Origin of the sequence: Zobellia sp. B3R18 (assembly GCF_018860715.1) — a bacterium.
Lineage (GTDB): Bacteria > Bacteroidota > Bacteroidia > Flavobacteriales > Flavobacteriaceae > Zobellia > Zobellia russellii.
The window spans coordinates 57,672-288,357 of record NZ_JAHKQG010000013.1 but is presented as its reverse complement, the minus strand read 5'-3'; the positions used below and the strand labels follow the sequence as shown (position 1 = coordinate 288,357).

Annotated in this window: 154 protein-coding genes, 1 pseudogene and 1 riboswitch (1 of these 156 running past the window's edge); of the genes and pseudogenes, 92 read left to right on the top strand and 63 right to left on the bottom strand. The window is 39.8% G+C overall.

Features of this window, described 5'->3' with window-relative positions:
* Positions 1-167: 167 nt before the first annotated feature.
* The 3 genes from KO513_RS15845 to KO513_RS15835 are packed head-to-tail and all read right to left on the bottom strand — an operon-like array spanning position 168 to position 2,888.
* Positions 168-1,280: a peptidylprolyl isomerase gene (locus tag KO513_RS15845; RefSeq protein WP_215439867.1), complete on the bottom strand. Its 1,113-nt coding sequence runs from the start codon at positions 1,278-1,280 to the stop codon at positions 168-170.
* Positions 1,281-1,329: 49 nt separating this feature from the next.
* Positions 1,330-1,875, bottom strand: coding sequence for a gliding motility-associated peptidyl-prolyl isomerase GldI (gene gldI / locus KO513_RS15840; protein ID WP_215914233.1), 546 nt, complete (start codon positions 1,873-1,875; stop codon positions 1,330-1,332).
* Entirely contained in the window at positions 1,872-2,888 is a 1,017-nt protein-coding gene (locus tag KO513_RS15835; protein WP_215914232.1) for a DHH family phosphoesterase, read from the bottom strand. The genes gldI and KO513_RS15835 overlap by 4 nt, the downstream gene beginning before the upstream one ends.
* A gap of 78 nt (positions 2,889-2,966) precedes the next feature.
* Between KO513_RS15835 and KO513_RS15830 the strand changes: the two genes are divergently transcribed.
* Positions 2,967-4,016 (top strand): alkaline phosphatase D family protein, encoded by a 1,050-nt coding sequence (locus KO513_RS15830; protein ID WP_215914231.1) that lies wholly within the window; start codon positions 2,967-2,969, stop codon positions 4,014-4,016.
* Between the two features lie 48 nt (positions 4,017-4,064).
* On the top strand, positions 4,065-4,484 hold the full coding sequence (locus KO513_RS15825) for a nucleoside-diphosphate kinase (RefSeq protein ID WP_215914230.1): 420 nt from the start codon (positions 4,065-4,067) through the stop codon (positions 4,482-4,484).
* A gap of 58 nt (positions 4,485-4,542) precedes the next feature.
* Here the strand turns inward: KO513_RS15825 and KO513_RS15820 are convergent, their stop codons facing one another.
* From KO513_RS15820 to recF, 3 genes are read right to left on the bottom strand one after another with little or no spacing between them, the layout of a single operon-like run.
* Positions 4,543-4,839: a DUF721 domain-containing protein gene (locus KO513_RS15820; protein ID WP_215439858.1), complete on the bottom strand. Its 297-nt coding sequence runs from the start codon at positions 4,837-4,839 to the stop codon at positions 4,543-4,545.
* A 1-nt stretch (position 4,840) separates the two neighbouring features.
* On the bottom strand, positions 4,841-5,257 hold the full coding sequence (locus KO513_RS15815; protein WP_215914229.1) for a hypothetical protein: 417 nt from the start codon (positions 5,255-5,257) through the stop codon (positions 4,841-4,843).
* Positions 5,258-5,282: 25 nt separating this feature from the next.
* A complete protein-coding gene (gene recF, locus KO513_RS15810; RefSeq protein WP_215914228.1) occupies positions 5,283-6,362 on the bottom strand; it encodes a DNA replication/repair protein RecF in 1,080 nt (359 codons plus the stop codon).
* A gap of 115 nt (positions 6,363-6,477) precedes the next feature.
* Between recF and KO513_RS15805 the strand changes: the two genes are divergently transcribed.
* From KO513_RS15805 to KO513_RS15775, 7 genes are all read left to right on the top strand, one after another.
* The gene (locus KO513_RS15805; RefSeq protein ID WP_215439852.1) at positions 6,478-7,245 is read left to right on the top strand and encodes a tetratricopeptide repeat protein; all 768 of its coding nucleotides are present in this window, start codon (positions 6,478-6,480) and stop codon (positions 7,243-7,245) included.
* Complete coding sequence (gene ribH / locus KO513_RS15800; protein WP_215439850.1) at positions 7,245-7,727, top strand: 6,7-dimethyl-8-ribityllumazine synthase; 483 nt, start codon at positions 7,245-7,247, stop codon at positions 7,725-7,727. The genes KO513_RS15805 and ribH overlap by 1 nt, the downstream gene beginning before the upstream one ends.
* A 210-nt stretch (positions 7,728-7,937) precedes the next feature.
* The gene (locus tag KO513_RS15795; RefSeq protein ID WP_215914227.1) at positions 7,938-8,237 is read left to right on the top strand and encodes a riboflavin synthase subunit beta; all 300 of its coding nucleotides are present in this window, start codon (positions 7,938-7,940) and stop codon (positions 8,235-8,237) included.
* Positions 8,237-10,093, top strand: coding sequence for a DNA mismatch repair endonuclease MutL (gene mutL, locus KO513_RS15790; RefSeq protein WP_215914226.1), 1,857 nt, complete (start codon positions 8,237-8,239; stop codon positions 10,091-10,093). The genes KO513_RS15795 and mutL overlap by 1 nt, the downstream gene beginning before the upstream one ends.
* Entirely contained in the window at positions 10,094-10,837 is a 744-nt protein-coding gene (locus KO513_RS15785) for a rhomboid family intramembrane serine protease (protein ID WP_215914225.1), read from the top strand.
* 1 nt (position 10,838) lies between these two features.
* Positions 10,839-11,705 (top strand): rhomboid family intramembrane serine protease, encoded by an 867-nt coding sequence (locus tag KO513_RS15780; protein WP_215914224.1) that lies wholly within the window; start codon positions 10,839-10,841, stop codon positions 11,703-11,705.
* A gap of 3 nt (positions 11,706-11,708) precedes the next feature.
* Complete coding sequence (locus KO513_RS15775) at positions 11,709-12,731, top strand: endonuclease/exonuclease/phosphatase family protein (protein WP_215914223.1); 1,023 nt, start codon at positions 11,709-11,711, stop codon at positions 12,729-12,731.
* On the opposite strand, the gene KO513_RS15770 is transcribed toward KO513_RS15775, so the two are convergent.
* The 10 genes from KO513_RS15770 to KO513_RS15725 form a co-directional block, all read right to left on the bottom strand.
* Complete coding sequence (locus KO513_RS15770; protein WP_215914222.1) at positions 12,714-13,034, bottom strand: DUF6122 family protein; 321 nt, start codon at positions 13,032-13,034, stop codon at positions 12,714-12,716. The genes KO513_RS15775 and KO513_RS15770 overlap by 18 nt on opposite strands.
* Positions 13,027-13,659: a WbqC family protein gene (locus KO513_RS15765; RefSeq protein ID WP_215914221.1), complete on the bottom strand. Its 633-nt coding sequence runs from the start codon at positions 13,657-13,659 to the stop codon at positions 13,027-13,029. Before KO513_RS15765 ends, KO513_RS15770 begins: the two co-directional genes overlap by 8 nt.
* 27 nt (positions 13,660-13,686) lie before the next feature.
* Positions 13,687-14,463, bottom strand: coding sequence for a sulfite exporter TauE/SafE family protein (locus tag KO513_RS15760; RefSeq protein WP_215914220.1), 777 nt, complete (start codon positions 14,461-14,463; stop codon positions 13,687-13,689).
* Positions 14,447-15,520, bottom strand: coding sequence for a HesA/MoeB/ThiF family protein (moeB, locus tag KO513_RS15755; RefSeq protein WP_215914219.1), 1,074 nt, complete (start codon positions 15,518-15,520; stop codon positions 14,447-14,449). Before moeB ends, KO513_RS15760 begins: the two co-directional genes overlap by 17 nt.
* Complete coding sequence (locus tag KO513_RS15750; RefSeq protein WP_215439830.1) at positions 15,517-16,113, bottom strand: NTP transferase domain-containing protein; 597 nt, start codon at positions 16,111-16,113, stop codon at positions 15,517-15,519. Before KO513_RS15750 ends, moeB begins: the two co-directional genes overlap by 4 nt.
* Complete coding sequence (gene moaC, locus KO513_RS15745) at positions 16,097-16,570, bottom strand: cyclic pyranopterin monophosphate synthase MoaC (protein ID WP_215914218.1); 474 nt, start codon at positions 16,568-16,570, stop codon at positions 16,097-16,099. The genes KO513_RS15750 and moaC overlap by 17 nt, the downstream gene beginning before the upstream one ends.
* A 4-nt stretch (positions 16,571-16,574) precedes the next feature.
* Positions 16,575-17,558, bottom strand: a complete 984-nt coding sequence (moaA, locus tag KO513_RS15740; protein ID WP_215914217.1) for a GTP 3',8-cyclase MoaA — start codon at positions 17,556-17,558, stop codon at positions 16,575-16,577.
* Positions 17,559-17,630: 72 nt separating this feature from the next.
* Positions 17,631-18,041 (bottom strand): molybdenum cofactor biosynthesis protein MoaE, encoded by a 411-nt coding sequence (locus tag KO513_RS15735; protein WP_215914216.1) that lies wholly within the window; start codon positions 18,039-18,041, stop codon positions 17,631-17,633.
* A 9-nt stretch (positions 18,042-18,050) separates the two neighbouring features.
* Positions 18,051-18,293, bottom strand: a complete 243-nt coding sequence (locus KO513_RS15730) for a MoaD/ThiS family protein (protein ID WP_215914215.1) — start codon at positions 18,291-18,293, stop codon at positions 18,051-18,053.
* A gap of 48 nt (positions 18,294-18,341) precedes the next feature.
* Positions 18,342-19,142: a DUF6503 family protein gene (locus KO513_RS15725; protein WP_215914214.1), complete on the bottom strand. Its 801-nt coding sequence runs from the start codon at positions 19,140-19,142 to the stop codon at positions 18,342-18,344.
* Between the two features lie 62 nt (positions 19,143-19,204).
* Here KO513_RS15725 and KO513_RS15720 point away from each other — a divergent pair, with 62 nt between their 5' ends.
* The 14 genes from KO513_RS15720 (at position 19,205) to KO513_RS15655 (ending at position 38,409) form a co-directional block, all read left to right on the top strand.
* The gene (locus tag KO513_RS15720; protein WP_215914213.1) at positions 19,205-20,017 is read left to right on the top strand and encodes a TrmH family RNA methyltransferase; all 813 of its coding nucleotides are present in this window, start codon (positions 19,205-19,207) and stop codon (positions 20,015-20,017) included.
* A 53-nt stretch (positions 20,018-20,070) separates the two neighbouring features.
* On the top strand, positions 20,071-21,297 hold the full coding sequence (locus KO513_RS15715; RefSeq protein WP_215914212.1) for a M48 family metallopeptidase: 1,227 nt from the start codon (positions 20,071-20,073) through the stop codon (positions 21,295-21,297).
* A 103-nt stretch (positions 21,298-21,400) separates the two neighbouring features.
* Positions 21,401-23,605: a RelA/SpoT family protein gene (locus tag KO513_RS15710; RefSeq protein WP_215914211.1), complete on the top strand. Its 2,205-nt coding sequence runs from the start codon at positions 21,401-21,403 to the stop codon at positions 23,603-23,605.
* 55 nt (positions 23,606-23,660) lie between these two features.
* A complete protein-coding gene (locus KO513_RS15705; protein ID WP_215439813.1) occupies positions 23,661-24,116 on the top strand; it encodes a Fur family transcriptional regulator in 456 nt (151 codons plus the stop codon).
* 12 nt (positions 24,117-24,128) lie between these two features.
* Positions 24,129-25,400: an adenylosuccinate synthase gene (locus tag KO513_RS15700; RefSeq protein WP_215914210.1), complete on the top strand. Its 1,272-nt coding sequence runs from the start codon at positions 24,129-24,131 to the stop codon at positions 25,398-25,400.
* A gap of 143 nt (positions 25,401-25,543) precedes the next feature.
* Positions 25,544-27,307, top strand: a complete 1,764-nt coding sequence (locus KO513_RS15695) for an OstA-like protein (RefSeq protein WP_252735884.1) — start codon at positions 25,544-25,546, stop codon at positions 27,305-27,307.
* Positions 27,304-28,485: an aspartate aminotransferase family protein gene (locus KO513_RS15690; protein ID WP_215914209.1), complete on the top strand. Its 1,182-nt coding sequence runs from the start codon at positions 27,304-27,306 to the stop codon at positions 28,483-28,485. Before KO513_RS15695 ends, KO513_RS15690 begins: the two co-directional genes overlap by 4 nt.
* Positions 28,486-28,582: 97 nt before the next feature.
* Positions 28,583-29,983, top strand: coding sequence for a tetratricopeptide repeat protein (locus tag KO513_RS15685; protein ID WP_215439808.1), 1,401 nt, complete (start codon positions 28,583-28,585; stop codon positions 29,981-29,983).
* Positions 29,984-30,098: 115 nt separating this feature from the next.
* The gene (locus KO513_RS15680; RefSeq protein WP_215914208.1) at positions 30,099-31,013 is read left to right on the top strand and encodes a DUF368 domain-containing protein; all 915 of its coding nucleotides are present in this window, start codon (positions 30,099-30,101) and stop codon (positions 31,011-31,013) included.
* A gap of 11 nt (positions 31,014-31,024) precedes the next feature.
* Positions 31,025-32,059, top strand: a complete 1,035-nt coding sequence (locus KO513_RS15675) for a DUF368 domain-containing protein (RefSeq protein ID WP_215914207.1) — start codon at positions 31,025-31,027, stop codon at positions 32,057-32,059.
* A 31-nt stretch (positions 32,060-32,090) separates the two neighbouring features.
* Positions 32,091-32,831 (top strand): shikimate dehydrogenase family protein, encoded by a 741-nt coding sequence (locus KO513_RS15670; RefSeq protein ID WP_215914206.1) that lies wholly within the window; start codon positions 32,091-32,093, stop codon positions 32,829-32,831.
* 191 nt (positions 32,832-33,022) lie between these two features.
* Complete coding sequence (locus KO513_RS15665; RefSeq protein WP_215914205.1) at positions 33,023-35,152, top strand: DUF349 domain-containing protein; 2,130 nt, start codon at positions 33,023-33,025, stop codon at positions 35,150-35,152.
* A 167-nt stretch (positions 35,153-35,319) separates the two neighbouring features.
* Positions 35,320-36,858, top strand: a complete 1,539-nt coding sequence (locus tag KO513_RS15660) for a sulfatase-like hydrolase/transferase (protein WP_215914204.1) — start codon at positions 35,320-35,322, stop codon at positions 36,856-36,858.
* A 198-nt stretch (positions 36,859-37,056) separates the two neighbouring features.
* Positions 37,057-38,409 carry a TrkH family potassium uptake protein gene (locus tag KO513_RS15655; RefSeq protein WP_215914203.1) on the top strand — a complete coding sequence of 451 codons (1,353 nt, stop codon included), beginning with the start codon at positions 37,057-37,059 and terminating at the stop codon, positions 38,407-38,409.
* 30 nt (positions 38,410-38,439) lie between these two features.
* Here the strand turns inward: KO513_RS15655 and KO513_RS15650 are convergent, their stop codons facing one another.
* From KO513_RS15650 to KO513_RS15635, 4 genes are read right to left on the bottom strand one after another with little or no spacing between them, the layout of a single operon-like run.
* The gene (locus tag KO513_RS15650) at positions 38,440-39,846 is read right to left on the bottom strand and encodes a TolC family protein (protein ID WP_252735882.1); all 1,407 of its coding nucleotides are present in this window, start codon (positions 39,844-39,846) and stop codon (positions 38,440-38,442) included.
* Positions 39,843-41,192 (bottom strand): HlyD family secretion protein, encoded by a 1,350-nt coding sequence (locus tag KO513_RS15645; RefSeq protein ID WP_215439798.1) that lies wholly within the window; start codon positions 41,190-41,192, stop codon positions 39,843-39,845. The genes KO513_RS15650 and KO513_RS15645 overlap by 4 nt, the downstream gene beginning before the upstream one ends.
* A gap of 6 nt (positions 41,193-41,198) precedes the next feature.
* Positions 41,199-42,860, bottom strand: a complete 1,662-nt coding sequence (locus tag KO513_RS15640; protein ID WP_215914202.1) for a peptidase domain-containing ABC transporter — start codon at positions 42,858-42,860, stop codon at positions 41,199-41,201.
* Entirely contained in the window at positions 42,853-43,539 is a 687-nt protein-coding gene (locus KO513_RS15635) for a TetR/AcrR family transcriptional regulator (RefSeq protein WP_215914201.1), read from the bottom strand. Before KO513_RS15635 ends, KO513_RS15640 begins: the two co-directional genes overlap by 8 nt.
* A 461-nt stretch (positions 43,540-44,000) precedes the next feature.
* Here KO513_RS15635 and KO513_RS15630 point away from each other — a divergent pair, with 461 nt between their 5' ends.
* The 6 genes from KO513_RS15630 (at position 44,001) to KO513_RS15605 (ending at position 51,938) form a co-directional block, all read left to right on the top strand.
* Positions 44,001-44,336, top strand: coding sequence for a hypothetical protein (locus KO513_RS15630; RefSeq protein WP_252735877.1), 336 nt, complete (start codon positions 44,001-44,003; stop codon positions 44,334-44,336).
* Between the two features lie 102 nt (positions 44,337-44,438).
* On the top strand, positions 44,439-45,272 hold the full coding sequence (locus KO513_RS15625; protein WP_215914396.1) for an HAEPLYID family protein: 834 nt from the start codon (positions 44,439-44,441) through the stop codon (positions 45,270-45,272).
* Between the two features lie 470 nt (positions 45,273-45,742).
* Positions 45,743-46,828, top strand: coding sequence for a dsDNA nuclease domain-containing protein (locus tag KO513_RS15620; RefSeq protein WP_215914199.1), 1,086 nt, complete (start codon positions 45,743-45,745; stop codon positions 46,826-46,828).
* A 44-nt stretch (positions 46,829-46,872) separates the two neighbouring features.
* Positions 46,873-48,567, top strand: a complete 1,695-nt coding sequence (locus tag KO513_RS15615; RefSeq protein WP_215914198.1) for an AAA family ATPase — start codon at positions 46,873-46,875, stop codon at positions 48,565-48,567.
* A gap of 156 nt (positions 48,568-48,723) precedes the next feature.
* Positions 48,724-49,917 (top strand): HEPN domain-containing protein, encoded by a 1,194-nt coding sequence (locus tag KO513_RS15610; protein ID WP_038233890.1) that lies wholly within the window; start codon positions 48,724-48,726, stop codon positions 49,915-49,917.
* A 404-nt stretch (positions 49,918-50,321) separates the two neighbouring features.
* Positions 50,322-51,938: a M28 family metallopeptidase gene (locus KO513_RS15605; RefSeq protein ID WP_215914197.1), complete on the top strand. Its 1,617-nt coding sequence runs from the start codon at positions 50,322-50,324 to the stop codon at positions 51,936-51,938.
* Positions 51,939-52,023: 85 nt separating this feature from the next.
* On the opposite strand, the gene KO513_RS15600 is transcribed toward KO513_RS15605, so the two are convergent.
* The 3 genes from KO513_RS15600 to KO513_RS15590 form a co-directional block, all read right to left on the bottom strand.
* The gene (locus KO513_RS15600) at positions 52,024-53,025 is read right to left on the bottom strand and encodes a hypothetical protein (RefSeq protein WP_215914196.1); all 1,002 of its coding nucleotides are present in this window, start codon (positions 53,023-53,025) and stop codon (positions 52,024-52,026) included.
* A 339-nt stretch (positions 53,026-53,364) separates the two neighbouring features.
* Positions 53,365-54,099, bottom strand: coding sequence for a LytR/AlgR family response regulator transcription factor (locus KO513_RS15595; protein WP_215914195.1), 735 nt, complete (start codon positions 54,097-54,099; stop codon positions 53,365-53,367).
* Positions 54,100-54,101: 2 nt separating this feature from the next.
* A complete protein-coding gene (locus KO513_RS15590; RefSeq protein ID WP_252735874.1) occupies positions 54,102-56,063 on the bottom strand; it encodes a histidine kinase dimerization/phosphoacceptor domain -containing protein in 1,962 nt (653 codons plus the stop codon).
* A gap of 217 nt (positions 56,064-56,280) precedes the next feature.
* Here KO513_RS15590 and KO513_RS15585 point away from each other — a divergent pair, with 217 nt between their 5' ends.
* From KO513_RS15585 to KO513_RS15555, 7 genes are all read left to right on the top strand, one after another.
* The gene (locus tag KO513_RS15585) at positions 56,281-56,805 is read left to right on the top strand and encodes an ester cyclase (protein WP_215914194.1); all 525 of its coding nucleotides are present in this window, start codon (positions 56,281-56,283) and stop codon (positions 56,803-56,805) included.
* A 621-nt stretch (positions 56,806-57,426) separates the two neighbouring features.
* Positions 57,427-59,019: a glycoside hydrolase family 32 protein gene (locus tag KO513_RS15580; RefSeq protein ID WP_215914193.1), complete on the top strand. Its 1,593-nt coding sequence runs from the start codon at positions 57,427-57,429 to the stop codon at positions 59,017-59,019.
* Positions 59,020-59,161: 142 nt separating this feature from the next.
* Positions 59,162-59,923 carry an SDR family oxidoreductase gene (locus KO513_RS15575; RefSeq protein ID WP_215914192.1) on the top strand — a complete coding sequence of 254 codons (762 nt, stop codon included), beginning with the start codon at positions 59,162-59,164 and terminating at the stop codon, positions 59,921-59,923.
* A gap of 13 nt (positions 59,924-59,936) precedes the next feature.
* The gene (locus KO513_RS15570; protein WP_215914191.1) at positions 59,937-60,851 is read left to right on the top strand and encodes a helix-turn-helix domain-containing protein; all 915 of its coding nucleotides are present in this window, start codon (positions 59,937-59,939) and stop codon (positions 60,849-60,851) included.
* A 78-nt stretch (positions 60,852-60,929) separates the two neighbouring features.
* On the top strand, positions 60,930-61,493 hold the full coding sequence (locus KO513_RS15565) for a Crp/Fnr family transcriptional regulator (RefSeq protein WP_215914190.1): 564 nt from the start codon (positions 60,930-60,932) through the stop codon (positions 61,491-61,493).
* A 66-nt stretch (positions 61,494-61,559) separates the two neighbouring features.
* Positions 61,560-61,886 (top strand): DMT family transporter, encoded by a 327-nt coding sequence (locus KO513_RS15560; RefSeq protein ID WP_215914189.1) that lies wholly within the window; start codon positions 61,560-61,562, stop codon positions 61,884-61,886.
* A gap of 66 nt (positions 61,887-61,952) precedes the next feature.
* Positions 61,953-62,825 (top strand): RluA family pseudouridine synthase, encoded by an 873-nt coding sequence (locus KO513_RS15555; RefSeq protein ID WP_215914188.1) that lies wholly within the window; start codon positions 61,953-61,955, stop codon positions 62,823-62,825.
* A gap of 18 nt (positions 62,826-62,843) precedes the next feature.
* Here the strand turns inward: KO513_RS15555 and thiH are convergent, their stop codons facing one another.
* The 9 genes from thiH to KO513_RS15510 all read right to left on the bottom strand — a co-directional run bounded on the left by thiH (position 62,844) and on the right by KO513_RS15510 (position 84,715).
* Positions 62,844-63,950: a 2-iminoacetate synthase ThiH gene (gene thiH / locus KO513_RS15550; protein WP_215914187.1), complete on the bottom strand. Its 1,107-nt coding sequence runs from the start codon at positions 63,948-63,950 to the stop codon at positions 62,844-62,846.
* 10 nt (positions 63,951-63,960) lie between these two features.
* On the bottom strand, positions 63,961-64,731 hold the full coding sequence (locus KO513_RS15545) for a thiazole synthase (protein WP_215914186.1): 771 nt from the start codon (positions 64,729-64,731) through the stop codon (positions 63,961-63,963).
* A 2-nt stretch (positions 64,732-64,733) separates the two neighbouring features.
* Positions 64,734-65,387: a thiamine phosphate synthase gene (thiE, locus tag KO513_RS15540; RefSeq protein ID WP_215914185.1), complete on the bottom strand. Its 654-nt coding sequence runs from the start codon at positions 65,385-65,387 to the stop codon at positions 64,734-64,736.
* Positions 65,388-65,389: 2 nt separating this feature from the next.
* Complete coding sequence (locus KO513_RS15535) at positions 65,390-66,025, bottom strand: thiamine phosphate synthase (protein ID WP_215914184.1); 636 nt, start codon at positions 66,023-66,025, stop codon at positions 65,390-65,392.
* 10 nt (positions 66,026-66,035) lie between these two features.
* On the bottom strand, positions 66,036-67,895 hold the full coding sequence (thiC, locus tag KO513_RS15530) for a phosphomethylpyrimidine synthase ThiC (protein ID WP_215914183.1): 1,860 nt from the start codon (positions 67,893-67,895) through the stop codon (positions 66,036-66,038).
* Positions 67,896-67,979: 84 nt separating this feature from the next.
* On the bottom strand, positions 67,980-68,183 hold the full coding sequence (gene thiS, locus KO513_RS15525) for a sulfur carrier protein ThiS (RefSeq protein WP_215914182.1): 204 nt from the start codon (positions 68,181-68,183) through the stop codon (positions 67,980-67,982).
* Positions 68,184-68,294: 111 nt separating this feature from the next.
* Positions 68,295-68,391, bottom strand: a riboswitch (TPP riboswitch).
* Positions 68,392-68,512: 121 nt separating this feature from the next.
* On the bottom strand, positions 68,513-70,450 hold the full coding sequence (locus KO513_RS15520) for an OmpA family protein (RefSeq protein WP_215914181.1): 1,938 nt from the start codon (positions 70,448-70,450) through the stop codon (positions 68,513-68,515).
* A 10-nt stretch (positions 70,451-70,460) separates the two neighbouring features.
* Entirely contained in the window at positions 70,461-71,393 is a 933-nt protein-coding gene (locus KO513_RS15515; protein WP_215914180.1) for a PorP/SprF family type IX secretion system membrane protein, read from the bottom strand.
* A 23-nt stretch (positions 71,394-71,416) separates the two neighbouring features.
* A complete protein-coding gene (locus KO513_RS15510; protein WP_215914179.1) occupies positions 71,417-84,715 on the bottom strand; it encodes a gliding motility-associated C-terminal domain-containing protein in 13,299 nt (4,432 codons plus the stop codon).
* A gap of 484 nt (positions 84,716-85,199) precedes the next feature.
* Between KO513_RS15510 and thiD the strand changes: the two genes are divergently transcribed.
* The 9 genes from thiD to KO513_RS15465 all read left to right on the top strand — a co-directional run bounded on the left by thiD (position 85,200) and on the right by KO513_RS15465 (position 94,012).
* Entirely contained in the window at positions 85,200-86,000 is an 801-nt protein-coding gene (thiD, locus tag KO513_RS15505) for a bifunctional hydroxymethylpyrimidine kinase/phosphomethylpyrimidine kinase (protein WP_215439744.1), read from the top strand.
* 104 nt (positions 86,001-86,104) lie between these two features.
* Entirely contained in the window at positions 86,105-86,353 is a 249-nt protein-coding gene (locus tag KO513_RS15500; RefSeq protein ID WP_317195440.1) for an ArsR/SmtB family transcription factor, read from the top strand.
* Positions 86,354-86,398: 45 nt separating this feature from the next.
* Positions 86,399-86,668, top strand: a complete 270-nt coding sequence (locus KO513_RS15495; RefSeq protein ID WP_215914178.1) for a hypothetical protein — start codon at positions 86,399-86,401, stop codon at positions 86,666-86,668.
* 12 nt (positions 86,669-86,680) lie between these two features.
* Positions 86,681-87,283 (top strand): short chain dehydrogenase, encoded by a 603-nt coding sequence (locus KO513_RS15490; RefSeq protein ID WP_215914177.1) that lies wholly within the window; start codon positions 86,681-86,683, stop codon positions 87,281-87,283.
* Between the two features lie 161 nt (positions 87,284-87,444).
* Positions 87,445-88,179, top strand: coding sequence for a 3-keto-disaccharide hydrolase (locus KO513_RS15485; protein ID WP_215914176.1), 735 nt, complete (start codon positions 87,445-87,447; stop codon positions 88,177-88,179).
* Positions 88,180-88,202: 23 nt separating this feature from the next.
* Positions 88,203-89,714: an alpha-L-fucosidase gene (locus KO513_RS15480; RefSeq protein ID WP_215914175.1), complete on the top strand. Its 1,512-nt coding sequence runs from the start codon at positions 88,203-88,205 to the stop codon at positions 89,712-89,714.
* A gap of 19 nt (positions 89,715-89,733) precedes the next feature.
* Entirely contained in the window at positions 89,734-91,125 is a 1,392-nt protein-coding gene (locus tag KO513_RS15475) for a sulfatase-like hydrolase/transferase (protein WP_215914174.1), read from the top strand.
* Positions 91,126-91,164: 39 nt separating this feature from the next.
* Entirely contained in the window at positions 91,165-92,847 is a 1,683-nt protein-coding gene (locus KO513_RS15470) for a sulfatase-like hydrolase/transferase (protein WP_215914173.1), read from the top strand.
* 52 nt (positions 92,848-92,899) lie between these two features.
* A complete protein-coding gene (locus KO513_RS15465; RefSeq protein ID WP_215914172.1) occupies positions 92,900-94,012 on the top strand; it encodes an aldose epimerase family protein in 1,113 nt (370 codons plus the stop codon).
* 275 nt (positions 94,013-94,287) lie between these two features.
* On the opposite strand, the gene KO513_RS15460 is transcribed toward KO513_RS15465, so the two are convergent.
* Genes KO513_RS15460 through KO513_RS15450 form a run of 3 tightly spaced genes read right to left on the bottom strand, consistent with a single transcriptional unit; the run spans position 94,288 to position 101,415 of the window.
* Entirely contained in the window at positions 94,288-96,291 is a 2,004-nt protein-coding gene (locus tag KO513_RS15460; RefSeq protein WP_215914171.1) for a SwmB domain-containing protein, read from the bottom strand.
* 22 nt (positions 96,292-96,313) lie between these two features.
* Positions 96,314-98,224 carry a RagB/SusD family nutrient uptake outer membrane protein gene (locus KO513_RS15455; RefSeq protein ID WP_215914170.1) on the bottom strand — a complete coding sequence of 637 codons (1,911 nt, stop codon included), beginning with the start codon at positions 98,222-98,224 and terminating at the stop codon, positions 96,314-96,316.
* Between the two features lie 11 nt (positions 98,225-98,235).
* Positions 98,236-101,415, bottom strand: coding sequence for a SusC/RagA family TonB-linked outer membrane protein (locus KO513_RS15450; protein WP_215914169.1), 3,180 nt, complete (start codon positions 101,413-101,415; stop codon positions 98,236-98,238).
* A gap of 644 nt (positions 101,416-102,059) precedes the next feature.
* Between KO513_RS15450 and KO513_RS15445 the strand changes: the two genes are divergently transcribed.
* Entirely contained in the window at positions 102,060-106,295 is a 4,236-nt protein-coding gene (locus KO513_RS15445) for a two-component regulator propeller domain-containing protein (RefSeq protein ID WP_215914168.1), read from the top strand.
* 127 nt (positions 106,296-106,422) lie between these two features.
* On the top strand, positions 106,423-107,940 hold the full coding sequence (locus KO513_RS15440; RefSeq protein WP_215914167.1) for a sulfatase-like hydrolase/transferase: 1,518 nt from the start codon (positions 106,423-106,425) through the stop codon (positions 107,938-107,940).
* Positions 107,941-108,156: 216 nt separating this feature from the next.
* On the opposite strand, the gene KO513_RS15435 is transcribed toward KO513_RS15440, so the two are convergent.
* Complete coding sequence (locus KO513_RS15435; RefSeq protein ID WP_215914166.1) at positions 108,157-109,713, bottom strand: alpha-L-fucosidase; 1,557 nt, start codon at positions 109,711-109,713, stop codon at positions 108,157-108,159.
* A gap of 362 nt (positions 109,714-110,075) precedes the next feature.
* Between KO513_RS15435 and galB the strand changes: the two genes are divergently transcribed.
* From galB to KO513_RS15330, 21 genes are all read left to right on the top strand, one after another.
* Positions 110,076-112,553, top strand: a complete 2,478-nt coding sequence (gene galB, locus KO513_RS15430) for a beta-galactosidase GalB (protein WP_252735873.1) — start codon at positions 110,076-110,078, stop codon at positions 112,551-112,553.
* Positions 112,554-112,557: 4 nt separating this feature from the next.
* Entirely contained in the window at positions 112,558-113,961 is a 1,404-nt protein-coding gene (locus KO513_RS15425) for a glycoside hydrolase family 28 protein (RefSeq protein WP_215914165.1), read from the top strand.
* Between the two features lies 1 nt (position 113,962).
* Positions 113,963-115,351 carry a glycoside hydrolase family 28 protein gene (locus KO513_RS15420; RefSeq protein ID WP_215914164.1) on the top strand — a complete coding sequence of 463 codons (1,389 nt, stop codon included), beginning with the start codon at positions 113,963-113,965 and terminating at the stop codon, positions 115,349-115,351.
* Positions 115,352-115,355: 4 nt separating this feature from the next.
* Positions 115,356-116,924, top strand: a complete 1,569-nt coding sequence (locus KO513_RS15415) for a sulfatase-like hydrolase/transferase (RefSeq protein WP_215914163.1) — start codon at positions 115,356-115,358, stop codon at positions 116,922-116,924.
* Positions 116,925-116,959: 35 nt separating this feature from the next.
* Positions 116,960-118,576 carry a sulfatase-like hydrolase/transferase gene (locus KO513_RS15410; RefSeq protein ID WP_252735872.1) on the top strand — a complete coding sequence of 539 codons (1,617 nt, stop codon included), beginning with the start codon at positions 116,960-116,962 and terminating at the stop codon, positions 118,574-118,576.
* Between the two features lie 49 nt (positions 118,577-118,625).
* On the top strand, positions 118,626-119,891 hold the full coding sequence (locus KO513_RS15405) for a family 16 glycosylhydrolase (RefSeq protein ID WP_215914162.1): 1,266 nt from the start codon (positions 118,626-118,628) through the stop codon (positions 119,889-119,891).
* 30 nt (positions 119,892-119,921) lie between these two features.
* The gene (locus KO513_RS15400; RefSeq protein ID WP_215914161.1) at positions 119,922-122,543 is read left to right on the top strand and encodes a VPS10 domain-containing protein; all 2,622 of its coding nucleotides are present in this window, start codon (positions 119,922-119,924) and stop codon (positions 122,541-122,543) included.
* A 46-nt stretch (positions 122,544-122,589) separates the two neighbouring features.
* Complete coding sequence (locus KO513_RS15395) at positions 122,590-123,852, top strand: glycoside hydrolase family 117 protein (protein WP_215914160.1); 1,263 nt, start codon at positions 122,590-122,592, stop codon at positions 123,850-123,852.
* Between the two features lie 223 nt (positions 123,853-124,075).
* The gene (locus KO513_RS15390) at positions 124,076-125,065 is read left to right on the top strand and encodes a family 43 glycosylhydrolase (protein WP_215914159.1); all 990 of its coding nucleotides are present in this window, start codon (positions 124,076-124,078) and stop codon (positions 125,063-125,065) included.
* 36 nt (positions 125,066-125,101) lie between these two features.
* Positions 125,102-127,756: a sialidase family protein gene (locus KO513_RS15385; RefSeq protein ID WP_215914158.1), complete on the top strand. Its 2,655-nt coding sequence runs from the start codon at positions 125,102-125,104 to the stop codon at positions 127,754-127,756.
* 18 nt (positions 127,757-127,774) lie between these two features.
* Positions 127,775-129,295 (top strand): alpha-L-fucosidase, encoded by a 1,521-nt coding sequence (locus KO513_RS15380; protein ID WP_215914157.1) that lies wholly within the window; start codon positions 127,775-127,777, stop codon positions 129,293-129,295.
* Positions 129,296-129,429: 134 nt separating this feature from the next.
* Positions 129,430-131,823: a hypothetical protein gene (locus KO513_RS15375; RefSeq protein WP_215914156.1), complete on the top strand. Its 2,394-nt coding sequence runs from the start codon at positions 129,430-129,432 to the stop codon at positions 131,821-131,823.
* A gap of 131 nt (positions 131,824-131,954) precedes the next feature.
* A complete protein-coding gene (locus tag KO513_RS15370) occupies positions 131,955-132,749 on the top strand; it encodes a 3-keto-disaccharide hydrolase (RefSeq protein ID WP_252735871.1) in 795 nt (264 codons plus the stop codon).
* A gap of 96 nt (positions 132,750-132,845) precedes the next feature.
* Positions 132,846-134,366: a sulfatase family protein gene (locus KO513_RS15365; RefSeq protein WP_215914155.1), complete on the top strand. Its 1,521-nt coding sequence runs from the start codon at positions 132,846-132,848 to the stop codon at positions 134,364-134,366.
* Between the two features lie 33 nt (positions 134,367-134,399).
* Complete coding sequence (locus KO513_RS15360) at positions 134,400-135,890, top strand: sulfatase family protein (protein WP_215914154.1); 1,491 nt, start codon at positions 134,400-134,402, stop codon at positions 135,888-135,890.
* A gap of 79 nt (positions 135,891-135,969) precedes the next feature.
* Positions 135,970-137,343, top strand: a complete 1,374-nt coding sequence (locus KO513_RS15355; protein ID WP_215914153.1) for an alpha-L-fucosidase — start codon at positions 135,970-135,972, stop codon at positions 137,341-137,343.
* A gap of 195 nt (positions 137,344-137,538) precedes the next feature.
* Complete coding sequence (locus KO513_RS15350) at positions 137,539-139,800, top strand: DUF7133 domain-containing protein (RefSeq protein WP_215914152.1); 2,262 nt, start codon at positions 137,539-137,541, stop codon at positions 139,798-139,800.
* A gap of 20 nt (positions 139,801-139,820) precedes the next feature.
* On the top strand, positions 139,821-142,745 hold the full coding sequence (locus KO513_RS15345; RefSeq protein ID WP_215914151.1) for a glycoside hydrolase family 2 protein: 2,925 nt from the start codon (positions 139,821-139,823) through the stop codon (positions 142,743-142,745).
* A gap of 211 nt (positions 142,746-142,956) precedes the next feature.
* The gene (locus KO513_RS15340; RefSeq protein WP_215914150.1) at positions 142,957-144,750 is read left to right on the top strand and encodes an FAD-dependent oxidoreductase; all 1,794 of its coding nucleotides are present in this window, start codon (positions 142,957-142,959) and stop codon (positions 144,748-144,750) included.
* Positions 144,747-145,865, top strand: a complete 1,119-nt coding sequence (locus KO513_RS15335; protein WP_215914149.1) for a hypothetical protein — start codon at positions 144,747-144,749, stop codon at positions 145,863-145,865. The genes KO513_RS15340 and KO513_RS15335 overlap by 4 nt, the downstream gene beginning before the upstream one ends.
* 25 nt (positions 145,866-145,890) lie before the next feature.
* On the top strand, positions 145,891-147,333 hold the full coding sequence (locus tag KO513_RS15330; protein ID WP_215914148.1) for a carbon starvation CstA family protein: 1,443 nt from the start codon (positions 145,891-145,893) through the stop codon (positions 147,331-147,333).
* A 5-nt stretch (positions 147,334-147,338) separates the two neighbouring features.
* On the opposite strand, the gene KO513_RS15325 is transcribed toward KO513_RS15330, so the two are convergent.
* A complete protein-coding gene (locus KO513_RS15325) occupies positions 147,339-148,355 on the bottom strand; it encodes a GntR family transcriptional regulator (protein WP_215914147.1) in 1,017 nt (338 codons plus the stop codon).
* Positions 148,356-148,726: 371 nt separating this feature from the next.
* Between KO513_RS15325 and KO513_RS15320 the strand changes: the two genes are divergently transcribed.
* From KO513_RS15320 to KO513_RS15250, 15 genes are all read left to right on the top strand, one after another.
* Positions 148,727-151,834, top strand: coding sequence for a SusC/RagA family TonB-linked outer membrane protein (locus tag KO513_RS15320; RefSeq protein ID WP_215914146.1), 3,108 nt, complete (start codon positions 148,727-148,729; stop codon positions 151,832-151,834).
* Positions 151,835-151,852: 18 nt separating this feature from the next.
* Positions 151,853-153,658 carry a RagB/SusD family nutrient uptake outer membrane protein gene (locus KO513_RS15315; RefSeq protein ID WP_215914145.1) on the top strand — a complete coding sequence of 602 codons (1,806 nt, stop codon included), beginning with the start codon at positions 151,853-151,855 and terminating at the stop codon, positions 153,656-153,658.
* Between the two features lie 198 nt (positions 153,659-153,856).
* Entirely contained in the window at positions 153,857-155,428 is a 1,572-nt protein-coding gene (locus KO513_RS15310; RefSeq protein WP_252735870.1) for a sodium:solute symporter family protein, read from the top strand.
* Between the two features lie 40 nt (positions 155,429-155,468).
* A complete protein-coding gene (locus KO513_RS15305; RefSeq protein WP_215914143.1) occupies positions 155,469-157,760 on the top strand; it encodes an FAD-dependent oxidoreductase in 2,292 nt (763 codons plus the stop codon).
* Positions 157,761-157,769: 9 nt separating this feature from the next.
* A complete protein-coding gene (locus tag KO513_RS15300) occupies positions 157,770-158,651 on the top strand; it encodes a hypothetical protein (protein ID WP_215914142.1) in 882 nt (293 codons plus the stop codon).
* 17 nt (positions 158,652-158,668) lie between these two features.
* Positions 158,669-160,621 carry a glycoside hydrolase family 97 protein gene (locus KO513_RS15295; protein ID WP_215914141.1) on the top strand — a complete coding sequence of 651 codons (1,953 nt, stop codon included), beginning with the start codon at positions 158,669-158,671 and terminating at the stop codon, positions 160,619-160,621.
* Positions 160,622-160,630: 9 nt separating this feature from the next.
* Positions 160,631-162,922 carry a glycoside hydrolase family 2 protein gene (locus KO513_RS15290; protein ID WP_215914140.1) on the top strand — a complete coding sequence of 764 codons (2,292 nt, stop codon included), beginning with the start codon at positions 160,631-160,633 and terminating at the stop codon, positions 162,920-162,922.
* 29 nt (positions 162,923-162,951) lie between these two features.
* Positions 162,952-164,391: a sulfatase family protein gene (locus tag KO513_RS15285; protein WP_215439698.1), complete on the top strand. Its 1,440-nt coding sequence runs from the start codon at positions 162,952-162,954 to the stop codon at positions 164,389-164,391.
* On the top strand, positions 164,301-167,447 hold the full coding sequence (locus KO513_RS15280) for a glycoside hydrolase family 2 TIM barrel-domain containing protein (protein WP_215914139.1): 3,147 nt from the start codon (positions 164,301-164,303) through the stop codon (positions 167,445-167,447). The genes KO513_RS15285 and KO513_RS15280 overlap by 91 nt, the downstream gene beginning before the upstream one ends.
* Before the next feature lie 64 nt (positions 167,448-167,511).
* Entirely contained in the window at positions 167,512-168,663 is a 1,152-nt protein-coding gene (locus KO513_RS15275; protein WP_215914138.1) for a glycoside hydrolase family protein, read from the top strand.
* A gap of 45 nt (positions 168,664-168,708) precedes the next feature.
* The gene (locus KO513_RS15270) at positions 168,709-170,010 is read left to right on the top strand and encodes a glycoside hydrolase family 117 protein (RefSeq protein WP_215914137.1); all 1,302 of its coding nucleotides are present in this window, start codon (positions 168,709-168,711) and stop codon (positions 170,008-170,010) included.
* A gap of 168 nt (positions 170,011-170,178) precedes the next feature.
* Positions 170,179-171,630 carry a sulfatase family protein gene (locus tag KO513_RS15265; protein WP_215914136.1) on the top strand — a complete coding sequence of 484 codons (1,452 nt, stop codon included), beginning with the start codon at positions 170,179-170,181 and terminating at the stop codon, positions 171,628-171,630.
* 45 nt (positions 171,631-171,675) lie between these two features.
* The gene (locus KO513_RS15260) at positions 171,676-173,163 is read left to right on the top strand and encodes a sulfatase family protein (protein WP_215914135.1); all 1,488 of its coding nucleotides are present in this window, start codon (positions 171,676-171,678) and stop codon (positions 173,161-173,163) included.
* Positions 173,164-173,192: 29 nt separating this feature from the next.
* The gene (locus KO513_RS19850; RefSeq protein WP_215914134.1) at positions 173,193-175,136 is read left to right on the top strand and encodes a cellulase N-terminal Ig-like domain-containing protein; all 1,944 of its coding nucleotides are present in this window, start codon (positions 173,193-173,195) and stop codon (positions 175,134-175,136) included.
* Between the two features lie 18 nt (positions 175,137-175,154).
* Positions 175,155-176,303, top strand: a complete 1,149-nt coding sequence (locus KO513_RS15250) for a lactonase family protein (RefSeq protein ID WP_215914133.1) — start codon at positions 175,155-175,157, stop codon at positions 176,301-176,303.
* A gap of 91 nt (positions 176,304-176,394) precedes the next feature.
* On the opposite strand, the gene KO513_RS15245 is transcribed toward KO513_RS15250, so the two are convergent.
* From KO513_RS15245 to KO513_RS15205, 9 genes are all read right to left on the bottom strand, one after another.
* Positions 176,395-176,811 (bottom strand): GreA/GreB family elongation factor, encoded by a 417-nt coding sequence (locus tag KO513_RS15245; protein WP_215914132.1) that lies wholly within the window; start codon positions 176,809-176,811, stop codon positions 176,395-176,397.
* A gap of 11 nt (positions 176,812-176,822) precedes the next feature.
* Positions 176,823-178,115 (bottom strand): Glu/Leu/Phe/Val family dehydrogenase, encoded by a 1,293-nt coding sequence (locus KO513_RS15240; RefSeq protein ID WP_215914131.1) that lies wholly within the window; start codon positions 178,113-178,115, stop codon positions 176,823-176,825.
* A gap of 329 nt (positions 178,116-178,444) precedes the next feature.
* The gene (locus KO513_RS15235) at positions 178,445-178,813 is read right to left on the bottom strand and encodes a hypothetical protein (RefSeq protein WP_252735868.1); all 369 of its coding nucleotides are present in this window, start codon (positions 178,811-178,813) and stop codon (positions 178,445-178,447) included.
* A gap of 24 nt (positions 178,814-178,837) precedes the next feature.
* Positions 178,838-179,248, bottom strand: a complete 411-nt coding sequence (locus KO513_RS15230; RefSeq protein ID WP_215439679.1) for a GreA/GreB family elongation factor — start codon at positions 179,246-179,248, stop codon at positions 178,838-178,840.
* 195 nt (positions 179,249-179,443) lie between these two features.
* Positions 179,444-180,769 (bottom strand): sigma-54-dependent transcriptional regulator, encoded by a 1,326-nt coding sequence (locus KO513_RS15225; RefSeq protein ID WP_215914390.1) that lies wholly within the window; start codon positions 180,767-180,769, stop codon positions 179,444-179,446.
* A complete protein-coding gene (locus KO513_RS15220) occupies positions 180,769-181,860 on the bottom strand; it encodes a sensor histidine kinase (protein ID WP_215914130.1) in 1,092 nt (363 codons plus the stop codon). The genes KO513_RS15225 and KO513_RS15220 overlap by 1 nt, the downstream gene beginning before the upstream one ends.
* Positions 181,861-182,076: 216 nt before the next feature.
* A complete protein-coding gene (locus tag KO513_RS15215) occupies positions 182,077-183,207 on the bottom strand; it encodes a Gfo/Idh/MocA family oxidoreductase (RefSeq protein WP_215914129.1) in 1,131 nt (376 codons plus the stop codon).
* 12 nt (positions 183,208-183,219) lie between these two features.
* Entirely contained in the window at positions 183,220-184,077 is an 858-nt protein-coding gene (locus KO513_RS15210; protein WP_215914128.1) for a sugar phosphate isomerase/epimerase family protein, read from the bottom strand.
* Between the two features lie 18 nt (positions 184,078-184,095).
* Positions 184,096-187,602: a PVC-type heme-binding CxxCH protein gene (locus KO513_RS15205; RefSeq protein ID WP_215914127.1), complete on the bottom strand. Its 3,507-nt coding sequence runs from the start codon at positions 187,600-187,602 to the stop codon at positions 184,096-184,098.
* Between the two features lie 151 nt (positions 187,603-187,753).
* Here KO513_RS15205 and KO513_RS15200 point away from each other — a divergent pair, with 151 nt between their 5' ends.
* From KO513_RS15200 to KO513_RS19830, 6 genes and pseudogenes are all read left to right on the top strand, one after another.
* Positions 187,754-188,611 (top strand): AraC family transcriptional regulator, encoded by an 858-nt coding sequence (locus tag KO513_RS15200; protein WP_215914126.1) that lies wholly within the window; start codon positions 187,754-187,756, stop codon positions 188,609-188,611.
* 163 nt (positions 188,612-188,774) lie between these two features.
* On the top strand, positions 188,775-191,432 hold the full coding sequence (locus KO513_RS15195; protein WP_215914125.1) for a PAS domain S-box protein: 2,658 nt from the start codon (positions 188,775-188,777) through the stop codon (positions 191,430-191,432).
* A gap of 4 nt (positions 191,433-191,436) precedes the next feature.
* The gene (locus KO513_RS15190; protein WP_215439666.1) at positions 191,437-191,838 is read left to right on the top strand and encodes a response regulator; all 402 of its coding nucleotides are present in this window, start codon (positions 191,437-191,439) and stop codon (positions 191,836-191,838) included.
* Positions 191,839-192,401: 563 nt separating this feature from the next.
* Positions 192,402-195,629: a SusC/RagA family TonB-linked outer membrane protein gene (locus tag KO513_RS15185; protein WP_215914124.1), complete on the top strand. Its 3,228-nt coding sequence runs from the start codon at positions 192,402-192,404 to the stop codon at positions 195,627-195,629.
* A gap of 10 nt (positions 195,630-195,639) precedes the next feature.
* Positions 195,640-197,391 (top strand): RagB/SusD family nutrient uptake outer membrane protein, encoded by a 1,752-nt coding sequence (locus tag KO513_RS15180; protein WP_215914123.1) that lies wholly within the window; start codon positions 195,640-195,642, stop codon positions 197,389-197,391.
* A 51-nt stretch (positions 197,392-197,442) separates the two neighbouring features.
* Positions 197,443-197,538: pseudogene (locus KO513_RS19830) on the top strand (RagB/SusD family nutrient uptake outer membrane protein); the annotation flags it as partial.
* Positions 197,539-197,714: 176 nt separating this feature from the next.
* On the opposite strand, the gene KO513_RS15170 reads toward KO513_RS19830, so the two are convergent.
* The 6 genes from KO513_RS15170 to KO513_RS15145 form a co-directional block, all read right to left on the bottom strand.
* Positions 197,715-199,559, bottom strand: coding sequence for an arylsulfatase (locus KO513_RS15170; RefSeq protein ID WP_215914122.1), 1,845 nt, complete (start codon positions 199,557-199,559; stop codon positions 197,715-197,717).
* Between the two features lie 3 nt (positions 199,560-199,562).
* Positions 199,563-201,128, bottom strand: a complete 1,566-nt coding sequence (locus KO513_RS15165) for a sulfatase family protein (RefSeq protein WP_215914121.1) — start codon at positions 201,126-201,128, stop codon at positions 199,563-199,565.
* Between the two features lie 132 nt (positions 201,129-201,260).
* Positions 201,261-202,733, bottom strand: coding sequence for a RagB/SusD family nutrient uptake outer membrane protein (locus tag KO513_RS15160; protein ID WP_215914120.1), 1,473 nt, complete (start codon positions 202,731-202,733; stop codon positions 201,261-201,263).
* Positions 202,734-202,747: 14 nt separating this feature from the next.
* Positions 202,748-205,789, bottom strand: a complete 3,042-nt coding sequence (locus tag KO513_RS15155) for a SusC/RagA family TonB-linked outer membrane protein (protein WP_252735864.1) — start codon at positions 205,787-205,789, stop codon at positions 202,748-202,750.
* Between the two features lie 257 nt (positions 205,790-206,046).
* Entirely contained in the window at positions 206,047-207,540 is a 1,494-nt protein-coding gene (locus KO513_RS15150; RefSeq protein WP_215914118.1) for a sulfatase-like hydrolase/transferase, read from the bottom strand.
* A gap of 39 nt (positions 207,541-207,579) precedes the next feature.
* Positions 207,580-209,448, bottom strand: a complete 1,869-nt coding sequence (locus KO513_RS15145) for a sulfatase family protein (RefSeq protein ID WP_215914117.1) — start codon at positions 209,446-209,448, stop codon at positions 207,580-207,582.
* 477 nt (positions 209,449-209,925) lie between these two features.
* Here KO513_RS15145 and KO513_RS15140 point away from each other — a divergent pair, with 477 nt between their 5' ends.
* The gene (locus KO513_RS15140; protein ID WP_215914116.1) at positions 209,926-214,077 is read left to right on the top strand and encodes a hybrid sensor histidine kinase/response regulator transcription factor; all 4,152 of its coding nucleotides are present in this window, start codon (positions 209,926-209,928) and stop codon (positions 214,075-214,077) included.
* A gap of 34 nt (positions 214,078-214,111) precedes the next feature.
* On the opposite strand, the gene KO513_RS15135 is transcribed toward KO513_RS15140, so the two are convergent.
* From KO513_RS15135 to KO513_RS15105, 7 genes are all read right to left on the bottom strand, one after another.
* Positions 214,112-214,402, bottom strand: coding sequence for a chaperone modulator CbpM (locus tag KO513_RS15135; RefSeq protein WP_215914115.1), 291 nt, complete (start codon positions 214,400-214,402; stop codon positions 214,112-214,114).
* Between the two features lie 4 nt (positions 214,403-214,406).
* Positions 214,407-215,318, bottom strand: a complete 912-nt coding sequence (locus KO513_RS15130; RefSeq protein WP_215914114.1) for a DnaJ C-terminal domain-containing protein — start codon at positions 215,316-215,318, stop codon at positions 214,407-214,409.
* 244 nt (positions 215,319-215,562) lie between these two features.
* On the bottom strand, positions 215,563-216,639 hold the full coding sequence (locus KO513_RS15125; protein WP_252735862.1) for a family 16 glycosylhydrolase: 1,077 nt from the start codon (positions 216,637-216,639) through the stop codon (positions 215,563-215,565).
* Positions 216,640-216,721: 82 nt separating this feature from the next.
* Positions 216,722-218,335 carry a hypothetical protein gene (locus KO513_RS15120; RefSeq protein ID WP_215914113.1) on the bottom strand — a complete coding sequence of 538 codons (1,614 nt, stop codon included), beginning with the start codon at positions 218,333-218,335 and terminating at the stop codon, positions 216,722-216,724.
* 65 nt (positions 218,336-218,400) lie between these two features.
* The gene (locus KO513_RS15115; protein ID WP_215914112.1) at positions 218,401-220,167 is read right to left on the bottom strand and encodes a RagB/SusD family nutrient uptake outer membrane protein; all 1,767 of its coding nucleotides are present in this window, start codon (positions 220,165-220,167) and stop codon (positions 218,401-218,403) included.
* A gap of 56 nt (positions 220,168-220,223) precedes the next feature.
* The gene (locus KO513_RS15110; RefSeq protein ID WP_215914111.1) at positions 220,224-223,307 is read right to left on the bottom strand and encodes a SusC/RagA family TonB-linked outer membrane protein; all 3,084 of its coding nucleotides are present in this window, start codon (positions 223,305-223,307) and stop codon (positions 220,224-220,226) included.
* Between the two features lie 870 nt (positions 223,308-224,177).
* Complete coding sequence (locus KO513_RS15105; protein ID WP_215914110.1) at positions 224,178-225,701, bottom strand: alpha-L-fucosidase; 1,524 nt, start codon at positions 225,699-225,701, stop codon at positions 224,178-224,180.
* 399 nt (positions 225,702-226,100) lie between these two features.
* On the opposite strand from KO513_RS15105, the gene KO513_RS15100 reads away from it, so the two are divergent.
* On the top strand, positions 226,101-227,729 hold the full coding sequence (locus KO513_RS15100) for a tetratricopeptide repeat protein (protein WP_215914109.1): 1,629 nt from the start codon (positions 226,101-226,103) through the stop codon (positions 227,727-227,729).
* 122 nt (positions 227,730-227,851) lie between these two features.
* Positions 227,852-228,700: a phospholipase A gene (locus KO513_RS15095; RefSeq protein ID WP_215914108.1), complete on the top strand. Its 849-nt coding sequence runs from the start codon at positions 227,852-227,854 to the stop codon at positions 228,698-228,700.
* A gap of 67 nt (positions 228,701-228,767) precedes the next feature.
* On the opposite strand, the gene KO513_RS15090 is transcribed toward KO513_RS15095, so the two are convergent.
* From KO513_RS15090 to KO513_RS15075, 4 genes are all read right to left on the bottom strand, one after another.
* A complete protein-coding gene (locus KO513_RS15090; RefSeq protein ID WP_215914107.1) occupies positions 228,768-229,217 on the bottom strand; it encodes a ferritin-like domain-containing protein in 450 nt (149 codons plus the stop codon).
* Between the two features lie 123 nt (positions 229,218-229,340).
* The gene (locus KO513_RS15085) at positions 229,341-229,562 is read right to left on the bottom strand and encodes a hypothetical protein (RefSeq protein ID WP_215439639.1); all 222 of its coding nucleotides are present in this window, start codon (positions 229,560-229,562) and stop codon (positions 229,341-229,343) included.
* 208 nt (positions 229,563-229,770) lie between these two features.
* A complete protein-coding gene (locus KO513_RS15080; protein WP_215439637.1) occupies positions 229,771-230,292 on the bottom strand; it encodes a DUF421 domain-containing protein in 522 nt (173 codons plus the stop codon).
* A gap of 63 nt (positions 230,293-230,355) precedes the next feature.
* On the bottom strand, positions 230,356-230,686 hold the 3' portion of the coding sequence (locus tag KO513_RS15075; RefSeq protein ID WP_215914106.1) for a VOC family protein. 74 nt of this gene lie beyond the right edge of the window; 331 of the gene's 405 nt are visible here — the last part of the coding sequence; its start codon lies off the right edge, out of view; it ends in the stop codon at positions 230,356-230,358.

Genomic DNA, 230,686 nt, shown 5'->3' with positions numbered 1-230,686 from the left:
TTACCTTGTATTATGATTTTTTAGATGAACTGCACCTAAAACGAAAAAAAATAGATTAACTGTACAGCTTAGCCCATCTTTTCATTGGTTTTTCAGCATCTTGTCCAAAATAAAAAACGCACAAAAAAACCCGCATAAAGCGGGTTTTGTACATTGTTGAAAGACTCTTATTCCGCCTCTCCAGTAATTTCAAGATCAAATACCAAATCTGCACTAGGTGGTATTGGCCCCGTACCTTGTGGTCCGTAGCCCAAATGCGAAGGAATAAAAATACGTGCCTTATCCCCTATTTTCATATTTAAAAGTCCTTCTTTAAAACCTGCTATTAAACTAGCATCAGGACTGTACTCCATTGGTATTGGCTCATAGCCACCTCCTTGCTTCCTACGAGCGTCAAACTTATTGTATTTAGTTGCTACGTCTTCGTAATTACTATCGAACAAGGTTCCATCTTCCAAGAATCCGGCGTAATATACAAGTACTTGACCACCTACAGTAGGTTTTGGCCCTTCCCCTTCTTTCAAGGTCAATATCTTAAGACCACTAGGCAATTCTTCGGCCTTTGCCTTTTGTTCTTCAAGAGCAGCTTTAAAGTCGCTCTTCATTTTTTCAAATGCAGCAATCTTCGCTTCTTCTTCAGCAAAATAATCGGTCATGACCTGAACGGCATCAAATTTTTTGGCCATTTTGCCATTACGTACAATCTCAACGCTATTCATCACTACGTCCTCAATTGGCCTGTCTTTTGTCATTGGGTCTTGAGATGTTTCTGTGTTGGCAATAGAATCTACCACATCCAAACCTTCAACTACATGACCAAAAACCGTGTGTCTTCCGTTTAAAAACGGAGTTTCTTTATGTGTGATGAAAAATTGGCTCCCATTGGTTGCCGCTCCCGAATTGGCCATAGAAAGAATCCCCTTTCTGTCATGCACTAAAGAATCGTTAAACTCATCCTTAAACTTATATCCTGGATTACCTCGCCCAGTACCTGTTGGGTCTCCTCCTTGAATCATGAAATCCTTAATGACCCTGTGAAAGATAAGGCTGTCATAATATTTTTTACCTTTTAAACTATCGGTAACAAAAGGGCTTTTACCCTCTGCCAATGTAATAAAATTTGCTACGGTAACCGGTGTTTTTTCATATTCCAGTTTCACAATAATATCGCCTTTACTGGTATGAATATCCGCAAAAACGCCATCTCCCAACTCGGCATACTGACTTTTACAACTAGATAGCAAAACCACTAGGGTTATCAAGTAATAGATTTTTTTCATGTTTTTAATCCTTTGTTTATATTTTACTTTTATTGATTATTTGCAAGTTCTACTCTACTAACTCGTTCTGTTTTTGAATTTTAAAAACGGATAAGGTAACCTTAAACGGTACATTAATTCCAATTTTGTCATTATCGCCATGATAGCCGTACCCCAAAGAAGACGGAAACAAAAAGGTTGCCGTTTCTCCTTCTTTTAACATCTTAACACTGTTTCTTAGACCTGGAAAAAGATCTTGCTTATCAACTTTATAAGTAAGGGTACCTATATCGTCCATGCTATAAATAGTGTCATTTTTTAAGCTGACTACGTTATAGCTCATTACCACTACATCATCTGGCTGGGCGGTATATTCGGTTTCTTCATTTTTAACATCATAATAGAACCAAGAACCGCTTGCCGTATGCGTATACTCGTGCAATGTATCGTTAGCCATCACTTCTTGCATTGACTTCTCTTCCTTGGCCAAAAGTTCTTTGCTGCGTTTCACGGATTGCTTAAAAAAGCTTCCTGTCTTTACCTCAACAGGTCTTCTTGCTTCGGGGCCTCCACAGCCCACTACTATAATTAAAAAAATAAGGCTTAATATTCTCATGCTTGTAATTGCTCTTGATAATTCTCTAAAAGCGATTCAAAATAAAGAGCCGTTTCTTTAAGCGACCTATCGCTTTTTCCACCTGCAGCATTATCATGACCACCACCTTCAAAATGGGCCCTTGCAAATTCGTTTACCGAAAATTCTCCAATAGACCTGAAGGAAATTTTTATGATACCTTCATCTTTATTTTCTATAAAAATAACCGCAAATATAATACCTTCTAAAGTAAGTCCGTAATTTACAAAGCCTTCCGTATCTCCTTTTTGATACTCATGGGCATCTAGTTCTTCTTGACTTAGCGTAATATATGCCGTTCTGTACTTATCAAGAATAACCATATTTTTTAAAGCGCAGCCCAAAAGATGTAATCTTCCCGGGGTGTTCGTGTCAAAAACCCTGTGATGTATTTCCGTATTTTCCGCACCCTTATCAATTAAATCTGCAACTACACGGTGCGTTCTACCGGTAGTGGACCTGAATTTAAACGAGCCGGTATCAGTCATTATTCCTGTGTAAAGACAGTCTGCCATTTCTGAGGTAATCTTATCTACATCACCTAAAAACTCAATGAAATTATAAACCATTTCACAAGTAGAAGTCATAGTTACATCAGAATACATAATCTGGGCATAATCAGATGGGGCTTGGTGGTGGTCGATCATCACAAAAGGCACTGTTAGGCCCTCCAATACGGATTGCATCTGCCCTATTCTACCCAAATGATTAAAATCTAAAGTAAAAATCACCGTAGCTTCGGCAATTTTTTCCTTGGCCTGGCTATTCTGTTTTTCAAAATTTAAAATATTTTCATTGCCCGGCATCCACTTTAAAAACTTAGGATAATCATTGGGTGCAACAACAACGGCCTCTTGCCCCCTATTTACAAGGTAATGACATAAAGCCAAGGTTGAACCAATGGCATCACCATCTGGATTTTTATGTGGTACAATTACGATTTTTTGCGGTTGGGAAAGTAGTTGCTGAACCGCTTTTATAGACTCCAAATTCATGCGCGCAAATATACAATTTAATAACATAGCCTTTGAAGGCAAAGTCTTATTTTTGCTGTTAGTTTTTAAAACGATTCTATGTTGAATAAATGTATCGCCATTAGCGTACTGTTTGCCTTTATGGCTTGCAAGGCTGTAAAACAGGACGTGCAGCCTATAAAAAAGGAAATATATACCTCTACTTTTGATTCTGATTTCACCTTGGCCTTTGGCTCCTGTAATAAGCAAAACGAAACCAATTTACTTTGGGACGACGTTTTAAAAACGCAGCCCGATCTATGGGTCTGGGGAGGAGATAACATTTATGCCGATACGGATAACATGAAACGGCTTCGTGCCATGTACGCTCAACAAAACGCAGTTAAAGGATATCAACAACTAAAAAAGACGGTACCCGTTATTGGCACTTGGGACGATCATGATTATGGATTGAACGATGGAGGTGTTGAGTTCAAAAAAAAGAAAGAGAGCCAACAGGAGTTCCTTGATTTTCTAGGAGTGGACCAAAATGATCCGCGAAGAACCCAAGAAGGTGTTTATACGGCACATACCTATAATACGCCAAAGGGAAGCATTAAAGTACTGGTATTGGATACACGATATTTTAGAACAGCCTTAACTCCAGATCCTGCAACTAAGAAACGTACTAAACCAAATGCCTATGGCGAGGGCACCATTCTTGGAGAAACCCAATGGAACTGGCTCTCTACTGAGCTTAAAAACTCTACGGCAGACTTTAATATACTGGTAAGTAGTATTCAAATACTATCCAATGAACACGGCTTTGAGACTTGGGGCAACTTTCCGCACGAAGTAGATAGACTTAAAAAGCTTATTGTAGATTCTAATGCGAAAGGTGTTATGGTACTCTCCGGAGATCGCCATATTTCAGAGTTTTCAAAAACGGACGTCTCCGGACTGACCTATCCTTTAATAGATTTTACAAGTAGCGGACTTACACATTCCTATACCGCTTACAATGGCGAAACCAACCCGTTTAGGGTGGGTGAAGTGGTTTTTACTCAAAGTTTTGGACTAATTAAATTCAATTTTAAAACTAAAGAAGCGAAGATGCAAATTCTGGGTGACGACTTAAATCTTTTAGGGGAGTTACATCAAACCTATTAAAAGTTGCCGATTATTGAATAAAGCGTATTTTTGCAAAAAATTTTTACAATGACAACGAACAGAACATTTACGATGATCAAACCCGATGCGGTTGAAAACGGACACATTGGTGCCATCTTGGAAAAAATAACTTCCGCTGGCTTTAAGATCGTCGCCATGAAATATACACAACTTAGCACAAGAGATGCTCAAGAGTTCTACGCCGTTCATAGCGAGCGTCCGTTTTACGGAGAATTGGTAGAGTTCATGAGCCGTGGTCCTATTGTTGCCGCTATTTTGGAAAAGGACAATGCCGTTGAGGATTTTCGTGCATTGATCGGTGCAACCAACCCGGCCGAAGCTGCCGAAGGTACTATTAGAAAGTTATTTGCCACCAATATTGCAGAAAATGCGGTACATGGTTCGGACAGCGATGAAAATGCAGCTATTGAAGGCGCCTTTCATTTTGCGGGAAGAGAGATTTTCTAACAACCGTACAATTTTATAGAAAACCTGTAAGCATCAATCCTTTGAAGCTTACAGGTTTTTATCTTAGAACCAGTTTCTTTACCAAGTTTTTACCCAAATCTTCGTTGAGCATCTTTACAATTTTAGATTTGCCCAAGCTAAGTTCTTCACGTAGCACGGAAGAGGACAACGCCACAAAAAGTGTATCGCCTCTAAGCTCTATATCCGTAGTATAATTGTTTACGCCATTACCCATTAGATTGCGCCAAGCTTCGCGGGCATCTACTTTATCCATGCCCTTTTCCAGCCTATTCTCTTTTATGAATTCCTGAAGCGCTTCGCTCATATTCATATTTTCGTTTCTTCGCTTTGCCATCTTATTGGATTGAAATAGGTTCAAATCTTTTATAATCGTACTGTATCCCTTCTTGGTTCTTTACGGAAAAAGTAGCATCGTCCAAATCTACCAACGTCTCGGACCACTCACTTAACTCGGTCTTGTAATCAATTGAAAAACTGTTCTCTTTTTGGGTGATGACAAATGCTTCCGCATCATCAGAGGTTTCATAGGTTCCATCTAGTTTGGGTTGCATTTTTTTACGATATCCCTTTTTTCCGTCCGTAGAAATATAATCTACATTGGTATTCACCTTATATTCTTTAACGGTACCATCAGGCAAGGTTACCCTTGTTATTTCCCAATACCCGTCCAGCAGGTTCAAATCATCCTTTGACACACCTGAAGAGCACCCTAGAAACAAGCCTAAAAATCCTATTAAAATTATCTTTTTCATCGTCGTTTTCTAAAAATCGGATTAATTATAATTTGAACAATTTATACGTTTGGTGAATTTGCTTTACGACTTCTTCGGTACGTTCTGCATGCGTATCACTAATAAAAATCTGTCCAAAATTTTCATTGTTCACCAAAGCTACGATATGTGATACCCTATGTTCGTCTAATTTATCAAAAATATCATCTAACAATAAAATAGGCGTTGTTTTTGAACGGGCTTTTATAAATTGAAATTGAGCAAATTTTAGAGCGATCAAAAAAGATTTCTGCTGACCCTGGCTACCAAATTTCTTAATGGGGTGCCCTGAAATTTCAAACCCTAAATCGTCTTTGTGTATTCCAACGGATGTATATTGCAAAGCTTTGTCCTTTTCAACGGATTTTTCCAAAAGTGCCAATAAACCTTCATTGAGCAACTTACTTTCATAATTTAAGGAAACCTCTTCATGACCTCCGGATATGGCAATGTACTGTTCTTTAAAAATAGGAATAAATGCCTCTAAAAATGCCACTCGCTTATCAAAAATCCGAGTTCCATAATCCTCTAACTGTTCATTATAAACCGCCAACGTATCCTTATTAAAAGTATGATTGGCCGCAAAATATTTTAAAAGCGAGTTACGCTGGGCCAAAACCTTGTTATACTTTAAAAGGTCTTGTAAATATTCCTTATCGGATTGAGAAATAACCCCGTCTATGAATTTTCTTCTGGTATCACTTCCTTCTATAATAAGATCTCTGTCTGCTGGTGAAATAATGACCAAAGGTAATAGACCAATATGGTCCGACAGGCGATCATATGCCTTCCCGTTTCGTTTAATTACCTTTTTTGCCCCCCGTTTTAAACTACAAACTATTTTCTCTTCCCGCTCATTTTTTTCAAACTCTCCTTCTATTACAAAAAAATCCTCATCATGTTTAATGTTCTGGGTAGAAACCGGGTTAAAGTAACTCTTCCCAAAGGAAAGATGGTACACCGCATCCAGCACATTAGTTTTTCCTACTCCGTTAGGACCAACCATGCAATTGATTTTTTTATCGAGTTCAATATCCATTGAATCGAAGTTTTTATAATTAATCAGGGATAATTTCTTTAAAAACATGTGCAATAATTCCAGATTTGACGGTACTTGATATACAAACCTCAAAAATAACGAATAAATACCCTTTCGGTTTTGGATAAAACCTTTATTTTTGCGCCACCAATAAAATTAGAAAATGGCAACATATAAGAAGCGTGGTTTTAAACCAAAAGATAAAGCGGAAGAGCAAGAAGTTACAGAGCAAGAAAGCGCAACTGCAGAAGTCTTTAGTACACTAGATGAAAGTGCCTCCAAAACCGAAGCTTGGGTTGCTGACAACCAGAATTATATATTAGGTATCATTGGTGTTATAGCCGTTGGTGTTCTTGGATATTTGGCGTATGCCCAATTTGTAGAGAAACCCAAAGAAACTAACGCTGCCAATGAAATGTACTACCCTCAGCAATATTTTGACCAAGCCCTTAACAGCCCAACAGCTAAGGATTCTTTATACACCCTTGCATTGAACGGCGCGGAAGGAAAATACGGTTTTCTTGATATCATAGATGAATACAGCGGAACAAAAGCGGCCAACTTGGCAAACTACTCTGCAGGTATGGCGTATTTGAACATGCAAAAGTACCAAGAGGCTATTTCGCATCTAGAGGACTTTAGTTCTGAAGACGACATTCTTGGTGCATTGGCAAAAGGTGGTCTTGGTGATGCGTTCATGCAACTAGGTCAGCCAGAAGATGCCTTAGGTTACTATGACAAGGCTATTGCTCACAGCAACAACAACTATACAACTCCTAAATTCTTGTACAAAGCGGGTGTTACGGCTTTAGAATTGAACCAGAACGATAAAGCCCTTAAGTACTTTCAGAGAATTAAAGATGAGTATTCATCTTCTGATGAAGCGCGTACTGTTGATGCTTTTATAGGAATGGCTAAAACCAACAATTAATGGCTACGGCAAACAAAAACTTATCAGTTTACGATAAAACTAAAATCCCAAACGCGAAAAATCTTCGGTTTGGGATTGTTGTTTCTGAATGGAATACAGAAATTACCGAAGGGCTATACTCTGGTGCTGTTGAAGCCCTTTTGGATTGTGGAGCCTCAGAAGCCAACATTTTACGCTGGGATGTGCCGGGTAGTTTTGAGCTGACTTTTGGGTGCAAAAAAATGGCCACTACCCAAGAAGTAGATGCCGTTATTGCCATTGGAAGTGTTATTCAAGGTGAAACCAAACATTTTGATTTTGTTTGTAGCGCTACGGCTCAAGGCATTAAAGACCTTAACGTACAACTGGATACCCCTGTGATATTCTGTGTGTTGACGGATAACAACATCCAACAATCACGGGAGCGCAGTGGAGGCAAACATGGCAACAAGGGTACAGAGGCCGCTATTGCCGCTATTCAGATGGCCAGCTTGGGGAAATAATTATCTAGAACCAAGCCTCTACAAATTTTTATTGTCCTTTTTCTTTGGAAAAAGTCTTTCCTGTCCACAATGGCAAAACAGACAATTACCTTATATCCTTACATGTAAGGTAACATTTTACCCACTAAAAAGCTGTATCTCATGCGCTGTTAACAAATTTTGGCAGCGGTAACACGGCATATTTTTTGATTTTAAGTAACTTTGAGGTTCATGGGAATGCTAAGTAAATTCACACGCTTAAAGCGGAGCAAGAAATTTGAATACACCCCTCGTTATTATGACGACAAGGGTAAAGGCAGTCCGTTTAAAATTGAACCAAAATTTGACCAATACCGGAGTACATTAAATCCCGCCAGAGGTTTAAAGGGAAAGTTTGGTAGTGCCATGTCCGATATAAAGCGCCAAGGCGATACCAATCTAAAAATACGCATGGCAGTTATTTTGGCCATTCTCGTAATGATCGTACTTTATATTATCGATTTTGACCTCTCTATATTCTTCCCTAACTAATGGCAGATATCATAAAACTTTTACCGGACCATGTTGCGAACCAGATTGCAGCGGGTGAAGTGGTTCAACGTCCTGCTTCAGTCGTAAAGGAATTGTTGGAAAACGCAATAGATGCCGGGGCTACCTCTATAAAATTAATTATAAAAGACGGCGGAAAAATCCTTATCCAAGTTGTAGATGACGGAATAGGCATGAGTGCTACGGATGCTAGATTAAGTTTTGAGCGGCACGCCACTTCTAAAATACAAAAGGCAGAAGACCTCTTTAATTTGAACACCAAAGGGTTCCGTGGTGAAGCCTTAGCTTCAATTGCAGCAATTGCCCATGTTGAGATGCAAACCAAGCCCGAGAGCGAGGAACTGGGCACCCATCTAAAAATTGAGGGCAGTAAAATTATATTTCAGGAAGCCAGCGTTACCCCCAAGGGTACGTCTATGGCGGTAAAAAACCTATTTTTCAACATCCCTGCCAGACGTAACTTTTTAAAAAGTAATCAGGTAGAGTTAAGGCATATTACAGATGAATTTCATCGTGTTGCCTTGGCACATCCTAGTATTGCCTTTCATTTTTATAATAACGGAAGTGAAATATTTAACCTTCCTTCGGACAATTACCGCAAGCGTATTGTCAATATTTTTGGTACACGAACCAATCAAAAGTTGGTTCCCGTTGAAGAAGAAACGCCCATTGTAAAGATAAGTGGTTTTATAACCAAGCCCGAATTCGCCAAAAAGAGCCGTGGGGAGCAATTTTTCTTTATCAATAACAGGTTTATCAAGAGTCCTTATTTACACCACGCGGTGGTAGCGGCTTTTGAAGGACTCATAAAATCAGATTGTCATCCTGGTTATTTTCTCTACCTAGAGGTTGATCCGGGCTCAATAGATATAAATATTCATCCCACTAAAACAGAAGTTAAGTTTGATGATGAACATAGCCTGTACGCTATTTTAAGGTCTACGGTAAAGCATAGCTTAGGTCAGTTTAACGTTGCCCCTGCGCTAGATTTTGAACACGACCCAAATTTACAGACACCTTATGAATTCAAGGATAAGTCCGTAGTACAGCCTAAAGTTACGGTAGACGCAGGATTTAACCCTTTTCAGGAAACCAAAAACACAGCCTCCCCTGCTCCATCGCGTAGCTATCAAAAACCAAATACCCAAAGCTGGGAAAGCTTGTACGTTGGTCTAGAATCAAAAATGGGTACAGATGAAAACCTTGGTAGCATCAGTTTTGAATCTGACACAATTACCGGTTCTATTTTTGAGGGCGAAAAAGAAACAGCAGAAACAGTTACCACCACCTTTCAAATTAGAAGAAAATATATTGTAACCACTATAAAATCCGGTATGGTGGTAATTGACCAAAGTCGGGCGCACCAAAGAGTACTTTACGAAAAATTCTTAAAGAACAGCACTGTAAAACAAGCGGTTAGCCAGCAATTACTGTTCCCTTTGACGCTTTCCTTTTCACATACCGAAATTAGTGCGCTTAAAGAAATTGAAGATATTTTAACATCTATTGGATTCATTTTTGAAAAAATAGAAGATGAAACTATTACCGTCACAGGTGTTCCTCTTCTTGTGGCCGAAAGCGAAGTTGGTATGATATTGGACCAGCTTATTTCAGATTACCAACAAGAAATAACGGAAGAGAGTTTCTCCCATACGGACATACTGTCTAAAACATTGGCAAAAACATTGGCGGTCAAGACGGGAGAGATGCTGGACAACGCCTCCCAAATTGCCCTTGTAAACGATTTGTTCGCCTGTAAGGAAGCAATGGTTAGTCCGTTTAATAAACCGGTATACATCACCATTACCGAAAATGACATTGATAAAAAATTTATTTAGATGGGAAGATTAACCGAAGCTATAAAACACCTGCTCATAATAAACATTCTGTTTTTTGTGGCAACTTCTCTTTACGGTGATCAGATGTACCAGTGGTTTTCGTTGTGGTTTCCAAAAAACGAGAACTTTGTCTTCTACCAGATTGTAACGCATATGTTCATGCACGGTGGCTTTATGCACATTGCTTTTAACATGTACGCTTTATGGGCTTTTGGAACGCCATTGGAACAAATGTGGGGACGCAATAAGTTTCTGTTCTTCTATTTTTCCGCTGGTCTGGGTTCTGCTTTGATTCATACAGGGGTAAACTACTACTACTTTAACGAGGGAATGCAAGCTTTGGTGAATAGCGGCATGACCGAGAGTAGTATTATGGAGATTATATCATCTGGCCAGTACAGCCCGGATTGGTACAATATTGCATCAAAAAGTACCATAGATAATTTTCTATCAGCTTATAACACACCTGCAGTAGGAGCTTCTGGAGCCATTTATGGTGTTTTAGTAGCCTTTGGGATGATGTTTCCAAATAGTGAGCTTTTCTTGATGTTCATTCCTGTACCGGTCAAAGCCAAATATTTTATACCTATTTTAATAGGATTGGATTTATTTTCGGGAGTAACCGGGTATAGTCTTTTTGGCCAAGGTATTGCCCATTTTGCCCATATTGGGGGCGCTTTGTTCGGTTTTTTGATGATGTGGTACTGGAAGAAGAATCAGTTTAACAACAACCGCTGGAACTAAAATGACAAACGGAGATTTAAAATATCAATATGCACGGTTGAGCGTTTCCGAAAAGCTCATAGCCATTAACGTTATCGTTTTTATCGTTATGGGGCTTATTACAGCGCTAATTAGCCCTAGCGTTGAAAACTGGTTTGCCCTGCCCAAAGATTTTTTCGACTTTTTAATGCAGCCGTGGTCCATTATTACTTACTCTTTTTTACACGGTGGCATTTTTCATATTCTCTGGAACATGTACGTACTGTACGTGGCCGGCCGTATTCTACTGAACCTTTTTGATGCCAGGCGCTTCTTGAACATCTACTTTTTAGGGGTTATTCTAGGCGGCCTTTTATTTCTTTTAAGTTATAACATTTTCCCGACGCTAATAGGCATTAATGCTTCTCTTATTGGTGCTTCCGCGGGAGTAATGGCGGTACTTATATTTGTTTGCACCTACATTCCCAATCAAGAAGTACGTCTTTTTGTTTTTAACGTAAAGCTTTGGCAAATTGGTTTGTTTGTTGTGTTAATGGATTTAGTTCAAATTCCAATGGGCGGGAACATTGGAGGAAGAATTGCCCATTTGGGTGGTGCCTTTTTAGGATATATGTATGCCCGACAACTTTATAATGGCAGGGATATTGGTGAGGGTTTTGCCGGCTTAATTGATGGTATAGCCAATCTTTTCAAAAAAAGCGAAAAGAAAGCACCTATGAAAACCGTTTATAAAAACAAGCAAAAAACAGCTACCAAACAAGCCAACCACGATAAGCAAACTCATCAAAAAAAGATTGATGCCATTTTGGATAAAATCAGCAAATCCGGATACGAAAGTCTTTCAAAAGCGGAAAAAGATTTTCTGTTCAAGGCTGGAAAGGAAGACTAGCGTATGAAGGGACTTTCATTCTTTAATAAAATTGTTTTCTTTTTTAATATCATTTTTGCCTTTGTGCTCCTACTGGCATGTGCCGTCCCTTACCTATCCCTAGAGCTTTTTCCTTTTTTATCCATTTTAAGCTTGGGCGTACCTGTATTGGTAGTAGTCAATACCCTCTTTTTCTTGTATTGGTTGTTAGGCCTTAAAAAACAAGCTTTCACTTCTTTGTTCGTTCTTATTTTTGGGTACTTTGCTCTGGGTACATTTATAAAATTATCATCGGAATCTACTGATTTTAAAGAAGACGAGTTAAAGGTGATGACCTATAACGTACGTGCATTTAACCGGTACCGATTTTTAGACAACGATAATATTCCCGAAGAGATAGAAGGCTTGGTAGAACAAGAGAAACCGGATATTATCTGCTTTCAAGAAGTAGGGCATGATATGCAAGAGGATTACTTGGACTATCCTTACCATTTTTTAAAACGAATACCGGCTGGCAATAAGGTTCATATGGGCATATTCTCTAAGTATCCCATAATTAAAGCGGAAATCATAAACTTCCCCAATAGCATAAATAATGGTTCCTATGCCGATATTCTCTATAAAGGCGACACCTTAAGGATTTACAATTTACACATGCAATCCTTAGGAATTACTCCAGGTACAGGAGTTTTGCGCTCACAATCTTCCGAGAGATTATACCGTAGAGTAACCAATGCCTTTAAAAGGCAACAGCAACAAGCACAAATCATAGCAGAACATAAAGCAAAGAGTCCTTATAGAACCTTGGTCTGCGGTGACTTTAACAACACTCAATTCTCGTCGGTGTATCATACTATCATAGGTGAAATGCAGGATACGTTTATTGAAAAAGGGGCTGGTTATGGCCGTACGTATAACTTTTTAATGATTCCTATTCGTATTGATTTTATTATGGCCGATTCCAGTTTTGAAGTTATGGGCCATAAAAATTTTGATGAAAAATTCTCGGACCATTTTCCGGTTATGGCTTCATTTCGATTGAAATAGGAAAAAACAATCCGTGGCATCCGCTAAAATGTGTATCAACAAGGCTAATCCAAAAATACGGGTCTTTTTAAAACAAAAAAGCAAAAAATAGGCTGCTATGGCCCAATAACTATGGAGTGGATGAAACCCTATACTACAGCGGTCCGGAGAAAAAATGGGGGTTGCCAGCAGGTGGTCTATATCTATGACAATACCGGCCAATAAAATAAGAATAGCCTTTAAGCGGTATTCCTTATAAAAGTACCACCCAATAAGAATAGGCACCAAAAAATGAATGCCGTAATGCATGATGAATCTAAGCATCTATAAAACTTAGTTTTTGACTCTTTAAGTAACTTAGCGCGTTGGTACCCTCATTAAAAAGTAAATCCAATATGCTAGTGTTTTTGGAAAACTCATTTCTATCAGAAAAAACCTGATTGTACTCTTCCTGTTCAAAATTCAGCTTCCTTTTAGCATTTACTAAAAACCTCCCGTCAACTAGATTTTGTGGACTATCTTCATAAATTACGGTCCTTTCTGTTGGCATATCCATCTGTAAACAATTACAAATGGTTTCTATGGTCAATAAATTATAATCCAACAAATACTCATATTGACGCTCATAAAGCGGAGCTATTTCATCTTCATAGAACTCAAAAAATGGCGATGTTCTATACGCCGTTTTAAAGGTCCTCCAATGCTGTCGTTGCCATTCATAAGTGTTATCCAGCATTACTTCACTATATTTCTGCCTGCCTTGAGCCTTACCTCTATGTTTTATGGGTATACTTAACATATGCCTTCCTCTATCATTGCAAATGTAGGCGCGGTTTCTATACGTCTGTTTTTGGAAATTATCCTGTACCTCCCAACAAATCTTGTGTTGGGCAATAACGGAAAACGTAGCTATATCCGGAACATAGGCCGGGTTTAAAAGAATTTTCAATATGACTAATTTAAAGAACTATTTTGTTTAAAATACCTGCGGAATATATTTGAGCAAAATACGAACCCCTACAACAAAAACCAACAAGGCCGTAACCCTTTTGATGCCTTTAGGGGTAAATCGCTTTAAGCTGAGACGAATTCCCAACTGCCCTCCTATCAAAACCGATACTACAAGTGCCAAGGTCTCTTTCCACGGGAGCTCTAACATTCCACCTTGAACGAGACCTGCCAAGCCCGAAATTGAATTCACCAATATAAAAAAACTCGCCAAAGCCGCTATTTTAATGGATTTATCCCATTTTAGGTGATTTAGGATAGGTGCTAAAAATATGCCACCCCCAATACCTACTAAGCCTGACAATAAGCCAATACTACCACCCAATACATAGGTCATGAATTTAGGGTATTGTACTGTTTTCTCGGTAGTATCGCGTTTTACAAAAGTTTGAGAGGCCAAGAAAATAGAGGAAGTTACCAAAGAAAAACCCAACAACAGGAAAAAAATATGTTCCTCTAATCTAAACGAAGCGCCAAGAAACGCTAGCGGTATACTGGCCAAAACAAAAGGTAAAAAGTCTTTAAATTTAGCATGGCCATTTTTAAAGTATAAATAAGTACTACCGGAAACTACTACCAAATTACATATTAAAGCAATGGAACGTATGGCAAAAAAGCCCCCTAAAAAGAGTGTTAACAACGCCAAATAGCTAGAGCCACCTCCAAAACCCACTGAAGAATACAGGGTAGCGACAATAAAGAATCCTAGACATAAGAGCACCAAATTCTCAGTACTTAAGAGCATGTTTTGAAATTTGGTTCATCCCTCCTTCAACATTAATCAGATTGGCATTGGCATGAATACCCTGCAGTTTCGTTACTGCCTTTCTACTCCTTACCCCAGACTGGCAGACCACATAGACCTTAGTGTCATATGCAATTTCATCATGACGTTCATCCAATTCGGAAAGTGGAATGTTTTGAGCAAAAGATAAATGGTTTCTACTAAATTCCTTGGGTGTTCTTACGTCTATAAGTTGCACCTCTTTTTCTTCTATGATTTTTTGAAAGGCATCTGGAGTAATAGAATTCATTGGCACTTCGCAATTAAACTCATAACTCTCTTGCAGCGCATGTATCTTCTGATTTTCAGGATTTACCGCAAAACGGATTTTCTGGAACGCACTGGCCAATCCATCAAAAAGTAACAGCTTTCCTGTAAGCACCTGCCCAATTCCCGTTATCACCTTAACCGTTTCCAGGGCCTGAAAATTACCGATAATTCCCGGTACAATTCCCAAAACCCCGTTTTCATCACAATTAGGTACCTCATTGGGCTTTGGCATTTCCGGAAAGAGGCAACGGTAGGTTGGCCCTCCTTCAAAATTAAACACACTCACCTGACCTTCAAAGCTATGTAATGCACCATATACAAATGGTTTATTCAGGATTACACAAGCATCGTTCACTAAATAGCGGGTTGGAAAATTATCCGAAGCATCTATCACTACATCATAATCTGTTATGATTTCAAGTGCATTATCACGAGTTAGAAATGTTTCGTAAGAAATAATTTGGGTCTCAGAGTTCTGATCTTTCAGTTTTTGAACGGCTGTTGCTACCTTAGGCTTTTTTACATCGCTTTCAGAATAGAGCACCTGTCTGTGTAGGTTTGAAAGAGAAACCACATCATTATCTACAATACCCAAAGTTCCTACCCCCATTGCATTGAGATAGGTCAATACAGGAACCCCAAGTCCGCCAGCTCCTACCACCAGTACCTTGGCCGACTGTAATTTGAGCTGAGCCTCCATTCCAAATTCTTTTAAAATTGTTTGTCGGTCGTAGCGTTCTATGTTCATTCCACTGCTAATTTCACGATGGCTTCCTTGTACTCTTCCTCCGAATTGGCATTCAAAAGCACATTCGGGTCAGACGGGAAAACCAATTTCACATCACTATTGATCAAATATTTTCTAGGACAGGTTCCGTTACCACTTTCCAAATAAGCCAAACTCTCCTTAAAAGCCGCTGGCTCCCAAATAGCACATAACGGTTCGGGCAACGGGTCTTCTTTTTGAGCAAAGGAACTCGCCACTTTATTAGGGTCACGTGCCGCAATCAATTCTTGTAACGCCTTTAAATCCATTAAAGGAAGATCACAGGCCAAAACCAACCAAGCCACATCCGGATGCTGTAAATGGGCCGAAAGGAGTCCGTTGTAAGGCCCTTTGTACTTGTTCTCATCTACGATTACCGCTACATCATCTGCAATCTCATCTTGCTGCTCCGGCCGGATGCTTAAAAACGTCTTATCACAGACCCTTCCCAAAAGATTATAAAGATAATCGCGCTGTGGCATGCCATGATAAGGTATTAAACCTTTGTCTTTTCCCATTCGGGTGCTTTTTCCACCAGCAAGCACCAAACCGTATATTTTAGGACCTATAATCATTTTTTCCTCCTGTTTTTTCTTTCAATTGAATAGCGCTAATTTGTATGTCATGAGAAAGCGCCTTACACATATCATAAATGGTGAGCGCACTAACCGAAACTCCAGTCAAGGCCTCCATTTCAACCCCTGTTTTTTCGGTACATTTTACGGTGCACGTAATATCTAAAGCCTGATTTTTGGGCAAAATATCTATCTGTACCTTTGAAAGGTTGATTTGATGGCAAAGCGGAATTAATTCCGATGTTTTCTTTACCGCCTGAATACCCGCAATTACCGCCGTTTGAATTATGCTACCTTTTTTACCTAGAAAATCTTGAGCCGCCAAAGTTTCAAACACCGCTTTGGGAAACTCAACGCGCCCCGAAGCTACAGCAGTTCTTGCCGTTACCTTTTTTTCGGATACGTCTACCATGGCCGCGTTACCCGAAGCATCTATATGTGAAAGTTTTTTTTCCATGAATCTAGCCCCCTATTGAGGTCATTGAATTAGAGAATACGCCTTTGTATTTCTGTTGCGCCTCAAAGCCCGTTTTTGAACGGCTACCTATGGCCTTTAAAATATTTTCCTTTATTTTTTCTTCAGAATCCTTACCTCTCAAAATAGCTCGCAGGTTCATGCTTGGCTGTGCGTAAAGACAGGTAATTACATCTCCCGTAGCGGAAATTCGTAAACGGTTACAGGTACCACAAAATGTTCTGCTAAAAGAAGGAATAACCCCAAAAGTACCTTTGAACCCTGGTATTTTATAATTGATGGAGGTTGATGTTTTAGGCGATTCCAACTCATAATAACCGGGATGGGCTTCTTTAATGTACCCAAGAATCCGCTTGTAGTCCCATGCAATGCTCTCAAAAGTCTTGCTCCCTCCGTTAAAGGGCATCTCTTCAAGAAAACGCACAGATACATCATAATGCTTGGTAAGTTCTAACATAGGTAGAATATCTTCCGTATTCTGACCATCCAAGGCAATAAAATTAATCCGAACATTAAAACCTTCCGTAATTAACCGAATAATATTGTTATGGACCGTATCATACTGATTGCGACGTGTGATTTTTTCAAAAGTCTCACGGTTAATGGCATCCATACTTACGTTAATGTTCTTGATGCCCAATTCCTTCAGCTCATCAATATAAGGACCTATTAACGTAGCGTTAGTGGTAATAGATATATCGTTAAGACCTTCTAGTTGCGCCATATGACGCATAAGCACCATTAAATCCTTACGTACAAATGGCTCCCCACCGGTAATCCTAATTTTATCCACGCCTTGGGAAACCAAAATTTCACTCAATCGCGAAAGCTCATCTATGGTAAAAAGCTTATCGTTTTTAGCAAAATTGATTCCCTCTGCCGGCATGCAATAGTTACAGCGCAAATTGCAACGGTCCGTTACCGCCAAACGGACGTAATTTATAGTTCTATTATGATTGTCTACCAGCATACATTTATCATTCTCCGTGTAATTGAAAAATAAGGATTGTTCCTAATTTTTCAGTATCGTTCTTTTTAGTTCCTATGGATGTGCCGAAACCCAAACCGTTTTGTTCTTAAAAATTTCTTTTTTCCAGATGGGCACACGCTCTTTTAAAGTGTCTATTAAATAACGACAGGCCTCAAAACACGCATCGCGGTGTGCAGAGGATGCCCCTACCACCACAACTGGCTCTTCAACTGCCTTTTTTCCAACGGCATGACGGATAACCACTTTGTTCAACTTCCACTTTTCAGTGGCCTCAGTCGCTATTTTCTCCATCTCTTTGAGGGCCATGTTTTTATAAGTCTCAAATTCCAGACCTGTAACCTCTTCGTTATTGGTAAACTCCCTTACGGCACCTACAAAGACGCAAATACCTCCGCTATTGGGATGCGAAAGCTCTGTATAGACCTTTCCGGGATCAATTATATCTACAATTTCTATAACCATATATCAAAATCAACCACCACTTACCGGTGGTATTATAGCAATTTCATCTCCTTGACTCAGACTTTCACTATCTTCCGCATACTCGCTGTTTACGGCTACCGCTAAAGAAGAAAGCTTCCCGAAATCCGGGAAGCTGTTCTTTAATTTCTGTTTCAATTCCAAAACAGATTTAGGTACCTCGTCACCTTCCGCAAAACGGAAAGATGACTTACCTACTATATCTTTGGCAATGCCGAATAACAATACCTCCATATCCAAATAAAATTTAAAGATACAAGGTACTTAAAAAAATAAGAAATTTTAGGGATTTAAGATGACTTTTGCATTTTCGGGAACAGCGTAAAATGCATCAGGTTTTGAAGCGTCCTCTAATGAAATATTGCTAAACTGAACTGTATTCTTAACTCCCTTAATGGTTCTGCCCTCATTGGTGTACCATGAAATGGACTTAGGCAATTTTACTCCGTTAAAGGTACCCCAATCATTATAGCGAATAAAGCTCAACTTATCCGATTTTTCGTTGGTTTCAAAAGTAAATGTATACCCTAACCATGCCATTTCGTAGGTTTCCGGGTCGTAATACAAGAAATAATCATCTTTAGAAGAAGCGCCTACCCCATCATTATAGCTTATATGAATTCCCGGGTACTTTTTACCCTCGTACTCCAAATCTTGCGCCTCTCCGTAGTTTATACCCGAATCTGCCAAAACAAAGGGCATTGCGTAAAAATAGAACATAAGGTTGTGGTACATTTTAGCGTTACCCTTGTAGGCCTTCTGCTCATCTAGTAACCAAGCATCTTTTCCGTCAAACCCTATAGTTGAAGGCGGAATTTCAATTTTATCTTTTCTTGAATATAAATCCACCGTGTGCTTCTCATTAGCATCTGGCTTAACCAATTCAAAACTGAGTGTTCGTTTGTTTTTCCACTCGGCCAATCCCCCGTGGGCATCAAAAACTTTGTTTAATGCTTCAGGGTAGTTATTTTCCTTAACTGGCATTTCTGTTCTCATTATCTGTTCAGACGGTTTACTTTCCTTTGGAGCTTCTTTACAGTTGGTTAGACCCAACACCAATAAAATTGAAAAAATTCGTTCCATGTGATTGTTTTTAGTGTTAGATGCATAGGTCGCAGAATTCCTCTTTTATTTACATTTGCCGTATGCATAAAATTAAGCAAATCTCTAGCGCCCAAAATTCGTTGGTAAAAAAAATCCTGCTCCTAAAAGAGAAATCCAGGGAACGTAAGAAATCCGGGCTTTTTATAATAGAGGGATTTCGAGAAATTCAATTGGCGCTAAAAGGAGGGTATGAAATTGAAACCGTACTTTTTCAAGCGGGAGTAATTGACACGAACGAAACTACGGCTCTTTTTGAAGAATCTTCGTTAACACCCGAATACATTGAAGTTACAAAGGATGTCTACCAGAAATTAGCATATAGACAGACCACCGAAGGTATTTTAGCCATTGCTAAAAGTAAAACAACTTTGTTGAGCGATTTGCAACTCCCAAATAAGAATCCGCTTATACTTGTGGCCGAAGCTCCTGAAAAACCCGGAAATATTGGTGCACTCTTACGTACCGCAGATGCCGCCAACTTAGATGCTGTTATTATTGCCAACCCAAGAACGGACCTCTATAACCCTAATATTATTCGTTCTAGCGTGGGCTGCGTATTTACCAACAAAATAGCCATGGGCAGCACTACCGAAGTAATTGATTTTTTAAAAAAACAGGACATTGCCATTTATTGTGCCGCACTATCCGCTTCTGAAAACTATATCAAAACCAATTTTAAACCTGGCTCTGCCATTGTTGTAGGAACAGAAGCAGACGGACTCTCCCAAGAATGGCTAAACAGTTCTAAACAGAACATTATAATACCCATGCAAGGCGAGATAGATTCCATGAATGTATCGGTATCCGCAGCTATTCTTATCTTTGAAGCCAAAAGACAGCGAGATTTTCAATAAAAAGCCGTTGTTCTTCTATCAGGCCAACTTCATTTTTCAAAAAACGATAACATATGAGTATTCTGTTTTACACTATTGTAACCATTCTCGTACTGCAGTTTATCATTGAAACCATTCTGGATTACCTGAACGCCAAACACTACAATGACCCCGTTCCCGATGAGCTCAGTGATGTTTTTGACGAAACCGAATACAAGAAATCACAAGCCTACAAAAAGACCAATTACCGTTTTGGACTGCTAACCTCTAGCTTTTCATTTCTCTTGACTTTAGGTTTTTTAATTTTTGGAGGATTTGAATGGGTAGATCGGATGGTACGAACGGTTACCGAACAACCCATACCCATGGCGCTTATGTTCTTTGGTGTTATTATGATAGGAAGCGATATAGTCACCTTGCCCTTCTCCTATTATTCCACTTTTGTAATAGAGGAAAAATTTGGGTTCAATAAAACCACAAAGGGCACCTTCTTTATGGATAAAATAAAAGGATGGTTGATGATGGCCATTGTAGGTGGACTTATCTTGTCATTGATTATTTGGTTCTTTCAATTAGCGGGTTCCTATTTTTGGGTGTACGCTTGGGCGCTTGTAGCCGTGTTTACGGTATTCATGAACCTATTCTACAGCAAACTGATTGTTCCTATGTTCAATAAGCAAACCCCTCTGGAAAATGGTAGTTTAAAAACCAAAATAGAGGCATTTGCAAAAAACGTAGGCTTTGAACTCAATAATATATTTGTAATAGACGGTTCCAAACGCTCTACAAAGGCCAATGCTTATTTCTCCGGCTTCGGGAAAGAAAAAAGGGTTACACTGTACGACACCTTGATCAACGATTTGGACGAAGAGGAAATCGTAGCCGTCTTGGCACATGAGGTAGGACATTACAAGAAAAAGCACATTATCTTTAATCTTATCGCTTCTTTGGCGTTAACGGGTGTTACGCTTTTTGTGCTATCATTGTTCATCAATAATCCGGCGGTATCCATAGCTATTGGCGTGTCACAACCTAGTTTTCACGCAGCCTTGATCGGTTTTGCTATTTTATACAGTCCCATTTCGGAAATTACAGGTTTGATCATGAACCACTTTTCCCGAAAATTTGAATATCAGGCAGATGATTACGCCAAAGATACCTATGCCGCATTACCACTCATCACCTCATTAAAGAAATTGTCCAAAAACAGTTTAAGCAACCTTACGCCCCATCCTGCTTTTGTTTTTATGCACTATTCCCACCCTACTCTTCTGGACAGGATCCAGAATCTAAAACGGTAACCCCAATAGCCTTATTTAAAATTAAAGACACTTTGACCATAGCCTAAAAAGAGGAATAATTTTTGTTGTACGACTGCCAAGATTGTTCTATTTTTATTTGAATATGACGCAGGAAGCTATAGAAAAGGAAAATAAAGAGATTGCGAAGCAATACAAAGAATTGCTACGTATAAGCTATCAACACCTATCGGATGATGATAAAACGCTTATACGCTCTGCATTTGAAATTGCCGTAGACGCTCATAAAAACCAACGGAGAAAATCTGGCGAAGCCTATATATTCCATCCTATAGCGGTGGCAAAAATAGTAGCTTCGGAAATTGGTCTTGATGCGACATCCATAGCATCTGCCCTACTACATGACGTGGTTGAGGATACGGAATACACGCTAGATGATATTGAACGGATGTTTGGTGAAACCGTTGCCCGTATCGTAGACGGTCTTACCAAAATTGCGCACCTAAAAAAGGATATGAGCACCTCACAACAGGCCGAAAACTTTCGGAAGATGTTGCTCACCCTTCATGATGATGTTCGTGTAATTATCATTAAAATCGCAGATCGCTACCATAACATGCTTACTATGGATGCCATGCCCGAGCATAAGCAGGTACAAATGGCTTCCGAAACTTTGTATATCTACGCCCCTTTAGCACACCGTATTGGGCTTTATAATATTAAAACAGACCTAGAGGACCTCAGTTTAAAGTATACCGAACCTAATGTTTATAACGGTATTAAGGGTAAGATTGAGGAATCCAAAGAAGACCAACAGGCTTATATAGATGCTTTTTCGGGAGTTATAGATAAATCTTTAAAAGAAGAGGGACTTAACTACTACATTAAGGGCAGAATGAAATCCATTTTCTCCATTAGGCGAAAGATGAAAGCCCAGAATGTTTCTTTTGAGGAGATATATGACAAATTTGCCATTCGTATTATTTATAAATCGGATCGGCAGAACGAAAAATTCTTGGCCTGGAAAATCTACTCCATCGTAACCGATCACTTTACCCCCAACCCTGTGCGGCTTCGGGATTGGATTTCTTCGCCTAAATCTACCGGATATGAAGCCCTACATATTACCGTAATGGGCCCAAAAGGACGTTGGGTAGAAGTTCAGATCCGTAGTGAACGTATGCATGAAATTGCTGAAAAAGGGTATGCCGCACATTTTAAATATAAGCATGGCGACCAGAAAGAACAGGGTATTGAAGTCTGGCTCAACCGTTTACAAGAGGCGCTTGAGAACGCCAACACCAATGCGGTAGACTTTGTTGAGGAATTTAAACTGAACCTGTATGCCAAGGAAATTTTTGTCTTTACCCCTAAGGGCGAACTAAAATCATTACCCAAAGGGGCTACCCCATTGGATTTTGCCTTTAATATCCATACAGAAGTGGGTATGCGCACGCGAGGATCAAAAGTAAACGGAAAGCTTGTTCCACTGAACACTACGCTCCATAGCGGAGACCAAGTAGAAATAATTACCTCAGAACAGGCAAAACCCAACCAAAACTGGTTAGACTACGCTACAACGGCTAGAGCAAGGGCCAAAATAAAATCCTCTTTACGGGAAGAGAAAAAATCGGTTGCTGAAGAAGGCAAAGAAATTCTCCGAAGAAAGTTAAAATCCCAGAAAGTTACGCTTAATGAAGATTCCATCAACAAAATGGTAACTTTCTTTAAGCTAAAAACCAGTCTGGATCTCTTTTACCGGGTAGGCATTGGATCTATAGACAACCAAATGCTCAAAGACTTTTCGTCTTCCTACTCCAACGCCTTTATAAGTTTCTTCAAAAACAAAATGAGAAGGAACCCCAATCCGTTGGAAGTCCAAAAAGAAGAGATTACTTCCAAATACGATGTTCTTGTATTTGGTAAAGAAGAAGAGAAACTGGAGTACAAACTTTCGCAATGTTGTAATCCCATTCCCGGGGATGAAGTATTTGGTTTCGTAAGTGTAAACGAAGGTATTAAAGTGCATAAAAAGAACTGCCCCAATGCCATACAATTACAGTCTAACTACGCATACCGCATCATTAGTGCCAAATGGATAGACTCCAGTCAAGAAGAATTCCTATCTGAAATACGCCTTACAGGAATTGACAATTTAGGTTTGGTAAGTGAGATTACCGAGGTTATATCGGACAATATGCACGTAAACATCCGTAACCTTAACTTTAGTACAGATGGCGGTACATTCAAAGGCACTATTACCGTAGTTGTTAAAAATAATGGTATTCTAAAAAAATTGATGGTAAATCTGAAGAAAATTAACGGAATAGATAAAGTCACAAGAATTTAGAATCGTAATTAAAATATAACCGTACCTTTGCGGATTGACGAATATAACCCTAGTTATGGCAGCCAACAAAAATCAAGAAATCGTAAAAAACGTTTTCACCACTTTTTTAGAAGAAAATGGGCATAGAAAAACACCCGAACGCTATGCCATACTTCAAGAAATTTATGATAGCGAAGATCATTTTGACATTGAATCGCTGTACATAAACATGAAGAACAAGAACTACAGGGTAAGTCGTGCTACACTCTATAACACTATAGAACTTTTATTGGAGTGTAAACTGGTTCGCAAACATCAATTTGGCAAAAACCAGGCACAATACGAGAAATCATATTTTGATCGCCAACATGATCATGTTATTTTAACCGATACCGGTGAGGTAATGGAATTTTGTGATCCTCGTATTCAATCTATAAAGAAAACCATTGAGGAAGTTTTTGATATCAAAATCAATACACACTCCCTTTATTTTTATGGTACTCGAAATAAAAACGAAAACACGAACAGCTAACCAAAATTTTAAATGGCAGTAGATTTATTGTTAGGATTACAGTGGGGAGACGAAGGAAAAGGAAAAATAGTTGATGTACTTACAACAGATTATGACATCATCGCTAGATTTCAAGGAGGCCCAAACGCAGGGCATACATTGGAGTTTGATGGCATAAAACACGTATTGCACACCATACCTTCGGGAATTTTTCACAAAAATGCCTTAAATATTGTTGGTAACGGGGTAGTTATAGACCCGGTAATCTTCAAAAAAGAATTAGACGCATTAAAAAAGTTCAATTTAGACATAAAGTCCAAATTGTTCATCTCAAGAAAAGCACACCTAATATTGCCTACGCACCGCTTGTTGGATGCGGCTTCGGAAGCATCTAAAGGAAAAGCAAAAATTGGTTCTACCCTAAAGGGAATAGGCCCAACTTATATGGACAAGACAGGACGTAACGGTATGCGTATCGGTGATCTTGAAATGTCCGATTGGAAAGAAAAATACCGCAATCTGGCCAACAAGCACGAAGCCATGATCGCTTATTACAATGTAGATATACAGTATGATTTGGCAGAATTGGAAAAAGACTTCTTTGAGTCTGTTGCCGAATTGAAAGAGCTGACTTTTATTGACAGTGAGGAATATCTGTACCAAGCTCAAAAAAGCGGAAAGAAAATATTGGCAGAAGGCGCACAAGGTTCTTTATTGGATATTGACTTTGGAACTTATCCTTTTGTAACATCCAGTAATACCACGGCTGCAGGTGCCTGTACCGGTCTTGGAGTTGCTCCAAACCAAATTGGCGATGTAAAAGGAATTTTTAAAGCCTATACTACCCGAGTTGGTAGCGGCCCTTTTCCTACTGAACTTTTTGATGAGGACGGTGAGACCATGGCCCGCGTGGGTAATGAATTTGGCGCTACCACTGGCCGCCCTAGAAGATGTGGTTGGTTAGACCTTGTTGCTTTAAAATATGCTGTGATCATTAACGGTGTTACCGAATTGATGATGATGAAAGCCGATGTTTTAAGTGGATTTGACACCATAAAAGTATGTACCGCCTACAATTACAAAGGAGAGAAAATAGAGCACCTTCCGTTTAATATCGAAGCAGAGAACGTAACGCCCGTTTACTCGGAAATGAAAGGTTGGAAAGAAGACCTTACAAAAATGAGCAGCGCCGATCAGTTACCTGCATCGTTACAGGAATACATCAGTTTCTTGGAAAAAGAACTTGAAGTGCCTATTAAAATAGTTTCCGTAGGGCCTGACCGTACGCAGACTATACACAGATAACCAAAGGTTACAGAAGAGCTTCGGAATATACATTTTTCGATATGTAGTTTAGGATAGTGTGGATACTTACAGATTTCAGTGCGTTCTGTAAACCTCCTAAATCTATCCTAAACTATATTGCTTCCTTTAAAAAAAACCTACTTTTGGGCAAAATTCAGATAGCATTGAACCTACTCCGCATTTTTTTGTTCTTCCTTGGCGCAACTCTTATAGGCCATGCACAAGAGGAAAAGACTTCCTCTAAGGATACCACACAGAGTAAACAGATCAATATTGTTTACGGTGCCAACTTCACTAAAAACGAAGCCCAATTTCCCGGTGCCTCTATCTTTAGCAAGGATGACAAACAAGTACAATTTGAACACCAAGGAGCAGACCTCTGGTGCGATATTGCCATATATTACCAAAAAGAAAACCGTTTACGTGCTCTGGGCAACGTGCGCTTGCAACAAGGGGATTCCTTAGAAATGACCAGTGGTAAAATTAATTATGACGGAGAAACCAAATTGGCCAAAGCCTTTGAAAGCGTTCTTTTAGAGACTGACCAGCAGAGTAGTAAAGTAACACTTAGGACAGACACATTATATCTAGACCGAGAGAATCAAGAGGCTTACTACAACAGTTTCGGAACCATTGTAGATTCAACCAATACGCTTACCAGTGAAATTGGTCGCTATTTCATGGAATTGGATAAGTATCAGTTTCTAGACAGTGTACATATAGACAACCCACAGTATATTGTGGATTCCGAGCAACTGGACTACTATACTACCTCCAAGAACGCATACATGTACGGCCCTTCTACCATAACCGGAGAAACCTATAAAATCTATTGCGAACGCGGCTTTTACGACACTAAAATTGAAAGTGGCTACGGGATAAAAAACACCCGTATAGACTACAATAACCGTATTATTGAAGGGGACAGTGTTTATTTTGATAAAGCCACAGAATTTGCCTCTGCCACTAATAATATTATAGTAACGGATACGGTAAACAACGGAATTATCCGTGCGCACTATGCCGAGGTCTTTAAAGCGAAGGATTCGGTATTTGCCACAAAACGGGCTGTTTCAATTAGTCTTGTGGAGCAGGATTCACTCTATATGCACGGAGATACCTTAATGATTACCGGAAAACCCGAAAACAGGATACTACGTGCCTTTAGGAACGCAAAATTCTACAAAACCGATTTAAGCGGAAAATGTGATTCCATTCATTCTTCGGAAAAAACAGGAATTACCCAATTAATACGAAATCCGGTTTTATGGAACGGCGATAATCAAATGACGGGAGACAGCATTCATCTGATATCCAACTTGGAAACAGAAAAATTAGACTCGCTCAAAGTATTGGAAAATGCTTTTATTATTTCGTTGGATAGTATAAGTATGACCGGCTACAACCAAGCCAAAGGCAAAGACCTATTTGGTAAATTTGTAGACAACGAGCTTAAATACATAGACTTGGTAAAGAATACCGAAGTTATTTATTATATGTACAATGATGATGAAGAGCTTATAGGTATAGACAAGACCATTTGCAGCAAGATAAATATTGTAATGGCCAATAACGATGTGGAAGACCTTACGTTTTTCATAGAGCCCGATGGCGATATTTTTCCAGAAACGGAACTCCCTGTTGAAAGCAGGAAACTAAAAGGTTTCATTTGGCGTGGTGATGAACGTATAGTAACAAAAGATGATATTTTTGATGAAGATGACAACAACGTTGTCCTCCCCATCATAAGAGGTATAGAAAATCCTATAGATATTGATGCCGAAGAGGCGGAACGTTCCGGTAATTCCAATGACCCGGTAAACAATATCCCCCCTGCCAACAACAAAGCTCCGGCCCCTACCCTTAGGCCTAAGGTCAAAAAAGTGACTTCCAGTTCCGTACAATGAAACAAGATTTTTTAAAATATCAAGCGCAAACCTCACCACATCCGTTGGCTTTAGAGGTTTCGCACGCTAAGGGCAGTTATATTTATGACACCAAGGGCAATGCACATTTAGATTTTGTTGCAGGGGTTTCGGCATGTAGTCTTGGCCATTGCCACCCTAAAGTGGTGGCCGCCATTCAGGAACAAACGGAAACCTATATGCATGTTATGGTATATGGGGAGTATGTTCAGCAACCTGCCGTAGCTTACACAAAATTACTGGCATCGCTTTTACCGGATTCTTTGGAGACCACGTATATGGTCAACAGCGGAACGGAAGCCGTTGAGGGTGCCATAAAGCTGGCAAGAAGGGCTACGGGAAGGAGCCAATTACTGGCTGCGCGGCACGCCTACCATGGCAATACCATGGGCAGTTTAAGCCTAATGGGCTATGAAGAACGAAAAAGTGCGTTTAGGCCGCTTCTACCGGATGTAGGTTTTATTGAATTCAATAACGAGGACGATTTAAAAAAAATAACCGAAAAGACGGCTGGGGTCATTTTAGAGACCATACAAGGGGGTGCCGGCTTTATTGAGCCTAAAAACGGGTATTTAAAAGAAGTACGTCAGCGCTGTAACGAAACGGGCACTTTGCTCATTTTAGATGAGATTCAACCTGGTTTTGGCCGTACGGGAAAACTGTTCGCTTTTGAGCATTATGACTGTGTTCCCGATATTTTGGTTACCGGAAAAGGAATGGCTTCCGGACTTCCCGTAGGTGCATTTACCGCATCCCAAAAGCTCATGGCTACCCTACAGGACAGCCCTAAACTAGGCCATATTACCACTTTTGGTGGAAATCCTGTCATTGCAGCGGCCTGCTTGGCCACGCTTAAAGAAATTACGGAAACGCAACTTATCTCTCAAACCCTTATAAAAGAAGCCCTTGTTAGAAAACTGCTTCAACACCGACTAATTAAAGAAATTAGGGGAAAAGGGCTTATGCTGGCTTTGATTCTGGAAAATGCCGAAATAGCCAACCATTTGGTACTAACCTGTGCCAAGAAAGGTTTAATTCTATTTTGGTTACTTTTTGAGCCCAAAGCGGTTCGGATTTCTCCGCCTTTAACCATTTCAACAGACGAGATTGAAAGCGGTTGTGGCATAATCCTTGAGGTTTTAGAAGGTTATAAGCAATAACCTGTTAACTAATTTGTTAATAATATAGGTGTAATCACGTTTAAAAGTGCCATTCAAAAGGCTACTTTTAATAACATAGTTTAACCAAAACGTTCCTATGGCGTTAGAATCCAACGAAAGGCCCAATAGGCCGATTGCCAAGTTTGAATCGATGCTTAAAACCGACGACATCTATTTCTTTGATGCCGAAGATTTTGAAGACATCATACATCACTATTTGAACAACGGCAAAATAGCGCTAGCGAAAAAAGCAATTAAAATTGGTCTGCAACAGCACCCAGATTCTATTGAACTGAAGTTGTTGAATATTGAGGTATTGGTTTTTGAAAACCAACTGGATATTGCGGAGCAGTATCTGGACGAACTTCAAATATTAGACGCTACCAATGAGGAAATCTTTATTCAGCGCGCTAACATATATTCTAAAAAAGACAATCACGAAGCGGCGGTAGCCCTGCTTAACCAAGCCTTGGATTTAGCAGAAAACAGCTTTGATATTCATTCCCTACTAGGAATGGAGTACCTCTTTATGGACGATTTTAAACTGGCCAAAGAGAGTTTCATGCGCTGTGTCTCTTTTGATGAACAGGACTACTCCTCACTTTACAATGTTATTTACTGTTTTGAGTTTTTGGAAGATCACGACGGTGCCATTGTGTACTTGAACGATTACCTAGAGCGCAATCCTTATTGCGAGGTAGCATGGCATCAGCTTGGAAAGCAGTATATGTATAAAAAAATGTATACTGAGGCCCTCGCGGCATTCGACTTCGCCATTATATCCGATGACACCTTTATTGGTGCATATTTTGAGAAAGGGAAAGTGCTTGAAAAACTGGGCAAATACAATGAGGCCATTGAGAATTATGAGACTACCATTAAAATGGAGGACCCAACTTCGCATGCATATCTAAGAATAGGCAAATGTCATGAGCGGCTGCAGAATGACGATATGGCCAAGTATTATTACTACCATACCGTTCATGAAGACCCGTTATTGGACAAAGGTTGGTTGGCCATCACCGATTTTTATTATAGAAGGGAAAACTATACAAAAGCCCTTTATTACGTAAACAAGGCTTTGAATATTGATGGCGAAAACCCTCTATACTGGAAGAAGTGCGCCTACATTAATGCTGCGCTTAAGAAGTATGATCAGGCAGATTTTGCCTTTAAACAAGCTGTAGACCTAGGCAATTACGAACTAAAGACATGGCTTAACTGGGCAGATGTAGTCCTTAACAATGAAGACGCTACCAGCGCATTACAGATTTTGGCCCAAGGACAGGAATTCTATCCGGACAATGCAGAACTTAAATACAAAGCGGCCGGTTTTCATTTAGCCAATAACGATATTATTAACGGTCGTATTTGTTTGATGGACGCGTTAAAAATAGATATTCAAAAATTACCGCTATTCTTTGAGGAATTTCCTCAGTATACCAAATCCGAGTGGGTTTTAAAAGCTGTAGAAAAAGCCGAAAAATCTTCAAAATAAACATTTAATTACCAAGCCCTTATAATTTTAAATTAGAAAAATTATAAGGGCTTGGTCCATTTTTTCCTACGTTCAAATTTTAAAAGCTATTTTTGCTTTTCAACGAACAAACCACATGGAAAAAAGAAACTTTTTAGACTATACTTTCATTACCTTAAAAGGTATGGCCATGGGCGCCGCCGATGTTGTACCAGGAGTCTCAGGCGGCACAATTGCCTTTATTTCCGGAATCTACGAAGAACTTATCACCTCTATTAACAATGTAGACCTTTCTCTTTTTAAGGAGCTTAAGGAAAACGGACTAAAAGCCGCTTGGAACAAACTGAACGGAAATTTTCTATTGGCCCTTTTTGCCGGGATTGCTATAAGCGTTCTGTCTCTGGCAAAACTAGTAAGCTGGTTGTTGGAAAATAAGCCAATCCTTATCTGGTCTTTCTTTTTTGGACTGGTTATAGCAAGTATTCTACTTGTAGGGAAAGAGGTGCAAAAATGGGACGCAAAAACGATTATTGCTCTAATTTTAGGGGCTGCCGTGGCCTATTACATTACTATTTTACCGCCATCGGAAAGTGCGGATAGCCTTCCCTATCTTTTTCTTTCAGGAGCTTTGGCCATTTGTGCTATGATTCTTCCTGGTATTTCCGGAGCTTTTATTTTGGTCCTGTTAGGATCGTATAAAACCATTATTGATGCCGTTCATAATCTGGATTTTAAGATTATTGGTACTGTAGGTGTTGGGGCTATATTCGGTCTTTTGAGTTTTGCCAAGCTTTTAAAGTGGATGTTCAACAATCAAAAGAACCTTACCTTGGCCTTACTGACCGGTTTTATAGTCGGGTCGCTTAACAAAATATGGCCTTGGAAAAGAGTACTGGATACCAAAACCATTGGTGAAAAAATCATTACCATAGACGAAAATGTAAGTCCGTTTAATTTTGATGGCGACAATCAACTTATGATTGCCGTTATAGCGGCATTGGCCGGTTTCTTGGTAATTTTCATCCTTGAAAGAACCGCTTCTAAAAAATAAGTCCCCTTTTCATGTACAATACCAGAACATTTCTTGACAAATTCTTTTTGGTCATAAAAGGTCTGTGCATGGGTGCCGCTAATAAAGTACCCGGTGTATCAGGAGGTATTGTTGCATTTGTGGGTGGTTTTTACGAAGAGTTTATTTACTCGCTCCAAAAAGTAAACCGCAAAGCATTCAAGCTATTGCTAAACGGTAGGTTCAAGAGTTTCTTCCGGTATATTAACGGTACGTTTCTCTCCCTTTTGATTTTTGGAATGCTGGTAAGCTATTTTAGTGTTTCCAAACTCTTGGATTATTTCTTGGAGCAAAAAGAACTCTTTGTCTGGGCCGCATTCTTTGGTATGATCCTGGGTTCTATTTATTACATTTCAAAGGACTTTGAACACTGGAACAAAAAAACCATAACGGCCGGCATTATTGGTCTTATTGTAGGTATATCCATTAGTTTTTTAAATCCCGCAAAAGAGAACGACAATCTGTTTTTCATTTTCGTTTGCGGTATTATTAGTGTATCCGGTATGACGTTACCGGGTCTTTCCGGCTCCTTTATACTTATTCTTTTGGGCAATTACGTGCTGTTATTGGTAGATTCCGTTAATGCCCTCTACGATACTTTTGCTGAAGTTTTACAAGGCGATTACAGTTTTACCAGTAATAAGGAACGCTTGGATACTTTAATCATTTTGGCCGTGTTTACGGCCGGTTCAGCAACGGGCTTGGTTAGCCTTTCCCATCTTCTGACCTATGTTCTTAAGAACTACAAACACATTACCACGGCCGTTATCATAGGCTTTATAACTGGGTCTCTGGGCGTGGTTTGGCCATGGAAACGCACTATTTTTAAAACCGATGCTTCAGGAGAATTGGTTTTGGATAGCAACGGAAAAGAGATTATAAGCAACTATGAACGTTTCTTTCCCGATCTGACTACTTCGGAAACCTGGTGGGCCTTATTTTTTGTGGTCTTTGGTATTGCCATTTTATTGGTATTGGATTGGTACGGAAAGACGCGTAAGGATACGGAGTTAACACAGCAAGCATAAACGATTTTACACTTTAGCCTAAATATTAAAAATGAAAAAAGTACGATTCGGACTAGTAGGTAAAGACATTTCATATTCATTCTCCAGAGGGTATTTCACCCAAAAATTTGCGGATTTAGGTTTGGAGGACCATTCGTACGAAAACTTCGATTTTCAGGCTATTGAAGAAATTCAGGACGTATTGGACAACAACTCGGATATTAAAGGAATGAACGTTACCATTCCGTACAAGCAGGAGGTAATGCCTTTCCTCACAGAGCTAGACCCCGAAGCCGAAAAAATAGGGGCCGTAAACACCATACAGTTCTCTAAAAACGGGCTAAAAGGATTCAATACGGACGCCTATGGGTTTAAAAATGCCATGGCGCCGTTCCTTAAACCACATCATACCAAAGCACTTATTTTAGGTACAGGCGGCGCTTCTAAAGCCGTGGCCTATGTTTTGGGTGAACTTGGTATTTCCTATATTTTCGTTTCAAGAAATCCGGGGAAGAACAAAATAAGTTACGACCAAGTCACCGAAGAGGTATTAAAGGAACACACCATTCTTATAAATTGTACGCCCTTGGGAACACACCCCAATATTGAACAGCGGCCTGCCCTACCCTATGAATTTATAACTGACCAGCATTTTCTGTTCGACCTGATCTACAACCCGGAAAAAACGGCTTTTCTAACCGCCGGAGAGGCCAAAGGCGCCCAAATTTCCAATGGTTTGCGCATGCTGGAACTTCAAGCGGACCGTTCTTGGGAGATTTGGCAAGAAAGTTAATCCGTCTTTGCTCCCATCACCTTAAACGTAACTACCTAAGACCAAGCATCTTTCGGCTGCCCTGCCATTTTCTGGGCCTTAGGAAATATTTCTATCGCACTCAAAAGCTAAAATACCCCCATACCTTTTGATGTTAGATTGGTTGTTAGTATCTTACCCTTGCATTTTGCAAAATCAATATCTCAGAAACGATGGAAGATAAGGAACGGGAACTACAACATAACGTAGGGGAAGAAAACAAAGAAGAAATCACCAAAACTACGGAGCCTACCGCAAATACGGAAGCCTCTGAAGTGGTAGATATTCCTGAAAAAGAACCATCCGGATCACCAGAGGAAAAAGATGCTCCAACAGAGCCTGCAACTACGGAAGCCGCCGAAACCGAAAAAACAGAAGCGGCCCCTTCAAAATCTACCGATGAGGAGGAAGTTGCCACAACTGCCGAAACTAATGATACCGCTTCCAAAGATGATGATGCCGTACTGGAAGAAATAGATGAGAACAATGCCGAAGATGCCGAGGATACGGACAATCAAGAGCGACACACCATTCCGCTTTTGGACTATCACTCCATGTCCATGGAAAATTTGGTGGGAGAGCTTCAGAAATTGGTCCGTAATGAAAAAGTACAGGCCATTAAAAAGCATGTAGACGGAATCAAGTCAGAATTCGACCTGAAATTTCAAGAATTTATAGAAGGCAAAAAGGAAGATTTTATAAACGGTGGTGGTAATGAAATAGATTTTAGATACAATTCCGTAACCAAAAGGCAGTTTAACGAGGTGTATTCGGATTACCGTGAAAAGCGGAACCAGTACTACAAATCCCTCGAAAAAAATCTAAAAGAGAACCTTAACAAGCGCCTTGAAATAATTGAAGAACTTAAAAGTTTGGTCAATGTAGATGAGGATATGAACACCACCTACAAGGCGTTCAAAGAACTTCAGGAAAATTGGCGCAATGCAGGGCCTATTCCAAGAACGGAATACAACAATGTATGGCGCACCTACCAGCACCATATAGAGATTTTCTATGATTTCCTTCATCTAAACCGTGAGTTGCGCGACCTTGATTTTAAGCACAACCTAGAAGAAAAGGAAAAACTGGTGGCCCAAGCAGAACTGTTGGCCAAAGAACCGGATTTAACCATTGCTTTTAGGGATTTACAGACGTTACATAAAATCTGGAAGGAAGATATTGGGCCCGTTGGCCAAGAGCACCGCGAGGAAATCTGGGAACGGTTCAGTAATGCCACTAAGGTTTTACACCAAAGAAGGCAGGACCATTACAAGGAATTGGATGCCCAATACGAAAAAAACCTTGTTGCCAAAAACGAAATTATAGCGTCCATCCAAGCTATGTCCGCCAACGTGGCCACCAGTCACAAGGCACTACAGCAACAGATTAAAAAACTGGAAGAGCTTAGAAATGCCTTTTTTGCTGCCGGAAAAGTTCCCAGAAATCAAAATGAAAAAACTTGGGACGCCTTTAAAACTGCCGTACGCAACTTTAACCGAAGCAAGAACGCCTATTATAAGAACCTCAAAAAAGAACAACAAGAGAACCTGGACAAAAAACGGGCGCTACTTGACCGTGCCGTTGCCTTAAAGGACAGTGAGGAATGGGATAGCACCACGCCGGAAATGAAGCGCATCCAGAATGATTGGAAGCAAATTGGACATGTTCCTAGAAAATACTCGGACAAGATCTGGAAAGAGTTTAAAACGGCCTGTAACCATTATTTTGACCGTTTGCACGCTTTAAAGAACGAAGGCCTTAAGGAAGAACAAGAGAACTTTGAAAAAAAGAATGCCTGTTTGGAACGGCTATCCGCTTTTGAGCTTTCAGGTAAAAGGGAGGACGATTTAAAAACGATCAAAGAGTTTATTGCCGAATGGAAATCCTATGGTAGGGTTCCTTTCAAAAAGAAAAACATTGACCAGAAGTTCAATAAAATCCTGGACGGAATTTTCAAGAAATTAGATATTGACCGTCAAGAATCGGAGTTGCTTAAATACGGTAATAAAATTCAGCAATTGGCAGATGCGGATAATGAGCGCGCCATACAGAATGAACGTAGTTTTATCCGTAAAAAAATAGAGGAAAGCAAAGCCGAGATACGTCAACTGGAAACCAACCTACAGTTTTTCTCCAATGCCTCAGAGGACAACCCGTTGGTGCGCGATGTGGTAAAACGCGTAGAAGCCCATAAAGAAACGCTTGAAACCTGGAAAGCTAAGTTAAAAAAGCTCAACATTTTAAAGCATGATTTAAACAAGGCCAACGAGGAAGAGGAAGCAGCAAGCGGCGAGGAAGAATAGTTTCTTTTTTCACTAACTTTTTTATACTCTCAAGTTTCGTATGGACTTTGGGATAAAATTCTGTGCGGGATTATTTGAAATAAGACGGCGAGAAAACTTTGGAAAAACGGGCTTGGATTCTTCTCTGTTTAAGATGGTATATACGCTATATTTTGAAACCTGAAAGAATGAAGAACAACAACCTATTGAAACCAAAATTTTTAGCTTTTACACTATTTTTCCTTTTAAGTTTTACCTCATTTTCGGCCCAGGCCATAGACCAAAATCCGCCTAACATTATTATTTTTCTGGTAGACGATATGGGACTCATGGATACTTCGGTTCCGTTTCTAACGGATGCCAGCGGTAACCTAAAGAGTTATCCGCTCAATGATTTTTACCGCACGCCAGAGATGGAAAAATTGGCGAGTCAAGGTATTCGTTTTACCAATTTTTATGCCCATTCCGTATGTTCACCAACGCGAACCTCAATTATAACGGGTCAAAACTCGGCCCGTCACCGGGTTACCACATGGATAAAATCCGAAGAGGACAATCGTACAGAATATGGTCCAACGGATTGGAATTGGAAAGGAATTACCAAAGAATGGGTTACCCTTCCTAAAATCCTACAGCAGGCCGGCTACAAAACAATCCATGTAGGCAAGGCCCATTTTGGGCCATTTCAAAGCGAAGGCGAGAATCCACTTCATTTAGGTTTTGATGTCAACATAGCCGGTAGCTCTATTGGGCAACCGGGCAGCTATTTGGGTACGGAAGCTTTTGGGCATACCGGAGGGAATAAAAAAAGGGCCGTACCGGGCTTGGAAAAATACCACAGCAAAGATATTTTTCTTACCGAAGCCTTGACCCTAGAGGCCAATTTGGCCATATCCAAAGCCAAAGAAGAAGGCAAGCCGTTTTTCCTGAACATGGCCCATTACGCGGTACATGCCCCGTTTTACTCGGACCTCCGTTTTGCTAAGAACTATGTAGATTCGGACAAATCGGAGAAAGCGCAGGCCTATGCCACCTTGATCGAGGGAATTGACAAATCCTTGGGAGATATTGTACAACATGTAAAGGATTTAGGCTTGGGCGAGAATACGCTTATCCTATTCTTAGGCGACAACGGTTCGGATGCTCCCCTACCAATTGAAAACGATTATAGCAGTTCCGCTCCCCTAAAAGGAAAAAAAGGAAATCATTGGGAAGGCGGTATGCGGGTTCCGTTTATTGCATCATGGGTTACTCCTAACAAAGATGCGGCATCCCAAGAGAAATTACCCATTGCCCAAAATGCCGTTCAGCAACAGATAGGTACGGTTTTGGATATCTTTTCAACCCTCTGCCATGTTGCGGAAACAAACGTTCCTGAAAATTATGTAACGGACGGGTTCGATTTAAAAGAACAGTTGAGCGGACAGAAAAACAACCAGCGTAACGAGGTTTTCCTTAATCATTTTCCGCATAGCCATCGCTCCAACTATTTTTCCAGTATGGTTGATGGCAATTGGAAGATCGTGTACCATTATCAGGTAGAAGAAGAACCACTGTATGAGCTGTTCAACCTAGCGGAAGACCCTTTTGAAACCCATAATTTATCAAAAGAAAACCCTGAACAACTGCAACAGATGGTAACCACTCTATCTAGCGAGCTAAAGAGCAAAAACGCACTCTATCCGGAAAAAGGGCAGCACACTTTAGAGGTGATAGCACCCCAATAATGTTAAAATACATTGTTTTACCATTAGCCTAGAATAGCCCAAAAAAGAGGTGTAATTCCTTAACCGAAACCGCTAAATTCATTAATTTTGCCCTGCAAAATAACACTTGATGTGTAGCCTTGACACCTAGGCAAAGATTACTCTTTCCTCTTTGCCCTTATGACTGACTCCATCACTCTGTTCTAGGTCATTATAAAAATGAAAAGTACGTTTTACAAAAAACTATCTCTTTGGTATCGAAAATTTCAAATTAGCAAATCGCCTCAAATGAATTTGGTCTGGGGGTTCTTTTTATATACCCTTGTGGGATTTATTCTGCTCTCCATTCCCCTATTCCACAAGACCGATATTTCTTTTTTGGACAATTTATTCATCGCCACTTCCGCAATTTCTACTACGGGACTTGTCACGCTGAGCATATTTGACTCCTACAATTTTATGGGCCAGTTCATTATCATGGTTCTTATACAAATAGGCGGTATTGGCTATATGACCTTAACCACCTATTATCTAATGTTTACCACCAAAAAAATAACGCACTGGCATAACAAATTAATAGGAACAGAATTTACATTGCCAGATACCATACAAATCAAGGATTTTATAAAAAGTGTAATTGTCTTTACCCTATTTATGGAAACTATAGGAGCCGTTCTTTTCTACTTTGCCTTTACAGATACAGGTATGGGAAGTTTAAAGGCTATATGGTTTTCTATCTTTCATAGCATATCATCCTTTTGTACCGCAGGGTTCGCATTGTTCAATGATGGTTTTGAGAGTTTCCATGATAATACCTTTATAAATTCAGTTGTTGCCTTATTGGCCATTGCCGGGTCCTTAGGCTTTATTGTAATTACGGATTTATGGTACCGCATTACCGGAAAATCCAAAGAAATTTCATTTACGACCAAAATTATCGTGTACGGGTTCACGCTCCTTCTCTTTCTTGGGACCACTCTTATTTTTACCACGGAATCAGAAGCATATTTGGGGCCTAACCATACACTTATGACCTCTTTCTTTCAGGCCATGTCTGCGATGACAACGGTTGGTTTCAATACCACTGCCATTGGAGACCTCTCCTTGCCTATTTTATTGTTCATTACCTTTCTCATGTATATTGGTGCATCACCTTCCGGTACAGCGGGCGGAATGAAAATTACAACCCTCACCGCTATGCTCTCCATTCTAAAAAGTAGGCTTTTGGGCCAGGAAAAGATTACGTTCTTAAATAGGTTGATACCCTTTGAAAGAATTTATGTGGCCACCTCTACATTTATGCTCTATACGAGCTTGATTTTTCTGTTTTCTTTTCTGTTGTCCTACAGCGAAGACTTTTCTTTTGAGCGTATCCTTTTTGAAGTCGCTTCGGCATTGGGCACTGTGGGATTGAGTACAGGTATAACAGGTGAACTTTCCCAACTGGGCAAGCTATTGCTAATTTCCCTTATGTTTATCGGTCGCGTTGGTGTACTTACTTTTGGCTTTGCATTACTCCGTCAGAAAAGGGAGGAATCCAAAAAAATAAGACCCGATGATTTAGCTGTCTAGAAGTTAATACGCTCTAAAGAGCCTAACAACCTACAAATCCTTAGGATTCACCCCAATGGAGTTGAACAATTTGGCTTTCGCCGAAAAGAACTTGTTCTGTACCGCATTCCTTTTCAGTTCAGCATCTATGAGTTTGCTTTCCCGGGAGTTGACCAAAAACAGGGAACTCTCCCCAAACCCGAACTTTCGTTCTTCGGCAGCTACTAGGGTGTTGTAGTTGAGCACCACATCGTCCATTAGAACGTTTTGTTTTTCAAAGGATTCCAGTTCACGGTAGAGCCCTACAATCTTGTTCTTGATCCGTATTTCGGCATCATCCAGTTCAAATTGGGCATTCTCTAATTTCATCTTTGCTAACTTTAAATCGCCCCGTTCCTTTCTTAAAAAAAGTGGCAGACTAAAGGCTACACCACCTTTGTAGGCTTCGGTAGTAAGGCTGGAAAGGTACTCCGGTTTTTCCGTTAGAAAATTATACTGCAACTCAATTTTAGGCAATAGTTTATTGGCTTTCAGTCGCTTTTCTACAGTGAGGCCGTCAATTTTATACGACAAGGATTTAAGCTTAGGGTGGTTGGCTATAGAAAAACTATCCAAAGGCATTCCCATAATTTCCAAAGTAGTATCTATGGCGCCCGCCAAATTAGCTTCGGGAATTACGTTGGGCTGCAGTTCTACCGGCATATTATCACCCATCCACAGAAAATTGGACAACTCCAGTGCACTTTTCATAAAACGCACCTTGGCCTGTTCCAAATTCAGCTCTCGGTCTTGCATGGTAATTTTGGCCTCCACAGTATCTATAGCGGCCACTTCTCCCGCCAGGGCACTTTTTTTCACCCCTTCAAAACGCATTTCGGCATTTGCCAGAAAATCAGTGTACACTTGTTTATCTTGATAAGCATGCAACCAATTAAAATAGGCCAACGATGCTTCAAAAAGTACCTCGTTCACTTGCAGGTCACGCTCTACCAAAGAACGCTCCTTAAAAATTTTGGCCTGCTTTAACGTAGCCATACGCTCATTAATCCAAAGCCCCTGCCCTACGGACATGGAAACTCCGGCACTGTAGAGTCCGTCATCCGGGACGGTTTGATCAGGATTCAGGTACACGCCTTCGTTCTGCTCAAAGTTTCCTTTTAGCTCAACCCCGTACCAAGTAGGAATCTTGAACGTGGCGTTCAAGCGGTCATAATATTCCGTACCCTTAAACTCTTTTCGGTCATAATCTACCTCAATTTTGGGGTCGAATCCCCCGCGGGAACTCATTAATTGGGCCTGTCCCATTCCTATATTCAGTTGGGCCTGTTTAGCTATGGGGTGGTACTTTTTTACGTACCCCAGATATTCGTTAAAACCCAATACCACCTCCCCAGGCTGTTGCGCCTCTGCAGCAAAACAGCAAACCCAAAAGAAGCAAAACCATATGTTCCTCATCATTTTTCCTTTTTTGCGGTGGATTGTTTAGGCTGATAATAATTAGGCGGGAATCCGTTTATCTGACGCCATAGCTCGTACCAAATAGGCACATCTTCTAAAAGTGCAATGGTGCTGGCCCCGGAACCTACCCTCATTTCTTTGGGCCACTCCTGCTCTTCCGGGTCCGGTGCGATCAATACCCTGTATTTTCCGTTGGGATCAATAAACGTTTCTACGGCCACAATGGTTCCTCCAAAAGTACCGTAAGAGGCATTGGGCCACCCGCTAAACACAATGGCCGGCCAACCATCAAACTGTATGCGGACTTTCTCGCCCACGTGTACCAAAGGCAGGTCCATGGGACTTACAAAGGTCTCCACCGCCATTTCAAAATCGGACGGCATAATACCCACCAAACGATCGCCTTCTTTAAAGTTTTGACCAATACCGCCCTGTACCGCCTTGTTGATGTACCCGCTCTGGGGTGCGGTTATATAGTACATGCCCGTGCGTATCTCATAATTGGCATACTGGTTCTCCAGTTTGCTTACTTGCGCCTCGGAATCAAACTGACTGGACTGTGCCGTGTACATATCGCTCTGCGCCTTTGAAATTTTATCCGTGTACTCTACTTGTACACGATTTACTTCCATTTCGGCATTCAGGACCTCGTTTTTGGCAGCCAGTAATTTGTTCTCTTGGGAAATAAGCTTGGCCTGGGTTTCTTGCAGTTTCAATCGTTTCGCCTCCACATCGGTCATAGATTTTAGACCTTCTTGCTGCAACTGCTCAATACGGTTATATTGCCGCTCCGCAATCTGCAGGTTGGTATGGGCGGCCTCCAAATCTATACTATCGCTCTTTACCTTTAATTTGGACTGTAACAACTTGTTCTTTGCCTGCTCCAGCTTCAGGCCACGCTCATTGTTCAAAGCTGCAATCTGGTTGTTCAAGGCGCTTACTTTACCTTGGTAGGACTCTACGGACCTGTTTTTGGCCTGGATCTGTTGTCCGGTACGTTCTACCAAACGGGGGTCAAAATACTCGTTCTTAACTTCGGAGATATGTAAAATGGTATCGCCCTTCTCTACGTAATCGCCCTCTTGCACGTACCATTTTTCAATACGTCCCGGAATGGGCGATTGTATGCTCTGCGGGCGGTGCTCCGGACTTAAAGTAGTTAGGTTACCCGTACCACGAACACTCTGCGTCCACGGAATAAAAAGCAGGATAAACCCAAAAAGTGCGGAACCCAACAAAAACCGGTTCAGGTGCTTGTAGTGCCTTTGGTGGAACACCCGGTCCGTAGACTTATAGCCCGTTAGGTGTACCGTTTTATTAAGGGGGTTTTTAGAAATATTAAGCATAGTTTCTTATGTTATGGCTATAATTCGGCCTTGGTCCATGGTTATGATTTGTTTGCAGGTCTCCATCCACCTTAGGTCTTGGCTTACGACTACCAGTGCCCAAGGGTTGGCGGGATCGCCCAGGAAATTCATAAGGCGCTCGGATTCCACTTGATCAAATTGGTTGAGCGGATCGTTCAGCAAGAGCAGTTTTGGTCTGCGTACCACACTACGCGCCAGTACGATCTTTCGTGCCACGGTATACGGTATCTGCTGCCCTTCCGGATAGATAATGGTGTTTAGCCCGTCCGGTTGTTCCTTTACGAACTGCAACAGCCCCACATTTTCCATGGCCCAATGCAGGTCTTTGTGGGAAATGGTACTATCGCCATAGGTAATGTTCTCTAGAATGGTACCCTCAAACGGACTCTCCTCTGTCATGGACTGGCCCAAGAAAGACCGGTAATGGTTAGGGTTGATTCCGCTTAGCGAAAAATCGTTCGCATAGATATTCCCTTCCGTAGGTTCTATGATACCCGCGATCAATCGTAATAAGGTAGACTTGCCCGAGCCGTTGGAACCAATGATCTGGTACCTAGATCCGGGTTCTATTTTTAAGGAAATATCGTGTAAAATTTCATGCTCTTTGGTACCAAAGGAAACCTTGTCCAATTCTACCGTTAGACTGCCTTCTTCGGTTAGTGGGCGCTCTCCGTCCTGTTTTTCCAGATCACGGTCTACCACCTGCCCCATTTTTTCCAAGGAGGTCAACAGGTCATAAAAAGTCTCCAGCCCACGGATCAGTTTTTCCACGGAGGTAATTACCAAAAGGATAATGATTTCCGCGGCCACAAACTGCCCAATGTTCATTTCTTGGTTCAGTACCAACAGCCCCCCAATAACTAGAAGTCCCGCTGTTACCAACACCTTAAAACCTATCATTTGTATAAACTGAATCACCAACACCCTAAAATGGCTCTCACGCGCCTGTAGGTAGTCTTCCACCAGCATATCATTCTTATCTACGGCAAGACTGGTTCTCCCGGAAAGTTTAAAACTCACCAATGAACGCGCCACCTCTTGGATCCAATGCGCCACTTTATATTTGCGCTTAGACTCGTCCAAACTGGTATCCATACCCTTTTGTACCGTAAAACGGAAAACCACATAGATCAATAACAGCAAAAGCATGCCGTAGATGATAAAAAACGGATGGTAGAAAGATAACAGCAACAGGCCAAAAACAATCTGTAACAGCGCCGCCGGAAAGTCCAATAAAAGTTTGGAGAGTCCCTTTTGTACATTGAGCGTATCAAAAAAACGGTTCGCCAACTCGGGCGGATAATAATTGCGTAGTTCGCTCATCTTAATTTTTGGAAAACGATAGGTAAACTCAAAAGAGGCCCGTGTAAATATTTTCTGTTGCATATTCTCAATAATGCGTATCTGCATTAATTGCAACAGGCCGGCAAAGGCCACACCACCGGTAACCAAAATAACCAGAACGATCCATGAGGTGCTAATTTCCGCACCCTGTATTAAGTTAATGATAGACTGTATACCCAACGGAAGCGAAAGGTTTACCAAACCGGCAAAAATGGCGTAATAAAAAATCTGTAGTACATCTCTTTTATCCAGTTTTAGCAAGCCCATAAGGCGTTGCCATGCCGTTAGTACGTTTTTAACCATTAAGTTTTTTATTTAAAGAATTAAATACCAGTTCTGTAAAGTAGTTGGTTGGGTCGCCTTTTTCGTGACAGTCCGTTAAGGAAGGAAAATGGTCTTTTAGAAAATATTGATGCAAAGAGCCTTCCAGTACCGTACTGGCCAGACTACTAGGATATGGGTACGAGGCATCTACCTCTTTGATCATGGTACTCAAGCGGTCTACCAACCTTTTATAGATTACAAAATAGCCCTCCTTATTATTGGTGTCCACCTCTTTGGTTAAATAAGATTTAGAATACTCGTTAATAACAATGTGGGTTAATAGCACCTCATTAATGTGCGAGATATTGCTATCCACCTCCGTAGGTTGGGTAACGATGGCCAAGGCCGTTTTTAATTTCTCCCGGGCATCTTTCATGCTATTGGTAGAGAAAACCAATTTGTACTCCAACCAGCTCCAATACCATGAGGTAAGGTACAACAACATTTTGTGTTTGTTCTCAAAATAGCGGTAGATAGAACTTTCATTGCTTTTAATTTTAACGCCCAACTTTTTAAAGGTGAAGGCCTCAAAGCCTATTTCATGGATCAACAGGATACTTTCTTCCACAATGCGCTTGCCCAAGGTGGTAGACTGCGGGTCTTTGATATATAGTTTATCGTTAACCCCTATTTGAATTGATTGTAAAAGACGCTCCATAGCTCTGAAATAATAGTTACAGCGATAAATATAACAGTATTACTATCATAACTTGAAAGTTTAACTTTTATTTTAGACACTATTACTACTATTTATAGTGACAGCCCTACTATTTTATGGGGATGATAAAAAAGAGATTATTTTTTTACGGATTCCCCAACTATGTCCTACATCTATAAATTCTGACGTTTGGTCGAAAAACACTACAAAAACAGCAATTGTAAAACGGACACTTACTTGTATCTCAACTTAATTCTTGATATTTAAAATTATCTCTAAAATAAATGTTGCAAATATCTTTGTCATTCACTTCAAATACTGGAATAGGCAGGAAATAAATGAAAGTAATCCCGAATAAATGTTGATGGGCTGCTGTATGAAAAAAGACAAAATTACGTTACTTTCGTAGTGTGATGGGTCAAATAAGAAATAGCGTATTCACAAAAATCCTCTGGGGGCTTATGGGCCTTTACTTGCTTAACTTAAGTGTAGACCCTGCAGACCCTAATCCAGCATATATACCAGAAGACTTGACCATAAACGATCAAGAAAGTATTGTAGAAATCATTGTTGAGAAAATTCTTGGGTACGAAGATGCCATTGAAGAATGTGATGATAACGATATCACGGACCACAACAAGAATACCAACCTAAAAATAGAGTTCATTGCAAACAGCCTTGCAGACTCCTCTGTCTATTACTGTTTCGCACGAACCCTAAAACATCAGTTCCCTGATTATAACGCCCATCTTACCAACGGCTATCAAAAGCTAGCCACCCCTCCGCCCAAAGCCTGATTTATTTTTACAGTTTAGTACGTTCCTGCCACCCATTATAGTGGCGGCACACTCTTATTATGTTTAAAAATAAATCTAAAAATGAAAAAAAAAACAGCAGTAATGCTAATCATAACATTGGCATTATCCACATATTCAAAGGCCCAAAAAAACAAGTCCGAAAAAGATAGCATTTATATACATCAAATAGAAGACCAAAAAGAGCCTGACAAAGTTTTGCATGCCGAACCACTCTATATAGACCTTATACGCGACCTAGGGGCTAGAAAGGGAGAAAAAGAGTGGAACTTGGGCTTGGGCCTTACGGACTATTTAGAGTTTGACAGCTATGAAGCATTGGTGGAATACGAATGGGCACCCATAAACCGCTTGGGTCTTGAGGTAGAGTTACCTTTTACCTTTTACTCCCCTGCAGGAGTTGCGGATAACAGCGTACCCTCTAATAAGCTCAATAGTATAAAAATTGCGGCACAATGGTCCTTTTTTGTAAGCGAACCCATGGCAACCTCAATGGCCCTTGGGTATATTAACGAGTTTGAATTATCGGACTTTAAGAACTTTGGCAATCCCATTATTAAAGGTAACGTATATAACCCGTTTCTGGTGGTGGCCAAACGCTGGGGAAACAATTTCCACTCCCTTGTTTATACCGGTCCTATGATTGAACAAAACTTTGAAACCGCAACATTTCACACCACTTATGATGTGAACACCAGTTTTCATTATATGATCACCGGAACCAGAAATTTTCTGGGTGTAGAGTTCAACAAGACGTTTGACCAAAGTGATTTTGACATGGTCATTAGACCACAAATGCGTGTAGGTATTGCAGACAATCTCATGATAGGTATTGTGGCCGGTATACCCGTTAGCAGGGAAAACGAGAGATTGAGTTCTTTTTTAAGGCTCATTTGGGAACCCAAGCACACTCATTAAAAAAAATAGGCTTGTACAATGCCAATTGTTGTACAAGCCTATCTTACATTAGATTGCACCCTTTCAAAAAACTTATTTACGTCTATAAATTCGTACACTTTATCGAATAAAACGCTAAAAACAGCAATTGTAAAACGGACACTTACTTGTATCTCAACTTAATTCTTGATATTTAAAGTTCTGTAGGAAAGTGATGTTTAGGTTTGAGCGAAAATGATGCTATTGGTTGTAACACAAGTTCTTGGTTAGCTTTTGACCACTTTTTTTTGTGATTACGCTTTTCCGTAAAACTATAAGATGCAAAACGGAGATATTTGTAGCATACCTTTTAACCAACCTTATGTTCACAAAAACAGGAATGGGCATATAATGCCATAAAGACTAATGACTTTAAAAAAATAATTTATCTAACTCTAAATCTAATGGTTATATGCAATTTGCACTATATCCATTAGTTGGGCACAATATAAATGAACCTAGAACAAGAAATATTAAATCTAAAACCAAGAGAGGAATCTGGTAGTAAAACTGCTCGAAAATACACCTTTCAAAAAGACTTGTCTCTGTATTTACTGTTGACAGTTCACGAGAAAAGTGATGATTATGTTTTTCTTTTTGATTTTCACGATGATTTAGTTGTTTTGGATTCCGAAACAAAACCAAGTAAAATTGACTTTTATCAAATTAAATCCAAGGATTCTGGTAACTGGACAGTCAAAGCGTTAACCAAAAAGGAAAAAGAAAAATTATCTATAACAGGAAAACTATATTTAAATAAGATAAACTTTACTAAAAACACAAATTCTTTAAATTTCATTTCTAATGCCAACTTCAGTTTTAAACAGCTAACTAACGGAGAAGAATCCCTCAAAAGGTTAAAAATTAAGGCAAAAGAACTAGATAAATTTATTTTCAAAGAATTTGAAGATTCAATAAAAAACGAACATAAGTTAACAAATACACTGTTTGGAGAATTAACAAGTTTTCACGTCACCAAACTAAGTAATAAAGACAGTTCTACACATTGCCTTGGAGAATTAAGTAAATTGATTAACAAAATTAATCCAGAGAATAGTATAAATCCGGAATTAGCTTATAAACAAGTCTTTAATGAAGTTTCTCGGCAAACAGAAAATACCTTCGGAGATAAAAGCATCTCCAATCTGGATGAACTAATAGATATAAAAGGAATATCAAAACGTCAATTTATAGAGTTTCTTGAAAAGGCTGGTCTTTATAAAAGTGTAAAACAGGAGTGGGATGAAATTAAGACTTCTTTAGAATCTTGTAGTATTGGTCATATTGAGCTAATGAAATTCAAAAAATATTGGAGAGATGTAACTGCAACTTTAATAAAAGACAGTAATAAAATTCCATTAAAAAAATTAATAAAAGACATTGAAACAGTTTACAAAAATGAACTATCTATTGGTACAATAGACGAATCAAGCAACCTTTTGACAATAATAAACCATTGTTTCTCAAAAGTATCATCAAGTTTCTATGATGATTATTTCGTTAAATGTCTTGTAATTAAGGTTATCAATGAAGAATAAAGGTAATTTAAAAAGACTCGTCAGAAATTTAAGAGTAAAAAAGAATGAAAAAATTATACATATCGGAAATGCTATTGCTGTCTCAAAAAGAGAAAAAAGCAAAAAGAGTTAGTTTCGATAAACATAGAACATTAATTTATGGTAAAAACCATACTGGTAAGTCCTCTTTAATTAAAAGTATTTATCGGACTTTTGGAGCTGAACCTCTTTTAAATTCTAAATTTAAAAATGCAAATGTTGCTTCTCTTGTAAAGTTTGAATTAGACGGCGAGAAATTCCAAATTTTAAGAGATGGTAAACGCTTTTCAATCTACGATTCCAATGATGTTTCGTTGGGAATATTTGACTCTGTAACCAAGGAACTTGCACCTTTTTTAAGTAATTTATTTGATTTCAACCCTTTATTCCAGTCTCAAAATAGTGGTTTTATTATTCCTCCACCTGCCTATCTACTTCTTCCTTATTACGTAGACCAAGATGAAAGCTGGAGTAAAAGTTGGTCTTCGTTCAAGTCTTTACAGCAGATAAAAAGTTATCGAAACCAATGCATATTTTATCATTCAGGTATTAGACCTAATAAATACTATGAGACGAAAAAAGAAATCGATATTTATCTAAAGGCTATAGATGAAACCGAAAAGGAACAAAAGCTGACGGGCAAAATTTTAGAAGATGTTAAAAGTAAATTATCTCAAACTAATTTTAACATAAACATAGATGAATTTAAAAAAGAGATAACTGCATTATTAACTGAATTAGAATCTTTAAAAAAGAAAGAAGATTCTTTAAAATCCGATTTGCACGATTTATACCATTTAAAAGCCTCTTATGATACACAAATAAATATTGTAAAGCAGGCAATTTTAGAAAGTCATAAAGATTTAAAATTTGCTTCAGAAAAATTACCAGAAGTTGTCGGATGTCCAACTTGTGGTGCGGAATATGAAAATTCTTTTGCAGAAAGGTTTGAAATTGCGCAGGATGAGCAAAAAAGCAAAGACCTTCTGATTGAGTTAAAAAAGGAAGTAAAAGACATTCAAGATAAGATCAATTCGGAGAACAACAAACTTAATTCAACATTAAGCGAAGTAAGTAAAATTGACAAAATTCTACAAGAAAAAAAAGGTAATCTCAAACTTAAAGATGTAATAGAAAGTTCAGGAAAGAATCAAATAAAATCAATTTTTACGGAGAAATATGATGACTTAAAACAAACTCTTGTTGAAAACACTTTAGAAAAAGAAAAATTAGAAAAAAAATTAAAAGAATTTGAAAGTAAAAAACGAAAAGATGAAATAGTTGGTTATTTCAGAACTAAATTAACTTCATTTTTAAAAAAATTAGATGTTCATTCATTGTCCGAAGATGAATATAAACCAATAACTTCAAAAATAGAATCCAAAGAGACTGGGAGTTCTCGACCAAGAGCTTTAATAGCTTACTATTTTACCTTCTTCCATTTAATGAAAAAGTTTTCTTCATCGACTTATTTTCCCTTAATTGTTGATTCACCAAATCAGCAAGACCAAGACGTTGAACACATAGATAAAATAATGAAATTTATCCAAGAAAATCAACCAAAAGACAGTCAACTGATATTAGGACTTGCGGAAACTTATGGAGTAGATTTTAAATGTAAAACAATTACGCTTACCGAAAAATATAGTTTACTTCAGAAATCGGAATATGATGATGTACAAGAGGAAATGATTAGTAAGCTAAGTGAACTTTGGGAATAAATACTGTGCCCAACGATATATAAAATAATAGTGGTTTAATAGCTAAAACGAAAGTAAATAAATATAAAAAAGGTCTGTGTTTAACCGAAAAGTTAGTGTGTTAAAACCCGCTACTATTCTTATGCTAGACCGTTGTGTGCAATTCGACCAAAACCTATGATAAAAGTTGAATATTTAGTATTTGTAGATAGTAAAAATATAAAATGTACAAATATAAAATCCTTTGAACATTTAATTCAGTCCGACCCTGACATACAAATCGACAAAGGAAAAATCATTTTTAAAGAAAAGTTTAAAGCTTCATATTCTATTAATTCTGGAAAAATAGCCGAAACAGAAAAAGTTTATTTTCATTTAAAATTTTCTGTTGCGAAAACTTCTGAAATTGATAAATTAACTGAATTACTAAAAAGCGTTAAATCAATTTTCTCGATAATTACAAAATCACCACAAACTTTATTTGATGGTATTAGTCAACACTATGCTAATAAAGCTTATCCAACTATCTACGAAATAGAAAATTTAATGCGTAAATTAATAACTAAATTTATGCTAATAAATGTTGGAGCAGATTGGACAATAGAAAAAGTTCCTGATGATGTTAAAAACTCAATAAGTAAAGAAAATAAAGATTCTACTTATTTACATAATGTTGATTTTATTCAGCTCAAAAACTTCTTATTTAGTGAAAAGTACACGGTTAGTAAAGATAACCTTATCAATAAACTAAAAGCTTCTAAAGATTTATCCGAACTCAATCTGACAGAACTTAAGCAAATGATTCCAATCTCAAATTGGGATAGATATTTTTCAAATGAAATACCGATAAGTCAAGAAAAGTTAAATCATCAGTGGAGTGAATTATATGATTTAAGATGTAGTGTAGCTCATAATAAAACATTTACAAAAGCTGATTTTAATAAAGTTAATGATTTAGTAAACAATCTAAAGCCAATTATTGAGAAAGCAATTGATAAACTAGATTCAATTGGTATTAGCAAAGAAGAAAGAATAAATCTAGAAGAGGAAGTCGCAGGAAATTTCAGTCCTTTATTTGGTCACTTTATTTCTCTTTGGAAAGAATTAGAGAAAGTTCTCTATGAAACTGTCGATGCTAAAGTAAAAAACGAAGAAGCTGAATTAATTGATAAAAGAAGAACTTTTAGTGGAGATTTAAGACTTTTAAAAAATCTAAAATATTTTGATGAAAGCACCTATTATACAATTATTCGCTTAAAAAGAATTCGAAATCGCCTTGTTCATTTCGACGACAATATATCGGAAGACAGAATCTTATCTAGTATTGCTCAATTAAAACATACAATCGATAAAATGAATAGATGGTTATAAAAAATCCACCCCGCTAGCGCAAGCGTCACGCTCGTGCCAGCTTACTTCACTAAAATAGTGCACCCCACGAACTATAAGCTACATTTCATACCTTAGACCTTCAACCACCCTACATGCGCTTATTGGATTTTCTTTTTGAAAAAAAAGTATTGACTGCATGGGGTATGATTAAAATTTACATTCCCTCTTCGCCTTCAATTCAAAAAAATGTAGTACTTTTTTACCCGCTAAGGTCATACGTGAGACCTCTTCCCCAAAACATGTTCCCCTTTTTTATGGTATAGGTGTAAAATTTGAGCTAAACTACTGCGCACAAGCGTATATCTTAGCTACAGGTGGTCCTACTCTCACGGGTTATGGCCCACCCCTAGAAGATATCCGGCAGTTAAACCAAAATATCAGTTATGAAGAATTACTTAAAATTTTTAGCGGTACTCCTATTTGTAAGTTGTGGTAACGATAAAACGGTTGCCCCAAAAATGGCAGAAGTAGACCAAAGTACCCTTGCCAAACATATAGAACGCTTAGCCTCAGATGAGTTTCTGGGAAGAAAGCCCTTTACGGAAGGTGAGGTAAAAACGGTAAACTATTTAAAGGACGAGTTTGAAAAATTGGGCGTTTCTCCCGGAAACGGAGACAGCTATTTTCAAGAAGTGCCCATGGTAGAAATTACGGGTACGCCTTCTGAAAAGATGGTCATTTCCGGTAAAGAGGGCAGCTTTAACCTAGATGTTCTTAAAGATTTTGTGGCCACCACCAGTAAAATGACTACGGATGTAAGTCTGGACAATTCCCAACTTGTTTTTGCCGGTTATGGCATTGTGGCACCGGAATACGACTGGAACGATTATGAGGGTATTGACTGGAAAGGCAAAACTGCCGTGGTCCTGATTAACGACCCTGGATTTCAGTCTGGGGATTCTACTTTGTTCAAAGGCAATGAAATGACCTATTACGGCCGTTGGACCTATAAATATGAAGAAGCGGCAAGACAAGGCGCCAAGGGCCTTATCATCATTCACGATACCGAGCCTGCTTCTTACGGTTGGAACGTTGTGGAGTCCGGTTGGAGCGGCTCTAAATTGATTATAGAAAGTGACCAACCCCTGTTGGATGTAGAATCTTGGATCAGTGGGCCTAGTGCCGAGCTGCTGTTCGATGCTTCGGTCATGAAAGGTGAAGACTATAAAACCCTGGCCAGAAGTAAGGTCTTTAAACCTATTCCGCTAGATCTAGAAGTTTCCGTGGCCATTCAGAATAAAATAAAAAAGGACGTTTCTAAAAATGTAATCGGCCTTATTCCCGGCACGGACCTAAAAGACGAAGTTATCATCTACTCCGCACATTGGGACCACTTTGGTGTGGGCAAAGCCATTGATGGCGACTCCATTTACAACGGTGCCGTAGACAACGCCTCAGGTACAGCGGGTCTTTTGGCCTTGGCCGAAGCGTTCAAAAAAACGGATACCACCAGACGTTCCATTGCCTTTATTGCCGTAACCGGAGAAGAGCAAGGCCTGCTGGGTTCTGCCTTTTATGCCGAAAATCCCATTTTTAATCCCAAGAAAACCGTGGCCAATATTAATATTGATGCGCTATCCAGCCCCGGAAAAATGAAAGACCTGACCATAACCGGTTTTGGACAGTCCGAAATGGATGAATATGCCGAAGCAGCGGCCCTAGAACAGGACCGTTATATTATTCCAGACCCCGATGCCGAAAAAGGGTATTTCTTTAGATCGGACCATTTCAATTTTGCAAAAATTGGTATTCCAGCCCTATATGCCAGTGGTTCCCATGAAGGTTTTGACATGAGTATTGAGGAGATAAAGAAAATGAAAGCGGACTATTTAACCCATATCTACCACCAACCCTCGGACGAGTACGATCCTGAAACCACGGAACTGAGCGGCGTTCAATTTGATCTGCAGTTATTTTATAATGTAGGATTGCGATTGGCCAATGAAGATTATTTCCCAAAATGGTACGATGGAAGCGAATTTAAAGCGGCCCGTAAATAGGTATTAAAGCATTAAACTATAAGTTAAAACACGGTTTAAGGTATACTTTCGTATACATCTTAAACCGTGTTTTTTTAAATGAAATTTATGATTTTACATACGTAAACTCAATTGTAGTTTCTTCATTATCCACATTCAAGTACGTATAAATAAGCGTAAGTGTAGTATCGTTTTCCAATACCAATTTAGCGCTTGTAGATTTTTTCAATTCAACTGTTTTCTCATCCGTTACCTCATATTCCACCAGACTCGTTTTTATAAAACTACAATCGGCATTGGTATCAAAATCCACCGTTTCGTTCCCTTTAGTAACGCTAGCAGCAAATTCGGCCGGCATTGGGTAGCTCACCCCAATATTATACTTTAAGAGATCGCTTCTGCCAAACGTAGTTTTGTGTTGTATAAATTCAAACACACTGTCTGACTGAAAGTCGATTGTATTCTTCATTAAACAAGGGTCTGTTGCTCCTGTCAATTCCCATTTTCCGAGCAATTTGGCAATCACAGCAGTTCCATCATAGGTGTTAGTATCGGCAGGAGTTTCCGTTTCTTCCTCTACTTCTACCTCATCCGTATTGGACCCTTCCGGTTGATCCAAGGCTTCGTTATCACTTCGTACAAAAATATCTACCCTTGTCTGTTCCGCACCACTGGCATCGGTAATTACTGAAGTTACCTTAAGCGTATCGTCTATAAGTTCAATTTCCGAAGAAGAATCAAAAAAAGTAACCTTGTTAAGTCCTTCTATCGTGTACGTTCCTTCCTGTGTGTTTGTAGAAATACTAGAACCCGCAGCGCTGTTAGTTCCTGTTTTGTATACCAGGCTATAGGTATCATCATCATTAAAATTGGCTCGGGAATCCTTTAAAACTTCAAATTCCGAACTGGCAATAATTTCATTGTTAATGCTACTGCTTATCAATACCCACTCCCCTAGTAAATTGGTCTTGGTTTCCGTAACATACTCCGCAACCGCTTCTTTTTCAGTTTCGGTGCTAGAATCATCGTCACTACAATTGATCATCAGTAAGGAAAACATAACGACCGTAAGCATTGAAACTCCTAATCTAAGTTTTGAATTTTTCATAAATTACTATAATTGAATTGTTTTGGTTTTACAGTTGCAAAAGTGGATTTGCTCTTTGCCGCCATCCCCATTTTTATCTTTTTTTTGGATTGAAAGTGTCCAAAGTCTATACCAAAACTAGCCTATATGAACCGTTTTTTATTGAGCTACTTTTGATGTGAAATCATAAGAATCTAAGAACCAGCATGAAGCCTATAAGAAATTAATAAAAACTTAACATAGTCTATTCTATGCTACTTTGTTTTACAACATAAAATAAGGTTTCGACACGCCTACTTGAAGAGAGGATAAACCAGAAAACTTATAGAACAAAACACGAAGCGGCTACCATACAAGAGATTAAATGGTCTGGATACGCTTGAACAAGAATTCTTTGTGCGATTTACCCAATGGAATTACCTTTCTATTGATTTCCAAATGACCATCGGCAATGACATCCAATTTAGAAATATTAACTACATACGACCTATGCACGCGAATAAAACTGGCATTGGGCAATCGCTCTAGCATGGTTTTTAGTGTACAGCTCAAGACCAGATTTCTATTTTTTGTTACCACGGTACAATAGTTTCGGTCTGCCTCAATATACAGGATATCCTCTAGCAGCAGCTTTTCCATTTTACCGTTATGCCGAATAAATACGCGATCTCCCAAAACTTCCATATCGGACAATTCCGTTTTCACGGCTTCTTCCTTCTCCACTAGTTGGTCCGCCACCAATTCTATGGTCCGTTGCAGATTTAGTTTATTAAAGGGTTTGGTGATAAAAGCTTTGGGCTTAGTTTCCTTGGCCGAAGCAAACGTAACTTCATCCGCATTGGCGGTAAGATAGATTACGGGAATATCCTTAAATTGTTGAATGGCCTTTGCGGTCTGGATTCCGTTTAGATTTCCCTTTAGGTTAATATCCAACAACAAAATATCCGGCGCGTTCTTCTTGGCGTGGGTTACGGCCTCTTCTCCCCTAGTAACAATACCTGTGACCTCGTACCCCAGATTGCCCAGTTGTAACGAGATGTTAGCGGCAATGATCATATCATCCTCTACAATAAGTATACGGGTTCCTTTTTTCATTATCAAGCGGCTTTATGTAGTTGAAATTGAATGGATACCGCAGTTCCCTGACTAACGTTGAGTACCATTTTACCATCTAATTGTTTGGTGAGCAAATCTACCAACTGCGTACCGAATCCGGTGCCCTGGGAAACCCCTTCTCCCCAATTCCCGATACCGTCATCCCTAACATCTAATTGTAACATTTGCTCTTCCTCTCTTAGGCTGATTTTTATTTTTCCCTTTCGCCCGTTGGGGAAAGCGTATTTCAACGAATTGGTAAACAGCTCGTTTACGATAAGCCCAATGGGAATGGCCATATCCACATCTAGCTCCATAGGTTCCATAACCACCTCCAAAGACACGGTTTCATTGGCGCCAAAGGCATCTACGATATATTCGCCCAATTGTTGAAAATATCCCTTCATTTCTACCGCGGCCAAATTTTTACCGGTGTACAGTTTTTGATGGATCATACCCATGCTTTGCACCCTATGCTGACTTTCGCGCATGGCTTTAAGTACATCTTCATCATGTATACGCGCCGCCTGAAGGGACAGCAGACTGGAAACCGTCTCTAGATTATTCTTGACCCTATGGTGAATTTCCTTGAGTAAAAATTCCTTTTCCTCGTTCTGCTTCTGTAATATTTTGTTGACCTTGAACTTATTCTGAATGGCCTTGTAGGACAGTATTAAAAGGAGCAACAACAAAGCCAAGATAACCACGGTCAGCTTTTGTGTGGTCTTTTGTTTGGAAATAAGGGCTTCTTGGGATTGGATCCTATCTTCTTTACCGGCCACATCAAACTCCGTTCGTAATTGCGAGGTTCTTTTGTCCGCCTCGGCGGTAAAAACATCGGCCTTGTATTTATCGTAACGGGCAAAGGCCGCATAGGCCTCTTTGTATTGGTGATTTCCCGCATGGGCCTTGCCCAAAGCTTCATACGCCTGACTCAAGAAAAAAGCATCGCCAAAATCTTCCGTAGCAATAGTGATGGACTTTTCCAGACATTCAACCGCTTTGGCGTATTCACCCTCTAGATTTTTTAGTTTGCCAATGGCCAACCAACTTCGCATGAGAAGAAAATTATTCTCCAGCAATTCTGCATACTTTATGGCGTTGACACCAGCTTCTTCGGCCTTTTCAAATTCGTTTAAATACGAGTAGGTATCCACCAGGAGCATATACACATCACTCAGATTATTATAAAAACCGTAGCGCTCCCCCACAACAATAGCATGCTGAAAATAGTTGAGCGCCTGCTCATAGTCTGCCAACGCCAGATAATTATTGGCCACCACAAAGAGGGTAAAATCATAATCCAGATCGTTTATACCCCGTTCTTCATACAGTGCCAACGATTTTAGACCGTACTCCAGCCCTGTTTTAAATTTGGACTGTTTCCAGAACAGATTACTTAGATCACTGTAAGCCATGGCAATGGCCCTTTTGTCGTTCAATTTTTCACCCAACCGAAGGCATTCCAAGGCATAATCTGCCGCTTTGGCCAGTTTTCCGCGTCTTTCGTACACATACCCCAATTGGGTATTAAGATGGGGCAAGTCTTTTTCCAGCACTTTGCAACGTGCGCTTTCCAGTACTTTTTCGGCAGAGTCTAATTTTTCCATACGAAGCAAAATAGCAGCTTCCGTAATCTGAAAACGGCCTTCCCAGACACTGTCCTTTCCGGTTTTAGTGAGCTGTAGACCTTCTTTGGTAAACTGCAAAGCCTTGTTCAAGTTCCGGGTATGCCAATAATAGGCCAGGTCATTGAGAATGGAAAACTTAAGGGTATCCGGTCTTGCAGATGGGTAGGCTCTTTCTAGGGTATCTAGGTAGGAGGCTCCAAAATTATCGGTTTCTACAAATACCTTTTTGTAAGAAAAATTGCCATTGGACTCTATAATTTGGGCACAAACAATACTGCAATTCAAAATAGAAAAGGCCCAGAAAGCAACAACTTTTGGTAGAATGGTTCTCATGGTTTGGCGTGCTACTCACCGAGGGAAATGAGAATGATTAAATATACGATAAAACTTGTTAGAATCCCTTTGATAAATAGAAATGAACGTTGGGACAATAATTTTAGGGTTTCGTCCGCATTGGAGAACGCCCTATGCTGAAATTATATAGTTTCATCACGAATTGAAGTGTTAAGTACCCCAAGTTCATTTATTAATTTTTATAAGACAGGTATGCATGAAGCGCATTGGACTCTTACTAACACTCTTTACGATGGTAGTGTTGTCCTGCAAAAACAATAACCAACTTCAAGCTACTACGTATTCCGCACAGGAAGACCTTATACGAACCAACTTTAACAACTTCATAAAAGCATCATGGAACGCAAAAGACATGGATAGTTTAAAATCTATTGTAACCGAGGACTATACCCGTATTCAAAACGGGATTAAAGTAGTTCATAACCAAAGTGAAATGCAGGCCCTTATGAACGTTTATTTTACGGGTTTCCCCGATGCAAAAATGACCATAGACACAGTGGTAGTGAAAGGCCGAAAACTCTTTACCCGCTGGACCCTGAACGGAACCAATACCGGTGTTTTTAGCGGAACACCTGCTACAGGAAAAAAAATAGAACTGAAAGGTTGTGTTACCGCTTCTTTCAGCAAAAAAGGAAAGCTCATGCAAGAAGAGGTGTACTATAATGAACTAGAATTGCTCCAACAACTGGGGTATACTTTGGTACCACCTGTTTTGGAATAGAAGAAGACTAAAATCCAAAAAATTAAATAGAATACGCCAAACTTTTATAAATATAAACAACCAATTAATTAGTACATATGTAATAAAACATTCCGATAAAATCTTAAAAGAGGTATCGGAACTAACAAAGAAGTAATCTCAATTAATACATTCCAAACCAGACAGGACAAACCATTGCGGAGTTTCGGGGGAAGCCAAAGTGGAGTCCTGTCGGTTTATTTATAGCTCAACTATAAACAAACAGATAGGTTATCTTATTCAAGGGAATTAAAAAGACAATGCTCTCAACGGTCTGTGGTAAACCTGTGAATTAGCTAAAAATGTATTGTCCCGATAGCCTGTCTGTTTTATTGACTTCTATTTTGCTAAAAACCAAAGTCTTATTGGTATACACCATAAAACCACACTCCGGATTCATCTTCAAAAAATTGGGACTTCCTTTCTTCGACGTATAAAAGTATTTTAGATTAAAAATAGCCCAAAGTCCTTTTAAAAATAGTTCATAAGCTCCCATTCATTATAAAAATCAATGAGGAGCACTTTCTAATTTTATATTCGCTCTTCATTGCTTAAATTTAGGAGTCTTAAAACTACGACACTTAACTAACTCAACTTATATCTATGAAAAATCTTATCTATTTTTCGCTTTTGGCCTTTCTAACCTTTAGCCTATCCTTAGGTTGTAAGGACGAACCTAAGGTTAAGGAAAATTCCAGCCCGGAAATATCGGATGTATATCAAGAAAAGCACCGGCCACAATTTCATTTTACCCCAGAAGCCAATTGGATGAACGACCCCAACGGAATGTTCTACTACAAGGGCAAATACCACCTTTTTTATCAGTATTACCCAGATAGTACCGTGTGGGGACCAATGCATTGGGGCCATGCTGAATCTAAGGATATGGTTCATTGGGAACACTTGCCCATTGCATTGTACCCAGATTCTTTAGGTCTTATTTTTTCCGGGGGTGCCGTGGTGGACCTGAACAATACTTCGGGCTTCGGTACCAAAGAGAATCCTCCTATCGTTGCTACATTTACGCATCATAATATGGCGGGAGAAAAAGCGAAAACTAACGATTTTCAGACCCAAAGTATAGCATATAGCCTAGATGAAGGCACAAAATGGACCAAATACGAGCAAAATCCCGTAATTCCGAATACGGAGAAAATTAAAGATTTTAGAGACCCAAAAGTCGTGTGGCACGAGAAATCGCAAAAATGGATTCTAACCTTGGCCGCCTACGATAAGGTTAAATTCTATGCATCGCCAAACCTTATTGATTGGAGTTTCCTTTCCGACTTTGGTATTGAAGGCGATACCCGATTGTGGGAATGTCCCGATCTGTTTCCTATAAAAGTTAAAGGCACGGATGAAGAAAAATGGGCGCTTATCGTAAGCATCCAAAAAGATGCTCCCAATGGCGGAACCGCCACATCTTATTTTATAGGGGATTTTGATGGCAAAGATTTTAAAAGTGATATAAAAGACCAAAAATGGTTGGATTGGGGTGCGGACAATTATGCCTTTGTAACCTGGAACAATATACCGGAAAACGACGGGAGAATACTGGGCATTGGTTGGATGTCCAATTGGCAATACGCCCAAATCGTACCCACGGAAAAATGGAGAAGTGCCATGACGCTTCCACGAGAACTACAACTGGTAAAAAACAATACGGACTACAGTCTTTTGAGCATTCCTGCTCAAGAAACGCAGAGTTTACGAAAGGATTCCGTTTCCTTAGACTCTTTTAAAGTAGAAGGTACACATGCATTGGAAGGCTCTTTTTCCCCCTCGCAATTTGAAATTGTGATGGATATTGACTTAAATGAAACTACGGCTCAATCCTTTGGAATTGAACTAAAAAACGGACTAGGAGAAAATCTGGTAATCACTTTTGATAGGGCCGAAGAAAAACTATATGTAGATCGGACCAACTCCAGTACCACTAAGTTTTCCGAAGACTTTTTCAGTAAAAAACATTCCGCGCCGTTTAGCCTTAAAGACGATATCTTAAAAATACAGCTCTTTGTTGACGTTTCGTCCCTAGAATTATTTCTTAATGACGGAGAACTGAATTTTACGGATATTTTCTTTCCCACGGAAAAGTTTGATACCGTTTCCTTATTTGCCAATGACGGAAACTTGAACGTTACCGACACGAACCTGTATTCCCTTAACGGAATTTGGAATGTTGAGGAGAAATAGCCCCACAATTATAAGGGGTTAACCTTTTAGAAATAGGTCGTAAACTCTGTTTTAGTATTGCATTTGGATACAATAACCATAGATTTTGCTACACTTACCCTATGAATTGTACTGAACTTTGTGCAAACAAAATTTAGCGACTATGAAAAAGACTAAAATCGCATTAGTAACCGGTGGAAGCCGTGGGCTGGGTAAGGATATGGCCATCAATATTTCAAAAAAAGGGATAGATGTTATCATCACCTATCACACCAATGAACAGGCTGCCAATGAGGTGGTTTCCGAAATTGAAAAGATGGGTCAAAAGGCTAAAGCCTTTCAATTGGATACGAGCAACACCAAAGAGTTTGGAAGATTTTTCAATCGGTTATCCGCTTATCTAACTCAGGAATACGGCAATCCAAATTTCGATTTTCTTATAAACAATGCCGGTACTGGATTATACAACCCTATCACTGACACGACTGAGGAACAGTTTGACGAGCAAATGAACATTCACTTTAAAGGTGTGTATTTCTTGACCCAAAAGGCCTTATTATTTATAAATGACGGAGGGCGTATCATTAACATATCATCAGGTTTGACCCGGTTTTCATTTCCCGGTGCATCGGCATATGCCTGTATGAAGGGAGCCGTTGAAGTATTAACGCGCTATCTGGCCAAGGAATTAGGACCAAGAAAAATTACAGCTAACATTGTTGCCCCAGGTGCCATTGCTACCGATTTTGGGGGCGGTACCAACAGGGATAATAATGAAAAAAGACAAACCATTGCCAATATTACCGCCTTAGGTAAAGTTGGAGAACCTGAAGATATTGGTGGAGTTGTGGCTTTCCTCTGTACGGAAGATGCCCGTTGGATCAACGGCCAACGTTTAGAGGTCTCCGGGGGTATGCTGCTCTAATAATTGCGTAACAATGAAAACCAACGTTCGGAAAATAGAAACCATTAGTGAATTTCATAAAATAAGAGGGCTGTCTAGCCCTCATCACCCTTTGGTGAGTTTAATTGATTACGGGCTAACCAAAATTCTTCCAGAACACATTGGAGAGCAATGGCTCTTTAATTTCTATTCCATAGGCATAAAAAGAAATGTTGGTCCGTTACGATACGGACAAAAGGAATATGATTTTGATAATGGTATACTATCCTTTATTGCGCCAGGGCAGCTATTGCGCGTGGAACCCAACAACAAGAAAAATTTGAATCCATCCGGATGGCTACTCCTTATACATCAAGATTATATCTGGAATACGTCTCTCGCTAAAACTATAAAACAATATGATTTTTTCGACTATGCGATAAACGAGGCGCTTTTTATGTCCGAAAAAGAGGAAAGCCTACTGGAAGGTATTATGCAAAACATTAAGCGGGAGATTGAAGATAACATCGATAATTTCAGCCAAAATATTATTATAGCACAAATAGAACTGTTACTTAGCTATTCCGAAAGGTTCTATGAGCGCCAATTCATTACCAGAAAGAAAAACAACCATGAAGTTCTAATGCGATTGGAAGAAGTTCTAAACCACTATATTGACGATAACACGTTAGGCGAAAAGGGGCTACCCACGGTTCAAAACGTAGCCTCTGCATTACATCTCTCCCCTAATTACCTTAGCGGACTCCTTAAAAACCTGACAGGTTTAAATACCCAACAACATATTCATGAAAAACTCATTGCAAAGGCTAAGGAAAAATTATCCTCAACAGACCTATCCGTGAGTGAAATTGCCTATGAACTGGGGTTTGAGCATTCGCAATCCTTTAGCAAACTGTTCAAGGCCAAGACAAATCTTTCACCTTCAAAGTTTAGGATTTCATTTAATTGATAGAAATACTATTGTCCTAGTTCGTAAATTTGAATTGAGAATTACCTCTATACACTACGCTCGCCAAAAGGCCCTTCAATGACAATTGACGAAATAATAAACAGGATTTACCCGCTGCCACAAGATTCTAGAGAATCCCTTAAAAAGCACATTACGGAAGTAGCCTATCCCAAAGGGCACATTCTTTTAAAAGCCGAAAAAATTGAAACGAGTATTTTTTTTATAAAAAAAGGAATTGTCCGGGCCTTTTCCAACTTGGCGGACCAGGAGGTTACTTTTTGGTTTGGTGCTGAAGGTGATACCATTATCTCCATGAAAAGTTATGTTGCCCTTGAAAAAGGCTATGAAGACATTGAACTCTTAGAAAATTGTGAACTCTATGAACTGAAAACACAAGATTTGCAGAAGCTCTATGATCAAGACATCCATATTGCAAACTGGGGCCGGAAATTTGCCGAACAAGAACTAATTAAAACGGAAGAACGACTCATATTTCTTCAGTTTAAAAATGCTACGGAAAGGTATGCATCGCTCCTAAAAAATTCCCCTTACCTCATTAAACGGGTACAATTGGGGCATATAGCTTCTTATTTGGGCATCACGCAAGTGAGCTTAAGCAGAATACGGGCAGAAATAAAATAGCCTTTCTTTTTTATCATTTGTAAAATGATTCCTCAGTTCAATCCCCGACTTTTACATAAAAAAGAAATGAACTGGATTCTCCTAGTTATAGCCGGCCTTTTTGAAGTAGCTTTTGCTTTTTGCTTAGGAAAGGCCAAAGAAGCATCAGGTAATGAAATGTATCTATGGTATTTGGGTTTCATAATCACCCTTGCCTTAAGTATGGGGCTTTTGGTGAAAGTTACCCAACATTTACCCATTGGGACCGCCTACGCGGTTTGGACAGGCATTGGAGCCGTGGGCACCGTGTTAATGGGTATTTTGGTCTTTAAGGAACCAGCATCCCTGCTTCGTATATTTTTCCTCACTACTTTAATCGGTTCTATTATTGGCCTAAAAGTGGTTTCTCATTAATGAAAGAGAAAGGTTAGCTTGCTATTTAAAAATTGATTTTATCTATTTTTACTTTTTAGCCGCACCATGCAAGACAACACCACCGTAGAAACCCATAAAGTTCCTTCTCTTTCCGGTCCCATAAGGCTTCAAGAGTATGGGGTGGGTATTTTCAGTTCCGTGCCTACAAAATCCGCTTTAAAAAAAGTACTTAAAAAAAAGTTCGTCACGGTTAACGGGATAATAGCTTCTACGGGCACCTATATTAAAGGAGGTGAAAACATTACCTTGAAGGTAACGACCGAAACTCCCCAAGGAAAAAAACTCATTTTTGACCTAAAAGTTATTTATGAGGATGATTATCTGGCCCTAATTCATAAACCGGGCGGCATTCTGGTAAGTGGCAACGGTTTTAAGACCATTGCCCATGCATTGCCTCAAAACCTACAACCTAGCACGTTGTCAGATACTACTAAACCCCAACCTGTACACCGTTTGGATTATGCTACAACCGGAGTGTTATTGACAGGAAAGACAGGAAGTGCCATTCGTAAGCTCAACCAACTTTTTGAGGATAAAAAAATTAAGAAAACCTATTATGCGGTAACCATTGGAACAATGTCTCCGCAAGGAAAAATCACTTCTCCCATAGATGATAAGTTTGCCGAAAGTCATTTTGAGATTATCCAGTCTGTTGCGTCCGAAAAATACGGAACCCTAAATCTAGTGAAACTGGACCCAAAAACCGGAAGACGCCATCAACTACGGAAGCATCTGGCTTCCCTAGACAACCCTATTCTTGGAGACCAAACTTATGGCAAAAAAGGCTTTATTTTAAAGGGAAAAGGACTTTACCTTCATGCATATTCCCTAGAATTCATTCACCCGTTTACGGATGAGAAAATACGTATAACCGATGATTTACCGGAACGGTTTACGAAAATATTCGGTACGCTTTAGATTGGAATTGCATACGAATCAAGCAAAAATTTCCCAATCTTTAAAAACCGGCTCATAGCCCTGTTTCTTTATCATTTCCCGGATTTCCGCCGTAGAGCGTTCATCCGAAATTTCAAATTGCTCCAAAGATTCCGGTTCTGCAGTATAACCTCCCGGATTGGTCTTTGACTCCGCGCTGATAGACGTAATTCCCAATTTTATAATGTTATTTCGGAAGGTTTCACTTTCTCTTGTAGACATGGATAGCTCCACATCTTCATCTAGCAATCGGTAAGCACAAATTAACTGAACCAAATCCGCATCCGTCATTTCAACCTTTGGCTGTACATCGCCTTGGTGTGGTCTCAACCTCGGAAACGATATACTGTACTTCGTTTTCCAATAGGTCTTTTGCAGGTATTTTAAGTGCAAGGCCGTATAAAAACTGTCAACACGCCAGTCTTCCAATCCAAACAAGGCTCCCAACCCTATTTTATGAATGCCCGCTTTTCCTAAACGGTCCGGGGTATCCAATCGGTAATTAAAATTCGATTTTTTTCCTTTGGGGTGATGCACCTTGTAAGTAGCCTCATGATACGTTTCTTGGTATACCAAAACGGCATACAATCCCGCTGCTATCAACTCCTCATACTCCTCTTGGTCCATAGGTTGAACCTCCATGCTAATATTGGAGAAATGTGACTTTATCAACTCAATGGCATGTTTGATATATGCCACACCAACTTTTCTATTGGCTTCGCCCGTTACCAGTAAAATATGGTCATAGCCCAGTTCTTTTATATGCGCTACCTCTTTTAATATTTCGGCATCGCTAAGGGTTTTACGGGGAATTTTATTGGTCATACTAAACCCGCAATAGGTGCAAATGTTCTGGCATTCATTGGACAGATACATGGGCAGATACATCTGAATGGTGTTCCCGAAACGCTTTTTCGTCAGCTGATGGCTGCGCTGTGCCATTTCTTCTAAAAAAGGCTTGGCCGCTGGAGAAATCAATGTTTTAAAATCGTCCAAAGAAATACGTTCCTTTTTAAGAACTGCAGCTACCTCCGCTTCGGTTACGGCATAAATTTCATGCTCCAGGGTATCCCAATCGTATTGCTCAAATGTATTTCTAAAAGCCATAAGGTCTATTTTAGTTTAAAAAGGACGTTAACGGACTGCTCGCTTCCGCCACTTCTTTTACCGGTGCCAATTTTGCTCGGTAGGCCATTCTTCCCGCTTCAACGGCCATTTTAAAGGCAATGGCCATATCAACCGGACTAGGAGATACTGCAATGGCCGTATTGACCAAAACCGCATCTGCACCCAATTCCATGGCATAAGCCGCATGTGATGGGGCACCAATACCCGCATCTACAATTACCGGTACATTGCTCTGTTCGATTATAATTTTTAGGAAATCATCGGTTTTTAATCCTTTGTTACTCCCAATTGGCGCACCCAAAGGCATTACACATTGTACGCCAACCTCTTCCAATCGCTTACACAAAACAGGGTCCGCATGGATATAGGGCATTACTACAAATCCCAATTTCACCAATTCTTCGGCCGCCTTTAGAGTTTCTATGGGGTCTGGCAAAAGGTACCTTGGGTCTGGGTGAATTTCTAACTTCATCCAGTTGGTTTCCAAAGCCTCTCGTGCCAATTGTGCTGCAAAAACCGCTTCTTTGGCCGTTCTTACGCCTGATGTATTTGGCAACAGGTTGATATGGTCCGCATTCAGGCTTTTCAGCATATCATCCGACTTATTATCAACCTCTACCCTTTTGAGGGCAACGGTAACCAGTTCACTTTCCGAAGCTAGGACAGCTTCCCTCATTTTTTCCGAACTGGAGAATTTACCGGTACCGGTAAACAAGCGTGAAGAAAAAGTTTTATCCGCTATGTGAAGTGCATCTGTCATATTTAAAAGTTTGTTTCCCTGTTCCAAAGTTGTTCGTTCGTAGAAGGTGCTTTCAAAAGGTGGTGAAAAGCGTTTATTTTATTAAAATCCTTAGTTATTTCGCCAGAAGCCGCTATACCGTACACTCCGGCTTTTAAAATCTCCGGTACGTCTTCTATAGTAATACCGCCAATAGCAATAATGGGCATGTCCGATTTAAGTTCCTCTACAATGGCTTGATACCCCAAAAGTGGTATAATCGGACTCAAGTTTTCCTTGGTTGTCGTGAACCGAAAAGGTCCTAAACCTATATAGTTAACTCCCTTTTTCACCAAAGCCAAGCAATCGTCCAAAGTATTTGCCGTTCCTCCAATGATATAATAATCTCCCAAAAGCTTACGGGCAACCGCGGGGTCGGCATCTGTTTTACCAAGATGCACACCATCTGCCTTTACTTCTTTGGCAATTTGATAATGGTCATTGATAATCAATCGCGTTTGAAAATGTGCCGTAATCTCCCTTGCTTTCTCGGCGGTCTTTAACACCACGCTTTTCTTTACGTTCTTTAAACGCAATTGCACTAGTTCCGCACCAGATGTACAGGCCTTCTGAATATGCTCCAGATGGTCTTCCGGTGTTTTTCCTTGTGAGATATAATGCAACTTTGGTATGTTCATAATCATGTGTTTCTATAAAATTTTTGCATCGCCTTGAAATCCTCAATAGGCGTTTTGCTGTTCCAGATTCCTCCCAAAACTCCGGTTCCTTGAAAACCTAATTTTTGAATTTCATCCAAATTGTTTTTGGTTACGCCACCCATACCGATTACTTTTTTATCGATATGATTTACATCAAACCCCCTGCCTTTATATCCTTTCTTTGAAATGGATGAAAATACAGGGCTCAATAAATGGTAATCAAAAGTAAAATTACAATCTTGCAACTCATTAGGTTCATGAAAGGAGGAACTTATCGTTTTGATTTTGGCGCTTTCGACTCCCAAGGATGCTAAATAATTATTCATTAGGGTTCTGACCTCCCTTTTCTTCAACTGGTTACCTGCCAGCACATCCCTTCTTTTCTGCTCTTGAAAGTGAATTCCCTTTAAATTAAAATCCGCTATCAATTCATGATATAGGTGTACTACCACACGGTCATGGAATTTTGAATCTATTTTTTCAAGATATGCTGAATGCCCCTCGTAGTCCTTATGCGGTTTACGTAGATGATAATACGCCAAACCTTCTTGAAACAACCTATTCAGTAGTTCAAGTTCGTTGGGCACATCGGTTTCCGGGGCAATCAGAACAATCATGGACTCTAATTTACAAGTACACTTCCGAGCCTTTGTCCTTAAATTCTTTGGACTTTTCTTCCATCCCTTTTTGAATGACCTCATTGTCTACAATATCGTTTGCCGCGGCAAAATCACGTACTTCCTGAGATATCTTCATAGAGCAGAATTTGGGTCCGCACATAGAACAGAAATGTGCAATCTTGGCACCATCCGCAGGTAAGGTCTCATCGTGATATTCGCGAGCCAATTCCGGGTCTAACCCCAAGTTAAACTGATCTTCCCAACGGAATTCAAATCGAGCTTTGCTCAATGCATTGTCCCTATGTTGTGCACCAGGATGCCCTTTTGCCAAATCTGCCGCATGAGCCGCCAATTTATAGGTTACTACACCTGTTCTTACATCATCTTTATTAGGTAAACCTAAATGTTCTTTAGGCGTCACATAACACAACATAGCACAACCGAACCAACCGATCATAGCCGCGCCAATACCGGAAGTGATATGATCGTAACCGGGAGCTATATCTGTAGTTAAAGGCCCTAAAGTATAAAACGGAGCTTCATCACAAACTTCAATTTGCTTCTCCATGTTCTCTTTGATCATATGCATGGGCACGTGGCCTGGACCTTCAATAAAACATTGAACTTCGTGTTTCCTGGCAATCTGCGTTAGCTCGCCCAAAGTTGCCAATTCGGCAAACTGAGCTTCATCATTGGCATCCGCTACTGAACCCGGACGTAGACCATCTCCTAAAGAAAAAGCTACATCGTACTGCTTCAGAATCTCACAGATATCCTCAAAATGCGTATATAAGAAACTTTCTTTATGATGCGCTAAACACCATTTAGCCATGATAGAACCGCCGCGAGAAACAATACCCGTAACCCGTTTGGCCGTCATGGGCACATAGCGTAAAAGAACGCCTGCATGAATGGTAAAATAGTCAACTCCCTGCTCGGCCTGTTCAATTAGGGTATCCCTAAAAATTTCCCAAGTAAGGTCTTCTGCTACACCATTCACTTTTTCTAAAGCCTGATAAATTGGTACCGTTCCCACGGGAACCGGAGAATTACGAATAATCCATTCACGCGTTTCATGAATGTTTTGACCGGTTGAAAGGTCCATGATGTTATCCGCTCCCCACCGACAGGCCCAAACCGCCTTTTCCACCTCTTCCTCAATAGAAGATGTAGTAGCCGAGTTACCGATATTCGCATTAATCTTTACCAAGAAATTACGACCCAAAATCATAGGTTCCGCTTCTGGGTGATTTATGTTGGACGGAATTACCGCACGCCCACGGGCAACTTCTTCACGTACGAATTCAGGAGTAATCTTCTCCGGAATAGCCGCTCCAAAATGTTCGCCTTTGTGCTGCTTTACAATCTCGGTCATTTCATCAATTCGCTGATTTTCACGAATGGCAATGTATTCCATTTCAGGAGTAATTATTCCCTGCTTTGCGTAATGTAATTGCGTAACGTTTTTCCCTTTTTTAGCTCGTAACGGCTTTTTTAAGAGCGAAAAACGCATGTGATCCAAACTACTATCGTTTAAACGTTCATTGCAATACTCCGAAGAATAACTGTTTAACTGCTCTACATCTCCTCTACCTAAAATCCACTGCTCCTTAATTCTTTCGATTCCACTATGTACATCAATCTTTTTTTCGGGATCGGTATAAGGCCCTGACGTATCATACACTGTAACCGGTTCATTGGGTGTTAGCTTTCCGGTTAAAGAATCCTTGGTGTCGCTTAATGTAATTTCTCGCATTGCAACTTTAATCTCTGGGTGGATTTTTCCACTTACATAGATTTTTTTTGAATTCGGAAAAGGTTGTCTTGTAATGTGGTCTTGTTTTGGGGCAGTGTCTTTACTTTTCATATTTAGTGGCTATGTGCGCTAAGCTATTGCTCGTTGCAGGTTTAACTATATTGCTTTAACTCCGGATTATACTTTAAAAATTCATCAACCACCTTGCGCGGCCTGAATAACGAGAACCGTATCATTGTCTTGCAGAAAACGGGTTTGCCAATTGGTACGTGGTACAACTTGGTCGTTAATGGCCACAGCAACGCCGTTTCCGGAAGAATCTATTTGTTGTAAAAATTGATGGATAGTAGTTTCGGCACCAAGCTGCAACTGCTTTTGGTTCATGTTTATCGTTATCATACAGAATAATTTTATGCTGTAACGATAGAGGCCCGTACGTCTTTGAAAAGAAAGTGCTCCGCTAGAAAACATCGGACACTTTAATGAAAAGTGTTGTAAACATCTATTTCAAAATGTTTTTCAACTTTTCCCTTCGTCGGTACTAACCGCATCAGGTTCAAAGGGTATGTCTCAGTCCCAATAAATAGGAACACCCCTAAAGTTTACATTTACAAATGTATAGAATGAAGATTAAAAAAAAGAATTTTAGTTGAGTCAAATTAGTTAAAACAAAAAAAGGGAAAAAGCTATGCTCTTTCCCTTTCTTCCCTTCAAATATATATTTTACTTTATTCTACCACTATGAACTCCGATCGTCTGTTCATTTGGTGCTGCTCCTTGGAACAAGGCACCCCATTGCTACAATCATTTGTTAGCTGCGTCTCGCCAAAACCTTCAAAGGAGATACGATCTTGGGCAATGCCCTGCCCAACTAGGTACTCTGCAGTAGACTTGGCCCGGTTGGCAGACAATTGCATGTTATAATTATCGTTCGCGCGGGAGTCCGTATGTGATCGCACCTGTACCTTTACATTCGGATATTCGTTCAAATACGCCAGTACTTTATTGATGCTCACCTTGGCATCTTCACGGATGAAGTGCTTGTCAAAATCAAAATAGATCGGTTCAATATTAAGGTACTTAGCTAAATCCGTACCAACGGGTGCCGATTTATCCGCTTGCGCCAATACAACTTCTATTCCGGTTGCATCCTGCGCGTTCACCGTGGCAAACATCTTGTCGCCCTCATCATAATCCGTTTTAGTGGCTACGATTTTGTAGTTCCCATCCGTACAGTCGCCCTCCATGGCAAACGCACCGTTGGCGTCTGTTTCCGAACTGGCAACTAGGTTCTTCTTACTGTCGTATACTTTAATGGATGCATTGGCAAGCAAAGCTCCCGTCTTTTTATCCTTGACGGTGCCCGTAATATTAGTATGACAAGTAAAATCTAAAGGCTCCGTTTCTAAGAAACCATAAATATCATCATTGCCCACTCCTCCTTCGCGATTAGAGGAGAAGTATCCTTTTTTCGTTTCTTCGTTTACGATATATGAAAAATCATCCTCTTCCCCATTCAACGGTCTTCCTACGTTGATGACCCTGCCACTATCGTTCTTTAGATCTGTAGCGAATACATCAAGACCGCCCAGACCGGGATGCCCGTCCGAAGAAAAATAAAGGATATCGGATTCGGTTATAAAGGGAAAAGTCTCCCTAGCTTCCGTATTGATTTGCGGGCCCATATTCTGAGGGGCTCCAAAAGTACCGTCCTTATTGATATCCACGGAGAATATATCAGATTCCCCTGCCGTTCCCGGCATATCGGATGCGAAATACAATTTGGTTTCGTCCTTGTTCAACGTTGGGTGAGCCACGGAGTAACCATCCCCATTAAAAGGTAATTCTACTATATTATCCCATTCGCCGGCCACTAAGTTGGCCCTGTATATTTTTAACCTGCTTATCCCTTCCTCATCTCTGGAAAATTTTCCGTTGTCCGAATTGTTACGGGTAAAGTACATCGTCTGTCCATCTTTAGTAAAGGCCGTAGAGGATTCGTGTGTTTTCTTGTTCAGTTTTCGGTCTAACTTTTCCAATGACGTAAAGTTTCCTTGCCCGTCTCCTGTTGCTTTATACAAGTTTAGAAAGGCGCCATTGTTCCATCTGTGGATGTTTTTGGATATCCGCCCACTGTCCCTTGCCGTAGAAAAGACCAAATCTTTCCCATAGAAAGAGGGCGCAAAATCTGACACCTTGGAATTCAAGGCCAAATTTTTTAGTTCATACCTTCCCGAGCGTTCTTCTATTTGGTCTAAGTAGTCCAAGTTATTGCCAAAGGCCAATGCCCGTTGGTCATTTGACCTTGCTTTCTTGAACTTGTTCATCCAAATGTCCGATGCGTCATACTTTTCCAACGACTTTAATGTTTGGGCGTAGCGGTACATATATTCCGGGTCGATATCCGTTATCCCTAACTGGAACAATTGACCGTACCAATTGGCAGCTTCCTCATAGTTCGCGTTTAAATAGTTCGCGTTCCCCAGGTTCTTGAAAATCTCTTCTTCCGTATAGCCGTCCTCTACTAAATCCTCATAGGACTGTATGGCCGAGGCATAGGAATAGTTGGTAAATTTCGTGTCCGCCTTTTTTATCTTTTTCTCTTGTGCCTGAGAAACCATTGTCATTACCGCCAGGCCACAGAATATATATCTTGCTTTTTTCATGTCTTATCTATTAAAAGAATCTTGGGGTAATCACTCGTTTGTAACGGTTCAGGAATTCGTATCTAAGAAAGATTTCAAAGGAACCATCGTTAAATCTGGTCGCTCCTAAATCCGTAATCTCCCGGTCATAGGCCAGACCCAACATTAACTGGTCATTCAGTTGAAACCCGAACAGTGCACTTAGAGCTGCATCCCATCTATAGGCAAGCCCCAATGAAAACTTATCGTTCATCAAGAAATTAGCACTAAGATCCACTTGTAAGGGCGCTCCTTTTACCGCCTTGACCAATGCCGCAGGTTTGAACTTTAACCTTTGGTTTACATCAAACACATAACCCGTAATGAAATAGAAGTTCATACGCTCCTCTGCAAGGAACGAACTGGCATCTGTATTGGAGCCGTCAAAATGTTCCGTTTGCAAAAAGTTAGGAACCGACAGCCCCGCGTAAAAATGGTCTGTATGGTAATATACCCCTGCTCCTATATTGGGCGAGAACTTGTTGTCTATATTAGGAAGGTTACTCTCCGCACCGTAGTTCCTTAACTTAGAGAAATCTACGTTTAGAAGATGCCCACCTGCCTTTAATCCAAAGGACAGTTTACCCTCGCGAGAGGTATTCACGGTATAGGAAAATGCCGCATCTACATACGTATCCTGATTGGTTCCGTTACCGATCTCATCGTTCACGATCGATAGGCCCAACCCCACTTTGCCAGAAACCGGCGTATGGAAGTTGAGGGTCTGCGTTGTGGGAGCCCCATCTAAGCCTACCCACTGCGAGCGATGAAGAGCGGCAATACTGAACACCCCACGTGAACCTGCATAGGCCGGGTTTACTGATATGGTGTTATACATGTACTGCGTGTACTGTGCATCCTGCTGACTAAATACCGAGGCCAGACCGGCAAATATGAAGAGGATCGTTGTTACTACTTTTTTCATGGTTATTTCGTTTTTTGGGGAATTTATCTGTTGATATATAGGTAGCCTGCTTTGCTTAAATTATCACCTTTGTTTTCATATTTAATAATATAGAAATACACTCCTACAGGTAATTGAGAATCAGTTTGAATTGTTACTCTTCCATTAGATATACCTCTAAAAGAATTAGCTCCATTGTCATAACCTGACATCTCATACACGATAATACCCCAACGGTTATAAATCTGTACGGTATTATTTGGATAGGATTCTATATTATCAATTATAAATGTATCATTGGTTCCATCATTATCCGGTGTTATGATCTCATTGGTAACAGAAACACCTGTTTCTACTAACTCCGGATCACAACCTGCTTCCAATGTAGGTACGCCGTTTAATGAGTCACACGGGTTAAGAGGGTCTGTTCCATCCACTATTTCCTGACCATCTACAATAGTATCGCCATCCGTATCCGCAACATCTGGATCTGTACCTATAGCTTCTTCCTGAGCAGTGGTTAGACCGTCTCCATCACAATCAGATATAAGATAATCCCCTTCTTGTTGTAAGGTAATACTATTTTCTATGTAATCACAAGGGTCTTCCGGATTGGTATTATCTTCTAGCTCGTGACCATTGATTACACCATCTCCATCACAATCTGCAACTAGGTAATCACCTGAGAAATCCAAGGTAACGTTCTCTATTACATAATCACATGGGTCATTCTTATCCGTGCCGTCTGCTTCCTCCTGAGTGTCAAGGACTCCGTCTCCATCACTATCGCCAATTTCCCTGAAATTAACTTCAGGAGTTGTAGCATCGTCATCGTTATCCGTACCATCTGCACCTGTATCCAAATCGTTGTTTACATCTAAACCTGGCGTATCGTCAAAACCGTCATCCAATCCGTCTGAATCAGAATCAACACCTGTAAAGGTACCTTGACCAGCTTCATCAATATCTAGCACACCGTCATCTTCAGAATCAAGGTCTAAGTAATCTGGAGTTCCGTCACCGTCCGTATCTTCTGGCACCAATCCACCTGGGTAGTTGGTATCCAAGCCTACTTCATCAAAAGCATCGGCAGGAACAACATACGCCAAGGTAGGTTGCGCTTCTACGTTATCTGGAATACCATCATCATCTGCATCAATATCCAAAAAGTTAGCTTCACCTGTACCATCTGTATTTGGTGGTACTGTTCCTTCTGAACTATCGGCTTGACCGTCAGTATTTGCATCTGCAAAACCAGCATCATCAGCGTCAATTACACCATCACCATTTGTGTCAAGTGCGCCGTTACCGGCTTCCACTACATCTGTAATACCGTCATTATCGGCATCGATATCAAAATGGTTCGGGATTCCGTCACCGTCAAAATCGAACGCTGGTTCCGTTGTTCCGTTTACATCTCCGATTGCTGGATCATTTGAATCGTCATCAGAATGGTTAGGAACACCGTCATTGTCATCATCTGCACTTGGGTCGATTCCGTTGGTCTCCACTAAATCAGCGATACCATCATTATCGTCATCAAGATCTATTGTATCAGGAATACCATCTTTATCATAGTCTAGGATATCTCTAAAATCTACCTGAGTTAAATCAGCATCATCTTCGTTATCCGTACCAATGGCACCTGTATCCAAATCATTGTTTACATCTAAACCAGGAGTATCATCGTAGGCATCGTTAAGACCGTCTCCGTCGGCATCCGCTAATGGATCAGTCATTGTGCCTTGACCTGCTTCTAAAGCATCACTTACGCCATCTGCATCTGAATCCGAATCAATATAATCAGGAGTACCATCCATATCTGTATCTGCTGGCTCTATACCACTTGGATAATTCGTATCCAATCCGGTCGCATCAAAAGCATCTGCTGGAACTATGTATGCATCGGTTGGTTGTGCTTCTACGTTATCCGGAATACCATCATCATCTGCATCAATATCCAAGAAGTTAGCTTCACCTGTACCATCTGTATTTGGTGGCGTTGTTCCTTCCGAACTATCGGCTTGACCGTTATCGTCCGCATCGGCAAAGCCGGTATCATTACTATCGATTACACCGTCATTGTTCGTATCAAGGTCGCCATTACCAGCTTCCACTACATCTACGATACCATCATTATCGGCATCAATATCAAAGTGGTTCGGGATTCCGTCACCATCAAAATCGAACGCTGGCTCTGTTGTTCCGTTAACATCTCCGATTGCAGGGTTGTTTGGATCATCATCAGAATGGTTAGGAACACCATCATTATCATCATCGCCACTTGGGTCGATTCCATTGGCCTCATCCAAATCCGAAATGCCATCATTATCATCATCCAAATCTACCGTATCTGGAATACCATCTTGGTCTGTGTCTAGCATTGACCGGAAATCTACCTCGGCCATATCTGCATCGTCTTCGTTATCCGTACCCTCCGCACCAGTATCCAAGTCATTGTTTACATCTAAACCAGGAGTATCATCAAAAGCATCATTAAGACCGTCTCCGTCGGCATCAGCCAATGGATCCGCTATTGTACCTTGGCCTGCTTCCAACACATCATCAATACCATCAGCATCTGAATCCGAATCGGTGTAATCAGGCGTACCATCATTATCAGTATCTTCTGGAACCAATCCACTTGGATAGTTCGTATCCAATCCGGCTGCGTCAAAAGCATCCGCTGGAGCTATGTAAGCATCTGTTGGTTGTGCTTCTACGTTATCTGGAATACCGTCATCATCCGCATCAATATCCAAGAAGTTAGCTTCTCCTGTACCATCTGTATTTGGTGGCGTTGTTCCTTCCGAACTATCGGCTTGACCATTATCGTCCGCATCGGCAAAACCAGTGTCAATACTATCGATTACTCCGTCATTGTTCGTATCAAGGTCGCCATTACCCGCTTCCACTACATCTACGATACCATCATTATCTGCATCAATATCAAAGTGGTTAGGAATTCCGTCACCGTCAAAATCGAACGCTGGCTCCGTTGTTCCGTTTACATCTCCGATTGCAGGATTACTTGGATCATCATCCGAATGGTTAGGAACACCATCGTTGTCATCATCGGCACTTGGGTCGATTCCGTTGGCCTCATCTACATCTGAGATACCGTCATTATCATCATCTAAATCTATCGTGTCCGGAATACCATCTTGGTCAAAATCCAATATTGATCTGAAGTCAACCTCAGCCATGTCTGCATCATCCACATTATCCGTGCCGTCCGCACCAGTATTCAAATCGTTGTTTACATCATTGCCAGGAGTATCGTCATAAGCATCGTTAAGACCATCCCCATCTGCATCTGCCAATGGATCTGTTAAGATACCTTGACCTGCTTCGAGCATATCGGAAATACCATCATTTTCAGAATCCAAGTCTAAATAATCTGGCGTTAAATCACCATCTGTATCTTCAGGAACCAGGCCTGTTGGATAGTTGGTATCTACACCGTCTCTGTTGAAAGCATCTGCTGGAGCCACATAACCAATTGTAGGCTGTGCTTCTACGTTGTCTGGAATACCATCATCATCCGCATCGATATCCAAGAAATCTGCATTTCCAGCCGTATCCGTATTTGGTAAGGGTAATGGGTCTGCTGCTGTATCGTCATCTAGACCATCATCATTAGCATCCGTGAAGCCATCAACGCGACCATCATTATCCGTATCGGTTCCTCCAGCCTCAACAATATCAAGAATTCCGTCATTATCAGAATCTAAATCAAACGGGTTTGGTATACCGTCTCCATCAAAATCACAGGATTGTGTCAAAGAAATACCATCAATTCCAAAATCGTTTCCAATACCTCCGCCTGTATTATTATCTATAGCGAAAGTCATACTTGTTTCCGTAGCCGTAAAAATCAATGAAACTACTTTCCATTCCCCATCATTAGGAATATCTCCTGAATTAAACTGATCCACCACAGTACCTCCACTGTTAAGCACTAACATTGAAACGTTTGGTGCAATTGGTGTGTTTCCTAAGAATTGTTCCGTACCGTTATCTGCATACCCAGGGTTGAACAAGTTGATAATTGCCGTCTTAAACTCATAGGTTTCACCTACTACCAAACCTGTTATTGTCTGTTCATAGAAACGACCTGCTGCACCATCTGCATTAAAAAGAGCAAAGTATCCCAACTCGCCCGGAGCATCTGTAGTATAATCTTCTATATCTAACCAAAAGTTAGGAATAGGTTCACCTGCTACATATGAAAGACCTACGGAGTTCGTGACCAATGCATAGTTACCATCAGAAGGTCTAGGTGCATCATTCCCATACGTGGTTGTAATGCCCGCTGGCATTGGTTTGGTGTAGGTATCGTAATTGTCCGGGTTACCCGCACCATCACCGGCTCCATTAAAGTAGGTGTCGTTAGCAGTATCCGCTACTCCGAAGTCACCATCGGGAATTAAGGAAACACTTCCCATTCCGCTACATTCCTCTAAATCAGGAATTCCGTCATTATCATCATCCAAATCAACAATATCCATAATACCATCTTGGTCGCGATCTAATATAGATCTGAAATCAACCTCAGCTGGATCTACGTCATCTTCGTTATCCGTGCCGTCAGCACCTGTATCCAAATCATTGTTTACGTCTAAGCCCGGCGTATCATCAAAAGCATCGTTCAATCCGTCTCCGTCTGTATCCGCCGTAGCATTTGTAATTGCTCCCTGACCAGCCTCCACAACATCTGAAGTTCCATCATCATCCGAATCAAAATCTATATAATCCGGAGTTAAATCCCCATCTGTATCCTCTGGTCTTAAACCGTTAGGGTAGTTTGTATCTACACCATTGAAATCAAAAGCATCAGCTGGAGCAACATAACCTGATGTAGGCTGTGCCTCCACATTATCTGGAATACCATCATCATCTGCATCTATATCCAAGAAATCTGCATTGCCCGTAGTATCTGTAGTTAAAGGAATTGTTCCCTCGGAACTATCTGCTTGTCCATCTGTATTTAAATCTGCAAAACCGGTATCGTTAGTGTCAATAACACCATCATTGTTGATATCTAAAGCATCATTACCTGCTTCATATACATCATATATACCGTCATTATCTGCATCGATATCGAAGTGGTTAGGAATACCGTCACCATCAAAATCAAATGCTGGCTCTATCGTTCCGTTTACATCACCCACTGCTGGGTTAGCTGGATCATCATCTAGATAATTTACGATACCATCGTTATCATCATCGGCACTCGGATCCATTCCGTTTGACTCATCTAAGTCTGAAATTCCATCATTGTCGTCATCTAGATCAACGATATCCATAATACCATCCTGGTCACGGTCTAGGATAGACCTGAAATCTACCTCGTCAGTATCCAAATCATCCTCGTTATCCGTACCCTCTGCACCTGTATCCAAATCATTGTTTACATCTGTACCGGGCGTATCATCAAAGGCATCGTTTAATCCGTCATTATCCGCATCAGATAAAGGATCAGTCATAGTTCCTTGCCCTGCTTCAATGATATCCGGAGTACCATCACTGTCAGAATCCGGATCTAAATAATCAGGAATTAAATCCCCATCTGTATCTTCAGGTGTAATTCCACCTGCATATTGAGTATCTAAACCTTCAGCGTCAAAAGCATCATCTGGAGCAACATAAGCTGCAGTTGTTTGTGCTTCTACATTATCAGGAATACCATCATCATCTGCATCAATATCTATGTAGTTTGCACCACCTGTTGTATCTGTATTTAATGGCGCAGTACCTTCTGTATCGTCCGCTTGACCATTGTCATTTGCATCTAGGAATACATCATCAGTACTATCTATAGCACCATCATTATTGGTGTCTAAAGCGCCTGTTCCATTTTCAACTACATCTAGAATACCGTCATTATCTGCATCTATATCTAAGTGGTTAGGATTAGCATCACCATCAAAATTATCTATTGGTAAAGCTGTACCTGGACCATCTGTAGCAGTTGGAGTTGTATTATCATCTGTATCTACAATATCTGAAAGTCCGTCACCATCTGCATCGGCAATGGGACCTGTACCGATAACACCATCGTTATCCGGATCAGAACCACCAGCTTCCGTTACATCTGGAATACCATCATTATCTGAATCTGTATCTATTCGATCATCAAATCCGTCACCGTCGGTATCTGGATTTTCTAAAGGCGTACCAGGAGTAGTTGCATCAACTGGATCAACGCTATCTGCTAAACCATCACGGTCTGTATCTGTTGCGAAAGTGTCAATAACACCATCATTATCCGTATCTGGACCACCGGCTTCCGTTACATCTGCAATACCATCATTATCTGAATCCAAGTCTACTCTATCCTTAATACCATCACCATCTGAATCCTCATCTGGTAAAGGAGTTGTTGCAATTTCATCCGCAAGACCATCATTATTCGTATCCGTCATTGAAGATGGGTCACCAGGAGTTGGGTAGTCTATATGACCATCACCATCTGTATCTGTACCACCAGCCTCTATAGAATCAGGAATACCGTCATTATCTGAATCTAAATCAATACTATCTGGAATACCATCACCATCTGTATCTCCTGTTTCATCGGTGTCTAAAATTCCGTCGTTATCATCATCAATGTCAACCGTATCCATGATACCATCATTATCAGAATCTAATATGGACCTAAAATCAACCTCTGAAGTGTCTAAATCATCTACATTATCTGTAGCAATTGCACCTGTATCTAGGTCATTGTTTACATCATAACCAGCAGTTGTATCATCATAAGCATCGTTTAAGCCATCTCCATCAGCATCGGCTAAAGGGTCTACCATTGTACCTTGACCTGCTTCCTCAACATCACTAACACCATCCGCATCAGAATCCGCATCTAAATAATCAGGAATTAAATCACCGTCCGTATCCACAGGGGTTAACCCTACAGGATAATTGGTATCTAATCCGTTAGCTGCTTCAGCATCAGCAGGAGCAATATAACCCGCTGTAGTCTGTGCTTCTACGTTATCTGGAATACCATCATCATCCGCATCAATGTCCAAATAATCTGGACCGCCTGCAGTATCTGAATTAGGAATTGGAAGTGGAGATGCTGCCGTAGCGTCATCCCAACCGTCTGTTGTAACGGTATCATCAAAACCATCTACAACACCATCACCATTAACATCTAGTCCACCAGCTTCGGTAGTATCCGTAATACCATCATTATCAGAATCTATATCTAAGTGATTAGGAACACTGTCTCCATCAAAATTGTCTATTGGTAATGGAGTACCTGGACCATCGTCTAGTGTACCTGTTGTATTATCATTTGGATCTACTAAATCTGAAAGTCCATCTCCATCATCATCTGCAATTGGACCTGTACCGATTCTACCATCGTTATCCGGGTCAGAACCGCCAGCTTCAATTACATCTGGAATACCATCATTTTCAGAATCTAAATCTATTCTATCATCCAATCCGTCATTGTCCGTATCCGGATTCGGAATTGGCGTACCTGGAGTAGTTGGACCTACTGGATCTACACTATCTGCAAGTCCGTCATTATCTGTATCGGTCATGAACGTATCAATGATACCGTCACTGTCACCATCTATACCACCAGCTTCGGTAGTATCCGTTATTCCGTCATTATCAGAATCTAAATCTAAACGGTCTAAAATTCCGTCATTATCAGAATCTTCATCTGGTAAAGGCGTAGCATCAACACTGTCGGCAACACCGTTACCATCAGCATCAGCAAAACCATCTACCGCACCATCGCCATCGGCATCTACGCCTCCGGCCTCTAAAGTATCTGTAATGCCATCGTTATCGGCATCTAAATCTAGGTAATCCGGATTGCCATCACCATCAGTATCAATTGGGTCTATACCATCTGTATCTGCACCAATTGCCGGGATACCTGTTAATGGATCTATAGCATCTGGTGTATTAAAGCCACTTGTAGTTTGTGCTTCAACCGTATCTAGAATGCCGTCATTATCACTATCCAAATCGTAGGCGTTTATTATTCCGTCTCCATCAAAATCACCGCTTTCATCAGTAGCCCCATCTCCATCTGTATCAAAAACATTTGATGTAGAGTTTACTTGAACACAACCATTTTGCGGAGTACAGGGCGCACTACCTTCTGGACCGTCCGTAGTATCATTATCTACTACATCTGCAAGACCATCATTATCTACATCTGTAATAATATCTATGACACCGTCACCATCAGCATCTATATTAGCGGAACCACTCTCAACAATATCCGTAATACCATCATTGTCAGAATCCAGGTCTAACTGATTTGGAATACCATCGCCATCTGTATCAAAATTGATACATATACCATTAGCATTCAATCCTCCACAAGTTGGGAAATCCGTGTCATAGTAGTTTGGAATACCATCGCCATCTAAATCATCATCAGGATCAGGTAAGCCCATTGTTGCACAATCCCATCCATTGATGCCATCAAAAGTAGCGGCACAGAAATCTGGATCTTCATAATCTAGGGTGCCGTCACCATCTGAATCGCCATTATAAACTTCAATAACATCTGGTATACCGTCATTATCGTCATCTAAATCTAGCGGCGCGCCCGAAGTAACGGATACAGGAATTAAGACAGCTTCGCACTGGCAATTTGTACTAGAAGGTAAAAACTCTACTATAAAGTTAGTACCAGAACAAGCAGCTCCAGAAGTAGTAAACACAATTTCGTCAGTAATCGTAGACGAATTTGGAATTGCATCGGCTATTGATCCCGTAGCTATAGCAGCACCATCAATATCTCCATTTACATCTGCACAATATACACTATAAGCATAACCAGCATCGGCATCTACAAGAGCCGTGTTTTCAATATCTAAGGATAAATGATATTCATAGTTATTACTAGTATCTACAGAAAAGAAACTATCATTTGGCGTACCAACTAAAATAGGTTTTTCTAAGGGCATAATTTCATAGGAAGAACCTGTTGCTATTTGAAAATCCGCACAGTTAGTAGTAGAGCAAGTTATACCGCTCACTGTAACATAGTTTACTATCTGAACTTCTGCTGAATCATCACAAATACCCTCGTTGGTAGTTATGAAATCAAAGTCGAAGTTTATTGTAGACCCAGCAGTTACACCGGCAGGATATTGTAAAATGAGTTCTTCATGGTCTCCTACAGTTGCTACACTTACAAATGAAGCACCGTCTGTACTTGAAAAAGATGATGGTACGTATTCAATCCCTGATCTTAAGGTTACTTTTCCAAAATCAGAACTTCCTGTTGTACCACCTGTTATTGTAGTTACTACACTAATTTCATCAGTAATACCACAACCTTGGATTGGCGCGCCAAATCCTGGAAGGTTAATTGTACTTAACGCATTGTATGGTGCTACTGCACCTAATGCCTGTATAGAATTTGATACAACTCTTGAACCGTTACCCGCGGCGAGATCACCACATGGTTCTTCCCCATACACCTTAAAAGTAAATTCTGAATTTGAAATAAAATCACACTCCAATTGAATTTCAAGATCAACATGTGCCGTTCTTTCATCTATTGAATTTTCCGCTGGATTACCCGCAATACCATTTAAGGCAAGGATATTGGTATGTTCCAACAAATTTACCTTGGCAATACCATTTTCTATAGTAACCGTTACCGCTTGAGTATCTGCAGGATCAAGCGAACCCTTGGGGTAAGTAACATCTGTACTAACTATAGTTATACCACCGTCCCCGCCAGGAATAGCAAACTGCAACGACGGATTAATTAAATCCCCTAATTGTGCGCTAATGACATCAACCCCTATATTAAATGGTGTACACAGAGCTTGTGCCGTGCTAGGTTGGTCAGTAATGGCTACTTGAACCTGTGAACCTTTAGGTTCTAAAGTTATAGATGTAGAGTTCTGGTAACAAGTAGCACCAACCGCCTGAAAATCTGAAACGGTTACACTAGTATCGGGATACCCAGGATAACCCGAACAATCCCAACCATGCTCCACTAGGACAGTTTGATCTTGACAGTCATCAAAGTCAGCTTTAAAACGTATAGATTTTGTAGATCCGGCCGCAATAGACCCTACCTCTATCCATGTTTTATCACCAGATTGATAGAAATTTACCGGAGTTTCAACCCCTGCGGCTACTGAGAATGCACCTGTTATATTAAGACCCTCTGGAGAGGTAACCTGCAACCAGTTATAATCCACATCATCTGGACTTTTGTTATCTATATTAGTATCAAAATCTACAGTATAGGCATCACCATTAACTGTAGGTAATGGAGATTGAATTTGAAAGCTAGGTTGCGTATAGCTAAACGTATTGGTATAAGAGAAACTTGAAGGTACCGGCGTTGCATAAGCAAAATCATCATAATTGACCGTAAAATCATACTGCGCAGACGCAGGTGACTCACAAGTACCCATAAATTCTACATATAATCTTGGTATAATTGTTCCACTTTGATCTCTATTTCTAAAATTAGGACCAGGGGTAATAACTATTTGATTTCCTGTTTCTGTGGCTATAAATTCGCCAGTAGTTGTTGAATATGCCCCTTGAAATTGTATTGATGTAACATTTCCTGTAAATCTAGCTCCTTCTGGAATATCTATTACGGTAGATTTCCATAACGTTAAAGGTCTATATTCATCAGCATGCATATCGGCAGGTGCCATATTTTTGACCATATTATATATGATTCCATTTGATGGCGTACAACCATCAGTTGCATGAGCAAGGTTGGCACCGTATATTCTAGGTCTTGAATAATATGCCCTGTCTCCCCAAGTATCGCAACCTACTCTATTAGGTGCAGTATTTGCCGGGTAATCAGTAAAAGCAAAGAATTCACCTCTTAAATTTGTAAGTTCAAAATAGGCTATATCTTGAAAATCTTTACTGAACTCAAAAGTCAATTCAAGTTCCACAATATCCCTATCAGTTGCATCGCCTTCAAACAAATAAGCCGCACTTATTAAGTCTTTTTCATCACTTAAATCAAAACTAAGCATATGCTCAGTTGAATTATTGGTGGTTAAGACGGGTGCATTAGTAAGGGTGCGTGAATTAGACGTACCTGCGCTATTATCATTGATGGTAATTTTAGAATCAACTAAAGTTATAATACCAGGACCACCTGCAGCAGCACTAGCTGTATCATATGTTAAATCGAAATATAGGTTATCTAATGAAATATTATTTATTGATGCCGTAGTGGTAATCTTCATTTGATCACCAGCTAAATATTTCTTGATACCATCTGTATTATCATCTAAGACAACCTTAGTGGTCATACTATTATCCGTCCAACCAGCAGTAAGTCTTCTGGCTTTAAAACCTTCAATTGCAGGACCTACACAGCCACCAGGGCAATGTGTGTATATATTTACAGTACCACAATGAATATCTTGAGACCAACAAACACCAGCCGAACTCGTTGCCGTATAATTAGTTGTATACGGTATAGATTGTATACCATTGGGGCCACATGTGAAAGTCATAGGAAAATCTACCCATTCTTTGAATCTACCTGCGTACATGTCCGTTGTTGTATACGTTACTTCGTTACCACTTTGGGTAAAACCAGCCGGTAAAGGTGTTTGCAACGCCATACCTGTAGGCACAGTAAGTGTTATACTCCATTCTGAAGAGGCATCATTAGAAAACATAGCGGTACCGTCTATAGTAGGTAAACCTGCTCCACCTGCATAAAATGCCGGAGCTATACTCACAACAAAATCTTCATTGTTTACAATATCCGTAGGTGCTTCAACTTCTGTAACATCTTGGTAATCTCTAATAATATTGAAATACCCAATATCAATACGTTCTGGAATACGGTCGCTCTTACATTGATCTTTAAAATAGGTATCTATATAAGTATGTTCCCAACCCATATAATCAAACCTTGCAACACCACAATTATCTTTAGGTGTTACCGTAAAGTCAAAAGATAGTTCTGTAGCTTCGCCTGGTGGTAAGTCATCATAATAGCCGTCATTATCCAAATCATCAAAACCTCCCGGTCCATCTGGATCAGAATTGAAAAAGTTTGGCGGTATAGAAACTGAAGTACCATTATCCCCTCTAGTCGGATAAATAGTACTTGGTCTATCTTCTGGTGTAAAAGAAATACCCGAAGCAAATCTAAAATTAGAAACACTTCTTGTGTCAAAATAGGTAAAATCCCAAAGAGGATTAGTAGCAGCAGTAGTAACTGGTGATGTATTATGTCCACTACCAATATTAATACCCAAGTCTAATGCCATAGAACCTACAGCTGTATTTGTATTTTCTATTCTAATAGTGTAGGTAACCGCGCCACATAAATCTGGTGTAGTAGATCCAACTTTTGAAATAGCTATATCAGGTACATTAGCGCCAAAGTTTAACGAACCGGTTTGCTGTTCTGCAGCTTGGCAAATCTCACCCGGATTACAACCCCAATACGTATTATGGATAATTGCGGTATCCAAACAATCATCAACTCTAAAAGCTTCTTCAAAAATAATAACCTCTCCATTGTCAAAGCAATTGTCATTATTACCCACAGCACCTGCGAAAGGTGCTGCATTTAAATCTATTAAATAGGTCAAAACCTGCCCGTTAATTGATGAAGGGGTTAACTCCGTACCTGCATAAGACAATGTATATTCATCATCTACATCTACTCCCAAATCAACATAGTATGTGAATGTTTCCGTACATCCGTTACCACCTTGGGCGAGTGTAATATTTCTAGTATAGGTTTCACCAACATTGGCATCAACAGTTGGTATTGCCGAAATATTTAAAGAAGCGGCCATTAAGGGATAAGAAGATATCGTTTCTAATGTATCTGAGTCTGAATTGGCACCACCTGCATCCTGAAAGTTAATCGTATGCGCGTCTTTAAACAGCCCGCCAGAATTTGAATGAACTACTGCGGCGCAATTAGCACTACGCTCAAAAGTAAAAATTACTTCATCGCCAACATCCCAATTTGCGTTACTTGGTCGCAAAATGGTAAAAACAGGATCAGAAGGCGTACCGCCTTCTCCAATAGAATATTGATTTGCAACTATGGGGTCCCCAAATGAATTTACCTGAGAAGTTATACTTGCTGTACCTGAGACATACTCTACGCCAGGAGGCAAATCAAAAGTGATGCTAAAATCGTTACAGCTCCCATTTTCTCCTCTTATAAATACTTCTTCAAGAGAATTATTGACTCCCCCACAGGTAGCTAGACTTTGGGGCGTGAGGTTTACCGTATATCGATTACTACTGATTTGAGCATCCACATTAATAGCGTAGAATAGCACAGCTATCAATGTAAAGACGCAACTTTTGATTGAAAAATTCATAACGTGGCGGTTAGTGTAAATATATATGGTTTACTATAAAAGTAGGTAAAAGACTACATAAGTAAAGTTAATATTATCAAATATATCTGCAAACCTTAGCTTATGCCATTAATTGTTGTCTATTAAGAGGGATTGTATGGGAAACTGCATTTTTTGTATATGACAGAACTTAAAAAAAATGCATTTCATCGAATAGGCCTTTATTCACGGTATTTACAAGAGCATCGTTTTTCAAGTTAAAATACAAAAGCCAACTACAACGTTGTAGTTGGCTTTTGCATTTTTCTGTTTCACCTCCAAAATACACAAGAAACACAAGGTCCAAAAAGTTAGTTACCAAGCGTATAAGTCAGGCCGAGGCAGAATTAACCAATTATATTTTTGTAAGAATTACTACCTGAATACCCTAACTTCTGCCCTACCCTTTTTAAAATAATTTTGATACATTTGGTTTTCTTAGGCTCACCCTTGTTTTACCGCATCTATGAATTCAGTATACCCTTGTGTTCTAACTATTGCCGGAAGTGATTCAGGTGGTTGTGCAGGCATTCAGGCAGATATAAAAAGTATTAGTGCCAATGGCGCTTTTGCTGCTTCGGTCATTACGGCTACTACAGCTCAAAACACCCGTGGTGTTTTTGATATTCATGCAATACCCGTCTCCCACATACGCAAACAGCTAATTGTAGTTTTGGAGGATATTGAGTTTGGAGCAATAAAAATTGGTATGCTACACTCTGCTGAGGTCATTGAAACGGTAAAAAAAACACTAAAAGAATATTCTGTAAAGAACATTGTTCTAGACCCGGTAATGGTGGCTACATCCGGAGATAGACTTCTAAACAAAGCCGCATTGGATAGCCTAAAATCTTTTTTGGGCGATGCTTACCTCATTACCCCTAATATTCCTGAAGCAGAAATCCTCATTGATAAAAAAATTGATTTTAACAGTGTTGCCGAAGCTGCAAAAGAAATTGGTAACACCTTTAAAACCTCGGTTTTGCTAAAAGGAGGGCATCTGGAAGGTTCTGACCAAATGACCGATACCTTGTTCTTGTACGATACACAGAAAACAGTGTTCGTTTCCAATAAACGTATACATACCAAAAATACACATGGTACAGGGTGCACCTTATCTTCTGCCATTGCCGCACAATTAAGTTTGGGATACGACCTTGAAGAAGCGGTAAAAAAAGCCTGTTCGTATTTAAACAAAGCCATTCTACAGGGTAAAGACAGGGTTTTGGGTATGGGGCATGGTCCCGTTCAACATTTTCCTGTATAAAATTCCAAAATTTTTTTGATACATATCGATATTTTTCGATATTTGTATATATGGATATTAAAGAAGCAGTTGAAATAAGTAAATGTTTATCTAACAACACCCGAATGCAGATAATGGAGTGGCTCAGGGAACCTGAAAAGAACTTTCCGCCACATGTGAGCATAAAGCATTTTAATGATGGGGTCTGTGCTTCCTATATATTCGAGAAATCCAAACTGTCGCAATCAACCATATCCAATTATTTAACCAGCATGGAAAAATGTGGCTTATTGATTATGACACGTCATGGAAAATGGTCCTATTTTAAAAGAAACGAAGCTATAATTACCGAATTTGCAAAATTTTTGCTCTAATTTTTTAACCTATCAAATCGACATATATAGATATTACTATTTAAAATGAAATTGTTAATCGATATTTTCGGATGGACGGGCTCGGGGCTCATCATCTTGGCCTACGCCATCACAATGATGGAAAACAAAAAGTTTCTAGGCTATAGTAAGTACTTAAACCTACTTGGAGGATTATTAATTGCAACCAACTGTTATTATTACAGTGCCATTCCTCCATTTGTATCTAATATGTTGTGGAGTATCATTGCCACCCTAACTATTTACAAAACCAGAAAAAAAAGACCAAAACAGAACAATAGAAAACGTTTAACCTAAAAATAAGAAACTATGAAAATCTTGATTATTGGAGGACACGGAACTATAGGAAAAAAAGTAGTGGCGCATTTTTCTAAAAAAAATAAAGTAGTCATTGCCGGTAGAACGTCCGGTGATTTTCTTGTGGATATTAAAGATAGTTCCTCTATTGTTAAAATGTTTGAGCAAGCTGGCAAATTTGATGCTATAATCTGTATTGCAGGCGAAGCAAAATGGGACAATTTTGACCGTCTTACGGAAGATGATTTTCATATAGGACTGAACAGTAAATTAATGGGTCAGGTCAACTTGGTTCGCATAGGCCAAAAGTTTCTTGCACCACAAGGTTCCATAACCCTTTCCACAGGTATTTTGGCAGATGACCCCGTGGCCATGACCACTAGTGCCGCCATGGTAAACGGAGCTATCCATAGCTTTGTACAAGCTGTAGCATTAGAAATAGAAAACGGTATAAGGGTAAATGCCGTTTCTTCCGGCATGGTAGAAGATGCCTATGAAAAATATAAGGATTATTTTCCGGGGCACAACCCTATTCCTATGAATAAGGTAATAAACGGGTATGTAAGAAGTGTTGATGGAAAAGGCAATGGCGAAATTATTCGCATTTACGATTAAAGCCGGTTTATTTTCCAGGACTTAGCTATTTGGTCTATATAAGGGCCTAATTATGCTAAAATTGATCTAGATTAAACATTTGTGGTAGTATTAAGAATGTCCGTTGCTTATCAACGGACATTTTTTTTAGAATTTGCCACCGTATTACTAGACCGGACCCTATGAAAACTAAAATCACTTCAATTCTAACGTTGACACTTTTTTCTTGTGTCCTATCTTCTCTTTCAGCTCAAGAATCCAAGCTAGAATGGACCAACCCATTTCCGAAAAATGAACTTGGTTCTAGCTACACTATCACTCCAAGTGAGCTGCCCTCCAATCAAAAATTATTCGAAATAAAAAAGAACAAAATAGAAGTACTCTATACCTGGAAAGGAGATAAAGCCCCTTTTGGCATGATCACCACTACCAAAGAATACAGTCACTTTAATTTGGAACTAGAATATAAGTGGGGAGAGCGCAAATTTGCCCCTCGCCTAGAAGCCAAACGCGATGCCGGAATCGTATTCCACGTACAAGGCGAAAAAGTAATCTGGCCTACCTGTCTGGAATGTCAGATTCAGGAAGGAGACACAGGCGACCTATGGGTCATTAAAGGGCCAAAAGTAACATGGTATCAAAAGGACGGCTCTGAAAAACTATTGGATTCCAGCGGAAAAAAAACCTATATAGAAGGTGATAAATATGGTAATTATGAAGTTGATGGTTGGAACAAAGTACGCGTAGAGGTAAGAGGCTCAAAAAGCGCCAAATTCTATGAAAACGGGCAATTGGTCAATGAACTAAAAGACTTCTTAAATGCCAACGGAACCCCTTTAGAAAAAGGAAACATTGCCCTTCAGGCCGAAGGCTCCGAGATTACCTACAGAAATATAAAAATCCAAGAACTTAAATAAACCAGCATACTTACATTATTTAAATGAAAAACAAGATTACCTTTTTTTTGATATTGTCCTTTATGGGCACATGCTACGCCCAAGACAAATTTGGTCCCGATTGGGAAAATTTAAAACAACACAAAGCTGCTCCCGGATGGTTTGCAGATGCTAAGTTAGGAGTCTATTTTCATTGGGGCGTTTATAACGTTCCCGCCAATGGAAATGAATGGTACGGCCGTTTTATGTACGAAAACGACAGGAGAAAGACATGGGGAAAAGATGTTTATGACTACCATACCAAAACCTACGGGCGAGATGTAGATTATCACGACTTTATACCGCAATGGAAAGCCGAAAAATTCTCAGCAAAACGCTGGGTGGATATGTTTGAAAACATGGGTGCAAAATTCATAGGAACCATTGCGGAACACCATGATGGTTTTTCGCTTTGGGAAAGTGAAGTCAATCCTTGGAACTCCTTTGACAAGGGACCTAAAATTGATGTAGTTAAGCAAATTGGTGACGAAGTAAAAAAGCGAAATTTAAAATTCATGACCACGTTTCATCATGGTTTTCACATGCACTTTTATCCTAAAAAAGAGAATAGCTTTCTTCGTCCGGTAAGTACACACTCGGTAACCTATACTAATCCGGAAGTCCCTCAAGAAGATGAGTATCGTATTCTTTACGGAAATACCACGTACGAAGAAGAATGTGATATATGGTTGGGAAAACTAAATGAAGTTATCAATGCCTATTCCCCTGATTATATTTGGATGGATTTTGCCCAAGGCTATATTCAAGAGGACTACCGTAAGCAATTTTTGGCCAACTATTTTAATAAGGCACAAGAGCAGAATAAAGAAGTAGTGGTAAACACCAAAGGCTCATTTTTCCCAACGGATCTAGCTGTTGTAAACTTAGAAAGAGCTACAGTCATAGATATTGCCCCTGAAGTTTGGGTAACAGATTTTCAATTGGGCAGCTCGTGGGGGTATAATAAAGACAAGCGTACCGCTTTAGATCCTAAAAAAGCTATTCGGATATTGGCTGAAGTGGTGAGTAAAAACGGAGTAATGATTTTAGCTGCAGCTCCTATGGCAGAAGGGATTATTCCGGAAGAACAGGCCAAATCCATGGAAGGTATTGGGGCTTGGTTAAATCTATACGGTGAAAGTATTTACAATACACGCCCCTTTGTTGCCTACGGCCAAGGTCCTACCAAAATGAAACGAAACCCGGAAGATGAGTGGAATGATTATGGAGCCATTAAAGCCGGTTTATACGATTTAAATTCGGCAGATATTCGTTACACCAAAAAAGACAAAACCGTTTATGCCATTCAGTTAGGATGGCCCGGAGAGAAAGCCAACACCGTTCTTGAAGTTTTCGGGAACAAGGCCAAGGATATGGAAATCAAATCGGTTTCCGTATTAGGCAGTAATCAAAAGATAAAGTGGAAAAAAACAGCGGAAGGCCTATTGGTTACTGCTCCAAGAAAAATGCCGGCAGAAGCTGATGCTGCACTTGTTTACAAAATAACATTGAAATAGAAAAGGAACGGATATTACCATGAGCAAAAAATTCATTTACACATTGACCATAGGTCTCATGACTGCTTTAACGGGTATGGCACAAAATCAAAAACCGAACATCATAGTGGTCCTAACGGATGATCAAGGCTGGGCAGATGTTGGCTTTAACGGAGCTACGGACATACCCACTCCAAATTTGGACAAATTGGCTTCTCAAGGCGTTATTTTTGACAACGGTTATGTATCACATCCGTATTGTAGTCCATCTAGAGCCGGATTATTAACCGGGCGCTATCAGGCTCGTTTTGGACATGATTGTAATATGCCTTACGATTCCGAAAACGATGATACGGTAGGAACTCCGCTTTCGGAAAAAATGATTCCCGAAGCCCTAAAGGAACATGGGTATCGCACCAGTGCAATTGGTAAATGGCATTTGGGGGACCACCCTAGCCTACACCCCATTCATCAAGGTTTTGACCATTGGTTTGGTTTTGCAGGTGGTGGAATGAACTACTGGGGAATTCCTGACGGTCCTATCAAGACTATTGTTAGAAACGGAAAACCGGTACCACAAAATGAATTGCGTTACCTTACCGATGATTTTACGGATGAGGCCATAGACTTTATCACCAAGAAAGATGACAAGCCGTTTTTTATGTATCTGGCCTACAATGCACCGCACGCACCGGACCAAGCTACCAAACAATATCTTGAACATACCAAACATATTGAATACGGTGGGCGAAGTGTCTACGCGGCCATGGTAAACGCTGTTGATGCAAATGTTGGTAGAATAGATTCTACACTTGTTGCCAATGGCATGAAAGAGAACACTATTTTAGTATTTTTAAGCGATAATGGAGGTCGTACGGAACATGCGGATAATCGTCCGTACCGTGGTCATAAGGGCATGTTGTTCGAAGGTGGTATTAAAGTCCCTTTCTTCATCACATGGCCCAAAAAACTAAAAGCCGGACAGCACTATAAAAAGCCCATTAGCTCATTAGACCTTTTCCCAACATTTTTGGAAGCAGCCGGAGGTAACGTAAAAAAGGAGACCCAATTAGACGGCACCACATTGTTGCCCTATATTTTAGAGGGAAAGACCGGTTTGCCACATGAACAGTTGTTCTGGCGTTCCGTAGGTGGTTTTGAGTATGCTGTTAGAGTTGGTGATTACAAACTTTACAAAAGTGCTTATAAAAGTAAAACCCTACTTTTCAACCTAAAGAACGACCCTTGGGAACGAACGGATACAGCGGCCGATAATCCCCAAAAAGTGGCCGAATTAGAAAAGGCATATACGGCTTGGGATGCAAAGAACCTAGAACCAGGATGGATAGACCCACATGCAAAAAATGTAATCAAAGAAGAAAAAGCTTTTGAGGCTTTTAGAAAAAAAGCTGAAGGTCCAACTGGTAAATAAATCATAAACGGAAGCATTAATATAATTTCAACAGACAAAATGAAATATTCTAATCGGTTTAAATATTGGCTTATTGTTATGGCCATTTACACCTACGCAACGGTTCAGGTTACGGCCCAAGAGCAACCCAATTTCATCTTCATATTAACGGATGACCAACAGTACGGTCTTATGGGCTGCACCGGAAATACTATAGTGCAGACTCCCAATTTGGACCAATTGGCAAAAGATGGGGTTTTATTTACCAACGCCCATATTACCAGCGCTATCTGTACTCCTAGTAGAGCTAGTATTTTAACCAGTCAATTTGAACGTAAGCATGGCGTGAATTTTAATTCCGGCACCAGTATGTCTAAAGAAGGTTGGGCCAATACCTACCCTATGGTCATGCGAGAAAACGGGTATTACACCGGCTGGGTAGGAAAGAACCATGTTCCCGTTGGCGAAGGTGGTTATGATAGTGGCCTTATGGAAAAAAGCTTTGACTACTGGTACGCAGGACACGGCCACTTGGGCTTTTACCCTAAAGACCGCCATAAGATTTTTAAAGATGCTAAATATGATACCCAAGTAGAAGTTGTTGGCGAAGGTGTGCAGGACTTTTTATCCAACGAGCAAAAATTGGGCGGTGCTATAAAATTCCTAGACCAGAGACCAACGGAAAAACCTTTTATGCTTTCCGTTTGCTTTAATCTACCCCATGGTGCCGGTACCGGATCTATGCAAATGAGAGATTCGGACGATGAGATTTATAAGACGCTATATCGAGACCAGAATATTCCATTACCGGAAAATTATGTTGCAAGAAAGGATATAAAAACACCTAAACTTCCTGCCGAAATCCATCATGCCGGAGACCGCCAAACAGGCTATGACTATGTAGATACTCCAGAAGGTTTCAAAGAGCGATATATTAGACAAATGGAAGCTATGACCGGTATAGACAGACTCATAGGCCAGCTCAGGAAAACATTAAAAGATCAAAAATTAGATAAGAATACCGTTATTGTTTTCACATCTGACCATGGTCTTTTTATGGGACAATTCGGTCTTGGCGGAAAGGCCTTGTGCTATGAGGAAACTACCCACGTGCCCATGATTATCTTTGACCCCAATACGAAGAAATCAAAACGAGGTAAAACTTCCGATGCTTTGGTACAGAGCATAGATATTGCTCCTACCATGATGACCATGGCCGGTATTACCGTTCCAAGCACCTATCAAGGTAAAAATCTAACCGGACTTTTAGCTGGTGAAGAACAGGCCGTGCGCCCGTACCTTTACACTGAAAATTTATGGTCTACCCAATTTGGAAACCCAAGATGTGAGGCCGTACAGGATAAGGAGTGGAAATATATACGTTATTATAAAAACGAAAACTTTTCTGCATTAAAGAAAATTGCCACTGCAAAGCAAATGGGTATCAATACAAGCGCCATGCTGTACAAAGTACACGACCCGGATATTGCTGTTTACCGCGATTATGCCGAAGGACCTTTAAACGGAGAACCCGCAGTGTACGAAGAGCTCTTTAACCTTAAAGACGACCCAAAAGAAACCACAAACCTAGCTTCTGACTCCAATTTGGAAAGCAAATTAAAGGAAATGAGAGAAGTTTGGAAAAAAAAAATTACCAATGCCCGTGGGGATGGGTTTCCTAAAGTATTACGTTATACTGCGGACAGCGAAGGAGAACGAGGGCATATTATAGAACCAAAGTAATAGGGTATCAATTTTCTCTAATTTTATCCGGCAAACAAGAAACTAAATAGATATGAAAAAGTTGGGCAGTGTTTTATGTATGTTGGTTCTCTGTTGTGCCGTAGCACCATTATTCGCCCAAGAACATAGTGGGGTTACCTCCAAAAATTGGGGAACGGCCAATGGTGAAAATGTATTCTTATACACGCTTACCAATGACAATGGCATGGTGGTAAAACTCACCAATTTTGGAGGCACCATAACTTCCATCCTAGCTCCTGATAAAAATGGAAAGTTTAAAGATGTTGTGCTCGGTTTTGATAATTTGGAACAATACAAAGCCGAGCACCCCTGTTTTGGGGCAACCATAGGCCGCGTTGCCAATCGGATAAGAAACGGTCAGTTTAAAATAGGTGAAACTACCTATCAACTTTCTCAAAATAGCAACGAGCATTGTTTACATGGCGGCAATGAATTTGATCGTGTAGTTTGGGCATCGAAGATCGTAGTAAATGATCAAGGACCTTCTGTTCAGCTACACCACCTCTCAAAAGATGGAACCATGGGGTTTCCGGGAACCTTGGATAGTTATGTAACCTATACCTTAACCAATGACAACCGCCTTATAGCACATTATGAAGCTACTACGGACAAAGCTACACATGTGAACATGACGCAACACAGCTATTTTAATCTTAATGGTATGGAAGATAAAATCTACGACCATATCATTACTATAGATGCGGACACCTATACTGAAATTGACGAAGAAATTATTCCCACTGGAAAATTAGCTCCCGTAAAAGGTACAGATTGGGATTTAACAACACCCACCCCACTAGGTGAGAACATTCATAAATTGGATTTTAACGGATATCATTACAACTATGTTTTTAACAAGGCCGTTGGAGAGTTAAAAAAGGTAATAGAAGTTTGGGAACCCAAATCCGGCAGAACAATGACTATTTCTACCACCCAACCCGGTGTTCAATTTTATTCAGGGAACGGAATTGGAGATACCTTTACAGGAAAAAATCATATAAAATATGCAGATCACATGGCATTCTGTTTGGAAACACAACATTTTCCGGACACACCAAATCATGCTAATTTCCCCTCTACCTTACTTCTACCGGGAGAAAAATATGATGAAACCGCTATATTTCACTTTGGCATAAAAGACTGATTTTTGGTTGCTCAATAGAACAAAAAACAATCATAAGCTTCTTTAATATATAGAAGAAGGATGATTTAATATTCCTAACGGACGTACTCCTTATTTCAATAGAACACTACCGAAGGTTTCTTGACCTTTTCCTCTTGTAGTTTGCATAGGTTTATCTGTAACAGATTGCGACTTTCACCCTCGTATCGATATACTTTAACCAAAAAAAAACCGCCCCCATGTTTCCATGAAGAGCGGTTTTAACTAAATAATCAAAACACTACTAACAATCTTGATCAAGGTCGATTATCATCTACTTGAATTATATAATCGTCATAATAAACATCACTTATTCCTCCTGGCACGGGTTGAATTCTTACCGTTCCGTTTGAGGTGGCATCTGCGGTAAAAGTAAACTCTACCAACTGCCAAGTTCCCAATACATCTTCCGCACCGTTCCAAGAATCATCAATTTGCTGATTCCCAAAATAATGCTTAGCAAAAGCAGTTGTGGTGGTACTGCCCAAATACCTTTTAAATTTCACCCTGTATACAACACCCGCTTCAAACGGAAAAGTGCCACTGGTAACTGTATTAGGTTTGTTTCCGTCAGGAGCGGACAAGTGCATGACATTTCCTGTGGGTTCTACCGTAGAAACAACATCGGGTGTTGGTGCCGCAACAATTTCTGCAGCTCCGGTTCCATTAGAACCTGTGTTTAACCAATCCGTATCTATTGCATTCTCAAAACTACCTACATCACCTATAACATTGTCTTCGTTTGCTACAACCATATCAGGACCAAAATCTACTAATTCCCCAGCTCCAATAGAACGAATATCGCCCGGGCCTGCATAGGAAACCGTAATCTCATCATCTCTATACAATTCTTCGCCAAGTATCATTTTTAAAACGGCTGCATTGGCAGGGTCTACCTCAACAGAAGTAACAGTTGAAGCAACACCGTTTAGCATAACCGAGAAGCCCATAGTGGCATCTGCAGAAGCCGTAATGGAAGTAGGATCTAACTCTTGGTCAAAGGCCACTAAAATAACATCCTCCTCCGTAGTTTTTTGAATCATTCCTACCCTATTCACGGGAACGGGTACATACACTTGAACGGCCACATCGGCAAACGCTTCCAAAACGCGTTCATCTACGGATTTAAGCGTAGCACTACCACCGTCATAAGAAACCGTAACCGTATTAGCTGCATCAGCACCCTCTAATGGAGTGTCCAAGGTAAGTACAAGTACAGAGGCATCTGCAGGACGCTGTACTACAGAAGCAACAGATCTAGCCGCACCATTTACTTCAACTACAAAGTTGGCGGAAACATCTTCCGTAAGAGGTACCAATTTTGAACTTAAAGGTACTTCAATAGTATTATCTGCCAATTCTATTATATCACCGGACTGCTCTAATTTTTCGTCCAACGCGATAACGTTAAAAACTACCGGTATTTCATAGGTCTCATCATCTGCCTTAACAGTTTCGGTCCTATCTCTTTTTGAGACCAAACGGCCTTTGAACTTACCTATACGCTTGTTAAAAGTTAACGTATCAATAGTCTTCTCTTCGTTTACATTTATTATATTCTCCTCATCCTCTTCATTCTCCTCTATGGTGTGAATGGTCCAAACTGTAGTTGTTGGTCTGGAAGTATTGTTTTGGCGACTTAAATCTTCAAAAATAAGTTGCTCACCAAACTTAATATCGATTTCTGCTTGATTTTTAAAATCGATAGTATTCCCTTCCAAATCCCTTATCTCCATATCTGCCACGATAGTATCGTAAACATCAACAATAATGGTATAATCCAGAACCCAGGCCGAACCCTTTTGCACGGTTCTTAAGGTATCTATAATAACCGAGTTAGTTTCCGTATCCCAACCTGTGGGCAAAGCAAACTCCGTATATTCCTCATATTCATTGTGCAACTTCACAGGAGTTAGGGAGTCTCCTTTGGTAAACAATACATGTACCGTTCGTTCATCAGAAACCTTACCCGCACCCTCAATGACATAGGATTCAAAACTATCTGCACTTGTAGGTAAAGGCCCCTCTAGAAAAAAGGTTCCTTCCGGTATGGTCCATTCGTGTTTGGTAGTACCATTGGACAAGTCCATGAACGATCCGTAGTTATTGATATCTATATCTTTTACCACAGCCGTACCCCAAGTTGTGGTGAATGCAGCATCAACAAAACTATTGGGTGCTACATATTCATCATCATCTTCACAGCCAACAATAATTAGCAGTAAAAAAAGAAACCTAATACTATATTTTATATCTCTCATTTTATTCTATTTAGGTTTGATTTTATTGAACGAACTCGTCCCAGTTAAGGTTAGAGTCTATTTCACTTTGTGGCATTGGCAAGTAAGAATGTAAACTTTCGTTAAACTTCTCCGCACCCACTTGGCAATCTTGAACTTCAGGCGGTTGGTTAAAAACCTTTTTGGCCTCGTAGGTAGTTGGCTCTTCTCCGGATCTAGTTAAATAGCATTTAAACCTTGTTCCATGTTTACCGTTCAGATTCTTCTCAAAGTGCCAATAGTCATATCTTTTTGAAGCTAGGTTTACCAATTGCTCCTTAAATTTGCCCCACCGTCTTAAATCCGTAGCGCGATCGCCCTCCAAGGACAATTCCAACGGTCTTTCCGTAAAACGTAAATGTTCCATTAAATTCTGAAGTGTAACAGGTTGTTCCCCGTTAGAACTATCAAAATCAATATCATCCATATAGGTGGTCTCCAGATTGTTAAACTCTGCACCAGCTTCGGAAGACTTACCCAATAATACCAAGTGGGAACGTTTTCTAACCCTGTTGATATATCTTAAAGCTTCGGACAGATTACCGGATTCTATCATACATTCCGCATACATTAAATACACATCCGCCAGGCGAATAACAGGAATATTAATTCCGGAACGATTGTTCATTAAGGTAGACCTATCTTCTCCTGCGCCACCGCCAATAGTGTTCCAGTGCAAGAACTTCTTGAACATATTTACACGGTTTCTAGCAAACGGGGCTACCCCTGCAGCATTACCATATTCTCCACATACGGCGCCGTACATTGGGGAATCCGGGTCATCTACTTGACCCATACAATCTCCCATTCTTTTACTGTACAACCGCATTCTGTCTTCCGTTCCAATTATTTCGCCATTTTCGTTGTACACATCTGCTCCAACGTTGATGTTCGCTGGATCGGCCGGATCAAGTTTATCCTCACGGTATTTCATGACCAACCAAGAACTAGGCTGAATATTGGCATTGTAAACGATATAAGTAATGTTCTGCGCCAAGGATTCCTCTCCTGTAGTTTCCAGATTAACATTGGTGGTAAAGTTTATTTCAAAAATAGATTCCGAATTAAATTCAGCTATACCCGTTACCGTTGTAGCAATATCCTCGGTTAATGCATAATTGTAATTTTCAATTACATTCTTAAAATATACTTCGGCATTTTGAAAATCATTTTCGGCCAAATAACTTTTACCCATTAGGGCCTCGCAAGCTCCGGCAGTAATACGGCCTAGATTGTTACTCCCCAATGACTCCCAATCCGAGTAGGTTTTAGGTAGGTTATCTATACCGTACTGTAAATCATCTCTGTAAAAGGCCTGAACCGCATCCGAAGAAGACAACGCCTTCTGAAATTCTTCAAAATCCTTGGGTACGGAACTTACCAATGGCACATTACCATTGTTAAAACTGGTATTGAGAACGTAGTAAAAATAGCCCCTTAAAGCACGTGCCTGAGCATATACTTCCAACCCCTTCTCTTCAGCGGCCTCGGTTTTATAACCTTCTGCCAGTCGTTCATAATTCTCTATTACCTGATTGGCCCTAAAAATACCCAGGTATAATGCATTCCACTTATTCTCTACATATTTTGTATTTGCCGTAAAGTCTTGAAAATACATCTCATCGGGTCTGGTAGCCTGTCTGAACCCACTAGGTACTGCCAAATCCGTACGTACGGATTCATTCTGAATACCCAATATATCATTATTCTTTAGGGCACTATAAACGGAATTCAACCCTTGATCAAGTTGCGTATTGTTTTTCCAAAAACTCTTGGTAGTAAGCGAGTTTGGATTGGTTTGATCCAAAAAATCGTCGCTACATGCCTGTGAAATTACCACAAGCGCACACAAGGCCATAGCCCTCTTAAAGCGGCTATTTGTTGTTCTAAATTTTGTTCTATATATCTTTTTCATCTTTTCTTGTGTTAGAATTGTAATTGTAGACCCACTTTGTACTGTGACGTTACCGGATACGTACCTTGGTCAATACCCCTACTACTAAAACCGTTATTACCCACTTCAGGATCAAATCCGGAATAGTTGGTGATTGTAAGTGCATTTTGCGCCTGAACGTAAATTCTAAGCTTAGCAATCTTCATTTTATCCGTTAGTTTTGATGGTATGGAATACCCTAGGCTAACATTCCTAAGCCTAATGAAAGAACCATCCTCTAGGAAATAATCCGAAGCATCCCTATAGGAATTGGTACGTGGAGAACCGTCATAATATGGAATATCCGATGTGGGGTTGGTGGTAGTCCATGAATAATAAATATCTGCATGGGTTCCCGATTGATATGCATAGGCCTTACTACCGTTCATTACTTCAGCACCTTGTGAACCGTACCAGTTCATAGAGAAGTCTACACCTTTATAGTTAGCCCCAAAATTGAAGCCCATATTAAAGTCTTCGGAACCACTGCCCTTGTACACCTTATCATCTTGATCTATTTTACCATCGCCTGCATCAGGAACACCGTCTCCATCTGTATCTACGGTTGGTTGATCAACATATCTTAACTGGCCTAAAGTGGCTGCTGGGTCTATTTCACGATATTCTTCTAGTTCTTCTTCCGTTTTTATGATACCGTCCGTTTCCCGTAAAAAGAAAGCGGCCGCCTCATAACCTTCCCGAATAACACTTACCAATTCCCGAGGGCCTCTTTGCGAGATATAACTGTTATCCAAGAATATAATAGGATTGTTAGGACTGGTCTTGGTAACCATATTTACGTTTTTGGCATAAGTAATACCTACGTTCCAACTAAATCCTTTTTTACCGTAGTGATTGAATTTCAAAGCCATTTCATGACCTGTATTTCTCATATCACCAATATTAAGAATACTGCTTCTATTGGAACCAAAAACACCGGTTGACGGAGGATTGACAACCCCGAACAACAAATCTTTCTTTTCACTTACGTAGACATCATTGGAAAAGGTAAGCTTGCCATTAAAAAAGGCTAGATCAACCCCTAAGTTGCGTTCTTTGGATGTTTCCCATTTTACATTTTCATTGGCATACCTTTCTTGGGTAGTTCCCAAGGCGGGTGTCTCCGTGGTTGAATCTAAACTAGGGTCTACATCTGCACTCCCAAACACGTAATCCTGCCCTAAATCAACAACAGCCTGATTACTGTACGATGCAAACCTATCGTTACCAGTGGTTCCATATCCTACCCTGATCTTAAACGAATTAACCGTTTCTTTAATAGGTTCCCAAAAAGCTTCATCGGAAACGTTCCATCCAAACGAGGCGCTAGGAAACCATCCCCATCTGTTCTGTGGGCTAAATTGAGACGAACCGTCCCTTCTTATACTTCCACTAAAAATATACTTTCCATCATAGTTATATTGTAACCTACCCAAGTAACCAATGAGGGTTCTTGTATAGTCCCTTCCGCCGGAAGTAATCAAATCTCCTGTTGTATATCCATCAAAAACAGTAACCGCAGCATCTGCATTATCTCTTTTCTCTGCCCGGAAGTATTCATTTTCCGTACGTTCCATAGAGTTTACCAACAAAACGTTTACATCATGTTTTCCAAACGTTTTATGGTAGTTCACCATCCCCTCAAAAGTTAACTTGTTATTATCCGTAACAGCGGTCTGAATCAAAGAAATATCCCAAGGATTAGGTGGTATTAAATCTCCGGCAGTATTAAAAACGTCCAACCTTGGTATAATACGCACCCCTTTCTCATGAGAAAAATTGGCCCCGCCCCTAGCAGTAAATTTTAATGATGGAGTTGCATCAAAATCTATCTGAATGTTGGCTCCGTTACTAGTCCCATCCCTCACCTCTTTGGTATTAAGGTTTCTGGCAACACCACCCAAATTTTGAATGGGGCCTATTCCGCCCGGTTCGTCTACATCATCTTCAGTAACATCGGTTAATTCGGTTTGACCTAGTTCTATATCCGGTTGATATGGCTTATATTCCAAAATTTTGTTGAACACGCCATAATTGGGCAATGTTTTTTCGTCTCTTTTAAAAGTCAATCCTGTTGCTATCTTCCAGTTCCCTTTTACAAATTGGGTATTGGACCTGATATTGAATCGGCTATAATCAGAATTGATCATAATACCCGCTTGATCATAAAAACTAGCATTGAAGTTATACGTAAGACCGGCTTTACCTCCAGACACGTTAACCGAGTGATTTTGAATAGGCGCCAAATCGTTTAAAATTAAATCATCTAGTTGCGTATCATTCGTAAACCAAGATCGGTTTCTATGAATTTCTGCATTTACACCTCCCTGCGCCTTACCACTTGAGAGTGCCCCTCTAAGCATTTCCATATACGTAATTTGATAGGAAGACATAAGTGGCGTTCCGGAGGTAATATCCTGAACCCCGTATTCGGAATTCACACGAATATCCATCTTACCTACCTTACCTTGTTTTGTTGTAATTAGGATAACACCACCTGCACCACGTGTACCATAGATTGATGCCGAAGCTGCATCCTTAAGTACATCTATAGATTCTATTTCGCTAATACTCAATTGTGGATCACTATTATATGGTATACCATCAACTACGTAAAGGGGACCGTTTTGTCCATCTAAAAGCGAGCTAAAACCTCTAATAAGAATATTGGCTTCCTCACCCGGTTGTCCTGAACTGGCCGTAATATTTACACCGGCAATCTGCCCTTGTAGCGCCGTACCGATATCTGCGGTAGTTGTTTTGGCCAATTCTTCTGATTTTACCTGCACTACCGCGCCGGTAAGTTCTTTTTTTCGTTGGGTACCGTACCCTACCACAATAACCTCGTCCAGTTCAGAGGCGTCTTCCTCTAAACTAACGTTTACCGTGCTTTTACCGTTCACGGCAATCTCCCTAGTTGCAAAGCCTATATAACTAAAGACAAGTACATCCGTAGGTTTGGCGTTAATAGTATACAGACCGTCAAAATCTGTAACGGCACCCGTTTGGGTTCCTTTCACCACCACACTTACCCCAGGTAATGGTGCGCCATCTGCCGAGACCGTTCCAGAAACAGGTTGCTCTTGGGCATGAGCAAAACCAAGACACAACCCCAACATAAGCGTCATGAGCTTATGCCTGGATTTTCTAATTAATAGTAGTTTGTTTTTCATACATTCTCATTGTTAAAGTTTAGTTAAACAAATGTTCCTTTTTTATTTCAATGAGATAATCACAGATGATTTGATCCTTGAATCATATGATTAATGACCAAATAACATTGTGCCGTATATGGTTAATCAGCAATATTTTATGAAGTAAAGAATGGAGCGGCAAAAACAATCGAAAAACGTCTAATTAGTGAACCCTGCACTTCTACAGATTCTTTATGAAAAATTCTAAAACGTTAATATTTTGTTAGCAAAAAGACCGTGTATACTGGGGTTTTGTACTATACCCAAATAATCGGATATAAAGGGTTATAGCACATACATTAGAAAAAAACGAATCTTGGAAGTCTCTTTAAAAACTTGCGACATTTGGCCAGAAAACACGTTAAATTAATCATATGGCTTACGGTCAAAACCATATACTCTACACCAAATCTTAGTTTTACCTTAAATTGTTATCTTAATTAAGAACAGCTTTTGGAAAGTTGGTTTTTTTAGATTGATAATAAGGTCTAAGTAAAATTCAGACTTTTACATATGCTCGTTTTCCTTCATTTTTAGATTTGGTATAACCTGTCAAAAATGGATAAATTACCCGTTATCTTAGTTGATTGAAGGGGACCCTAATTACTAATTCAATTTATTGAATGATTACATCACATAAAATAAAAAATATCGGCGTATTTGTACTCCTTTTGCTCTGTTATGTAACCAGTGCTTTTGGTCAAAAACAAATTGCATTTCAACACATATCAACAAAAGATGGCCTATCGCAAAGCGATGTCAATACAATCTACCAAGACAAATTTGGTTTCATGTGGTTCGGTACACATGATGGTCTTAATAAATATGACGGTTATGAGTTTACCGTTTATAACTTAGATAACAATAGGCCCGATAGCATTAGCAGTAACTTGATTTTTGACATTGTTGCAGATGATGAAGGTAACCTGTGGATTGGAACAACCGGGAGCGGCGTTAATTTTTTTAATGTTACTACTGGAAAATTCACACAATACATACACGATAAAAACAACCCCAAAAGTTTATCAAGCAACCATATTACCAAGGTATTTCTAGATAGTAAAAATCGTTTATGGGTAGGTACCCGAAATGGTCTGGACCGTTTAGACCTTAACTCGCAATCAGAGGAAATAGAATTTGAACACTTTAATTCAGAAATAGCTTCCTCTATATCAAAGTATAGTGGATTATCCGTTAGTACAATTCACGAGGATCACAAAGGAGGCCTTCTGGTAGGGGGCAAAAACGGACTGTACAAACTCAAAAAGGATGATAGAGGTAGAGATTTTTTTGATAATATTACGGAAGACATAGGCCTACCCAAAACTACTATTAAGCACATTACCCAAGACGCCAATGACCGTCTTTTTATAGCCACTTCCAGAGGGTTGTACTGCCAAACAAATACAGACAAACAACCTTTTAAACAATTTAGACAAGGAGCCTTTAATAATATTTTATTAGACCAGGACAACCATATCTGGGCGGGTTCCGATATTGGCCTGTCTTACTTTGAAAACTTCACTGATGATCGCGTACCCACATTTTTAAAACGTTTTGAGTACGACTCTAAAGACCCAACAAGTTTAAGCAAAAATATCGTAAAATCCCTATTCATGGATAATACCGGTATTATTTGGATAGGCACAAATGGTGGTGGCATCAATACATTTGACCCAAAGAGAAAGCAGTTTCAACATGTTAGAAACACCTCTGACCCCCAAAGTCTGAGTTATGACAAAATCAGGTCTATGTTTGAGGACAGTAACGGCACTTTATGGATCGGTACGGAAGGCGGTGGACTAAATATGCTAGAACAAGAACACGACAAAGGTTCCTACAATCACTTTAAACATTTTGGTTCCATATCAAAAATATTTGCTATTGATGAAACGCTAATTGGTGGCAAGAAAACATTGCTGATCGGGTCAGAGGGGTTTCCGGGACTCTTTTTTTTAGACCTCACTAAACCAGGTGATCTTTCCAAAGACAACTTATATAAAACCGATTTAAAGTATGGAGTTTTTAGTTTACTGGCAGATAGCAATGAAAATATATGGGTAGGAACCTATAATTCCGGGATACACCGTTGGATAAAGACGGATACTGTAGGGCATTTTAGAAAACAGAATTTTGGGTATTACCCCGGAAAATCCAACGCTATATCTAGTGACATTATCCGGAACATACTTGAAGACCGCAATGGTAATATCTGGTTCGCAACCGGAGACGGCCTTTGTATGCTTACCGAGAAAGAGCGTTATAAAAAACGTCCAAAATTTAAAGTTTACAAACACAAGTCTGAACAAGCCAATTCTATAAGCCATAATTATATTCTTTCCCTTTTTGAAAGTAGTACAGGAGACCTTTGGATAGGTACTTTTGGCGGAGGGCTCAACAAACTTATTCCTGGAACGGATGAACAGCCCCCTACTTTTAAACACTACACTACAAAAGATGGCCTGCCCAACAATGTCATAAAGGGTATTCTTGAGGACAGTAAACAAAATTTGTGGCTATCCACCAACAAGGGTTTATCCCGTTTTGACACAGAAAAGGAAACCTTTATAAACTACAATTCAAGTGATGGTCTTCAAAACAATGAATTTCAAGAACTTGCCTGTGTGAAAAGGGCGGATGGCGAAATGCTTTTTGGAGGAATCAATGGTTTTAACGCGTTCTACCCAGAGGAGATAAAAGAAAATAAATACCCGGCAAAAACGGTTATAACAGATTTGCTCATTTCCAATAAATCAGTAGAAATTGGTGAAAAAGTAAACGGTCAGGTAATCCTTAATAAGAATATAAGTAAGAGCCAAGAAATAGAATTAAGTTACGGTAATAACAACTTTTCGTTTGAATTTGCCGCGCTACATTATGCGGCACCTTTAAAAAATAAATTCGCGTACAAACTTAAAGGTTTTGATAAAGATTGGACAGAAACCTCCGCAAAAAAACGGTACGCAACCTATACCAACCTAAAACCGGGCGATTATATTTTTAAGGTAAAAGCTTCCAATAATGACGGTATTTGGAATCCAACACCTACCTTATTGAAAATTCATATTATTCCACCTTGGTGGCTTACCAATACAGCTTATATAGTTTATGGTCTCATGGTTCTAGGACTTTTATGGCTTTTCTGGAGATATACCTTTATCCGTACCTCTAAAAAGCACCAATTAGAGCTGGAGTCCGTAGAACGGGAACGCTCGGCAGAACTCCACCGAATGAAACTGGAGTTCTTCACCAATATTTCCCATGAGTTCAGAACGCCTTTAACCCTTATTAAAGGACCCTTGGAATATGTTCAGAACAATTTAGTTTCATTAGATCAAAAATCGTTAAAGGAACAGCTTGGTCTTATGCAAAAAAACACCAATTACCTCATGAGGTTGGTTACCCAGCTACTGGATTTTAGAAAAATAACCCAAGGTAAAATGAGGTTGGTCATGAGGCATAGTGATATTGTTGCATTTTTACAAGAAGTTGCTGAGCCCTTTCAATTCTTGGCCCATAAACAGTCCATTGATTTTGAGTTGGAAACCACAAGTAAAACTTTGATTACTTGGTTTGATCACGAAGCACTAGAAAAAATCATGAACAACTTGCTTTCAAACGCTTTCAAGTTTACAGAAGCCGGTCAGAAAATAAAAATAAAAATTTCGGAGGATAAAGTGGCCGAAAGAAAGGAAATTGTCATTCAGGTTAAAGATTCCGGTATAGGTATCCCTAAGTCTAAAATCTCAAAAATATTCGAACGGTTCAACTCGGTTAAAAATGGCGAAAAAAATGACAAGATAAATCCGGAAGGCATAGGAATTGGCCTTTCTTTTACCAAAAACCTAGTAGAATTACATCAGGGAACAATAGAAGTCTACAGCAAGCCGGATAAAGGCACCAAGTTTATTGTTCGCCTGCCAAAAGACAAGGAAGCCTATACCAATATTGAGGAAATAAGCTGCAAAGATGTCTCGGACAACGATTTTCTGGTTAGGTCTTCTGAAACCGAATCTTTTGCCATTGGTTTAAACGACGACCTTATTGACGAGGGTATTTCCAAAACACGATCCAAGCTTCCCGTTTTATTAGTGGTAGATGACAACCCTGATATTAGAACGTTCATAAGCAAGGTTTTAGGAAAGCTCTACACAGTGTACCAGGCCGAAAATGGTAAAAAGGGTCTGGAAATAGCTAAAAAAATAATGCCCAATATTGTTATATGCGATATTGTAATGCCTATAATGGATGGTATTGAGTTCTCTAGAACCATGAAAAGCCAACCGGAAACCAGCCATATACCCATTATCATCCTAACCGCTAAATCCTCTCAGGAAAGCGAACTGGAAAGTTTGGAATTGGGAGTGGACGAATATTTACGGAAACCCTTTGATTTTGAACTGCTCAAGCTAAAACTATCCAATATCATAAAACGGCGCGAACATTTAAGAAAACGTTTTAACCGCAAAATAACGGTACAACCCAGTGAAGTGGTAGTAACCTCAATGGATGAAATATTTCTTAGCCAAGCTATTGAAATCGTGGAAAAACACATGATGAATACCGATTTTAATGTTGAAATGCTCGTGAAGGAAATGGGTCTTAGCCGCAGTACACTGTATCTTAAGTTTAAAGAGATAACCGGGCTTTCTTCCAGCGAATTCATCAGAAACGTTCGTCTTAAGCGTGCGGTACAGCTGTTTGACCAAAGTAACTTCTCCGTAAAGGAAATTATGTACAAAACAGGTTTCAGTACGGCCTCCTACTTCTCCAAATGTTTTAAAAAGCAATTTGGAGTGGTACCAAGTGAGTACGTTCGTCAAATCAACAAAAAAAATGAGGCTACAGATGCGTCCTAATATCCGTATAAATACTATAAATTCATCCTAAAGAATTCGGCCAATGTAATTTTAATAAGATTCAATCCTTATTTTCACCCTGACCAAATAAACGAAGTACAATAAATCATTTTTAAAATTTAATCCTTTGAAAAATTTAACACTTGCCCTCATCTCAGTGCTGCTGTTCTCTTGTAAAGCTGAGAAAAAAGAGGTTACACCGTCAAAACCTAACGTAGTTTTCATATTTGCCGATGATATGACCTATTCGGCCATAAATGCGTTAGGGAACAAAGAAATTCAAACTCCCAATCTAGATAAATTGGTACATAAGGGGACTACGTTCACCCATGCCTTTAACATGGGAGGTTGGAACGGTGCCATATGCGCAGCATCTAGAGCCATGATCATTTCCGGACGTAAGCTTTGGGAAGTAAACGAATTTCGCGAAAATTGGAGTAACGGTAAGGAGTTTGACAAAACTTGGGGTAAACTCATGGAAGGCGCAGGATATGACACCTATATGACAGGAAAATGGCACGTAGATGCCAAAGCCCAAAACGTTTTTCAAAATGTAGTTCACGTTCGCCCAGGTATGCCAGGCGATGCATGGGCCACGAAAAATACCGGTGCCAAATTCAAAACCTTAAAAGAAGAAGGTAAAAAACCGGAAGATATTATGCCTATAGGTTATAACAGACCTCAAAATGAAAATGATACACTTTGGACCCCTACAGATATGAAGTACGGTGGTTTCTGGCAGGGTGGTAAACACTGGAGCGAAGTACTTAAAGACGATGCCCTTGGGTTCATAGACCAGACCAAAACGAGCGAGAAGCCATTTTTCATGTATCTGGCCTTTAACGCACCACATGACCCTAGACAGGCACCACAAGAATTTGTAGACCTATACCCTATAGAAAACATAAGTGTTCCTAAAAGTTTTCTTCCCCTCTACCCTTATAAAGATGGAATGGGCAATGGCCCAAGTCTCAGAGATGAAGCACTAGCTCCTTTTCCCAGAACTGAATATGCCGTAAAAAAACATACACAAGAGTATTATGCGCTCATTTCTCATTTGGATTTTCAAATTGGGCAGATTCTAGATGGATTAGAGAAAACTGGTAAAATGGATAACACCTATATCATTTTTACGGCAGATCACGGTTTGGCAATGGGCAAACATGGCCTTCTTGGAAAGCAAAGTCAGTTTGACCATAGCATTCGCGCTCCGTTTATGATCGTTGGGCCTAAAATTCCTGCAAACCAAAAAGTTGATGCCGATATCTATTTACAAGATGCCATGGCAACAAGCTTAGAATTGGCCAGCATTGAAAAACCCGAATATGTATTCTTTAACAGTGTTTTAGACCTTGTAGACGGAGAACGTAAAGAAAGTCATTATGATGCTATTTATAATGGTTACATAGACTTACAGCGTATGATACGTAAAGATGGCTATAAACTGATCGTATATCCTAAAATGGACGTTGTATTGCTGTACGACTTAACAGCTGATCCAGAAGAAATGAACGATTTGGCGGGCAAGCCTGAATTCAAAGAGAAAGTAGATACTATGTTTTCCGAGTTAATGCAATTACAAAAAGATATGGAAGACCCTCTAGATATTAGTGCTGTACTAAAGAACTACAGAGCTGAAAAATAAATTTTAAATTCACTTTGTACTAAGCAAAGTTGGCCCGTTAATTACAATGAACGGGCTTTTTTTTTATGGCTACCGATCAAAGGTAAACTACTAAAAAGCAATACTCCTTAACCTACAAACAAGAAACTTAGAGGCATAAAAAAAGTGCATCGACTATGAACAATCGATGCACTCAAAACTAACACAAAAAAAACAATCTTAAAGTAGAGCTTAATCTTAAATAGATATCTCTAACACGTGGGCATATTCACCCGATTTTTTTCCTAAATCCTTAATGGTAAGTGCTTCCTTAGTTTGCTCAAAATCTATTTTAGCATCACTACCCAATAGCTTCACAGCTTTGATATCCAAACCTTCGGCGTAGGCATTTGCACTTCCTAAAGACTCTATATCAATCTTACCGTTCTTTGGCCAAGCCAACATTATGGCGTACAACTTATCCCCTTTTTGGGTAAACCTAATGTCTTGACCCGTAAACTCTTTGTTTTTCCCTTCGGAATGATGCCCCTTTTTAACCTCTGTTGGACCTTCTCCAAAGGTTTTCCAATATCTGGTATCGTAGATAGCATCACCGTTAACAGCAAGCCAATCACCAATTTGTAATAGAATCTCTTTTTGGTCATCAGGAATAGTACCATCTGCTTTAGGACCAACGTTCAACAATAAGTTTCCGTTTTTAGAAACGATATCCACTAAATCGTCTATCAGTTGGTTAGGCGTTTTAGAATCCCAATTAGTAACATGTGACCAAGAATTTTTACCTATTGAAGTATCGGTCTGCCAAGGCAGTTTTCTAATACCTGGAAGTTTCCCTCTTTCCAAATCATAGATAACAGTGCCTTCCGGAAAGGCTTCATGACCAAAATTCTTATCATTGATCAAAACTTCTTTTCCCCACTCACGACCTTTATTGTAATAGTAAGCTGCCAATTTTGGCCTTAAGTCTGCAAAATCATCAATATCTACATAGAAGTCAAAATAAAGGATATCAGGTTGGTACGTATCTACCAAATCAATTGTTCTATTCCACCAGCGCTCCTTAAATTTTTCGGAAACCGGTTCTTTTAAATCTTTTCCTTTGCTAGAATATAAATCGGCATACTCTGGGTCAACCGTATCAAACTTATCCTTCTTATTATAAAAAGACCAGTTAAAGGCAAAGTGGGAAGAAGCGCCCATTTTCAAACCCTGTTCACGGCCTTCTTTAAAAAGTTCACCTAAAACATCCCTTTTCGGACCCATATCAAATGAGTTCCAACGGGTTGTATTTGACTTGTACATAGCAAAACCATCATGGTGATCGGCTACCGGAACTACATATCTAGCACCTGATTTTTTGAAAAGGTCTATCCATTCCTTAGCATCAAATTTTTCAGCCTTGAACATGGGAATAAAATCTTTGTAGCCAAATTCTTTTTGGTCTCCCCACGTCTTTTTATGGTGTGTATATGCTGCATTAGGCCCTTTCTTTCCTGGTTTTAGGGTCGCGGAAAAAGTTGCGGTATCCATATACATCCGTCTTGGGTACCATTCGGAACCAAAAGCAGGAACCGTATAGGCGCCCCAATGGATAAAAATCCCGAATTTATCATCGCTGAACCATTTTGGATCTTTATAATTTTTCTTGATAGACTTCCAATTAGGCTGAAAGACTTTAACGGTATCGGTAGTACTGAGCTGCGCCGTATCATTTTGATTTTTTTTGTCCGAACTGCCACAGGAAGCAATACAGACAATGGCGACTGAAAGTGCCGCTAGGTGTTTTAAATTCATAATGTGGTTGTTATTGACGATACCATTTTGTTTCGCCCTATTTGAGGTAGCTAAATTCTAATTTTATCGCTCATCCCCGAGCCACGAATGTGCTAAAGGGTACAACAAATGAACATTTCACTAAAGTCAACTTAGAGAATTTACAAGCTCATATTAGGTTTAAGGCCCGCAAAAAACTTGACAATATATTGACAACACCCAATCTTCTAAAAATCTTGGAAGTTGTACTGTAATGTCTTAACATGTAGACGCCACCCGCAAACCCTAACCAAAAAAACCATCTGTTCTATTTTTTCATCAGTCCGTGGTCTTTTCCCTAGAAATTATTTTCGACTTTCACCACAATAAATATTAACGTGAAAATGATGTTGAGAACAAGCTTACTATTTACCCTTTTATTACAATTCTGTTTCTCCTTTGGCCAATTAAGTCCCGATGCCACAAATGGCGATGTTTCTTTTAATAGCAACTGGCTTTTTCAAAAAGGAGACCCTTCCGGAGCAGAAAAATCTACATTTAAAGATGCGCAGTGGCGTAAACTTAATTTGCCCCATGATTGGGCCATTGAAGGTCCTTTTGACAAAAAATACAATGCTCGTACAGGAGGTTTACCGGTACACGGTACGGCATGGTACCGCAAACATTTTACCATAGACAAAAAATATGCGGCTCAGCAAATAGCTGTCTTGTTTGATGGTGTCATGAACAATAGTAAAGTCTATATAAACGGAACCTATATTGGCGAGCGCCCTTTTGGTTATATGGGTTTTGAATTGGATTTAACCCCGTACATTAAGTTTGGGGAAGACAACGTCATTGCCGTAAGGGTTGCCCCAGAAGATTTAGCATCCCGCTGGTACTCCGGAGCAGGTATCTATAGAAACACCTATTTAAAAATAAATAACCCGGTCCACATTCCACTTTGGGGCACCTATATTACAACCCCAGAAGTATCTAATGAAAAGGCGACTGTAAAAATTGAAACCACGGTAAAGAATGCCAATGGCAAAAAAGCTTCGGTTACTTTAGAAACAAAAATAATTGACGGGCTAAATAACGTGGTAGCTTCAAGTAGTCAAAAAATCAAGCTAGAAAAATCTTCGGAGAAAGCTGTTATAGATGAAATAGTAGTGAACAATCCCAACCGATGGGGAATTGAAAACCCTTTTTTATATGATGTTGTCACTCAAGTAAAAAAAGCGAATACGGTTATAGATGAGTACCATAGTACTTTAGGGATAAGAAGTATTTCTTTTGATGCTAAAAAAGGGTTTCTATTGAATGAAAAACCTGTGGAATTCAATGGCGTATGCATGCACCATGACCTTGGGCCTTTGGGTGCCGCGGTAAATTACAGAGCTACGGAGCGCCAAATGCAAATTATGCAAAGTATGGGCGTAAATGCCTTGCGTACGAGCCACAACCCACCATCGCCAGAAATGCTCCAGATATGTGATAAACTAGGTATTGTTGTCCTAGACGAAGCTTTTGACGAGTGGAAAATTCCAAAAGTCATTAACGGCTATAATAAGTTTTTTGACGAATGGCACGAGCGTGATTTAAGGGATATGATCAAAAGAGACCGTAACCACCCTTCCGTAGTTATGTGGAGTATAGGTAACGAAATTATTGAACAACGTGAAAAGGACGGTTGGAAAGTGGCTAAAATGCTGAGCGATATCTGTCACGATGAAGATCACACCAGACCAACTACAGCAGGTTTTAACAACTACCCGGGAGCGTTCAAAAATAAATTAGCGTACCAGATAGATATTGTAGGCCTAAACTATAAGCCTTTTGATTATGGCGAAGTTATACGGGAAAATCCAGATATGATCCTTTACGGTTCCGAAACCTCATCGCAGACCAGTAGCCGAGGTTCGTACCATTTACCTATTACCTATGAGCACCAAAAAGAAACACACCAAGTCTCTAGTTATGATGTAACGGTTGGTCCACCATGGGCCTATCCTCCTGATGTTGAGTTTGATGTTCAGGCAGAAAACCCTACCTTTTTAGGTGAATTTATGTGGACAGGCTTTGATTACCTTGGCGAGCCTACGCCTTATGGTGGCCGTGATAATTCTACCAATGGATATTGGAACGCAGATTGGCCGGTACACGCCTCCTATTTTGCTCCCGTAGATTTATGCGGATTTCCAAAAGACAGATATTACCTCTACCAAAGCCAGTGGACTACAGAGCCTATGGTTCATGTATTGCCACACTGGAATTGGGAAGGAAAAGAAGGAGAAGAAATTCCCGTATTTGCCTATACCAATTGTGATGAAGTAGAACTGATCGTAAACGGGAAATCTTTGGGCAGAAAGGTAAAAGGAGTTGATACCACTGATATTCCGGCTGAATTCCGTGGATTTGAAAAAGGTATGTATACGTCAAAATATAGATTAAGCTGGAAGGTTCCTTTCCAACCGGGAAGCTTACGAGTAATTGGTTATAAAGATGGAAAAGCAGTTGCCGAAAAGATAATCAACACTGCTAAGAAAGCATCTAAAATACGCTTAACGGCAGACCGTTCCCAAATTTCGGCAGATGGTAAAGACCTTTCTTTTATTGAAGTTGATATTACAGATGCGGATGGAAACCTTGTTCCTTTAGCGGACAACCAAGTACAGTTTACTGTAGAAGGCCCCGGAATCCTTGCTGCAGTGGGCAATGGAAACTCGGCATCACTAGAATCGTTTCAAGACACTAAAATAAAAGCGTTTAACGGAAAATGTCTTTTAGTAATAAAATCCACCGAAGCCGCTGGCAACATAACAGTTTCAGCTACTTCTAAAGGATTGGAAACTTCTAAAACTATAATCGTATCAAAATAATCAAATGAAAATATCACAATTACTCTGTTGTGCCTTTTGCCTGTTATTTATCACACAAGCAATGGCTACAGATTTTAATGTGCTGGATTATGGCGCTAAAGCAGACGGTATTACACTAGATACAAAGGCTGTACAAAGTGCTATAGATGCTTGCACCAAAAATGGAGGTGGAAGGGTTTTGATTCCTGCAGGAAAAACCGTTGTAACGGGTACTATTTACTTAAAGGATTTTGTTACCCTTCATGTTGAAAATGGAGCAACGCTTCTTGGCAGCCCCAATTATGAAGATTATGCTACTGATACCCATAAAAATATGTACAAGAACGAACCGCATATGGACCGTTGCTTGATTTTTGCCAAAGATGCACGTTCCATTGCCATTGAAGGTTATGGCACTATTGATGGAAACGGGCACAAAGAAAATTTCACGAAGCAAAAAGGTGGTAGGCCAATGATGATCAGGTTTGTGAACGTAAAGGACATCCATCTTAATGATATTACCTTGATTAATCCTGCGGCATGGACTTCCGCTTGGCTCTACTGTGATAATATCTCTGTAAGCGGGATTAATATCATAAGTCGCGTAAACAATAACGGAGATGGGTTGGATTTTGACGGATGCACAAATGTGCGCGTAAACAATAGTAATTTTGATAATAGTGACGATAGTATTTGCCTGCAAGCCTCAAGACCGGACAAACCGTGCAAGAACATAACGGTAAGCAATTGCCACTTTAGCACCAAATGGGGCGGAATGCGTATTGGCCTCTTATCCCGTGGAAATATTGAATCGGTTACCGTTACCAATTGTACTTTTAAGGATATTCAAGATTCGGGACTTAAGATTCAGCAATGTGAAGGTGGCGAAATGAAGAACATGGTCTTCAGTAACTTGGTTATGGAAAACGTACCTCGTCCTATTTTCATGACATTCGCACAACAAATTGCTTCCGTAGATACACCCAAAGGACAGTTAGAACCACTAAAAAGCATGCACAACTTTAGCTTTAGCAATATTGTGGTAGACAATTCCAAGCTTGATAAAAACTCGGCCTTCTTTTTAACCGGGTTTCCAGGGCATCAAATTGAAGACGTAACCATTAAGGATGTTCAATTTGTAGTTTCTGGTGGGGGAACGGCCGAAGACGCCCAGAAAACAGAGATAAAAGAATACACTCAAGAAGTGCTTAAGGGCTGGTGGCCAGAATTCAGTTTAGTTGGTACCCTACCCGCTTCCGGACTTTATGCAAGACACATTAATGGCTTGGTGGTAGATAATTTCAGTATTAAGATCATAAATGAGGACAAAAGGGCACCTGTTGTTCTTAAAAACGTAACAAACAGCCAAATAAACAGGGTTTTCCTAAACCAGAAAATCATCACAAAAGACCAAATCCAAAGTAACTAAAATGAAAGCCAAACTACATTATACAAGCCTCTTAATTACCTTTATTCTGTTGGTAAGTTGCTCTTCAAAATCAGACCGTTACAACGTTGTTGATTATGGCGCCATAGGAGATGGCAAAACCATAAATACCAAAAACATTCAGGAGGCTATAGATGCCTGTAATCTTGCTGGTGGAGGTACGGTAACTATAGAAGGGGGCAATTACGTTTCAGGTACGCTTCTTTTAAAGGACAACGTGACCCTGCATGTAGCTGAAGATGCAAAATTGATCGGAAGTTCAAATCCGTTGGATTATCAAAGTATTGATACGTTTCAAGATGCTACTGGGCAACAACGTGGTAATTGTCTTATTGGTGCTAAAAACGCCAAAAACATTGCCGTAACTGGAAAAGGAACTATTGATGGGAACGGAGAAGCTTTTCTATCGAAAAATATAAAGGCAAAAATTAAGGAATTGAACATTACTGAAACTAAAGGTTTTGGTACAAATAGACCTTTTCTTCTACGGTTCGTAAACTCCTCTCAGATAAGAGTGCAGGATATTCATTTACGACAGCCGGCCGCATGGACGTGTCATTTCTATCAATCCAATGATATTTTGGTGGATAACGTTTCTATTTACAGTCACGCCCACAAGAACAATGATGGAATTGATTTGGATTCCAGCTACGATGCAGTTATTAAAAATTGCGACATCAACACAGGAGATGATGCCATTTGCATTAAAACTACGAGTCCAAAACCTACCTATAACGTACAAGTTAGCGATTGTAAGCTCAGAAGCGACTGGGGTTCGATTAAGTTCGGCACGGAGTCTATGGGAGATATGTACAATATTGATATTAAAAACTGCCAGATTTATGATACCAAAGGTGGCGGTATAAAGATCTTAAGTGTAGACGGGGCCAACATTCACGATGTAACTATAGACGGTATTCAGATGGATCGAGTAGATATGCCTATTTTCATTCGCCTAGGGGAACGCCTACGCACCTACCGCAATGCCGAAAAACAAGAGGTTGGCTCTATTACCGATGTACTCATCAAAAATGTAAAAGGCAGTGCACGAGCCCTGGATAGTTCTAGGGTAAATCCGCCTTCAGGCATATTAATTACGGGAACCCCAAATCATAAAGTGGGTAAAATAACTTTAGAAAATATAAAACTGGAGCTTCCTGGAGGAGGAACTGCACAGCACACTACCTCCAAGGTTGAAGAAGATATAGACCGCTATCCTGAGTTCAGCTTTTTTAATGTTCTTCCGGCCTATGGGATTTATGGAAGGCACATAGACAGCTTACATACGGACGGTATTGTGTTTTCCTTGAACGGTGACGATAAGAGAGAATCTCAAATTTTAGTGGATACCCATTCAAATAAATCAGAATAACATTATGAATTTTAGAAATCGATTTTCCCATTACATTTTAATCGCTTTTTGTACACTGTTAGGTCTTCCCGCAAGCGCTCAAAAAAGCAAAACCAAAAAGAAAGACCGGCCTAATGTACTCGTTATTTACACAGATGACCACCGCTTTTCCGGGGTACATGCTTTGGGTGGCATGCAGGTAAAAACACCAAATATGGACGCTTTGGTTGCTGATGGCATTTCATTTTCCAATGGATATTTGATGGGTGCTTTTTCCGGTGCTACTTGCGTTCCAAGTAGGGCCATGTTATTAACAGGCAGAAATGTATTTGAATTACAAGGACAAGGACACACCATTCCACCCGAACATAAAACCATAGGCGAAGCCTTACAGGCCCAAAACTACAACACCCATATTGTGGGCAAATGGCACCAAGACAATAATGCTTTGGCTCGCTCTTTTGATTCAGGAGACCGTATAATGTCTAGAGGTATTTATTTGGTAGATCACTTTCGTATGCCTTCCTGGGACTGGAAAAAAGATGGTGATTATAAAAAGGAAGACGGGTATATATTAGTGTATGACAAGGATGGAAAAGTGGTTCGTAGATCGGTAACCAAAGAAGATAAAAGGGGCCCTTCTGCCACAGAAAAAGATGGTCCACATACGTCCGAAATCTATGCAGAAAGTGCTTCGGAGTATATTAAGGATTACAAAAAGAAAGACCCTTTCTTCATGTATTTAGCGTTTCATGCACCTCATGACCCAAGACAGGCGCCACAGAAATATAAAGACATGTACCCCATTGAGGATATTATCCTTCCCCCATCCTATATGGAACAACATCCTTTTGATAATGGACATATGTTTTTAAGGGATGAAGAATTGGCCGTATGGCCCCGAACACCGGAAGTAGCCAAAGAACAACTTTCTGATTACTACGCTATTATTACGCATTTAGATGCTCAAATAGGTAAAGTCATTGCGTCATTAAAAGAAAGCGGCGCTTATGAAAATACGTTAATTGTTTTTGCTGGTGATAGTGGTCTGGCAGTTGGCAATCATGGTTTAATGGGAAAACAGAATATATATGATGAAGATGGGGTTCATATTCCATTTGTTTTTTCGGGTAATCTCATAAAAGACAAGGGCAGTAAAAGAGAGGCGTTAGCTTATAATTTTGATATTTTCCCAACGATACTGGATTTCATTGGTGTTGATGCACCTAGTTCTGTTACCGGTAAAAGTCTATTACCGGTTATCAATAAAGAAAAGAGCAGCGTTAGGGATTACACTTACCACGCTTACAGACAATTCCAAAGAGCTTATAGAAAAGGGGATTATAAACTCATTGAATACGTACGTGCCAACAATTATGACAAAAAGAGCGGGGAAACCGTAAAAGGATCCCGTGTTACCCAATTGTTCAATATAAAAAACGACCCTTGGGAAGTTTATGATCTTTCCTTCTTTCCCCAATATGCCGATCAAGTAAAGACCATGCGCAAGGAAATGAAAGAAAAGGCAAAAGAATTGGGTGATACTAAAGAAAATATTGAAGGAGAGAAATACGGATTTTGGGAATTTTATTAAATCCAGAACACTTAAGAACAAATTCAAAACTGAGCATGAAAATTATAAATCATAAAATCTTATGGGTTGTGCTAGGGTGCCTAATGATGTCCGCTTTAGGAGTAGCTCAGGACAAACCCAATATCATTCTTTTATATGCCGATGATATTAGTGCCCGTGAACTTCCCATTTACGGCTCTACAGTTTGGAGTCCACCAAAGGGAGGTAACAGTTCGGACATGCAATACAGGGCCAAGACGCCCGTATTGAATCAACTAGCGGAAGAAGGTTTATACGTAAAAACCGCTTGGGCAGCCACAGTTTGCGGACCAAGTAGAGCCATGATGATGACAGGCAGATACGCGCATTTGCATAAATGGTGGCATAATAGCGATAAAGGTAAGGCTCCAAACGGAAAAGGCGTTTGGAACTTATATGACAGTTCGCCCCACTCCATTGCCCATGTGGCCAAAGCGGGTGGTTATGCTACCTTTTGGGCCGGAAAAACACAAATGGATATAGAAGGATTTCAGTTTGATGAAGGGTGTTTTACCCCTGGTGAAGGTTCTTATAACAAAGCTATACACACCACGGACTTCCGTTTGGAAACTAGAAAAATAAACGGAAAGAAGAAGATTTTTAATGCCGATACCAATAAAGAAATTCACAAAAAAAGCTATGTACAGTCCGGTTGGTATTGGAAACCCCATGTTCAACTTATGAACTATCCGGGTACCAACAAAAAATTGGTTTGGTGGCCCAACACTAAAAAATCAAAGAAAGAATTTGGATTGAACACTTTTGGCCCAGATGTAGAACTGGATTTTATTTTTGATTTCATGGAAAGGAAGCAAGAAGAAAAAGAACCTTTCTTTGTGTACCATACCAGTCACTTAGGTCATGACGCTTGGGACTTCCTAAACCCTGACTCCGGAAACAAATGGCCCGGAACCCCAAAAATTTCTTGGAACGGAAAGGCATATTCGCGCACACTACCTAACGTTACCGGCGACAATGGAATTTATAACACCCATGCCACGGTTACAGATAGCGGTATTCACCATCATATAAACTATTTAGATTATCAGGTATGGCAATATATGAACAAGTTAAAGGAACTCGGTATTGAGAACAACACCATTTTTATCTTCTGTGCGGATAATGGCACCAGTGGTTATGGAAAATCCAGTTCAATTTCGCAAAAAGGTACCCACGTGCCGCTTATCATTTACGCTCCAGGCATGAAGCTTACCAAAAAAGGAATGCAGGATGTACTCGTAAACATGTCAGACATGCTTCCTACCATTGCAGATATTGCCAATGTAGAAATACCCGATAGTTATGAAATTAATGGCGAAAGTTTAATGCCTTTCTTGACTACGGATAAACCAACGCATAGAGATTGGATATATGGCTACCACAAAGAAACCCAAATAGTAAGAGGAAATCTTGTACTAAAAGATGGCAACGATGTGTGGTACGATGTAAGCAAAACACCAGATGACCTTATTAGCTTTCCTAAAATCAAGGATTGGAGCCAAGTCTCACCAGCCCATAGGGCGGAACGTGACCAACTATTGCAAACCATTCCCCAGTTTAATTTGCATGAAACGGCCCATGACGCTCCTGAAAACGGCATAGGAAAAATTGAACCATTAAAAAAATCAAAATAAGGGTGAACATCTAGCTTTCGCTCTTAAAAAATAATACAAACGAAATAAAATGATTTTGAAACAGACCATTGCATTTTTTTTACTTGTAAGCGGCAGTGTATTTGCTCAAGAAATGCACGAAACCAAAGAAGAAACTCGCCAAGGACCACCAAAACCTCCTATGGGCAAGCGTTGGGTCTTAAATCCGGACTTTTCAGATGAATTTAATGGTACAGAATTGGACACTACAAAATGGTATGACCACCACCCTACTTGGATAGGTAGGCCACCCGGTCTTTTTATGGCCTCACAGGTTTCCGTAGGAGACGGGTTTCTTAAAATGACGAGTAAAAAGCTTGAGAAGGATACCATAGTTCATGCCTACGGTAGAGATATAACTTTTAATGTTGGTGGAGCCGCTGTGGTTTCAAAAAAATCTACAAAATTCGGGTATTATGAATGCCGCGTAAAGGCCGCAGCTACTACCATGTCCACAACATTCTGGTTTTCGAGCAGCAACAATTTTAAAGGACCTAACGATTGTGATAAATACGGTTTGGAGTGGGATATTCATGAATCTATTGGTCGTGAAGGTGATTTTAATGGAAGTTACTTTGCCAGTGGTATGCACTCCAATTCACATTTCTGGTATACGGACTGTGATGGTGAAAAACATGACTACCGAGCCCCACAAGTAAAATTTGAAGATGAAAGACTTACCTCCCAAGATTTTAATATCTACGGTGGCTGGTGGCAAAATGAAAGTACGACCAGCTACTACTACAATGACCGGGCACCCAAACACCAAAAGTTTTATGACAAGGTAAAAGATATGCCTTTTGATCAACCTATGTACATGCGTTTAGTGAGTGAAACCTACCCTTTTCCGTGGATCGAAATTCCCACTGCCCAAGAATTGAACGACCCAAGCAAAAACACAGTGTACTATGATTGGGTCAGAGCCTATAAACTGGTAGATGCCAATGATTCCAACTCTCAAGAAAGAAACAACCTAAAACTTTACAACGAAAACATATCATTTGATAGCCCCATTATTGCCCAAAAACAATCTACTTCTATAGAGATACCCCTTACCTATAAAGCTAATCAAGACCGTGAAATAGAACTAAAATTGTTTGATAACGATGGCGAAAAAGTAGCGGAATCCAAGTTTGTCGCTTACGCGGGATATGCCAATATTACGGCTGTGGTCCACACAGAAGATAAACTATCTACCGAAGCACCTTATAAGCTAACGGCCAACATTGCCCCTATAAATGGTGATAACAAAAGTATTCTAGACCAAAATACCCTGTACATCAACTTGATGAAATAAATAGACTTCCGTTTTCAAAACCAAAGTGATATGAGCAAAAACTCCTTATGTAAGATAGTGCCTCTCTCCTTCCTTTTCCTAGGAATGTCTATATATGCACAAACACCGGAAAAAGGAGCTACTTTTTTCAAACGCCTAAAAACGGAAACAGTAACATCCGATCCTGCCGTGGTCTGGCAACAATTTGGTCCGGGAATGAGTGGCAACAACAAATGTGCTTTTTGGCATCCTACAGACCCAAATGCACTTTATATAAGTCCTAACATGGGCAATTCTTATGTTTCTTTTGACAAGGGAAAAACGTACAATACCATGTTGAATGGTGATGAATCCGGTTACAGGGAAGGACAACGAGGCCCTATGCAACTTTTTAGTGTAGATTTCTCGCGCCAAAACCCGGACTTTGGTTTTTGTAGCGATGACAAAAATAAGGGGATTTTCATTACCAACGACCAAGGCCGGTCTTGGAAAAATATAAATCATCCCGCTTTTCAAGGCAAATACGTTTCCTGTGTTACCGTAGACCCCAAGGACGACAATATTTGGTATGCCGGCGGTGGTGAAATGAGACATTTAGGTAGAATGTTGTTCCCCAATAGCAAACCCCATGGGTCCAAAGAACACGAACCAAGTTTGAACAAACTTTGGAAAAGTACGGACAAAGGCAAGAACTGGGTAGTATTGAACAAAGGGCTACATCCAAAAACCCAATTTGAAACCTTATTGGTAGACCCAAAAGACTCTAACCTTATCTACGCCAGTACCAATTATGGTTTTTATAAAAGTACGGATGCAGGAAACACCTGGGCCAAAAAAACCAAGGGTTTTGATTATGATGTAATGCGGGCCATGAGCCATCACTACAATGAAAAAAATGATGTACTGACCCTTTACGTTATCTGTAACCCCATGTGGAAAACAGATGGTAAAACATTGACCAATGATAAGGGTGGAATTTTCAAGAGTGTTGACCGTGGCGAAAGTTGGGAGAAACTAGAAGGTAATTTGCCTTTGGATATGCGGCAATTTAAAAAGAATGCAGATATCAAAAAGAGCTATGTACACTGTGCCGCTTATGTTTTTGATATGAAAGATAGCGAATTCAGAGAGAAGTACCCTCAAATGCCTTCGGCCATTACCATTCGTTTCAACACCATTGCGGTGGACCCGAATGATGCAGATAATATTTACCTCAACAATGAATATTCCAACGCTTCCCGAAACAACTTTAAACCCGGTCAGATTTGGCGCAGTAAAGACGGAGGCAAAAATTGGCACGTTGCCCTGCGTAACGGAAAAGCTTGGAAAACTACCTCTAAGGACTATGCATATTGGAAAGAAAGAGGCAACCCTATGGAAACCAACATCTCACTTCGTTACCTAAAAGATTGGGTAGATAGGGATTTCTATGAACGTAAAGGGTCCAATTTTGTCAGGTGGAATGCAGACGGTACCGTGCTTCACACCCAAATGGCAAAAATATCGCTTATGAGCTATGACAAAGGGGAAACATGGGTAGATATTGATGATGAGTATACCACCCCTGGAACGGAGAGTTATGTAGGAGCGGGAAACAGTAATTTGCCCGGCCATGGTTTCTACCAACATCCGGATATAAAAAATAAGGTATTCTGCATGGCGGGAGAAAATAGTTTGTGGGTAACCAATGATGAAGGGCCTAAGGTTCGTCCTGGAGCCCAAGGTGCAGAATCCCATAATTTTCTGGACCATGAAACATCACTAAGCTGGTACGCCATACATCCCAAGGACACGCTTATTCATTATGCCTTGTTCTTTAGGCAGGCTGCAAAGGGTAAATTATTAAAATCCGTTGATAATGGAAAAACATGGAAAGAACATGGTATTGCCATTCCAAAATGGGAGATAAAGGCACATAGTGGAGACCAAAGCGTACATCAAAATCACCTTATTATAGACCCTGAAAACCCGGAAAACATGTACTTTGTAGTCCCTAAAAATTCTATTGATATGGAATGGGTAGGTAATTCCGTAACCGGATTTGGGGTACATAAAAGCCATGACGGAGGAAAAACATGGCAAGAGGCCAATACAGGTTTACCCACTTCACGTGACGCCACTAAAATAGCGTTCTCCCTAAAAGACCCCAACACCCTATATGTTACCGTACAGAATAAAAACGGAGGTCTTTTTAAATCTGTTAACAATGGGGCTTCTTGGGTAAAAGTTTCATCTACCGAAAAGATATCCGGTAACCAAGGTATAAACGATATTCATTTTTCCCGAGACGGAAAGGCCTACATTACTGCAGGAACCAAAAAAGGCAAACCCAATGCCGGAGGGGTTTGGGTGAGCAATGATAATTTGCGTAACTGGAAACGTATTTTTGATTATCCTTGGACTAACCGTATTGAAACGGCCTATTATAACCCAAATACCATTTTGGTATCTACTCTAGGGAATGTTTCCATCGGCACAAAAAATCCTGGCACCTACCTTTCGCAAGACGCTGGAAAAACTTGGGCTAAAATTAATCTGGGCAATGGTCAAAGCGATCGCATAAACGATATTGCCATAGACAACTATACACCCGGTAAATTCTATACATCAACACGTGGTAGCGGGTGGTATGTTACACAACATCCCAAACCCAACAAGACCATTAAGCTATAATCATTTTATAAACATATTATTCAACCAGAAACACCAGAACAGTAGTATGAAACAGTATATTTTACTAGCATTAAGTTTGAGCACTTTTGCAATGGCCCAAGCCCAAGAAAAGGCATTTCCTTATGAGTTGCCAGAAGAGAAACCCAACAGACCTTTGAGTGCCGCTTTAGAACGGAACTATGATAACTACTTAGGAGCTCGTCCCGAATCCAACGAATTGTACACCCAATTTAAATATACAGAACTTAAAGGTTTTGATTATCATGATAATGATGGCACCATATCACGAAGAGACCCCTCAAAGGTAATTTTTGAAAATGGTAAATATTACATTTGGTACACCCACCGAGAAACCCCTGTGGCCCCGGTAGGGATTCCAAGGGTAGAGGAATCCAATGATACTATTCCCTCTGCAGATTGGGATTTGGCGGATATATTCTACGCTACCTCCAAAGATGGATTTACTTGGGAAGAGCAAGGTGTTGCCGTTCCTAGACCTCCCAAACCTCAAGTAGGCTGGCGTTCCGTTACCACTACAGATATCTTAAAGTGGAAAGGGAAATACTATTTATATTATCAAGCGTTTTCTGAAGCTCCGGGAAAAAGTGGTGGAGATAATTGTCCCGTTGCCGTATCTTATGCCAATTCTCCTGATGGTCCATGGACTCCTTTAAACAAAGAAGTTATACCTAACGGAGCTCCTGGTTCTTGGGACCAATTTTCCATTCATGACCCCTACCCTATAGTTCATAACGGAAAAATATACCTGTATTATAAATCCGATTTTGGTAAAACGAAAACCAAAGGTAATGTGCGCATGCATGGGCTTGCTATAGCAGATGATCCTTTAGGTCCTTTTGAAAAACACCCACTGAACCCGGTAATGAGTTCAGGACATGAGACAACCCTATTTCCTTTCAAAAAAGGGGTAGCCGCTTTTGCAATTAGAGACGGTAACGAAATGAACACCATACAATATGCGGAAGATTGGGTGAATTTTGAGATTGCCGCCATGGTAGAAATGATGCCAGATGCAGGTGGTCCTTTTATTGCTGATGCCTTTACAGATACTAAATATGGTCGTGGAATTACTTGGGGAATTTCACATTTTGCCAACCCTACTCGAGACTGGAAAAAGAATCATGTGGTTCTAGTTCGTTTTGATTGCGACCTAAGTTTAGATGTTGATGATCAACAAATGAAACGCCACCACAATACTCCAAAGTTCGAGTATTTGTTAGAGCATGGACTCAATGCCAAACAGCGAGAACGTGCCATGAACGCTACTAAAAAGCTGAAGGAAAACTAGAACTATAATCGGCTAAAAAATGAGAAAGTAACCAAGCTCGTTTTCAATAGGGGAATCGTATTACCACGCTCAAAATATTGAAAACGGGCAAGGCTATTCAACACATACACAACCCTTTCACTTTAAATAACAAACCAACATAAAACCCTAGTAATCAATCTAAAATAGACATTATGACTTGAGCATATGCTCACAGACCAACCCACCACCAACACTATACCAAATGAAAACTAGTACCTTTCAACTTTTAGCTGTATACTTTTTACTCTTTCACATGGGGCTTAGGGCTCAGGAGAATATATTAGTACCACAACAGGCCAATGAATATGTACGAATCTATATGCCCGATGGCGATTATTTTTTCGCACCTGACACACCTAACCTAAAAGAAGGAAAATGGTATAATGAATGGGTTCCTAACGACCACACCTTTGTAAAAGGTAATGATGGCAAGTGGCATATCTTTGGAATAACCCATCCATTGGTAGAAACAATCCCACTCAATAAAGGCATACATGAAGGCGAGCATGGTTCTTTTCATGCCGTATCAGAAGCAACAGATTTTAAAGAGACAGTAAAGGAGCACCACTATAATGACCTCCCTAAAATATTGACCCCAAAAGATCGCCCAGGAGAAATAGCTGCCAACCATGCACCTTACATTGTAAAAAAAGATGGTTTATTTCAGATGGTTTACGGCCATAGCCCAATGCGCATGGCAGTTTCCGATAATCTATATGATTGGAAGCCAAAAGGAGAACTCTTCTCGGACCCGGATGGTGCCCGCGACCCTAATTTGCTTTTATACAAAGGCACATATTATCTGACGTACTGTTCCATAAAAAGCGTCCGAATGGTAAGCTCTAAAGATTTGGTTAACTGGAGTGAATCTAAAACCATTCTAAAAACCAACAAGTTTGATCCTGAATCGCCATCCTTACTTTTTCACAATAATACATTTTACCTTTTTGTCTGTGCTTGGGAAGATGATTGGGACGGTAAAGATATTCAAGGTGCTTATACGCATAAAGCCTACGTTTACAAATCCAATGATCTAAATGACTTTGGTGAGGACCAAGAAAAGGAAATTACCATGTTGGATGCCCATGCCCCCGAGATTTTTCAAGGTGAGGATGGACAATGGTACATATCAAGTGTAGAATGGCCGTACAGAGGGGTAAGTATTGACAAATTGGAATGGATTAAAAAATAACGAACTATAAATAGTTGCAAATTAGAGTATTGAACTATGAAAAAAACGATTTTATTTCTTGTGTTGGGGTGTCTTACTACAACACTTCAAGCCCAGACCAAAGACTTTTTTCAACAGATCAAAACGGAGAAAGTAGCATCGGATTCTTCCATTGAATGGGAGAATTTTGGTCCGGGAATGTCTGGCTATTGCGAAGAATTCTGGAACCACCCTACGGATGCCAATGTAATGTTCATGGGGCCCGATATGCATGTGAGCTATGGAACATGGGACGACGGAAAATCTTGGCACTCGTTAAAAGACCACGATGGATTGGGACATGATATGAAAAGGGTCTTGGATATTGAATTCTCCCTTCAAAACCCGGATTACGGTATGGCTATCGATTGGAACGGGTGGGTTTTTGAAACTGTTGATAGGGGTCGAAGCTGGAAAAAAACGATAGAATTAGGAGGAAGTCATACAGACGTATACATAGACCCCAACGACCCAAAATCATTTGAAAAAGGCTGGTATTACGAACAAGAAGGAACGCGTATGAGCGAACTGGCCGTAGACCCAACAGATGATTCAATCTGGTATGCAGGTGCAGGAGATTTTTGGAACGTAAAAAGTAACCATAGATCCGCCGCCAACCCTAACGGTATTTTCTTAAAATACGCAGTCTATGGTTGCATATACAAGTCTACGGATAAAGGAAGGTCATGGAAAAAAATCACCAAAGGTCTTCACGAAAAGACGGATGTGGGAAAGATTATTGTAGACCCTAATAATAATCAACATGTTGTTATGGCTACTAATTTCGGGTTGATGCGCAGTACAGATGGTGGACTTTCTTGGAAAAAGAGCGGCAAGGGACTCCCCAATAATCTCCCCCGAGACCTAACCTCGTACTATGATTCAAAAACCAATGAGTTTGTCCTGTACTTGGTAGACCAAACGGTTTATGAAAACAAAGGAAATACAGTAACCACAAAAGGAGGCCTATTTAAAAGTACCGATGGCGGTAAAAACTGGAAAGATATTACCGGTAATCTCTATTTTGATATGACCGCCCTCCACTCCAATGCCGAAGTAGACCGTTTTCATAGAACCATGGGGCACTGGTTTGGCATATCAAAGTCGGAATCAAAGAAAAAGTTTACCGCTTTGCCTACAAAAACACTTCCGGTTTTCAACAGATTGGTAGTTAACCCCTTAAACAAAGACGAAATCTATGTCAGCTACAATCGCAAACACGATTTCACCTTTGGCCCAGGTGATGTATGGCGAAGCTTAGATGGCGGAAAAACTTGGATTACCTGTGCCCGATACGGTCCGTATTGGAAAGGAAACAAGGATCTGGACTATTGGAAAAGCAGGAACAACCCTACCGGAACCAATATTAAGTTTGCCCATCTTCAAACTTACATGAACGGTACCTCTGGTACTTCCGGTAACCGTATGATGTCCATAGGTCCCAAAGGAAACCTTTACATTGGTATAAATCAACAAACCTTAAAATCTACGGATAAAGGCAAGACTTGGAAACAAGTAGATGACTATGAAACCTCTCCAGGAAGCAATAAGTGGATTGGCCGTGGAGACAGTAATCTCCCGGGAAGGTTTATGCTTTTAGAAACTGGGATTAAAAATAGAAGATTGCTCTGTAGTGGCGAGCACGGATTATGGCAAACTACGGATTTAGAAGGGTGGCCAGACAAGCAGGCTGTAGCCGTGGAGCAAATAGAAGGCCAAGTACATGACCATAGTGGTAACCACGGTGCTCACTCCATATCTACCGTGGCGGTGCATCCACAAGACCCTAATACTATTTTTGTTTTGTCTTGGCGCCAAGAACACCGCGGTAAATTGCGAAAAACAACCGATGGTGGAAAAACCTGGACCAATATTGCCACTATTTTTGAAGCCGCCAATAATTCATGGGAAGGTCTGGCCCCACAGAACTCCTTATTGATTGACCCTAACAATCCTAATACTATGTACTTCTGTTCTACTGCCCGAAAAATTTCGGAAATAGGTGGAGGAAAACCTGAAAAACTTACCAAAGGCGGCTATGGTTTCTATCGGTCTTTTGACGGAGGCCATACTTGGGAATTGAGCAATACCGGTTTTCACAAAAATGCAAGTGTACGCCGTATTGTTATGCACCCAGACCAACCGGAAACCCTATACGCCGCACTCAACGATAAAAACGGAGGGCTCTATATCTCTAAAAACAAAGGAAGTAATTGGGAGAAGATGACCATTCCATCCGTCATAAATTCGGTGAACAATGTATTCATAGATCGTAATACCAAAGATATTCTTATTTCTACCGGACAACGTAGTGGTACTTATGAAGAAGGTGGAGTTTGGCGGAGTCTGGACCAGGGTAATACTTGGCAACAAATATTCAAGGCTCCCTTTGTATGGCAGGCCGAAACCTCTCCCCTAGACCCAAAACTTATCGTTATCAGTGCTGCGGGTCAACAGGTAAGCATGTCAGGTAAATTCATGAATCCGGGTATCTACCTGAGTACAGATGGCGGTAAAAGCTGGAAAAAAATCAATAAAGGTTTGGGCCAACCAGATAAGATAGTAGACGTTAAACCCGACCCCTACAACAAAGATGTGCTTTGGTGTGCCGGATGGGGCAGTGGTTGGTTTGTTAGCTATTTAAACGGCAGTACCGACGGATGGGCCAAATAAGAACAAAAAATAACCAAAATGAAACACTTTAAAACCCTTTTTGCTTTCTGCCATGTTTTCATCGTGACAACCGCAATAAGTTTTGCCCAAAACTCAAACAAAAAAAGTGAACTATCAGCTTTGTCCTATGAAGCAGAATGGTCCTCATTGCAAAAACACAACACACCAGATTGGTTGTACGGAATGAAATTCGGAATCTATTTTCATTGGGGGCCGCAGACGGTACAAGTAGCTTCCAAAAACCCAGAAATGACCGTTCTTGAAGCTATTGAAGCTTGGAAAGGTGAAAAGTTCGATGCTAAAAATTGGGTAGATTTAATGGAGGATGCGGGTGCCCAATTTGGCGGACCCGTAGCGTGGCACGGTAGCGGAATAGTAAATTGGAATAGCGATATTACCGATTGGAATTCTGTGAAAAAAGGCCCTAAAGTAGACATATACGGGAGCCTGGCAAAAGAACTACGCAAACGCAATATGCCTATAATATCATCTTTTCATACGGGTGATTTTTGGAGCCGTATGTGGGGCCAACTATCAAAGGAAGATCCAACTTACCTCAACCCCTATGAGGACAACTCAAAGTACGCTACGGCCAATGAAGGCCGAATAGCAGAAGTTATTTTTAAAGCTTGGTTTGATCGTATTTCTGAAGCTATCGATAAATACGAACCAGATATGATTTGGTTCGATACTGGATTTGGAGGAACCGTAAAGGGTGAATTAAAAAAGTACACAGACCGGGGCCGCCTGTTACCTGAGGGAGATAATGAGCTGATCAGTGTACCGGAAAGCTATCAACAAAAATTGATCAGTGATTATTTCAATAAGGGGCAAGAACTAGGAAAGGAAGTAGAAGTATTTTATAAGACCCATGATATTCCACCGGGAATAGGAATTCGCGATATCGAAGACGGAAACCTATTGGGAATGCAATATGACCCATGGATGGCCGACATCAATATGCAACGCCACTTTGAATGGCCTAGTACATGGTTTTATAACCCTGTGAACAAGGTAAAGGATGCCGGTACATTAATCGATATGTTGGTCGATATGACCAGCAAGAACGGCAGAATGCTCCTAAATGTACCCCCTAAGGCCGATGGTAGTTTTCCAGAGGAAACCAAAAAGGAACTATATGCCATGGGCGATTGGTTAAAGATCAACAGGGAAGCTATTTACAATACCATGCCGTGGATATTTTATGGTGAAGGCCCTACGGAAGTAACTAACCCAGGCCATCACGGGCAAGGAAAGAACCACGGGGAATTGATTCCGAAATACACTTCGGAAGATATTCGGTTTACCCAGAAGGGCAAAAACCTATATGCCATTTGTATGGAATGGCCAGGGGAACAAATTACCATTAGAACATTAGGCAGTAAGGGGAAGCTCTATCCCAACGATATCAAAAGCATTTCAATGTTGGGAAGTAGTGAAAGCATCAAATGGGAGCAGAAAACGGAAGGTCTTGTTGTTCAATTTCCCAAAGAAAAACCTTGCGACTTCGCTTATGTACTAAAAATCGAGCGCCGTTAAATTTTCCCGCTTAAAAATAATAGATCACTAATATAGTACTACAGAAAATGATACCTCTAAATCACCGTCGGCAAAAAGAAAAAAGCAACCTTGCATTCACTTTTCTGTCAATTGCCTTGCTTCTTTTTTGCCATTTGAGCTTATCGGCACAAATTGTTCTCCTTGGGGACAACGCCCCCTATCCCAATGTAAACGATGGTGACTTTAATTTGATACAGGCCGGTTCTTGGCGCCTCGGATTGCAATCCCCATTCTGGAAACCCTCTATGGAACCTCAAAAAGAGGGACATTCTATGGGCCTTTTCGCCGGTCGCTATTTTAGCTCTTTCGATTATGCCTATATCGATTCCAAGCCCTTGAACACCACCCCTGGTTATCAAGACCTAAAAGTGGGCGATGAATTGAACTGGAGCCTTGGGGCCGATCTGGAATACATCAGCAAGGGTTCCCTTTCCTTACACCTATTCTTTGGTGAACAAGAGCGCATCTTGGCCGAAAAAGTAAAACTCATAGGTTCGGACAAAACCATAGAACATTTTTCGGGCACCTATACCGTAACCCAAAAAGACGTAATGGCGGGACCTCCCCGTGTTCGGGTCGTATTTTATTCCAGTGAAGACGTTAAGGTTTTTCTAGATTATGTCAACCTTAGCGTAAAAACTCCCGAAAAAGAAGGTCCTACCCTTTCGGGAAAAATAGTGGCCGACGGTATCCGTTTGGATTGGACGGACAAAAAAGCGAATTCAGACAGCAAGTTTTCGGTTTACAGAAGCAAAGGAAAAAGCGAAGCCTACAACAAACTAACCACGACTGCTGATTTTGGTTTTACCGATACAAACCTTATTAACGGTATAGCATATAGATATGTTGTAACCCGCCTAGACACTTCAGAATCTGCGGGCTCTAACAAAGTGCTGCTTAAAAAAATAGACAGTGACGCACCCGCACCTCCGACAGCCCTAAAAATTAAGGCCCTTGAAACCGAAATTAAACTGGAATGGAACAAAAGTGTAGATACCGATGTGGCCAGTTACTCCGTGTATAGAGGGGATGCCAATGGAAATCACCTACGCCAGATTGCTCATGACCTCACAGGTTCTGAGTATGTAGATTTTACCCCAAAAAAAGATGTCTACAACTCTTATGTAGTATTTGCTCATGATTACTCTGGGAATAAAAGTAAGGCTTCACCACAAGTAAGCGCTAAAGTAAAAGCAGTATTTGGAACCTCATTCAGTGATCTTATTCTACCGATGCCCATTCACAAAGAACTACTAAGCGATCTTTGGGGTGCAGAAAGTGTTTTACCACGTGACCCTGATAATGGCATAGAAGGCCCAGAGTGGAGCTATTGGGGAGGCAGACCGGTAAAAGACCAAGACCAAAAATACCATATATTGGTTACCCGATGGCCGGCAAATGCAACCAAAGGCCATTGGGAATGGCCCAACTCAACAGTGGCCCATGTGGTCTCCGAAACCCCAACAGGACCCTACAAGGTAAAAAAAGATACGGCCTATGGTTTTCACAATGGATTGGGCCATAATCCAGATATAATATTGTTGAACGACGGTACATATATGCTCTACTCCCTCGTAGACTGGGAAGCTACCTTGTTCACCTCTAAAACCATGAATGGCCCATGGAAGCGTTTGGGAACCATGACCGTTGATTGGAAAAGCACTAATGAAGACGAAAAACTGTCATATCGTTATTATCGCAATCTTTCGGGAGTTCAATTAGAAGATGGTCGGTTTCTATTTGTAACAAAGGCCGGGGAAATGATGCGCAGTGCCACGGACGACCCGCTTGGCCCCTATACCGTGCTGACCGACCAGATCAGATACAACCCTATTATCCCTGAAAAATATAGAAACAGCAATTACGAAGACCCCGTACTTTGGAAAGATGACGTACAGTATCATATGATGATCAATGCATTCTGGGATTATCGGGCAATTTATCTACGTTCACACGATGGCATCCATTGGAAATTCAATCCCGGTACGGCCTACACACCGGACAATACTTCCTATGAAGACGGTACGCGAACCCATTGGTACAAACTAGAGCGCCCGCATATATTACAAGATGAATACCGCAGGGCCACCCATCTTTCCCTTGCTGTGATAGATGTCCCAAAAGCAGATGATATGGCTAAGGACAAACACAGTTCAAAAAACATCATTGTTCCCCTTACTGCGCATAAACGCATTAAGATGCTGAATAAAAGGAAGGTAGATTCAACCACAAAAAAGATTAAAATTCTAATACTTTCAGAAGCAGGTTTTGATGCTCAAAATGATATTGACCTTGCTTCTTTACGATTTGGTGCTTCTGAGAAAGTCGATTTTGGAAAAGGTTCTAAAGTTTCTAAAACCAAGAAAAAAGGAAAAGACCTCATCGTGGAATTTGACGGCTCTGGAAACGGCATCACAGCTATCAATTTTGCAGGAAAATTACTTGGAAAAACAAAGGAAGGAAAGTTGATTATAGCGTATTCTAAACTTTCATCAAACAACGATTAAGCTTTACAAAAATTTCCACATTATACACTCATTTGGTTTTTATAAATAGCACCGACTGGAAAGAAAAAGCACAGATAAGTTAGAGTAAGTTGATATGAAATAATCGAAGGTTAATGTAAAAAAATAAATTTATGAGATTATATAAAATGATTTTTGGCTTTGCTATAGTGCTTACTTTCTGCCAATGCCGACAGCTAAAAAACCAAAAAACGGATAAGGAAAATTGGCAAGTTCTTTTTAATGGAAAAAATTTAGATGGATGGGTAGTTAAGTTTAACCATCATGAATTGGGAGATAATTACGCAAATACTTTTAGAGTGGTTGACAGTGTGATTCAAGTAAATTATGATGGTTATACTGAATTTGGAGAACGCTTTGGACATTTATTTTATCATAAACCATTTTCAGCTTATCACCTTAAGTTCGAATATCGTTTTACAGAACAGTGGATGGATGAGGCTCCTATACATGCCTACCGTAACAGTGGTATTATGTTTCATTCACAAGACCCAAAAATCATTTTAAAAGACCAGAAATGGCCGGTAGCTGTAGAATTTCAATTTTTAGCAGAAGAAACAGAAGGGACACCAAGGCATACGGGAAATTCATGCAGCCCGGGAACGCACATTCATAAAGATGGTGAATTAATCAAACAGCATGTTGTACAGTCTAGTTCCAAAACTTACAAATGGAATCAATGGGTTAAGGGTGAGTTAATTGTAGATAAGCAATCTAATATAACGCATATAGTGGAAGGAGATACTGTTTTGCAATACTCTAACCCTATAATTGGAGGTCGTGCCATAGTAGGTTCTGATCCAGTTGTGCTAGTTGATGGCAAAGCAATATCAAGTGGCTTTATTGGTCTACAGGCCGAAGGTCAAGGAGTAGAATTTAAATCGATTAAGATTAAGACATTGGATTAAAAATTACAGGAAGAGGAAAATAACCACATCATAAATTATCTCCAATATTGTATTTAACGGGAACAATTAAGGCTTAACAAATATTAGACAAAAAAAATGATGACTTTTTTTAATAAACAGACAACATTAGTAATTCTTCTACTATTGATAAATGGATGCTTTGCAAAAGCAGCTGCTCAGCAAAAACCGAACATCCTTTTTTGTATTGCTGATGATCAATCTTTTGCACATACTTCCAATCAAGGTGCCGCAGAGTTAAACACACCTAATTTTGACCGTGTTGCTAAGAGTGGGGTTATATTCAACAACGCCTATACGAACGTGTCTTCCTGTGCCCCGTCAAGGGCTTCCATTTTAACAGGTCGTAACATTTGGGAACTTGAAGAAGGCGGACTATTGTTTGGAGCATTGCCAAAAAAGTATACCACTTTTTCCACTCTATTGTCCCAAAATGGATATAGCACAGGACATTCGGGCAAAGGGTATATGCCGGCCAATAAAAATGAGCCCTTCCAGACACATCCATTAGCTCCAGAGTTCAACCACATTAAAATGGATGCCCCAAAAAATATGTCCAATAAAGATTATGCGGAAAACTTCAATGCATTTCTTTCTAGTAAAGAAGAGGACAAACCTTTCTTTTTTTGGTTCGGGTCACATGAAGCCCACCGAGGATACGATGCTGGAAGTGGCGCTAGAGCAGGCAAAGATATTGCAAAGATAGAGGTGCCCGGTTTTTTACCAGATAATGAATTGATACGTAATGATATTGCCGATTATTACAATGAAATAGAATGGTTTGACTCGCACTTAGGACGGATGATCAAAGCGCTAGAGGAAGCCGGAGAGTTAGAAAACACTATCATAATTGTAACGGCAGATAATGGAATGCCTTTTCCCCGTGCAAAAGGTACATGCTATGATTATGGCACACATATGCCTTTAGCCATATGTTGGGGCAATAAAATTAAAGGAGGCAACCACGTAGATGATTTTATAAGCTTCACTGATTTTGCTCCCACTTTACTAGAAGCCGCTGGTATTGCTGTTCCCAAAGATATTACAGGAAATAGTTTTCTTGAAGTTTTGCTGTCCAATAAAAGCGGGCAAATAGACCCTAAAAGAGATCGGGTATTTACGGCTTTGGAACGCCACACCTATTGCCGTCCTGGTGGAGCTCCGTATCCCATACGAACCATTCGGAAAGGCAATTGGTTGTACATGATAAATTTTGAACCTGACAGATGGCCTTCCGGTAATCCTGATTTTGCTTCTCCACACCAAGGTTTTTACGGAGATATTGACGCCGGACCTTCCCGTGAATATTTAATTGTAAACAAAGATGAAGCCTCTGTAAAATTTTATGCCGACCTATCACTTGAAAAACGCCCTAAAGTAGAGCTGTACAACGTAAAAAAAGACCCTTTTCAACTACATAATCTGGCTTCTGACAAGACTTATGCCGATTTGTGCATTGAATTGAAAACAGACTTGTTTGCCCATTTAAAAGAGACGAACGACCCAAGAATGCAGGGGGAATCGCCTTGGGACAACTACCCTTATTTTTTTGATGGCTTTGAAAAGGAACATTTGAAACCTGTTAAGGAAAGACAATAACAAACCAAAACACTACTTAAAAATATAGCACTTATGAATCCATCCTCATTGATAAACAAAATATGCTTCCTAGTTTTATTTGCAGGACTTAGCAGTTTCCTTAATGCTCAGGAACAACCAAATATTGTAATCCTAATGGCCGATGATATCGGCATTGGAGATATCGGCTTTTATCACAAAGAAAGAACGGGTAAAGAACCATTGGTTCCGACACCTAATATAGATGAACTCATTGCAAATGGTATGCGCTTTTCTGATGCCCACTCCCCTGCTTCTTTATGTGCTCCTACCCGATATTCAATGATGACCGGTAATTATCCTTACAGAAATACGAATAGCCCTTGGGGTGTTTGGTCTCCGTTAAACAATGACGGTATTGATGATGATTCCACTACCCTATCCCGTATTGCAAAAAAGGCAGGCTATAACACCGCCTTTTTTGGAAAATGGGGATTGGGCGGCGTTTGGAACGGTGCTCCAGATGATTATTCAAAAACCGAAGGAGGTGCCCAAAAATTCGACTTTGATTATTCGATAGAGCTTCCTCAGGGGATTCAAAACAAACCTTATATCTATTATGAAAATGGCGCGTGGATGAAACTCAAATCAGATTCAAAACTGGTACACATTCCGTTTGCACAGACGGAATATGATGAAGATAACAGAAAGCGTAATCGTGATGGTATTGGCGATTCTAATTGGAACCCTTCATTAGCTGGCCCAATATTAGCTAACAAAGCAGTGGAGTATATTAAAAAACAGAACGACAATCCATTTTTTATTTACTACTGCAGCCAGGCCGTTCACGTGCCACACAGCCCATCTGAAACTCTAGACGGAGTAAAAATAAAAGGTTCAACCTTAGGTAATCATGGGGATATGATTGCAGAACTAGATGCCCAAGTAGGTATGATGATAAAGGCTCTCAAAAAAACAGGCAAATATGAAAACACACTCTTTGTATTTACTTCAGACAATGGTGGTCTTAATCACAACAGAGCCTTAACTCAGGCAGGACATGATTCCAGTAATGGATTGGCAGGTAAAAAAGCATCAATCTATGAAGGAGGACACCGTGTTCCATTTGTTGCGGTCTGGCCAGAGAAAATTACTGAAAATTCAGAATCCCATGTGCCTATTATAGGTCAAGATATGGTTGCCACATTATCAGCAATTGTAAACGTCCCGCTTGATGATAATAAAATTTTAGATTCCGCTGATCTTCTGCCCATTTTTCAAGAACAATCTACTGAACCACTGCACAAGTACCTCATGCATAGGTCACAAGATGTAAAGGGTCCTTTTCATGCCATTCGCGAAGGGAATTTTAAACTAATTATGATTGCGAATAGTAAGAAAAATCTAAAAGGGCTAAAAGCAATTGAATTATATAATTTGAAGGATAACATTCAAGAGAAGAAAAACAAAAACTTAATTAATGAGCCAGGGCAAGCAGAACGTATTCAAGAAATGCAAAAAACCTACTTGGATTTACACAACAATGGAGGGACAACTCTTTTTTAAAAACTAATAAACAAGCTCTTACCTAGCTTAAAATATTCTTATACATACCAGAACCACTTACCAAAATAAAACAACGATTATGAAAAAAACAGTCTTCATTTTAATAGCCATTTTGTTATCCCTGCCCTCTTGTTTGCAAGCTCAGGAAAAAAACTATGAACCAGCTTGGAACTCCTTAAGAAACCACCATACTCCAGAGTGGTTGGTTGATGCTAAATTTGGAATATACTGCCACTGGGGTATACAGACCATCAGTTATGAAAAAGGAAAAGAAGATTGGACGAATGAGCAATTGCTCAAACAATTTAAAGGTGAAAATTTTAATGCGGATGAGTGGGCTAAACTGTTTGAAACCGCTGGTGCCAAATTTGGTGGGGTCATCGGTTGGCATGGTAGTGATTTAAAACACTGGAACAGCGATATCTCAGATTACAACACGGCTAAAGTTGGACCTAAAATAGATATCGTAGGCGAAGTTTTTAAAGCCGTCCGCAAACGAAATATGAGAACCTTAGTTTCCTATCATTCTATTGAAGGTGATGAATGGATTGATTTTGCCAAAGAGGGAGTAGATAAGTATGATCCAGATATTTTTTGGGTGGATGCCAGTTTTGGCGGCACCAAAGGCTCTCACAATAAAAAAGTGACTCGTAAAAGTAAATTTATTGGTGAAGGAACCTTGCCATCTCCCGTATTCGAAGATAAATATCAAAGGGAGTTTATTTCTTACTTTTTCAAAAAATCTATAGAGAGAAAAAAAGAAGTTGAATTTGTTTATAAATCCAATGATATTCCACCTTCTGTAGGTATGCGAGATTTAGAAAATGGTATTCTTACCGAAACTGCTTATGATGTTTGGATGACCGATATGGATATGACCGTACCGCCAGATTTCCCAACACATGGTTGGTTTTACAGAGAAGGCATTCCTATGCGTTCTACCAATGAATTGGTAGATATGTTGATGGATGTTATTAGTAAAAATGGGGTCCTTTTATTAAACATCCCTCCAAAGTCAGACGGTACTTTTCCTGCCGAAGTAGTCCAAAACCTAACACAGATGGGCAAATGGTTAGAAAAGAATGGTGAAGCTGTTTATAACACGGCACCTTGGTTTATTTATGGTGAAGGACCTACTGATATTGATGAAGGCAACTATACCTACCATCACAACAATCATTTTGCTCAGGTACAATACACAAAAGAAGACATCCGGTTTACTGTAAACGGAAACAACCTTTACGCCACCTGTTTGGGTAAGCCGAATGGTGACCTCTTGATAAAATCCTTGAATTCAAGTTTTAAACTTCGCAAAGATGATATTCAAAAAGTCGTTCATTTGAGCACGAACAAACCTGTTCAATTCAATCATGATGAAAAGGGTCTAGAACTAAAATTGAACGAAGTTACACTAGATGAATCTGCCAACGTTTTCAAAATAACTCTTAACTAATTTTTCACACCAATTGCTGTGTCATTTCGGTTTAGAAAATTAGAAAGCATTAAAAAGCACATATGATATAGGCATATGATCATTTGTAACAACTTCAATAGGGTGCTATGATTATTTTTACGAACAATCACTCTTACCATCCAATATTGCAGTTTTAACCAAAAACGAACAACAAACAAACGCCAAAAACCGAATATGAATCAATTATTTTACCAGTTACCAAATCGTTCTACGATACAAAAAAGTCTCTTTGTTACTTCTGCCCTTATACTATTCACCCTTGGCAGTTGTAAAAAAGAAAAACCGGTCTACGCAGATGTTATTTATACCAAACCAACACTCGTAAAAGACCCACCTGTTGTTTTTATGTCTCCTGAAGAAAGTATGAAAACCATGCATTTACCCGAAGGTTATCATATGGAACTAGTGGCTAGTGAGCCTATGATCAACGAACCTGTAACAATTGCTTGGGGTCCGGATGGTAAACTCTATGTTGCTGAAATGATTACCTACATGCAAGACATAGACGGTACAGATGAAAACGAGCCATGGAGCAGGGTTTCGGTTCTTGAGGATATTGATGGTGATGGAAAAATGGACAAAAGCACAGTTTTTGTAGATAGCTTAATTCTCCCAAGGATTATACTCCCTTTGGATGACCGTGTTCTTATTGGTGAAACATACAACCGTAGCCTTTATAGTTATAGGGATACCGATGGTGATAACGTAGCTGATGAAAAGAAGCTAGTACTTGAGAACAACAAAAGGGACAATGCCAATCTGGAGCATCAATCCGCTACCATGATATGGGGTTTGGACAATTATCTTTATTTATCCAACGGTTCCTTACGCTACCGTTTTACCAAAGGTGAAATGGAAATTGATACGTTAAGGGATGCGCCTTCCGGACAATGGGGTATGACACAGGATGAAGTGGGTCAAATTTATTATTCTAGCGCAGGTGGGGAAACTCCCGCTCTAGGTTACCAACAACATCCTTATTATGGCACCTTGGAAATGGAAGGGAAATGGGAAGAAGGTTTTGAGAAAGTATGGCCCATCATTGGAACTCCAGACGTACAGGGCGGACTCAGAAGATTGCGTGAAGACGGCACTTTAAACCATTTTACGGCCAGTTGTGGCCAATCTATCTTTTTGGGAGATAAACTGCCCATGTACGGAGACCTTTTTATTCCTGAGCCCGTAGGACGTTTAATTCGTCGTGCAAAAGTAAATATGGTTAATGGTAAGAAGGTATTGTCCAACCCTTACGGGGAAACAGAATTCCTGGCATCCACAGATACCAACTTTAGGCCTGTAGATACCCAAACAGGTCCCGACGGTTGCTTATACGTAGTAGATATGTACCGTGGCATTATTCAAGAAGGGAACTGGGTAAGAAAAGGAAGCTTTTTACGTCCTGTGGTAGAACGAAAAGGTTTTGACAAGAATATTGGGAAAGGTAGAATTTATAGAATAGTACATGATGAAATAGCTCCTTCCAAACAAGAAGATTTATTGCACAAAACCTCTAATGAACTAGTAGATTACTTGCATCATCCTAACGGTTGGTATAGACTTACGGCCCAAAAACTTCTGGTACTTAAACAGGACAAATCCATAGTTTCGGATTTAAAGGATATTGTAACTGGCGGAGCCCCCTTTATAGGTTCAATGTTTGGCGATACGGATTATGCTTTGGGCAGGCTTCATGCCATTTGGACGCTAGACGGTCTTGATGCTATTGATAAAACTTTGGTTTTGGATGCTTTGCAAGATGAAGATGCCCGGATACGCATGGCAGCGGTACGTTTAAGCGAACCATTTTTGGCATCTGGTGACACGACTGTTCTTAACGCTGTTGAAACTTTAAAAAGCGATAAAAATCCTGAGGTCTTACAGCAGGTGGTACTTTCGTTACGGTCTACTAAAGACAAAAAAGGAAACGAAACTATTTCTGAAATTATAGCTGCCAACCCCAACAACGAAGCAATTGCAAATATTGGTGAAGAAAGCTTAAAGGAAGTTCCTTTAGAAATTGAACAGATTAAAAAGCAATATGTTCTTGAGAGTAGCAATACCCGAAATAGAATTGTTAACGGATATACCCATTTCAAAAACTTATGCGCTTCTTGCCATGGTATTAACGGAAAGGGGATTGAGGGCATGGCCCCTTCATTGGTGGGTTCTCCACGAGTAACGGCTAAAAAATGGGATATCCCCGTAAAAATTCTTCTCAATGGACTTACAGGACCTGTTGATGGCAAAGAATATTCCGGTGTTATGGCGGGCATGAAACAACAAGACGATGAATACATTGCTAGTGTCGTCACCTACATAAGAATGCACTTGAATAACGAAAGTGGTGTTCCTGCTTGGAAGGTCGGTAATGTGAGAAGAAGCATAAAAGACCGTGAAGACTATTGGACGATAGAGGAACTGGAAAACGAAAAATAAACTCAATAAAATTATACCTAATGCGTACTTTACAAATAGTAAAAAAAATACTCTTAATACTGCTATTTCATCTAGCAGCTCATGCACAACAAACAACTTTACCAGAAGGCTTTGAAAAAACAGATCGTACCAAACTTAATATAAATCAAGGATGGAAATTCCATTTAGGCGACCCCGATGCCGATTTCTATACATTGGCAACGGACGATTCCAAATGGGAAACGGTTAACGTACCTCACGGGTTGGAACTTACTACCATGGACCTCAACGGTGCACAAGATGATAAGTACCAAGATACATTCATGAGAAAAGTAGGTTGGTACCGAAAGGAAATAGAAGTATCCAAAAATACGAACACCAAAGTATTTCTGGAGTTTGAAGGCGTCCACCAAGTAACGGATGTTTGGGTAAACGGCAAACACATTGGTCAGCATGCCGTTGGAGGATACACACCTTTTCATTTTGATATTACCGATTTTGTAAATCGAGGAGAGAGAAATCTAGTTACCGTTTTGGCCGATAATAGAAAACGAGAAGACGTTCCACCAGACCCAGGACCAATGGACTATATTAAGTTTGCCGGTCTATATCGTGATGTGTACTTGGTAGAAACCAATCCGTTGCACATTACTTTTAATTGGGAGGCCGAAAACGCAGGTCAATACATTACTACACCAACCGTAGACCCGGTTAACTTTAACGCCACCATTAACATTAAAACCACGGTTCGCAATGAAAATGGGGAACCTAAAAAGACTACTGTTTTAAACAGGCTTATAGATGAGAACGGACTGGTTGTATTAAAGTTGAAGCAGACCAAAACGATTCCTAGCGGAGCGGACGTTCAGTTTAATCTTATAGGAAGTATAGAAGACAATCTAAAACTATGGTCTACCGACGAACCCAATTTGTACCGTGTAAATACTTTGATTTTTGACGATGATCAGCCCGTAGACCAAGCCGAAGTCAAAACAGGTTTCCGTAAAATTGAAATGAATGATCATGACGGCATCGTGTTAAACGGAAAGCCTTTAAAACTCATTGGCACCAATTTACATCAACACTATGGCTTTATAGGTGATGCCATGCCCAATTCATTGCACTATAAAGACATACTTCAATTAAAAAAATTGGGAATGAACGTGGTTCGTACCGCACATTATCCGCATGACAATTCTTTGCTCAAGGCCTGTGATGAATTAGGAATGTTGGTCTATGAAGAAGCCCCTACATGGATGTCTATAGGAAACGAAGCTTGGTTTGATAATTATGAAAAATCGGCTAGAGCCATGGTCAGAAATCATAGAAACCATACCTCTGTATTTATCTGGGGAGCCGGTATCAATCACCGAGGTTATGTTCCAAGGGCCCATAACGTAATTAAACAAGAAGACCCTTTTAGATACACTGCTTCGCAAAGTAGTAGATGGACAGGTTGGCAAACTTCCGGTCTTACGGACATTTACGGGCAAATGGTATATGGCCCCTATTATTGGAGTGGTGATGAACCTATGCTGGCAATGGAAGGTCGCCGTGGTCCCGAGGCTGTTAATGAATATATGAACAACCCAATGAAATTGGGACTCATATCATGGACCGCCCACGCCTACTACACTTTTCACCCTACCAAAACCCCTAAAAATAGAAGTCGAGGTGGTTTTATGACCGCTTTTCGCTATCCGCGTCCAGAAGAAAATTTGGCTTGGTATCCTGCTGAACTAACTAATTATCCTTATCTATATATTAATACCGAATGGAAGGAAGGTACCAAAGAAGTAGTTGTATTCAGCAATTCTGAAAAAGTAGAATTAAAAGTGAACGGTAAGATCATTGCAACGCAACACCCTTCTAAAGCGGATAAGTATAAATATTTAGAACATGCCCCTTTCGTATTTTCCATTCCCGAATTCCAAAAAGGAAAGCTTACGGCAAACGGCCTACTTAACGGCAAAGTGGTTGTTACTGAAACCAAGCAGACCCCGGAAGCGGCCTATAGGCTTATTCTGGAACCGGATACGGAAGGCCGAAAATTTGTTGCAGATGGTTCCGATATTTTGGTAGCCTACGCCAAAGTTGTGGATAAAAACGGGACCCTACTTCCTGATGCCGCCTTGTCCGTTGAGTTTTCGGTAAGGGGAGATGCCGAAATTATAGGAGACAAAGAAGGGATAGGCTCCAACCCTATGCCCACAGAATATGGGGTGGCACCTGTTCTGATCAGGGCTGGAAATACGCCTGGAAATATAGTCATAACGGCTAAGTCCAAAGGACTAAAAACAGCCTCTGCAACGGTTGGGACCGTAAGAGCCAACTTTGATGTGATAGCCACAAATGCCAAACCCATATATGATTTTGAAACGCTCCGGGTTGATTTAGGCGAAGAGGAACAACTCGTACAGTTTGACTGGACGCCTTGGAACGGCAAGGACAATACAGCCTCTACAAAAGAATTTAAAGAATTTGGAGGTTTTTCCGCCACAGTTCAAAGTAATGAGGACCCTAGCTCAACCCGTTGGCTGGGTGAAATAAATGTTATTGGTAAATACGGATTTGCACATGGCGAAGGTGTCCTAGGCGTGTCAAAAGAAGGACTTACCTTAGAATTTTCCGGATTGAAAAAGGGAAAATATAAGTTGAATACGGTTCATCATGCTCCAAGGACCAATACGGATAGTATGGATCCCAATCAAGAAAAAATGTCAACTTATAAAATCTATAAGATTCCGTACGCCAAAGAGCTTAGCGTTACTGTAAAAGATACAAAGGGTTCCTCAACCCAAGGGAATATTATAGTTACCGATGGTGAAAATATGCAGACTACACCATTTCATCCTACCAATATCCATTTTGAATCAGATGGTAAAAACAAGGTGCGTTTTGTTTTTAAAGGTCTGGACGGAAAAGCGGTTTGGCTCAATAGTTTTGTGTTGAGCGAATGGTACTAGATACCACCTTTTAGGCATTTTCTAAATCCCCTTGGTATACCCTCGGGGATTTTTTTTATACGTAAGCACAATCAGCCTCACTATCAAATACTCAAAATATCACATCAAAATATATTAACATCACTTATTACGGACTAAATAATTAGATTAAAAATAATTTTATATATTTGCCGAAACCATACTAGACCGTACTAGATTTAATAACACCACTATGAAAAATGTATTTTCCCTATTATTTGTAATCTTTAGCACGTTCTATGGCTTATCGCAAGACGTACTTGTAGAGGCAGAAAGTTTTGATAACCCTGGAGGTTGGGTAGTAGATCCACAATTTGTAGAGCAAATGGGTTCACCTTACCTAAATGCACATGGTATGGGCAAGCCTGTAGAAAATGCATTAACAGAGGTTAATTTTAAAAAATCTGGTAATTACCATGTCTGGGTACGCACCATGAACTGGGTTCCCGGTGAATGGGAAGCTCCGGGAAGATTTCAATTAAAAGTAGGTGAAACTATATTGGACACGGTCTTGGGAACACGCTCCGGTTGGGGTTGGCAATATGCCGGACAGACCAAAATAAACAAAAAGAAAGCCACTTCTATTGAATTGAAAGACCTTACAGGCTTTAATGGGCGTTGTGATGCCATTTATTTTTCAACCAAAAAAGATACGCCTCCCTCATCCACAAAAAAGTTGGCAGCTTGGCGTCAAGAAATTACGGCCCAGCCTAATGCTCCCAAAGAGTTAAAAACCTATGACTTAGTAGTTGTGGGTGGCGGACTAGCAGGTTGTGCAGCGGCCATCGCCGGCGCTGAACAAGGGCTAAAAGTTGCCTTAATCCATGACCGTCCCGTTTTAGGAGGTAACGCAAGTGAGGAGATCAGAGTGCATACAGAAGGTATCTACGGAAACTTTGAGCGCATTCTTAAAAAAATAGATACCAAACATTACCCTAATGGTTCGGCAGAATCTAAACTTGATCAACAAAAAAGGGATGAAAATGTTAAGAGTTATGACAATATAGATTTATTCCTTAACTGGCGTGCTTATGATGCTATTTCTGAAGAAAATAGCGTAAAATATGTAGATGCAAGACAAACTTTTACGGGAGAAAGAAAACGGTTTACCGCTCCCTATTTTGTAGATTCTACAGGTGATGGTTGGATAGGTTTCTGGGCTGGCGCCGAATTCTCGTACGGCCGTGAAAGCGTTGATACCTATGGCGAATACTGGGAAGAGCATGGGGAACTATGGAGCCCGAAAGAAGCGGATAATGCCGTTATGGGTTCTTCCGTTCTTTGGGGATCTAAAGACACGGACAGTCCTCAGAGTTTTCCAGAAGTACCTTGGGCCATGCCCGTATCTAAAGATTATGCCGAAGTTAATGGCGAATGGCAGTGGGAGTTTAGTAGAAACGATTTGAGTCAGATTGATGATGCCGAAGAAATACGGGATCATATGTTACGAGCCATTTACGGATCATTTTCCAATGCCAAAAAAGACGAAGTAAACAAAAACAGAAAATTGGAGTGGGTTTCGTATTTGGTAGGAAAACGAGAATCCAGAAGATTAGTAGGCGACCACATTTTTACTTTTAACGATGCCAAAGAAGGAAGAAAATTCCCAGATGGCGTAGTTATAGAAAAAAGAGCCGTAGATGTACATTACCAAACCGTTCTTGAGGATGAGAGCAATCCCGATTTTATTTCGGAAGCTTTATTCTACAGAGGTCCCCAGTACTATATTCCGTATAGAAGTCTATACTCCAAAAACATTAAGAACCTGTTTATGGCCGGGCGTAATTTCAGTTGCTCTCACGCTGGGCTTGGAGGTCCAAGGGTTATGCTCACTACCGGGCAAATGGGTGCTGCCGTAGGTTATGCTGCCTCGCTTTGTAAAAAATACGAAGTTCTGCCCCGTGAAATTTATACCGGATATCTAGAAGAGTATTTAAATTTGATAGAAGATCAGAAATATGAAAAAATTCCTACTTCTAAAAAATGAGACCCATTGCATTAGTCTTCCTGTTACTTTTTACCCACTTATGTAAAGCACAATTCGGGTCGGCTATTGCATTGCCCAATACCTCTGATAAAACCGTTTTAGAAGCTAATCCGGAATTTTTTGTCTTGGATTGGAAACCCAATACGGCTCTTTACATTTCGGAAACTCCATTGGAAATTGTTACCGATTCCGTGGGAGCCCAAAAAGTAAACCTATTTAGGGATAATGCGGGAGCACCTGTCCTGTACGCCTCCAATATTATTACACCGGTTTGTGCAGATGGAGATTGCAAGTTCATGCACATTACCTTGTATTGGACACTTTTAGGTGATTATGCCGGTTTTGACCGTTCTCCCCAAGAACCGTTAACCAAACATGATCATGATGAGTTCCTCTTCTCCGATTATTGGAAACTTCACGATTTGTTGAAAGACCACAATTCCATCTTAAAAAGAAGAGCTATAGATGAGTTGGTTACCAAACCTAAACCTTCAAAAATAGAGGGTGTAGATGCCCTGTCCGGTGCTACTGTAAAAGAGGTAAAAGAATCCGTTGTTTCGGGAGCACTCTATTCCTGCTATGTAGCCTGGCACTTGGTTCATGGTAAAATTAAGGAGCAAATTAAGGCTCATACCGTTCAACAACAAAATGAAAGTATGTTGGTTCGTATGCTGAATAGTGACCATACCAATTATCAAATGTATGCCCTGGAAAATCTAAATCAAGAACAATATAAAGCTCAATTTTCAAGAATATCGGAACTCTTTAAATCCGGTATTCCATTGGTTCGATCATACATTATTAAAAATTTATCGCATTCCTTTTCGCAGTCGCCCTCTACCATGCAACCTTTTTGGGATGCACTCCCTCATATTGACATCAACACCCGAAGCCTTTTGCTACAACATATAGATTTTGCTTCGGATACGACCATAAAGGATATTTCCACACAATTAGGGGTGCTAACTAAGAATCAACTACTTAAATATTTGGCGAATCTTGAAAGCAAAAAGAAACTTTCACCGGATATTCTAAAAAATCTAGAACGGTTTGCAGCATCTACCAAAGAGAAGAATGCATATCTTGTTGCTCAGTTTTTGGAAGACAATAGCTAATCGTACCAAATAAAACCTACATTTTATGATTTCGTTTATTATTTCTGTTCTTGTGTTGGTACTAGGGTATTATACCTACGGAAAACTAGTTGAGAAAATTTTTGGTGCAGACACAAAGAGAGAAACACCAGCAGTTAGGCTCCGGGACGATATTGATTTCATGCCCCTACCCGCTTGGCGTATATTCCTCATTCAATTTTTAAATATAGCAGGCTTAGGTCCAATTTTTGGAGCAATTGCCGGTGCCATGTTCGGTCCGGCCGCATTTTTATGGATTGTATTGGGCAGTATTTTTGCCGGTGCCGTTCACGATTATTTTTCAGGTATGTTATCCGTACGCCATAACGGACTGAGCATTAGCGAAATTGTTGGTATCTATCTAGGACCAAAAATGAAACACCTGATGCGTTTTTTCACTGTTATTCTACTCATTTTTGTGGGTACGGTATTCCTCATGGGGCCGGCCAAGATTATTGATGGTATGACAGGCAATATGTGGAACTTATGGATTTGGGTCGGTATAATCCTCGCCTATTATATTCTATCCACGCTTTTGCCCATAGATAAAATGATCGGTAAAATCTACCCTGTTTTTGGAATAGCTATGCTTCTTATGGCCCTTGGGCTGGTAATTGCATTGTTTTTTGGTGATTATGCTATTCCTGAATTGGTGCCCGCCAATCTAACCAATATGACTTCCGACCCCGAAGCCACTCCCCTTTTCCCTATTCTTTTTGTGACCATTGCCTGCGGCGCTATATCCGGATTTCATGCTACCCAATCACCTTTAATGGCTCGTTGTATGCAAAACGAAAAATTGGGAAGAAGTATATTCTTTGGCACAATGATTACCGAAGGCGTAGTTGCCCTTATATGGGCCGCTGCCGCTATGACCTTTTTTGGTGATGTTGGCGGACTTAACGATGCCATGTTAGCCAATGGAAACAATGCGGCATGGGCGGCCAATGAAATATCAATGAACATGTTGGGCAAATTAGGTGGCGTATTGGCACTACTGGGTATTGTTGCGGCTCCAATTACCTCGGGTGATACCGCTTTCCGTTCGGCGCGACTCATTCTGTCCGATATTTTCAAAACGGACCAAAAGAAGATTAAAAACCGACTCTATATCAGTATTCCGCTGTTTATAGTAGCTTTTGCGCTTACCCAAATGGATTTTGGTATTATATGGCGCTATTTTGCCTGGAGCAACCAAACTCTGGCTACCGTGGTATTATGGACGATAACCGCATATCTAATTTATGAGAACAAATTGTATTGGATAACCCTAATCCCAGCTGTGTTCATGACCATGGTCTGTTCCACTTACATTCTTATAGCACCAGAAGGATTTCAATTGGAGAATAACGTTGCCTATATGGGAGGTGCCGTTCTTACTATTCTTATTTCTTTACTTTTCTGGTATTATGCCGTACAGCGAAAGAAAGTTTTTGCCCAGCTCATGTAACTGGATTAAAGTGAACTCCTTAAAATAAGTTGGGTTTCATTACTCTTATGTTCGCGTCTGCCTTCCAAAATCATTTTAGCGGCTTCCTCGCCCATTTTCTTAAAATCGGTACTAATAACGGATATACCACCATCCAATATCTCTTTGGTACTGGTATCGTTATAACTGATAAGTCCTATTTCCTTACCTAGTTTCCAATTGGATTTTCGCGCTAATTTTATAATCTCTACCATATCCCTATCATAGGCATCAATGGTTACGTAAAGTGTACCTTCTTCAAAATAATCGGATGAAAAATTATAGTATACCTCGCTTTTAAAATCGTTTTTGCTGCAAAACCGCTCAAAACCTTTTTGTACAAAATCCCCATGAGGGGCATTTTTACGATTAAAAAGTACCAACCTCTCGTACTTGTTCACCAAATGGATATGCTCCGTTAACAGATTAAAAATATCATTTTCAAAATCCTGAAAAACCATTCCGTACCCGTCGTTTACATTGGGTTCGTATTTATCTAGAATAATCAATTTTTCCGGTGGAACTTTGTTCAGTACCTTTTGTACAGATTTTGCATCCTCAATGTAAGTAGTAACCACAAAGTGGGTATAGTTCTTAAGGTTATCCAAAATTAGCGAAGCAAAAAGTTCAATATTCTGGTGATGGAAATACAAGCGAACCTTTACATTCTCCCCTAAATTTGAGATGAGTGAATTGTATAGATCCTCTTTAAACGGTGTGAACTTATCCAGTAAAAAGAATACTTTAAATTCTGTCTCTACAGAAAGATCGTTTACAAAATAGCCTATTTTATCTACAGCGCGTACAATGCCTTTCTCACTAAGGTAGTTTAACGCCTTAAAAACCGTTTCACGGCTAAAGTTAAAATGGGCAGAAAGCTTGTTTACTGAGGGTAGCCTTTCATCAAGAACCAGTTGTTTTTGTTCAATTTGCGAAATAATACTATCTGCTAGCAGAAGATATTTAGGCTTTTTTGAATTCTTTTCTATACTAAGCTTTACCATCCGTTCTTTCTTGTCAATTTGGGAAAACGCAAAAATACTAAAACCAAAATTATCTATTCTGCAGCTCCATTTTTAATAATCCGCCCCACTTTTCAAAATTAAAATCGATTTTACAGATTCTAAATTAGACAAAATCAGCCTAACAGTCTTTTACCATCCTCTTTTTTAGAAGGAAAAATCTTATGAAACATCAAGATATTTAAGAGAATGTCATTTGTTACCCCTTCAAATTCAACATTTAGCAAAAAAGATTTGGCAAATATATAATAATGTTATTTATTTGTTAAACAGACTAGACCAGACTAGACTTAAAACTAGTAGGGTTTAAACTAAATAACTCACTATTCACCTCTCAACAAAAACCGAAGCTTATGAAAAAAGCAGTCTTATTCTTTCTCCTATCGATTTTCGCACTTTGCGAAATATCGGCACAAATTACGGTATCAGGTACCGTAAGTGATGAACAGGGTGTCCCCATACCCGCCGCCAATATTGTTGAAAAAGGAACAACTAATGGTGTTGTGGCAGATTTCGACGGTAATTTTACTATTGAAATTTCAGAAAATGCCTCCCTGATTTTCAGTTCTATTGGTTATGGCACCGTTGAAAAAGCGGTTAACGGTCAAACTACCTTAAATGTAACTATGGCTGAAGAAGCTTCACAACTAGATGAAGTTGTGGTAGTAGGTTACGGAACCCAAAAAGCGGTTAATCTAACCGGTTCCGTAGAAACGGTAAAAGCGGAAGAAATAGCAAAGCAACCTGTTGCCCAAGCCTCTCAGGCCTTGGCAGGTCTTGTTCCCGGTCTTACCGCTACCCAGTCTAGTGGCCAGCCCGGCGCGGATGGTGCCGCAATTAGAATTCGTGGTGTTGGTACCTTAGGAAACGGTGCTAAAAACAATCCTTTGATTTTGGTAGATGGTATCCCGGATGACATCAACGGATTAGATCCCAGTGACATTGAATCCATTTCCGTTCTAAAAGATGCCTCGGCAGCGGCCATATACGGTTCACGTGCTGCAAATGGGGTAATTCTTATTACTACCAAAAGAGGTAAAGAAGGTAAAATTTCAACTACCTATAATACATATGTGGGTATCCAAAGCGTAGCGCAAAACTTAAAGTTCATGGATGCGTTAGGTTATATGGAAGCCTTTAATAGTGCGGAGCCAGGAGCATTTTCAGAAGAAACCTTAAACCAATACCGTTCAGGTAACGGTGTAGGTACGGAAGCCTTACCGGATACGGATTGGGTTGATCTTCTTTTTAACTCTGCCGCTCTACAACAATACCACAGTCTTTCTGTTCGTGGTGGTTCGGAAAAATTAAAAGTATCAAGTTCCATATCCTATACCGATCAAGAGGGAAATGTGCCCAACTTTAATTTTAAAAGATACAATGGTAGGTTCAATTTAGATTACGCTATAAACAAAAAGTTAGACCTTGCTTTTGACCTTAACTTCAGAAGAGAGATAAAAAGTCAGCCAGCAAGACTAAACAACCTTACCCGTTCGGCTTATCGTTTGCAACCTCTATTTATCGCGTTTAACGATGACGGAACCTATGGTTCTGGTTTTGGAGGAAGTAACCCAATTGCACTAGCAAATTCTAGCGCTCAGGACGAAACTATATCCAATTACTTTAGGGCATTAGCAAAGGTAACGTACCGTCCTTTCAATAATTTCTCAGTTTCGGCTACCTATGCCCCTCAATTTTTTGACAGGGACAGAGATGATTTTAGAGCGGGATATACCTATTACGAAGGTTCTGGCGGACCTGCCATTACAACAGTTGGCGGTGGCGTTGGCGAAAGCTCTTTGTTCAAAGAGACTTTTACCACTTTTCAAGATAACTTCAATGCCGTGGCCAATTGGGGCAAGGAATTTGGAGATCATAACATATCCGTCTTAGGTGGTTACGAATTTTTGAAGTTCAATTCAGAAGTATGGACGGCAAGTAGAAGAGGATTTGTTTTGGATGAATTCCGCGGATTGGATAACGGTCTACCGGATACACAATTAAACAGTGGTAGTTCTACACTTAATGGTCTAGAATCTGTTTTTGGTAGAGTTAACTACTCTTTTAAAGACAAATATCTTCTTGAGGCCAATGTGAGAAGGGATGCTTCCTCGCGTTTTGCAGAAGGTTTCCGTTCAGCAACATTTCCTTCGTTTTCCGTGGGATGGGTAGTTTCCGAAGAGAAATTTTTACAGGACAGTGAAACTCTTAATTTTCTAAAATTCAGGGCTTCATGGGGGCAATTAGGCAACCAGTTCATCTATTCCAATAATCAAACGGACAATAATGGTGATGTAATTCAAGGTTCCGACGGTTCTGCCGTGGCACAAGAAGTCAATTTCCCATATACCTCATTATTCGGGTTGGGTAATGCCAATGCTGTTTTAGGTGGTACACCTGTTGTAGGTGGCGCCCAGACCGTATTGGCCAACTCACAATTGCGTTGGGAAACAGGAGAAACCCAAAACATAGGTTTTGACGCCAAACTTTTTAACAGTAAACTTTCAGTAACCGGTGAGTATTATGTACGTAAAACCAAGGATATTTTGTTAGGGGTTACCATTCCAACTTCCGTTGGTCTTGACGCTCCGGTTCAAAATGCCGGTGAGGTATGGAATACAGGTTATGACATTTCAATTGGATGGAACGATATGATAGGTGAAGATTTTAGATATGGCATCAACCTTAACTATTCCGGTTTTGATAATGAAATCAAAGATTTGGGAGGATTGGACCAATTGCCTCCTGGAAATACAATAAATAGAGTTGGCGAGGAAATAGGTGCTATATACGGACTTAAAGTAGACGGACTTTATCAAGAAAGTGATTTTGATACAGATGGAAACTTAAGCGGCAACCTACCTGTTCCAGGTTTTGGAGCCATTCAGGCAGGAGATATCAAATATGCCGATATTTCAGGACCGGACGGTGTTCCAGATGGAGCGATTACGAATGATGATCGTACCATTATAGGTAGTAACATTACCACTAAAAACTGGGGCCTTGAACTTTTCTCTGCGTACAAAGGTCTAGACCTTTCCGTTTCCCTATTAGGGGCAGGAGGGCGTGATGTAGTATTGCAAGGTGATGCCGGTTGGGCTTTCTACAATGCCGGTAAAATCCAAGAATGGCAAGGCGATTACTGGACCCCGAACAATACAGGTGCAGAATACCCAAGGTTAACACCTGGAAGTTCACACCCTAACTGGCGTGTAAACGAAACCTGGATGCACGATGCTTCTTATGTACGATTAAGAAACGTAACTCTGGGCTACAAACTTCCTAGAGATTTCGTTGATAAGTTCAGCATTACAAATGCTAGAATATATGTCTCCGGGCAAAACTTGGCCACTTGGGACAACATGCCAGAAGGAATAGATCCTTTAACACCCCAATTTTCTTCAGGAGATTTTTATCCCGTAACCAAGGTTTTTACCATGGGGCTAAACGTAACATTCTAACAGCATAACTACAATACAATGAAAAATATAAAATATATCATCTTAAGCGTGGGCCTTCTGATTTTAGGGTCCTGTGAAGACAATGTTCTTAATCTGGAAGACCCCGGAAGCCCTACCGATGCAACCTTCTTTAGAACGGAAGCGCAACTAGAGGTTGCCCTTACCGGAGTTTACGAGCAATTAAATTATGTAAATGCGGTTCCTTTTCCGCAATTATTGGATCATACCACAGATTACGCTTTCAATAGAGGTAATGTGGGCGGAACCATTGCGTCAACTACAGGAGGGCTCACTTCTACTGAAGGCCTTGTAAATGGTTTTTGGAATAATTTCTATACGGGAGTGCAACGCGCCAACAACCTATTGACCAATATGGACAAAGCAGTAGATGCATCGGATCCTAACCGTTTTGAGCAAATTAAGGCGGAAGCCCTTTTTCTACGTTCGCTTTTCTATAGTTACCTAACGGAACTTTACGGAGACGTTCCTTTTAGAACTGAAGTAACTTCTTTGGAAGAACTAGAAATAGTAGCCAGAACTCCAAAAGCTGAAATTGTAGCAAGTATTATATCTGATTTGCAGGAAGCTGCTGCCATACTCCCTCCTACGCAACCGGCTACGGAGAGAGGTCGTGCATCGGCAAACGCGGCAAACGCACTTATTTCACGTATCGCACTTTATAATGAGGATTATGAATTAGCGGAAAGTGCCGCTCTTAAAGTCATGAATTCGCCTGAAACGCCTTCATTGTACCCAGATTACGAGGCTTTATTTACAGATGCCGGTGTAGGTTCGTCCGAAGTTTTATTCGACCTTTCTTATATAAACGGAACAAAAACCCACGGCCTATCACAAAGACAAGGCAGTAGATTTGGCGGATGGTGCCAACTAGTACCTGCTCAACAAACGGTAGACAGTTATGAGACCATAAACGGACTACCTATTGATGAGGACCCGGAATACGACCCTGCCAATCCGTTTGAAAATCGAGATCCAAGATTGGAAGCAACTATCGCCCTACCCAACAGAGTTTGGACAGGCCATATTATTCAACAACATAGTGATAGTATTGCCACATGGCGAATAGAGGACGGTGTTAAAGTAGAGCGTGTATTCAACCCAAATTCTGCCAACCCAGCAGGGCGAGCCATAGTAGACCCCTATGACGGTACGGAATACGTTACCGGAGGTGCTAACCGTTTTACCGCTTTCAGTGGTTATTTCTGGAAAAAATTCTCGGATGCCCCAAGACTATTGGGTTCTTTGTCCGGTGGACCAAGTCCGTTACAATCCGAGCAGACCATTTATTTATTGAGATATGCCGAAGTTCTTCTTAATTATGCCGAAGCAAAAATTGAAGGTGGCTCCATAGACGGTAGTGTTCTGAACGCTATTAATGCAGTACGCGAAAGAGCGTATACCAATAGTGAGGTGCCTTTTCCGGCTGTATCCACTACCGATCAGGCAGAGCTTAGAAAAATTGTTAGAAGGGAACGTAAAGTTGAGTTTGCCGATGAGGGCTTAAGATTGTTTGATATTAAACGATGGAGAATTGCCGAAAAAGTATTGAACACAACACTTTTGGGCGGTCCCGCAAACGGATTTAGCAAAATAGGAGATTTAGGTTTCGTACCAAATATTGATGATGACGGTCATATAGATTACACCGGTGCGCCCACCCAACCTAGGGTTGAACTAGGAAACTTGGACTATAGGGAACTGGAAAAGAGGGTATTTGATGCTGGAAAACATTACTTATGGCCTATACCACAAGCCGAAATTGATGCTACCGAAAATATTGTAACACAAAACCCCGGTTATTAGAAGAGAATTTTGAGTTTGTTTTTGTTAGTTTTTTAAAAATAGGGGGTACAAGTTTATCCCCTATTTATTCAATACAAAAACAAGAATAATAGTATATTCATAAAAACAAGAATGGGCAAAATAGATATCACGGTAATATTACTTTTTACACTGCTTGTATTTGTATGCGGATTAAGTTTTTCTAAATCCGGCAAAAACATGAAATCTTTTTTTGCGGCAGGGGGAGCACTACCCTGGTGGATGAGCGGCCTTTCGCTCTTTATGAGTTTCTTTTCGGCAGGTACTTTTGTCGTATGGGGCTCCATAGCCTATTCCAGTGGTTGGGTAGCCATTACCATACAGACCACTATGTGCATTGCCGGCGTGCTTATCGGCTTTTTCATTGCCCCTAAATGGCAAAAAACAAAAGCACTTACCGCGGCCGAATTCATTACGGACCGTTTAGGTTACAATACACAAAAAATTTACACCTATCTGTTCTTATTGATATCCATCTTTACCACCGGTGCCTTCCTGTATCCGGTAGCTAAGATTGTGGAGGTATCTACAGGTTTCCCTATCCACACCAGCATTATTGCGCTCGGTATCCTAATCTTGATTTACACAGCTGTTGGCGGTCTGTGGGCGGTAATCGTTACGGACGTTCTACAGTTTGTGGTGCTTACTGCAGCTGTTTTAATCGTAGTTCCGCTTTCGCTGGATAAAATTGGAGGCATAGACAACTTTGTTTCAAAAGCACCCGAGAATTTTTTTAATCTGGTTAACGAGGAATACACTTGGGGTTTTATGATTGCCTTTGGCTTATATAACCTTTTCTTTATTGCTGGTAACTGGGCCTATGTTCAACGCTATACAAGTGTTGCCACTCCTAAGGATGCTAAAAAAGTAGGATGGCTTTTTGGTGGTCTCTACTTGGTCAGTCCCTTAATTTGGATGTTACCTCCAATGGCCTATAGAATCCTTAATCCGGAACTAGGTGGCTTGGCTGATGAAGGAGCTTATTTATTAATGTGCAAGGAAGTACTGCCAGTTGGAATGCTAGGTTTAATGTTAGGCGGAATGATTTTTGCCACCTCAAGCTCTGTAAACACAACCTTAAATATCTCGGCTGGTGTTCTGGCCAATGATGTTTACAAACATTTTAGACCCAACGCGGACGGAGATAAATTGGTAAAAGTAGGTAGGACCGCTACCATATTGTTAGGTATACTTACGATTCTAATTGCTCTTCTCGTTCCATATATGGGAGGCATTGTTGAAGTAGTTATGAGCTTGGCAGCCATTACGGGAGGAGCCATGTTCTTACCTCCTATGTGGGCCTTGTTTAGTAAGTACCAGACTGGAAAGAGCGCTTTAATTGTTACGGTCATTACCTTGGCCATCAACGCCTTTTTTAAATTTTTAGCCCCTACCCTTCTTAACTTTTCGTTTGACAGGGCCCAAGAAATGGGGTTTGGCATGGGTATTCCCGTAGTACTCTTAGCAGCATTTGAAATATATGCGCGTACCCAGAAAAAAGAGACCGAACAATATGATAACTATCAACTTATAGTAGCTGAAAAAATTTCCGAGACGGAAGAAGAAGCATCTGCCGGAAACAAAAAAGGAACGCGCGTCATCGGCATAGGTGTGGCGCTAACAGGTCTAATGATTTTAATTTTATCGTTCATTGCTAAAACTGGTGCACTCTTGGTAGGGGGCATGGGAACCTTAGTCTTGTTACTAGGTAGTTATATCATCTTTAAAACTACTACAGCACGTTCCAAATAAAAAATACCCAATCTAAACACTAAAGTACAAATTACATTATATGATTTCAGAAGCCTATAGTTCCCAAAAAAGAATCACTAAAACCGTACCTCTACAAGGAGATCTTGTTGTAGTTGGAGGCGGTCTTTCAGGTGTCTGTGCCGCAATTACGGCTGCCCGTTCGGGTCTAAAAGTAATACTTCTTCAAGATCGTCCTGTACTTGGGGGCAACGCCTCTTCTGAAGTTCGTCTTTGGAGTTTGGGGGCCACCTCTCATATGGGAAACAATAACCGATGGAGCCGAGAAGGCGGTTTGATCAATGAAATTCTTTTGGATAACCTTAAACGGAACAAGGAAGGGAATCCACTAATTTTTGACACCGTACTGCTCGAAAAAGTATATGAAGAAAAAAACATTACTTTATTGCTAAATACAGCCGTATATGATGTTGAAAAAGGTGAAGATGAAAAGATAAAAGCGGTTACCGCTTTTTGTAGTCAAAACTCCACCACCTACACAGCAAAAGCCCCTCTATTTTGTGATGCTTCCGGTGATGGCATTGTTGCTTTTATGGCAGGAGCTTCATTCCGTATGGGTGCCGAAACCCGAGAAGAATTTGATGAAGGTTTTGCTCCTAACATTGAGGATTATGGTAATCTTTTAGGGCATTCGCTTTACTTCTATACCAAAGACGTAGGTAAACCTATATCCTACACCGCGCCCTCTTTTGCTATAAAAAATGCAGATGAACTTCCGCGAATCAAGAACTTTCAATTGGGTGACCATGGTTGTAAATTATGGTGGGTAGAGCACGGTGGACGTTTGGACACCATTCACCAATCCGAGGACATAAAATTTGAACTTTGGAAAGTGGTCTATGGTATTTGGGACTACGTAAAGAACAGCGGTAAATATCCCGAAGCCGCAAACCTTACCTTAGAATGGGTAGGAACTATTCCCGGTAAGCGGGAAAGTCGCCGTTTTGAAGGCGATTTTATGCTTACCCAAAAAGACATTGTGGAACAACGTGATTATTATGATGCGGTTTCCTTTGGAGGTTGGGCCATGGATTTACATCCCGCCGATGGTATTTACAGTAAACACAACTCATGTACGCAGTGGCATGGTAAAGGCGTATATTCCATTCCTTACCGTTGTTATTACTCTAAAAACATAGACAACCTTTTTCTTGCTGGCAGGATTATAAGCGCCAGTCATGTTGCCTTTGGTTCATCAAGGGTAATGCTTACCTGTGCACACGGGGCGCAAGCAGTAGGTGAAGCTGCCGTGCTCTGTACAAATGAAGGATTATTGCCAAGGGATATCGCTTCCAAGGACAAAATTGAAACACTACAACTGGCCCTGAACAGAAATGGGCAAAGTATTCCCCGGTTATCCTTAAAAGATACCGAAGACTTAGCAGTTAAAGCCAACATAGAGGCTAGTTCTACTTTAGCATTTTCAGGCTTTGCCGCTTCAGATGATTGGCAGGTATTAAAATTCGGGTTGGCCCAAATGGTTCCTCTTAAGGCTAATGAAACCTATAGCTTTGAATTTGAAGTGGATGCTTTAGAAGCCACCACCTTGGAAATTCAACTTAAGAGCAGTTCAGCCTGTACCCATTTTACACCAGATGTAATCATTGATAAAAAAGAGGTCAATTTAACTAAAGGGAAGCAGAAAATTACTTTTTCAACTTCAAGGACACAAACGCAGGACCACTACTCTTTCTTCTGTCTTATGAAAAACGAAAAGGTGAAAGTACGTCTTTCAGATGAGCGCATTACAGGCTTAATGACCGTTGAAAATAAAATAAACAAAGCGGTGTCCAATTTTGGAAGACAAGACCCTCCAGCGGATATTAATATCGATAGTTTTGAGTTCTGGACTCCTGAGCGACGTCCTAAAGGAAAAAATATTGCCCTCAAGATGACAAAGAATTTGCCCATTTTTGAGGTAGATAATATTAAAAACGGAGAAGTTAGACCCAATTCAAACGGAAACACCAATGCATGGGTTGCCAAAATTGAGGACGAAAAACCCACATTACACTTAAAATGGAACGATAATGTTGCTATTAAAACCGTAAAACTCTTTTTTGACTGCGATTATGACCACGCTTTGGAAACTACGCTTATGGGGCATCCGGAAGACGTTATTCCTTTTGTAGTGGCCGATTATACCGTTAAAGATGCTTCCGGAAATCTCCTAAAGGAAGTCACTGGAAACCATCAGGCCATAAATACCATTGAATTGGATGAAGCTATTTCCACCAATTCATTGGTCTTTGAGTTCAACAAAAAAGAAGCTCACATACCGGTTTCTGTTTTCAAAATATCGGTTTACAACTAATTCCATAAAATGAAAAAGGTAACTGGAATCTGTATTTTTCTTATTCTAGGCACTACTCAAGTAGCGTCCCAGAAAGATGCCGTTGCCCAATTGCCGGATATCAGTTCTTTTCACCAAGACCTGTTTGTTCCCAAAATAACGGAAGACAAACCCAAAGCCGGTAAACGGGTAAGGCAAACCTTGGCCTCGTATCAAAACACAGATGTTTACCATTTAGTTTACTTGCCTACCGACTATAAGGAAGGTGAAAAATACCCTGTCATTATAGAATTTCCGGGCAACGGACCTTACACAAGTGCTTACGGAGATGTTTCAACAGGCCAGGTAGACGGTTGCAATTTGGGGTACGGACTAAGCGAAGGCAAAGATTTTATTTGGGTGAGTATGCCCTTTATTAGCACCAATGGCCAAGAAAACCAAAAATGGTGGTGGGGCAATATTGAAGCCACAAAAAGATACTGTATAGATGTTGTAAACGAAGTTTGCAACAAATTTGGAGGTGATGCCTCTAACCTTATTCTATCTGGATTTTCAAGGGGAGCCATCGCCGTAAATTATATAGGGCTTCATGACAATGAAATTTCAAATTTGTGGAAAGCCTTCATCGTTAATTCACATTACGATGGTCTAAAAACATGGGACTACCCCAATTCCGATAAGGCATCGGCCATTGAAAGATTGAAACGACTTAACGGAAGACCCCAATTTATTTGCGCCGAAGGTCAAGGAACAAGAGAAACAAAAAACTACATTGCCCAATCGGGAATAAAAGGAAACTTTACTTTTCTGGATATCCCCATTAGAAACCATACCAATTCATGGCCTTTGTACGAGCTAAAGGAACGGGAAACTGTTAGAACATGGTTATCACAAATAATTGAAAAAAACTAAAAAAACAGCAATACAAAATGAAATACCTATTCTACAAATCCTCTTTATTTTTTGCTTTCTTACTTGTGGTTTTTTCTTGTAAGACCACTACAGAAGATGATAAAAAAAATAAAACCTTAAGCCACGGCACTACGGATGTTTCTTTGTTTACCGCTACAAATGGTCAACTAGCGTTCCTAGTCACCAAAAAAAAGAAGGTAGTTTTAGACACCTCTCTTTTGGGTATTAAAGTAAACGATAAGCTCCTTGGAAAAAATGTGGAGATAACTCTTCTAGAGCAAAAAGAAATACAAACCCAATTTCCACTAAACGGAATAAAAAGTGAGGCCTCGTACAAAGGAGATGTATATAGCTACAAAGTTTCAGAGACAGATGGAACCGACTGGAAATTAGAGTTTCAACTTTCCAATGAAGGGATAGCTTACCGTTATGTGGTTTCCGGACAAGGCACACAACATGTTCAGGGCGAAGAAAGTAGCTTTAAAATACCGAGCCAGACCAAAGTTTGGTACTTTGAGCGCGATAGCGACTGGAAATTAAAATCTCACGCAGGCGAATGGCTTTCCGCTGATATTTCCGAAATGCCAACGGTTTCTAAGATGGGGCCCATTCAAGGCTTAACGCTTACTTGCGAATTTCCGCAAGGAGGTTATGCTTTATTGGCCGAAGCCGCACTTTATAATTATAGCGGTATGCGTTTGGAAGCAACTGGTAACAACACCTTTAAGGCCAATTTTGAAGAAGGTGATGCCGGTTTTGATGTTACAGGTAATGTAACCACACCATGGCGCTGTATTCTATTGGCGGACACTTTAAACGATTTGGCTAACAATACCATGGTAGCCTCATTAAACCCTGCTCCCGACCCTAAGTTATTTGCAGACAGCAACTGGATAAAACCCGGAAAATCTGTTTGGCACTGGTGGTCCGGAAAATATGTAGATTACAAAGAAGAGCATGATATGGTAGATGATGCCGTAGAACTTAACTTTTCATATAATATGGTTGATGATGGCTGGGAAAGATGGCCTGATAAATGGACTAAAGTGACAGAACTCTCCAACTATGCCAAAGAAAAAGGGGTTGGGATTTTTGTATGGAAGCACTCCAAGGAAATCAATTTTCCTGAAGACGACTATGCGGTAATGGGGCATTTTTTGGATAGTGTAAAAAAGACAGGCGCTGTTGGAGTTAAGGTAGATTTTATGAACGGCCAGAGCAAAAACATCATATCTTTTGATGAAGCCTTATTGAGAAAAGCGGCAGAAAGACAATTGATGGTCAATTTTCATGGCTGCCAACAAAGCTCGGGCGAGTATCGCACCTATCCAAACGAAGTTACGCGTGAAGGTATACGAGGTTTAGAAGTAAACCATATGAAAGAAGGCCCTTTGACCGCTTCGCACAATGCGGCATTACCTTTTACAAGATATGTAACAGGACATGGTGATTATACCCCTCTTGGTCTTACCGAACCCGGAGAAACTACATGGGCGCATCAATTGGCCACTTTGGTTACTTTCTACTCCCCTTTTAACTGTATTGCCGAAAACACCCAGTTCCTTTTAAAAACCAAGAGTGTTGCGCCAGCACTGGATTTTATTAAAACGGTACCTTCGGTCTGGGACGAGACCTTTGTGCTGCCCCAAAGTAAAATTGGTGAACTGGCAGCCATAGCCAGACGCACGAACAATGATTGGTATTTGGGTGTACTACGTAGTGGACCAACCCAAGAACTACATATTGACTGTAGTTTTTTAGGTAATGGCGAATATATCGCAGAAATTTTTACTGACGATACCGAGGCCAAACGTATTGATTTAAAAGGACTGAATAAAGAGGCGGACCTACGCCAATGGGACACGGCCGTACCCTTTAAAAAATCATCGGAAACGGTTACAAAGGACAAAACACTCACCGTTCGCCTAGCGGAGCATGGTGGTGCCGCTATAAAATTCATCAAAAAATAAAAAGTACACATGAGAAATTTTGCTTCCATAGCGCTTTTTAGCCTCCTGTTTCTAAGTTCCTGCACGGACAAATCTGCAGAAACATCACTAGAAAATGAAACCCTATCCCTTAACGGGAAATGGCACTTTTTGGCATCTAATGAAGAAAGTGAAGAAAATCTATTAACTGCCGATTATACAAAATGGGATACGCTTTCCGTTCCAGGCAATTGGGACGTTGAGAACAAATATGCCCATTTTAAGGGCAAAGGGTACTATCAACGCAATTTTAGCATTCCTCAAAACTGGCAAAAAAAGCAGATTCGTATAAAGTTCGATGCCGTTTACGAAACCTCAAAAGTTTGGCTGAACGGTAAGTTATTGGGAGCACACGAAGGAGGCTACACCCCTTTTGAATTTAATATTACAGACCAAGTACTGACCGATAAACCGAACTCAATTTTGGTCATGGCCGACAATACGTTCAGAAGAGGCGCTTGGTGGGCTTGGGGCGGCATAAGCCGAAACGTTTCCTTGCTTGCCCATAATGATGTCCGTTTGGTTCGTCAACATATTTCCGCAGTTCCCAATTTTGATAAGGGTATGGCAGCTATAGCTATCTCCTATACAGTTGAAAATAACTCCGGCCAGGAAAAAAATATTACTGTAAACACTAAAATATCCGGTCCGGACAATGAAGCTTGGGCGCCCAAAACCCTTGAACTTACTGCTAGTAAAAATGGGATTACGACTAAGGTTCTGACTTTTCAAAAACCGTTAGAAGAAGTAAAATTATGGCATTTTGACCGTCCTAACCTTTACTCTTTGAACAGTACTATTGCTTCTGATTCCCAAGAATTGGATGCCGTTTCCGACAAATTCGGTATTCGAAAAATGGAAGCTATTGGGGAGCAATTATACCTCAACAACGAAGCAGTGCGCTTAAACGGTTTCAATCGGGTACACGACCATCGTTTTTTCGGTAATACGGAACCTGATGAACTTATTAAAAATGATATTTTGGATATTAAAGCCCTAGGCGGAAACTTTTCAAGAATCATGCACGCACCTGTATCAAAAAACCTTTTACAGTTCTGCGATAGTATCGGCTATATGCTAATTGAAGAAATCCCGGTCTGGGGTCGTGGTGCACCAAATGCCATACCCAATAACCCAAGGACAAAAAAGTGGCTGAACGAAATGATTACGCGCGATTATAACCACGCCAGTGTAGTAGGTTGGAGCATGGGCAATGAAATTGGCAACCCAGATGGCGAATGGGAAGACATGACCATGACTCCTGACCAGTATAACTATGTAAACGATATGCTGGATCACGTGGCCTCCCTTGATTCCACACGCTTAAAAACAGTGGTAAGTTTTACATCTCACCTGCCTTTGGCAAAACCCGGTAACGAACCCTATGAAAAACTGGACTTGCTATGTATGAACTCTTATGGAGAGACCTATGAAAAAGTGGGTAAGGCCCATGCCAGATTTCCGGGGAAACCTATTTTTATTTCAGAGATTGGCGACAAACAGATAGGACTCACATCCGATGCCAAGTTTAGTGATAGGCTTATTGAACAACTTGATAAAATACGAACGTTACCTTACGTAGTTGGCTCATCTCTATGGACCTATAATGATTACCGAAGCGATTATAAAGCCACGCCTCCATCAGAAAATAGAGCCTGGGGGGTTGTGGATGTATGGCGAAACAGGAAAAAAGCCTACAAACAGATTCAAGATATCTATGCACCCCTTCAAGGTTTAGAAGCAACAATAAACAAAGATGAAATAGCAATCTCTTTGCTACCTAGAAACCAACAAGATATTCCCGCTTATATTATGAATGGGTATACGTTGGCGTATGAGCTTTTTAATGATAAAGGCGAGTCAGTCAGCAAAGAACGTATTGAACTCCCAATTATAAAACCCGGAGATGATGCATTGAAATTTAACTTTAAAAATGACCCAAATGCCACTCAGATAGACGTAGGCCTATGGTCACCTATGCAAATTGAAGTTAAAACTGCCTCATCAAAAAAAGGAAGCAATCCGCCTGTAGAAAACTCCAATTTCCCCATGATAGAATTTTTGGGTAGGACCCATGATGGTGTAGGCATAGGCTATACGGTAAGCGAAAAAGATTCGATTTTCACTTTTAAATATGGAAAATCACCGGAAAATCTAACCGAAGAAACAACAACAAATTTAAAGGGAGCCTTTAAAATTGGATGGTCACAGACCGAGCCGTTTTTCGTAAAATTAAAATCAGATGTAACAGATTGGTCACCAACAAAACAACTTAAAGAATAATATTCAACTCAAAACTAGAACCTTTGTATATGAAACTCATTAAAACCCTTTGTTTAGCGGTACTTCTTATACCGTTCAACTCTATAGCCCAGAGTACATCTACTGACCGTCCCAACATTGTTTGGATCATGTTGGAAGATTGGGGTCTTGACTTAGGCTGCTATGGCACCCCGGGAATAGAAACCCCAGTTACGGACAAGCTTGCCTCGGAAGGTATACGTTACACCAATACTTTTTGTACTTCTCCCGTTTGTTCTACTTCACGTTCGGCCATGCTCACGGGCTATCACCAAAACTATATTGGTGCCCAACAGCACAGAACGGCAAAAGAAGACAGAAAACCTTTGCCGTACGATATTGAGCCAATGCCCGTACTTCTGAAAGAAGCAGGATATTTTACCGCTTTAATGCTTTACAATAAAACCGATGCCAATTTTAATGGCGATTTAGGTTTTATGGGAAAGGATTGGAAGGAACGCCAAGAAGGACAGCCTTTCTTCGCACAAATAACTTTGGGTGGTACGCATAGAAAATGGGATCGTGACCCAAAAAACCCTATAGATCCCGCCAATGTGGTACTCCCCCCCTATTATGTGGACACCCCATTTGCCAGACGTGATTGGGCCAATGGTCTGGAACAAATGCAAATCTGCGACCGAGAAATTGGAGATATCCTAAAGCGATTAGAAAAAGAAGGCCTGGCCGAGAACACATTGGTTTTCTTAATTGGAGATAACGGCCGATGCCACATTCGTGGAAAGCAATTCCTATATGACCCGGGACTTCAGGTGCCATTAATTATCAAATGGCCTGGTAAAGTTGCACCTGCACAGGTAAACACAGATATGGTTCAGACCATTGACATTACCGCAACCATTCTAGATGTAGCCGGGGCAAAACCTAAACACGAACTGCAAGGCAAAAGTCTTTTTAAAGAAGAGTCAAAAAATAGAAAGTACATTTTTGCGGCACGCGGAAGAATGGGCGGCACCCATGATGCTATGCGTACCATCCGATCTAAAAAATACAAGTTGATCCATAATTTAATGCCGGAGCGAGCATGGTTACAATACAGCGGGTACAAAGAAGATATGTACCCTATGCTGGCCGAAATGAACATCATGAATATGGAAGGAAAACTTAATGAAGACCAAGCTAAGTTTTTTGCTCCTACCAAGCCTGAGTTTGAGCTTTTTGATATTGAAAAGGACCCATTTGAGCTAAACAACCTTGCAAGCGACCCGCATTATGGCGATATTAAGGATAAACTGTTGGAAGAACTCTATGTGTGGAGAAGGTCTATAAAAGACGAAGGTGTTTCCCAAGAATTTAGAGAGGGCGGCCTCTCCTCCAAATACCCTACTAGAACACTTGAGGAGTGGAAAGAACGCTACGAAGCTTGGAAACCATGGGTATTTCGCAAACCAAAATCAAAAGAGAAACACCCGTTTGTAAAGAGCAATTACTAAACCGCTATACCCCTATGCAATTGAAATATTCGGTGTTTCATATTCTGTTTTTGATCTTTGGAATTTGTTCCGCTCAATCCACTACCGGTGAGGGGCAACTTTTACTGAGCGGAGACTGGAAGTTCCATGCCGTTTATGGCGAAGGCTCAAATTATATTGCTATTTCCGAAACACCGGAAGATATTGTAATAGACAATACCAATACCGAACGGGTAACTGTAAAAGGCAATTGGCAGACCAAAATAGAAGGAGAACGGGGTTCCGGTTTCTTTGGAGCCAATTATTTACAACGCGACTTTAAAGCTGGTGAATCCGAGGAGAACTATGTACGCTATCGTCCCCAACTAGCAGAATCAGGGTTCTACGAAGCCTTTGTTCGCTTTCCGTTCGCATCACATTTAACGGCAGAAGTAAATGTTAATCATGCTAATGGGGTTACGGCTTCTTATTTTAACCAGCGAAACCGCTGTGACCAATGGTTAAGTTTAGGAGTTTTTAGTTTTGATAAGACTTTAGACAGTTATGTTGAAGTTACCGCTATTACGGCCAAAACCGTAGCTGCGGATGCCGTAATGTTCAGACCCGTATCCACAGAGAAAATGGAAACTTCGGTTGCGGAAAAAGCAACTATTTTTCAATCTGATTTTGATGATTCCAACTGGAAAGACCTAAGTGTTCCAGGACATTGGGGCATGCTTAACGAATTCTCTAATTATACCGGAAAGGCTTGGTACCGAAAAACTTTCAACCTTCCCCAAAGCTGGAAAGAAAACTCCAAGGAAAGAGTGCGCCTTAAATTTGATGCCGTTTATCACATCGCCAAGGTTTTTTTGAACGGCGAACTTGTTGGCAATCATCAAGGTGGTTTTACCCCATTTGAATTTGATGTAACCGACAAACTCAATTTTAACGGTCAGAATGTACTGGCCGTAGAAGCAGACAATAGTTCACTGGTTGGTGCTACCTGGAACTGGGGCGGAATTATCCGTGATGTTCACCTTGTAAAAAATAACGATGTGCGCATCAGTTATCAATATATTCATGCAGACCCTGACCTAAAAAAAGGTTCGGCCAATTTGAAGCTTAAAATCCGTGTTAAAAATTCATCGGCACAAAAAAGAACAATAGCACTCACTGCTACTATAGACAAAGTATCAAAACCCGCTGACCTGCAATACACTATTACCTTACCGCCCAACAGTACAAAAGAAGTGCAATTGGCAACAGTTTTACCCGCCAACGATGTTAGGTTATGGCATTTTGATACGCCACACCTGTACCATATGACAACCATTGCCACAGAAAACGGGCAAGTGTTGGATACGCGCACAGACCGATTTGGTATCCGAAAAATAGAACTAACGGACTCTCAACTCATTTTAAACGGAGAACCGGTGCGTCTAGCTGGTTTTAACCGGGTGAGTGACCATAGATATTGGGGGTCTTCTGAACCCCAGTATTTGATAAATAAAGATGTGGACCTCATGAAGAATGCAGGTGCCAACTTTATGCGAATCATGCACGGTACCCAGAATGAAAAGTTGATAGAGCGTTGCGATGAAAAAGGTATCCTGATTTTTGAGGAAGTCAATGTTCGTGAGCTCACCAATCCTGAGTTTACGCCCCCACATTACCCTTTGGCCAAGCAGTGGTTAAAAGAAATGATAGACCGTGATGTAAACCACCCCAGTATTATTGGGTGGAGTGTTGGCAATGAACTTAAAGACCATTTTGATTATGCCAAATTGACTATTGATTATGTCAAAAACGAGCTGGACCCCTATCGTTTGGTTACCTGCGTGAGTAATAGCGGCTGGCGCGATACAGCAACTCCCGAGAATGACCCCAATACACTGGTGGATATAATCATGCACAATCTTTATCCGTTTCAGGGCAAACCAGATGAAGTATTTAAAACCCTTCGGTCCAAATGGCCCAACAAGCCCATTTTCATTTCGGAATATGGAATACAACCTTTGGCCACAACTTCTTTGGATGGCGACATTCCTGAAATATCCGAGTGGAACAACAGCTTACGAGACAAGAATCCTTTTGTAATTGGAGCTTCATTATGGACATTCAACGACTACCGAAGCGGCTACGCAGCAACCTCTCCAGAGGAAAATAGAGTTTGGGGACTTGTAAATACGTGGCGCCAAAAGCGTAAATTATATAACCGAATAGAAAATGAACATAGCCCTATTCAACAAATTGAAGTATCAGATGTAGATGTAAGAAAAGGAAATGCCAAGATTTCGCTTACCCCTAAAACCTCAGGCGACTACCCTAGCTATACTTTAAAAAACCACAGTTTATTATGGTCCATTCATGATTCAAAAGGTGACACACTGGCCAAAAACAGTATAGAGATTCCAGTATTAAAACCGGGAGCAGGTCCTACGGAAAATAACATTAACTGGAAACCGTACTTAAGTGACATATCCAGCTTAAACATAAACCTAATTTCGCCAAACGGTTATAAGCGGTTTCATAAAAGTGTTGCCATTACAGTACCTGAACAGCCTTCAATTTCTCAAATAGAGTCCGGGAACGCAGCAGTTCGCATTCATTTTAATCCTGTTTTTGGTGCGGACACTTATCATGTCATCCATCAAAATACCAATGGTGAACTGGTAAAATCCGAAAAGACCACAACCAATTTCCTAGAAGTGAAGCATTTAGAAAACGGAAAAGAATACATCTTTCAGCTTATCGCCACAAATGAAAAAGGCATAAGTAAACCTTCCGAAACACGAACCGGAAGCCCCAGTGGAAAAGAGCTTCCGCCCATAATTTGGGATGCTTTTTTAGTTGGCAACAAGCTTGTAGTTGGCTACTCTGGTAAGACAGATGACACTAGCTACGTGGTAAGGTATGGAACTAGATCCAGCTACCTGCCTTTCAAAAACGCCACACGAACAAAAGGAATGACAGTAATTGATTTTGAAGGTGATGACCCACACTTTGTGAGCATTATTAAAAAAACCAAAAGTGGAGAAAGTGAATGGGCCAAACCAAGGTATGTTTACACATTAAGAAATATTGACAAAAAATAAACCATAACAAACAACTGGTCAAGTTTCCGTAAAAAGATTGGCCTACCAAAAGTGCTATAACAGTATGAAAAAAACGAATTTAATTGCAGCCTTTGCAATCGTATGTTTACTCGTTTCATGTAAAACCGAGAAAAAAACAGGTGCAGAAAACAGTGCATCACAAGAAGAAGCATCCAACAGCAATGCAGTACCCGACTACAAAATTGAGTTTGGAAAAGTCGCTGAAAAATCTGTTTTCCGCAATGACAGCCTTAGTATTTGGGGCGGCTCTATGGTAAAGGGCCAAGACGGTCTTTACCATATGTTCTATTCCAGATGGCCAAAAAATATTGGTTGGGAATGGGTAAACTATTCCGAAGTTGCCCATGCGGTATCAGAATCGCCCTTTGGACCTTTTGAACACAAAGACGTTACCCTACCGGACCGTGGTGCAGAGTTTTGGGATGGTTCTACGACCCATAACCCAACTGTTCATGAATTTAACGGAAAATTCTACCTGTATTATATGGGCAATACCGGAGACAAAAAAATTGTTAGTGTTCCCGGTAAACCTAAGATTAACTGGATGCACCGTAACAACCAACGTATAGGTGTTGCCGTAGCGGATTCACCCAACGGACCATGGAAAAGATTTGATAAGCCTGTTTTAGATGTTTCTCCCAACGAGGATGCACATGATGCATTAATGACATCCAATCCATCGGTCTGTCAAATGCCCGATGGCAAAATCCTAATGGTTTATAAAGCTGTAGGTAAAAAAGACCCACTTCCAGCAGGTGGACCTGTTGTTCATATGGTGGCCATTGCCGATTCGCCAACCGGACCCTTCAAGAAATATCCAGATCCCGTTTTTACTTTTGAAGGCGAACGCTTTCCTGCTGAAGACCCGTATATCTGGTACCAGGACGGTAAATTCAGAGCCATTGTAAAACGTATAAAACACGTAGGTAAAGTACGTGACTTCTCATTAGTACATTATGACTCCGAAGATGGTATTAAATGGAAAAAGGCCAAAAATTTTGACATATCCAAGCGTATCGTGGAATGGGAAAACGGAAGAACTCAACAATTTGTTCATTTGGAGCGCCCACAGGTATATACGGAAAATGGGGAACCTATAGCCCTGTTATGTGCTGCGGACACTCTTGATGCAAATGGTGTTAGAGAGTCGTTCAATATTCAGATTCCTCTGAAAATCGAGAAAACGGTCCATTAAAATGGTATTTAAAAACAAACAAAATTTAAACTATAAAACACATCTATGCAAGTCCATCCTTTTTTAAAGCGATCCACATTAAGTCTTTTTGCGGTAGCCTCGCTTATTGCTTGTTCAGACCAAAAAACGGAGGCTAATTCGGCTCCAACAGAAGATTCTGCAACTAAGGAACATAAAGTTTTCCCTCATAAAATGCCTGCCGAAAAACCGGACATGCCCTTGAGTGCAGCTGCGGAACGGATGTTCAGTTATCCTGCTCCCCGCGTTCAGGACAATGAGCTTTTCTCTCAATTCAAATACACAAAATTAAAAGGTTTTGATTATAGCAATGGGGATGGAACCGTTTCTAGACGTGACCCTTCACGGCCTATTTTTGTTGATGGAAAATATTATTTATACTATACCAAAAGAGATACCAAAACACCACCTATTGGTTGGAACAGAGCCAGCGAAGCCACCGATGAAATTCCTTCTACGGATTGGGATTTGTGCGACATTTGGTATGCCACCAGTACGGACGGCACCACTTGGAAAGAAGAAGGGATTGCAATTAAAAGACCCGAAAAACCAAAAGCTGGATGGCGTTCCGTTGCTACACCGGATATTCTGGTCTGGAAAGGAAAGTACTACCTCTACTACCAAGCCTTTAACGAACCTAGCGGGCTAAGAGGTGATTGGTGTCCGGTATCAGTATCTTATGCAGATTCACCTGATGGGCCATGGACACATGGGGGTGATTCCGTAGTTCCTTTCGGAAAGAAAGGCGAATGGGACCAAGATGCTACGCACGATCCCCAGCCTATAGTCTATAATGGTAAAATTCACCTGTATTATAAAGCCGCATACAACAAGTGGCCGGACATTCGTGATAAATATGCCGTTGGTCATGGTCTTGCTATTGCCGAGGACCCGTTAGGGCCATTTGAAAAACACCCTTTAAACCCAGTAATGACTTCGGGACACGAAACCACTTATTTTCCGTTTAAGGAAGGCGTAGCTACATTGGCCATAAAAGATGGAAACGAAAGGTACACTATGCAATATGCCAAAGATGGCGTTAATTTTGAAATTGCTTCCGTAGTTTCTTTCGCCCCAACGGCCGCAGCTCCTTTTGCTGCAGATGCCTTTACCGATTCTGGGAACGGAAGAGGTATTACTTGGGGACTTTGCCATTTTACAAATGCCGGAAGTACACCCAAGAAAGGCTATTCCATTATGGCAAGATTTGACTGTGACCTAAGCCTTGATGTAGATGCCCCCTTGTATAAAAAAACAGGGGTATATCATAAACCCGAAGTTTATTTTGCTCAGGCACCTCATAAAAATCTCAATCCCGAAGGACGATAAAACGCTTGATTATAACAGTCTAACATACAGTTGTTAAACCGTGGTAAATACGTAATAATTATCTTAAATTTAGCAAGGGACTATTTTAGAGAACAGGGCTTCATTAGACGCTTTATTCCTTTAGAATAGTCTCTTTTAAAGAACACAAACTACCAAACCACCGTTTACATGTACAACAAATTTATTTTTCTCGCTTTTGCCGCTTTACTTTCTTTTAATTTATCCATCGCCCAAAATCAAAATAAAGAACGCCCCAACGTTGTTCTTGTATTTATAGATGATGAAGGTTACGGAGATGTGGGTGTATATGGAGCCACCGGTTTTGAAACACCTAATATAGACCAACTGGCCGCCAAAGGCACACGTTTTACAAATTACTACGCGGCACAACCCGTCTGTAGTGCCTCACGAGCTGGAATTTTGACCGGATGTTACCCAAATAGAATAGGATTTTCCGGTGCGCTTTTCCCACATCATAAAATAGGTTTGAACAAAGACGAGCTTACCATTGCCGAAATGTTCAAAGAACAGGATTACAAAACCGCCTGTTTTGGAAAATGGCACTTGGGTTGGCAAAAAGAATTTCTACCGCTGCAACACGGTTTTGATGAATTTGTGGGCCTTCCCTACTCCAACGATATGTGGCCACATGACAGTGCAACGGGAGAACACCTTACCGAAGAAAAAAACAGGGCCAAATTTCCAAAGCTTCCCATCATAGAAGGCAACAAAACTATTGCCTACGTTGAAAGTTTAAAAGATCAGGATAAACTAACCACCCTATACACGGAAAAAGCAGTGGATTTTATAGACAAAAATGCCAACGAACCCTTTTTTCTTTATGTACCGCACACCATGGCGCATATTCCGTTAGGGGTTTCCGATAAATTTAGAGGAAAAAGTGAACAAGGCCTTTATGGTGATGTTATGATGGAAATTGACTGGTCTGTGGGAGAAATTGACAAAGCCCTAAAACGAAATGGCGTTGCGGACAACACCATTTTTATTTTTACTACGGATAATGGGCCTTGGTTAAATTTTGGAAATCACGCAGGTTCTTCTGGAGGGCTTAGAGAAGGAAAAACCACAAGCTGGGAAGGTGGGCAACGGGTTCCTTTTATCATTCGCTGGCCAGGGAACACCCCAGAAGGAACGGTTACCCATAAATTGGCATGTGCCGTAGATTTGCTCCCTACTTTCGCCGCGATTACCAACGGAAAATTATCCAGCCATAAAATAGATGGCGTAGATATCTCATCGCTTTGGAAAGGACAATTTTCAGAAACACCTCGTAACACCATATTATACTATCATGGAAAGAACAACTTGAACGGAGTTCGAAAAGGCAATTGGAAACTGTTATTGCCCCACACCTACAGTAGCTATAATACCGAACCCGGCAATGATGGTATAGGAGGAAAAAGAATAAAAACCGTGGTAGAGCAGCCCGAACTCTACAATATGATACGCGATCCAGGGGAAAGATATAACGTAATAGCTTATCACCCAGAAAAAGTAAAGGAACTTATGCTCATTGTAGAAAAGGCCCGTAAAGAATTGGGTGATCTAAACGTAGCTATTGAATACGGAACCGAAAACAGGGAAATAGGCAAATTGTAGAAACATTCACCCATCATTTTTTAGAACAAATAAAATCACAACTATATGAAACTTAACAAACTTATTTGGCTAGCGGCATACCTGCTGCCATTACTCTCCATTGCCCAAGAAAAGAAGCCTAACATTGTTTGGATTTTTTCCGATGATCACTCCTACCAAACTATTGGGGCCTACGGTGGTAGGTTACAAAGCCTAAATCCTACCCCAAATATTGATAAATTGGCGGCAGAAGGGATGCGGTTTGACAAAGCCTATGTTGAAAACTCAATTTGTGCTCCAAGTAGAGCCACCTTATTAACAGGGAAAATGAGCCATCTTCATAAGAAATTGGACAATACCAAGAACACCATTTTTGACCATGACCAACAGCAGTTTCAAAAAATACTGCGTACCAATGGTTACCAAACTGCTATGATCGGAAAAATTCACCTTCCCGGAAAAATGCAAGGTTTTGATTATTGGGAGGTACTACCTGGACAAGGAAAGTATTACAATCCTGACTTTATTACCGAAGAAGGTGATACCAACTACAAGGGTCAATATGTAACCGATGTAATTACGGACCGCGCCCTAAACTGGTTAGAAAACGAACGTGATCAGGACAAACCGTTTATGATGATGGTTCACCATAAGGCCCCACACCGTAACTGGGACCCCGCGGAGCGCTATATGAGCAAATATGAAGATGTGCAAATACCCGAGCCGGACAATTTTTTTGACGATTATGCCACACGCACTACAGCTGCCCACAAACAAGAAATGGATATTGCCACAAGCATGAACACCCATATTGATTTAAAGGCCGAAGGTGATCGCTACGCGAACGACCCAAGGTATAAGGAGCGTTTTGCAAAGTTTGCCCAAGATAATTTAAAAGGTGAAGCCCTTGTTAAATGGAAATACCAGACCTACATGAAAGATTATCTGCGCTGTATCTGGTCTGTTGATGAGAGTGTAGGACAGATAATGAAATCGCTTAAAGAGCAAGGGTTGGATAAAAATACTATTGTCATATACTCCTCGGACCAAGGTTTTTATATGGGAGAACATGGTTGGTTCGATAAGCGTTTCATGTATGAAGAATCGTTCCGAACACCACTTATTGTAAAGTGGCCAGGTACCGTTAAACCGGGAAGCGTAAATACCGATTTAGTGCAGAACATTGATTTTGCAGAGACCTTTCTTGATTTGGCCGATGCACCCATTCCAGATGATATGCAGGGCAAAAGTGTCGTTCCTCTTTTAAAAGGGAAAGCACCTAAGGACTGGCGTAAATCTATGTACTACCACTATTATGAGTATCCTGGAGCACATGCCGTACGCCGTCACGAAGGGATTGCCAACAAACGTTACAAACTCATTCGTTTTTATGGAGAAGATGTTCCTAATGGGGAAGAATGGGAATTTTATGATTTGGAAAAAGACCCTTCGGAAATGAATAACATATTCAACTCATCTACTATGGCAAAGCAAATTTCGGAAATGAAAAAAGAGCTTGCCCAATTAAGGGTTCAATATGCGGTAAACGAGTAAAAATTCCTAATACAAGTAATAAAAGACTGATGAAAAGAATACTGTTAACTGCCTTATTATGTGCCTCTATCTATTGTACCGCACAAGAAACGACCTCTGGTTTAAAAAAGTATGAACCTTATGTCAACCAATTGGGTTATAATTTAGGGGAGTTCAAACGTTTTGTTTGCTATGGCGCTGACAATGGCACTCCGTTTCAATTAATTAACACTGCTACATCCAAAGTTGTTTTTGAAGGCGAAATGCTGAATAATGAAGGGTGGTTTTCAGGTTTTAATCCTACAGGCTCAAATGTAGAATATGTGATTAAAGTTGATGGTCACGGCAGTTCAGTTCCTTTTTTAGTGGCCGATCATCTTATGGAAACGGCTTCTTCAAAACTAGCATACGATTTTTTTGTAGACGCCAGAGGGTTTTCCAATTTGGAAACCTATGATATGGCTGCCGTATACGGTGGTGGTCCAACCCGCGATGGTGGAGCATACGGACTAGAAACTATCTTTGAAATATTACAATACGCCAGTAATCCCGCCCTTTTTGATAATTGGAAAACGGAATTAGATGACAAGAAAGTGGCGGATCTTATAGACCTTATTCTTTGGCATGCCGAATTTGCCTATAAATACGTGGACTATAACGGCCCCGTAAAAACCCGTCACGGTACTTTGGGTTACCAAGGGCAACCGAGAATGACCTATGACTATTGGAATACCTTAGACCAATTGGCTGCGGTTTGTGCGGCCTATCATTCCTTTTTAAAACCGTATCTAGCGGAAGATACCTATCAAAAATACAGAAAAGTCTGTTTGGACAATTGGGAAGCCTATGACCGGCACAAGGTTGTGCGTTTTTGGACGTATAGTACTAAATGGGTAGATGAAGGTTTTCAGGAGTTTAATGAAATGGGCAATGCCTACGGGCAGTCGGTCTTTCGTAATCTGTTCATGTACGAGACCGAAAGACATGAAAAGAACGGTTCTCCTGAAAAGTTCCTAAAATATGCACAATCCGGTGCTTCTGATATTATTAGGAACTGGGACTTTAACAATCCTCGCCATATGTGGTGGATTAGAAATGCCGAACATATTACTCCACAGGCATTGTCTTTCTTTTTATTACTGGCCCCTGATAAAGCCCCTGACGGTACCCAGGAAAAATTGGAAGCTTGGGCCCTACACATGAAACAAAAAAGCAATAATTTCTGGAAATACCGCAAACATAGCGAAACGGAATGGGCACACCCCAAAACCAAGGAATTAGGTGGCGCACCTGCCCTAGGAGGTTCTATGTTCGCTATAGCCCATCTATTGAAAGACCCTGAATTACGAGCATTGGGTTGGGCCCAAACCGATTTTGTTTTTGGAGTAAACCCGGTAGGAACACACCTGAGCAATAAAAGCGAAGCGCGTGTAAAAATTGACGGGTATTGGGATGGAGTTGAAAAAGGTTGGCCCCAATCGCATCCACATGGTTATGGTGAATTAGGCAAAGTTAGAGGTACATTGGATGGTTCCCCTCTGGATAGTCAATTTCCTATTGCAGAAAAAATTGAGGCCATTGAGGGAAAAAACGAAGGACGGGTATTTGGTAAGAATGCCTATGCAACCGAGGGCTGGGGAATTTCTAACAGGGGTTGGCAAGCCACTCTAACCTTTTCAACATTAGGCAGCCATAAACTTAAAGTTTTTGATGGTAATTTTAATAAGGAAATCTCATCTGTAGAACCTGGTCAAACCATTACCATACAACTAAATGCCGCCTTAAATATTGATAGAAATGCCATAGATAAAGGTTGGGTACTCTTGAAACAAGGTGAGAAAGTTGAAAAAATTCAGCTTACGGAAACCGATGTAAATACCGGGAAATTTACTTCTACATTCAAAATACCAAAAAACATACAAGTAAAATTTTTAGAGCTATCTTACGGTTTCTTAGGTTTTGAAAAGAATTTAAAATTAGAAGTAAAGCAGTAAACCAACCTAAATTTTAACATGAAACATTTTTCTAATTATATCGTATTTTTTATCCTCGTAACCACATTGGTATCATGCAAGAACGAACCTAAAAAAACTACGATGGAAGAGGTTGGGCAAGAGGTTGAAAAAAACAATCTGAAGCTATTGGTAGGTACTCACGCAAGTGGAGACGAGCAAGGCATCTATCAATTGGAATTTAATACGGAGACTGGGGAATTGACAAACTCAGAGCATTTGGTAAAAGAGGACAACTCTGGTTATTTATACCTTTCAAAAGATGGTAAAAGAGTATATTCTTCAAACGGAACAAAACCGGGAAGTGTATCTTCATTTGAATGGAACGACAAGGGTACTGAATTGAGCAAAGTCTCTAACTTTTCCAGCGAAGGCGATGGCGCCTGTTACATTGAATTAAGTCCTAATGAAGACTTGCTTGCCGCTGCCAACTATGGCTCTGGAGGTATAGTACTGTACAGCGTGGATCAAGATGGAAAAATAATTGGTGAGCCTACTCCTCGCCAACATGAGGGCAACGGGCCCCACAAAAATCAAAAATCGCCTCACGCACATTGTGTGAAGTTTAGCAAGGATGGAAATTTTCTTTATGCCGTAGATTTAGGAATAGATAAAATATTGGCCTACCCCATTAGTAATAACACACTGGAAAGAGAACATATTGCGCTGCAATTAGACCCAGGAGACGGCCCGCGTCACCTCATCTTTCACCCTACAAAAAACAGGCTTTTCATTATAAACGAATTGTATAGTTCCGTTGTCTCTGCCGATGTTGACCCCAAAACGGGAACATTCAAGAAAATTGATAAGAAAAGTACACTGCCCGAAGATTTTGATGGATTTAATGCGTGTGCCGATATTCACCTAAGCAATGATGGTAAATTCTTGTACGCCAGTAATAGAGGCCATAATAGTATAGCTGTTTTTTCCGTATCGGATAATGGCATGATAAATTTGTTGGGAACGGAATCCGTTCAGGGAGATTGGCCAAGAAACTTTACTTTATCACCGGATAATAATTTTCTACTTGTAGCCAATAGAAAAACAGATAACATTACGGTATTTAAAAGGGATGACAACACTGGGCTTTTATCCTTTACAGGCCATACTGTAGATTTACCACAACCTGTCTGCTTAAAGTTTAGATAGCTTGTCCCCCCTTCTGGACTTTTAAAAAGTAAAAAAATTGCCGTGAATTTACATTGCCAGAAGGAGAGGACCGAATTAGCTATCTATAAAATTATATACTGTCTATATTAATGTACTTATGCTCTTGCTCTACGCGCTCAATTAGCATGCGCTGCTCACCCGCGGGAAAATCCCAAATTAGGGTATCGCCTTGAGCATATCCTATTACGGCCGCACCCATAGGGGTCAAAATGGAAATTCTATTACTGTTCACATCACTTTCCGTGGGTATGACCAGTTTAAACTTTTTACGCCACCCATTTTCAGAAACAATGGTAATAGTAGTGTTAAACCGGATAACATCTTCCGGCATTTCTGCCTCATCATGTATTTGAGCCGATTCTAGTTCACCTACCAGTTTCTCTACAGATCTACGTAAAGTTTTATCCTTATAGTAGCCCGAAAGGTTCATAAACCTTTTCAACAGCACATATTCTTTCTTTTCTATAACCAAGCCGCCGTATTTCATTTCAACTTTTTTTATGGAAAAATTCCTCTTTGCACATAAGTTTCTTCAAGTCTTTCTATTGCTATAATAAATGCCGCCGTACGCATATCAACCTTTCTTTTGGCAGAAGTTTCTATCACTTTGGTGAAAGACTCTTTTAATTTTTTCTCCAGTTTTTCGAGAACTTCTTCCAATTGCCAGATTTCACCGTTTCGGTTTTGCAGCCATTCAAAATAACTTCCAATTACCCCACCGGAATTACAAAGAATATCCGGTAAAATGGTAACTCCTTTTTTCAGCAGAATTTCTTCAGCTTCAACATCGGTAGGTCCGTTTGCACCTTCAGCAATTAGATATGCCTTTATTTTGGGGGCATTGGCCGCAGTAATTACGTTACCCAATGCAGCTGGAATACATATGTCGCAATCCAGACCAAAGAAATCTGCATTTTCCAATTTCTCAGCACTGGCAAAACCCGTAACACTGCCCTTGTTTGCTTGAGTATAAGCTAACAGGTCCTCTACGGAAATGCCATCCTCATTTACTATGCTTCCGTATGCATCCTGTACGGCAACCATTGAGGCCCCTTCTTTCTCAAGAAAATATGCTGCCCAATAGCCTACGTTACCAAAGCCTTGAACAATAAAACGTTTATCCTTTAAATCTATCTTTTTGTTCTCTGCCCAAAACTTAATATTGAGAAAAACCCCGTAACCCGTTGCCCTATCACGACCTTGAGAACCTCCGGCACCTATGGGCTTACCAGTAACTACATGCAGATTGGTAGACCTTTCTGCAGGAGATTTGGTAGACATATAAGTATCTAATATCCAAGCCATGGTTTGCGGATTGGTATTCACATCTGGAGCCGGAATATCCAACTCCGGGCCAATATTATCGCCCAATGCATAGGTAAACCTACGGGTTATACGCTGCAGTTCTTCATTGGAATATTTGGTAGGGTCTAGCTGTATACCACCCTTGGCTCCACCATAAGGCAGACCGGCCAGAGAAGTCTTCCAGGTCATCCACATGGCCAAAGCCCGTGCGGCATCTATATCTACGGTTGGGTGATAACGCAGACCACCTTTGTATGGACCTAAAGAGTTATTGTGTTGTACTCTATAGCCCGTAAATATTTCAACCTCACCGTTATCCATTCTTACAGGAAAATGAACTACAAGTTCGTTATTGGTTACTTCTAATATCTTTCTGATATTATCGTTTAAACCAATGATGTCCGCAGCATTATCAAACTGCCGCATGACATTTGAGAGCATACCTTGCTTTATAGCTTTTTTCTGCTCAGGAGTTTTTACAATCATAGATTTATACTTAAAACAAGACCTTAGTGGTCCTTCTTTTTCTAATTATTTGTTTTGAAAGCGGTTTTCTCCGTGTTAATCGGGTTTTCTTTATTGGCTTTTCATCAAAAAAATGAACATATTCACTGCAAGAACTTATGGAATTCTTATTCGTAGTAATTACACATTTACTCAGGTAACTACATGTACTACAAATACTTCTGCTATACCCATTCATCTTATAATTTGATTGAAAATTTTAAGTATAAAATCTACCCGATATTCCTGAAAATTCAACAAAAACACTCAGGTGCGGACAATCGGGTAGATATAGATAACCAACTATCAAACTAATTCATGACCAATTCACCGGTTGCCAGTGCATTGCTTATATCTGCCGAAACAACGGTGTGGCTTCCAAAGAAACGACCACCATCCTTACGCTTAATTTTTATTTTAGTAGAACCGTCTTTATTACTTTCTACGGAAGTAACTACTACCCTATCTCCTTTTAAAGCTTTGTAATTGGCCAAGCCTCCTCTTTTTATAATAAAATTGGCCCTTGGGAAATCTATATGTTTATAGGCTCTAGTTTTTGGTGTTCCTATTTCAAGGACATCTCCAATTTGAACATCCGAAGTTTGTATTTTAACCTCATCTTGGGCATGTAACAAACTTGCCGAAAACAATAACGCAAATGCAAATTTCTTCATCATCATATATATATTTAAGTTAAACATTATTTATACTTCTACACTTTTGGCCCGCATCTCTTCTACCCTAGTTATTGTTAGAGAAATTCTATCGGCAGGCGGACCGTAGGTTATAATATCGCCCACAGATCGTCCAACGACCAAAGCACCCATAGTGCTCGTGACCGATATTTTTTGATTTGGGATATCCTCATACTTATGAGGTACTAATTGAAAAGTATATTCTATGTTGGATACGCTTGACACGGAAACCATGGAGTTGAGCCTAACCACATCCTGTGGCATATCTGCAGTATCAAAAACTAAAGCCGTTTTTAAATTTATATCCAAAGTTTCCAAAGCATCTTGATGCGTATAGTCAACCAAGTACAGATTGGAATTGAGGTATTTTTTCAATACCGTACAATCGTTCTTTTCCAATACCAGGCTACCGTATTTCATCTGTTTTACTTTTCAATTATACCATCTATAACTGATGGTTTCATCTAAATGCAAAACACATGCCTATCAGAAGAAAATAATTTCAAAAAACATCAAAAACACCTGTAAATCAGTGTTTTAAAATTTTACGCGAATTGATTTTGAATTGAGAAAGTGGGTAATAATTCCCCGATTGGGTAGATTTACCTCAGCTAATTACTTTAATTTTTCACGTAAGGTCTTGCGGTCTATTTGAAGAATTTCTGCCGCTTTGGTCTTGTTTCCTTGAGTATGAAGGAGCACACGCTGTACGTATTCCTTTTCCATTTCGCGCAAGGGTTTGAGCTCATCATCCGGGAAATCTATTTGATATTTTAATCCTTCGGGAAGGTCTTTAAGAGTAATAGTTCCATCGCACATGATTACCGCACGCTGGATAATATTTTCCAACTCCCTAATATTACCGGGCCAGTGATACCGCTTTAGAACCTCTAGAACGTCTGGAGAAATTTTCAATAGTCGGTCTTTGTACTCTACACCATACTTGAACAAAAATTTATCTACGAGCAAGGGAATATCACTTTTTCTATTTCTTAGTGGTGGCACTTCTATCTCTACCACGGTAAGCCTGTAATAAAGATCTTCTCTAAATCTATTTTCTTTAATGTCTATCTGTAGATCGGCATTGGTAGCTGCTATTATCCGGATATCTACTTTCTCACTTTTTCTAGAACCCACTTTTGTAATTTCCCGTTCCTGTAAAGCCCGTAACAGTTTGGTCTGGACCGTAAGTGGCGCAGTACCAATTTCATCCAAGAAAAGAGTACCTCCTTCTGCAGCCTGAAAAAAACCGGTACGGTTATCATTCGCTCCCGTAAAAGCACCTTTAACATAGCCAAAAAGCTCTGCCTCAAGCAAGTTTTCCGGAATAGCTCCACAATTGACCGCCACAAAAGGAGCCTTGTTAAATTTTCCGGAATAATGAATGGCCCGCGCCACCAACTCTTTGCCCGTACCGCTCTCTCCTTTTACCAGTACAGTGGCCTTATTGTCCTTTACCCTCTCTATGACATCCGTAATTTTATGAAAGGCCTCTGATTCGCCTATCATTTCATTATGTATATTTTTATTGGCAAGGGATGTTTTAGGTTTCACCGGTTTGCGACTTTTACCATGTTCAAAAGCCTTGTCTACCGCCTGTCTAAGTTCTTCCTTGGTAAAGGGTTTGGTCAAATAATCCGTAGCTCCGGATTTAATGACCTCTAAAGCCCCATCTACGGAAGGGTAACCCGTAATAACCAGCTTTGGGATTTCTGGATAGTGCTCATCCGTAAATTTCAATAATTGTAACCCATCTACCTCAGGCATTTGAATATCCGTTATTAACAGATCAATAAATGTATCCTTAAGAACATAGAGCGCCTCCTTTACCGAAACCGCCTTATAGGTATGATAATCCATAGACTGAAGATGACGCTGCAGCAGCTCTAAGATATTGATGTCATCGTCTACCAATAAAATGTTCTCTTTTCTAAGCATTATTACAATTTAGGGAAATCCAGAATAAAAATTGTTCCTTTTGGGGTGTTGGGCTTATGTTCAATAGTACCTTTATGACTGCTAATAATTCCGTGAACTACACTGAGGCCAAGCCCAGAACCTTCACCCAATGGCTTGGTAGTGAAAAAAGGTTCGAAAATTTTATCATCGATTTTTGGGTCTATACCTTCTCCCTCATCTGAAATGGAAATTCGTATTTTCTTTCCTTTTTCAACAATGGAAACCTCTACCGTACCTTTTACGGGAGAGTAATATATAGCATTCATCACCAAATTGAACAAAACTTGGGTTATTTGAATCTTATCTGCACGCAAACGAATATCATCCGACCCAAACTTTTTTACTAGTTTAATATTCTTTGAACGCAAGGAGGGTGTCAACAATTTTAGGGTGCTCTCTATAATGGGGTTTAGCTCTAATGGTTGCATTTCCCTTGGCATCTCGCAAGCAAAAAACATTAATTTTTTTACTATTTCCCTACTAAATATAGTGTTCTCTACAATTTTATCCAGATCACGTAACGCACCTGCATCCTTTACCCTATCCTTCAGAAGCTCTGTAAAGCCCAAAATATTGGCCAAAGGAGTATTAAGTTCATGGGCAATTCCCGCAGTTATCTCGCCTAGAATATGAAGTCTGTCGGTTCGTTCCATTTGGCGTTTTACTTCGGCCTCACTATCTCGTATTTGCTTTCTTTCCAACAAGTTTCCTATGGCAATGGCCACGTTATTGAGCAGGTCTTTTTCTTCCTCTAAAAAATCCGCATAAAAATACCGGTCCTCCGGATATCCTACATTTATATATCCGCTAACCTTATTAAAAACTTTTATATCAGAATGCATCAAGGTCATAGTATCCCTATAACCCTCCGTTTCAATAAGGTAATCCCCCAGACTTAAATGAACTTCGCTTACCTCATCAAACTGCCATGCATTTTTCAAGCAATAAACAATAGCCTCCAGCGAAGTTTCCAGTTGGTCAAAGTCCGTATTACCAATGATAGAAGTTACCTCATAGAGGCATGTCAGTTCTTTTATCCGTTCTTTTAACTTGTCTTTAACCGTAGTAGCCATAATCGCAAAATAATCTATTTACAAAGATCATATTTATAAGACACTTCTGTCCATTTTTTTAAAATTCTTATCCGAAATACATAAACACCAATTTACATAAATCTAATAATCTTATTTAAACACATGGTCTTAAACTTAGAATCTCAGACAAACAAAAAAGTTGAGACCGTACAGATGGGGGCGGTCTCAACTAAAAAACAAATTGGTTGTTGGTGTTTACTCTTCAAATGTAAAATTAGGCAGTTTCATAAGCTCGCCTCCTTTTAAGGCGGACTCATGGGCCAGTATGCCTACACAAGTAATATTGGCCGATTGTCTTGCATTGGGGTAAGGCGACTTCCATTCGGTCAACGCATTTATGAACTCATGTACCAAATGCGGATGTGAACCTCCATGGCCCGCACCCTGGGTAAAGCTAAGATGCTGATGTTCTTCCGAGTCATAAACACCTTGTGTGGTAAAATGCTGAATTTCCTTTGGTAACAACTTTGCAAAATCCGGACTTTGAATTTCTTCGGGAATTTCGGGCTCCGGTTTTTTAGCGGTATGAACCACCAAAGGTTTTCCTTCGATAAGCGGCCACTCTACGGATTTTTTTGAGCCGTACACTTCAAAACTCTCTCTGTATTGTCTGGCCACATCAAAAAGGGAACGGTACACCTGAGCGCTCAAATCTGAATTTCTGAATTTGATATGGGTTGTTTCTACCGCAAACGGCGAGTTGTAATGTGGTATTAATTCTTCTCTGATTGTACCGGAGCCAAAACACGATACATATTCGGCCTCACCCCTTGTGAGTGCCAAAACAGGACCCACGCAATGTGTTGCATAGTGCATTGGAGGTAAACCGGGCCAATAATTGGGCCAACCGTCCATATCTTGCTGATGACTTGCTTTTAAGAACTGTACCTTACCTAAATCGCCATTTTCATAAAGCTCTTTCATATACAAGAACTCTCGGGCGTACACTACGGTTTCCATCATCATATAGGTAAGACCACTTTCTTCTGTCAGGCGAACAATTTCCTCGCATTCCTCAATTGTAGTGGCCATGGGTACGGTACAGGCTACATGTTTCCCTGCTTTTAGGGCCAAGATAGATTGCCTGCCATGGTCAGGAATGGGTGTGTTGATATGAACCGCATCAATCTCCGAATCGCTCAAAAGTTCTTCATAAGAAGTATACCTTTTTTCGATGTGAAATGTATCTGCCAACTGATTAAGTTTTGCTTCATTTCGTTGGCATAAAGCAACAAGATTGGCATTGGGGTGTTTTTGATAGATAGGAATGAATTCGGCCCCAAAACCAAGTCCGATAAGGGCTATGTTTATTTTTTGTGTACTCATACTAATGTTATTTTATGCAAATGTTTTCTTTAAAAATTGAATGCCCTCAGAGGCAAATTGGTCCTGATTATCAGCAAGAGTTTTCCATATACAGACCGCTCCGGCAAGTTCCTCTATTTCTGGCGTAAAACTTTCTATGACCATAGACCCTTTGTAATCAATATCTTCCAATCCTTTCCTAAAATCCGACCATGGAGTGAGTCCCGTTCCTGGAATACCCCGGTGATTTTCCGATACCTGAACATGTATTAATTTATCACCAACTAATTGTATGGCTTCTCTAATATTCTGTTCTTCTATGGTCATATGAAATCCGTCTAACAAAACCTTAGCATTTGGCCGATTAATATCATTTATTAATCGCATTACATCCTTTGACGTATTTATCAAATCGGATTCAAACCTATTTAAAGGTTCTAAGGCTACGGACAACCCATTTGCTTTAGCCATTTCACAGACACGTTGCAAATTGTTTACTGCCCTATCCCACTCTATTTTACGTTGTTCTTGGGAGACCATACGTGCCTTACCCACCGCCGAATACATTGGCCCTGCCAAAAACTCCGTTTCCAATAAGTTACAAAGCTCAAAGCAATCAGTTACGTACGTGAAACAATTCTCATGTAAAGCAACATCATCTGATGTTAAATCTTTTGTAGGTCCAAATGCACCGCAGACCGTTGCCTTAAGTCCGTTATCATCCAACGCTTTTTTCACCAGTTTTCCATCTATTTTAGAAGGAATCTCAACAGGTATCTCCACTACATCAAAACCCATTTCTTTTATTTTAGGAAAGAGGGTTATTGATTCCGAAGTAAAAGGCGATTGCCACAACCAAGTACTTACCCCAAATTCTATGCTATTGTTCACGTATTTATTTTTAAGAAATTATAAGTTAGGGACTACCTTCATAATGCCTTTCATAATGCGCCAATGCCCCGGAAATGTGCATATAAAGGGATATTCACCAGGTTCGTTTGGAGCGATAAATTTTAAGGTGACCGTCTGTTCTGGGTCAACTAGCGCAGTCGCAAAAAGCACTTCGTCCATTTTAGGCACATAATTCTGTTTGGCTCCGTTAGGGTCTGCAGCAAGTTTGTCCGAAGCCAATCCTACTTTCTCCATCGCCCCCTGTTTTACGATTACCAAGTTATGCTGCATAAAATCTATGTTTTCCAATACTAGTTCTACGGATTCTCCGGCCGGCACTATAAATTCCGACAGGTCATATTTCATTTCATTCTTGACCGTGCGCATCCGTACCACCAATCGCTTCCCGTTTTCTGAAGAATTATTTTCTACATCATCAATCTTATCACGATAGGCTTCGGCAAAAACTTGGGCTATACTGGAATTCGTGAACACCTCATCTGTACTCTTAAGCAGATTTTTTTCAACTTCGTACCTCCATTCTCCGGAGAGCGATATTTTGTTGTTTCCGTATTGCAAAAACATTTTATTTTCATCGCCATAAATTCCACCGCCACCTCCGGTATCTTCTACACGAATGGATACGCGGTTCACACCTTTTTTTAAGATGCCTTTGGGTACTTTATATACACGGTCCTTATCATAGCTCTGTTCGGTAGCCCCAACTTTAAGTCCGTTTATATATACCACATCAGAATCGTCTATTGGGCCTAGAGAAATGGTTCCCGAAAGGTTTGATACATCCTTGGAAATACTAAATTGTTTACTGAACCATACGATACCATCTATTTCAAGTCCAGCGTCTTCTATAAATTGCGGAAGCTCCATAGTTTCCCAATTAGAATCATCATAGTTTACATCAAATCGGTCTAGTTGTTCAATATTAGCATCCACCACCGGTTTAACCATTTCTATATGTTGCATAAACCCTTTAGGGTGCACACTGGCAGCAGCGTAGAGTGCTTTTGAAAGCCAAATATCGTCTACGATTTCTTGGGCACTACTCATTCCATACAACATACTGCCAATTTCCTTGGAGCTTGGTCTTTCGGAAAAATAGAGCAATGCCGCCAAACGAACTTTGGGATTTTCATCATTCAAAAGGTCTTCTTTCAAAATAGCCTTATCTGTACGGACAGATTTAGGCGCTATTTGTATAGCCGCCCTTCGTACCGATGGAGCGGGGTGCCCAAGAGCATCCATAATTACATTATATGTTTCAGGGTTGGATTCCAAAGTACCTAACCCTTCCAAAGTCCAAAGGGCATGCAAAGCCGCTGGATTCATTCCTAGCTCATCTACTTCTGTTTTGGAAACCAGATTAACAAGGGATTTTACCACATCACGGTCTGCACGTTCTACCAATAAGCGTTGTGCGGTCATTCGCCAGAACATATTGCTATGAGAAAGAGCCCTTACCAGTTCTTCCGGTTTGTCCTTATCCAAAGTCATTTTTTGTTTGCTCTTGCTATTTTTTGAAACGACTCTATAAATACGGCCTCTGGACTTATCCCTAAGTGGATTTTCATACGCATTTCCTTTTCCGTTTACCGCATCGTAACCGCCTCTTTCTTCATTAGGTGTTGGGTTATGCTGAATAATAAAATTGTACCAGTCCAAAACCCATACGGCTCCGTCCGGACCAACCTTTGCTTCTACAGGAGATACCCATTCATCTGAACTGGCCAAAAGGTTTCCACCATCGGTTTCTTCATAGCCGGCCCCTTTTTCATGTATTCTGGCCATGTGGACCAGACCACCGGTAGGTTCGCAGACAAACGCAATCTTATTAAAAAACGATTTTGGAAAATCCCGTGCTGTATAAAAGTGATGTCCTGCAGCAGCGGTGAACCCTCCAAAGACATCTACCTGTCTAATGTTTTTAGTTATGGGCCGTATATCATAATGACCATCTATTTTAACGCTTCCATTTAGCGGAATACCTTCTACGCCTTTTAAGTTTTTATCCGGAATACCTAAATACACACTATGCGTATTGTTTGCTGTAGAAGCAAAAAGAGCGTTGTCCTCGGTAATACCCAACCCCCAGGTATTATTACTGGTCCTTGTTAAAAACTCAAATGTTTTCTTTTTAGGTGCAAAGCGATACATTCCCTGAGAAAACTGATGTTCCTCACCATATATTGAACCCTTAAACCCTGAATAACCTACCACTCCATATATCTTATTATCAATTCCGTTTTGAAGGTTAGAAGGGCCTGCATGCGTATCAAAAGTGCCCCATCCATCAATTATAATTTCCCTTATATCAGCTTTATCATCGCCATCAGCATCTTTTAAAAACAAAAAATGGGGCGCTTGGGAAACTATTATTCCGCCATTATAAAAAGTAAAACTAGTGGGTATATTCAGCTTATCCGCAAAAACGATAACCTTATCCGCACGACCATCACCATTGGTATCTTCCAGAATTTTTATTCGATCATCTCCTTCTCCTTTATCATCACGAACAGTGTTTGGGTAATCTACAGTTTCGATAACCCAAAGCCTTCCTTTCTCGTCCCAATTTGCCGCTATGGGATTTACAATATCAGGCTCAGAAGCAAACAACTGAAGTTCAAAACCTGGCGGAACTTGAATAAGTTTTGCAGATTCTTCAGGCGCGAGCGGCAGTTGGTATTTTAGTGGAGGGTCTCGTTTCTCATAATTGGGAATATTATCTCTTTCCTCATATTTCAATTCCGGTATTTCTTTTACAAATGCGGCCCAATTCTGTTTGGCCCGATTACTTACCGCCCAAAGAATTCCTTCCTTTAAAAGCTTATGGAATTTAGGATTCTCCCAAGTGCGTTCATCATGGCCAAGGGCCGTATAAAAAATCTTTCCTTCTCCATACTCCTTTACCCAGGTATACGGTTCACGTTGGTTGCCTTCTACACGCTCCATTAAAACGGTAATGTCTTTGGCTATTTTATCATGAACATAAGTTTCATCCCAAGTTTCAAATTCCTCAGTATTTTTAATAGCTGGATGAGTAGAATCTATAACGGTTGCCGTAAATGTTCCCGTCTCGTGTGTAGCGAACTGCGCACCTACCAAATCTATATATTCCTCTGAATTTTTAAAACAAAAACTTGCCGAATGAATAGGTATAAATCCTTTGCCTTGTTCCACAAAATCTAACAAGGCCTCTTCTTGATCGGCAGTAATCTGTTCATGATTGGCATAGATAATTAGACCATCATAAAGACTCAAGTTTTGAGTATTAATATCGCCTACATCTTCCGTATACGTAATGTTGATTGCATCTTTGGCCAATGCCGAAGCTAAAATAGGCATATAGGCCCTGGAATTATGATTATCCTTATCATGGCCCAAAAACAGTAATTCCAATCGTCTAGGCTTATCATCCAATAGATTTTTTTCTTCACTTTTAATCTGGCAAGAAATCATTAAAAGACTCAATGCCAGAAAGCTAAAAAACAATTTTATCTCAGTTTTCATAATGTTGGATATAAGTACACCCCAATTTTATGAAATAAATGAAGGTATGGTAGACTGTCTATTGTCAGATGCCGACTGTATTATGTCATCATATGTATATATATCACATTTTAGTGATAAATTAGTATCTATAACATCATAAATACGTTTTATGAAAACTGCCCTAAAAAAATCTCCAATACCTAAAACACATGCTTTTGTGGTACAACAACTTAACCAACCTATTTTTGACCCTAATTGGCATTTTCATCCAGAATACCAATTATTTATGGTCTTAAAAGGGCAAGGTACCCGCTTTATTGGGGATCATGTAAAACAATTCTATGTGGGTGATATAACATTTACAGGACCAAACCTTCCCCACCTGTGGAAAAGTGATACGGAAGACTCCGGAAAAAGAGCCGAAGGTATTGTGGTTTATTTTGATTACGATTTTATAGGCGAATCCTTGTTGCAAAAAGAAGAGTACATTAGACTAAGACATCTCTTTAAAAAGAGTTTACGTGGTTTTGATGTGATTGGAAAAACTGCGACTATAGTTGGAAAGAAACTAAAGGAACTACCCAATTTACAAGGTTTTGATGCCGTTTTAGGATTACTCCAAATTTTAAACCTTCTTTCCAAGACCGAAGATTTAAAAGTTTTGGCAAGTTCTGGATATACCAATACTCTAAGAGAAGGTGATACAGAGCGTATGAACATGGTTTATGCCCATGTAATGAAACATTTTACCCGTAAAATTCCAATAACGGAGATGGCCGGACTAACCAATATGACCACATCATCTTTTAGCAGGTATTTTAAGACCCATGCCAATAAAACATTTTCGGAATTTGTAAGCGAAATTCGTATCGGACACGCATGCAAGCTACTTATTGATAAGAAAATGAACGCCTCACAAGCATGTTACCAAAGCGGGTTTAGAACATTGTCTAACTTTAACAGACAATTTAAAGCTGCAACCAACTGTACGCCCACTGCCTATAAAGAAAGCTATAAAATGAAATAAGTTTAAAATAGCACTCACTTTACTTCACATTACAGTACCAATACCTCCTTACAGGACATTTATTTCAGCTCCTACATCCGTTTAGTTAAAAAAATATAAAACCCTTCAAAACATCAGTAAATAATTCTTATCTTGAAAGTATATTCCTATAAACTGACCAAGTTTGAAACAAGCAACCAAAAAATCAAAAAAAAATATACCCTACCACGAAATTTTTGTTGAACAAGCACCCACTGCTATTGCGATGTTGGACAAGAATATGCGTTTCCTTGCCGTCTCCAATTGCTGGATCAAAGAATATAAACTAGAGGGAATTGAAATTATAGGTAGGTGTTACTTTGATATTTTCCCACATTTGAGCGAGGATTCTAAAGACTTGTACCAACAGTGTCTAAAAAATGCCATTAACATATACGATGAAACACCATTTACACGAAAAGATGGTACCGTACAATGGCTGTATTGGGATATACACCCTTGGTATGAATCAAAAAACCAAGTAGGAGGTCTCTTTATTCATACTATTGATATTACTCCCAATAAAGAGAGTGAATTAAAAGTAGCTAGGACACTAGATATTTTTACGCAAACAAAAGAGGTTGCAAAAATAGGGACTTGGGAAATTAGTATAGCTACAAAAAAAGTTTTCTGGAGTAGAATAACCAGAGAAATACATGAAGTTTTACCGGGGTACCAACCTGTTTTAGAAGAGGCTATCAGCTTTTTTGAAGAGAAAAAAAGCCGTCCTATCCTAAGGGCCAAAGTTAACGATGTTATTGAAAACGGTGTACCATTTGACTTTGATTTTGAATTAATTACTGCTAAAAACAACCTCCGTTGGGTACGGGTCATAGGTAAACCCGAAATCATAAATGGAAAAATCATTAATGTCATTGGCCTAGTTCAGGATATAAGTGACGTAAAATTCTCTAAACTACAGCTGAACATTGCCCATGCACAATTGAGAGCTATTTACAACTCGGAATCTATTTCTATATTTTCAACAGACAGTAACGGTATTATAAATCATTTTAATAAAGGAGCCGAAAAACTTCTAGGCTATAGGGAAGAAGAAATGAAAGGCAAAAGAGAGCCAACTCATTTTCTGTTTCCAGAAGAGGTAAATCAATTTAGAAAAGATCTTGCCGTTATTTACAAAAAGAACCCTGATGAATTCAGCCATTATAAAGATTTAGAGTATGAAAACGTAAACGATACTAGGGAGTGGAGGTATATCCGTAAAGATGGCCATGTAGTACCCGTTCAATGCACAGTATCCTCAGTTAAAAATGATAAGGGAAAAAATACTGGCTTTATTGTAGTTTCAACAGACATATCCGATTTAAAGAAATATCAAAACGAACTTCTCGCCAAAAATCAGTTGCTCAATTTTGCCGAACAAATGACCTTAATGGGACATTGGCGGCGTAATTTTATTACGAACAAGGCGTATTGGTCCAAAAGTTTACATAGAATTTTTGAAAGCGATAAAGATATCTCAGATTTTGATCAAAAAGAATTTGAAAGTCTCATACATCCTGATGATAGACAAATGATTTTCGATCATATGGAAGAAACATTGAAAACAAAATTGTTCAAGAGTTTCTCACATAGAATTATTACCCCTTCTGGAAAAATTAAAACCATTCATGTAATGGGTAAGGTTATAACTAATGAAAAAGATGAAATTTTAGAGGTTATTGGTACAACTCAAGATGTAACCGAACTTAAAATGGCCGAAAAGAAATTTAAAGGCCTGTTAGAGTCCGCACCGGATGCCATGATAATAATAGATGAGGAGGGCTCCATTCAACTCGTCAATAAACAAACTGAAAGTTTGTTTCAATATTCATCTAAAGAATTGGTAAACGCTTCCGTAGAACCTTTAATACCGTGTATTCTTGCATCTGTTAAAGCAGCTAAATTTTCGGTAAATAATAACACAAGACAAGTTGGTATCATAGAAGAGCTTTTTGCGATACACAAAACGGGTAAAAAAATACCTATTCAGATAAATATGGCTCCATTACAGTGGGAGGATGGAATTTTAGTGTCTTTGGCCATACGGGACATTACCAAGCAAAAAGCAGCGGAAAGGAAGCTCATTAAAGCAAAAGAGAACCTTGAGGGGTTTGCAAAAAAATTAACGGAGCAAAACAAACAACTTGCAGATTTCACCCATATTACTTCACACAACTTACGCTCGCCAGTAAGTAACCTTAATTCACTTTTAGATATCTATAAAACCACGGATAGTGAAACCCTACGTTCAAGTTTATTTGAAAAATTTGAAACAGTAATAAATCACCTCACTTTAACACTAAATACACTAGTTGAAGCGTTAAAAACAAAAAGCGAACCTTCTAGTGAAGATATTCAAGATATTTTATTTGAAGACATGCTGAATATAACTAAAGATGTTTTGGCCGGTCAAATTCTAAAATCGGGTATTACCATTACATCCAATTTCACAAAATGTCCTAAAATTGAATATCACAGAATCTATTTAGAAAGTATTTTTTTAAACCTGATAAGCAATGCTATAAAGTATAGGTCTGAAAAACGAAAACCAGAAATAGAAATAGAATCAATGTACCTAGATGGTAAAATAATGCTGAAATTTAAAGATAATGGCCTAGGTATAGACTTGGAACAGCACGGACATAAATTATTTGGCCTAAATAAAGTTTTCCATAGGCATCCGGACGCTAAAGGTGTTGGTTTATTTTTAACCAAATCTCAAATAGAGGCTATGGGCGGTACTATTTATGCAACCAGCAAAGTAGATCAGGGTACTACTTTTACTATAAATTTTAATTGACAGAATGAAAAATGCACCTAAAATCTGTATTATAGATGACGATTACATTTACCGCTATACAGTGGTTAAAAAAATGGAAACCATGCACTTGTCCGTAAGCACACTGGCTTTTGAAGATGGGGAGATGGCTTTGTCGTTTATACAGGAAAACCTTGATACAAACTCGGAGCTGCCCGATGTTATATTTTTGGATATAGATATGCCGGTTATGGACGGTTTTCAGTTTTTAAAAGAATATTCAAAAATTGAAAATCAGTTAAAGAAGAAAATCAACATATACATGATATCTTCCTCCCTAGACCCCGTAGACATTGATAGAGCTCAACGCATAAACTCTATACTGGACTATTTTGTAAAACCCATTAAGACAGAACAATTAGAATCTGTGTTTTTAAGTCTAAAATAAAACCTCTTCATTTTAGACCTGCCCTAGCAACTTTATTTTTCTATCCCATTAAGACCTATTGAGTATTACTCGCAGGTTCCAGTAATATAGCATATCTACATTGGAATAAATATTGTGTGGTATCCCCCTGCATAACAGAGCCTTGCTTTAAGTGACTCTTTATATTTTATAAAATCATCAGTACTTCTTTTCAAGATTCAACTGATAATCATTCTGTTGAGTTTCTTCCCACAATTGGGACTTTCTTCATTACAAACTCAATTTTTGCGCATTTTTGGCAACAAAACCTTAAAAATGGTAAAATAGTGCAATAGCCAGTTAAATTTCGCAAATATCCCCCCTCCTTTTTATGGTTCTTTTGTAAAAACTAAATGAATATTATCATTTTCATATACCAACCATACTAATATGACCCTAACAGAAAACTTAAAATAACGCGATATAACTGACCAAAAAAAAAGAAGAGTGCACCAACACCCTCCTTCGGAATTTCATGCTAGGCATGAAGTAAAGTAATACCCCATTGACCCTGGGGCATGTTTAACTCTAACTAATTCAAATTTATGAAAATTAAATGGTTCACTGATGCGGGTTGCCCAGGCAGCTCCATCAAAAGATTATTCGTTCTTAAGTTCGTGATAATCTTAGCTGTAACGATTCCGATTGAATCACACGCATCTTCAACATTTGCGGAATCGACCTTAGAAAACGACCTCACCACCAATCCCGTTCAACGTACCGTAACCGGTACTGTTTCTGATGCAATGGGGCCATTGGCTGGTGTAACTATCCTAATTAAAGGAAGTACTAAAGGTACTTCTACAGATTTTGACGGTAATTATAGTATTGAAGTAGATGAGGAAGCTACCCTTGTATACTCATATATAGGGTATTCTTCAAAAGAAATGCAAGTAGGTAGCCAAACTGAAATTAACGTTACATTAGAAGAAGATGCGGCCAAACTTGAAGAGGTGGTTGTATTGGGGTATTCAACCAAGAAAAAAGGAGAAGTAACTGGATCGGTAAGTACTATTGATAACAAAGCAATTGAGCAATCTTCAAGTAAAGATGTAGCTAAATCTTTAGCTGGTAGGGCTTCTGGGTTAATCATTAGTGACCGTGGTGGTGTACCAGGTGCAGGTAATGGCGGGGGTGGTAATACAGATGATGATGCCACAACAATTTTGATTAGAGGTAAATCTACCCTTGGAAACAACAGTCCTTTAATTCTTATAGACGGTGTTCCCTCAGGTTCATTCTCTCAATTGGCACCACAAGATATTGCATCACTTACCGTACTTAAAGACGGTGCTGCTGCAATTTATGGTTCTAGAGCAGCCAACGGGGTAATTTTGGTAACTACAAAAAGAGGTAAATCCGGCAAACCGAAAATCAATTTCTCTCATGCTTACAACGTTTCATCTTTTACCAAACGGCCAGAATTGATGAATGTAAACCAGTTTGCAACCTACGAGAATGAAATAAATGCAAGAGTTAATGGTGCTGATGCTGATCCTGTATTTACATCTCAGGATATTGCTGGTTTTCCAAATACTGATTGGGCCGATGAGGTATTGGCAAAGACTTCTCCTGAATCTAGAACATCTCTTTCTGTTTCTGGAGGCGCCGAAAAAGCAAAGTACTTCGTAAGTGGTGATTTTATAGACCAAAAAGGTTTATATAAATCAGGTGCTTTAGGTTTTAAGCAATACCAACTTCGTTCTAATATTGATGTAGATCTAACAGATAGCTTTAAATTAGGAGTGGATTTAGCTACACGTTTTGGTAAAAGGACTGCTCCAGGTGTTAGCGCCAATGGTATTTATAAATTAATTTTTGCCTTGCCGCCAAATGAAATTGCAAGATATCCCAATGGTCTTCCTGCACGAGGGGGTGATGAAGGCAATCCTATTTTAACCTCTAGCAATGCCTCTGGGTTTGATAATATCTTTACAAATACCATAACAGGTCGTTTCACAGTAGATTGGAACCTGGGAAAGGTGATAAAAGGTTTAAGTATAAAAGGGTTTACAGGATTTAGAAAAATAGAGAACAATAGAAAGACTTGGTATTCTCCTTGGACATTTTATGCACAATCTGATGATGGAACTTTTGAGCCAAGAATTGGATCTAATCAGCAAGGAACAGAACGTATCTTGACCGAGAGATTTGATAAATTTGATGAACAAATCTATAATGCACGTTTACATTACGATAACACTTTTGGCGACCACTCCGTAAGTACCTTTGTGGGAATGGAAAGGCTAAATAATGCTTCAAATGATTTCTTTGCAACTAAAGTTGGTGGATTTCCCGATGCCAGAAGAGGAGAATTGTTTCAAGGTAATAATGATGATAGACAGTCTTCGGGCGGAACTAGTTCTGAGTTTAAAAGACAGGATTTCTTTGGATCGTTATCGTATGATTTTAAGAAAAAATATTTCATTGACTTTACAATGCGATATGATGGATCCAGTAGATTTGGTGAAGGCAATCGTTATGGAACATTTCCAAGTGCTGCGGCCTCATGGGCAATAGATAAAGAGAGTTTTTTAGATAATGTAGCTTGGATCGATGGTTTAAAACTTAGGGCTTCTTTGTCAAAAATGGGTAACGATCGTATTGGTGCCAACCAATTTCTTTCCTTGTTTGATCTTGGAACAAGTACAAATAATACAAATAATCCATTAGGCACAAGATTTCCGAATTATTATGTATTGGGAGAAGGCGGTGAAAATTTTTCTAACACCTATAATCTTGCTAGGCTAGCAAACCCCGATGTTACTTGGGAGACTGCGCAGCTATGGAACATTGGTTTAAACTTTTCATTGTTCGATAATAAATTATCAGGTGACCTCAACTACTACGAACAAGATAGATCAGATATTTTAGTAAATAGATCAGGGGCTATTCCTGGGTTCATAGGATTACAGAATAGTCAAATTCCGGCTGAAAACATAGGTGAGACCAGAAGCTGGGGTTACGAATTTGAATTGGCTTGGAATGACCAAGTAAACGATAACTTCTCTTATAATTTAGGAGTCAATTTCACAAATGCTCGTAACGAAGTAGTTTCATTACCTGAGGGTGAAAATATCCTAGATTCCCAAAAGCAAGCTGGTAAACCAATAGACTCCTATAATAATGTTTTCCCGACCAATGGAATCTTTAAAGACCAAGCCCAAGTTGATGCTACTGCTATTAAAAGAGAAGGTACTGTACCGGGAGAACCAATTTACGTAGACGTAAATGATGATGGTGTTGTTGATGGAAATGATTTTATTAGAACATCAACTTCAAACATCCCACAAGTACAATACGGTATATATGGGGGCTTCAATTACAAATCTTTTGGTTTTAATTTCTTGTTCCAAGGACAAGCTGAAGCAGAAACGTTGGTATTCTTTGATCAATCAGGTGCAAAACCAGAATTTGTATTCAATGAAAGATGGACGCCAAACAATACAAACTCTATCTACCCAAGAGCGTTTGCGCAAGGAGATGCTATAAGTGGAGGGCAAATAGACGGAACTGATGGTTTTGCTGACATTTACTATTTTGACGCCTCTTTTGTGCGCCTTAAAGAAGTGGAGCTTTCGTACACTTTAAAAAGCGATGTTATCAAATTTGCTGATGTTCGCCTGTTTGCCAGAGGGTTTAACCTAGCCACTTTCTTCTCAGATATCTGGGACTTGGGCCTTGACCCTGAAGCTACAGGGTATAACAATTTTAGAGGAGCACAATATACTCCCCTAAAAACATATACTTTGGGTGTTAATTTTAGTTTCTAAAAAAAGAATTATGAGAAATAATAAAGCAATAAAAAAAATAAGCATTACAGTGCTGATGGCGTTCTTTATGACCTTTAGTAGTTGTGAAGAAAGCTTGGATATAGATGTAAGGGACTCTTTTGCCAGTGATTTGGTATTGAGTACACCAGAACAAGTTGAACTGTTATTACTTACTACGTATAACAGTACGGAATCATTTGGGGCCGGCACCCAATTTTGGGCACGTTACATGAATGTGGAGATAGCATCTCTTGAAGCTAGAATGAATTTCAACGCAGCAACACAAGCCTTGGACATCTTTAGAGTTCTTAGGGGTTGGTCTTCTCAAAATGTAGGACAGTTAGGTCAAAAATGGCAAGACCTTTATACCTATGTTAGACAAGCCAATGTGTTTTTAGAATTGGTTGAAGGTAGCGAGGCTCAAATAAATAATCCTGATGAAATAGAGGCCTTAAAGGCAGAGATGCGTTTTCTACGGGCTAATCAGTATTCAAAACTATTAAAGTTTTTTGGGGGCGTACCATTATTAACCTCGGCTACAACGCTAGATGACGACTTTAATATTCCACGTAATAGTTATCAAGAGGTGGTAGATTTTATAGTTAGTGAAATAGATGAAATCGCCCCACTTTTACCGCTAACTAGAGAAAGTGGTGAATTTGGTAGAGCCACAAGATTGGCTGCGTTGGCCTTGAAATCTAGAACTTTGTTATATGCTGCAAGTGATTTGCATGATCCGTCTATGGCTCCGCAAACATCTAATTTGGAATTGTACACCTATGACAAGGCCAACAAATGGCAAGATGCAGCGGATGCTGCTAAAGCGGTGATTGATTTAGTAGGGGACCGAGATTTGATAAGTACTCCAGATGCTAAGGCTTATCAAGAACTATTTTTATCAGCAAATCAAGATATCTTGTTCGCAAGACCTTTTGGGGGAACTGTTTTAGGCTTCGGTACCGATGTAACCACGCAACCTGACAATGCGCAATCGCCTAGAGGTTTTGATGGATGGAGTCTTTCTACGCCATTGCATAACCACACCTTAATTTATAATATGGACGACGGTAATACTACAGATAGTCCTTCCTATGATGCAGCAAACCCTTACGAGAATCGCGAAATGCGTTTCTACGCCAATATCAATTACCAAGGGGCTATTTTTAGAGGAAGACCTATTGATTACTCTATTTCTTTAGATAACACGGTTGTCGCAGATGGTTTAGATTCTTTTTCACAAGACCAACAAACCTTAGGGAACTTTAGACACGGTTCTACAACTGGGTATGCAATACGTAAATTTCAAAATGAGGCATTGGGTGCAGATGTAAAACAAGCTACCCCAGGAAGACCCTATATCATCTATCGACTTGCAGAAATTTATCTAAATTATGCAGAGGCTTCATTTAGATCTGGTGATGAAGAGACGGCAAGAAGATATGTAAGTAGGGTTTCAGAAAGAGCCTTGCAGCCAGCTATTACAGCTAGTGGTCCAGAACTATTAGAGGCAATAAAAAGAGAGCGACGGGTAGAGCTTGCCTTTGAAGGTCATAACTTCTTTGATGAAAGACGTTGGTTAAATGAAGATAATCTTGGTTTTGACGTAAAAGGTATGCGCTGGACAAAAGATCTTGATGAAAATACTTCTTTTGAAGAATTTACAATTGAAACAAGACCATTTGATAAAAAACAGTACTACTTACCAATACCGCAATCAGAAATAAATAGAACTGAGGCACTTATTCAAAATGAAGGATATTAATTAAAATTAAAAGCCGCAGACGGTAATTTAACCAATGAAGAATACACCGTAGTAGAAAGACCATGGTTTGATAGACAGTACTATCTGCCCATTCCACAGTCCGAGGTTGAAAAAGCTCCTTCAATGGTTCAAAATGCAGGGTACTAAGGCCCTTATACCTTAGAAAAGTTGTTTGTTGAGTTAGTTTGTAACCGGAGAGCCATAAGGCTCTCCGGTTTTTTTATACAAACCATAAGTCCTCTAACGCAATTGAAACTAAAAAAAAGGAACAATCCGTTTTACCGGTTGCTCCTTCTCTTCAATAACAATCAACATCATATGATTTATCTCGTTCGCTCTAATTTGGGTGATGCATCAACCTTTCTTAGATAGACATAGAAAGCTCCAAATCTAACATCATCCTCTCCAATGAAATCCGCATACAATCGCTTACGACCTTTTACCAAGTAGGCTTTAAAAGTTGCATTATCCGCTTTCATATTTACCGGCATATCCAAATGCAATGCATCAATATCTATACTTGCTTGTTTAATAGGAATTAAAACTCCTTTAGGCTTAGTGACATACCATTTTTCACGCTTGCCCAATTCGGGCATTGTAGCATCAAAACTGAGTTTGGATTCTTTTGGCCATCTTCTCAATTCAACTTCATAATATCCATCTTGCTGCACATCTATCATATAGAAGCCCTTTCCAAAAGCGGGTTGCTTTCCTGATTTAGGATCACGAATATATACTTGACTCCATGCTATAGGCTCCGAGCTATGTAGATCATGAACGGTAATAGTAGTTTCGGCTATGCCCTGTTCACCCACTTTATACGCTTCATAGTGCGAAAATTCACGAGATGTATATGCCCACCATTCCTCATAGGCATTCCGCATTTCTTTAACCTTTTCCGTGTGCTTTAATGCAATATCATTTTCTTGGCTTGGGTCTTTTTTAATATTGTACAGTTCTTTACCGTCTATAAGCCTCCATTCGTCATCCATAACAGCACTCATACGCCATTTTACAGGTTGCTGTAACCTATTATTGTCTACAACGCAATACCGATGCGGGGCGGTTTTTATTTCATTTTCCAATATAGGTGCCCAGCTTTTACCATCATAGCCAAGGTTGGGTACTTTTCCCAAGTCACATAAATCTATTAATGTGGGCAATACATCAAAATTCATGGCCAGCTGATCAATTGAGCGACCACCGGTTAGTTTACCATCCTTCCAACGCATAAAGAACGGCACTCTATGTCCGCCTTCATATTGTGAACCCTTGTGTCCCCTCATGCCTGCATTAAAACCTTCAACTTTACCATTTGCTTCTCTATGTCCGGTAGAAGTCCCGTTATCGGTCATAAAAATTAAAATTGTATTGTCCTTTAAACCTAGTTCATCCAGCTTTTTATCCAGAAGGGCCATATTATCATCAATATTGGTAATCATTCCGTAATATGCCTTTTGACCTTCGTTTATAGAAGTTTCCGTTTTGTACATCTCATAATACTCTTGGGGTACATTTAAAGGGCCATGAGGTGCATTCAACGATATATAAACAAAGAAAGGGTTATCTTTTTTTCGTTCTATAAAATCCATAGCTTCGGAGAAAAAGACATCTGTACAATACCCTTCAAATTTTTCAGGAGTACCATTTCTCCAGTACGTATCATCAAAATAATCATTCTGCCAATAATCCGGGGTTTGGCCTACACCTCCACCACCATGGACTACAGTTTCTTGAAATCCTCTATCCTCTGGACGGTAAGGAAAAGCGTCTCCCAAATGCCATTTTCCGTACATTCCCGTAGCATAGCCATTATCCTCGAAAACCTGCGGCATTAACATGAATTTCTCCCGAAGGAAATTACCTCCTCCAATGGTATGCCATACCCCGGCACGATTACCATCCGCTCCCGTAAGCAGGCCAGAACGGCTAGGCGCACAAGTAGTACCACTATGAAAATTAGTAAAATGAACACCCTCGTGATACATTTTATCCATTGAAGGTGTTTTTATAACCTTGTTACCATGGGCAGCAACATCTCCATAACCCTGGTCATCGGTTAAAATAATAATCACATTTGGCTTATCATCGCTCTGTGCCGCTACCATAGTACTTAAAAAGCAAAAGCCAAGTACCCATTTGTACGATACCTTCTTTAGTATTTTCATTTTTTAATTTTTATGAATGTTCTTATTTTTTCTGTTTTTGGCCTCTTGCTCCAGAAGCTGACCGTAATTGAGTTTACGGTATTTTTTCTTTAGGCTTTCCGGTGCTTTTCGGTCAAACAGAACCGCATATTTTGCGTAATCATTGGTCTGCATTCCGTCTTTTACCAAGCTCATGTATCGCTCATCATACAGCTTACGCATTTTATCCAGCTCCGTTTTGTACGTCTTATCCTGCGCCAGGTTGTGCATTTCTAGTTTATCTTTGGATATATGGAACAATTCTTCAGTGGGTTGCATACGCTCATCCGTATATTGCCAATAGATGTATTTGAAGTCTTTTGTAACCACGCTTAACGCCTGAATTTCATCATTGCCCCACATATTGGTCAATGCAATATGCTCTCTCTGTATACCCGCTTCCTTCTGTACCAACGGCACCAAATTTTCACCATCCATATTATCCGGCACCTGAACACCGGCATAGGCTAAAATGGTAGGAGCCATATCTATATTGGCCGTTACGGTCTTTCGTTTTACCCCTTGTTTATTCTTTGGTACTCTTGGGTCATAAATAATGAGAGGTGATCGTGAAGCTTCCTCATAAGGAAGTACTTTCCCGCCAAGGTTATGTGCACCACAACTATACCCATTATCACTGGTGAATATGATAATGGTATTTTTATCCACACCTTGTTCTTCCAGCGACTTACGAATCATACCGATAGCATAATCCACACCGTGAATCAGCTGATTATATTTTCTGATTGCTTCTTGATAGCTGTCTTCGGATTCGCGCCAGAAATTATATGAATTATACTGCCTACCTGATTTTGCCTGTGGCGCTAAATGTTTGGCATTTTCATCACCATAATTTTCAGGTTTTTTATACGTCTGCCCAGCATATACGTCATCAAAGAAAGGGTCTGGAGTAAAAGGTAAATGAGGTGCCTTAAAACTTATGGACATACAGAACGGTTTTCCCGAAGCTTTGGCTTCCTTTATAAAGTCTCCCGCCCAAGCGCCATACGCTCGCGTGCTATGTGGATACTTTTTTGCATACTGGGCTATAGTTAGATTATTGGCCGTCTCATAAAGTGTCTGCCCAGGGCCTCCACCCCATTCGTCAAAATAACCTACTGGAAGTCCATCTTCTATTTTTTCTGTTTTTGTCTCATCAAGAACAAAACCCACTTTACCCGCGAAACCTGTAAAATACCCTGCCTTTTGAAGTAATACCGGATAGGTGTTTTCAAATTTATCTACGGCCAAATCGCCATGCATAAAATTACAACCGGTCTTGTACTCATACATACCTGTTAGGATATTGGCCCTGCTTGCCATACAGATGGAAGTAGTATTATAATGGTTCAGGAATAGAACACCATCTTTGGCCAACTTATCCATATTCGGGGTTTTTACCTGATCATTACCGTAGCAACCTGTGGCTACACTGGTCTGATCATCGGAAAGAAGGAATATGATATTGGGTCTATCATTTTGTCCAAAAACATGTTTTCCAACCATGAACGAAATTAGAAACATTATAAAAACCGTATTTCTCTTTTTCATACCTCTATTAATTTATCTATAATCCTTACTCAGTTACAAATAGTTTCACCAAGTTATAGGTTATTCAATTTTTTTGAATAAAATGTACCCCTCTTACTTTTACCTAAGAGAGGTACATTCATAGTTCCGTTTTTAATACCCGGGATTTTGCACCAGTACTCCTTGTGACAAATCTATTTGAGACAAAGGTATAGGCATAATCTCGTGCAATCCTTTTTTAAAGCCCAAGGATCCTAGCAAAGCCTCTGCTCTATCCGTTCTAATTAGGTCATGATACCGGAAGCCTTCGCCTGCCAATTCAACCCTACGCTCGTGATAAATGGCATCCAACAAAGCCTGCCCGTTTAGACTGCCGTCCAAATCCGGAACAACGGAAGCATCATTATCACCTCTTGCTCTCTGCCTTACCTTATTTACATAGTTTATTGCAGTTGTGGGGTCTGTATTGTAAATAGCTTCTGCATACATTAAATACGCATCGGATAAACGAAGGATTCTAATATTGTTACCGCTATTTCCGTTTCCTCCAACCGAAGGTTTAGGGTTTTCACTAAATGGAGTTATTGAATATTTTTTGATATACCACTCCGTTCCATACCCTCCCGGGACATTGTAAAATGAAGCATCAAACCTAGGGTCGTTAGGTTCAAATTCATTTCTTAAGTCTTCTTTAATCTGAGAGAAACCAACACCACCTTTTTTTCTTGCACCGATCATACGTGGGATTAAGGTCCCCAACTTATCTGAATTGGAGGAAAAATTAATTTCAAAAATTGATCCTGTGTTCCACTCACCTGAAGGTTCAAAAATAGTGGCATAATCTGCTAGTACATATGGCAATTCAATTAGTTGCTCCCCGTACGTTTTAACCTGATCCATTTTATTTTGGTAAAGCGCTACTCGCATCATTAAACCAAGGGCGGCTCCTATATCTGCATGCCCTAAGAAATCGGCTCCTTTATCAAATCTAGAAGGCAATTCTGAAATTGCTTTTTTCAAATCCTCTTCAATGAACCTGTATGTCTCTTCTCTTGAAGAACGTGCCACATTGTATTCTCCCGGCTCCAATGGCGTATCTATTATTGGTACGCCTCCAAAAGTATTTACCAGGTCAAAATAATAATAGGCCCGTAAAAAATGTGCTTCGGCAATAATGTCCTTTTTTCTCTCTTCATCCTCAAATTCAATACTAGGTACATTTGCCAAAACTAAATTGGCATAAAGCACCCCTTTGTAGTTTACTTGCCACAGTTTTTCTACAGCAGAATTAGAAGTCGTAAGACTATATATTTCTTTTTCATACAGATGTGGGCCATCATTTACTCTGGCTCCTCCCTTTAAAATATCATCTGTTCCTATATCTCCAAAGACCAGATCATTGGCATTGGCCGCTCCAAAATTCTCACGGGCATACATCTCACGCATTGGAGAATAGGCCGCTGTTAGAGCTTGTTCCGCATCTACCGGAGATTTATAAAAATTCTCAATAGTGGGCTCTCCGGAGGGCACTACCTCAAGATAATCTTTACTGCATGAACTTAACGCAAAAATCAAAGCCAAGGAACAAAACTTTAGTCCGTTATTAATTGTTCTATATGGTATCATAATAAATGTCTTTTTTAAAATTTAATGTTCAAGCCCAAAGTGAATGTTCTTGCGGATGGGTACAATCCGTTATCAATACCTATGTCCAAAGGACTGGTGCCATTATCGGATGTATCTACACCTACCTCTGGATCCATACCCTCATATTTGGTAAAAGTGAGCAAGTTCTGTGCGGCCAAATAAATACGAAGACTTGAAATTGGCGTCTTGTCCAACATATCTTGCGGTAACGAATAGCCTAATTGTACATTCTTCAATCTTAGATAAGAACCATCCTTAACGTATCTACTGGATGATTTTGGCATGTTAACTCCATTGTTGGCAAAAGTTACTCTTGGCAAGGTATTGGATGTTCCTTCTCCTGTCCAACGGTTCAACATATTGGTAGACATATTGGTTCCCAAATCTGCTTCTAACCAGTAAATTGTGTGATTCAAAATATCGTTCCCTTGACTTCCTTGGAAGAACATTGAAAAATCGAACTGTTTGTAATTCATATCCAGATTCATACCATAGGTATAATCCGGAAAAGGCGAACCAATGTACTTTCTATCATCATCATTAATGATTCCGTCATCATTAAGATCTCTGTATTTTACATCACCAGGTTGGGTCTTAGGGAGTACCGCACTATTATCTACCTCATCTTGTGTCTGAAAAATACCGATCATTTCATATCCATAGAAAGAAGCAATAGGATGACCGGCCTCTGTACGACTATAATCTTTAGAACGGTTACTACCAATTAAGATACCGTCATCTGCTAAAGAAATAACCTTGTTCTTGACAAACGAAATGTTCCCTCCTAAGTTGAATGAAAAATCACCAAAACTCTTTCTGTAATTTGCGGTAAGTTCAAAACCTTTGTTCTCTATATCACCTGCATTTCCGTAAGGACTTGTCTTATAACCCGCTGTATTAAGAATAGGTATCGCCAAAAGCAGGTCAGTTGTATTCTTAATAAAATAATCTGCTGTAAGCGTCAGTGAGTTATTGAAAAGACCTAAATCAACCCCTACATTCTTAGTAACGGTAGTTTCCCACTTTAAATCTTGATTACCGGGTCTTAGAGGAGCTGCACCAACGGTAGTTAACTGATCTGCCCCATAAATATAATTTGTGTTTAGATTAAGGGTGTTGAAAGTTGAGGAATTAGGTATATTTTGATTACCCGTTTCTCCCCAACCTGCTCGAAACTTCAACTGATTTAAGAATCCAATATTATAAAAATGTTCGTTGTGAACATTCCAACCTAAAGCTACGGATGGAAACTTACCCCAACGTTGGTTTTCCCCAAAACGAGAAGACCCATCAAACCTATATGTAGCGGTTATTAAATAACGCTCATCATAGTTATAATTTAACCTCCCGAAAAACGAAAGTAATTTAGACTCGGATATACCACCATTGTTGGTAGAGGTAGATACATTTCCCGAACCCAAGGTTGGATTGGCAACACTTGAAGGAATCTCGCTACGCTCTGCCTGAACGTTATTAGCGTTTAAATTTTGGATTTCCTGTCCCAATAAAGCGTTAAAATTATGTTTGTCCTTAAAAACCTTTAGGTAATTAAGCGTATTTGAAAGTACCATCACCCTGTTTTCCGAACGGCTCAAAGTATAACTACTTACCGGACTGTTATAGGTTGGTCCCACAAAATATTCAGGCACGTAATTATCACTTTTTACATTTGTGATTTCCAACCCGTAATTAGACTTGAACTTTAAACCTTCCGCTAGATCCAGCTCAACAAATAAGTTGCCGAAAAAACTTTCTTTCTTACGATTTCTTTTTCCATATTCTACAAGGCCCAATGCATTAATGGCACTAGAATAACCGGGAATACCTAAACTCCCATCAGGCGCATAAATTGGAGAGACCGGATCGGTAACGTAACCAACAAAGGCCGCTCGTTGCCAGGGGTTACCACCCACCTCGGGAACGGATGTCCTGTCTGAATTAGAGTACTGAATGTTGTGTCCTACTTTAATTTTCTTCCCTACTTGATAGGTGTTATTTACCCTGAAGTTATGACGGCTATAGCCCGACTCCTTGAGTATACCATCTTGCGAAATATATCCGTAGGATATGTAATAAGTAGATTTTTCACTCCCTCCGGAAATGGATAATTGGTGGTCTTGAATAAACCCGGAACGGTAAGCGGCATCTTTCCAATTATATGTAGGCAAAGCCCCTGGATTGGCCAACTCTGGATCTATAGCGGTTCCATCATTTGTATTTGCCTCATTAACCAGCATGGCCCACTGCGGCCCCGTAAGAACATCTAAATTATCTATTTTGTTCTGTACTCCGGTATATACGTTGTAGGATACCGTAGTCTTACGTTTAGACCCTTTTTTTGTTTCAATTAAAATAACCCCGTTCGCTCCTCTTGACCCATAAATTGCAGTTGCCGAGGCATCTTTAAGGACATCTATAGAAGCAGCATCTGCCATATTAAAGTTGGCAATATCATTAATAGGTACACCATCAATAACATATAAAGGGTCTGAGTTGTTAACCGTTCCCGTTCCTCTAATTCTTACCGTTGGGCTAGCTCCCGGGGCGCCCGAAGTTCCCGAAACCGTAACACCTGCCGCCCTACCCTGTATGGCTTGATCCAAGGAAACGGTATTGGTTTTTTGAATGTCATCTGTACTAATGGAGGAAATAGAACCTGTTAAATCTTTCTTTTTCTGTACCCCGTACCCAACTACCACAACTTCTTCCAAAGCCTGTGCGTCCTCTTGCATGGTTACATTAAGGTCTGCGCCTGATACGATTACTTCTTGTGGCTTGTAACCTATGTACGAGAAGACCAAAGTGGCTCCTTTTGATACATCTTGAAGCACAAAATTACCATCAAAATCTGTAGTTGTTCCCTTTGATGATTCCTTTAAAAATACATTGACGCCAGGCAATGGACCTTGGCTATCGGAGACGGTTCCTTTTACTGTTTGGGCCTGCGCAAAAGCACTAAAAAAGGCCAACAATAAAAAGCACCAAAATTGACAAGAAAAACGTGTGTTCTTCACAATTAATCTAGTGAGTTTCATAAGCATTATTGTTTGAGTTTTTTTGAGTTGACCAAATTGATAATATTACCCACGGAAAAATGCAACAATTGTTTTTATCCATAGAACAACTTGCCATATTGCCAAATACTTATAAAAATTAGGTCTTCTCTCGGTAGTGACACTTGGGAAAGGTTACCATCTTTATCCGCCACCGTATACCTAACAATAATTCTGAAACCAAAAGAGCCTTGCTATTCTAGCAAGGCTCTTTTATTAGTTCATTCTAAAATTGCTTCTTAGTCTCCTTCAACCACAGGTAAATTAATTACATCTGGCGATGGTATATCCAAAGGCCTTAAAAATGGGTTGCGCATGGCAGGCATCTCATTTCTAAAATTTATGTAGGCGTCAAAAATAGTTTGCATGACCTTGGGGTTTTGCTTACTTACATTTGTAGTTTCTGCAATATCGTTTTCCAAATCAAAAAGGTAATGTTTGTTGTCCTCTACCAAGAACTTCCATTTTCCCATTCGTGCGGCACCCATTCTATTGGCATACCAAAATAGGGTTTCATGGGGTTGTGTGTCATACCCGCCCCTAATAAAAGGCAATAGGTTTACCCCATCCAATATCGTTTTATTCGGAATTTTAACATCCGCAGCCGCACATAAGGTTGGATATAAATCTAAAGTGCTAACTGGTTTTTTAAACGTTACGTTCTGTTCTAATTGCGCAGGCCAACTTATAATGTACGGCACACGTATTCCAGCTTCCCACATATTACCTTTAAAGCCTGAAAGTTGCCCTCTTTGCCCTAATAAGTGATAAGGAGTATCCTTTGGCCACCAAGTGGGCAACGACAGATGAATGGGATTGGCAGGGCCGTTATCGCTAACGAACACAATAATGGTATTATCCCGTAATTTTTCTTTCTCGAGGTAATCCAAAATACGCCCTACGTTATCATCAATAGCTAGAACCATAGCTGCGTACAATTTCATGGCCTCAGACTTAATATGGCTTACCCTGGGCAGGTCCGATTTTTTAGCCTGAAGTGGTGTATGTGGCGCATTGAAGGCTAGGTAAAAGAAAAAAGGTTTCTCTTTATTCTCTTCAATAAATTCAATGCATTGCCTTCCACAACGATCCGTTAGATATTCTTCCCCTGGCCTTTCAGGACCCCATAACATCGGTGTCCAACCTCCTTTTGGTTTGGAATTCTCCCCTGGTTTATCATCTACCCCCAAATACTTTCCCGTCGGTTCCGGAAAATAATTGGAACCTGATGAAGTAAGGGAATAATTATAATCAAATGTAGTTTTAGGATAGCCTTGAAGGTTTATTTTACCTGCCATAGCGGTAACATAGCCTGCATCCGAAAACGCTTGATTAATGAATTTTTGGTCATTAGGAACAATCTGCTCATCTTGGCGATGCTTCATTTTCCATGTATCATGGTTCCATTGTACTCCAAAGCGCTGTTGATAGGCTCCTGATAACAATCCGTGTCTACTGGGAGAACAAACCGGAGCAGAAACGTAACCGTCCGTAAAGCGTACCCCTTCATTTACCAAACGGTCTATATTAGGTGTCGAAAAAAGTTCATTGCCATAAGAAGACAGGTCTCCATACCCCAAATCATCAACATTGATTAGAATAACATTTGGCCGTTTAACGGTCTCAATGTTCTTTTTCTTTCTTTGGGCCGTAGCTATAGTTCCAGACACAAAAAAAGCTAGCAGCAGTAAACCTGTTAAACTTTTGCCGTATGCTCTTTTTAAATGTAACATGATGTTTCTTTTAATTATGAACAAATAATTCTTGGGGAGTTATTTCATTTCAGGATTCAAAAACTCCAAACGACGAAGAACTTCTGACTTCTCAGTTCTAAACTCTGGGTTTATCTTACTAATATCAATTGGAAATTCATATCCATAATCATACGAACCAAGAAGTACTATTGAATTTAAAATTAACAAGGCTTCTGTCTCATGTTTAGCGGAATAAAGGGCTTCCAACATAACAGGAACAGGGTCTCCCGCTTTAGTGATACCTAAAAACTCCGCAGCTCTAACTTTATTTACACCTTGATCATCATTCTGTGCTATTTTTTCTATTTCCGGAGTTAAGCTTTTCAATTCATTTCCAAAGCTGCTGCAAACAATCAATGCCCAATATCGCTGCCATGGGTCTGAAGAAACCAGTAATTCCTTTAACTTGGTTTGGGCCGTTGCAGCATCTTCTAACATTATATTTGCCGTTGCCACATAATCTTGAATCTCCTTTTTATGTGCTCTACCAAACTTTACGGGATTACTAAAAGCATTTTCCACTAAATAGAACTCGGGGTAAAAAGATAAATCCGGCATACCCTCTACCCAATCGTTTAGAAGTCCACGCATTTCTAAAAGCTTTATGTCAAAATTAGGGTCGGCGGCCAAATTCACGGTTTCATAAGAATCGTTCTCTACATCAAAAAGCATTTCAGGTGTACGTGATTTGAAAAAAGTAGACTGTTTATCATTTAATGCTCCTTTTTCGTACATTTTTTCCCACTCGCGATAGGCTGCTTGCTGGTAACGGTAATTATTCATTAACCCATCAAAATTAAAGGGCTGGTAGTTTCTTATGTATTTGTATTTGCCCTTACGAACGGAGCGTACCATATCATACTTTTCGTCAAACCTATCGGCATAACCATAAGCAACATCTTCTTTGCTCAATTCTTCTGTGTTAACATCCTTACCCAAAAACGGTTTACCGTCTATTTGTTCCGGAATTTTAGCACCGGCTAAGTTCAGTACAGTTGGGGCCAAATCTATAAAGCTCACAAAACGGTCTGTTTGGCTTCCTGATTTTAAGTCCACCATGTCTTTATAGTTCTCGGGAATCCTGACCACCATAGGCACATGAAGTCCGGTTTCATATAAATACCCTTTACTTCCTGGTAATACCCCACCATGGTCTCCGTAATAAAAAATGAATGTGTTTTCTAGCTGTCCATCGGCTTCCAAGGCTTTTACGACCTCCCCCAATTGACCGTCCATTTCCACAATTTTATCACGATAGCGTGCATTAGTGTACCTGAACAATTCCGTATCCGGATGGTTAGGTTGCACCTTATAATCATTAACTTCAGCTTGCGTAGGCGAATCGCTTAAATCACTCTCTGGAAAATGTAGTCTGGATTCGTGGGTAGTTCCAATATTATGCACATAGAAAAAAGGCTGGTCCCCTGAACGGTTTTTCCAAGTTGCTTTTCCCGATGATTCATCCCATGCATCATCACTTTTAACAAAATTATAGTCTTCTTTACTATTGTTTGCGGTATAATATCCGACATCTCTTAAATAAGCAGGAAACATTCGTAACGAGTCCGGCATAGGAACCAATTCCGACCTCCTATGATACTGAGCTCCTGTCCTGGGCGCATAACACCCTGAGATTATAGTTGAACGTGCTACACTACAAACAGGAGCATTTGAAAAGGCACGGTTAAACTGTATGCCATGCTGGGCCAATGCCTCAATATTGGGAGTTTCAATACCATTTTCATCAAACATTTTTAGATAATGTTTGGAGTTATCCTCTGAAACGATCCAAACTATATTTGGTGGTTTTTGATGGGTTTCCTGTTGCCCTTTGCACGCAATATTGATTATTAAAATAAAAACTGGGAGCACATATTTAAGCTTCATAACTAGCTATAGTTTAAAAAATGAAAGTCTGGTTGTAACAATAAACAATCTTAATACTTCAAAAATGTCAATTATCTTTATAATACGGTAAGACTTTTGGCTTGAATAGTAGAACAAAAGTCTTTTGTGTAGAATTAGTTTAGTTCTTCTGGTCATATTTATCCTAGAAAAGTATCTATAACCAAAAAATATCATGTATTTGCACGGATGGTTCCCAAGTTCAACGTCTAGGAATGAAACAAATGTTTAAAAGATTAAAACTTTTGATTTTAAACTGAAAAAACCAACCTAAAACAATGGTTTCACGTTATTTTTATTTGTTTCTTATTATCCAAAGCTTTTACCCTATCTGAATTCTCTTAAAAAATTGAAATTCATTTAGGTGATGTTCAAAGACATATCCACATAAAAAAAATAGTTATTCGTACTGCTCATATATTTTCGAAATTTAGACTTTGTTCAAGAAGACTTGGAACAATGGCAGGCGTTTTTGCGATATTGTTTTCATTAGGCCTGAACGCTCAAACTGAGACGTACTTTCAGCATTTGGACAATAATGATGGTCTTTCCCAGAATGATGTGGTAGCCCTTTACCAAGACTCCTATGGCTACATATGGATTGGAACGGATGATGGTCTTAACCGCTATGATGGCAGAAATTTTAGAAAATTCAAACCATCCCCGAAAAACCCTTATGCAATAAGCGGCAACTTAATAAGTGCCATTGCCGAAGACTCTATAGGCAATCTTTGGATCGGGACGGCCGGTTACGGTATTAATTTCTACGAACGAAAAACAGGAAGATTCCACTCTTTTATGGTAGGGAAAGATAATTCCAACGGACTTATCTCAGATATTGTTAAGAGCATAATTATTGACGACGAAAATAGGCTGTGGGCACGAACAGACGGTGGTTTGCAGGTGGCTCAGATAGTAACCGGTCGTAAAACCCTCTCCTTTAATTTTCCTAATGCTGAGAACCCTGTTATTCTAAAAAAACCAACTTCTGCCTTATTCAAAGACCAACAAGGAACTATATGGGTTGGAACCTCCTCTGGAATTTTAAAAACCACCAAAGAAGATAAAGGTGAAATTCCTCAGCTTGTTCGGGTACATACAGATACGGTTGTCGTAAGAAGTATGGGGCAAAGCCCCAACGGCCAAATGGTTCTTGCAACCTCTAACGGCATTTTCACCCCCACCGAATCCGACGACCCTAATAATTTTCAACTAAAGCGAATAGGAAACGAGACTATTCTAAAAATGGTAATCGACTCAAAAAACAGACTTTGGGGAGGGACCAAAAGTGGCCTGAATCAGTATCGGTTAAAAACCGATACCTTATTGCTAAAAAAACACCATGATAATAGTTTTGAAAATAGTTCAAGTTTAAGTTCCGACTATGTGCGGTCTTTGTTAATCGATAAAACAGGGGTTCTATGGATAGGGACGTTTGGTACAGGAATTAACAAATTAGACCTGAACGGCAAGCAGTTTAACCATTACTTGGGAGACATACGCCCAGGAACATTGGGCCATAACATTGTAAAATCCATTTACGAAGATAGCAACGGTACTCTTTGGTTTGGCACCAGGGGCGGACTAAACTTCCTCCTAAAAGAAGCAAGTGACGGTACGTTTACAAACTTTAGACAATTAGGCCGTGTAAACGCTGCTTTCTCCATGAACGAGATTAAAGTGGACGACAAAAAAATTCTGGAACTAGGAAACTCGGGTACGCAAGGTGTCTATCAAATAGATATTACCACTCCTAGCCGTAACCCAAAGGTTACGTTTAGCGATAAAATAAAGTCTACCGTGTTCAGTATGTGTACGGACAGATTTGGGCAAGTCTGGTACGGCACCTATTCTAAAGGGCTTTTTCGTGCAAGACATGCACCGTACAAGACGGTTGAAAATTTTGATAGCTCCCATAATTTTACAAGCAAGATTATTCGCAATATAGTTGAAGATAGCAAGGGTAACCTATGGGTAGGTACTGGAAAAGGGTTAAACAAACTGCCCGCAGACCAATTACAAGAAGAAAATCCACAGTTCCAGTATTTTTCCGTAATCGCAAATGATTCAACCAGTATAAGTAACAACTATATCCTCCCTATTTTTGAAAGTTCAAAAGGTACAATTTGGATAGGAACCCTGGGTGGAGGACTAAATAAGCTTATTGTAGACAAAACCACGGAAAAAGAATCTTTTAAAGCCTATACGGAAGCTGATGGGCTTCCCAACAATGTAATTAAAAGTATTGAAGAAGATGATGACGGTAACCTTTGGATTTCTACAAATAACGGTATTTCAAAATTTGACCCTTTAACCGAAACCTTTAAAAATTATGACGTTGAAGACGGTTTACAAAGTAATGAGTTTGAAGAATTAACATCATTGAAAAAATCCGATGGACAACTAATTTTTGGCGGTGTCAATGGTTTTAACGCCTTCTATCCAAGAAAAATTAAGCAAAATAAGATTCCGCCCGAAATTCACATAGACCGTTTTCTGTTGAACAATAAGCTTGTGCTTCCGAACAAAAAAATAGCGGACGAGGAAATATTAGACCAGACCATTTTAACCGCTAACAAGGTAAACCTTAACCATAACCAGAATAATATTTCATTGGGGTTCTCTGCGCTGCATTTCTCTTCCCCTAACAAAAATGAATATCAATATAGGTTAAAAGGTTTTCAAGATGAATGGTCCGTTGCCTCCAACAACAGAAATTTAGTCACCTATACCAATTTAGAACCTGGAACTTATACTTTTGAGGTGAAAGCGGCCAATAGCGATGGTTTTTGGAACCTAGAACCAGACGCATTACAAATTGTTATTGCCCCGCCATTTTGGAAAACTACTTGGGCATATGCTCTGTACACCCTTTTGGCTATTTCATTGCTTTATGCCTTTGGTAAATTTACCCTGATCCGAATAGAGGAAAAACACCAACTTACCATGAACCATCTTACCAAACAAAAGGCAGATGAGCTCAACAAAATGAAAATGGAGTTTTTTACCAATGTTTCGCATGAATTTAGAACACCCCTTTCCCTATTGAACGGCCCGTTGCAGTTCTTGGAAAAAAACAACGACATTATAGAGCCTAAAGAACGCCTGAACCAATATAGGCTTATGCAGAAAAACTCATCTTTATTGCTACGGCTTGTAAACCAATTATTGGATTTTCAGAAAATAGAACAGAAGAAAATGGTTTTAGAAGTTGGTTACTTCAACATTCTAAAAAACATACATGAGATAAAAGAATCTTTTGATTTCTTGGCTACCAACCGATCAATTAAATTTTCGCTAGTTTGTGACGAGCCCACTCTTATTACTTGGTTCAGTCCGGATGCATTGGAAAAGGTAATGAACAATTTATTATCCAATGCTTTCAAATTTACTCCTGATGGAGGTGAAATATCCATCGTTGTAAGCAACACCTCCAAAGAAATAGACCAGACAAGAGAGGAATACGTAAAAATAGAGGTACGCGATAATGGCAACGGCATTTCATCTGCTAGTCTAGAGAAAATATTTGACCGTTTCTTTAATGACGATAGCGCCGAAAATAGGAATACTTACGGCATGGGTATTGGCCTTGCCCTTACAAAAAGCCTTGTCCAGCGGCATCATGGCGAAATTCTGGTTGAAAAAGGAACCCGGAAAGGAGCCAATTTCATATTCTACCTTCCTAAGAAATTTGATTTTTATAAAGATGATAAAATTATAGGTTCCGAGTCTACCAAGGCCATGGTCGTTCCTAATTTGGACCACCTTAAAGAGGTAAATTTTGAAACCGAAGACGAAACAGAACTTCTGACTTCTGATGAAAAGCCAACCTTATTGGTTGTTGAAGACAATGCAGACCTCAGGGCTTTTATAAAAAGTGGCCTCTATAGAAAGTATGAAATACTGGAAGCAGAAAATGGCCAACACGGGCTTGAAATCTTAAAAACCCATATGCCCAATATTATCATTAGTGATATCATGATGCCCACTATGGACGGTATATCTTTTGCCAAGGAGGTTAAAAAACAGGTAGAATATAATCATATCCCCATTGTATTTCTTACGGCAAAGACAGATGATGACAGTCAGCTAGAAGGCCTAAAAATTGGGGTGGACGATTACCTTACCAAACCATTTAACTTGGAGCACCTAGAAGTGAAGCTGAACAATATCATGCGGTACCGAAAAGAATTACGGAACTATATGCAACGTGAAGTATCCCTTTCTCCAAGTGAAATTGAGGTTACCTCACCTGATCAAGAATTTCTAAACCGTGTTATTGAGCTTTTGGAAATGAATATTATGGATGCGGAGTTCAATGCTGAATCGCTTACGGCGGCCTTGTCTATGAGCAGAAGTGCCGTTTACAATAAATTTAAGGAATTTACCGGCCTTTCTACCGGAGAGTTCATTAGACGTTTTAGACTTAAAAGAGCCAAGCAATTATTGGAGACTACAGATCTTACCGTTAAAGAAATTCTCTACATGTCCGGATTTAATACGGCGTCCTATTTTACAAAATGTTTTAAGAAAGTGTACGGAACACTGCCCAAAGAACATCAGGCAAACTATCGCCAACAAGGGAAACCCAACAATGAATTCCAAATTTAATTCGTTGCTTTTCTATTGTCGTGCAACTGCTTCGCTATTCGTATAAGCTTAATTTGTTCCTAAGCCTTATAAGCTCTTCCTCGGTTCGTTCTATGCGCTTCAGTAATCTCGTGATTACCTCAACCCCTTCTAGGTTAATGTTAAGATCGGTATGCAATCTCAATATTTTCTCCGCCTTGGGAAGTTCCTCCATAGGAATATACAAACTATCACTACGTTGTATGATTTTCACTAGACCAAATTCATTCAGCTGACTTATGACCGTTGATGAAATGCTATGGCCATTACAAAACTCGGTTACGGATACGTATTCTTCTTGTTGCATAATCTTAACTTTTAAGTGATGCCAATTGTTTGAAAAGTGCCTTTTCTTGATCAGAAAGATTTGTAGGTGTCTTAACGTTATAGGTAATAAAAAGGTCCCCAAACTGCCCTTCCTTCTTATAAACAGGAAAACCTTTCCCCTTTAACTTTACCTTGGTATTACTTTGCGTTTCCGGCTTTACCTTTAGTTTTGCCTTACCATCAAAAGTATCTACGGTAATTTCACCACCTAATATTGCAGTATACAAATCTAGGTCTACCGTCTTGTACAAATCATTACCATCTCGTTTTAACGTGGTATTATTATCTATTACAAAAGTGAGGTACAAGTCTCCCTTGGGGCCTCCATTTCTTCCCGGACCGCCATGACCCGAAATTTTTATGGTCTGTCCGTTTTCAATACCAGCAGGGATAGTTATTCTTATGTTCTTACCATTAACTGTTAAGGTTTGCTTCTGAGTCGTGTATACATCCCTTAATTGCAAGCGAAGTTCCGCATTCAAGTCCTGCCCTCTATATCTTACCTGTTGTCCTCTATTTGAAGTATATCCACCTTGAGAAAATCCACCTCCTCCGAACATTGATTCAAAAAAATCTGAGAAATCCCCGCCGCCAAAATTCTGTTCATAGCTCTGGCCGCCACTACCCCGTGAACTTTGCTGTTGTGCTTTGGCTTTCTCAAACGCTTCGGCATGCATCCAGTCTTTTCCGTATTGATCGTATTTTTTTCGATTTTCGGCATTACCCAAGACCTCATTGGCCTCATTTATTTCCTTGAATTTCTTCTCTGCCTCAACGTCATTGGGGTTGACATCAGGGTGATACTTTCGGGCCATTTTTCTATATGCCTTCTTGATGTCCTTTTCCGTGGCATTCTTACTTACCCCCAATACTTTATAGTAATCTATGTATTCCATATTGATATTTTATATAAGAGAAGTACTAATTACACCTTGAAATTAACTAAAAAACAACCTTAGGTCAACCGTTTTACGTAATGTTTTTAATGCTAAAAAAAGATAATTGATATCATATGACCATTGTCACCTTTTTGAGTAGAAAGCACAAAAAAACCATAGGTACCAATTTAATTGGGGGAACTACCTATGGTTTAATTTAAGAACGTCCATACGCTCTAACAATTCAATAAAAATGAAAAATCTATTTAGCTACAGGCTTATAGATCCTAATCCAATCTACCCTAAACGTGTTGTTATCTATATTCTCTAACTCCTTATCTGTTGGGGTATACGTGTCCGATGCTAAACCAGAAGCTGGGCTAGAACGCCATGTTTGATCCTCAGTATTAATAATAATATCCATTTCTTTACTAAGGCCCGTGCGGGTATCTACCTGCGTATTTCCCGGATCCGTTGTATTTGTGAAATATTTGGGGTCTATAATATCCTTTCCCGAAACGGTTCTCACCAATTCTCCGTCTATATAATATTCTAAGTGCCATGGGTTTTTCCAATAGACTCCGTATGTATGAAAATCCCTGTTCCAAACGGTACCGTTTTCAAACCAAGTTCCCGCGTCTCTGGGCTGATAGTCCTGAAAAGGCTCCCTAATGAATACATGATGACTGATATGAATCTTCTTGGAGAAATACGAATGTTCCTTTTGCGCGCTTTCCGAATAGTCTGCACCGTAAGCCTCTAGGATATCCAATTCTTGGGTGTCATCTGGGCTCAGAAGCCATACATCCGACGCTAAAGTAGAGTTCATAACCTTTGCCCTAGCCTCAATATATACCGGATAGATTACCCTTGTTTTTGATGTAATGCAGCCCATGTTCATTTTTTTTGAACCTGGTTTTCTAGTAGCCCACATTTGTAGTTCCCCGTTTGCTACATAAGACTGTTCCCTTCTCCATTCCGTGAGGCCGGGCCCTGACCATCCGTTGTGGTAAAAGTCATCCCACTTTTCAAAAAAAATATCTCCTTTATTATCTCCTGGGGATTGGTATTCAAAATCATCTGACATTTCTTGAAACTCCCAAACCATATCCGGCCCTGCATTAGCGGGTACCGGAATTTCTTTCCAGTTGACTTCATTAGTATCCGGTGGAACGGTTTCTTGTTCCTCTTCCTGCTGGTCCTCTGCTTTCTGTTCTTGATCTACGGGCAATTCCGTAGAATTATCAAATTTTGAACCCGTACCGCAACTTCCCAACAAGACACAACAAAGCATTAATGCTAGTTGATTTCTATTCATAGTTTTTACTTTCTTGTTCATTTTAAAGTTTGATTTCTAAATGAAAAAAAAGGGAGAATCTTTCAATTCTCCCTTAAACTCAAACAAACTACTTTGTGGGGAATTATGGTCTTTCTTCTTTTTCTATGATAGAGAAATCATCATAGTATACGGTCATGTCAGTAGTTTTTTCTGCATTAGGAATAATTCTCAAATAGAACTGAGATAACGGTGTTGTACTCGTGTAATCTACAGTATGGGTCTTCCATTCTCCTACAGGATGTGCAAAATTGTTCCAAAATTGGAAACCCCAATTCTGTAACAAAAACAGACCTGTATGTGTACCACCATCTGTACCTACGCCACCTGGTGCAATGTACATTTTATACGAAACGGTATAGGTTTTACCTTCTTCAAAAATTATTGGATTGTCGAACGGAGCACTGGCTTCAGCATTATCCTGACCTGCCTCAATTTTTAATTTTAAGCTATATTCACCGGTTGCTGCTTGCTCCGTAGAATACTCAACCGTTCCCTTATTACTCCAATATGGCACCCAACTATCAGCTCCTGTTTCCAACCCTGCAATAGCTGCGGGAATTAAATTAACCGTACTCATTATTACAGGCTCATCCGTAAAAGGCAATGCCTCCCTAGTATCTGAAGATTCTATACTACCACCTGCATAGGAAACCGTGATTACGTCAGGACGATAGATTGGAGCCGCCAATTTGATATCCATTTTTGTAGCATCATTTGCATTTACCGCTACAGAAGCAATTTCAAAGGCTTCTCCGTTTACCATAACCGTAAAGAACTCCTCTTGTCCTCCAAATGAAGCAAACTCCCCATTGTAAGGTACTTGTATGGTTTCATCTTCCAATTCGCGGATTTCTCCGGTAAGTTCAAATGGTTGAGATGAAGGGATTACCCTAATTGGTGCGTTCATAACATAGGTTTCTGAATCACCAGGAATGTTCTGACCTGAACGGGACAGGTTCATCGTAGCCCTAAAAGCTCCCAATTTATTAAAGGCAATATTGGCCAATGAATCTCCGCTACTGTTTACAACAGGATTTTCCGCAACTTCCTCACCCGGCTTCAAAGCTCTTCTTATGTTCCATGAGCGACCTGTAGGCTCGCCAATAGTAGACAGATCAGTAAACTCCATAGTATTACCTGCCTCTATATACACTGTATCCGTTGCTTCATGATTTACAACCGCATCGCCATTTCTAACTTTAATTTTAGGTACAAGTTTAGGATAGACCTTTACTAAAAAAGTAGTGTCTATAACATAAAGGTCTCCTTCTTTCTTGGCCGGCATCTCATAATCTACATCTCCGCGATTACCTTTAAAGATTACCATTTCATTAAAAGTGTTGTACAACCTTACTTTTTTCATTCCGGAGGTTTTGAATTGCACATGAACGGTTTTCTCAAACGACGTTGTGCTTCTAGGCTCTATTATGAACTGATCAAGGATTGTATCTGTCCTATCTATAGGACCCTCAAGAAAAACATCCGTTTTATCAATTCTCCACGAATGGGATACTGCACCTTGGGATAAATCCGTGAAAGACACAAAATCGTCCAAATTTACTTGAAGGTCATTTAACGTACCCTTGCTGGTATAGAAGCCTATGTCGGAGAAAGGAAAAGGCGCCTCGTACTCATTATCGTCACATCCTACAAACAGGATGGCCAAGACGGCTAAAATTCTTATTGCGTTTTTCATTTTATACTTTTTAAATTTCTTGCTTTTTGCATTTTTCATTGATGTCATCACTGTAACCGTCAATTTTAATTATTCAATTGCGGGTTAGATATGATTTCAGAATTTGGCAATGGCCAATACGCATGTAACGCTTCGTTATAATTTGAAGATGCTTCCTGAAATTCGTTCCAGTTCTCGTCAATATCAGGATCACCAACAGGCAATTCCTTAACAATTGAAGCCCATCGGGTTACCTCTTTACCGTCTTCATCCAGCAATTTGTAGTGATCGGCCGTATAACGTCTTTGAGCCAATTCTTTAAAACGATCCGCCTTAACGCCCCATCTTCTAAGGTCTACATTTCTATTTCCATCTCCTTCAGCAGATAGTTCCAAAGGCAATTCGGTAAACATTAAATGTTCCATTAAACTTTGGGCATCATAAGCTACATTGTCATGGTCATTTGCCGGAAACTCTCCAGTACCTGCTAAACCTAACAACTGCACTCCAGACCTTCTTCTAACCCTATTGATATAAGTTAAGGCTTCGTCTATGTTTCCTAACTTTATCTGACACTCGGCATATTGAAGATAAATTTCAGCTAGACGAATTAAACGTTCGTTTACTCCTGACCTTACCTTACCTGGAGAAAGCTCTTCTTCCGATCTAGTAATATCCCAGTTGGTATGCTTACGCCAAAAAGCGGTCATACGAACATTAAAATTTGAGGCTTGTCCGGTTTCTTCTCTCAAGTAATATCCCATATCCTTATCATCCACTAAAGCAACGGACCAAGAGGTTCGCAGGCTAAACTTTCTAAAGCTTTCATTACCATCTTCATCTACAACCTTGTTACGAGGGTCTGAAAAATCTAAAGGGTCGTTCCTATATTTTAAAATTAACCAGTTTGCCAATACAGCTCCAAACCATTTGCCATCACCTCCCGTAAATTGTCTTACATAGGCAGAATTTGCTACATCTCTCCCATCCCAAGGGCCCAATTCATTTTTGTAATCCAATGAGTACCCTATTTCTAGAATAGATTCCTCATTAAACTCATCCATAGTTGTAAAGTTGCTTCCTATGTTAGGTGTTAATGCGTAACCAAAGTCATCTATAACACTTTTAAAAAGTGTAGCTGCGGTTTCATAATCACCGGCATATAAATATGATTGTCCCATTACGGCAACGGCCGCACCCGCAGTAACACGTCCTTTATCCTGGCCTTCCCAAGAAATAGGTAGGTTCTCTGATGCAAACTTTAAATCTTCCAAATAGAAAGCCTTGACCTCTTCTGCAGTAGCTATAGATTGATAAAACTCACTCTCTTCTACCGGTACAAAATCATAAATAGGAACCGCACCTCCGTTAAAAGAATTGTACAGATTAAAATATATATACCCTCTTATGAACCTTGCTTGGGCCAAAATACTAAGACCTTCTTCCTTTTCGTCTTCCGTAGTATAGGTCTCTGCTAATTTCTCAGCAGCTTCTATAACTTGGTTGGCCCTAAAAATGGTTGTGTAGTTGGCACTCCATTTTTGGTTTATTTCATTATTGGCATCATTAAAAATCTGTAAATAATATGGGTTTGTATTATTGGGGCGTTGGTACCCACTTGACCAGGCAAGATCTGTACGTGCCAACTCCGCTACCAAATGAATGTTCTGAGAACTCGCCAAACCTTTATAGGTAGCGGTTAGACCTTGTCCTAAGTCTTTGTTATTGTTCCAGAAAGTCTCGGTAGATATTTGGTTAGGATTGGTTTGCTCCAAAAAGTCGTCAGAACAGCTCCAAAAAGCTAACATGGGCACGATTATTAAAAGTAACCGTTTTGTTATCGTTGTTTTCATAACTATCATTTTTTCATTTTTTTTATCGGAATTATTCATCTTCATATCAAATTCTGTTAAAATTCAATTTGAAGCCCTGTTCGTATTTGAGAACTTACAGGATAGGTCCCTTTATCAATACCTCTTGTACTAAGACCATTGTTCCCAACTTCTGGGTCATACCCATCATACTGGGTAATGGTAAAAAGGTTTTGCGCAGCTACATATACCCTAAACTTGGTGATACCCAACTTCTCCGTGTAATCTCTAGGTATAGTATACCCTAAAGAAATGTTACGTAATCTGGCAAAAGTTCCATCATCCAACCAATAGTCTGTCTGTCCTCTAAAGTTGTTATGTGTGGCATTTCTGTTTACAGGAATATCAGATGTGTTGTTCTGCGGAGTCCATTGATAGACCAAATCCTGATGGTTAGCTACCTTATAAGCCAATGCTTTGTTACCATTTATAATTTCTGCACCAAAGGCACCGTACCATTGCATTGAAAAGTCCATTGCTTTATAATAGGCCGAAAAGTTAAAGCCCATTTCAAATTCAGGAGTACCACTACCCATATATTGACGGTCGTTAATATCTATTAAGCCGTTCTTATCAAAATCTACATACTTTAAATCTCCTAATTTTGCATCAGGTACAATTTCTTGGTAGGCCGCCAATTCTTCTTCGTTCTTAATAGTACCATCGGTCTCTATTAAAAAGAAAGCACCGCCTTCATACCCTTCTGCCAATGCAGATACCAAATCCTGATCATTGTCATGTCCGGAAATACTACTATCATCAAAATAGATGATTTTGTTACTACCACTCATTTTAGTAATAACATTTTCGTTCTTGGTATATGTTACACCGGCATTCCAAGAAAATTTGCCAGAATGGCGATAGTTCATGGCAAATTCCATACCCTTATTGGTCATATCGCCCACATTTAGCGTAACCTCAGCATTTTGACCTCCACCTGCAGTAGGCGGCAATAATACTGGGAATAACATATCTTCTTTTTTGGTTTCATACATATCTGCGGACAAGGTTAACTTATTGTCAAAAAAGCCCATGTCCAAACCTCCGTTCAATGAAACCGAAGTTTCCCAGCTTACCAATGGATTGGCAAAACCAGTTTGCGTAGCCCCTAACAATAAATTCTGATTATCTCCAGCGCCAAGTACGTAATCATTATCTAATGTAATGGTAGGTGTATATGTATAATCTGCAATACCTTGGTTACCTGCCGTACCTCTACTTCCTCTTAACTTAAATGAGGAAACGGTATTCTTAAAAGGTTTCCAAAATTTCTCTTCGGAAACGTTCCATCCGGCAGATATAGAAGGAAACACACCCCATGGTTCTTCTTTAAATTTAGAAGACCCATCATGTCTTACAAAAGCGTTCAACAGATATCTTCCTTTATAGTTATATTGTAAACGGGCCAACATACCTATTAAAGTGCTGGTACGATCTTGTGTCCATTGGTTGTTACCCGACCCCACATTAGGGTCTGCAGTGGCACCATTAAGTACCGTAATATCATTGGAAGCCAAATCGCTCTTCTCCGCAAAGAATTCTGAGTAACTGTACTTTTCCGATGAATATACCCCCGTTAAGTTGATGTTATGATCCCCAAAACTTTTCTGGTAATTGATAATGTTCTCCCAAGTAGATTTTTTGGCCAAAGAACTTAAATTTCTTATTCTTGAACGTTGAGATGTTACTTCTGTACCATCATCTCTATACGCGATAAATTTAGGGTTAACGGTAATTCTAGTACCGTTGTCATAACTTGAGGCCACCCTTGAAGTGAATTTAAGGTTATCTGTAATATTGTAGGTAACACTTAAATTTCCATCAAAATATTGATTCTCTTGGTTATCTTCTTGCAAAAATTGATATCCTAAAAAAGAGAGGTTATTAGCCCCGCTGCCATCTCCCGCATTTTCTAACACGCTCGTATTTGGATCTATAAGGGGTTGGTAAGCGTTATACCCTATTGCATTTCTTAAAAGTCCCCAAGGCTCATACTCCCTATCTTCTATTCTAAAGGAAAGGGCCGTAGTTATATCCCATCTTCCTTTTTTAAACTGTGTATTGGCCCTAACGTTGAATCTCTCGTAACCCGATTTGATCACAACACCTTCTTGATCAAAATAGTTTCCAGTAACATTGTACGTAAGACCGTCTTTACCTCCTGATAGCCTAAGACTATGGTTTTGGATAGGTGCCATATCATTTTCTACCACACTCACCAAATCCGTATTGTTGGTCAGGAAATGAGGACTCTGTTCTATGGTAGTCCATGTATTACCATATCTTCTCTCACTTAACGCAGCAGATTGAACGAATGTCGTATATAGTCTATCCTCCACGTTCAACAAGGGCGTTCCCGAAGTAATATTTTGAAGACCATAATAGCTGTCTACCGCAATTTTCATTTGTCCTTCTTTACCCCTTTTAGTGGTAATTAAGATTACACCGGCTGCACCACGTGTACCATAAATTGCCGCCGAAGCTCCATCCTTTAGAACATCTATGGTTTCTATTTCATTGATACTTAATTTTGGATCTCCTTCAAAAGGAATACCATCTACAACATATAGTGGTCTATTGGCCCCGTTAATGGAAGTAAGCCCCCTAATCTGTACATTAGCTTCCGCTCCAGGAGAACCCGAACTGGCCGTTACGTTTACCCCGGCAATCTGACCTTGTAAAGCGGCACCAATATCGGATGTTGATGTTTTCATTAACTCTTCCGACTTCACTTGCGCTACCGCACCTGTCAATTCCTTCTTTTTCTGGGCCCCGTAACCAACAACGACTACTTCATCCAACGCGGATACATCTTCTTGCATCGTTACGTTAACCGATTTTTTTCCGCTGATGGCGACTTCCTTGGTTTTGAAACCAATGTAACTGAATACCAATACGTCACTAGGTTCTGCCTTTATTGAATAAAGACCATCAAAATCTGTAACGGTCCCGGTATTAGTGCCCTTGACCACCACACTTACTCCCGGCAAAGGTGTATCATCTGCAGATACGGTACCACTAACTGTTTGAGATTGTGCTATTGCCGTACTTAGACAAAAGACCAAGAATAATCCCAACCGAAAAGCGTGGGATTTAAAATGAAAAATGTTTTTGAAATTCATATAATTTTCTTGTTAAATATTAAAAATGACCAATGAAACCATGAAGTAGGTTTAACCTTGTTAAGAAGGTTGTATTCCAATTCAAAACCTATATTATTTTCTTATTTCATTGTATCTAGACCATACATTCCACCCCTCTTGACTGAACATTTAAAAATGAGTTGGTTTTAAGCTAAACCAATTAATTGCTCAAAAGGAAATGAACAAGCTGTCCATTTTTTTTAGGAATACATGTTAAGGAACACCTGTTCTAAAATGGGGGGAGGATTGTTGAGAGGCGCGTGATTGTTTCTTTCCATAATACGAGTTGGTTTAAAATGAGTAAAGTTTGTTTATTAGATTACCAATTAAGTGTGCTGTAAATTTTCATATACACTGTAATTGGTGTCCAAAATAGAGATATTGTTAATTTACTCCTAAAAAAGGTGCTTGACAAAAACTTGACAAAACGTATATTCTCTATGAACAACACCTCCTCCCTCCCCTATATACAAAGCTTTTTTAAAAGATTGCATGGTATAGACAACTCTACAAAAAGGTCAATTAGAGAAATGTTAAAATTAAGGAGTGAAATCCAAAAAAAGGGAGGCAAATACGTATTAAAAATGAATAATCAAGCCCATAAACTATGGTCTTTCACTAAATTCCTATCGGTTTTAACCATTCTCTTTATTACCCTAGAGCTACTGAAAAAATAAACCCATTAACACACCTACTTTGAGTATAACATATGGTTTAGAGTATAACATATGATCTGTAGGAGACCTCTTTAAAACTTAAAATTGAATAACATACGTTAAGAAGCCGCAAGCCTCTATCAATATAAAATTCTTTGCATTTTATTTCCAAAGGACATAAAAACAATACAGATTAGAAGGTTAGTTTAAAAACATAAGCATGTTTTCCTTCAGGTTCTTTGGGTAAATTAATGTGTAATCCGTCTTTTTCTCTACTAAATATTAGTTTTTCCGTAGACCCTAATAATTCAACAGACTTAATTTCTCCTTTAAGAAGATTCTTCTCCTTTCCCAAAGTTCTTATGACCGTCTTTCCATTTTTTGGCCAATCTAATTGTATAGCGTACAGCGTGTCTCCCTTTTTAGTAAACCTAATATCATCGGCTGTGTTATCCGGGTTCTTTCGTTCACTTAGATGGCCTTCAATTACCTTTGCAGGCCCTTCACCATATACTTCCCACGGACGTGTACCATATATAGCCTCTCCATTTAGCTTTAACCACTCTCCTATCTCTAAAAGGCGTTCCTGTACCGGGTCAGGTATTTCCCCGTTTGCTTTGGGGGTAATATTCAACAACAAACAACCATTCTTACTTACTACATCTACCAAAAAGTCTATAATTCGGTTCGCACTTTTGTAATCCGGGTTGCTTATATGGCTCCAAGCTTTCCAATCAATAGAATCATCCGTTAACCATGGAAAATCCTTCATTTCACTCATTCTGGCCCGCTCAACGTCCAGCACTGCGGTACCTTTTGCAAAATCATAAAATTTATACGTAGCAACTACCTCCTGCTGGTTCCTTTCTGCATGATTATAATAATAAGAGAGAAATTCTTTTCTGTACGCTTCATCAATAACATCCATTTTATTATCGAACCACACCAAATCTGGATTATAGTTATCAATAATTTCTTTTAACCTAGCCAACCATTCTTCGTTGAACTTTTTATCACCTACGGGATAATATCTATCTGAACCTTCGTCTAATTCCTTTGTGCTCAACGGATATTGAAAATCTCCTTTCTTTAATTTTGGACCATACAAATCTGCATATTCCGGATTTGATGCGTCTGTAGATTCATCCCAAGTAGGAAACCAACCAAACAACCATTGGCGGTGGTAGGTTGCAATAAATTTCATGTCCCGCTTTCTTATTTCTTTTGCCAATTCTCCCATTATATCCCGTTTAGGCCCCATATTTTTAGCATTCCAACGGGTGAGTTTACTATCCCACATGGCAAAGCCATCGGCATGTTCGGATACAGGACCCGCAAACTTGGCTCCTGCTTTTTCAAAGAGATCCGCCCACTGGGCTGCATTAAACTTTTCTGCCTTGAACATGGGAATAAAATCTTTGTACCCAAACTCGTTTAAGGGGCCATAGGTTTGTGTATGATGCTCATAAAAACGTTTTCCCTGCTTGTGTTCGGGGTTATCGGGCGATGTATACATCCAATGTGAATACCATTCATTCTCATAAGCTGGCACGGAATAGGGTCCCCAATGGCAATAAATACCAAATTTTGCATCCCTAAACCAGTCTGGTGTTTCATGCTTTTTCAGGGATTGCCAATCTGCCTCATAACTTTTCTCCTGAGCAGCAACAAAATTAACCGCCATCATCCATACCAATACAAAAATCAAAGTCCTCATAGTTTCAAAATTTTCATCAAAATTACGAATACAACCTTATGCAAGTTTTTCTCTTTATAAAATTAGAACTTATGGGGTGTTTTTAATACCACAAATGTCTTCTTTAGGCTATGTTGAGTTTATGTAAAGTTCTATTTGAACAAAATACCAATATAATAATCGTATAACTTCTATTTTAAAAGCCTTATATACCCAGTTTTACAAGACTATTTAGGTCTAAAAAATTATATTTCCAATGCACCGCTAGTTAGATAGTATATCTTGATTATTTTGATAAATAGAAGAAATTAGTTACACTTGATGTTACCCATTCTTTATATCTTGAACATTTATGATTTGATTCTTGATACAAAGTTGTATTTATGATTATGGTTAAGGACATTTAAAAGTTTGAGGTATATGTTTCATACAAAAAAGCTAATGCGTTATTATATTCTTATTGGTTTTCTCGTTGTCCTTGGGATAAAACTCAGGGCTCAAGATTCTTCTATTCCTCTAAACATCCCTATTGAAAATACAGATACGCTTTCCGCTCAGCATACTACAAAACAAATAGATTCTTTAAAATCCGTTGTTTCGGCCAATTTAGTCAAGGGAGATACATTAAAGTCCGTTTGGACACTATTAAAATTGATGGATGTCTACAGTCATCAAGCTCACTATGCCCAAGCTTATGAAACTGTATGGACCGCCCTTAGCCTAGCGGACAATTCTGAAAATGTTGTGGTTAAATCCCATATATACCGCAGACTTGGAGCTATGTACAGTTATAATAAACGTAAGGAAGAAGCTCTTAAATACTTGCAGATGTCCCTTGACATTATGAAAAAAGCGGTAGAAAATGGCACCATGCCCAAAACCTCCTTATCACAGAACTATTATACCTTTGCTTATACTTATAGAGGGCTTAATGAACCTGAAATGGCAAAAAAATATTTGGATAGCTGCTATGCACATTATGGTGATACACCCGATAAAATTGCGCTACCATTCTTAAAATTTGAAGAATCTTATGTTCTAAGAGAGGAAAAAAAATATGATGAAGCTTTACAAATGCTTAGTGACATAGAACCCTGGTTTAAAGATAATGTACCTTCTTACTTGGTTCTCATTTACGCGTACGTGGCAGTGGTCCATAAGAGGTTAGGCAATATAGATAAGACCTTGGAATATTATAAAAAAGCCATTGCCATTTCGGACAAGTACCAGAGTCATATTGACTTCACTCCTTTTATCTACGAAAAACTGTCCGAAAACTATAAGTTGAAAGGAGATTATAAAGCGGCATATCAATCCTTGGAAAAAGCAAAAACCTTGAACGCCCAGTTTTTTGATGGAAGAAGTCAAAACAATATTCCTCTTATGGAAATTAGGAACGAATACCGGGTAGAAAAACAAAGACAACAAGAGGTTATACGCCAGCAACGTATGGAAAAGTTGGAGCAGCAGGATAAAATCTTACTGCTTCAACGTATAATTTTGGGTACTTCGCTCATATTTGTAATCATTATAGGCTTTGTTTATGTAAAACATATTCGCTCCAAACACAAGGTTGAGAAGCAGTTGATGCAAAAAACAAAAGCGCTTGAAATGGAACAGGCCCACCAGCTTTTGGAAACCAAAAACAAAGAGTTGGCGGCATCTACACTACAACTAGTTGAAAAAGATGAATTTCTAAAAAAGCTAAAAACCGAATTAAAAGGCGAAAACGGTAATGTAAAAGTCTCTGAAATCAATAGAGTCTTAAAGTCAATATCTGTAGGGAACGCCAATAACTGGGAAGAGTTTAAACTACGGTTTACAGATGTTAACAAGAACTTTTACGAAAAACTCAATAACGCCTATCCCAACCTTAGCCAAACAGATCAAAAGATATGTGCTTTGATCAAATTAAACCTTAGCAGTAAAGACATGGCCAGATTATTGGGGATATCTACCAAATCCGTTCATACCACAAGACATCGTTTACGCAAAAAAATGGGATTGCAACGCAGTGATAATCTGGAGGAACTCATTGCATCTTTATAAATACCAAGGTAACGTTTTTAAGTAGTATATATCCGTAGAGCTTATATCCGTCACGTTTCGTAGTGAAAACGCTAAAAGGAGCCGTTTTATAAGGTTATTTTTGCATTCTAACAAACCACACTATGAAACTGAAAATCTCTCTTTGGCTTTTACTGGGCTCGTTTTTTTTATCTGCCAATCTAAATGCGCAAGCTCTTAGCCGAGAAGAAATGCGCGACACCATGCAGCATATTCCATGGTTTACCATTCACAAAGACAATTACTTTGTTACGGGTGTACCCACTAATAAACCCATTAATAGCTCTACCGCAAATGCCAAATACCAAGTTAGTTTTAAACAGATTATTACCCGTAGTATTTTACCGTGGGACACCTATCTATACTTAACCTACAGCCAAAAAGCTTTTTGGGATATCTATAAAGATTCCTATCCTTTTAAGGAAATCAATTTTAACCCCACCATAGGTGTTGGTAAAGCTTTTTATGATTCCGATGATAGAATTAACGGACTGGCCAATCTTGTTTTTGAGCACGAGTCTAATGGTAGGGACAGTATTTTTTCTAGAAGTTGGAACCGACTTAGCCTGAAATATTCCACTCTTATTGGCAAGAAAACACTCCTTCATGTAAAAGGATGGTTGCCTTTTGGATATAAATCAGGAAATCCGGACTTGTTGGATTACGTGGGACTAGGGGAAGTGAGCCTATCCCATGATTTTATTCCTGACAAACTTATATTTGAGGTAAAGGTCAGAAAAGGGTTAAATTTAGACACTAGGGGGATGATTCAGACCCGGCTTCATTATCGTCCTTTCAAACACAAATCCAATCAATACATTATGCTGGAATGGTTTGCCGGCCATACAGAAAATCTAATTAACTACAAGCAGTACAACAGCATGATCCGTGTAGGATATGTTATTAAAAGTAATGAATTCAATATCCTCAAGAAAAACAGAAGAACTCCTTAAATCCGAGGTTACTTGCATAAAAAAAGCCCCTGAAAAGGGGCTTTAAATTTTCCCGAAAAATTAAAAACTATCTAACGTCTTCCAAAGTTTTAATAGTCTTAAGATCGTCCATCAACCAATCGCGTTGTTTTCTAATTACCGCAGCGGCTTCAAGGGGTAAATGTGTATCTCCTAATACTTCATTATACTCATCAATAGCGGCTTTGTCACCACGTATAGCTTCCTCCAACATAGCCTCATCACTATCGCCCGAAAAGAATGTTTTAACATCCATCCAAGCCCTATGCATAGCTCCGGTAACACTTCCGTCTATATCATCTCTAGTTTTTAAGGCAGGTGCCGCAGCTTTCAATTCTACAAGAAAGTTTCTGCGTTCTATAGATTTATTCTGGAAATAACTCTTAAGCCCTATTTCTTCTGAATTCTCAGCTGCTTTTTCATACCCTTTAATGGCATCTTCGTTCTTTTGTATAATATCATTTATACTATCTTCAATTTCTTTTATATCGTTATTCATATCTCTTTTATTTTTCCGGTAACTTAAACGCCTACCGTTTGGCGTACATTCAAATTTAGAACAAACCTTAGCCTTTGATCAATGCTAAAGGATAAGGTTTGGACGCAATGAATTTTATACTTTCTATGCCACCTTTTGCACGCTTCCAAACCTTACGATACAGATGTAATCTTCGTTTTCAAGTTTGCATTCGCCCAAACGTTTCATTTTTGCCTCTGTGGCGATGTATTGAAAGAAACTATCCTGAGATAAACTTCCTATTTGACTAATATCATCTATCCCTGAAAAAAGTGTTTCTCCCGTAATTCTGTTCTTAATAGTGTACTTGTATTCAAAATCCTGCATAACCTTTCCTTTTAGTTAAACACTTATTATCTCAACTCATAAAATCAATGATTCTCTCTTCATCTTATGAGCTTCCTTCAAAATTATTTTATGGAATAAAATTTCATGATCACTTTCAATTGAAAAATGAACTTAATTGATATGAAATAAGAAAGGCATTCCAATATGGAATGCCTTTCTTATTTCTTTAATTTTAATTAAACCTGTACTAATTTCTTGCTACATCGCTAAGTAAGAAATCTTCTACAGGCCTATCATGCTGCTTATGGAGTACGGAAATATCTCCGGTGGTTTCAAATATTACTGCTTTAACTTCGGAGAGCTCCGTTACATTGGCCTCTCTTAATTTGGCCCTTAAATCGGATTTTGCAACACGGCCTTTCCGAAGGTTTTCTTCCAAAATAATTTCACCGTCCATAAGTAGTAATGGGGTGTTGTCCATTAACTTCTTAACAGTGTCGTTCCGTCTGGCAAAAGCCGCTCCCATTTGCAACAAATAAACTGTTACAATACCAACAATCCCATCTGTAAGACTTACAGACTTGGATAGTATCGTTGTAGCTATGATTGACCCGACGGCAACGGTCATTGCAAAATCAAAACTCGACATTTTAGAAAAACTGCGCTTGCCACATATTCGTGTCATTAAAATCACGGCTATATAAATTCCTACTGCCGTGATACAAATGGCGCCAAACGCTTCCCATGAAAATTTAAACCACTCCTCCATAAATTCAGTTTTTCAAAAAATTGATACTACCTCTCCCCTATTATTTCAAATTGCAAGTTGAATCTAATTTAAATCGCAATTTATCATCCAATTAATACCAAAACGGTCCGTAAAGCGTCCAAATAACGCGTTCCATTCGCGCTCCCTTAGTTCGTGGTGTATACGACCTCCTGAAGACAATTGCTCATATAGACTTTCCGCTTCTTTCCTATCATTAAGGTCTATACTCAAATGAATCTTTGTTCCTTCAGTTAGCGGTGTATCCGGTGCGGCATCATATGCCATAAAATGAATGCCTTTACCTTTTAATTCGGCGTGTTGCAAACGGTCACGATAAGAAGAGGGTACATCTATCTTTTTATCGGCATAGGTCTGCCTGTTTTTTATTTCGGCG

Excerpts from the sequence above, each read along its gene's own strand:
- moaC (WP_215914218.1), bottom strand. The coding sequence starts at position 16,570 with ATGGAAAAAAAACTTTCACATATAGATGCTTCGGGTAACGCGGCCATG.
- KO513_RS15650 (WP_252735882.1), bottom strand. The coding sequence starts at position 39,846 with ATGATGAGGAACATATGGTTTTGCTTCTTTTGGGTTTGCTGTTTTGCT.
- KO513_RS15685 (WP_215439808.1), top strand. The coding sequence starts at position 28,583 with ATGGCGTTAGAATCCAACGAAAGGCCCAATAGGCCGATTGCCAAGTTT.
- KO513_RS15385 (WP_215914158.1), top strand. The coding sequence starts at position 125,102 with ATGAAAAAAACGATTTTATTTCTTGTGTTGGGGTGTCTTACTACAACA.
- KO513_RS15470 (WP_215914173.1), top strand. The coding sequence starts at position 91,165 with ATGAAATATTCTAATCGGTTTAAATATTGGCTTATTGTTATGGCCATT.
- KO513_RS15190 (WP_215439666.1), top strand. The coding sequence starts at position 191,437 with ATGAAAAATGCACCTAAAATCTGTATTATAGATGACGATTACATTTAC.
- KO513_RS15155 (WP_252735864.1), bottom strand. The coding sequence starts at position 205,789 with ATGAAACTCACTAGATTAATTGTGAAGAACACACGTTTTTCTTGTCAA.
- KO513_RS15380 (WP_215914157.1), top strand. The coding sequence starts at position 127,775 with ATGAAACACTTTAAAACCCTTTTTGCTTTCTGCCATGTTTTCATCGTG.
- KO513_RS15570 (WP_215914191.1), top strand. The coding sequence starts at position 59,937 with ATGAAAACCAACGTTCGGAAAATAGAAACCATTAGTGAATTTCATAAA.
- KO513_RS15805 (WP_215439852.1), top strand. The coding sequence starts at position 6,478 with ATGGCAACATATAAGAAGCGTGGTTTTAAACCAAAAGATAAAGCGGAA.
- KO513_RS15610 (WP_038233890.1), top strand. The coding sequence starts at position 48,724 with ATGATAAAAGTTGAATATTTAGTATTTGTAGATAGTAAAAATATAAAA.
- KO513_RS15795 (WP_215914227.1), top strand. The coding sequence starts at position 7,938 with ATGGGAATGCTAAGTAAATTCACACGCTTAAAGCGGAGCAAGAAATTT.
- KO513_RS15105 (WP_215914110.1), bottom strand. The coding sequence starts at position 225,701 with ATGAGGACTTTGATTTTTGTATTGGTATGGATGATGGCGGTTAATTTT.
- KO513_RS15245 (WP_215914132.1), bottom strand. The coding sequence starts at position 176,811 with ATGAAATACGGCGGCTTGGTTATAGAAAAGAAAGAATATGTGCTGTTG.
- KO513_RS15120 (WP_215914113.1), bottom strand. The coding sequence starts at position 218,335 with ATGAAAAACGCAATAAGAATTTTAGCCGTCTTGGCCATCCTGTTTGTA.
- KO513_RS15135 (WP_215914115.1), bottom strand. The coding sequence starts at position 214,402 with ATGCAACAAGAAGAATACGTATCCGTAACCGAGTTTTGTAATGGCCAT.
- KO513_RS15390 (WP_215914159.1), top strand. The coding sequence starts at position 124,076 with ATGAAAACTAGTACCTTTCAACTTTTAGCTGTATACTTTTTACTCTTT.
- KO513_RS15605 (WP_215914197.1), top strand. The coding sequence starts at position 50,322 with ATGAAGAATTACTTAAAATTTTTAGCGGTACTCCTATTTGTAAGTTGT.
- KO513_RS15825 (WP_215914230.1), top strand. The coding sequence starts at position 4,065 with ATGACAACGAACAGAACATTTACGATGATCAAACCCGATGCGGTTGAA.
- KO513_RS15785 (WP_215914225.1), top strand. The coding sequence starts at position 10,094 with ATGGGAAGATTAACCGAAGCTATAAAACACCTGCTCATAATAAACATT.
- KO513_RS15345 (WP_215914151.1), top strand. The coding sequence starts at position 139,821 with ATGCGTACTTTACAAATAGTAAAAAAAATACTCTTAATACTGCTATTT.
- KO513_RS15625 (WP_215914396.1), top strand. The coding sequence starts at position 44,439 with ATGCTAATCATAACATTGGCATTATCCACATATTCAAAGGCCCAAAAA.
- KO513_RS15455 (WP_215914170.1), bottom strand. The coding sequence starts at position 98,224 with ATGAAAAAGATATATAGAACAAAATTTAGAACAACAAATAGCCGCTTT.
- KO513_RS15220 (WP_215914130.1), bottom strand. The coding sequence starts at position 181,860 with ATGGCTACTACGGTTAAAGACAAGTTAAAAGAACGGATAAAAGAACTG.
- KO513_RS15205 (WP_215914127.1), bottom strand. The coding sequence starts at position 187,602 with ATGAAAACTGAGATAAAATTGTTTTTTAGCTTTCTGGCATTGAGTCTT.
- KO513_RS15125 (WP_252735862.1), bottom strand. The coding sequence starts at position 216,639 with ATGAACAAGAAAGTAAAAACTATGAATAGAAATCAACTAGCATTAATG.
- KO513_RS15565 (WP_215914190.1), top strand. The coding sequence starts at position 60,930 with ATGACAATTGACGAAATAATAAACAGGATTTACCCGCTGCCACAAGAT.
- KO513_RS15310 (WP_252735870.1), top strand. The coding sequence starts at position 153,857 with ATGAAATCTTTTTTTGCGGCAGGGGGAGCACTACCCTGGTGGATGAGC.
- KO513_RS15090 (WP_215914107.1), bottom strand. The coding sequence starts at position 229,217 with ATGAATAACGATATAAAAGAAATTGAAGATAGTATAAATGATATTATA.
- KO513_RS15515 (WP_215914180.1), bottom strand. The coding sequence starts at position 71,393 with ATGAAAAAAGTAGTAACAACGATCCTCTTCATATTTGCCGGTCTGGCC.
- KO513_RS15710 (WP_215914211.1), top strand. The coding sequence starts at position 21,401 with ATGACGCAGGAAGCTATAGAAAAGGAAAATAAAGAGATTGCGAAGCAA.
- KO513_RS15780 (WP_215914224.1), top strand. The coding sequence starts at position 10,839 with ATGACAAACGGAGATTTAAAATATCAATATGCACGGTTGAGCGTTTCC.
- moaA (WP_215914217.1), bottom strand. The coding sequence starts at position 17,558 with ATGCTGGTAGACAATCATAATAGAACTATAAATTACGTCCGTTTGGCG.
- KO513_RS15140 (WP_215914116.1), top strand. The coding sequence starts at position 209,926 with ATGGCAGGCGTTTTTGCGATATTGTTTTCATTAGGCCTGAACGCTCAA.
- moeB (WP_215914219.1), bottom strand. The coding sequence starts at position 15,520 with ATGAACATAGAACGCTACGACCGACAAACAATTTTAAAAGAATTTGGA.
- KO513_RS15200 (WP_215914126.1), top strand. The coding sequence starts at position 187,754 with ATGAAAACTGCCCTAAAAAAATCTCCAATACCTAAAACACATGCTTTT.
- KO513_RS15475 (WP_215914174.1), top strand. The coding sequence starts at position 89,734 with ATGAGCAAAAAATTCATTTACACATTGACCATAGGTCTCATGACTGCT.
- KO513_RS15435 (WP_215914166.1), bottom strand. The coding sequence starts at position 109,713 with ATGAATTTAAAACACCTAGCGGCACTTTCAGTCGCCATTGTCTGTATT.
- KO513_RS15340 (WP_215914150.1), top strand. The coding sequence starts at position 142,957 with ATGAAAAATGTATTTTCCCTATTATTTGTAATCTTTAGCACGTTCTAT.
- KO513_RS15490 (WP_215914177.1), top strand. The coding sequence starts at position 86,681 with ATGAAAATCTTGATTATTGGAGGACACGGAACTATAGGAAAAAAAGTA.
- KO513_RS15690 (WP_215914209.1), top strand. The coding sequence starts at position 27,304 with ATGAAACAAGATTTTTTAAAATATCAAGCGCAAACCTCACCACATCCG.
- KO513_RS15290 (WP_215914140.1), top strand. The coding sequence starts at position 160,631 with ATGAGAAATTTTGCTTCCATAGCGCTTTTTAGCCTCCTGTTTCTAAGT.
- KO513_RS15095 (WP_215914108.1), top strand. The coding sequence starts at position 227,852 with ATGAAACTGAAAATCTCTCTTTGGCTTTTACTGGGCTCGTTTTTTTTA.
- KO513_RS15115 (WP_215914112.1), bottom strand. The coding sequence starts at position 220,167 with ATGAAAACAACGATAACAAAACGGTTACTTTTAATAATCGTGCCCATG.
- thiE (WP_215914185.1), bottom strand. The coding sequence starts at position 65,387 with ATGAACATACCAAAGTTGCATTATATCTCACAAGGAAAAACACCGGAA.
- KO513_RS15700 (WP_215914210.1), top strand. The coding sequence starts at position 24,129 with ATGGCAGTAGATTTATTGTTAGGATTACAGTGGGGAGACGAAGGAAAA.
- KO513_RS15815 (WP_215914229.1), bottom strand. The coding sequence starts at position 5,257 with ATGAAAAAGATAATTTTAATAGGATTTTTAGGCTTGTTTCTAGGGTGC.
- KO513_RS15400 (WP_215914161.1), top strand. The coding sequence starts at position 119,922 with ATGAGCAAAAACTCCTTATGTAAGATAGTGCCTCTCTCCTTCCTTTTC.
- KO513_RS15365 (WP_215914155.1), top strand. The coding sequence starts at position 132,846 with ATGATGACTTTTTTTAATAAACAGACAACATTAGTAATTCTTCTACTA.
- thiD (WP_215439744.1), top strand. The coding sequence starts at position 85,200 with ATGAATTCAGTATACCCTTGTGTTCTAACTATTGCCGGAAGTGATTCA.
- galB (WP_252735873.1), top strand. The coding sequence starts at position 110,076 with ATGATGTTGAGAACAAGCTTACTATTTACCCTTTTATTACAATTCTGT.
- KO513_RS15660 (WP_215914204.1), top strand. The coding sequence starts at position 35,320 with ATGAAGAACAACAACCTATTGAAACCAAAATTTTTAGCTTTTACACTA.
- KO513_RS15680 (WP_215914208.1), top strand. The coding sequence starts at position 30,099 with ATGGAAAAAAGAAACTTTTTAGACTATACTTTCATTACCTTAAAAGGT.
- KO513_RS15145 (WP_215914117.1), bottom strand. The coding sequence starts at position 209,448 with ATGAAGCTTAAATATGTGCTCCCAGTTTTTATTTTAATAATCAATATT.
- KO513_RS15725 (WP_215914214.1), bottom strand. The coding sequence starts at position 19,142 with ATGGAACGAATTTTTTCAATTTTATTGGTGTTGGGTCTAACCAACTGT.
- KO513_RS15160 (WP_215914120.1), bottom strand. The coding sequence starts at position 202,733 with ATGATACCATATAGAACAATTAATAACGGACTAAAGTTTTGTTCCTTG.
- KO513_RS15555 (WP_215914188.1), top strand. The coding sequence starts at position 61,953 with ATGCAAGACAACACCACCGTAGAAACCCATAAAGTTCCTTCTCTTTCC.
- KO513_RS15645 (WP_215439798.1), bottom strand. The coding sequence starts at position 41,192 with ATGCTTAATATTTCTAAAAACCCCCTTAATAAAACGGTACACCTAACG.
- KO513_RS15770 (WP_215914222.1), bottom strand. The coding sequence starts at position 13,034 with ATGCTTAGATTCATCATGCATTACGGCATTCATTTTTTGGTGCCTATT.
- KO513_RS15545 (WP_215914186.1), bottom strand. The coding sequence starts at position 64,731 with ATGACAGATGCACTTCACATAGCGGATAAAACTTTTTCTTCACGCTTG.
- KO513_RS15845 (WP_215439867.1), bottom strand. The coding sequence starts at position 1,280 with ATGAAAAAAATCTATTACTTGATAACCCTAGTGGTTTTGCTATCTAGT.
- KO513_RS15080 (WP_215439637.1), bottom strand. The coding sequence starts at position 230,292 with ATGGAGGAGTGGTTTAAATTTTCATGGGAAGCGTTTGGCGCCATTTGT.
- KO513_RS15295 (WP_215914141.1), top strand. The coding sequence starts at position 158,669 with ATGAAATACCTATTCTACAAATCCTCTTTATTTTTTGCTTTCTTACTT.
- KO513_RS15250 (WP_215914133.1), top strand. The coding sequence starts at position 175,155 with ATGAAACATTTTTCTAATTATATCGTATTTTTTATCCTCGTAACCACA.
- KO513_RS15240 (WP_215914131.1), bottom strand. The coding sequence starts at position 178,115 with ATGATTGTAAAAACTCCTGAGCAGAAAAAAGCTATAAAGCAAGGTATG.
- KO513_RS15445 (WP_215914168.1), top strand. The coding sequence starts at position 102,060 with ATGATTACATCACATAAAATAAAAAATATCGGCGTATTTGTACTCCTT.
- KO513_RS15185 (WP_215914124.1), top strand. The coding sequence starts at position 192,402 with ATGAAAATTAAATGGTTCACTGATGCGGGTTGCCCAGGCAGCTCCATC.
- KO513_RS15420 (WP_215914164.1), top strand. The coding sequence starts at position 113,963 with ATGAAAGCCAAACTACATTATACAAGCCTCTTAATTACCTTTATTCTG.
- KO513_RS15275 (WP_215914138.1), top strand. The coding sequence starts at position 167,512 with ATGAAAAAAACGAATTTAATTGCAGCCTTTGCAATCGTATGTTTACTC.
- KO513_RS15720 (WP_215914213.1), top strand. The coding sequence starts at position 19,205 with ATGCATAAAATTAAGCAAATCTCTAGCGCCCAAAATTCGTTGGTAAAA.
- KO513_RS15360 (WP_215914154.1), top strand. The coding sequence starts at position 134,400 with ATGAATCCATCCTCATTGATAAACAAAATATGCTTCCTAGTTTTATTT.
- KO513_RS15410 (WP_252735872.1), top strand. The coding sequence starts at position 116,960 with ATGAAAATTATAAATCATAAAATCTTATGGGTTGTGCTAGGGTGCCTA.
- KO513_RS15285 (WP_215439698.1), top strand. The coding sequence starts at position 162,952 with ATGAAACTCATTAAAACCCTTTGTTTAGCGGTACTTCTTATACCGTTC.
- KO513_RS15100 (WP_215914109.1), top strand. The coding sequence starts at position 226,101 with ATGTTTCATACAAAAAAGCTAATGCGTTATTATATTCTTATTGGTTTT.
- KO513_RS15110 (WP_215914111.1), bottom strand. The coding sequence starts at position 223,307 with ATGAATTTCAAAAACATTTTTCATTTTAAATCCCACGCTTTTCGGTTG.
- KO513_RS15495 (WP_215914178.1), top strand. The coding sequence starts at position 86,399 with ATGAAATTGTTAATCGATATTTTCGGATGGACGGGCTCGGGGCTCATC.
- KO513_RS15640 (WP_215914202.1), bottom strand. The coding sequence starts at position 42,860 with ATGGTTAAAAACGTACTAACGGCATGGCAACGCCTTATGGGCTTGCTA.
- KO513_RS15150 (WP_215914118.1), bottom strand. The coding sequence starts at position 207,540 with ATGTTACATTTAAAAAGAGCATACGGCAAAAGTTTAACAGGTTTACTG.
- KO513_RS15460 (WP_215914171.1), bottom strand. The coding sequence starts at position 96,291 with ATGAGAGATATAAAATATAGTATTAGGTTTCTTTTTTTACTGCTAATT.
- thiC (WP_215914183.1), bottom strand. The coding sequence starts at position 67,895 with ATGAAAAGTAAAGACACTGCCCCAAAACAAGACCACATTACAAGACAA.
- KO513_RS19850 (WP_215914134.1), top strand. The coding sequence starts at position 173,193 with ATGAAAAGAATACTGTTAACTGCCTTATTATGTGCCTCTATCTATTGT.
- KO513_RS15500 (WP_317195440.1), top strand. The coding sequence starts at position 86,105 with ATGCAGATAATGGAGTGGCTCAGGGAACCTGAAAAGAACTTTCCGCCA.
- KO513_RS15180 (WP_215914123.1), top strand. The coding sequence starts at position 195,640 with ATGAGAAATAATAAAGCAATAAAAAAAATAAGCATTACAGTGCTGATG.
- thiS (WP_215914182.1), bottom strand. The coding sequence starts at position 68,183 with ATGATAACGATAAACATGAACCAAAAGCAGTTGCAGCTTGGTGCCGAA.
- KO513_RS15330 (WP_215914148.1), top strand. The coding sequence starts at position 145,891 with ATGATTTCGTTTATTATTTCTGTTCTTGTGTTGGTACTAGGGTATTAT.
- KO513_RS15560 (WP_215914189.1), top strand. The coding sequence starts at position 61,560 with ATGAACTGGATTCTCCTAGTTATAGCCGGCCTTTTTGAAGTAGCTTTT.
- KO513_RS15575 (WP_215914192.1), top strand. The coding sequence starts at position 59,162 with ATGAAAAAGACTAAAATCGCATTAGTAACCGGTGGAAGCCGTGGGCTG.
- KO513_RS15465 (WP_215914172.1), top strand. The coding sequence starts at position 92,900 with ATGAAAAAGTTGGGCAGTGTTTTATGTATGTTGGTTCTCTGTTGTGCC.
- KO513_RS15775 (WP_215914223.1), top strand. The coding sequence starts at position 11,709 with ATGAAGGGACTTTCATTCTTTAATAAAATTGTTTTCTTTTTTAATATC.
- KO513_RS15590 (WP_252735874.1), bottom strand. The coding sequence starts at position 56,063 with ATGAGAACCATTCTACCAAAAGTTGTTGCTTTCTGGGCCTTTTCTATT.
- KO513_RS15395 (WP_215914160.1), top strand. The coding sequence starts at position 122,590 with ATGAAACAGTATATTTTACTAGCATTAAGTTTGAGCACTTTTGCAATG.
- KO513_RS15485 (WP_215914176.1), top strand. The coding sequence starts at position 87,445 with ATGAAAACTAAAATCACTTCAATTCTAACGTTGACACTTTTTTCTTGT.
- KO513_RS15615 (WP_215914198.1), top strand. The coding sequence starts at position 46,873 with ATGAAAAAATTATACATATCGGAAATGCTATTGCTGTCTCAAAAAGAG.
- KO513_RS15315 (WP_215914145.1), top strand. The coding sequence starts at position 151,853 with ATGAAAAATATAAAATATATCATCTTAAGCGTGGGCCTTCTGATTTTA.
- KO513_RS15820 (WP_215439858.1), bottom strand. The coding sequence starts at position 4,839 with ATGGCAAAGCGAAGAAACGAAAATATGAATATGAGCGAAGCGCTTCAG.
- KO513_RS15655 (WP_215914203.1), top strand. The coding sequence starts at position 37,057 with ATGAAAAGTACGTTTTACAAAAAACTATCTCTTTGGTATCGAAAATTT.
- KO513_RS15760 (WP_215914220.1), bottom strand. The coding sequence starts at position 14,463 with ATGCTCTTAAGTACTGAGAATTTGGTGCTCTTATGTCTAGGATTCTTT.
- KO513_RS15370 (WP_252735871.1), top strand. The coding sequence starts at position 131,955 with ATGAGATTATATAAAATGATTTTTGGCTTTGCTATAGTGCTTACTTTC.
- gldI (WP_215914233.1), bottom strand. The coding sequence starts at position 1,875 with ATGAGAATATTAAGCCTTATTTTTTTAATTATAGTAGTGGGCTGTGGA.
- KO513_RS15165 (WP_215914121.1), bottom strand. The coding sequence starts at position 201,128 with ATGAAAAAGAGAAATACGGTTTTTATAATGTTTCTAATTTCGTTCATG.
- KO513_RS15535 (WP_215914184.1), bottom strand. The coding sequence starts at position 66,025 with ATGATTGTTCTGATTGCCCCGGAAACCGATGTGCCCAACGAACTTGAA.
- KO513_RS15715 (WP_215914212.1), top strand. The coding sequence starts at position 20,071 with ATGAGTATTCTGTTTTACACTATTGTAACCATTCTCGTACTGCAGTTT.
- recF (WP_215914228.1), bottom strand. The coding sequence starts at position 6,362 with ATGTTTTTAAAGAAATTATCCCTGATTAATTATAAAAACTTCGATTCA.
- KO513_RS15235 (WP_252735868.1), bottom strand. The coding sequence starts at position 178,813 with ATGATGATGAAGAAATTTGCATTTGCGTTATTGTTTTCGGCAAGTTTG.
- KO513_RS15230 (WP_215439679.1), bottom strand. The coding sequence starts at position 179,248 with ATGAAATACGGTAGCCTGGTATTGGAAAAGAACGATTGTACGGTATTG.
- KO513_RS15260 (WP_215914135.1), top strand. The coding sequence starts at position 171,676 with ATGAAACTTAACAAACTTATTTGGCTAGCGGCATACCTGCTGCCATTA.
- KO513_RS15750 (WP_215439830.1), bottom strand. The coding sequence starts at position 16,113 with ATGATTATAGGTCCTAAAATATACGGTTTGGTGCTTGCTGGTGGAAAA.
- KO513_RS15580 (WP_215914193.1), top strand. The coding sequence starts at position 57,427 with ATGAAAAATCTTATCTATTTTTCGCTTTTGGCCTTTCTAACCTTTAGC.
- KO513_RS15585 (WP_215914194.1), top strand. The coding sequence starts at position 56,281 with ATGAAGCGCATTGGACTCTTACTAACACTCTTTACGATGGTAGTGTTG.
- KO513_RS15215 (WP_215914129.1), bottom strand. The coding sequence starts at position 183,207 with ATGAGTACACAAAAAATAAACATAGCCCTTATCGGACTTGGTTTTGGG.
- ribH (WP_215439850.1), top strand. The coding sequence starts at position 7,245 with ATGGCTACGGCAAACAAAAACTTATCAGTTTACGATAAAACTAAAATC.
- KO513_RS15405 (WP_215914162.1), top strand. The coding sequence starts at position 118,626 with ATGATTTTGAAACAGACCATTGCATTTTTTTTACTTGTAAGCGGCAGT.
- KO513_RS15630 (WP_252735877.1), top strand. The coding sequence starts at position 44,001 with ATGGGCCTTTACTTGCTTAACTTAAGTGTAGACCCTGCAGACCCTAAT.
- KO513_RS15130 (WP_215914114.1), bottom strand. The coding sequence starts at position 215,318 with ATGGAATACATAGATTACTATAAAGTATTGGGGGTAAGTAAGAATGCC.
- KO513_RS15335 (WP_215914149.1), top strand. The coding sequence starts at position 144,747 with ATGAGACCCATTGCATTAGTCTTCCTGTTACTTTTTACCCACTTATGT.
- KO513_RS15635 (WP_215914201.1), bottom strand. The coding sequence starts at position 43,539 with ATGGAGCGTCTTTTACAATCAATTCAAATAGGGGTTAACGATAAACTA.
- KO513_RS15665 (WP_215914205.1), top strand. The coding sequence starts at position 33,023 with ATGGAAGATAAGGAACGGGAACTACAACATAACGTAGGGGAAGAAAAC.
- KO513_RS15600 (WP_215914196.1), bottom strand. The coding sequence starts at position 53,025 with ATGAAAAATTCAAAACTTAGATTAGGAGTTTCAATGCTTACGGTCGTT.
- KO513_RS15835 (WP_215914232.1), bottom strand. The coding sequence starts at position 2,888 with ATGAATTTGGAGTCTATAAAAGCGGTTCAGCAACTACTTTCCCAACCG.
- KO513_RS15730 (WP_215914215.1), bottom strand. The coding sequence starts at position 18,293 with ATGGAGGTATTGTTATTCGGCATTGCCAAAGATATAGTAGGTAAGTCA.
- KO513_RS15170 (WP_215914122.1), bottom strand. The coding sequence starts at position 199,559 with ATGAAAATACTAAAGAAGGTATCGTACAAATGGGTACTTGGCTTTTGC.
- KO513_RS15270 (WP_215914137.1), top strand. The coding sequence starts at position 168,709 with ATGCAAGTCCATCCTTTTTTAAAGCGATCCACATTAAGTCTTTTTGCG.
- KO513_RS15415 (WP_215914163.1), top strand. The coding sequence starts at position 115,356 with ATGAATTTTAGAAATCGATTTTCCCATTACATTTTAATCGCTTTTTGT.
- KO513_RS15830 (WP_215914231.1), top strand. The coding sequence starts at position 2,967 with ATGTTGAATAAATGTATCGCCATTAGCGTACTGTTTGCCTTTATGGCT.
- KO513_RS15620 (WP_215914199.1), top strand. The coding sequence starts at position 45,743 with ATGAACCTAGAACAAGAAATATTAAATCTAAAACCAAGAGAGGAATCT.
- KO513_RS15705 (WP_215439813.1), top strand. The coding sequence starts at position 23,661 with ATGGCAGCCAACAAAAATCAAGAAATCGTAAAAAACGTTTTCACCACT.
- KO513_RS15450 (WP_215914169.1), bottom strand. The coding sequence starts at position 101,415 with ATGAAAAACAAACTACTATTAATTAGAAAATCCAGGCATAAGCTCATG.
- KO513_RS15510 (WP_215914179.1), bottom strand. The coding sequence starts at position 84,715 with ATGAATTTTTCAATCAAAAGTTGCGTCTTTACATTGATAGCTGTGCTA.
- KO513_RS15425 (WP_215914165.1), top strand. The coding sequence starts at position 112,558 with ATGAAAATATCACAATTACTCTGTTGTGCCTTTTGCCTGTTATTTATC.
- KO513_RS15595 (WP_215914195.1), bottom strand. The coding sequence starts at position 54,099 with ATGAAAAAAGGAACCCGTATACTTATTGTAGAGGATGATATGATCATT.
- KO513_RS15480 (WP_215914175.1), top strand. The coding sequence starts at position 88,203 with ATGAAAAACAAGATTACCTTTTTTTTGATATTGTCCTTTATGGGCACA.
- KO513_RS15735 (WP_215914216.1), bottom strand. The coding sequence starts at position 18,041 with ATGGTTATAGAAATTGTAGATATAATTGATCCCGGAAAGGTCTATACA.
- KO513_RS15085 (WP_215439639.1), bottom strand. The coding sequence starts at position 229,562 with ATGCAGGATTTTGAATACAAGTACACTATTAAGAACAGAATTACGGGA.
- KO513_RS15300 (WP_215914142.1), top strand. The coding sequence starts at position 157,770 with ATGAAAAAGGTAACTGGAATCTGTATTTTTCTTATTCTAGGCACTACT.
- KO513_RS15520 (WP_215914181.1), bottom strand. The coding sequence starts at position 70,450 with ATGAAAAAAGCAAGATATATATTCTGTGGCCTGGCGGTAATGACAATG.
- KO513_RS15350 (WP_215914152.1), top strand. The coding sequence starts at position 137,539 with ATGAATCAATTATTTTACCAGTTACCAAATCGTTCTACGATACAAAAA.
- KO513_RS15320 (WP_215914146.1), top strand. The coding sequence starts at position 148,727 with ATGAAAAAAGCAGTCTTATTCTTTCTCCTATCGATTTTCGCACTTTGC.
- KO513_RS15675 (WP_215914207.1), top strand. The coding sequence starts at position 31,025 with ATGTACAATACCAGAACATTTCTTGACAAATTCTTTTTGGTCATAAAA.
- KO513_RS15305 (WP_215914143.1), top strand. The coding sequence starts at position 155,469 with ATGATTTCAGAAGCCTATAGTTCCCAAAAAAGAATCACTAAAACCGTA.
- KO513_RS15325 (WP_215914147.1), bottom strand. The coding sequence starts at position 148,355 with ATGGTAAAGCTTAGTATAGAAAAGAATTCAAAAAAGCCTAAATATCTT.
- KO513_RS15670 (WP_215914206.1), top strand. The coding sequence starts at position 32,091 with ATGAAAAAAGTACGATTCGGACTAGTAGGTAAAGACATTTCATATTCA.
- KO513_RS15265 (WP_215914136.1), top strand. The coding sequence starts at position 170,179 with ATGTACAACAAATTTATTTTTCTCGCTTTTGCCGCTTTACTTTCTTTT.
- thiH (WP_215914187.1), bottom strand. The coding sequence starts at position 63,950 with ATGGCTTTTAGAAATACATTTGAGCAATACGATTGGGATACCCTGGAG.
- KO513_RS15355 (WP_215914153.1), top strand. The coding sequence starts at position 135,970 with ATGAAAAAAACAGTCTTCATTTTAATAGCCATTTTGTTATCCCTGCCC.
- mutL (WP_215914226.1), top strand. The coding sequence starts at position 8,237 with ATGGCAGATATCATAAAACTTTTACCGGACCATGTTGCGAACCAGATT.